216 protein-coding genes, 1 tRNA gene, 2 pseudogenes and 1 riboswitch (1 of these 220 cut by a window edge) are annotated in these 222,944 nt (G+C 65.2%); of the genes and pseudogenes, 128 read left to right on the top strand and 91 right to left on the bottom strand.

What is annotated here, in order from left to right:
* The 3 genes in view from XI08_RS44875 to XI08_RS44865 are tightly spaced (at most 4 nt apart) and all read left to right on the top strand, a layout consistent with a single transcriptional unit that may run on beyond the window.
* A protein-coding gene (locus XI08_RS44875) for an AtzE family amidohydrolase (RefSeq protein ID WP_271579333.1) crosses the window boundary here: on the top strand, nt 1-131 show its 3' portion. It extends 1,264 nt beyond the left edge of the window; the window shows 131 of its 1,395 coding nt (coding positions 1,265-1,395); the start codon falls outside the window, past its left edge; its stop codon occupies nt 129-131.
* A 1-nt stretch (nt 132) separates the two neighbouring features.
* Entirely contained in the window at nt 133-525 is a 393-nt protein-coding gene (gene hpxZ, locus XI08_RS44870; protein WP_025576623.1) for an oxalurate catabolism protein HpxZ, read from the top strand.
* 4 nt (nt 526-529) lie between these two features.
* Nucleotides 530-1,252, top strand: a complete 723-nt coding sequence (locus XI08_RS44865; protein WP_025576621.1) for a GntR family transcriptional regulator — start codon at nt 530-532, stop codon at nt 1,250-1,252.
* 203 nt (nt 1,253-1,455) lie between these two features.
* Here XI08_RS44865 and atzF read toward each other — a convergent pair whose 3' ends face one another.
* Entirely contained in the window at nt 1,456-3,264 is a 1,809-nt protein-coding gene (gene atzF, locus XI08_RS44860; protein ID WP_271579332.1) for an allophanate hydrolase, read from the bottom strand.
* Nucleotides 3,265-3,470: 206 nt separating this feature from the next.
* The gene (locus XI08_RS44855) at nt 3,471-3,986 is read right to left on the bottom strand and encodes a MarR family winged helix-turn-helix transcriptional regulator (protein ID WP_442869938.1); all 516 of its coding nucleotides are present in this window, start codon (nt 3,984-3,986) and stop codon (nt 3,471-3,473) included.
* Nucleotides 3,987-4,117: 131 nt separating this feature from the next.
* Between XI08_RS44855 and XI08_RS44850 the strand changes: the two genes are divergently transcribed.
* Complete coding sequence (locus XI08_RS44850; protein ID WP_271579330.1) at nt 4,118-5,971, top strand: feruloyl-CoA synthase; 1,854 nt, start codon at nt 4,118-4,120, stop codon at nt 5,969-5,971.
* 183 nt (nt 5,972-6,154) lie between these two features.
* Complete coding sequence (locus XI08_RS44845; RefSeq protein ID WP_271579329.1) at nt 6,155-7,837, top strand: tannase/feruloyl esterase family alpha/beta hydrolase; 1,683 nt, start codon at nt 6,155-6,157, stop codon at nt 7,835-7,837.
* 258 nt (nt 7,838-8,095) lie between these two features.
* On the opposite strand, the gene XI08_RS44840 is transcribed toward XI08_RS44845, so the two are convergent.
* Both XI08_RS44840 and XI08_RS44835 read right to left on the bottom strand, forming a co-directional pair.
* Entirely contained in the window at nt 8,096-8,893 is a 798-nt protein-coding gene (locus XI08_RS44840) for a slipin family protein (protein ID WP_271579328.1), read from the bottom strand.
* A 176-nt stretch (nt 8,894-9,069) separates the two neighbouring features.
* On the bottom strand, nt 9,070-10,335 hold the full coding sequence (locus XI08_RS44835) for an NAD(P)/FAD-dependent oxidoreductase (protein WP_027542273.1): 1,266 nt from the start codon (nt 10,333-10,335) through the stop codon (nt 9,070-9,072).
* A gap of 299 nt (nt 10,336-10,634) precedes the next feature.
* Between XI08_RS44835 and XI08_RS44830 the strand changes: the two genes are divergently transcribed.
* Complete coding sequence (locus XI08_RS44830) at nt 10,635-11,807, top strand: ABC transporter substrate-binding protein (protein WP_135176146.1); 1,173 nt, start codon at nt 10,635-10,637, stop codon at nt 11,805-11,807.
* Between the two features lie 329 nt (nt 11,808-12,136).
* Here the strand turns inward: XI08_RS44830 and XI08_RS44825 are convergent, their stop codons facing one another.
* From XI08_RS44825 to XI08_RS44785, 9 genes are all read right to left on the bottom strand, one after another.
* Entirely contained in the window at nt 12,137-14,008 is a 1,872-nt protein-coding gene (locus XI08_RS44825; RefSeq protein ID WP_271579327.1) for a bifunctional sugar phosphate isomerase/epimerase/4-hydroxyphenylpyruvate dioxygenase family protein, read from the bottom strand.
* Nucleotides 14,005-14,742 carry an ABC transporter ATP-binding protein gene (locus XI08_RS44820; RefSeq protein ID WP_027542276.1) on the bottom strand — a complete coding sequence of 246 codons (738 nt, stop codon included), beginning with the start codon at nt 14,740-14,742 and terminating at the stop codon, nt 14,005-14,007. The genes XI08_RS44825 and XI08_RS44820 overlap by 4 nt, the downstream gene beginning before the upstream one ends.
* An 11-nt stretch (nt 14,743-14,753) precedes the next feature.
* Nucleotides 14,754-15,497, bottom strand: coding sequence for an ABC transporter ATP-binding protein (locus XI08_RS44815; protein WP_271579326.1), 744 nt, complete (start codon nt 15,495-15,497; stop codon nt 14,754-14,756).
* Nucleotides 15,494-16,492 carry a branched-chain amino acid ABC transporter permease gene (locus XI08_RS44810; RefSeq protein ID WP_025576615.1) on the bottom strand — a complete coding sequence of 333 codons (999 nt, stop codon included), beginning with the start codon at nt 16,490-16,492 and terminating at the stop codon, nt 15,494-15,496. Before XI08_RS44810 ends, XI08_RS44815 begins: the two co-directional genes overlap by 4 nt.
* A complete protein-coding gene (locus tag XI08_RS44805; protein WP_271579325.1) occupies nt 16,489-17,364 on the bottom strand; it encodes a branched-chain amino acid ABC transporter permease in 876 nt (291 codons plus the stop codon). The genes XI08_RS44810 and XI08_RS44805 overlap by 4 nt, the downstream gene beginning before the upstream one ends.
* Before the next feature lie 183 nt (nt 17,365-17,547).
* Complete coding sequence (locus XI08_RS44800) at nt 17,548-18,678, bottom strand: ABC transporter substrate-binding protein (protein ID WP_271579324.1); 1,131 nt, start codon at nt 18,676-18,678, stop codon at nt 17,548-17,550.
* 60 nt (nt 18,679-18,738) lie between these two features.
* Nucleotides 18,739-19,617: a shikimate dehydrogenase gene (locus tag XI08_RS44795; protein WP_135176151.1), complete on the bottom strand. Its 879-nt coding sequence runs from the start codon at nt 19,615-19,617 to the stop codon at nt 18,739-18,741.
* A gap of 155 nt (nt 19,618-19,772) precedes the next feature.
* On the bottom strand, nt 19,773-20,711 hold the full coding sequence (locus XI08_RS44790; protein ID WP_025575592.1) for a LysR family transcriptional regulator: 939 nt from the start codon (nt 20,709-20,711) through the stop codon (nt 19,773-19,775).
* Nucleotides 20,712-20,944: 233 nt separating this feature from the next.
* Nucleotides 20,945-21,121: a hypothetical protein gene (locus XI08_RS44785; RefSeq protein ID WP_167771068.1), complete on the bottom strand. Its 177-nt coding sequence runs from the start codon at nt 21,119-21,121 to the stop codon at nt 20,945-20,947.
* A 181-nt stretch (nt 21,122-21,302) separates the two neighbouring features.
* Between XI08_RS44785 and XI08_RS44780 the strand changes: the two genes are divergently transcribed.
* The 7 genes from XI08_RS44780 (at nt 21,303) to XI08_RS44750 (ending at nt 26,621) form a co-directional block, all read left to right on the top strand.
* On the top strand, nt 21,303-22,031 hold the full coding sequence (locus XI08_RS44780) for a helix-turn-helix transcriptional regulator (RefSeq protein ID WP_271579323.1): 729 nt from the start codon (nt 21,303-21,305) through the stop codon (nt 22,029-22,031).
* Nucleotides 22,032-22,114: 83 nt separating this feature from the next.
* Nucleotides 22,115-22,774 (top strand): acyl-homoserine-lactone synthase, encoded by a 660-nt coding sequence (locus tag XI08_RS44775; protein WP_271579322.1) that lies wholly within the window; start codon nt 22,115-22,117, stop codon nt 22,772-22,774.
* Nucleotide 22,775: 1 nt separating this feature from the next.
* Nucleotides 22,776-22,994: a hypothetical protein gene (locus XI08_RS44770; protein ID WP_271579321.1), complete on the top strand. Its 219-nt coding sequence runs from the start codon at nt 22,776-22,778 to the stop codon at nt 22,992-22,994.
* Between the two features lie 302 nt (nt 22,995-23,296).
* Nucleotides 23,297-24,214: a branched-chain amino acid ABC transporter permease gene (locus tag XI08_RS44765; protein ID WP_011083884.1), complete on the top strand. Its 918-nt coding sequence runs from the start codon at nt 23,297-23,299 to the stop codon at nt 24,212-24,214.
* On the top strand, nt 24,211-25,155 hold the full coding sequence (locus XI08_RS44760; RefSeq protein WP_027542282.1) for a branched-chain amino acid ABC transporter permease: 945 nt from the start codon (nt 24,211-24,213) through the stop codon (nt 25,153-25,155). The genes XI08_RS44765 and XI08_RS44760 overlap by 4 nt, the downstream gene beginning before the upstream one ends.
* Entirely contained in the window at nt 25,148-25,915 is a 768-nt protein-coding gene (locus tag XI08_RS44755) for an ABC transporter ATP-binding protein (protein WP_271579320.1), read from the top strand. The genes XI08_RS44760 and XI08_RS44755 overlap by 8 nt, the downstream gene beginning before the upstream one ends.
* Entirely contained in the window at nt 25,908-26,621 is a 714-nt protein-coding gene (locus XI08_RS44750) for an ABC transporter ATP-binding protein (protein ID WP_025575580.1), read from the top strand. The genes XI08_RS44755 and XI08_RS44750 overlap by 8 nt, the downstream gene beginning before the upstream one ends.
* A gap of 83 nt (nt 26,622-26,704) precedes the next feature.
* Here XI08_RS44750 and XI08_RS44745 read toward each other — a convergent pair whose 3' ends face one another.
* The 3 genes from XI08_RS44745 to XI08_RS44735 form a co-directional block, all read right to left on the bottom strand.
* A complete protein-coding gene (locus XI08_RS44745; protein ID WP_271579319.1) occupies nt 26,705-27,226 on the bottom strand; it encodes a hypothetical protein in 522 nt (173 codons plus the stop codon).
* 330 nt (nt 27,227-27,556) lie between these two features.
* Nucleotides 27,557-29,005, bottom strand: coding sequence for a glutamine synthetase family protein (locus XI08_RS44740; protein WP_271579318.1), 1,449 nt, complete (start codon nt 29,003-29,005; stop codon nt 27,557-27,559).
* Between the two features lie 115 nt (nt 29,006-29,120).
* Nucleotides 29,121-30,479, bottom strand: a complete 1,359-nt coding sequence (locus tag XI08_RS44735) for an aromatic ring-hydroxylating dioxygenase subunit alpha (protein ID WP_271579317.1) — start codon at nt 30,477-30,479, stop codon at nt 29,121-29,123.
* 115 nt (nt 30,480-30,594) lie between these two features.
* Here XI08_RS44735 and XI08_RS44730 point away from each other — a divergent pair, with 115 nt between their 5' ends.
* Nucleotides 30,595-31,380: an IclR family transcriptional regulator domain-containing protein gene (locus tag XI08_RS44730; protein ID WP_271579316.1), complete on the top strand. Its 786-nt coding sequence runs from the start codon at nt 30,595-30,597 to the stop codon at nt 31,378-31,380.
* A gap of 177 nt (nt 31,381-31,557) precedes the next feature.
* The gene (locus tag XI08_RS44725; protein ID WP_092186346.1) at nt 31,558-31,890 is read left to right on the top strand and encodes a PRC-barrel domain-containing protein; all 333 of its coding nucleotides are present in this window, start codon (nt 31,558-31,560) and stop codon (nt 31,888-31,890) included.
* Nucleotides 31,891-31,980: 90 nt separating this feature from the next.
* Here the strand turns inward: XI08_RS44725 and XI08_RS44720 are convergent, their stop codons facing one another.
* From XI08_RS44720 to XI08_RS44705, 4 genes are all read right to left on the bottom strand, one after another.
* Nucleotides 31,981-32,415: a VOC family protein gene (locus XI08_RS44720; protein ID WP_271579315.1), complete on the bottom strand. Its 435-nt coding sequence runs from the start codon at nt 32,413-32,415 to the stop codon at nt 31,981-31,983.
* 77 nt (nt 32,416-32,492) lie between these two features.
* Nucleotides 32,493-33,326, bottom strand: a complete 834-nt coding sequence (locus XI08_RS44715) for a helix-turn-helix domain-containing protein (protein WP_271579314.1) — start codon at nt 33,324-33,326, stop codon at nt 32,493-32,495.
* Nucleotides 33,327-33,396: 70 nt separating this feature from the next.
* Nucleotides 33,397-33,789: a group II truncated hemoglobin gene (locus XI08_RS44710; RefSeq protein WP_271579313.1), complete on the bottom strand. Its 393-nt coding sequence runs from the start codon at nt 33,787-33,789 to the stop codon at nt 33,397-33,399.
* A gap of 226 nt (nt 33,790-34,015) precedes the next feature.
* Nucleotides 34,016-34,942, bottom strand: coding sequence for a helix-turn-helix transcriptional regulator (locus XI08_RS44705; RefSeq protein ID WP_271579499.1), 927 nt, complete (start codon nt 34,940-34,942; stop codon nt 34,016-34,018).
* A 104-nt stretch (nt 34,943-35,046) separates the two neighbouring features.
* Between XI08_RS44705 and XI08_RS44700 the strand changes: the two genes are divergently transcribed.
* From XI08_RS44700 to boxB, 5 genes are all read left to right on the top strand, one after another.
* On the top strand, nt 35,047-36,588 hold the full coding sequence (locus XI08_RS44700) for a benzoate-CoA ligase family protein (RefSeq protein WP_271579312.1): 1,542 nt from the start codon (nt 35,047-35,049) through the stop codon (nt 36,586-36,588).
* A gap of 129 nt (nt 36,589-36,717) precedes the next feature.
* Nucleotides 36,718-37,536: an alpha/beta fold hydrolase gene (locus tag XI08_RS44695; RefSeq protein ID WP_271579311.1), complete on the top strand. Its 819-nt coding sequence runs from the start codon at nt 36,718-36,720 to the stop codon at nt 37,534-37,536.
* A 21-nt stretch (nt 37,537-37,557) separates the two neighbouring features.
* Complete coding sequence (locus XI08_RS44690) at nt 37,558-38,082, top strand: DUF309 domain-containing protein (protein WP_271579310.1); 525 nt, start codon at nt 37,558-37,560, stop codon at nt 38,080-38,082.
* Nucleotides 38,083-38,193: 111 nt separating this feature from the next.
* Entirely contained in the window at nt 38,194-39,882 is a 1,689-nt protein-coding gene (boxC, locus tag XI08_RS44685; RefSeq protein WP_271579309.1) for a 2,3-epoxybenzoyl-CoA dihydrolase, read from the top strand.
* Between the two features lie 14 nt (nt 39,883-39,896).
* Entirely contained in the window at nt 39,897-41,348 is a 1,452-nt protein-coding gene (gene boxB, locus XI08_RS44680; protein ID WP_271579308.1) for a benzoyl-CoA 2,3-epoxidase subunit BoxB, read from the top strand.
* Nucleotides 41,349-41,554: 206 nt separating this feature from the next.
* On the opposite strand, the gene XI08_RS44675 is transcribed toward boxB, so the two are convergent.
* Together XI08_RS44675 and XI08_RS44670 are read right to left on the bottom strand one after the other, a co-directional pair.
* Complete coding sequence (locus XI08_RS44675) at nt 41,555-42,355, bottom strand: SDR family oxidoreductase (RefSeq protein WP_027542298.1); 801 nt, start codon at nt 42,353-42,355, stop codon at nt 41,555-41,557.
* Between the two features lie 273 nt (nt 42,356-42,628).
* The gene (locus XI08_RS44670) at nt 42,629-43,687 is read right to left on the bottom strand and encodes a polysaccharide deacetylase family protein (protein WP_271579307.1); all 1,059 of its coding nucleotides are present in this window, start codon (nt 43,685-43,687) and stop codon (nt 42,629-42,631) included.
* 165 nt (nt 43,688-43,852) lie between these two features.
* Here XI08_RS44670 and XI08_RS44665 point away from each other — a divergent pair, with 165 nt between their 5' ends.
* The 14 genes from XI08_RS44665 (at nt 43,853) to phoB (ending at nt 56,141) form a co-directional block, all read left to right on the top strand.
* Nucleotides 43,853-45,247, top strand: a complete 1,395-nt coding sequence (locus XI08_RS44665) for an OmpA family protein (protein WP_025575556.1) — start codon at nt 43,853-43,855, stop codon at nt 45,245-45,247.
* Between the two features lie 2 nt (nt 45,248-45,249).
* Nucleotides 45,250-45,546 (top strand): hypothetical protein, encoded by a 297-nt coding sequence (locus tag XI08_RS44660; RefSeq protein WP_025575554.1) that lies wholly within the window; start codon nt 45,250-45,252, stop codon nt 45,544-45,546.
* Between the two features lie 124 nt (nt 45,547-45,670).
* The gene (locus XI08_RS44655; RefSeq protein ID WP_271579306.1) at nt 45,671-46,261 is read left to right on the top strand and encodes a TetR/AcrR family transcriptional regulator; all 591 of its coding nucleotides are present in this window, start codon (nt 45,671-45,673) and stop codon (nt 46,259-46,261) included.
* On the top strand, nt 46,258-47,190 hold the full coding sequence (locus XI08_RS44650) for a haloalkane dehalogenase (protein WP_271579305.1): 933 nt from the start codon (nt 46,258-46,260) through the stop codon (nt 47,188-47,190). The genes XI08_RS44655 and XI08_RS44650 overlap by 4 nt, the downstream gene beginning before the upstream one ends.
* Nucleotides 47,191-47,201: 11 nt before the next feature.
* Nucleotides 47,202-47,429 carry an Rdx family protein gene (locus XI08_RS44645; RefSeq protein ID WP_271579304.1) on the top strand — a complete coding sequence of 76 codons (228 nt, stop codon included), beginning with the start codon at nt 47,202-47,204 and terminating at the stop codon, nt 47,427-47,429.
* 17 nt (nt 47,430-47,446) lie between these two features.
* A complete protein-coding gene (locus XI08_RS44640; protein WP_271579303.1) occupies nt 47,447-47,878 on the top strand; it encodes a GNAT family N-acetyltransferase in 432 nt (143 codons plus the stop codon).
* Nucleotides 47,879-48,300: 422 nt separating this feature from the next.
* The gene (locus XI08_RS44635; RefSeq protein WP_027542306.1) at nt 48,301-49,356 is read left to right on the top strand and encodes a lysylphosphatidylglycerol synthase domain-containing protein; all 1,056 of its coding nucleotides are present in this window, start codon (nt 48,301-48,303) and stop codon (nt 49,354-49,356) included.
* Between the two features lie 71 nt (nt 49,357-49,427).
* Complete coding sequence (locus tag XI08_RS44630) at nt 49,428-50,726, top strand: ATP-binding protein (RefSeq protein WP_271579302.1); 1,299 nt, start codon at nt 49,428-49,430, stop codon at nt 50,724-50,726.
* A gap of 144 nt (nt 50,727-50,870) precedes the next feature.
* Nucleotides 50,871-51,884 carry a phosphate ABC transporter substrate-binding protein PstS gene (gene pstS / locus XI08_RS44625; protein ID WP_027542308.1) on the top strand — a complete coding sequence of 338 codons (1,014 nt, stop codon included), beginning with the start codon at nt 50,871-50,873 and terminating at the stop codon, nt 51,882-51,884.
* 141 nt (nt 51,885-52,025) lie between these two features.
* Nucleotides 52,026-53,015 (top strand): phosphate ABC transporter permease subunit PstC, encoded by a 990-nt coding sequence (gene pstC / locus XI08_RS44620; RefSeq protein WP_271579498.1) that lies wholly within the window; start codon nt 52,026-52,028, stop codon nt 53,013-53,015.
* 4 nt (nt 53,016-53,019) lie between these two features.
* A complete protein-coding gene (pstA, locus tag XI08_RS44615; protein ID WP_135176178.1) occupies nt 53,020-53,865 on the top strand; it encodes a phosphate ABC transporter permease PstA in 846 nt (281 codons plus the stop codon).
* Nucleotides 53,862-54,683, top strand: coding sequence for a phosphate ABC transporter ATP-binding protein PstB (pstB, locus tag XI08_RS44610; protein ID WP_135176179.1), 822 nt, complete (start codon nt 53,862-53,864; stop codon nt 54,681-54,683). The genes pstA and pstB overlap by 4 nt, the downstream gene beginning before the upstream one ends.
* 11 nt (nt 54,684-54,694) lie before the next feature.
* Nucleotides 54,695-55,411, top strand: a complete 717-nt coding sequence (phoU, locus tag XI08_RS44605; protein WP_011083915.1) for a phosphate signaling complex protein PhoU — start codon at nt 54,695-54,697, stop codon at nt 55,409-55,411.
* Nucleotides 55,412-55,433: 22 nt separating this feature from the next.
* Nucleotides 55,434-56,141, top strand: a complete 708-nt coding sequence (gene phoB / locus XI08_RS44600; protein WP_008143479.1) for a phosphate regulon transcriptional regulator PhoB — start codon at nt 55,434-55,436, stop codon at nt 56,139-56,141.
* A gap of 224 nt (nt 56,142-56,365) precedes the next feature.
* Here phoB and XI08_RS44595 read toward each other — a convergent pair whose 3' ends face one another.
* Nucleotides 56,366-56,875, bottom strand: a complete 510-nt coding sequence (locus tag XI08_RS44595) for a GcrA family cell cycle regulator (protein WP_027542312.1) — start codon at nt 56,873-56,875, stop codon at nt 56,366-56,368.
* Nucleotides 56,876-57,330: 455 nt separating this feature from the next.
* Between XI08_RS44595 and XI08_RS44590 the strand changes: the two genes are divergently transcribed.
* The 3 genes from XI08_RS44590 to XI08_RS44580 all read left to right on the top strand — a co-directional run bounded on the left by XI08_RS44590 (nt 57,331) and on the right by XI08_RS44580 (nt 60,722).
* The gene (locus XI08_RS44590) at nt 57,331-58,539 is read left to right on the top strand and encodes an aspartate aminotransferase family protein (RefSeq protein WP_271579301.1); all 1,209 of its coding nucleotides are present in this window, start codon (nt 57,331-57,333) and stop codon (nt 58,537-58,539) included.
* Nucleotides 58,539-59,462, top strand: coding sequence for an ornithine carbamoyltransferase (gene argF, locus XI08_RS44585; RefSeq protein ID WP_027542314.1), 924 nt, complete (start codon nt 58,539-58,541; stop codon nt 59,460-59,462). The genes XI08_RS44590 and argF overlap by 1 nt, the downstream gene beginning before the upstream one ends.
* A gap of 252 nt (nt 59,463-59,714) precedes the next feature.
* On the top strand, nt 59,715-60,722 hold the full coding sequence (locus XI08_RS44580; protein WP_271579300.1) for an Hsp33 family molecular chaperone: 1,008 nt from the start codon (nt 59,715-59,717) through the stop codon (nt 60,720-60,722).
* 289 nt (nt 60,723-61,011) lie between these two features.
* Here XI08_RS44580 and apaG read toward each other — a convergent pair whose 3' ends face one another.
* Nucleotides 61,012-61,404, bottom strand: coding sequence for a Co2+/Mg2+ efflux protein ApaG (apaG, locus tag XI08_RS44575; protein WP_028172741.1), 393 nt, complete (start codon nt 61,402-61,404; stop codon nt 61,012-61,014).
* Nucleotides 61,405-61,601: 197 nt separating this feature from the next.
* On the opposite strand from apaG, the gene XI08_RS44570 reads away from it, so the two are divergent.
* Genes XI08_RS44570 through XI08_RS44560 form a run of 3 tightly spaced genes read left to right on the top strand, consistent with a single transcriptional unit; the run spans nt 61,602 to nt 64,630 of the window.
* Nucleotides 61,602-62,849 carry an OpgC domain-containing protein gene (locus XI08_RS44570; protein ID WP_271579299.1) on the top strand — a complete coding sequence of 416 codons (1,248 nt, stop codon included), beginning with the start codon at nt 61,602-61,604 and terminating at the stop codon, nt 62,847-62,849.
* Complete coding sequence (locus tag XI08_RS44565; protein WP_135176184.1) at nt 62,849-63,628, top strand: SGNH/GDSL hydrolase family protein; 780 nt, start codon at nt 62,849-62,851, stop codon at nt 63,626-63,628. Before XI08_RS44570 ends, XI08_RS44565 begins: the two co-directional genes overlap by 1 nt.
* Before the next feature lie 12 nt (nt 63,629-63,640).
* Complete coding sequence (locus tag XI08_RS44560) at nt 63,641-64,630, top strand: SGNH/GDSL hydrolase family protein (RefSeq protein WP_271579298.1); 990 nt, start codon at nt 63,641-63,643, stop codon at nt 64,628-64,630.
* 147 nt (nt 64,631-64,777) lie between these two features.
* Here the strand turns inward: XI08_RS44560 and XI08_RS44555 are convergent, their stop codons facing one another.
* Nucleotides 64,778-65,965, bottom strand: a complete 1,188-nt coding sequence (locus XI08_RS44555; RefSeq protein ID WP_135176186.1) for an O-succinylhomoserine sulfhydrylase — start codon at nt 65,963-65,965, stop codon at nt 64,778-64,780.
* Between the two features lie 74 nt (nt 65,966-66,039).
* Nucleotides 66,040-66,119, bottom strand: a riboswitch (SAM riboswitch).
* A gap of 80 nt (nt 66,120-66,199) precedes the next feature.
* Between XI08_RS44555 and XI08_RS44550 the strand changes: the two genes are divergently transcribed.
* The 3 genes from XI08_RS44550 to XI08_RS44540 all read left to right on the top strand — a co-directional run bounded on the left by XI08_RS44550 (nt 66,200) and on the right by XI08_RS44540 (nt 70,473).
* On the top strand, nt 66,200-67,336 hold the full coding sequence (locus XI08_RS44550; RefSeq protein ID WP_084301481.1) for a 2'-deoxycytidine 5'-triphosphate deaminase: 1,137 nt from the start codon (nt 66,200-66,202) through the stop codon (nt 67,334-67,336).
* Nucleotides 67,337-67,660: 324 nt separating this feature from the next.
* Nucleotides 67,661-68,713, top strand: coding sequence for a hypothetical protein (locus XI08_RS44545; protein WP_271579297.1), 1,053 nt, complete (start codon nt 67,661-67,663; stop codon nt 68,711-68,713).
* A gap of 314 nt (nt 68,714-69,027) precedes the next feature.
* Nucleotides 69,028-70,473: an MATE family efflux transporter gene (locus XI08_RS44540; protein ID WP_271579296.1), complete on the top strand. Its 1,446-nt coding sequence runs from the start codon at nt 69,028-69,030 to the stop codon at nt 70,471-70,473.
* Here XI08_RS44540 and XI08_RS44535 read toward each other — a convergent pair.
* The 6 genes from XI08_RS44535 to XI08_RS44510 form a co-directional block, all read right to left on the bottom strand.
* A complete protein-coding gene (locus tag XI08_RS44535; protein ID WP_271579295.1) occupies nt 70,470-70,979 on the bottom strand; it encodes a hypothetical protein in 510 nt (169 codons plus the stop codon). The two genes, XI08_RS44540 and XI08_RS44535, sit on opposite strands and share 4 nt — an antisense overlap.
* Nucleotides 70,980-71,107: 128 nt before the next feature.
* Nucleotides 71,108-71,509: an SRPBCC family protein gene (locus tag XI08_RS44530; RefSeq protein ID WP_271579294.1), complete on the bottom strand. Its 402-nt coding sequence runs from the start codon at nt 71,507-71,509 to the stop codon at nt 71,108-71,110.
* Nucleotides 71,510-71,687: 178 nt separating this feature from the next.
* A complete protein-coding gene (locus XI08_RS44525) occupies nt 71,688-72,047 on the bottom strand; it encodes a VOC family protein (RefSeq protein ID WP_271579293.1) in 360 nt (119 codons plus the stop codon).
* Nucleotides 72,048-72,150: 103 nt separating this feature from the next.
* Complete coding sequence (locus tag XI08_RS44520; protein WP_271579292.1) at nt 72,151-72,579, bottom strand: hypothetical protein; 429 nt, start codon at nt 72,577-72,579, stop codon at nt 72,151-72,153.
* Nucleotides 72,580-72,641: 62 nt separating this feature from the next.
* A complete protein-coding gene (locus tag XI08_RS44515) occupies nt 72,642-73,481 on the bottom strand; it encodes a helix-turn-helix transcriptional regulator (RefSeq protein ID WP_271579291.1) in 840 nt (279 codons plus the stop codon).
* 9 nt (nt 73,482-73,490) lie between these two features.
* Nucleotides 73,491-74,069: a methylated-DNA--[protein]-cysteine S-methyltransferase gene (locus tag XI08_RS44510; protein ID WP_271579290.1), complete on the bottom strand. Its 579-nt coding sequence runs from the start codon at nt 74,067-74,069 to the stop codon at nt 73,491-73,493.
* Nucleotides 74,070-74,242: 173 nt separating this feature from the next.
* Here XI08_RS44510 and XI08_RS44505 point away from each other — a divergent pair.
* A tRNA-Gly gene (locus XI08_RS44505) sits at nt 74,243-74,316 on the top strand.
* 90 nt (nt 74,317-74,406) lie between these two features.
* On the opposite strand, the gene XI08_RS44500 is transcribed toward XI08_RS44505, so the two are convergent.
* Entirely contained in the window at nt 74,407-75,399 is a 993-nt protein-coding gene (locus XI08_RS44500; RefSeq protein ID WP_271579289.1) for an alpha/beta fold hydrolase, read from the bottom strand.
* A 173-nt stretch (nt 75,400-75,572) separates the two neighbouring features.
* On the opposite strand from XI08_RS44500, the gene XI08_RS44495 reads away from it, so the two are divergent.
* From XI08_RS44495 to XI08_RS44445, 11 genes are all read left to right on the top strand, one after another.
* Entirely contained in the window at nt 75,573-76,154 is a 582-nt protein-coding gene (locus tag XI08_RS44495; protein WP_271579288.1) for a helix-turn-helix domain-containing protein, read from the top strand.
* On the top strand, nt 76,154-76,666 hold the full coding sequence (locus XI08_RS44490) for a GNAT family N-acetyltransferase (RefSeq protein ID WP_198033679.1): 513 nt from the start codon (nt 76,154-76,156) through the stop codon (nt 76,664-76,666). The genes XI08_RS44495 and XI08_RS44490 overlap by 1 nt, the downstream gene beginning before the upstream one ends.
* 2 nt (nt 76,667-76,668) lie before the next feature.
* On the top strand, nt 76,669-77,133 hold the full coding sequence (locus XI08_RS44485; protein WP_271579497.1) for a GNAT family N-acetyltransferase: 465 nt from the start codon (nt 76,669-76,671) through the stop codon (nt 77,131-77,133).
* Between the two features lie 103 nt (nt 77,134-77,236).
* Nucleotides 77,237-78,295: a LacI family DNA-binding transcriptional regulator gene (locus XI08_RS44480; protein ID WP_271579287.1), complete on the top strand. Its 1,059-nt coding sequence runs from the start codon at nt 77,237-77,239 to the stop codon at nt 78,293-78,295.
* 82 nt (nt 78,296-78,377) lie between these two features.
* On the top strand, nt 78,378-79,832 hold the full coding sequence (gene xylB / locus XI08_RS44475; RefSeq protein ID WP_271579286.1) for a xylulokinase: 1,455 nt from the start codon (nt 78,378-78,380) through the stop codon (nt 79,830-79,832).
* Entirely contained in the window at nt 79,833-81,155 is a 1,323-nt protein-coding gene (xylA, locus tag XI08_RS44470) for a xylose isomerase (protein ID WP_271579285.1), read from the top strand.
* A 13-nt stretch (nt 81,156-81,168) separates the two neighbouring features.
* Nucleotides 81,169-81,927: an ATP-binding cassette domain-containing protein gene (locus tag XI08_RS44465; RefSeq protein WP_027542336.1), complete on the top strand. Its 759-nt coding sequence runs from the start codon at nt 81,169-81,171 to the stop codon at nt 81,925-81,927.
* Nucleotides 81,927-83,009: an ABC transporter permease gene (locus XI08_RS44460; protein WP_027542337.1), complete on the top strand. Its 1,083-nt coding sequence runs from the start codon at nt 81,927-81,929 to the stop codon at nt 83,007-83,009. Before XI08_RS44465 ends, XI08_RS44460 begins: the two co-directional genes overlap by 1 nt.
* Before the next feature lie 94 nt (nt 83,010-83,103).
* Nucleotides 83,104-84,036: a sugar-binding protein gene (locus tag XI08_RS44455; RefSeq protein ID WP_271579284.1), complete on the top strand. Its 933-nt coding sequence runs from the start codon at nt 83,104-83,106 to the stop codon at nt 84,034-84,036.
* 93 nt (nt 84,037-84,129) lie between these two features.
* Entirely contained in the window at nt 84,130-85,107 is a 978-nt protein-coding gene (locus tag XI08_RS44450; RefSeq protein ID WP_271579283.1) for an aldo/keto reductase, read from the top strand.
* Nucleotides 85,108-85,110: 3 nt separating this feature from the next.
* A complete protein-coding gene (locus tag XI08_RS44445) occupies nt 85,111-85,959 on the top strand; it encodes an amidohydrolase family protein (RefSeq protein WP_271579282.1) in 849 nt (282 codons plus the stop codon).
* 200 nt (nt 85,960-86,159) lie between these two features.
* Here XI08_RS44445 and XI08_RS44440 read toward each other — a convergent pair whose 3' ends face one another.
* From XI08_RS44440 to XI08_RS44425, 4 genes are all read right to left on the bottom strand, one after another.
* Nucleotides 86,160-86,525, bottom strand: coding sequence for a nuclear transport factor 2 family protein (locus tag XI08_RS44440; protein ID WP_027542341.1), 366 nt, complete (start codon nt 86,523-86,525; stop codon nt 86,160-86,162).
* Nucleotides 86,526-86,682: 157 nt separating this feature from the next.
* Nucleotides 86,683-87,033, bottom strand: a complete 351-nt coding sequence (locus tag XI08_RS44435; protein WP_027542342.1) for a RidA family protein — start codon at nt 87,031-87,033, stop codon at nt 86,683-86,685.
* 114 nt (nt 87,034-87,147) lie between these two features.
* Nucleotides 87,148-88,065, bottom strand: coding sequence for an extracellular catalytic domain type 1 short-chain-length polyhydroxyalkanoate depolymerase (locus tag XI08_RS44430; protein ID WP_271579281.1), 918 nt, complete (start codon nt 88,063-88,065; stop codon nt 87,148-87,150).
* Nucleotides 88,066-88,068: 3 nt separating this feature from the next.
* The gene (locus XI08_RS44425) at nt 88,069-89,727 is read right to left on the bottom strand and encodes an FAD-binding dehydrogenase (protein WP_271579280.1); all 1,659 of its coding nucleotides are present in this window, start codon (nt 89,725-89,727) and stop codon (nt 88,069-88,071) included.
* Nucleotides 89,728-89,976: 249 nt separating this feature from the next.
* Between XI08_RS44425 and XI08_RS44420 the strand changes: the two genes are divergently transcribed.
* From XI08_RS44420 to XI08_RS44400, 5 genes are all read left to right on the top strand, one after another.
* Complete coding sequence (locus tag XI08_RS44420) at nt 89,977-90,498, top strand: hypothetical protein (protein WP_271579279.1); 522 nt, start codon at nt 89,977-89,979, stop codon at nt 90,496-90,498.
* A 110-nt stretch (nt 90,499-90,608) separates the two neighbouring features.
* Nucleotides 90,609-90,803: a hypothetical protein gene (locus XI08_RS44415; protein WP_271579278.1), complete on the top strand. Its 195-nt coding sequence runs from the start codon at nt 90,609-90,611 to the stop codon at nt 90,801-90,803.
* A gap of 24 nt (nt 90,804-90,827) precedes the next feature.
* Nucleotides 90,828-91,418: an SCO family protein gene (locus XI08_RS44410; protein ID WP_027542347.1), complete on the top strand. Its 591-nt coding sequence runs from the start codon at nt 90,828-90,830 to the stop codon at nt 91,416-91,418.
* Nucleotides 91,419-91,529: 111 nt separating this feature from the next.
* Complete coding sequence (locus tag XI08_RS44405) at nt 91,530-92,465, top strand: transporter substrate-binding domain-containing protein (protein ID WP_271579277.1); 936 nt, start codon at nt 91,530-91,532, stop codon at nt 92,463-92,465.
* Between the two features lie 216 nt (nt 92,466-92,681).
* On the top strand, nt 92,682-94,325 hold the full coding sequence (locus XI08_RS44400; protein WP_271579276.1) for a lysine--tRNA ligase: 1,644 nt from the start codon (nt 92,682-92,684) through the stop codon (nt 94,323-94,325).
* A 21-nt stretch (nt 94,326-94,346) separates the two neighbouring features.
* Here the strand turns inward: XI08_RS44400 and XI08_RS44395 are convergent, their stop codons facing one another.
* The gene (locus tag XI08_RS44395; RefSeq protein ID WP_271579275.1) at nt 94,347-94,832 is read right to left on the bottom strand and encodes a cupin domain-containing protein; all 486 of its coding nucleotides are present in this window, start codon (nt 94,830-94,832) and stop codon (nt 94,347-94,349) included.
* Between the two features lie 109 nt (nt 94,833-94,941).
* The gene (locus XI08_RS44390; RefSeq protein WP_271579274.1) at nt 94,942-95,772 is read right to left on the bottom strand and encodes an AraC family transcriptional regulator; all 831 of its coding nucleotides are present in this window, start codon (nt 95,770-95,772) and stop codon (nt 94,942-94,944) included.
* 154 nt (nt 95,773-95,926) lie between these two features.
* On the opposite strand from XI08_RS44390, the gene XI08_RS44385 reads away from it, so the two are divergent.
* Nucleotides 95,927-96,277 carry an antibiotic biosynthesis monooxygenase family protein gene (locus XI08_RS44385; RefSeq protein ID WP_271579273.1) on the top strand — a complete coding sequence of 117 codons (351 nt, stop codon included), beginning with the start codon at nt 95,927-95,929 and terminating at the stop codon, nt 96,275-96,277.
* Here the strand turns inward: XI08_RS44385 and XI08_RS44380 are convergent.
* Entirely contained in the window at nt 96,256-97,008 is a 753-nt protein-coding gene (locus XI08_RS44380) for a carbonic anhydrase (RefSeq protein ID WP_271579272.1), read from the bottom strand. The genes XI08_RS44385 and XI08_RS44380 overlap by 22 nt on opposite strands.
* A gap of 90 nt (nt 97,009-97,098) precedes the next feature.
* Nucleotides 97,099-97,752 carry a S24 family peptidase gene (locus tag XI08_RS44375; protein ID WP_271579271.1) on the bottom strand — a complete coding sequence of 218 codons (654 nt, stop codon included), beginning with the start codon at nt 97,750-97,752 and terminating at the stop codon, nt 97,099-97,101.
* Nucleotides 97,753-98,056: 304 nt separating this feature from the next.
* Here XI08_RS44375 and XI08_RS44370 point away from each other — a divergent pair, with 304 nt between their 5' ends.
* Together XI08_RS44370 and XI08_RS44365 are read left to right on the top strand one after the other, a co-directional pair.
* Complete coding sequence (locus XI08_RS44370) at nt 98,057-98,401, top strand: DUF952 domain-containing protein (protein ID WP_027542355.1); 345 nt, start codon at nt 98,057-98,059, stop codon at nt 98,399-98,401.
* Nucleotides 98,398-99,495 carry a quinone-dependent dihydroorotate dehydrogenase gene (locus XI08_RS44365; protein WP_027542356.1) on the top strand — a complete coding sequence of 366 codons (1,098 nt, stop codon included), beginning with the start codon at nt 98,398-98,400 and terminating at the stop codon, nt 99,493-99,495. The genes XI08_RS44370 and XI08_RS44365 overlap by 4 nt, the downstream gene beginning before the upstream one ends.
* A gap of 138 nt (nt 99,496-99,633) precedes the next feature.
* Here XI08_RS44365 and XI08_RS44360 read toward each other — a convergent pair whose 3' ends face one another.
* The 5 genes from XI08_RS44360 to XI08_RS44340 form a co-directional block, all read right to left on the bottom strand.
* Nucleotides 99,634-100,998, bottom strand: coding sequence for an MATE family efflux transporter (locus tag XI08_RS44360; RefSeq protein ID WP_271579270.1), 1,365 nt, complete (start codon nt 100,996-100,998; stop codon nt 99,634-99,636).
* A 1-nt stretch (nt 100,999) separates the two neighbouring features.
* Nucleotides 101,000-101,734 carry an MBL fold metallo-hydrolase gene (locus XI08_RS44355; RefSeq protein WP_271579269.1) on the bottom strand — a complete coding sequence of 245 codons (735 nt, stop codon included), beginning with the start codon at nt 101,732-101,734 and terminating at the stop codon, nt 101,000-101,002.
* 31 nt (nt 101,735-101,765) lie between these two features.
* Nucleotides 101,766-102,068, bottom strand: coding sequence for a DUF6460 domain-containing protein (locus tag XI08_RS44350; RefSeq protein ID WP_027542359.1), 303 nt, complete (start codon nt 102,066-102,068; stop codon nt 101,766-101,768).
* A 114-nt stretch (nt 102,069-102,182) separates the two neighbouring features.
* On the bottom strand, nt 102,183-104,060 hold the full coding sequence (locus XI08_RS44345) for an ATP-dependent DNA ligase (RefSeq protein WP_271579268.1): 1,878 nt from the start codon (nt 104,058-104,060) through the stop codon (nt 102,183-102,185).
* Nucleotides 104,057-105,094, bottom strand: coding sequence for a ligase-associated DNA damage response exonuclease (locus XI08_RS44340; RefSeq protein WP_271579267.1), 1,038 nt, complete (start codon nt 105,092-105,094; stop codon nt 104,057-104,059). Before XI08_RS44340 ends, XI08_RS44345 begins: the two co-directional genes overlap by 4 nt.
* A gap of 131 nt (nt 105,095-105,225) precedes the next feature.
* Here XI08_RS44340 and XI08_RS44335 point away from each other — a divergent pair, with 131 nt between their 5' ends.
* The 4 genes from XI08_RS44335 to pdeM all read left to right on the top strand — a co-directional run bounded on the left by XI08_RS44335 (nt 105,226) and on the right by pdeM (nt 111,243).
* Nucleotides 105,226-106,152, top strand: coding sequence for a class I SAM-dependent DNA methyltransferase (locus XI08_RS44335; protein WP_271579266.1), 927 nt, complete (start codon nt 105,226-105,228; stop codon nt 106,150-106,152).
* A 115-nt stretch (nt 106,153-106,267) separates the two neighbouring features.
* A complete protein-coding gene (locus XI08_RS44330) occupies nt 106,268-107,497 on the top strand; it encodes an ABC transporter substrate-binding protein (RefSeq protein ID WP_027542363.1) in 1,230 nt (409 codons plus the stop codon).
* 224 nt (nt 107,498-107,721) lie between these two features.
* Nucleotides 107,722-110,298: a ligase-associated DNA damage response DEXH box helicase gene (locus tag XI08_RS44325; protein ID WP_271579265.1), complete on the top strand. Its 2,577-nt coding sequence runs from the start codon at nt 107,722-107,724 to the stop codon at nt 110,296-110,298.
* A 246-nt stretch (nt 110,299-110,544) separates the two neighbouring features.
* Nucleotides 110,545-111,243: a ligase-associated DNA damage response endonuclease PdeM gene (gene pdeM, locus XI08_RS44320; RefSeq protein ID WP_271579264.1), complete on the top strand. Its 699-nt coding sequence runs from the start codon at nt 110,545-110,547 to the stop codon at nt 111,241-111,243.
* Nucleotides 111,244-111,391: 148 nt separating this feature from the next.
* Here the strand turns inward: pdeM and XI08_RS44315 are convergent, their stop codons facing one another.
* Nucleotides 111,392-112,255, bottom strand: a complete 864-nt coding sequence (locus XI08_RS44315; protein WP_271579263.1) for a LysR family transcriptional regulator — start codon at nt 112,253-112,255, stop codon at nt 111,392-111,394.
* Between the two features lie 98 nt (nt 112,256-112,353).
* Here XI08_RS44315 and XI08_RS44310 point away from each other — a divergent pair, with 98 nt between their 5' ends.
* Nucleotides 112,354-113,268, top strand: coding sequence for a DMT family transporter (locus XI08_RS44310; RefSeq protein ID WP_271579262.1), 915 nt, complete (start codon nt 112,354-112,356; stop codon nt 113,266-113,268).
* A gap of 12 nt (nt 113,269-113,280) precedes the next feature.
* Nucleotides 113,281-114,054 carry an MBL fold metallo-hydrolase gene (locus XI08_RS44305; RefSeq protein WP_271579261.1) on the top strand — a complete coding sequence of 258 codons (774 nt, stop codon included), beginning with the start codon at nt 113,281-113,283 and terminating at the stop codon, nt 114,052-114,054.
* A 142-nt stretch (nt 114,055-114,196) separates the two neighbouring features.
* Here the strand turns inward: XI08_RS44305 and XI08_RS44300 are convergent, their stop codons facing one another.
* From XI08_RS44300 to XI08_RS44285, 4 genes are all read right to left on the bottom strand, one after another.
* Nucleotides 114,197-114,967: a TIGR02186 family protein gene (locus XI08_RS44300; RefSeq protein ID WP_271579260.1), complete on the bottom strand. Its 771-nt coding sequence runs from the start codon at nt 114,965-114,967 to the stop codon at nt 114,197-114,199.
* Nucleotides 114,964-115,881, bottom strand: coding sequence for a sulfite exporter TauE/SafE family protein (locus tag XI08_RS44295; RefSeq protein WP_271579259.1), 918 nt, complete (start codon nt 115,879-115,881; stop codon nt 114,964-114,966). The genes XI08_RS44300 and XI08_RS44295 overlap by 4 nt, the downstream gene beginning before the upstream one ends.
* Nucleotides 115,882-116,196: 315 nt before the next feature.
* Complete coding sequence (locus XI08_RS44290; protein WP_271579258.1) at nt 116,197-119,622, bottom strand: SEL1-like repeat protein; 3,426 nt, start codon at nt 119,620-119,622, stop codon at nt 116,197-116,199.
* A 365-nt stretch (nt 119,623-119,987) separates the two neighbouring features.
* On the bottom strand, nt 119,988-120,578 hold the full coding sequence (locus XI08_RS44285; RefSeq protein WP_027542372.1) for a PadR family transcriptional regulator: 591 nt from the start codon (nt 120,576-120,578) through the stop codon (nt 119,988-119,990).
* A 201-nt stretch (nt 120,579-120,779) separates the two neighbouring features.
* On the opposite strand from XI08_RS44285, the gene XI08_RS44280 reads away from it, so the two are divergent.
* The 4 genes from XI08_RS44280 (at nt 120,780) to XI08_RS44265 (ending at nt 126,506) form a co-directional block, all read left to right on the top strand.
* Nucleotides 120,780-121,163 carry a nuclear transport factor 2 family protein gene (locus XI08_RS44280; protein WP_271579257.1) on the top strand — a complete coding sequence of 128 codons (384 nt, stop codon included), beginning with the start codon at nt 120,780-120,782 and terminating at the stop codon, nt 121,161-121,163.
* 39 nt (nt 121,164-121,202) lie between these two features.
* The gene (locus tag XI08_RS44275; RefSeq protein ID WP_271579256.1) at nt 121,203-122,993 is read left to right on the top strand and encodes an acyl-CoA dehydrogenase C-terminal domain-containing protein; all 1,791 of its coding nucleotides are present in this window, start codon (nt 121,203-121,205) and stop codon (nt 122,991-122,993) included.
* Nucleotides 122,994-123,063: 70 nt separating this feature from the next.
* Nucleotides 123,064-124,272, top strand: a complete 1,209-nt coding sequence (locus XI08_RS44270; RefSeq protein ID WP_271579255.1) for an acetyl-CoA C-acetyltransferase — start codon at nt 123,064-123,066, stop codon at nt 124,270-124,272.
* A gap of 20 nt (nt 124,273-124,292) precedes the next feature.
* Nucleotides 124,293-126,506, top strand: coding sequence for an FAD-dependent oxidoreductase (locus XI08_RS44265; RefSeq protein WP_271579254.1), 2,214 nt, complete (start codon nt 124,293-124,295; stop codon nt 126,504-126,506).
* A 446-nt stretch (nt 126,507-126,952) separates the two neighbouring features.
* Here the strand turns inward: XI08_RS44265 and XI08_RS44260 are convergent, their stop codons facing one another.
* Together XI08_RS44260 and gstA are read right to left on the bottom strand one after the other, a co-directional pair.
* The gene (locus XI08_RS44260; protein WP_271579253.1) at nt 126,953-127,261 is read right to left on the bottom strand and encodes a hypothetical protein; all 309 of its coding nucleotides are present in this window, start codon (nt 127,259-127,261) and stop codon (nt 126,953-126,955) included.
* Between the two features lie 220 nt (nt 127,262-127,481).
* Complete coding sequence (gene gstA / locus XI08_RS44255) at nt 127,482-128,096, bottom strand: glutathione transferase GstA (RefSeq protein ID WP_027542378.1); 615 nt, start codon at nt 128,094-128,096, stop codon at nt 127,482-127,484.
* A gap of 126 nt (nt 128,097-128,222) precedes the next feature.
* On the opposite strand from gstA, the gene XI08_RS44250 reads away from it, so the two are divergent.
* The 3 genes from XI08_RS44250 to XI08_RS44240 all read left to right on the top strand — a co-directional run bounded on the left by XI08_RS44250 (nt 128,223) and on the right by XI08_RS44240 (nt 130,895).
* Entirely contained in the window at nt 128,223-128,720 is a 498-nt protein-coding gene (locus tag XI08_RS44250) for a MarR family winged helix-turn-helix transcriptional regulator (protein ID WP_271579252.1), read from the top strand.
* Between the two features lie 96 nt (nt 128,721-128,816).
* Nucleotides 128,817-130,187: a glutamate--cysteine ligase gene (locus XI08_RS44245; RefSeq protein WP_135176236.1), complete on the top strand. Its 1,371-nt coding sequence runs from the start codon at nt 128,817-128,819 to the stop codon at nt 130,185-130,187.
* A 135-nt stretch (nt 130,188-130,322) separates the two neighbouring features.
* Complete coding sequence (locus XI08_RS44240; protein WP_271579251.1) at nt 130,323-130,895, top strand: PAN domain-containing protein; 573 nt, start codon at nt 130,323-130,325, stop codon at nt 130,893-130,895.
* 147 nt (nt 130,896-131,042) lie between these two features.
* Here the strand turns inward: XI08_RS44240 and XI08_RS44235 are convergent, their stop codons facing one another.
* From XI08_RS44235 to XI08_RS44220, 4 genes are all read right to left on the bottom strand, one after another.
* Nucleotides 131,043-131,609: a nucleotidyltransferase family protein gene (locus XI08_RS44235; RefSeq protein WP_271579250.1), complete on the bottom strand. Its 567-nt coding sequence runs from the start codon at nt 131,607-131,609 to the stop codon at nt 131,043-131,045.
* A 119-nt stretch (nt 131,610-131,728) separates the two neighbouring features.
* On the bottom strand, nt 131,729-132,508 hold the full coding sequence (gene lepB / locus XI08_RS44230; RefSeq protein ID WP_135176239.1) for a signal peptidase I: 780 nt from the start codon (nt 132,506-132,508) through the stop codon (nt 131,729-131,731).
* Complete coding sequence (gene tldD / locus XI08_RS44225; protein ID WP_027542384.1) at nt 132,505-133,932, bottom strand: metalloprotease TldD; 1,428 nt, start codon at nt 133,930-133,932, stop codon at nt 132,505-132,507. The genes lepB and tldD overlap by 4 nt, the downstream gene beginning before the upstream one ends.
* Nucleotides 133,933-134,041: 109 nt before the next feature.
* On the bottom strand, nt 134,042-134,575 hold the full coding sequence (locus XI08_RS44220; RefSeq protein ID WP_027542385.1) for an invasion associated locus B family protein: 534 nt from the start codon (nt 134,573-134,575) through the stop codon (nt 134,042-134,044).
* A gap of 447 nt (nt 134,576-135,022) precedes the next feature.
* On the opposite strand from XI08_RS44220, the gene coxB reads away from it, so the two are divergent.
* The 9 genes from coxB (at nt 135,023) to XI08_RS44175 (ending at nt 142,112) form a co-directional block, all read left to right on the top strand.
* Nucleotides 135,023-135,862: a cytochrome c oxidase subunit II gene (gene coxB, locus XI08_RS44215; protein WP_271579249.1), complete on the top strand. Its 840-nt coding sequence runs from the start codon at nt 135,023-135,025 to the stop codon at nt 135,860-135,862.
* Between the two features lie 88 nt (nt 135,863-135,950).
* Nucleotides 135,951-137,576: a cytochrome c oxidase subunit I gene (gene ctaD / locus XI08_RS44210; RefSeq protein WP_027542387.1), complete on the top strand. Its 1,626-nt coding sequence runs from the start codon at nt 135,951-135,953 to the stop codon at nt 137,574-137,576.
* Nucleotides 137,577-137,636: 60 nt separating this feature from the next.
* Nucleotides 137,637-138,581 (top strand): heme o synthase, encoded by a 945-nt coding sequence (locus XI08_RS44205; RefSeq protein WP_271579248.1) that lies wholly within the window; start codon nt 137,637-137,639, stop codon nt 138,579-138,581.
* Nucleotides 138,578-138,754, top strand: a complete 177-nt coding sequence (locus XI08_RS44200) for a CoxF protein (RefSeq protein ID WP_271579247.1) — start codon at nt 138,578-138,580, stop codon at nt 138,752-138,754. Before XI08_RS44205 ends, XI08_RS44200 begins: the two co-directional genes overlap by 4 nt.
* Nucleotides 138,755-138,759: 5 nt before the next feature.
* Nucleotides 138,760-139,404, top strand: coding sequence for a cytochrome c oxidase assembly protein (locus tag XI08_RS44195; protein ID WP_027542390.1), 645 nt, complete (start codon nt 138,760-138,762; stop codon nt 139,402-139,404).
* 80 nt (nt 139,405-139,484) lie between these two features.
* The gene (locus tag XI08_RS44190; RefSeq protein WP_271579246.1) at nt 139,485-140,381 is read left to right on the top strand and encodes a cytochrome c oxidase subunit 3; all 897 of its coding nucleotides are present in this window, start codon (nt 139,485-139,487) and stop codon (nt 140,379-140,381) included.
* A 97-nt stretch (nt 140,382-140,478) separates the two neighbouring features.
* Nucleotides 140,479-140,880, top strand: coding sequence for a DUF983 domain-containing protein (locus tag XI08_RS44185; RefSeq protein ID WP_271579245.1), 402 nt, complete (start codon nt 140,479-140,481; stop codon nt 140,878-140,880).
* Nucleotides 140,877-141,629 carry an SURF1 family protein gene (locus XI08_RS44180; RefSeq protein ID WP_271579244.1) on the top strand — a complete coding sequence of 251 codons (753 nt, stop codon included), beginning with the start codon at nt 140,877-140,879 and terminating at the stop codon, nt 141,627-141,629. Before XI08_RS44185 ends, XI08_RS44180 begins: the two co-directional genes overlap by 4 nt.
* Nucleotides 141,630-141,746: 117 nt before the next feature.
* Nucleotides 141,747-142,112 (top strand): nuclear transport factor 2 family protein, encoded by a 366-nt coding sequence (locus tag XI08_RS44175; protein WP_271579243.1) that lies wholly within the window; start codon nt 141,747-141,749, stop codon nt 142,110-142,112.
* Here the strand turns inward: XI08_RS44175 and XI08_RS44170 are convergent.
* Nucleotides 142,109-143,449 (bottom strand): histidine kinase, encoded by a 1,341-nt coding sequence (locus XI08_RS44170; RefSeq protein ID WP_271579242.1) that lies wholly within the window; start codon nt 143,447-143,449, stop codon nt 142,109-142,111. The genes XI08_RS44175 and XI08_RS44170 overlap by 4 nt on opposite strands.
* Nucleotides 143,450-143,535: 86 nt before the next feature.
* Between XI08_RS44170 and XI08_RS44165 the strand changes: the two genes are divergently transcribed.
* From XI08_RS44165 to XI08_RS44145, 5 genes are all read left to right on the top strand, one after another.
* Nucleotides 143,536-144,180 carry a response regulator transcription factor gene (locus tag XI08_RS44165; RefSeq protein WP_027542396.1) on the top strand — a complete coding sequence of 215 codons (645 nt, stop codon included), beginning with the start codon at nt 143,536-143,538 and terminating at the stop codon, nt 144,178-144,180.
* A 547-nt stretch (nt 144,181-144,727) separates the two neighbouring features.
* The gene (thrC, locus tag XI08_RS44160) at nt 144,728-146,146 is read left to right on the top strand and encodes a threonine synthase (RefSeq protein ID WP_271579241.1); all 1,419 of its coding nucleotides are present in this window, start codon (nt 144,728-144,730) and stop codon (nt 146,144-146,146) included.
* Nucleotides 146,143-147,432: a M16 family metallopeptidase gene (locus XI08_RS44155; RefSeq protein ID WP_027542398.1), complete on the top strand. Its 1,290-nt coding sequence runs from the start codon at nt 146,143-146,145 to the stop codon at nt 147,430-147,432. Before thrC ends, XI08_RS44155 begins: the two co-directional genes overlap by 4 nt.
* A gap of 39 nt (nt 147,433-147,471) precedes the next feature.
* Complete coding sequence (locus tag XI08_RS44150) at nt 147,472-148,059, top strand: GNAT family N-acetyltransferase (protein ID WP_011084002.1); 588 nt, start codon at nt 147,472-147,474, stop codon at nt 148,057-148,059.
* Nucleotides 148,060-148,194: 135 nt separating this feature from the next.
* Nucleotides 148,195-148,854, top strand: coding sequence for a hypothetical protein (locus XI08_RS44145; RefSeq protein ID WP_271579240.1), 660 nt, complete (start codon nt 148,195-148,197; stop codon nt 148,852-148,854).
* A gap of 233 nt (nt 148,855-149,087) precedes the next feature.
* Here XI08_RS44145 and XI08_RS44140 read toward each other — a convergent pair whose 3' ends face one another.
* From XI08_RS44140 to XI08_RS44120, 5 genes are all read right to left on the bottom strand, one after another.
* Nucleotides 149,088-149,573, bottom strand: coding sequence for a F0F1 ATP synthase subunit B family protein (locus XI08_RS44140; protein WP_027542400.1), 486 nt, complete (start codon nt 149,571-149,573; stop codon nt 149,088-149,090).
* 5 nt (nt 149,574-149,578) lie between these two features.
* Nucleotides 149,579-150,142 carry a F0F1 ATP synthase subunit B family protein gene (locus tag XI08_RS44135; RefSeq protein ID WP_271579239.1) on the bottom strand — a complete coding sequence of 188 codons (564 nt, stop codon included), beginning with the start codon at nt 150,140-150,142 and terminating at the stop codon, nt 149,579-149,581.
* Between the two features lie 62 nt (nt 150,143-150,204).
* On the bottom strand, nt 150,205-150,435 hold the full coding sequence (locus XI08_RS44130) for a F0F1 ATP synthase subunit C (protein ID WP_007599451.1): 231 nt from the start codon (nt 150,433-150,435) through the stop codon (nt 150,205-150,207).
* Between the two features lie 53 nt (nt 150,436-150,488).
* Nucleotides 150,489-151,238: a F0F1 ATP synthase subunit A gene (locus XI08_RS44125; RefSeq protein WP_011084006.1), complete on the bottom strand. Its 750-nt coding sequence runs from the start codon at nt 151,236-151,238 to the stop codon at nt 150,489-150,491.
* A gap of 112 nt (nt 151,239-151,350) precedes the next feature.
* Complete coding sequence (locus XI08_RS44120) at nt 151,351-151,725, bottom strand: AtpZ/AtpI family protein (RefSeq protein WP_027542402.1); 375 nt, start codon at nt 151,723-151,725, stop codon at nt 151,351-151,353.
* A gap of 75 nt (nt 151,726-151,800) precedes the next feature.
* On the opposite strand from XI08_RS44120, the gene XI08_RS44115 reads away from it, so the two are divergent.
* The 3 genes from XI08_RS44115 to XI08_RS44105 all read left to right on the top strand — a co-directional run bounded on the left by XI08_RS44115 (nt 151,801) and on the right by XI08_RS44105 (nt 153,225).
* Entirely contained in the window at nt 151,801-152,007 is a 207-nt protein-coding gene (locus XI08_RS44115; protein WP_271579238.1) for a hypothetical protein, read from the top strand.
* Nucleotides 152,008-152,084: 77 nt separating this feature from the next.
* The gene (locus tag XI08_RS44110; protein WP_167771084.1) at nt 152,085-152,606 is read left to right on the top strand and encodes a hypothetical protein; all 522 of its coding nucleotides are present in this window, start codon (nt 152,085-152,087) and stop codon (nt 152,604-152,606) included.
* 145 nt (nt 152,607-152,751) lie between these two features.
* A complete protein-coding gene (locus XI08_RS44105) occupies nt 152,752-153,225 on the top strand; it encodes a secondary thiamine-phosphate synthase enzyme YjbQ (protein ID WP_271579237.1) in 474 nt (157 codons plus the stop codon).
* A gap of 65 nt (nt 153,226-153,290) precedes the next feature.
* On the opposite strand, the gene XI08_RS44100 is transcribed toward XI08_RS44105, so the two are convergent.
* Entirely contained in the window at nt 153,291-154,916 is a 1,626-nt protein-coding gene (locus tag XI08_RS44100) for an MFS transporter (protein ID WP_271579236.1), read from the bottom strand.
* A 345-nt stretch (nt 154,917-155,261) separates the two neighbouring features.
* Here XI08_RS44100 and XI08_RS44095 point away from each other — a divergent pair, with 345 nt between their 5' ends.
* Nucleotides 155,262-155,933 carry a response regulator gene (locus tag XI08_RS44095; RefSeq protein WP_271579235.1) on the top strand — a complete coding sequence of 224 codons (672 nt, stop codon included), beginning with the start codon at nt 155,262-155,264 and terminating at the stop codon, nt 155,931-155,933.
* Between the two features lie 6 nt (nt 155,934-155,939).
* Here the strand turns inward: XI08_RS44095 and XI08_RS44090 are convergent, their stop codons facing one another.
* Entirely contained in the window at nt 155,940-158,780 is a 2,841-nt protein-coding gene (locus tag XI08_RS44090) for an ATP-binding protein (protein WP_271579234.1), read from the bottom strand.
* Between the two features lie 197 nt (nt 158,781-158,977).
* Here XI08_RS44090 and XI08_RS44085 point away from each other — a divergent pair, with 197 nt between their 5' ends.
* The 3 genes from XI08_RS44085 (at nt 158,978) to XI08_RS44075 (ending at nt 161,082) form a co-directional block, all read left to right on the top strand.
* On the top strand, nt 158,978-159,397 hold the full coding sequence (locus XI08_RS44085; RefSeq protein WP_271579233.1) for an organic hydroperoxide resistance protein: 420 nt from the start codon (nt 158,978-158,980) through the stop codon (nt 159,395-159,397).
* 35 nt (nt 159,398-159,432) lie between these two features.
* Nucleotides 159,433-160,455 (top strand): alpha/beta fold hydrolase, encoded by a 1,023-nt coding sequence (locus XI08_RS44080; protein WP_271579232.1) that lies wholly within the window; start codon nt 159,433-159,435, stop codon nt 160,453-160,455.
* A 72-nt stretch (nt 160,456-160,527) separates the two neighbouring features.
* The gene (locus XI08_RS44075) at nt 160,528-161,082 is read left to right on the top strand and encodes a cytochrome P460 family protein (protein WP_271579231.1); all 555 of its coding nucleotides are present in this window, start codon (nt 160,528-160,530) and stop codon (nt 161,080-161,082) included.
* Between the two features lie 39 nt (nt 161,083-161,121).
* On the opposite strand, the gene XI08_RS44070 is transcribed toward XI08_RS44075, so the two are convergent.
* Nucleotides 161,122-164,631 carry a PAS domain-containing hybrid sensor histidine kinase/response regulator gene (locus XI08_RS44070; protein ID WP_271579230.1) on the bottom strand — a complete coding sequence of 1,170 codons (3,510 nt, stop codon included), beginning with the start codon at nt 164,629-164,631 and terminating at the stop codon, nt 161,122-161,124.
* A gap of 303 nt (nt 164,632-164,934) precedes the next feature.
* Nucleotides 164,935-166,164 carry a 5-aminolevulinate synthase gene (gene hemA, locus XI08_RS44065; RefSeq protein WP_271579229.1) on the bottom strand — a complete coding sequence of 410 codons (1,230 nt, stop codon included), beginning with the start codon at nt 166,162-166,164 and terminating at the stop codon, nt 164,935-164,937.
* 273 nt (nt 166,165-166,437) lie between these two features.
* On the opposite strand from hemA, the pseudogene aroQ reads away from it, so the two are divergent.
* Nucleotides 166,438-166,870 (top strand): annotated as a pseudogene (gene aroQ / locus XI08_RS44060) (type II 3-dehydroquinate dehydratase).
* 191 nt (nt 166,871-167,061) lie between these two features.
* Here the strand turns inward: aroQ and XI08_RS44055 are convergent.
* The 5 genes from XI08_RS44055 to XI08_RS44035 form a co-directional block, all read right to left on the bottom strand.
* Complete coding sequence (locus XI08_RS44055; RefSeq protein WP_271579228.1) at nt 167,062-168,123, bottom strand: MBL fold metallo-hydrolase; 1,062 nt, start codon at nt 168,121-168,123, stop codon at nt 167,062-167,064.
* A gap of 186 nt (nt 168,124-168,309) precedes the next feature.
* Nucleotides 168,310-170,487 carry a methyl-accepting chemotaxis protein gene (locus XI08_RS44050; RefSeq protein ID WP_271579227.1) on the bottom strand — a complete coding sequence of 726 codons (2,178 nt, stop codon included), beginning with the start codon at nt 170,485-170,487 and terminating at the stop codon, nt 168,310-168,312.
* A 164-nt stretch (nt 170,488-170,651) separates the two neighbouring features.
* Nucleotides 170,652-171,377 (bottom strand): outer membrane protein, encoded by a 726-nt coding sequence (locus tag XI08_RS44045; RefSeq protein WP_271579226.1) that lies wholly within the window; start codon nt 171,375-171,377, stop codon nt 170,652-170,654.
* A gap of 220 nt (nt 171,378-171,597) precedes the next feature.
* Nucleotides 171,598-171,918: a hypothetical protein gene (locus XI08_RS44040; protein ID WP_027542415.1), complete on the bottom strand. Its 321-nt coding sequence runs from the start codon at nt 171,916-171,918 to the stop codon at nt 171,598-171,600.
* Between the two features lie 92 nt (nt 171,919-172,010).
* Nucleotides 172,011-174,239, bottom strand: a complete 2,229-nt coding sequence (locus XI08_RS44035) for a fused MFS/spermidine synthase (protein WP_271579225.1) — start codon at nt 174,237-174,239, stop codon at nt 172,011-172,013.
* 343 nt (nt 174,240-174,582) lie between these two features.
* On the opposite strand from XI08_RS44035, the gene XI08_RS46505 reads away from it, so the two are divergent.
* Nucleotides 174,583-174,873, top strand: coding sequence for a hypothetical protein (locus XI08_RS46505; RefSeq protein WP_442869937.1), 291 nt, complete (start codon nt 174,583-174,585; stop codon nt 174,871-174,873).
* A 152-nt stretch (nt 174,874-175,025) separates the two neighbouring features.
* Here the strand turns inward: XI08_RS46505 and XI08_RS44030 are convergent, their stop codons facing one another.
* From XI08_RS44030 to XI08_RS44000, 7 genes are all read right to left on the bottom strand, one after another.
* The gene (locus tag XI08_RS44030) at nt 175,026-175,949 is read right to left on the bottom strand and encodes an AEC family transporter (RefSeq protein WP_271579224.1); all 924 of its coding nucleotides are present in this window, start codon (nt 175,947-175,949) and stop codon (nt 175,026-175,028) included.
* 88 nt (nt 175,950-176,037) lie between these two features.
* Nucleotides 176,038-176,247 carry a hypothetical protein gene (locus tag XI08_RS44025; protein WP_011084026.1) on the bottom strand — a complete coding sequence of 70 codons (210 nt, stop codon included), beginning with the start codon at nt 176,245-176,247 and terminating at the stop codon, nt 176,038-176,040.
* A complete protein-coding gene (locus XI08_RS44020; protein WP_198033682.1) occupies nt 176,244-176,420 on the bottom strand; it encodes a hypothetical protein in 177 nt (58 codons plus the stop codon). The genes XI08_RS44025 and XI08_RS44020 overlap by 4 nt, the downstream gene beginning before the upstream one ends.
* Before the next feature lie 190 nt (nt 176,421-176,610).
* Nucleotides 176,611-178,230, bottom strand: a complete 1,620-nt coding sequence (locus tag XI08_RS44015; RefSeq protein ID WP_271579496.1) for an ABC transporter ATP-binding protein — start codon at nt 178,228-178,230, stop codon at nt 176,611-176,613.
* A gap of 2 nt (nt 178,231-178,232) precedes the next feature.
* On the bottom strand, nt 178,233-179,072 hold the full coding sequence (locus XI08_RS44010) for an ABC transporter permease (RefSeq protein ID WP_025575214.1): 840 nt from the start codon (nt 179,070-179,072) through the stop codon (nt 178,233-178,235).
* Nucleotides 179,069-180,040 carry an ABC transporter permease gene (locus XI08_RS44005; RefSeq protein ID WP_271579223.1) on the bottom strand — a complete coding sequence of 324 codons (972 nt, stop codon included), beginning with the start codon at nt 180,038-180,040 and terminating at the stop codon, nt 179,069-179,071. Before XI08_RS44005 ends, XI08_RS44010 begins: the two co-directional genes overlap by 4 nt.
* A 207-nt stretch (nt 180,041-180,247) precedes the next feature.
* Complete coding sequence (locus XI08_RS44000; protein WP_271579222.1) at nt 180,248-181,798, bottom strand: ABC transporter substrate-binding protein; 1,551 nt, start codon at nt 181,796-181,798, stop codon at nt 180,248-180,250.
* Between the two features lie 215 nt (nt 181,799-182,013).
* Here XI08_RS44000 and XI08_RS43995 point away from each other — a divergent pair, with 215 nt between their 5' ends.
* The 3 genes from XI08_RS43995 (at nt 182,014) to XI08_RS43985 (ending at nt 184,172) form a co-directional block, all read left to right on the top strand.
* Nucleotides 182,014-182,652: a TetR/AcrR family transcriptional regulator gene (locus tag XI08_RS43995; protein ID WP_027542421.1), complete on the top strand. Its 639-nt coding sequence runs from the start codon at nt 182,014-182,016 to the stop codon at nt 182,650-182,652.
* A 253-nt stretch (nt 182,653-182,905) separates the two neighbouring features.
* Entirely contained in the window at nt 182,906-183,568 is a 663-nt protein-coding gene (locus tag XI08_RS43990; RefSeq protein WP_271579221.1) for a DUF3313 domain-containing protein, read from the top strand.
* A gap of 34 nt (nt 183,569-183,602) precedes the next feature.
* A complete protein-coding gene (locus XI08_RS43985; protein WP_271579220.1) occupies nt 183,603-184,172 on the top strand; it encodes a DUF2147 domain-containing protein in 570 nt (189 codons plus the stop codon).
* Between the two features lie 3 nt (nt 184,173-184,175).
* Here XI08_RS43985 and XI08_RS43980 read toward each other — a convergent pair whose 3' ends face one another.
* Nucleotides 184,176-184,487 carry a hypothetical protein gene (locus XI08_RS43980; protein WP_025575224.1) on the bottom strand — a complete coding sequence of 104 codons (312 nt, stop codon included), beginning with the start codon at nt 184,485-184,487 and terminating at the stop codon, nt 184,176-184,178.
* Nucleotides 184,488-184,669: 182 nt separating this feature from the next.
* On the opposite strand from XI08_RS43980, the gene irr reads away from it, so the two are divergent.
* Complete coding sequence (irr, locus tag XI08_RS43975) at nt 184,670-185,152, top strand: Fur family transcriptional regulator Irr (protein WP_271579219.1); 483 nt, start codon at nt 184,670-184,672, stop codon at nt 185,150-185,152.
* 19 nt (nt 185,153-185,171) lie between these two features.
* Here the strand turns inward: irr and XI08_RS43970 are convergent, their stop codons facing one another.
* Nucleotides 185,172-186,722: a winged helix-turn-helix domain-containing tetratricopeptide repeat protein gene (locus tag XI08_RS43970; protein ID WP_271579218.1), complete on the bottom strand. Its 1,551-nt coding sequence runs from the start codon at nt 186,720-186,722 to the stop codon at nt 185,172-185,174.
* Nucleotides 186,723-186,856: 134 nt separating this feature from the next.
* On the opposite strand from XI08_RS43970, the gene mddA reads away from it, so the two are divergent.
* Complete coding sequence (gene mddA, locus XI08_RS43965; RefSeq protein ID WP_271579217.1) at nt 186,857-187,645, top strand: methanethiol S-methyltransferase; 789 nt, start codon at nt 186,857-186,859, stop codon at nt 187,643-187,645.
* 250 nt (nt 187,646-187,895) lie between these two features.
* Nucleotides 187,896-188,318 carry a GFA family protein gene (locus XI08_RS43960; RefSeq protein ID WP_092186479.1) on the top strand — a complete coding sequence of 141 codons (423 nt, stop codon included), beginning with the start codon at nt 187,896-187,898 and terminating at the stop codon, nt 188,316-188,318.
* Nucleotides 188,319-188,370: 52 nt separating this feature from the next.
* Here XI08_RS43960 and phnF read toward each other — a convergent pair whose 3' ends face one another.
* On the bottom strand, nt 188,371-189,102 hold the full coding sequence (phnF, locus tag XI08_RS43955; RefSeq protein WP_025575231.1) for a phosphonate metabolism transcriptional regulator PhnF: 732 nt from the start codon (nt 189,100-189,102) through the stop codon (nt 188,371-188,373).
* 158 nt (nt 189,103-189,260) lie between these two features.
* Here phnF and phnG point away from each other — a divergent pair, with 158 nt between their 5' ends.
* From phnG to XI08_RS43900, 11 genes are all read left to right on the top strand, one after another.
* Nucleotides 189,261-189,674: a phosphonate C-P lyase system protein PhnG gene (phnG, locus tag XI08_RS43950; protein WP_442869941.1), complete on the top strand. Its 414-nt coding sequence runs from the start codon at nt 189,261-189,263 to the stop codon at nt 189,672-189,674.
* A 4-nt stretch (nt 189,675-189,678) separates the two neighbouring features.
* The gene (gene phnH / locus XI08_RS43945) at nt 189,679-190,287 is read left to right on the top strand and encodes a phosphonate C-P lyase system protein PhnH (RefSeq protein ID WP_271579215.1); all 609 of its coding nucleotides are present in this window, start codon (nt 189,679-189,681) and stop codon (nt 190,285-190,287) included.
* Between the two features lie 3 nt (nt 190,288-190,290).
* Nucleotides 190,291-191,394 (top strand): carbon-phosphorus lyase complex subunit PhnI, encoded by a 1,104-nt coding sequence (locus XI08_RS43940; protein WP_271579214.1) that lies wholly within the window; start codon nt 190,291-190,293, stop codon nt 191,392-191,394.
* Complete coding sequence (locus XI08_RS43935; RefSeq protein ID WP_271579213.1) at nt 191,391-192,287, top strand: alpha-D-ribose 1-methylphosphonate 5-phosphate C-P-lyase PhnJ; 897 nt, start codon at nt 191,391-191,393, stop codon at nt 192,285-192,287. The genes XI08_RS43940 and XI08_RS43935 overlap by 4 nt, the downstream gene beginning before the upstream one ends.
* Entirely contained in the window at nt 192,280-193,077 is a 798-nt protein-coding gene (gene phnK, locus XI08_RS43930) for a phosphonate C-P lyase system protein PhnK (protein WP_271579212.1), read from the top strand. The genes XI08_RS43935 and phnK overlap by 8 nt, the downstream gene beginning before the upstream one ends.
* Before the next feature lie 8 nt (nt 193,078-193,085).
* Nucleotides 193,086-193,784, top strand: a complete 699-nt coding sequence (gene phnL, locus XI08_RS43925; protein ID WP_271579495.1) for a phosphonate C-P lyase system protein PhnL — start codon at nt 193,086-193,088, stop codon at nt 193,782-193,784.
* An 11-nt stretch (nt 193,785-193,795) separates the two neighbouring features.
* Nucleotides 193,796-194,953, top strand: a complete 1,158-nt coding sequence (locus XI08_RS43920) for an alpha-D-ribose 1-methylphosphonate 5-triphosphate diphosphatase (RefSeq protein ID WP_271579211.1) — start codon at nt 193,796-193,798, stop codon at nt 194,951-194,953.
* Complete coding sequence (gene phnN, locus XI08_RS43915) at nt 194,950-195,546, top strand: phosphonate metabolism protein/1,5-bisphosphokinase (PRPP-forming) PhnN (RefSeq protein ID WP_271579210.1); 597 nt, start codon at nt 194,950-194,952, stop codon at nt 195,544-195,546. The genes XI08_RS43920 and phnN overlap by 4 nt, the downstream gene beginning before the upstream one ends.
* Before the next feature lie 28 nt (nt 195,547-195,574).
* Nucleotides 195,575-196,186 (top strand): pyridoxamine 5'-phosphate oxidase family protein, encoded by a 612-nt coding sequence (locus XI08_RS43910; protein ID WP_027542436.1) that lies wholly within the window; start codon nt 195,575-195,577, stop codon nt 196,184-196,186.
* A gap of 505 nt (nt 196,187-196,691) precedes the next feature.
* Nucleotides 196,692-196,937: a hypothetical protein gene (locus tag XI08_RS43905; RefSeq protein ID WP_271571583.1), complete on the top strand. Its 246-nt coding sequence runs from the start codon at nt 196,692-196,694 to the stop codon at nt 196,935-196,937.
* Between the two features lie 21 nt (nt 196,938-196,958).
* Nucleotides 196,959-197,912 carry an aliphatic sulfonate ABC transporter substrate-binding protein gene (locus tag XI08_RS43900; protein ID WP_271579209.1) on the top strand — a complete coding sequence of 318 codons (954 nt, stop codon included), beginning with the start codon at nt 196,959-196,961 and terminating at the stop codon, nt 197,910-197,912.
* Nucleotides 197,913-197,919: 7 nt separating this feature from the next.
* Here XI08_RS43900 and XI08_RS43895 read toward each other — a convergent pair whose 3' ends face one another.
* The 3 genes from XI08_RS43895 to XI08_RS43885 all read right to left on the bottom strand — a co-directional run bounded on the left by XI08_RS43895 (nt 197,920) and on the right by XI08_RS43885 (nt 200,985).
* Nucleotides 197,920-198,702, bottom strand: a complete 783-nt coding sequence (locus XI08_RS43895) for an alpha/beta fold hydrolase (RefSeq protein WP_271579208.1) — start codon at nt 198,700-198,702, stop codon at nt 197,920-197,922.
* A gap of 3 nt (nt 198,703-198,705) precedes the next feature.
* A complete protein-coding gene (locus tag XI08_RS43890; RefSeq protein ID WP_271579207.1) occupies nt 198,706-200,001 on the bottom strand; it encodes an O-acetylhomoserine aminocarboxypropyltransferase in 1,296 nt (431 codons plus the stop codon).
* A 183-nt stretch (nt 200,002-200,184) separates the two neighbouring features.
* Nucleotides 200,185-200,985 carry an IclR family transcriptional regulator gene (locus tag XI08_RS43885; RefSeq protein WP_271579206.1) on the bottom strand — a complete coding sequence of 267 codons (801 nt, stop codon included), beginning with the start codon at nt 200,983-200,985 and terminating at the stop codon, nt 200,185-200,187.
* A 128-nt stretch (nt 200,986-201,113) separates the two neighbouring features.
* Between XI08_RS43885 and XI08_RS43880 the strand changes: the two genes are divergently transcribed.
* The 6 genes from XI08_RS43880 to XI08_RS43855 are packed head-to-tail and all read left to right on the top strand — an operon-like array spanning nt 201,114 to nt 205,721.
* Entirely contained in the window at nt 201,114-202,079 is a 966-nt protein-coding gene (locus XI08_RS43880; protein ID WP_271579205.1) for a Bug family tripartite tricarboxylate transporter substrate binding protein, read from the top strand.
* A 3-nt stretch (nt 202,080-202,082) separates the two neighbouring features.
* Nucleotides 202,083-202,700: a flavin reductase family protein gene (locus XI08_RS43875; RefSeq protein WP_271579204.1), complete on the top strand. Its 618-nt coding sequence runs from the start codon at nt 202,083-202,085 to the stop codon at nt 202,698-202,700.
* Between the two features lie 56 nt (nt 202,701-202,756).
* The gene (locus tag XI08_RS43870) at nt 202,757-203,617 is read left to right on the top strand and encodes a fumarylacetoacetate hydrolase family protein (RefSeq protein ID WP_271579203.1); all 861 of its coding nucleotides are present in this window, start codon (nt 202,757-202,759) and stop codon (nt 203,615-203,617) included.
* A 3-nt stretch (nt 203,618-203,620) separates the two neighbouring features.
* Nucleotides 203,621-204,424, top strand: a complete 804-nt coding sequence (hpaH, locus tag XI08_RS43865; protein WP_271579202.1) for a 2-oxo-hept-4-ene-1,7-dioate hydratase — start codon at nt 203,621-203,623, stop codon at nt 204,422-204,424.
* A 25-nt stretch (nt 204,425-204,449) separates the two neighbouring features.
* Nucleotides 204,450-204,833, top strand: coding sequence for a RidA family protein (locus tag XI08_RS43860; protein WP_271579201.1), 384 nt, complete (start codon nt 204,450-204,452; stop codon nt 204,831-204,833).
* A 12-nt stretch (nt 204,834-204,845) separates the two neighbouring features.
* Nucleotides 204,846-205,721: an amidohydrolase family protein gene (locus XI08_RS43855; protein WP_271579200.1), complete on the top strand. Its 876-nt coding sequence runs from the start codon at nt 204,846-204,848 to the stop codon at nt 205,719-205,721.
* A gap of 31 nt (nt 205,722-205,752) precedes the next feature.
* Here the strand turns inward: XI08_RS43855 and XI08_RS43850 are convergent, their stop codons facing one another.
* Both XI08_RS43850 and XI08_RS43845 read right to left on the bottom strand, forming a co-directional pair.
* Entirely contained in the window at nt 205,753-206,481 is a 729-nt protein-coding gene (locus XI08_RS43850; RefSeq protein WP_271579199.1) for a helix-turn-helix transcriptional regulator, read from the bottom strand.
* Between the two features lie 141 nt (nt 206,482-206,622).
* Nucleotides 206,623-207,630 carry an LLM class flavin-dependent oxidoreductase gene (locus tag XI08_RS43845; protein ID WP_271579198.1) on the bottom strand — a complete coding sequence of 336 codons (1,008 nt, stop codon included), beginning with the start codon at nt 207,628-207,630 and terminating at the stop codon, nt 206,623-206,625.
* A gap of 265 nt (nt 207,631-207,895) precedes the next feature.
* On the opposite strand from XI08_RS43845, the gene XI08_RS43840 reads away from it, so the two are divergent.
* The 4 genes from XI08_RS43840 to XI08_RS43825 all read left to right on the top strand — a co-directional run bounded on the left by XI08_RS43840 (nt 207,896) and on the right by XI08_RS43825 (nt 209,999).
* Nucleotides 207,896-208,072, top strand: a complete 177-nt coding sequence (locus XI08_RS43840; protein ID WP_192859540.1) for a hypothetical protein — start codon at nt 207,896-207,898, stop codon at nt 208,070-208,072.
* A 156-nt stretch (nt 208,073-208,228) separates the two neighbouring features.
* Nucleotides 208,229-208,732: a Twin-arginine translocation pathway signal gene (locus tag XI08_RS43835; protein WP_135177726.1), complete on the top strand. Its 504-nt coding sequence runs from the start codon at nt 208,229-208,231 to the stop codon at nt 208,730-208,732.
* 11 nt (nt 208,733-208,743) lie between these two features.
* Nucleotides 208,744-209,382, top strand: coding sequence for a ferric reductase-like transmembrane domain-containing protein (locus XI08_RS43830; protein ID WP_271579197.1), 639 nt, complete (start codon nt 208,744-208,746; stop codon nt 209,380-209,382).
* Between the two features lie 128 nt (nt 209,383-209,510).
* Nucleotides 209,511-209,999, top strand: a complete 489-nt coding sequence (locus tag XI08_RS43825) for a cyclic nucleotide-binding domain-containing protein (RefSeq protein ID WP_271579494.1) — start codon at nt 209,511-209,513, stop codon at nt 209,997-209,999.
* Nucleotides 210,000-210,094: 95 nt separating this feature from the next.
* Here XI08_RS43825 and XI08_RS43820 read toward each other — a convergent pair.
* The 3 genes and pseudogenes from XI08_RS43820 to XI08_RS43810 all read right to left on the bottom strand — a co-directional run bounded on the left by XI08_RS43820 (nt 210,095) and on the right by XI08_RS43810 (nt 215,985).
* Nucleotides 210,095-211,950, bottom strand: a pseudogene (locus XI08_RS43820) (caspase family protein).
* 218 nt (nt 211,951-212,168) lie between these two features.
* Complete coding sequence (locus XI08_RS43815; RefSeq protein ID WP_271579196.1) at nt 212,169-214,016, bottom strand: caspase family protein; 1,848 nt, start codon at nt 214,014-214,016, stop codon at nt 212,169-212,171.
* A gap of 133 nt (nt 214,017-214,149) precedes the next feature.
* Entirely contained in the window at nt 214,150-215,985 is a 1,836-nt protein-coding gene (locus XI08_RS43810) for a caspase family protein (RefSeq protein ID WP_442869935.1), read from the bottom strand.
* 791 nt (nt 215,986-216,776) lie between these two features.
* Between XI08_RS43810 and XI08_RS43805 the strand changes: the two genes are divergently transcribed.
* Both XI08_RS43805 and XI08_RS43800 read left to right on the top strand, forming a co-directional pair.
* On the top strand, nt 216,777-217,184 hold the full coding sequence (locus XI08_RS43805; RefSeq protein ID WP_271579194.1) for a hypothetical protein: 408 nt from the start codon (nt 216,777-216,779) through the stop codon (nt 217,182-217,184).
* 57 nt (nt 217,185-217,241) lie between these two features.
* On the top strand, nt 217,242-220,364 hold the full coding sequence (locus XI08_RS43800; RefSeq protein WP_271579193.1) for an ATP-binding protein: 3,123 nt from the start codon (nt 217,242-217,244) through the stop codon (nt 220,362-220,364).
* Between the two features lie 73 nt (nt 220,365-220,437).
* On the opposite strand, the gene XI08_RS43795 is transcribed toward XI08_RS43800, so the two are convergent.
* Nucleotides 220,438-221,697, bottom strand: coding sequence for a cytochrome P450 (locus XI08_RS43795; RefSeq protein ID WP_271579192.1), 1,260 nt, complete (start codon nt 221,695-221,697; stop codon nt 220,438-220,440).
* A 421-nt stretch (nt 221,698-222,118) separates the two neighbouring features.
* Nucleotides 222,119-222,613, bottom strand: a complete 495-nt coding sequence (locus XI08_RS43790; protein ID WP_198033683.1) for a septal ring lytic transglycosylase RlpA family protein — start codon at nt 222,611-222,613, stop codon at nt 222,119-222,121.
* Nucleotides 222,614-222,944: the final 331 nt, after the last annotated feature.

Here is a 222,944-nt window from a genome sequence, read left to right as displayed (position 1 = left end):
TTCCGCTCGAGCCGCTGCCGATCGGCGTGCAGATCATCGCCGCACCCTGGCGCGAGGACATCGCGCTGCGCGTCGCGCATGCATTGGAACGGATGGGCGTCGTATCCGCGCCATCGCCGAGAGGACTTTGAGATGGAGATCGACCTCCCCGACGTGATCGCGGAAGTGAAAGCCGCGTTCGATCGCTATGAGCAGGCCCTCGTCACCAACGACGTCGCCGTGCTCGGCGAGCTGTTCCGAAACGACCCCCGCACGCTGCGCTACGGCATCGGCGAGAACCTCTACGGCTACGAGGCGATCTCCGGCTTCCGCGCCGGCCGCTCGCCGGTCGGCCTCAACCGTCGCACCGCGAAAACCGTCATCAGCAGCTATGGCCGCGACACGGCCGTGGCCTCCACCCTGTTCTATCGCGACACGGCGCCCGGCAAGGTCGGCCGGCAGATGCAGACCTGGATTCGCTTCCCGGAGGGCTGGCGCGTCGTCGCCGCCCATGTCAGCATCATCGACGAGTCGAAAGAGACCTGATCGAATGACGCTTGACGATCTTCCGCAGGGAACACTGCCGGCCGAGCCGGTGGTGCCGCGCGTCGACCGGGCACTGCCGTCGCTGCAGAAGGTCACGCGCGCCGAGGAGCTGCGTCTTCAGCTTGCCGACGAGATCGTGCGCGGAGCCCTGGCCCCCGGCGCGCCGCTGGACGAGACCGACATCGCGCGGCGTTTCAACGTCTCGCGCACGCCGGTGCGCGAGGCGCTGCGCCAGCTGGTGGCGAGCGGCCTCGTCGAGGCACGGCCTCATCGCGGCGCGGTGGTGGCGCAGCCGTCGATCGAACGGCTGAAGAGCATGTTCGAGGCGATGGCGGAGCTGGAGGCGCTGTGCGCCGGCCTTGCCGCCGAGCGCATGTCCGCCGCCGAGCGCCACGGCCTGGAGGCCATCCACGAAGAGCTGCGTGTCCTCAGCTATACCGGCAATCCCGATCGCTTTCACGAGGTCAACGAGCGCTTCCACAACGCGATCTATGCGGGCTCGCAGAACGGCTATATCGCCGAGATCACGCTGGCGACCCGCGTGCGCGTGCAGCCGTTCCGCCGCGCCCAGTTCCGCAACCTCGGCCGTCTCGCCAAATCGCAAGCCGAGCACGACCGCGTCGTCGTCGCCATCATGCGCGGCGACAAGCAGGGCGCCGCCGCCGCCATGCGCGCACATATCGAGCTGGTGCGCGGGGAGTACGAGATCTACGCGGTGTCGGTGTAGTTGTTTCTGCCGCTACACGCTCGCTGTCGTCCCCGCGAAGGCGGGGACCCATAACCACAGGGAGTAGTGTGAGGCAAAGTTCCCACTCCGAGTCATCGCATAACGACTTCCTGTGGGTATGGGTCCCGGATCGGCGCTCCGCCCTGGACAACGCTACGCGTTGCCAAGAGCTGCGCTTGTCCGGGACGACGACGGTGTAGAATTCACGCCGTCGCCGCTTCCGCCATATACTTCCGCCAGCCGCCATAGGCGGTGATGTCTCGCGCCTCGCCCAGCACTTCCGGCTCGACGAGAAAGCCCTTCACGCTTCTGCCGTCGGCGAGCCTGATGGTGCCGATCGCCATCGGTGCCGGAATCGCGTTGACGAACTTGCCGAAGGCGGACGACGACAGCGACCAGATCTCCAGCTCGATCGCCGCGCCTTTGCCGGCTGCGACGCGCAGCATGCCGGGTTTCGGCGGCGTGGTCGGAAGCGCATAGAGCTTGTAGTCCGCCGCCGTCCTGGTCGACTCGACCAGCTTTCCGTTCAGCGCCTTCAACTCGCCGTTCAGCGCCATGCCGGACAGATGCGCGCCGACGACGGCGATCGGAATCTCGTCGATGCCGCTTGCCGCAAGCGGCGTGAGCGCCGGTTGCGCCACGCCCTTCGCGCCGACGCTCAGCCTCGTATCCGCATGGAACACGCGGCCGATGCTCGCAAGCAGCGCATCGCGTCCTGCAGGCGCCAGCAGCGTGATGCCGAACGGGACGCCGTCGGCGCGCATCGATGCCGGCACGGCGAGGCCGCAGAGGTCGAGCAGGTTCACGAAATTGGTGTAGGTGCCGAGCCGGCTGTTGAGCTCGATCGGGTTGGCCAGCACCTGCGCGGTCGTATAGGCCGTCGGCGCCGTCGGCAGCACCAGCGCGTCGATATTGGCAAAGGTGCGCTCGGCGATCTTGCGCAGGCCCTGCAGGCGATAGAGCGCGGAGAAGGTGTCTGCCGCCGTCAGCCGCGCGCCGGCGGCGGTGATCTCGCGCGTCACCGGATGGATCGAGTCGGGTGCGGAGGCGAGCAGGTTCTTGATCACGAGATAGCGTTCGGCAACCCAGGGCCCTTCATAGAGCAGCCGCGCCGTCTCGTAGAACGGCTCGAGGTCGAATTCGACCAGCGTTGCGCCGAGCGCGGTCCAGCGCTTCAGCGCCTCGCCGTAAGCTGCTTCCGCCTTCCTGTCGCCGAAGAAGATCAGCTGCCCGTTGCGCGGCACGCCGAGGCGCAAGGTTGTTGGAAATGGCGTGATCGCCCCGAGCGGCCGGTCGCGCGAGAACGGATCGGCCTGGTCAGGTCCCGCCATCACGGAGAGTGCGAGTGCAGCATCGTCCACCGTCAAGGCGAATACCGAGATGCAGTCGAGCGTGCGGCAGGCCGGCACGAGGCCCGCGGTCGAGATCATGCCGAGGCTCGGCTTCAGCCCGACGATGTTGTTCAGCATCGCCGGCACGCGCCCGCTGCCGGCCGTGTCGGTGCCGAGGGTGAGCGGCACCAGGCCGGCGCCGACGGCGGTGGCCGATCCCGAGCTCGACCCGCCGGGAATCAGATCTTCGCGAATCGAATTTTTGGGAATGCCGTAGGGCGAGCGCACGCCGACGAGGCCGGTCGCGAACTGGTCGAGATTGGTCTTGCCGATGATGATGGCGCCGGCCGCGCGCAGCCGCTCCACCGCGGTCGAGTCGTGCGTCGGTGTGTAGGAGAAGGCCGGGCAGGCCGCCGTGGTCGGAAATCCCAGCGCGTCGATATTGTCCTTCACCGCAACCGGGACGCCGAAGAGCGGCAGGCTGGCGGCATCTGCGCGCGCGGCAAGCTTTTCGGCCTCCGCGATTGCATCCTTCTCGTCGCGCAGGCTGATGAAGACGGCGGGATCGTTGTGGTCGCGGATGCGCTGGTAGCTGCGCGCGAGCGTCTGTGCCGGCGTGAGCGTGCCCGCGCGATGCGCGGCCACAATCGCGGCGATCGTTTCAGGCTGCTCAGCCCCCATTTCAGCTCCCATGGCGACAAAACTCCGGCAACATGTCCTCACCCGGATCGAAGCAAGCGATGTGCCATTGTGTACAGAAACCGGGCAGCGCGGTTGCTCCGGATATTATCGGGAGATCAGTAGGTTGGGGGATATTTCGGTAGCCGGGCGGGCGGTCGCGCCAACGCCTTGTTCCGGGCATTTGCGCAAATTTTGGGCAGGTAGGATCAGGTGAAGCCAGCGAGGATCTGGAGCAGCCGCTCCCGGTTCTCCCTGCCGATCTTCGCCTCGACATGGCGCTCGTGCTCGGCGGCGAGCCGCTTGAACTTCGCCAGCGCGGTCTCGCCCTGGGCGGTGAGATGCAGGGCGTGCGAGCGCCGGTCCGTCTTCGACTTGATCCGTTTCACGTATTTGCGCTGTTCGAGGCTGTCGAGCAGATGCACCAGCCGGGCGCGCTCGATGCCGAGGCGCTTGGCCACCGCCATCTGCGACAGGCCCGGATTGGCGCCGATCACCGTCAGCACCGAATATTGCGTCGGCCGGATGGCGACATCGCCAAGCGTCTTGATGAAGTCCTGAAAGATCCAGATCTGGAAGCGACGCACCGCGTAACCGGCGTGCCCGACCAGTGCGTCGAGGCCGATCTCGTCCGCGTCGTTCCGCCGCGCCGCGCCGTTGCCGGCGCGTTTGCGTGGGGAAGTTTGGGCTACGGTGGCTGTCACGTCGCGTCTCCTGCCATGCATCCCTTGTAGCGTCTCGGACGGCCGTGCGGAAGATTGTTGTTGACGACAACAATTGTCGTGCCCAACATTATGGCCAAAGCAGTCCGGAACGAGGCTGCGGCCGATCCCGGTCCGGGCGGAGGAGGAAACACATGACAGCCGCCTTACGCGGTGACGCGTCAAGTCTGTTCGCAGCGCCAAAGACGATCGCCGAGCATCGCGCCGACGGCAGCATCGTGCTCCGCTCGCCCGAACCGTTGCGCGACAGTGCGCGCTGCATCGGCGACTGGCTGGAGCAATGGGCGCGGCAGACGCCCGATGCGGTCTTCCTCGCCGAGCGCGGCAATGTCGAAGCGCCATGGACCACCGTCACCTATGCGCAGGCATTGCGCCAGGTGCGTGGCGCGGCGTCCTGGATCCTTGCGCAAGGCCTCGGCGCCGAACGCCCGCTCGTGATCCTCTCCGACAACAGCATCGACCATGCGCTGCTCGCGCTTGCCGCGCAGCATGTCGGCGTGCCCTCCGCTGCGATCTCGCCGGCCTATTCGCTGATGTCCAGGGATTTCGACAAGCTCAAGAGCATGATCGCGCTGCTGGAGCCGGGCGCGATCTACGTCGCCGCGACGAAGCCGTTCGCGGCGGCGCTGGCCGCGATCAAGCCGCTGCACAAGGCGCAGGTCATCAGCGGCAACAGCGATGACGCCGATGCACTCGCCTTCAGCATCGTCGCGGCAACGCCCGAAATTGCCGACGTCGCCAAAGCCTTTGCCGCGGTGACGCCGGACACGATCGCAAAATTCCTGTTCACGTCAGGCTCGACCGGCACGCCGAAAGCCGTCATCAACACCCAGCGCATGCTGACCTCCAGCCAGCAGGCCAAGGCGCAGACCTGGACCTTCCTCGAACAGGCCGGCAGCGATCTCGTCATTCTCGACTGGCTGCCCTGGAGCCACACCTTCGGCGCCAATCACAATTTCAACCTCGTGCTGCGCAACGGCGGCTCGCTCTATATCGACGGCGGCAAGCCTGCGCCCGGTCTCTTTGCGACGTCGCTCGCCAACCTGAAAAGCGTGATGCCGACGGTCTATTTCAACGTGCCGCGCGGCTTCGACATGCTGATCGCGGCACTGCGCGGCGACGAAGCGTTGCGCCGCCGCTTCTTCAGCGAGGTGAAGTTCGCCTTCTATGCCGGCGCCGCGCTGCCGCAGAATCTCTGGGACGCGCTCGAACAACTGTCCATCCAGACGGTCGGCCGCCCGCTGCCGATGGTCTCGGCCTGGGGCTCGACGGAAACCTCGCCGCTGGCGACCGACTGCCATTTCCTCGCCGAGCGCTCCGGCAATATCGGCGTGCCGATCCCCGGCACCGAGCTCAAGCTCGTCACCTCCGGCGACAAGCTGGAGGTGCGCGTGCGCGGCCCCAACGTCACGCCGGGTTACTGGAAGGCGCCCGAGCTGACCAGGCAGGCGTTTGACGACGAGGGCTTCTATCTCATCGGGGATGCAGTGAAGCTTGCTGATAGCGCGCGGCCGGAGCGCGGCCTGTTCTTCGACGGCCGTGTCGCGGAGGACTTCAAGCTCAATTCCGGCACCTGGGTCAGCGTCGGCACGCTACGCCTCGCCGGCATCGCCGCGCTGGCGCCGCTCGCGCAGGATATCGTCGTCGCCGGTCATGGCGGCGACGAGGTGCGTTTCCTAGTGTTCCCGAACATCGCGGCGTGCCGCACGCACGCCGGCTTGCCGGAGACGGCTGATGTGAATGATGTGCTGGCCCATGGCAAGGTCAGGGCCGCGATCGCAGAGGGCCTTGCAAAGCTGAAGCAGCACGGCGCCAATTCCTCCGGCCACGCCACGCGCGCCCTTCTGCTCGCCGAACCGCCATCGGTGGACGGCGGCGAGATCACCGACAAGGGCTACATCAACCAGCGCGCCGTGCTGACGCGGCGTGCGGAGGCGGTGGCGCGGCTCAACGACGATGCATCGACCGAATGGATCGGCATCGGCTGAACCGTCCGCACGCGATCGTCTCGTGCCCCAGACGCAGCGCGTCACGAAGTGATGCTCTGCGTCGCGGCATACGGGACGATGCTTCGCATCGCCCGGATGCAGCACCGCGTCCGGGACACGGCTTGCCAACGAAAGAGAGCAAGTGTAATAGTTATAAGATATAATCAAATAAGGGAGGCCGCCGTGAGGTCTGGCTTGGTATCGGCAGTCACGCTGGCTGCGCTTCTGGGGTCGACGGCACTGGTCCGCGCGGATGGCGAGGCCTGCTCGCCGGTCACATCAGCATCGCTTGCCATTTCCGGCATCGAGATCACGGGATCAAAGGCGCAGGACGCGGCTTCCGGCCTGCCCAAGCACTGCATCGTAACGGGGATCGCCAACCAGCGCACCGGTGCGGATGGAAAATCCTACGCCATCCAGTTTGAGCTCCGCCTGCCGGCGGAGTGGAATGGACGCTTCCTGCACCAGGTCAACGGCGGCAATGATGGCGTCGTGGTGCCTGCGCTCGGCGACAAGCCGGACGGCTTTGCCTCGGGCGGGACGGTGCCGTTGGCGCGCGGCTTTGCCGTGCTGTCGTCCGACAGCGGGCATTCCGGCTCCGATCCCGCGAACAAATCGCTCGGTCTGACTGCGGGCGCTGCCTTCGGTCTCGATCCGCAGGCGCGGCGCGACTATGGCTACGCGGCCGATATGACGTTGTCGCCCGTGGGCAAGGCGATCATCGCCCTGCATTACGGCCGCAAGCCGGATCGCTCCTACATGGCCGGCTGCTCGAACGGCGGACGCCACGCGATGGTCGCGGCCTCGCGCATGCCCGAGAACTATGATGGCTTCCTCGTCGGCAATCCCGGCTTCGATCTGCCGCGCGCGGCGATCCAGCATGCCTGGGACGTGCAGGCCTTTCTCAAGGCCGATCCCGATTTGCGCAAATCGATCACCAGGGAGGACGCGCAAGTCATCGCCTCCCGCATCACGGAGGCCTGCGATGCGCTCGACGGCGTCAAGGACGGCTTGACCGCCAATCTCGCGGCTTGTCAGAAGGCGTTCGATCTCAAGAGCCTTGCTTGCGCGCCAGGTCAGACCAATGCGTGCCTGCCGCAAGCCAAGGTGGACGCGCTGAAGACGAGCCTGGCCGGGCCGAAGAATACGAAAGGCGAGGCGCTCTATTCCGACTGGCCGCTCGATGGCGGCATCGGCACCGGCAACTGGCGCGCCTGGAAGGTCGAGAGTCCGGTCGCGCCCTGGAACAACTATCCGATCATCGCAACCATGGGCGCGGCGTCGCTGAATTACATCTTCTCGACACCGCCGGTCGCGGTGGAGGGCAGCAGCGACAAGCTGATCGATGCCCTGAAGGCGTATGATTTCGACAAGGACGCGCCAAAAATCTTCGCCAAGGACGGCACATTCACCGAATCGGCCATGGACTTCATGACCCCGCCCGACGTCGATGATCCCAAGCTCGCGGGGTTGCAGAAGTCCGGCGGAAAGATGCTGATCTATCACGGCCAGGCCGACCCGGTGTTCTCGGTGAATGACAGCATCCGCTGGTACGATCGGCTGGACAAGAACCTGCAGGGACGTGCGGACGGCATCGCGCGTCTGTTCACCATCCCCGGCGAAACCCATTGCGGCGGTGGCGTCGCGCTCGACAAGTTCGATGCACTCAGCGCGCTGACCGATTGGGTGGAGAAGGGCAAGGCGCCCGAGCGCATCATCGTCTCCGCCAATCCGGCGAACAAGGAAGTCCCGGCTTCGTGGAGCCCGAACCGCACGCGGCCGCTGTGTCCATACCCGTCTTATGCCGCCTATTCGGGGCAGGGCGATAGCGAGGACGCCGCGAATTTCGTTTGCAAGGCGCCGTAGTAACGTCGCGGCCGCGAGGGCTACCGCACCCTCTCCCCTTGTGGGAGAGGGTGGATTTGCGAAGCAAAGCCGGGTGAGGGGTTTCTCTCCGCGCGTGAATCTCTCGCATTTGTATTCGCGGACGCAAACCGCTCATCCGGCGCCATAGCCGATGCGAAGCATCGGCGCTCTAAGTGAACGGCGGCCGGAGGCCGCCTATGCCATCTTCTCCCACAAGGGAAGAAGGAAGAGTTGCGTGCGGCGGAGAGGGAGAGGAATTCACCCCTTCGCCACCACCGCCTTCGCGACGTCCGCAATCCCCCTTGCCATCGATACGAACTCGCTCGGCATCATCACCAGCGTCATGGTGTTCTGCTCGGCGCCGACTTCGGTGATCATCTGCATGCGGCGCAGCTCGAGGCCGGCCGGATTCTGCATGATCACTTCGGCGGCCTGACGCAGCTGCTCGGCGGCATCGAGCTCGGCTTCGGCCTTGATCAGGCGGGCGCGCTTTTCGCGCAACGCTTCCGCTTCCTGCGCCAGCGCGCGCTGCATGCTCGGAGGTATCTCGACGCTTTTCATCTGCACCAGCTCGACCTTCACGCCCCACGGTTCGGTGGTGGCGTCGATCGACTTCTGCATGACATCGGCAATGGTGTCCTGCGCCTTCAGGATCTCATCCAGCGTATGCTGGCCGAGCACGGCGCGCAGCGTCGTCAACGAGACCTGCACGACCGCGTTCGAGACCGCCTTGACCTCGATCACGGCGAGCTCGGGATCGACGATGCGATACCAGACCACGGCGTCGACCTTGATCGGCACGTTGTCCCGCGTGATGCCTTCCTGCTGCTCGACATTGGCGGTGATGGTGCGCAAATCGAGCTTGGTCTGCCATTCGATGATCGGCCAGACGAGATAGAGGCCGGGGCCGGCGGTGCGATTGAACTTGCCGAGCCGGAACACGACGCTGCGTTCATACTGATTGGTGACGCGGATGCTACCGATAAAATACGCGATCGCCGCGACGGCAACGATGGTGAAATACGGATGCGCGGCGACAAACTCCATGACGAACATGGTTGCCTCCTGAAGCAAAAATCAGTGCGCGGCGGATTAAGTGACGGGGTGTGCTGCTTTCAAGGACGCTGGCGGAGCGCCGTCAGGCATATTTTTTCGTGTTAACCACTTGACGCCCGTTGCTTAACGTTTGCGCGGACTTCGCCTTTCCCCCCAAGCGGGGAGAGGGAGAAGCCTCACCCCACCACCTTGCTGCTGCCCTGCGTGATCAGCCGCGCGGCGCGCTGGTCGCGGGCGTAGATCCAGAGCCAGCTGAGGGCGACGCTGAGGCGGTGGCGGAGGCCGATCAGGAAGTAGATGTGGGCGATGCCCCAGATCCACCACGCGATGGTGCCGCGCAGCTTGATGCGGCCGAAGTCGATCACGGCGAGGCGCTTGCCGATCTGCGCGAGGCTGCCGGCGTGCTTGTAGCGGAATGGGCCCGTCGCAGCGCCGCGCAGGCGCGCCTTGATGGTCTCGGCGACATGCTTTCCCTGCTGCTTGGCGGCCGGGGCGATGCCGGGCACGGGCTTGCCCTCCCAGGCGTTGATGCTGACGGTATCGCCGATCGCAAAGATTTCGGGATGGCCTGGAATCGTCAGGTCGTCTTCGACCTGCACGCGTCCGGCGCGATCGGCCGGCGCGCCGAGCCATTCGGCGGCTGGCGAAGCGCGCACGCCGGCGGCCCAGATTCTTGTCTTTGCCTCGAGCAGCTTGCCGCCGAACACCACGCCTTCACGATTGATCTCGGTGACCGGCTGTCCCAGCACGACCTCGACGCCGATCTTTTCCAGCGAGGCCTGCGCGTAAGCCGAGAGGTCGTCGGCGAAGCCGGCGAGCACGCGCGGCCCGGCCTCGATCAGCACCACGCGCGCCTTGGTCGTATCGATGTTGCGAAAGTCGCCGGGCAGGGTGTGGTGCGCCATCTCGGCAATTGTGCCGGCGAGCTCGACGCCGGTGGGGCCGGCTCCGACGATGACGAAGGTCAGCCGCGCTGCGCGCCGCGCCGGATCGGTCTCGCGTTCGGCGCGCTCGAACGCCACCAGGATGTGACGGCGCAGCGTGGTCCCGTCCTCCAGCGTCTTCAGGCCGGGCGCGAACTGCTCCCATTCGTCATGGCCGAAATAGGCGTGACGCGCGCCGGTCGCGAGCACCAGCGTGTCGTAAGGCACCTCGCTGCCGTCGTCGATCAGCACGCAGCGCCTTGTCGCATCGACGCCGCTCACAGTCGCGAACAGTGTCGTCACCTCGCGGCGGTCGCGCATCAGATGGCGGATCGGCCAGGCGATCTCGCTGGTGGCAAGCGAGGCGGTGGCGACCTGGTAGAGCAGCGGCTGGAACAGATGATGGTTGCGGCGGTCGATCAGCGTGATGTCGACCGGGGCGCCCGCGAGCCGGTAGGTCGCCTCCAGCCCGCCGAAGCCGGCGCCGACAATGACGACGCGATGGGGTGTGGTGGTCATGATGCGCCCTCGACTCTCGCTGCTTCTCTGCTTCATTTAAGTGCGGAAAGTGGCCCGCGGTCCAATAGCCGTCATCAATCGCGGAATAGGCTCGGCGTATCGTCATGCCGCGAAAAAGCGCCGCAGGCTTGGTCGAAGTGAGTAGAATTATATTTCTTGCCATCGCCGATGGGGGCGAAATATGGTGCAGGGGCACGCGCTGAGCCATTGGCGGCGCGACAGATTTTGCGTTCAATAGAGACAGGCCCGGGGCGGCGATCACCCCGTTTCCGGGAGCAATAATAAGGAGGGGAGTGGTTATGAGGACGGCATTCTGGCTGGCGGGCGCAGCGGCGCTGGTGCTGGCGAGCCCGGCATTCGCCGGCGACACCATCAAGATCGGTTTCGTCTCGACCTTCAGCGGCCCGACCGCCGTGATCGGCAACGACATGCGCAACTCGTTCGAGCTGGCGCTGGATCATCTCGGGCGCAAGATGGACGGCAAGCCGGTCGAGGTGATCTACGAGGACGACGGGCAGAAGCCTGACGTCGGCAAGCAGAAGACCGAGAAGCTGGTGCAGTCCGACAAGGTCGATTTCATCGTCGGTTACATCTGGTCGAACGTGCTGCTGGCTTCCTTGAAGACCGCGGTGGACTCGCAGACCTTCCTAATCTCGGCCAATGCCGGCCCGTCGCAGCTCGCCGGCGAGCTCTGCTCGCCTTACGTGTTCTCGACCTCCTGGCAGAACGACCAGACGCCGCAGGCCATGGGCCTCTACATGAACCAGAAGGGCGTCAAGAGCGTCTTTCTGATCGGGCCGAACTACGCGGCCGGCAAGGACATGCTCGCCGGTCTCAAGAACACCTTCAAGGGTGAGGTCAAGGGCGAGGAATACACGGTCTGGCCGAGCCAGCTCGACTTCTCCGCCGAGCTCTCCAAGGCCCGCGCCTCGGGCGCCGAGTCGATCTTCGTGTTCTACCCCGGCGCCGCCGGCGTGCAGTTCCTCAATCAATATACCCAGGCGGGCCTGAAGAGCACGATGCCGCTCTACACCGCCTTCACCGTCGACGAGCTGTCGCTGCCGCTCCAGAAGGAGAACGCGCTTGGCGTTCCCGGCGCGCAGCAGTGGGTGAATGACCTGCCCAACGAGCAGAACAAGCGCTTCGTCGCCGACTACCGCAAGAAGTACACCGGCCTGCGTCCGACCTATTACGGCGCCCAGACCTATGACGCCGCCCAGCTCATCAACAGCGCGGTGGTCGCGGTGAAGGGCGACACCAGCAAGAAGGACGCGATGAAGGCCGAGATGGAGAAGGCCAACTTCAAGTCGCTGCGCGGTGCGTTCAAATACGGCAACAACCACATCCCGGTGCAGAGCTTCTATCTCCAGGACGTGGTCAAGGATGCAGACGGCCAGCTCGCACTGAAGACGGTCGCGACCATCGTCGAGAACGACCAGGATCGCTTCCATCAGAAGTGCCAGATGAAGTGAGGTGTATCCTCTCCCTCTCCCCGCTTGCGGGGAGAGGGTCGGGGTGAGGGGGAGTCTCCGCGAGGACGGAGCGAGCCGTATTCTTCGATAGTCCTCACATCGTCATTGCGAGCCAACGGGTCCGCGCGAAGCGCGGCCCGATGACAGGCTCCGCGAAGCAATCCAGAGTCTTTCCGCGGAGGGATTCTGGATTGCTTCGCTGCGCTCGCAATGACGTGTTGAGAGGGCGGTGCTCCTGACTGTCACGTGACTCGCGGAGACCCCCTCACCCGGAATTCAAGCTGCGCTCGAATTCCGGCCTCTCCCCGCAGGCGGGGAGAGGCGAAGACCTACACCCGCGGCATGCTCGAGGGCCGCACTTCGCGCGACTGCGCCGCAAGCCTGATCCCGGCATTGGCCGCGCCAAAGCCCTGATAATTCCTTCGCTCGACGATCTCGAAGAAGAAGCGCTCGTCGAAGATGTGGGTGTAGACCTGGAAGAACTCGCCGTCGCCCTCGCGGTCGTAGAGGATGTGGTTGGCGCGCAGCTGCGCCATCAGGTCGGGCGCGAGGTCGTATTTGGCTTCGATGTCGTCGTAGTAATTGTCGGGAATATCCAGAAAGCCCGCGCCGCGGGCGCGCATCGCGGCGACCGCGGCAAAGATGTCCCGGCACGCAAACGCGACGTGCTGCACGCCGGAGCCGAAGAACTCCGAGATGAAGCGGGCCGGCAGGGTACGGTTGGCGGAGGAGCCGTTGAGCACGAAGCGCAGGCTCTGGTCGCCGTTGATGATGGCCTGGCTCTGCACGAGGCCCCTGGGATCGGCGATCTCCATCTGCGGCAGGCGCTTGAGGTCGAGGATGCCGGTGTAGAACAGCAGCCAGGACAGCATCTCGTCATAGGGCATCGACTGCGCGATGTGGTCGACGGCGAGCAGCGCGTCCGCGCTCGCCTCGCTCGCAACAGGTTCGAAATCGGTGTCCCAGTTCTTGCCGGCCTGATCGAGGAAATAAAGCAGGCTGCCGCCGACGCCGTGGATCGCGGGAATCTCCAGCTCGCCCGGCCCGACCGGCTGATAGAAGGTGCGCGCCTTCAATGCCTCGGCGCGCTGCATGGCAAGGCCCGCATTGTCGACATCGAGCGCGATGGCGCAGACGCCGGGGCCATGCGTGACGTAGTGGGAGTGCGCAAAGCCGTCGGTCTCGCAATTGATGACGAGCTCGACCTTGCCTTGCGACCAGCGCTCCACCGCCTTGCTGCGATGCTTGCCGGTTTGGCGGAATCCGAGCTGCGACAACAGGCGGGCGAGTTCGCCGGCCTTGGTCTCGTTGACGGCAAACTCGATGAAGCCGGTGCCGCGGCTTTTGGCCTTCGGCGCCAGCGGTTCGCTGACGAGCTTCGGCCAATCCGGTGCGAGCTGGTCCTCCAGCAGGATCAGCGACCGCAAGCCGTCGATGGCGGTCTGCGCGGCCGAGCCGGCGCGGAACTGGTCGTTGAAGATCTCCAGCGACAGCGGCCCGGCATAGCCGGTCGCCGCGACCGCCGCCATGAATTCGCTGACCGGCAGATCGCCCTGGCCGGGAAACGAGCGGAAGTGCCGGCTCCAGGAGAGGATGTCGAGCTCGAGCTTCGGCGCGTCGGCAAGCTGCACCAGAAAGATCTTGTCGCCGGGGATCGAGGCCATCGCGCGAACCGGAAAGCCCGGGGCGAGTGCATGAAAGCTGTCGAGGATGACGCCGATCGCGGGATGATCGGCGCGCCGCACGATCTCCCAGGCATCGCGGTAGTCGTTGACGTGCCGTCCCCACGCCAGCGCCTCATAGCCGACGCGCAAGCCGCGCTTGGCCGCGCGATCGCCGAGCTCGCGAAAATCATCCGCGGCGCGGTCGATGCCCCCGAGCGAGCTGGGGGAGACGTTGGAGCAGATCAGCAGCAGGTCGGTGCCGAGCTCCTGCATCAGGTCGAACTTGCGTTCGGCGCGGGCAAAGTTGCGCGCGCGCTGCGGCTCCGGCATGCCCTCGAAATCGCGGAACGGCTGGAATGCGCAGATCTTGAGGTTGAGATCGTGGCAGAGCTTGGCGATGTCGCGCGGGCCTGCGCCGAACGACAGCAGGTCGTTCTCGAAGATCTCGACCTCGTCGAAGCCGGCGGCTGCGATGGCACGCAGCTTTTCATCCAGCGCCCCCGAGAGAGAGACGGTCGCAATCGAGCGCTTGTTCATGCTGCTGTCTCCTCCATGGCTCCCCCGAGGAAGAGCTGGCCGATGCGGGGATCGTTCAGGATGCGCTTCGCGCCGTCGACCATGCGGGTCTGGCCGAGCTCGAGCACGATGCCGATATCGGAGATCTCCAGCGCCGAGCGCGCGTTCTGCTCGATCATCAGGATGGTGACGCCACGGTCGCGCAGGCTCTTGAGGATGTCGAAGGTCTGCTGCACCATCAGCGGCGACAGGCCGATCGAGGGCTCGTCGATCAGCACCAGCTTTGGCTCGAGCAGCAGCGAGCGGGCGATCTCGAGCTGCTTCTGCTCGCCGCCGGAGAGCGTCGAGGCCTGCTGTGTCGACTTGCGGCGCAGCGCCGGAAACAGGTCGAGTGCCGCCTCGATCCGCTTGGGCAGGTCGAGACCCTTCCCGGCGGCGACGCCGCCGAGCTCGATGTTGTGGCGCACCGACAGCTCGGGGAAGATGTTGCGGCCCTGCGGCACGTAGCAGATGCCGGCGTTGAGCAGCGCGCGCTGGCTCAAGTTCGTGACGTCGCGACCAGCAAAACTGATCTTGCCCTCGCGCAGCTTGAGCAGGCCGAAGATCGCCTTGAACACGGTCGACTTGCCGGCGCCGTTGGGGCCGATGATGGTGGTGATGGTGGCCTGCGGAACGGAAAACGTCGTGCCGTTCAAGATCGTCATCTTGCCGTAGCCGCCGACGAGATTGTGAACCGAGAGGATCGGGTCGCTCATGGCTCGTGCCCTCAATGTCCCAGATAAGCTTCGATCACGGCCGGGTTCTTGCGGACCTCGTCCGGCCGTCCCATCGCCAGCACCTTGCCTTCCGCCATCACCATCACGCGCGAGCACAGTGACATCACGAACTCCATATTGTGCTCGATCACGACGAAGGTCGCGTTCTTCTCGCGGTTGATCGCCACCAGCCGGTCCTTCAGGTCCGCCAGCATCGACGGGTTGACGCCGCCGGCGGGCTCGTCGAGCAGCACCAGGCGCGGGCCGCCCATGAAGGCCATGGCGGCATCGAGCAGCTTCTGCTGGCCGTAGGACAGGCCGCCGGCAGGTTCTGCCGCGAGATGATCGAGCTTGAAGAAGCCGATCATCTGGTTGGCGGCCTCCGTCAGCCCGGCATCGGAGCGGCCGACCAGGCGCGAGGCCATGTTGCCCTGGTGCTCCTGTCCCGCGAGGATCAGGTTCTCGCGCACCGACAGTTTTGGAAACACCTGCAACAGCTGGAAGGTGCGGCTGACCCCGAGCTTGTTGAGCTCGGAGGGACGCAGGCCCGTGACCATCTTGCCGTCGAGCTTCACTTCGCCGCCTGATGGCGTGAGCTGGCCGAGGATGCAGTTGAACAGGGTGGACTTGCCGCAGCCGTTCGGCCCGATCAGGCCGAGGATCTCGCCCTCGCGGACGTCGAAGCTGACGTCGGCGACGGCGCTGATGCCGCCAAAATTCTTCTTGATGTTGGTGACTTCGAGGACCGCACTCATTGCACCGTCTCCAGCCGGGATTTCGCGACGGCGCGCAGCGCGGAGGCTGCCTTGGTGCGGCGCTCGGCGAGATAGCGGTCGAGGATTCCCAGAATGCCGGTCGGCGACCAGATCAGCAGCAGCATCACCGCGATCGCATAGAGCATCAGGTAATACCCTTCCGTGAAGCGCAGCCATTCCGGCAGCAGCACCGCGATCATCGCCCCCAGGAAGGGACCGAAATAGAAGCCGGCGCCGCCGACGATCACCATCATCAGGAGATCGAGCGAGAGCGACAGGTTGAACGGCACCGGATCGATATATTGCGTCAGCGGCGCATAGAGCGCGCCGGCGACGCCGCCGAGCGCCGAGCCGATCGCGAACGCCATCAGCGTGTAGCGCCGCGTGTCGATGCCGAGCGATTGCGCCCGCAGCGGGTTTTCGCGCAGTGCCATGAAGGCGCGGCCCCAGGGTGAACGGATCAGCCACCACACCGCGAGCGACACGATCGCGAGCGAGCCGAGGCAGACATAGTAGAAAGGCAGCGGCTTGTTGGTCGCGATGCCAAAGATGTGCGGGCGCGGAATGTTGGAGATGCCGTAGATGCCGCCGGTGAGCCAGCTCTCGTTGCGGAACACGAGGAAGGCGAGGGTGGAGAAGGCGAGCGTGACGAAGGCGAGGTAATGGTGCTGCACGCGCAGCGCGGGATAGCCGAGCACCCAGCCGACACCGAAGCTCAAGAGAACCGCGACCACGATCGCGGCCGGCAACGGCCAGCCATGCGTGGTCATGATCGCCGCCGCATAGGCGCCGATGCCGACGAAGGCGCCCTGGGCCAGCGACACCTGGCCGGCATAGCCGAGCGTGAGGTTGAGGCCCATCGCGGCGATGGTCATCACCGCCCATTGGCTCAGGATGAACAGGCCGTAGCGGTTGAAGTTCATGGGGACGATGATCAGGCCGGCGATGACGATGAGGCCGAGCGCGATCTTCAGGGGTTTGCCGAATCCGTTCATACCGTGCGCTCCTCGGCGCGGCCCAGCAGTCCTTGCGGCCGGAACAGGATGACGACGATCAGGAAGATCAGCGGCACCGCCGCGCGATACTGCGTCGAGACGTAGCTTGCCGCGAGATTGTCGAGCACGCCGATCAGAAGGCCGCCGGCGATCGCGCCGCGCACCTGGTTGAAGCCGCCGACGATCGCCGCGATGAAGGCGGCCTGGCCCAGCACCTCGCCGGAGGAGAATTTCGCGAGGTAGATCGGCGTGATCAGCAGCGAGGCGAGCGCCACCAGGAAGGCGTTGATCAGGAAGGTCAGCAGGATCATGCGCTCCACCGGCACGCCGATGATGCGCGCCACCGTCGGGTTCTGCGCCGCCGCCTGCATCTGGTGGCCGAGCGAGGTGCGGTCGAGGAGCGAGGTCAGGCCGAAGACCGCAAGAATGGCGACGACGAGGACGCCGATGCTTTGCAGCGAGACGGCGTGGCCGAGGATGGAGATATCGCCGGTCGGCACGATCGACGGGAAGGGCGATGCCTCCGCGCTGAAGAACTGCTTCACCGATTCCTTGATGCCGATCGCCAGCGCCATGGTCGCGATCGCCAGCGGCAGCACGCCATGGCGCATCATCGGGTCGACCAGCAGCATCTTGAAGGCGAGGCCGAGCAGGAGCATCGAGAGCAAAATGCCGAGGATGATCGCGAGCCAGAACGGCGCGCCGGCATGCATCGCTGCCAGCATCAGGAACGCCGGCAGCATCACGAACTCGCCTTGCGCGAAATTGATGGTCTGCGACGTCTGCCACAGCAGCGTGAAGCCGACCGCGACCAGTGCATAGATGGCGCCGGTGGCAAGCCCCGCGACCAGAAGATCGAACAGATTGGACATTTTCCCCTCTCGTCGTTCCCTCGTCCCCCTCTTTCTTCTCCCTCGCCCCGCTTGCGGGGAGAGGGTCGGGGTGAGGGGGAGCCTCCGCTAGGACGGTGACAGCTCGATGCGCGGAGAAGTCCCCCTCACCCGCCGCGCTTCGCGCGTCGGCCTCTCCCCGCGTGCGGGGAGAGGCAAAGAGCCTCACTTCACCTTCGGCAGCACCTGCTTCACCACCTGCTTGCCTTCGACCACTTCGACCAGAAAGCTCTGGCGGTCGATGTCGCCGGTCTCGCTGAAGGTGACGTCCATCAGGATGCCCGGCTCGTCCGCGGCCTTGATGGTCAGGCCGTGCAGCGTGTCGGCAAACTTCTTCGGGTCGACCTTGCCCATCTTTTCGGTGGTGGCCTTCACCATGTAGACGGCGAGGTAGCCCTTCAGGCCGTTGTGGTCGGGCACGTAATTGTACTTCTTGGAAAACTTCTCGCGGAACGCCTTGATCAAATCGACCGGCGCATCCGTGGTGAGGCCGACATGGCCGCGCGCGCCGTTGGCGGCGTCGCCGGCAAGCTCGATCACCTTCTGGCCGATCAGCGTGGTCTCGCCCATCAGCGGCGCGGTGACGCCCTGGCGCTTCAGCTCTTTCAGGATGCGCGCGCTCTCTTCCTCGTTGAGATAGACGAACACGGCATCGGGATTGGCGGACTTGATCTTGCCGACGTCGGCGGCGAAGTCGGCCTGGCCCGCTTCGGTCGAGAGGTCGGCGACGACCTTGGAGCCGAGCCGGTCGAGCTCCTTCACGACGACGTCGCGTCCGCCGCGGCCGAAGTCGTTGTTGACCCAGACCACCGCGACCGACTTCGCCTTCATCTCGTCGTGGATGTATTTCGCGACCTTCGGCATCGAGGATTGCTGGCCGAACGAGGTGCGGAACAGGAACTTGTTTCCGGCTTGCGTCAGCTCGGCGGCTTCGCCGCCCATGATCTGCGCGATGCCGGCTTCGGCCGCGAGCGGTGCGGTGACCTTCACCGAGCCGGAATAGCCGGGTCCGAGCAGCACATAGGGCTCGGCATCGAGCGCCTTCTGCACCTGTGCGCGGGCAACGCCCGGGTTGGACTGCGAGTCGGCATGGGTGACCTCGAGCTTGCGGCCGAGCACGCCGCCCTTGGCGTTGATCTCCTCGATCGCGAGATCGATACCGTTCTTCCAGTTGGTGCCGACGGTGGCGCCGCCACCCGACAGCTCGGCGACGTCGGCGAGCTTGATCGCCTGTGCGTGGACGTTGGTTGCAGTCGCGAAGGCAAGCAGGGCGCCTGCCAGAATAGCCGATCTCATGATCTCTCCTCCCGTTTCCTGTGATGTTGTTGTCCGCGGCCTTGTGTCCGGCCGCTTCGGTTACGCTGCGTGATAGGCTGAGCTTCGCGCCGCCATCACCTCGTCAAATGCCTCTCCCATGACTTCGGTCGATGGGGCAAGGCCGGTGAACAGTTCGAAAGCGTCGGCGGCCTGGTAGATCGCTAGCTCCCGCCCGGTCATGATCCGCGCGCCCTTGGCTTGAGCCGCGGCCAGCAGCGGCGTGATCAGCGGCGAATAGACGGCGTCGGCGACCCACAGGTTTTCGCGCAGCAGCGAGGTGGGGACCGGGGTGTCCCGGTTCGGCAGCATTCCCACCGGCGTGCCGTTGACGAGGCCGGTTGCGCCACGGAGCGCGTCTTCCACGCTCGTGGCCACCCGCGCGCCACCATGCCTGGCCAGCAGCGCGGCGAGCTTTTCGGCGCGCGCCGGCTCGCTGTCGAAGATTCGGAGGTCAGTCACCTTCAGGCTCGCCAGCGCAAAGGCAATTGCCTTGCCGACGCCGCCGGTGCCGATCACGGCCACCGCATTTCCGGACGGCGCCAGCAGCGGTGCGACCGCGCGCGCAAAGCCCGTCGTGTCGGTGTTGTGGCCGATCAGCCGGCCGTCCCTAGCGACGACGGTGTTGACCGCCGCCATGGTCGCCGCAGCCGGCGCCAGCTCGTCGAGCAGCGGGACGACGGCCTCCTTGTAGGGAAAGGTGACGTTGACGCCGGCAAAGCCGAGCCGCCGCACGCCTTCCAGCATCATGGCGAGCCCGGCGGCGTCGGCGCCGGCGACCTCGATCAGCTGGTAATGGCCGCGCAGGCCGAGCGCCTCGGCGGCGCGCTCATGCATGGCAGGGGAAGCGGAATGCGCGATCGGCGCGCCGATCAGGCCGGTGAGGAGTTTCTTGCTGGCGGCGTATCCGCGCTTCGACATGGTTCGCTATCGTCTCGTTGGGAGCGTTCGGTCCCGGCCATTAGCGGGGAAACCTGCGCAATTGCTAGGGGCTTCCAAGGTGGCTTCCGCATGCGACGATAGCCTTTCCCTCGCCTAACACAATTACCCTTTTGTCCCGCTAACCTAACATCATGTTATTTCTTCCGTCCGCGCGCAGGCGCAGCCCTGCCATTGCCGCGGGACGGCTCGACCGCGCGCATCTCGGCGCGCAGGGATTCGATGAAATACTCGACGTGAAGTGACAGCGGTGCGCCGCGCTTCACCGCGATGTAGGTCTCGAACCGCGTCGGCTCGGTGATCTTGAGTAGTTCGATCCCGGGATAGCCGCCATGGGCCACCGTGAACTGGTCGATGACGGCGATGCCGAGGCCCGCTTTCACCAGCGCGCAGACCGTGGTGCCGAAGCGCGCGCGAATGGTGATGTTGTACTCGAGCCGGTTGCGCGCAAAGATCCCGGCCATGATCCGGCCGTAGGGATCGTTCGGATCGATGCCGATCAGCGGGTAGCGGGTGATCTCGGCGGCCGAGACCTGCTTGCGGCCGGCGAGCTCGTGGCCGGGCGGCACCATGCAATAGAGCTCGCCCGAGGCGAGCGGCAGGAAATCGAGCCCGGAATGCTCGAGCCGGTAGCTCATCGCGACGCACTCGCCGCGGCCGAGCATCAGATAGTCGATGGCTTCCTCGATCTTGAGGACATTGATGTCGATGCCGAGATCGGGATAGCGGCGCCGGACGCGCTCGATCGCGCGCGGCACCATCACCTGCGAGATGCTCGGCACCGAGCCGATGCGCAATTCCGACAGGCCGCCGCGGCCGATCTTGGAGATGATCTCGGAGAGGTCGTCGACCTTCTTGTAGACCCCGTTGATCTGCTCGAAGATGTTCTCGGCCTCCGGCGTCGGGAAATAGCGTCCGTTCTGGCGCTGGAAGAAGCGGATGCCGAGCGAGCGCTCGGTGTATTTGACGAGGCGGCTGATCCCCGGCGCCGAGACGTTGAGCAGCTTCGCCGCCCCGCCAATGGTGCCCGTCACCATCACGGCACGGATCACTTCCACCTGGCGCAGCGTCATCATGTTCTTGGCATCCCGAAGAGACCGTGGCGGCGATCATCTCACGAGAGCCGTGATGTCATCCAGCGGCAAGTGTCTGTCAATGTCAGCGGAAAGAGCGGCGGGTTTCCTACCTTCTCCCACAGGAGAAGGGAGAGCCAACTTCGCGGTGGGAGTGTTTCGACTAAAATCTGCGCGTTCAAATGGAAGGACGTCGCATCCGCGCGAGCAGCTCTCGCGTCTGCCGCAACTGCGTTCTAGCTCGCCGGCCCTTCGGGCGACACGCGGTCCGCGAACTCGGCGCACTCGCTTTGCAGCACCTCGCGCGCGAATTCGATGATCTTCTGCTTGTTCGCCGTTTCACGGACGGCGAAAAACACGCGGTTCAATTCCAGGCCGAGCACGCTGTTGAGGGCGATGTTCTCGTCGTCCATCGTGGGTTTCCCGCTTTGTACGCCACAGCTTTGTACGCCACAGGTGTAACTTGACGTCACTTCTTCCACAAGTAGATTGAAGCTGCGGAGCAGGTGGATACCGGAGAACTACGGAAGCAGCGAATTGAGGCAGCCCCCGAATACGTGCTATAGCGGACGGCGAGGGTCAGGAAACGCATCGATGTCCGCCGTCGATTATGGCCGGGAAGCGCTCGACTTCATCGAAGGCCTGGATACCTATCGCAAGGTACCGGACGCCATGGACGCGCTTGAAACGGCCTTCGGCCGTTTCGGCTTCGAAACCATCATCGTGACGGGATTGCCGAACCCCGATCAGCGATTTGCGCAGATGGTGCTCGCCAAGCGCTGGCCGGCGGGATGGTTCAATCTCTACACCCAGAACAATTACGACCGCTTCGATCCCGTGGTGCGGCTGTGCCGGCAATCGGTCAATCCGTTCGAGTGGTCGGAGGCGCCCTATGATGCCGAGCTCGAGCCGAACGCGGCCGAGGTGATGAACCGCGCCGGCGATTTTCGCATGTCGCGCGGCTTCATCGTGCCGATCCACGGGCTCACCGGCTATGAAGCCGCGGTGTCGCTCGGCGGCGTGCATCTGGACCTCAATCCCCGCAGCAAGCCGGCCCTGCACCTGATGGCGATGTATGGCTTCGACCACATTCGCCGTCTGCTCGAGCCGACGCCGTATCCGTCGACGCGGCTCACTCCGCGCGAGCGCGAGGTGATCGCCTGGGCCTCGCAGGGCAAGTCAGCCTGGGAAATCGGCGAGATCCTGCACATCACGCAGCGCACCGCCGAAGAGCATCTTGCAACCGCTGCGCGCAAGCTCGGTGCTGTCAACCGTACGCATGCGGTTGCGCTGGCGATTCGCCGCAAGATCATCAATCCCTGAGCGACGTACTGGGAAATTTCCCAATATCGAACCTGCCTCTTTTCGCAGAGGGTGCCCCCCATTGAGGCTGAATGGGGGTTTTCATGATTCATGCAATTTCTGCGGTCAATCGCCACTTATACGAAGATGTAATCGAGCAGCACTTCCGGCTGCGCCATGAGATCTTTGTCGAGGAGCGCCATTGGGAGGCGCTGCGCAGGCCGGATGGCCGCGAGATCGATGCCTATGACGACGAGGATACCGTCTATCTGCTTGCGCTGGAGGGCCGGCGCATCGTCGGCGGTCACCGGCTCTACCCGACGACCAAGCCCTCGATGATGAGCGAGGTCTTCCCGCACCTGGCGGCGGTGCGCGGCTGCCCCTCAGATCCACTGATCTGGGAATGGTCGCGCTACTTCGTCGTCCGCGATCGCCGCGACGGCGCTCTCAACCTGCAACTGATGGCGGCGGTGCAGGAGTTCTGCCTCGGCCAGGGAATCGCGCAGGTCAGCGCGATCATGGAAACCTGGTGGTTGCCGCGCTTTCACGAGGCCGGCTTCGTCGTGACGCCGCTCGGCCTGCCGGCTCTGGTCGAGAACGCCTGGACCATGGCGGCCACCATCGACATTCGTCGCCAGACGCTCGATGCCCTGCATGATCGCATCGGCATGGCTTCGATCGTGCAACAGGACGGCCCGCGTCTGGACGCCGTCGCCCGTGCCAACCTCTGCGGCCTCGCTGCCGCGCAACGAAAGAGCGCCTGAAATGTCGAACATGATGCGGGACAGCCAGATCATGGCGCAAATCAAGGACGAGAATCTCGGCTACATGTCCGACATGGCGCTCGAGCTGGCGCAGATGGCGGACGACTCCGGACTGACGACGCTCGCCTATCTGTTCCGGATGGCAGCACTGGAGGCCTCGACGGCAAACAGCGTGCCCGCCGGGCCGGACGATCTTCCCCACCAAATGACGTCGCACTAGACGCACCCTGCTTTAATTCCTGACAGCCTTCGCACCCTCCCCGCGGCCGCCGCGGGGAGGGTGATCGTTTGGGTGCGGCAGGTTGCCCCATGCCGCGCGGCAGCCTTCTTGCATCGCGGGACAGGTTTCGGCCGTTTGCGCCGGGATGCAACAAAGTGCATGTTTGGTGTCAAATCGCTCTTGCCTCGGCACGATACTGCCATTACCCATTTTTCGGCCTTGAAGAGGCAGGGGGGCTCTTTCACTGATGGCGACTGTGTTCGAACATCGGCGCGACGCTGCGTGCGCCTGAAAGAGTTTTGATGCTGCTCGTCGTCGAACAGTTCCTGAACGGATTGCAGTTTGGCCTGCTGCTGTTCCTGCTCGCCGCCGGCCTGACGCTGGTGTTCGGGATCATGGATCTCGTCAACCTCGCGCACGGCTCGCTCTACATGATGGGCGCCTATTTCGCCGCGACCTTCGCGGCCTGGACCGGCAGCTTCCTGCTCGGTGCGCTGATGGCGCTCGGTGCAACGCTCGTGCTCGGCATCGTGCTCGAGATGACGGCGCTGCGGCATCTCTACGGCCGCGATCATCTCGACCACGTGCTCGCGACGTTCGGCCTGATCCTGTTCTTCAATGAAGCCGTGCGGCTGATCTGGGGCCCGGCGGGCCTCGCGCTGCCGCTGCCGGCCTGGCTCACCGTGCCGGTGCCGATCCTGCCCGGCATTCACTATCCCGCCTATCGCCTCGCCATCATCGTGGTGGCGCTGCTGGTCGCGCTTCTGCTCTATCTCGGCGTGATGCGCACCCGCATCGGCATGCTGATCCGGGCCGGTGCCTCCAACCGCGAGATGATCGGCGCGCTCGGCATCAACATCAAGCTGCTCTACACGCTGGTGTTCGGGCTCGGTGCGGCGCTCGCCGGCCTTGCCGGCCTGATGCAGGCGCCGATCCTCACCGTGCAGATCGGCATGGGCGAGAACATCCTCATCCTCGCCTTCGTCATCATCGTGATCGGCGGCATCGGCTCGATCCGCGGCGCGTTCCTGGCCGCGATCTTCGTCGGCATGATCGACACGCTTGGCCGCGCCTTCCTGCCCAACCTGCTGCGGCAGGTGCTGAGCGGCGCCGCTGCCTCCACCGCCGCGCCCGCGCTGTCGTCCATGCTGATCTACCTGGTGATGGCGATCGTGCTGGTGGTGCGGCCGGAGGGGCTGTTTCCGGCCAATCGTCGATGAAGGCTTTCACTGTGAGCAAGGCCGTCACGGCCCTGATGCTGGCGGGCCTCGTGCTGCTGCCGCTCTATTCGCAGCTCTCCGGCAACGTCTTCATCCTGACGCTGTTCACCCGCATCGTCATCCTGGCGCTGGCCGCCGCGAGCCTCAACCTCATCATGGGGTTTGGCGGCATGATGAGCTTTGGCCACGCCGCCTATCTCGGCATCGGCGGCTACGCCGTCGGCATGCTCGCGCAGGAAGGCGTCGGCTCCGGCTTCATCCAGTTTCCGGTCGCGCTGGCGGCCTCCGCGACTTACGCGCTGGTGATCGGCGCGCTCAGCTTGCGCACCCGCGGCGTCTATTTCATCATGATCACGCTGGCCTTTGCGCAGATGGCCTATTACGTCGCCTCGGGGCTGGCGCGGTACGGCGGCGATGACGGCCTCACCGTCTACAAGCGCAGCGACTTCTCCGGCCTGGTCAATCTCGGCAACCGCACGCAGTTCTACTATCTCTGCCTCGCCTGCCTGTTCGCCGTGCTCATCCTGATCTGGCGCATCGTCAATTCGCGCTTCGGCCTCGTGGTGCAGGGCCTGCGCTCCAACGAGCAGCGCATGCAGGCGATCGGCTTCCCTGCCAAGCGCTATCAGCTGGTGTGCTTCGTCATCTCGGGCATGATGTGCGGGCTTGCCGGCGCGCTGCTCGCCAACAACACTGACTTCATCAGCCCGGCCGTGATGTACTGGACGCGGTCAGGCGACCTCATGGTGATGGTGATCCTCGGCGGCATGGGTACGCTGTTCGGTCCGGTCATGGGCGCCGTGGTGTTCCTGCTGCTAGAAGAATTCCTGTCGCAGATCACCGAATACTGGGCGCTGATCATGGGACCGCTGCTGCTGCTGATCGTGCTGTTCGGGCGCGGCGGCATCATGGGCGTGCTCGGGAGGGCTGGCCGTGGCTGAACCCTTGCTCCGCGTCGAGAAGCTGGTGCGCCGCTTCGGCGGCATCATCGCGACGGACAACGTCTCGCTCGACGTAGCTAGCGGTGAGCTGCACGCCATCATCGGCCCGAACGGTGCCGGCAAGACCACGCTGATCAGCCAGCTCACCGGGCATCTCGAGCCGCATTCCGGCAGCGTTTCGCTGGCGGGGCGCGACATAACCTACCTGCCGGCCTATCGCCGCTGCGCGCTGGGGCTGGCGCGGTCGTTCCAGATCACCTCGCTGCTGCTCGACTTCACCGCCGCCGACAATGTCGCGCTGGCGGCGCAGGCCCATGCCGGCACCTCGTTCCGCTTCTTTGCCGATGCGCGCAAGGAAAAGGGCCTGCGCGACGCCGCCCATGCCGCGCTCGACCGCGTCGGCCTGTTGCACCGCGCCGACGTCGTGGTGTCGAGGCTTAGCCATGGCGAGCGCCGCCAGATCGAGCTTGCCGTCGCGCTCGCGAGCAAGCCGAAGCTGCTGCTGCTGGACGAGCCGATGGCGGGTCTCGGCGTCACTGAGTCCCAGCGCATGGTGCAATTGCTCCAGGAGCTGCGGAAAGAAGTCTCGATCGTGCTGGTCGAGCACGACATGCCGGCGGTGTTCGCGCTGGCCGACCGCATCTCGGTGCTGGTCTATGGCCGCGTCATCGCCTCGGGCGATCCGGCTGCGATCCGCGCCAACGATGACGTCAAGCGCGCCTATCTCGGCGACCAGCATGTGGTGACGCACCATGGCTGACACGCTGCTCGACGTCGACGGCATCGAGACCTGCTACGGCCTCAGCCAAGTGCTGTTCGGCCTGTCGCTGTCGATCAAGCCGGGCGAGATGGTCTCGCTGATGGGCCGCAACGGCATGGGCAAGACCACGACCATCCGCTCCATCATGGGCCTGACACCGGCGCGCGCGGGTGCGATCCGCTTTGCGGGTGCTGAAGTCAGGCAGCTGCCGTCGTACAGAATTGCAAAACTCGGCGTTGGCCTGGTGCCCGAGGGGCGCCAGATCTTCCCGAACCTCACCGTGCGCGAAAATCTCGTTGCGGCCGCCGCCGACCGCTTCAGCAGCAGCAATCCCTGGACGCTGGCTTCGATCTACGTGATGTTCCCGCGCCTCGCCGAACGCGCGTCCAACATGGGCAACCAGCTCTCCGGCGGCGAGCAGCAGATGCTGGCGATCGGCCGCGCGCTGATGACCAACCCGAAACTCCTCATTCTGGACGAAGCGACCGAGGGCCTCGCGCCATTGATCCGCGAAGAAATCTGGAATTGCCTGTCGCTGCTCAAGAGCCGGGGACAGTCGATCCTGGTCGTCGACAAGAACGTCGACCACCTCGCCCGCATCTGCGACCGCCACTTCATCATCGAGCGCGGCAAGACGGTGTGGAGCGGCACGTCGCACGAGCTGATGGCCGAGCCGGATCTGCAGCACAAGTATCTGGGAATTTAGCGGCGCGTTGAGGTGAGGGGCGGGACGCAGGCGCCGCTCACTCGGTGTCGTCCTGGCGAAAGCCAGGACCCATACCGCGGAATCTATCGGGTGTGGTCTGTATCAGTACCGGGCGACCGCTCTTCGCCAAACTCTTCCCTGGGGTAATGGGTCCTGGCTTTCGCCAGGACGACGTTGGGGAGAGCGCTGCGCTTCACCAAAATCCCGTGCCGATGCAGCTCGCGGATCACGCGCGCCTCGGTGGGCGGCTGGCGGCGCTTTGGCTTCGCCGTCTCGGTCGTGGCGACCACCGGTGTGGCGGTGGGCCGAGTGGGTGTTGTCGCAACCGGGGCGGTCGCGACCGGCGCGGCTGCCGTCGGCGGTGTCGTTGCCGTGATTGCGGCTGGCGGCGCTGATGTCGGGGTAGTCGTCGCCGTCTGCACACTCGGCGTCTGCGCTGCCGCTGGGGCCGGCGTCGTCTGTGGCGCGGCAGTTGCCGTCGCGGCCGGCTGCTCGGTCGCCTGCTGGCTGGAATTGGTCGCCGTCAGGCTCAGGCTCCGCGAACCGCCGGCATACGTCTCGGTTGCGAGCAGCGACATTGCCGCGATCAGGATCAGCTTGCGCATGGAAATCCCCGTGATCAGGTCAATCCATCTTACCCAATTCGCACGCGCCTGCGACTAACGCGCGAGGTGGTGCGTGCCGATTTCGATCAGGGTGGCCCGGCAGGACAAGCGATAGATCAGACTGAACAATTGAGCCAACATGACCGAACTCCATTGTTGATCATGGTCCAGAACTCTAGACCCCGTGTCTTTCCGGCGGTTTTCGAGGGGGAAGGAAAATGGCTTCGTCGGATGGGGATGAGATGTCGTCGGAACAGGCGGGACGAAGTCGCCTCACAGGGGCGTGAGGCGTGCGCTATGGCGCTCGCCCGGCCTGCCCGTCGAGGGGTGTCAGAACACCTCGAAATATTCCCGATGCTCCCAGTCGGTGACCTCGGCGAGGAAGCGATCGATCTCGGCGTTCTTGATGTGGGTGTAGTAGTCGACGAACTCGGCGCCCAGCTTCTCGCGGAAGAACGGATCGTCCTTCAGCGCGGCAACCGCGTCGCGCAGCGACTTCGGCAGCAGCGGCGCCTTGGTCTCGTAGGGCGTGTCGGCCGACGGGCCCGGATCGAGCTTGCGGTCGACGCCGTCGAGACCAGAGAGGATTTGCGAGGCCATGTAGAGATAGGGATTGGCGGCGGGCTCGCCGATGCGGTTCTCGAGGCGCGTGGCGGCATCGCCGGCAGCCCCGAGCACGCGGATCATCACGCCGCGATTGTCGCGGCCCCAGATCGCGCGGTCAGGGGCCAGCGAATAGGAGCGGTAGCGCTTGTAGCCGTTGATGGTCGGGGTGGTGAACACGGTGGACGCGCGAGCGTGGTCGAGCAGGCCGGCAAGATAGGCGCGGCCGAACGCGCTGAGCGGCTCGCCGCCTGCCTTGACCGCTTCCTTGGCCGTGAACTGGTTCTCGCCGCTCGTGCGCGAGACGATCGACTGGTGCAGATGCCAGCCGCTCGCGAACAGGTTCGGCAGTTTCGGTCGGCACATGAAGGTGGCGTGATAGCCGTGGCGGCGGGCGATCTGCTTCACCGCGGAGCGGAACAGCACCATGTTGTCGGCGGGCTCCAGCCCCGTCCTCGGCGCGAAAGTGAATTCGCACTGGCTTGGCCCGAACTCGACCTCGACCGAGCGCAAGGGTAGCCCGAGTGCGACGACGTCGCGGCGCAGGATCTCCAGCACCGGCTCCATCTGATCGAAGCGCTGCTCGGTGAGATACTGGTAGCCGTGGCTGAGCAGGCTCACCGAGGGCGGCGTCCCGGGCTGGCCGGCGTCCTCCGCACGCATATGCGGATCGTCGAGCTTGAAGATGTGGAATTCGACCTCGAGCCCGGCGACGAAATCGTGGCCGCGTCCAGCGAGATCATCGAGCACCTTGCGATAAAGCCCGCGCGTTGCGAACGGCACCGGGCGGCCGTCATTGAAATAGAGGTCGCACAGCACCCAGCCGGTCGTCGGCGCCCATGGCAGCACGCGGAACGTGGTGGGATCGGCGACCATCAGCACGTCGGCCGCACCCTCCATCTCCTTCATGCCGAAGCCGCCGCCTGACGTGAACACCGGAAACACCGTGCGGTGCGAGGTGTCTTTCGCCAGCATGGTCGTGGTGATGGAGCAGCCGCTCTCCAGCGCGGCGATCGCCTCGGCGGCGATGATGGTCTTGCCGCGCAGGATACCGTGCTGGTCCGGGAAGGCGAGGCGGATGACTTCGAGGTTTTTCTCCTCGACGATGCGCCGCATGCGCGTCGCCGCGTCCCTCTGCTCATCCGACCACAGCGCATGACGCGCGACGAAGGTCACTGCTATTGCTCCCCGATAGCTGTCTTTCCGGGATGGTCCGAAGGACCAGACCCGGAACCTCGAGATTCCGGGTTCGATGCTATCGCATCGCCCCGGAATGACGATGCCCTAAAAATCACTCCGCCGCCGTCAGCCGATGCACGTTGTCCGCGATCTCCTTTGGCACCGGCGCGGTCCAGGGCGCGCCGCGGCGGCGCTTGACGTCGACCTCCATCCAGTAGGTCTCCCAGCCCCGCGTCGGCCCGATGCCGTCCATGGTGGCCGGTCCCTGGATGCTGCGCGCATTGGCCTCGTCCAAGAACAGCATCGGCCTCTCGCCGCCGCCGACCTTCTCGATCTCCTGCCGCAGCAGGCGGCGGTATTGCACGATCGCCTTGTCGCTCTGGCCGAGATGCTCCTTGGTGCGGTCCTGGATCGCGCCCATCGACTCCACCGCCCACTGGTCGTGGACGTTGATGTCGTTGCCCATGCCGGTATAGGTCGCCGTCTGCTGCTCGTGCGGATCGAAGCCGTAATCGTTGCTGCGGTTCTTGCGCGATTTGTAGTCGGGCAGCTCATAGAGCTCGAGCCGCTGGTCGCGCATCTTCTTCTTGTCGACAGGGTTGGTGTAGCTGGTGAAGATCGCGTACCAGTAGCAGTTCTCGTCGTCGACCGGCACGTGCCACTGCGTGATCGTCATCTCCGTGCTCATGGGGATGACGAAGCCGTGCGGGAACAACTGGTTGGTGACGCGCACATGGGTGCGCTCCTCGTCGATCTCGCGCAGCGCGATCAGCCGCAGGCCATATTCGGTGTGCTCGACATTGATGATCGGACGGTCGTATTCGCGCAGGATCTTCGTCATCGGCAGGTCGCTGCCCGCGGAGGCGCCGCGGAACTGCTTGCCGTAGGCGGTGGAGGTGTCCTCGTCCTCGAAGAAACGATGCAGGTAGGAGGCGTGCGCGGGATCGATGCCGACCTCGAGCGCCTGGAGCCAGTTGCAGGCCATGTGGCCCTTGAACGCAAACGTATGCGTGCCGGGTGCGACGAAGCAATCGATCTCCGGAAATGCAGGCGGCTCACCCTCGCCGAGATAGGCCCAGAGGATGCCGCTCTTCTCCACCACCGGATAGGAGCGCTGGCGGATGTTCTGGCAGAGCTTCGAATCCTTCGGCTCGGCCGGGGTCTCAATGCACTGGCCGGTGGCGTCGAACAGCCAGCCATGGAAGGCGCAGCGTAGGCCGCCATGCTCGAGCCGTCCGAAGGCGAGGTCGGCGCCGCGATGCGCGCAGTGGCGATCGATCAGGCCATAGCGTCCGGCGTCGTCGCGGAACAGCACCAGGTTTTCGCCGAGCAGTTTGACCGGGCGGATCGGCCGCGCGCCTTCCAGCTCGTCGACCAGCGCCGCCGGTTGCCAGTAGCTCCGCATCAGCTTTCCGCAGGGGTCCTTCGGCCCGGTGCGGGTGATCAGGTCGTTCTGCTCCTGGCTCATCATGGCGAGTGCATCCCTTATCTCGGAGTGGCGTTTGTTCGCCTATTGAACGAATGGGCGAATTATGACATGCCTTGGATCGGCAGCAAGCACTATTTTGCAGGAAAGTCCCGGCGCCATGCCCAAGCTGAAGCGAAGCGAGAGCGACGAGCGCGCGACGGATTTCGTCGAAAGCCTCGATCGCGGCCTGCGCCTGCTTCAGTGCTTCGGCGCGACGGTCGGCCCGATGACCTTGAGTGATCTCGCCCGCGCCGCGGACCTGCCGCGCGCGACCGCGCGACGCATGCTGTTCACGCTCCAGCGTGGCGGCTTCGTTTCTGGCGACGGCAAGCTGTTCTCGCTGACGCCGCACGTGCTGACGCTGGCGGCGTCTTATCTGCGATCCAATCAGCTCGTCACGGTCCTGCAACCGGTGCTCGATCGCGTCGCGACGGCGGCAAACGAAATTTCCTCGCTCGCGGTGCTCGACGGCGACGACGTCGTGTTCGTCGCGCGCAGCAGTCCGGCGCGGATGTTCTCCGGCGGGCTCGAAATTGGCTACCGCCTGCCGGCCTTCTGCACCTCGGTCGGCCGTGCCATGCTCGGCCAGCTCGACGATGCCGAACTTGCCGCACGGTTGAAGGCGACGAAGCGTGAGGCGCTAACGCCGCAGACGGTGACCGATCCCGGGGCGCTGCTCACGCGTATCGCCGCCGACCGCGCGCAGGGCTACTCGCTGGTCGACCGCGAGGCCGAGCCGCATTTCCGCTCGATCTCCGTCCCCGTCCGCCGCTACGACGACGTGATCGTCGCAGCCATCAACATGGGCGCCCATGTCGACCGCGTGCCGGCACAGGAGCTGATCGACCGCTTCCTGCCGCTGCTGCGCGAGGGCGCCGAAGCGGTGCGCTCGCGGTTGCTGTAGCCACGGCTGCGTAGGGTGGGTTAGCCCTGCAGATGCGCAAAGCGCATCTGCTCGGCGTAACCCACCGCTTCTATCAGCGTGCGGGACGCAAAGAGGTGGGTTACGCTGACGCTAACCCACCCTACATTTCCGCCGCCCGTGCTATAATGTGCGGCACAAGAGAACAGGGAGGATGCCATGCAACATACCATGGTTCCCAGTGATCGCGTGGAGCACGTCGCCGTCTACGGGCGCGACGGCACGAAGCTCGGCACGATCGAGCGACTGATGCTCGACAAGGTCAGCGGAATGGTCACCTATGCCGTGATCAAGACCGGCGGGCTGCTCGGTACCCATCACCATTATCCGGTGCAGTGGAGCGCGCTGAAATACGATCGCGGCCGTCAGGCCTTCCAGGTCGAACTGTCGTCGGAGCAATTGAGCAGCGGCCCCTGCGAAATCGATGGCGACGAGTTCGACTGGGGCGACCGCTCGCGGCCCTACCCGCATCCGAACTATTGGTCGGTCTAGCGAGCAGGACGGGTTCGCAGCCGCACCGCGCTTGCGGGCTCGATCGAGCTTGCCGCGCCTGCCGAGCGGTATCCGAAGCGACCGCCTGGCCTATCCCGGCAGCGGCTCTTCGCCGGCCTTGGGCCAATAGGTTCCAAAGCTCCAGAGGCCGCCCTCGGAATCGCGCGCCGCGAAATCGCGGCTGCCATAGTCGGTATCGTAGGGCTCCATCTCGATCGTCGCACCGGACGCCTTCACCTTCTCATAGAGTGCGTCGGGATCATCGACAGCCAGATAAATGGCATCCGTCCGGCGGCCGCCGATGTCGCCGACCCGCTTTGCGTACGCATCATCGCGATGCGCGCCGAGCATGAGGATCGATGATCCAAATGCCAATTCGGCGTGAACGACCGTACCGTCTTTGCGATAGACCACGCGTTCGGCGAAACCGAGGACGTTCTTCAGCCAAGCGATCATCGCCTCCGCGTCCTTGCAGCGCATGGTGTGGTACAGGCGCGGCGCTTCATAGCCATTCTGCGGGTTCATGAAACTCTCCAGGTCGATTGCGACGCCGACCCTAGTTCGGATCGCGCCAGCCGGGCTTGAACAAATGGGACCAGGCGCTACCCGCCGCCGTCCCGCATCAGGCGTGGATCCGCAAAATCGAGCCGCGCGGCCCATCCGGTCGGCGTCTCGCCGCTCAATATCCGGAAGTCGCGGGCAAGATGCGCCTGGTCGGCATAGCCGGCGTCTGCCGCGACGGCTGCCCAGCCGCCGGTCCCGTCCGTGCGGGCCAGTGAGCAAGCCCGATGAAAGCGCAGCATCTGGGCCATTGTCTTCGGCGGCACGCCGATCTCGTTGTGGAAGCGGCGCGTGAGATGCTTGCGGCTCCAGCCAATGTCGGAGGCGAGCTGGGTGATCCGGACCGCGCCGGCCCGTCGCCAGAGCGTATCGAGGGCGAAGGCGATCGCCGGCGAGGGCTCATGCACAGCGCGACGAAGCACGAAGTCTTCCACGATCTCAAATCGTCGCCGCCATCCGACCGCCTCGGCAACCCTGGCGCGGAGGTTCTCGCCATCCCGTCCTAGAATGTCGTCCAGGCCGACCATGCGCGCGGTCAGATCCGGCACCGCTCCTCCGAAGAAGCGATACGCTCCAAGCGGGGTGAAATCGACCTGAACGCATTCGGCGCGGCCATCGGATTCGATGAGGACCGGTCCGGGAAAGAGGCCTGCGGCGAAACTCGGCTGAGCGTCGGCAACATCCGGTTCGCGCCCAAGTGCAATGCGGAAGGGTGTCCCCAAATTCACGAGAAGAGGCAGCGCAAGCGGCGCCGCGTGCCGGAAGCCGGCCAGCCCGACGCCGCGCTCGCGATAGAACGAGATGCTGGAGACCAGCCGCGCGAGGCGCGGCGAGGCGGGCCGACGGATGACATCGGGGTTTGCGGCAGCGTCCATCGCGCGCAGCATAGCGCCGCAATGGTGCCCCTCCAAGTGCAGGGCGCGCCCCGCCTTGCCTGTAGGGTGGCTAACGGTTGCGCATCCAGTCGGCGAGGCCGGACAGCGCCTTGTCGAGGTCCTGCCGCGCGGCAGCGTCCGCGACCGTCTCCTCCAGCGCGCCGCGCATGCAGGTGAGCCACGCATCGCGTTCGGCATCGCCGATGGCAAAGCCGATATGCCGCTGGCGCAACCGCGGATGGCCTTTCTCGACGGAATAGAGTCTTGGCCCGCCGGTCCATTCGGTGAGATAGCGCTTCAGCACGTCCCTGATCAGGCCGAGATCGGCTGCGTGCATGGCGCGGATGACTTGCGCCTCCGGCAAAGTATCCATCCGCTGATAGAAACGCTCGACCAGAAGGTCGATCGTGGCACTGCCGCCGATCCGCTCGAACATGGAAATTGCGACGTCGCTATCGGTCATGTCTTGTCCAAGGATTCGCTGTGGAGCGTTGATATATAGTGTTGTCGGAAGTCGCGCAAAATCCTCGCTGTCGTCGCGGACAAGCGCGCCCTCAAGCGCGCGCAGATCCGGGATCCATAACCACAGGGAGGATTTTGGCGAAGACTCGTCGTTCGGTACTTCTACCGATCGCAACTGATAGATCACGCGGTATGGGTCCCGGCCTTCGCCGGGACGACGGCGGGGGTTACAGCGCCACGCTGCGCAGACCAAAACTGCGCGCTTCGTTCTGCAGCACCGGGCGCACCGCGTCGATCAGGCGCGCGGCGGCGGCATCGACGGAGAGCCCTGCAGTATCCACCACCGCCGTCGCACGCGCATACAACGGCTCGCGGCTGCGCAAAATGTTGCGCAACTCCGTCATGGCGGAACGATCGTCAGCCATCGGCCGCAGATCGCCCTGGCGGCGGACACGGGCCATGTGCTCCTCGGGCTCGGCCTTCAGCCAGATCGTGTAGAACGACGACAGGATCTGGTCGAAGGTCAGGGGCTCCGAGACGATGCCGCCGCCGGTCGCCAGCACCATCAGCTCGTTGCGCGCGAGCAGCTGCTGTAGCGCCGCCTGCTCCATGCGACGAAAGCCTTCCTGGCCGTACAGCGCGATGATCTCGGCGACCGAGAGGCCGTTCTGCTGCTCGACCTCCTTGTTGAGCTCGACGAAGCTCCAGCCGACCTTCTTCGCCAGCATCCTGCCGAGCGTGGATTTGCCGGCGCCGCGCAGGCCGATCAGCGCGATGCCGCAGAATGGCGCGCGGCGCGGCGCCGATGCGCTGCCTCCGGCGAGCAGGTCCTTGGCCTGCGCGATCTGCGCCGGCGTCGCCTTGCGCAGCAGGTCGCGAAACATCTGCCAGTCCGGCGTCGGATCGGCGCTGGGGAGCAGATCTTCGAGATGCGCGCCCATCGCGTCGGAGACACGGCGGAGCAGCACGATCGAGACATTGCCCTTGCCGCTTTCGAGCTGCGCGATGTAGCGCTCCGAGATTCCTGATACCTTGGCGAGCACTTTTCGCGACATGCCGCGCAGTGCGCGCATGGTGCGCACGCGCTGGCCGAGCTGTTCGAGAAATCGGGATTCGGCGTCGGGACTGTCGGTCATGAGCCTTCTTTTGCGGATGTCCTGCGGCGCGTTTTAATGAAACATAATGCCTGCTAGCATTGACAGCAAGCCGCCGCGGTGTCTTTCTATGAATTATAATTCTAAATCCGGGGGAGAAGTCCGTGAGCGAGGGATCCTATAACGCGGTGACCTGGCTGCTCGACCGTAACGTCGAAGAGGGGCGTGGCAACAAGCTCGCCTTCGACGACACCGTCTCGCGGCTCACCTATGGCGAGCTCCAGCGCGAAAGCCGCCGCGCCGCCAACATGCTGCGCCGTCTCGGCGTCCGCCGCGAGGAGCGCGTGGCGATGATCATGCTCGATACGGTCGATTTCCCGATCGTGTTCCTGGGCGCGATCCGCGCCGGCATCGTGCCGGTGCCGCTCAACACGCTGCTGACCGCGGATCAATACGCCTACATCCTCGCCGACTGCCGTGCCCGCGTGCTGTTCGTCTCCGAAGCGCTCTATCCCGTCATCAAGGACGTCGTCGGCCGCATGCCCGATCTCGAGCATGTCGTGGTCTCCGGCGCCAAGCAGAACGGCCACAAGCAACTCGCCGAGGAGCTCGCGGGCGAGAGCGATCAGTTCACCACCGCCGCGACGCATCCGGACGAGCCGGCGTTCTGGCTCTATTCGTCCGGCTCGACCGGCATGCCCAAGGGCGTGCGCCATCTGCATTCGAACCTGCAGGCCACCGCCGACACCTACGCAAAGCAGGTGCTCGGCATTCGCGAGAGCGACGTCTGTCTCTCCGCGGCAAAGCTGTTCTTCGCCTACGGTCTCGGCAATGCGCTGACCTTCCCGATGTCGGTCGGCGCCACCGTGGTGCTGAACAGCGAGCGTCCGACGCCCGCACGCATGTTCGACCTGATGAACCGCTACAACCCGTCGATCTTCTACGGCGTGCCGACCTTGTTCGCGGCCATGCTCAACGACGAGACGATGAAGAGCGAGCGTGGCGGAAAGAGCTTGCGCATCTGCACCTCGGCCGGCGAGGCGCTGCCGGAATCCGTCGGCAACAGCTGGAAGGCGCGCTTCGGCGTCGACATTCTCGACGGCGTCGGCTCGACCGAGCTCTTGCACATCTTTCTGTCGAACGCGCCCGGCGACATCAAATACGGCTCCTCCGGCAAGCCGGTGCCGGGCTATGCGGTGCGGCTGGTCAACGAGGCCGGGCAGGACGTCGCCGACGGCGAGGTCGGCGAGCTCCTGGTCGATGCGCCCTCCGCCGGCGAAGGCTACTGGAACCAGCGCCACAAGAGCCGCCGCACCTTCGAGGGCCCGTGGACGCGCACCGGCGACAAATATGTCAGGGATGCCGAGGGCCGCTACACCTTCTGCGGCCGTGCCGACGACATGTTCAAGGTCTCCGGCATCTGGGTTTCGCCGTTCGAGGTCGAGAGCGCGCTGATCACGCATCCGGCGGTGCTGGAAGCCGCCGTCGTGCCCGAGGCCGATCCGGAAGGCCTCCTGAAGCCAAAGGCTTTCGTCGTGCTGCGTCCGGGCGTGAAGACGACGGATTTGCAGGAGACGCTGAAGGAGCACGTCAAGCAGAAGATCGGTCCGTGGAAATATCCGCGCTGGATCGACGTGGTCGACTCGCTGCCGAAGACGGCGACGGGGAAAATCCAGCGGTTCAAGCTGCGGGAAGGGGCGAATTGATTGGCTTCGTCATTCCGGGGCGCGCGAAGCGCGAACCCGGAATCTCGATCCGCAGACTGCAATCTCGGGATTCCGGATCAACTCGCTTTGCGAGTTGTACGGAATGACGGAATGAATGGAATCGACAGCATGACCAACCTCACCCCCACAGGCTTCCTCAGCATCGGCAACGCCAGCCTCGAATACAAATGGCTCGCGCCGCAATCGGCGGACGCACCGACCATCGTCATGCTGCATGAAGGCCTCGGCTCGGTGGGCCTCTGGGGCGACTTCCCGGAAAAGCTTCGAGAGGCGACCGGTGCCGGCATCTTCGTCTATTCGCGGGCGGGCTACGGGCAGTCGAGCCCGGTCGCGCTGCCGCGGCCGCTCGATTACATGCAGCGCGAGGCGCTCGATGTGTTGCCGAAACTGCTCGATGCGATCGGCTTCAAGCGTGGCCTCCTGCTCGGCCATTCCGACGGCGCCTCGATCGCGACGATCTATGCCGGCGCGCATCAGGATCATCGCCTGAACGGCCTCGTGCTGATCGCGCCGCATTTCATCGTCGAGGACATCTCGGTGAAATCCATCGCCGCGATCAAGACCACCTTCGAGACCACCGATCTCAAGACCAAGCTCGCGCGCTGGCACAAGGACGTCGACAACGCCTTCTACGGCTGGAACGGTGCCTGGCTCGATCCGAAATTCCGCGACTGGGACATCTCGGAATACCTCGCCTATATCCGCGTACCTGTCATGGTCCTGCAAGGTGTGGACGACCAATATGGCACGCTGCGCCAGGTCGAGATCGCGCAGGAAGAGTGTTATTGTCCGGTAGATTTGAAAGTCATTTCAGGCGCGGGACATTCCCCGCATCGTGAAGCGCCGGGGGCGACGCTTGACGCGATCGAGCAATTTGCAAAGGCGGCCCTGCGCGACGACCAGGGCCTTCAGGGACGCGCCGCATGACGTTGCGGAGGCGCACCTTTCATGAGTGCGCCGCCGAATGCGAGCGGCCAATTGCCGTGGCCGCAATGGGCCTATGTGCCGGGCGAGGCCGCCGGGCTTGATGCCGACTACGTGACGCTCGACATGGCCAAGGCGCTGGTGCCCTCGGCCTTTCGCGGCCATGTGCCGGCGCGCCATCCGGCGCTGCGCTACGGGCTCGCGCTCAACGACCGCGGCTATTTCTGGGAAGCGCAGGAGGTGCTGGAGGCGGTGTGGGCCGCGGCGCCCCAAGGCGGCCGCGAGCGCATTCTGCTGCGGGCCTGCATCCACATCGCCAATGCGAATTTGCGGCTGCGCATGCAGAGGTCGCATTCGGCGGCACGGCTGTTCGGCGAGGCGCTGGCGGAGCTGCGCGCGCTGAGCGCGCGCAAGACGGCTGCGGCCGGCGACGGCTTTGTCGAGAGCTTCCCCATTGCGGCGCTGACGGCCTTGCTCCAGGCCAAGATCGGCCGTCCCCAGCTCTCCAAGGCCGACTGGATCGCGCTCGGCGCCATCGTGCGGTCCTAGGCGCCCGCATGAAACAAAGTGCATGTCTTGACCGTTAAGGACTAGACGTACTCCAAAATGTGCACTATTGTGCATCTAACGGTTAAACCAAGACGAACTCAAGGGTGGCCCATGGCCGGGGAAGATCGGCGCCTCGCAGGCGGCGCGACATTCATCGATTTCCAGACCGAACCGTCCCGCTACAAGCACTGGAAGCTCGCGGTCGACGGCGACGTCGCGACCCTGACCATGGACGTCGACGAGAATGGCGGCCTGTTCGAGGGCTATCTGCTCAAGCTCAATTCCTACGACCTCGGCGTCGACATCGAGCTTGCCGATGCGATCCAGCGGCTGCGCTTCGAGCATCCCGAGGTGAAGGTCGTGGTGATGCGCTCGGCCAAGAACCGCGTGTTCTGCGCCGGCGCCAACATCCGCATGCTCGCGGGCTCGACCCACGCCCACAAGGTCAACTTCTGCAAGTTCACCAACGAGACCCGCAACGGCATGGAGGATTCGTCCGAAAATTCCGGCCAGCGCTTCATCACCGTGGTGAACGGCTCGGCCGCCGGCGGCGGCTATGAGCTCGCGCTCGCGACCGACTACATCATCCTCGCCGACGACGGTGCGTCTTCGGTGGCGCTGCCCGAAGTGCCGCTGCTCGCGGTGCTGCCCGGCACCGGCGGCCTCACCCGCGTCGTCGACAAGCGCAAGGTGCGCCGCGACCATGCCGACTTCTTCTGCACCATCGAGGAAGGCGTGAAGGGCAAGCGCGCCGTGCAATGGCGTCTCGTCGACGAGATCGCGCCGAACTCCAAGCTGGAAGGCAAGATTGCCGAGCGCGTCAAGGAATTCGCAGCTTCCTCGAGGCGCAGCGGCAGCGGCAAGGGCATTGCGCTGACGCCGCTCAGGCGCATCGTCGACGAGACCAGCCTGCGCTACGGCTTCGTCACCGTCGACGTCGATCGTGCCGCCCGTATCGCCACCATCTCGATCAAGGCGCCGGAGGCAGCTCCGCCCGCCGACATCGACGGCATGATGGCGCAGGGCGCTTCGTTCTGGCCGCTCCAAGTCGCGCGCGAGCTTGACGACGCGATCCTGCATCTGCGCATCAACGAGCTCGAGATCGCCATGCTGGTGTTCAAGAGCCACGGCGACCGCGCCCATGTGCTCGCAGTCGACGCCTTCCTCGACGCCAACAAGGCGCACTGGCTGGTCAACGAGATCAGGCATTACTGGAAGCGCGTGCTGAAGCGTATCGACGTCACCTCGCGGACGCTGGTGACGCTGGTCGAGCCCGGCTCCTGCTTTGCCGGCACGCTCGCCGAGCTCGTCTTCGCCGCCGACCGCTCCTACATGCTGATCGGCACCCGCCAGGGCGACAACCGGCCGCCGCCGTCGATCGAACTGTCGGCGATGAACTTTGGCCCGTATCCGATGAGCCATGGTTTGACGCGGCTGCAGTCGCGCTTCCAGGCCGACCCGTCCGACCTGGAGCGCGCGGAAGCCACCGTCGGCACCAGCTTGGACGCCGAGGAGGCCGAGGAGCTTGGCCTCGTCACCTTCGCGCTCGACGACATCGACTGGGATGACGAGGTCCGCGTATTTCTGGAGGAGCGCGCCAGCTTCTCGCCCGACAGCCTCACCGGCATGGAAGCGAGCCTCCGCTTCGTCGGCCCGGAGACGATGGAATCAAAGATCTTCGCGCGCCTCACCGCCTGGCAGAACTGGATCTTCCAGCGCCCGAACGCGGTCGGCGAGGAAGGCGCGCTCCGCCGCTACGGCAGCGGCCAGAAGCCGAAATTCGATATGACAAGAGTTTAGGGAGAAGCACGGCCATGAACATGAACATCATGAACGTCGACTACTCGACCAAGATTCCCAACAACGTCAATCTCGCCGAAGACCGCCAGGTGCTGAAGGCGCTGGAAGGCTGGCATCCCGGCTACATGGACTGGTGGAGCGACATGGGGCCGGAAGGTTTCCAGGAGTCGCTGGTGTATTTGCGCACCGCCTACTCCGTCGATCCGCGCGGCTGGGCCAAGTTCGACTATGTCCGCATGCCCGACTATCGCTGGGGCATCCTGCTTGCGCCGCAGGAAGAGAACCGCGTCGTTCCCTTCGGAGAGCATTATGGCGAGCCGGCCTGGCAGGAAGTGCCGGGCGAGCATCGCGCCATGCTGCGCCGCCTGATCGTGATCCAGGGCGACACCGAGCCGGCCTCGGTCGAGCAGCAGCGCCATCTCGGCAAGACCGCGCCCTCGCTCTACGACATGCGCAACCTGTTCCAGGTCAATGTCGAGGAAGGCCGTCACCTCTGGGCGATGGTCTACCTGCTCCAGAAGTATTTCGGTCGCGACGGCCGCGAGGAAGCCGACGATCTGCTGCGCCGCCGCTCCGGCGATGCGGACGCGCCGCGCATGCTCGGTGCGTTCAACGAGGCGACGCCGGACTGGCTGTCCTTCTTCATGTTCACCTACTTCACCGACCGCGACGGCAAGATGCAGCTGCACAGCCTCGCGCAGTCGGGCTTCGATCCGCTCTCGCGCACCTGCCGCTTCATGCTCACGGAAGAAGCGCACCACATGTTCGTCGGCGAGACCGGCATCACCCGTGTCGTGCAGCGCACCTGCGATGCGATGCGCGAGGCCGGCATCACCGATCCCACCGACATCGCCAAGGTCCGCGCGCTCGGCGTGATCGACCTGCCGACCATCCAGAAGAAGCTGAACCTGCACTATACGCTGTCGCTCGACCTGTTCGGCTCGGAGGTCTCGACCAACGCGGCCAACGCCTTCAACGCCGGCATCAAGGGCCGCTATCACGAGACCCAGATCGAGGACGATCACCAGCTCAAGAACGCCACCTATCCGGTGCTCAAGTTCATCAACGGCGAGATCAAGCTGGTGGACGAGCCGGCGCTGACCGCGCTCAACATGCGCCTGCGCGACGATTACAGCCAGGATTGCGTCAAGGGCATGCTGCGCTGGAACAAGGTGATCTCGACCGCGGGCTACGACTTCAAGCTGGCCTTGCCCAACGTCGCCTTCCACCGCCACATCGGCGAGTTCAAGGACGTCCATGCGACGCCCGACGGCATTTTGATCGACGATGCCACCTGGGCCAAGCGCAAGGACGAGTGGCTGCCTTCGACCGCCGACGGCGACTTCATCACCTCCTTGATGCAGCCAGTCACCGAAACCGGCGAGTTCGCCTCCTGGATCTCGCCGCCGAAAGTCGGCATCGACAACAAGCCCGGCGATTTCGAGTACGTGAAGATCGAGTCGTAACGGCTGCTCGCGAGTCGCGACGGCCGCGCCACAACTCTGGTGTCGTCCCGGCGAAGGCCGGGACCCATAACCCCAGGGAGCAGTTTGGCGAAGACTCGTTGTCCGGTACTCATACCAACCGCAATCGATAGATTCCGCGGTATGGGTCCCGGCCTTCGCCGGGACGACATTGGAGTATGACGCACCGCCGCGCTGACGCTCGCCGCCTAACCCGCGATCTCCAGCCCGGCATTGGCGTAGACCACGCCGCCATCCACCGCGATGGTGTTGCCGACCACGTAATCGCCGGCACGCGAGGCGAGATAGATCGCGACCCCTGCCATGTCCTCGTCGGTTCCGATGCGCCGCGCCGGGATGCGCTTGGCGACCTCGTCCGAATGGTCGCGCGCGGCCCGGTTCATGTCGGACTTGAACGCGCCGGGCGCGATGGCGGTGACGTTGATGTTGTCCTTGATCAGCTTCGTCGCCATGCGCCGCGTCAGATGGATCACGGCGGCCTTGCTGGCGGCGTAGGAATAGGTCTCGCCCGGATTGACGAAGATGCCGTCGACCGAGGCGATGTTGATGACCTTGGCCGGACGTTCCGCGCTTGCCGCCGCGCGCAGCGGCTTCGCCAGCGCCTTGGTCAGGAAGAACAGCGACTTGACGTTGAGGTCCATCACCTTGTCCCAGCCGCTTTCTGGGAATTCGTCGAACTCCGCGCCCCAGGCCGCGCCGGCATTGTTGACGAGGATGTCGAGCTTCGGCTCCAGCTTGATGATTTCGCCGGCGAGCTTGTCGCAGCCTTCGACGGTCGAGATGTCGATCGGCAGCGCGATGCACTCGCCGTCATATTGGCCTGACAGCTCTTTCGCCGTCGCCTCGCACGGTCCCGCCTTGCGCGCGGTGATGTAGACCTTCGCAGCGCCCTGCGCCAGGAAGCCCGCCGCGATCATCTTGCCGATGCCGCGCGAGCCGCCGGTCACGAGTGCGATGCGGCCTTTGAGCGAGAACAGATCGTTGAACATGGTGCCTCCCTTGGTTTGGCGACGTTTTGAGCGGAGAGGGGGAGGGAGTCAATCGCGTCCTCGTCCTCGCGAAGTGAGCTGAAGACGATGAGAGTGTCGCGCGACAGCGGTGCAATCCCCTCGGTGTCGTCCCGGCGGAGGCCGGGACCCATAACCACAGGGAGAGGTTTGGCGAAGGCTGGTCGTTCGGGATTGATACCGATCGCAATCGAAAAATCACGCGGTATGGGTCCCGGCCCCCGTGCGCAATTGCGCACTAGGCCGGGACGACAATTAGGCCGCCGCAATCCGGCGGAAGCCGTTCCACATCGCGGTCGCGGCGCCCGAGGTCAGCACCGGCAGGATACGCGCGTCCTGGTAGTTGCCGTTGAGCGAGACGCGCGGCAGCGCGGTCATGTGGCCGGCGTTCTCGGCGAACAGCATGCCGGGTCGCGTCGTCACCGCGCTCTTGAAGCCGGCCGATGCGGCCAGCGCAAATTCGCGCATCCCGGCAGCCTCGCGGTCGCCATAGGGATAGGCGAAGTGCAGCACGGGACGCTCCAGCGCCCTCTCGATCCGCGTGCGGCTGACCGCCATCTCCTGCGCGGCGATCTCCTCGCTCTGCCTGGCGAGATTGCAATGGCTGATGGTGTGCGCGCCGATCGTGACCAGCGGATCTGCGGCCAGCTGCTTCACCCCGTCCCAGGACAGGCAGAGGGTGCGGCACAGCGCTTCCATGTCGACGCCATGCCTGGCGCAGAGCGCGGCGATCTCGCGCGAGAGATCATGCTCGCCCGGCAGCGCGCGCAGCCAGTCGTGCAGGCGGTCGAACGCCGCCTGTTTCGCGGCAGGCGTCGTCGCGTCGAGCCGGAGCGCGGAATCGCCGATTGTTACGTCGATCTGCTCGGCCCCGGCGATCACGGCTTCCAGCGCCGTCCACCACAGCCGCCCCGTGCCCTCGGCGAAATCGCTGGCGACATAGACCGCCAAAGGCGCGTCAAATTCGCGCAGCACCGGCAGCGCATGGTCCAGATTATCGCGATAGCCGTCGTCGAGGGTGAAGGCGGCGAAGCGGCGGGTGAACCGGCCCTGCACCAGCCGCTCATGCAGCTCGTCCATGCTGACGATGTCGATGTCGCGCGAGCGCAGATGGCGCAGCGTCGCGCGCAAGAAATCCGGGGTGACCTCCAGATGCCGGTTCGGCTGGAACGCGGCCTCGCGGGCCGGCCGCACGTGGTGCAGCATGAAAATGGCGCCAACGCCCGACAGGAGCGGGCGCAACAGGTGGTGCGCTCCGCTGAAATAGAGTGCTCCCAGCCCGGCGCGGATGACGTTGTTACGAAGTTGTTTCATGACCCGCTGGCGGACTCTGGCCTTCCGTTTTCAACTTACGGAAGAACCCTTGAAGAAAAAGTTATTCCAATTGTCCACGCAAAGGCCTTGCGAGGGCCGCCATTTCCGGTTTGACAGCCTGCCAAGGGTTTGTTTTGTCTCCGGTTCCAGAGTTCGGGTCGTCGAATGCAGAAGCTTTTCAGGTGGGCCAGCAAATGGTGGCCAGGGCTGATCCCCCTGGCCGTCATGTGGGGATTTGCGGCCTGGAATAACACCTTACCGGTCGAGGCGGACCTGTCTGCCCGCAGCTCGGCGGCGCTCAAGGATACCGTTCTGGACAAGACCCGGATCGCGGTGGACGGCCGCGACGTCAGCCTGGCCGCGGACGCCTTTTCCGAGGAAGGGCGCCGTGACGCCGTGATGGCGGTGGAGATCGTCCCGGGCGTGCGCCTGGTCGACGACCGGACCCGCCTCGTTGCCGAGGCGAAGCCCTTCGTCTGGAACGCCGAACGTGACGTGGTGCGGGTGACGCTGTCGGGCTCCGCGCCCTTGCCGTCGATGAAGGCCCGCCTGACGGAGGTGGCACGCAAGGAGGTCGGCGGCGTCGAGGTGGCCGATCAGATGGGGCTGGCGCGTGGCGCGCCACCGCGTTTCGAGGCCGCCGCGATGCTTCTGCTCGACCAGATCGGCAAGCTCAAGGACGGCAAGATCACGATCTCCGACACAAAGGTCAATCTGTCCGGGATGGCGCGCGAGCTCGGCGGACGCGAGGCGATCGCGGCTGCGCTGAAGAATTTGCCGGAAGGGTTCTCGATCGCCGCCAATGACATCAAGGCGCCGCCCTACATCTTCCAGGCCTACAAGGACCCGGTTGCCGCGACCGTGACGCTGACCGGCTATGTTCCGGACAACAACGTCCATGCGGCGATCGCAACCAGCGCGTCGCGAAAATTCTTCAACGAGAAGGTCGTCGACAATCTCAAGGCCAGCCTCGGCGCGCCCGGCGCCTTCAACCCCGCCGTGGTCGCAGCGCTCGGAGCGCTGTCGCGGCTGTCGACCGGCACGCTCGTGGTGTCCGATCGCGAGGTGAAGCTGTCGGGCGATGCGCTCTATGAAGGCGCTGCCAACGACATTCGCGCCGGTCTCGGCAAGGACTTCCCGAAAAACTGGCAGTACAAGCCGGAAATCACGGTGAAGCCCGCGCCGGGCCCGGTCGACGGCACTGTCTGCCAGCAATTGTTCTCCGAGCTCCTGACCAAGGGCAAGATCCGCTTCGCAACGAAGCGCGCCGACATCGATCCGGACTCTGCGGGGATCCTCGACCACCTGATCGAGACGGCGCTGCGCTGTCCCACCACCAATATCGAGGTCGCCGGGCACACCGATGCCGACGGTGAGGACGCGTTCAACCAGGCTCTCTCGGAGAAGCGCGCGCAGGCGGTGATCGACTATCTGGTCAAGGCCGGCCTTCCCGCCAGCCGCTTCGCCGCGGTCGGCCACGGCAGCACGCAGCCCGTCGCCGGCAACGACACCGACGACGGCAAGGCGCAGAACCGCCGCATCGAATTTCTGGTGAGGTGACGATGCCCTATCTCCTCTCGTTCCATCTGGGCTGGCTGATCGGATCGCTGGTGCTGGGTTTCTGCATGGGCTGGATCTCGGTGGTCCAGCGCGGCAACGGCACCTCGAAGGTCACCGCGCGCTGGCTCGCCGCGCTCGCCGTCGCGCTGGTCGCGGCCTCGTTCGCGCATGTGGTCCCCGGCCGCTTCGGCTACTGGCTCGACCTCGGCCTCATCATGTTCGCCTGCTACCTGGTCGGCTGCACCATCGGCGCCTGGCTGCGCGACCGGGTGGTCTCGCGGAGCCAGCCGGCGGCTTGAGTCTCGGCGGCCCGCCCCAAGGGAACGCTCACCTGACATTGCGATAACGGCTTGATCGGCAAGCAAATTGCCCAATGGGAAAAACGTGCTTGACTTTAATACGTACGTACGTATTATTTGTTCCATGCCAAAGCCCTCGCTCAAAGACGCTATCCTCGACGCCGGCCTCAAGGTCATGTTCCGGACCGGCTATCACGGCACCAGCGTGCGCGACGTCACCGCTGCGGCGGGCGCGCCGCAGGGGTCCTTCACCAACCATTTCCGCTCCAAGGAAGCGTTCGCTTCGGAGGTGCTCGACCGCTACTTCGACGTCACCAGGGGGCTGGTCGCAGAAGCGCTTGAGGACGCCTCGCTGACGCCGCGCGCCCGTCTCAAGCGCTATCTCGACATCATCAGCGGCCGGCTCGAGGCCGACGGTTATGGTCGTGGCTGTCTGATCGGCGATCTCAGCCTGGAGGCGACCGGCAGCAGCGAAATGCTGCGCACACGCCTGACCGAGATCTTTGCCGAATGGCGCGTGCCGTTCGCGGCCTGCATCGCCGACGCTCAGGCGCGCGGCGAGATCGCCTCCGATTTCGAGCCGGGGGAGCTTGCCGACTTCCTGCTCGCATCCTGGCAGGGCGCGATCCTGCGGATGAAGGTCGATCGCAATCCGAAAGCGCTCGAACGTTTCAAGACCATCGCATTTCAAACCGTGTTCAAGGAGCCGACATGAGCAAGCCAATCGAGATCGAGATTCGCAACGCGCCCGTGCTGGGAAGCAGCATGGCTTATCGCGAGACGGGTGCGCAGGATGCGCCGGTCGTGCTGTTTCTGCACGGCAACCCAACCTCGTCGCACATCTGGCGCAACATCCTGCCGTTGGTGTCACCGGTCGCGCATTGCATTGCGCCCGATCTCATCGGCCTCGGCCAATCCGGCAAGCCCGACATCGCCTACCGCTTCTTCGACCATGTCCGCTATCTCGATGCGTTCATCGAACAGCGCGGCATCACATCGGCCTATCTCGTCGCACAGGACTGGGGCACCGCGCTCGCATTTCATCTCGCCGCGCGCCGGCCGGATTTCGTGCGCGGATTAGCCTTCATGGAATTCATCCGCCCGATGCCGACCTGGCAGGATTTCCACCATACCGAGGTCGCGGAGGAGCAAGACCATGCCGAGGCGGCGAGAGCGGTCTTTCGCAAGTTCAGGACGCCGGGCGAGGGTGAGGCCATGATCCTCGAGGCGAATGCGTTCGTCGAGCGCGTTCTGCCCGGCGGAATCGTCCGCAAGCTCAGCGACGACGAGATGGCGCCCTATCGTGCGCCGTTCCCGACGCCCGAGAGTCGTCGCCCCGTTCTTGCGTTTCCCCGCGAACTGCCGATTGCGGGCGAGCCTGCCGATGTCTATGAGGCGCTCCAATCCGCTCATGAGGCGCTGGCCGCATCTTCCTATCCGAAACTGCTGTTCACGGGCGAGCCGGGGGCGCTGGTCGCGCCGGAATTTGCCGGGCGGTTTGCGACCTCGCTGAGGCATTGCGCGTTGATCCGGCTCGGCGCGGGATTGCACTATCTGCAGGAGGACCATGCTGACGCAATCGGCCGATCGGTGGCGGGCTGGGTCGCGGGCATCGAGGCGGTGCGTCCGCAGCTCGCAGCGTGAGGAGGGATGAGATGTCGGATGTGACGATCATCTATTGCCGTCCCTGCGGCTACGAGAAGCGTGCGAAGGAAGTTGCCGCGGCGCTGCGCCGGCAACTGGCGCTGGAGGCGGATCTCGTGGCGGGGAAGGGCGGCATCTTTCAGGTCAAGCTCGGCGACAGGATTGTCGCCAGCCGCAGCAAGGGCCATTTTCCCGGGACCGACGAGATCGTCGCGGCCGTCGCCGCGGCGCGGCATTGATCCGGGGAGGCACGCAGATGTCGGTTGTCTGGAACGAAGATCTGGCGGCAATCGACTGGAACGAGCTTTCCGCGCTCTACCGCATCGCTCCGCTCGGCAACAAGACACCAGCCGATCTCGCGCTCGTGTTCGGCAACAGCATGTTCTGTGCCTTCGCTTATGACCAGGGCCGGCTGGTTGGCGCCGGCCGGGCGCTGGCGGACGGCCGCGACTGCGCCTATCTCTGTGACGTCGCGGTGGCCCCGGACTGTCAGGGGCAAGGCCTCGGCCGCGAGATCATCGAGCGGCTGCTGGCGCGATGCCGCGGACATCGCAAAATCATCCTCTACGCGGTGCCTGGCAAAGAGGGCTTTTATGAGCGTCTCGGCTTCCGCCGGATGACGACGGCCATGGCGATCTTCGACGACCAGGCCAGCGCCTATCAGCGCGGCTATCTGACCGCCCCTTAAGCTGCCGCTGCGCTGCACCCGTCCGGTGCATCGGGAAATCCGTCCGGAACGACCCCGTCGCCCCTCTTTCAACAGCCGGGCGCGGTCCATACATTGACGTCGGCTTAAAACGTGACGGAACATTGTGCGGCCGAAATCATCAAAACTTCATGGCGCCTGCGCAGGATTGCCATGGAGATTCGCGTCAGCCTTGCCGCCGAAAGCGCCAAACCGTGCATCAGGAGCCCGCAACCCTGCCTAAAATATTGAAGGCACGTGATTTTGTTCGAATTGACGAATTCCACTCCGCCGCAAAACGCGCTAGTGGAGGGGCAGGGGGCACGCGCGATGCCGGAGCCGGCGGCGAGGGTTCGTTGAGTGCCTGTACGTCGTCCGTCTGTTCGCCGGCCGTCCTGGCCGCTGAAGCGTTGTTCGAGGTCTAGATGCTGGAAGCCATACGCAGGGCGACGACGTTGCTGCGGCAGAAGCAAATCCTGCATAAGCTTGGAGTTGTGATCAGCGTCGCGGTCATCGGCATCGCTTGCTATGTGCTCTACCACATGCTGCGCGGCATCGATTTCAACGAGGTGATCGAGGCGATCAAGAGCACCGAGCCGAGCCAGATTGCGATGGCGGCGCTGTTCGTGGCCGCGGGCTATTTCACCCTGACCTTCTACGACCTGTTCGCCGTGCGCGCGATCGGCCACGCCCATGTGCCTTACCGCATCAATGCGCTCGCCGCCTTCACCAGCTATTCGATCGGCCACAATGTCGGCGCCAGCGTCTTCACCGGCGGCGCGGTGCGCTACCGCATCTATTCGGCCTATGGGCTGAACGCGATCGACGTCGCCAAGATCTGCTTCCTCGCCGGCCTGACCTTCTGGCTCGGCAATGCCGCCGTGCTGGGGCTCGGCATCTCCTACCATCCGGAGGCGGCGGCCTCGATCGACCAGCTTCCGCCCTGGCTGAACCGGACGCTGGCGCTGATGATCATCGTGGGACTGGTCGGCTATGTGGTCTGGGTCTGGACCCAGCCGCGCGTGGTCGGCCGCGGGCCCTGGACCGTGGTGCTGCCGGGCGGACCGCTGACGCTGCTCCAGATCGCGATCGGCATCATCGATCTCGGCTTCTGCGCGCTCGCGATGTACGTGCTGGTCCCGGACGAGCCCAATCTCGGCTTCGTCGTGGTTGCCGTGATCTTCGTGTCGGCGACCCTGCTCGGCTTTGCCAGCCACTCGCCCGGAGGCCTCGGGGTGTTCGACGCCGCCATGCTGGTCGGCCTCTGGCAGATGGACCGGGAGGAACTCCTCGGCGGCATGCTGCTGTTCCGCGTCCTCTATTATCTGTCCCCCTTCGTCATATCTGTAATCTTGCTGACGTTTCGCGAAGTTATAATCGGCGCCCGATCGAAGCGTTTGCAGCAGGCGGCGCTCAAGCTCGACCCCGGCCCGGCGCGTGAAGCCGCCTATGTGAGAGAGCGCAGCGACAGCGGCGCCTGATCGGCCAAGCCTTTAGGTCAAAGCCTTCAGGACAGGGCCGTCAGGACAAGCCCTTAGGAGAAGCCCGCCCGATGGCGATCGACGCCCCCTCGTCTCCCACCGCGCAGCCCTGGTCCGACCGGCTGCGGCACTCGACGATCATCCTGATCGCCGCGGCGCTGGCGCTGTCGGTCGTGGTCTCGCTCGGCGAATTGTCGGCGTTGCACGCCATTGCCGTGTTCCTCTGCATCGCCGCTGCGGCGCTGATCCCCTGGCGGCTGCACGACACCGCCGCCTCGCGCGACGATGTCAGGCGCATCAATCCGGTCGAGAGCGCCGCGGTGGCCGCGGTCGTCGCCGGCATGCCGGACCCGGCGGTGCTGCTCGACCGCGCCGGCCGCGTCATCCATCTCAACGCGGCCGCGGCCCAGCTCGCGCCGGCGCTGCGCCGGAACGAACTCGCCCAGTTCGCGCTGCGCTCGCCGGAGATCATCACGGCGTTGCGCGAGTCGATCGCGACCACCGAGCCGCGGCGCGCGACCTATCTCGACCACGTCCCGGTCGATCGCTGGATGGAGCTGATCATCACGCCGGTGCCGGTGCCGACCACCTTCGGCGGCGCCGACAAATGCATGCTGATGACCTTCCACGACCAGACGCCGCTGCGCCGGGTCGAGGAGATGCGCGCCGACTTCGTCGCCAATGCCAGCCACGAGCTGCGCACGCCGCTCGCCGCGCTGTCCGGCTTCATCGACACGCTCCAGGGCCAGGCCAAGGACGACCCCAAGGCGCGCGAGCGCTTCCTCGGCATCATGCACAACCAGGCCACCCGCATGGCGCGCCTGATCGACGATCTACTCTCGCTGTCGCGGGTCGAGCTGTCGGCCCATGTGCGGCCCGACACCCTGGTCGACCTTCTGCCGATCATCCGCCAGGTCGCCGACGGGCTCGAGCCGCTGGCGCGCGAGCGCCAGGTCGAGGTCGAGATCCATCTGCCGGAGCCGCCGGTGATGATCGCGGGCGACCGCGAGGAGCTGCTCCGCCTGTTCGAGAACCTGATCGAGAACGCGCTCAAATACGGTGCCTCGGGCGGACGCGTCATCGTGTCACTGACCTCGGGCGCCGCCACTGATGGAACTCAGGAAATCCGGGTCATGGTCCGGGATTTCGGCCCCGGCATCGCGCCCGAGCACCTGCCGCGGCTGACCGAACGGTTCTACCGGGTCGACGTCGGCGACAGCCGCCTGCAGGGCGGGACCGGGCTCGGATTATCGCTGGTGAAACATATTCTTAACCGGCATCGCGGCCGGCTTGTGATCGAAAGCGTGCCCAAACAGGGCGCCACTTTCACCGCCTGCTTTCCCCAGGTCAGGCCCCCGGCGACAGCCTAAAACTCAAGCGATTTCAATTGCTTGAAGATGTCATCCGACTGTCACTAAACCTTCGTAAAAGCACAGCCGACCGCTCCTAAAGGGGCGGCACGGGGAGCGCGATCGGGCGCGGATGGCGCTTCGCTCCCCTGTATGGAGACCAGCATGAATTTCCTCAAAACCATCGTCGCTGCCGGCTTGGTCGCCGCATCGACGACGGCAGCCTTTGCTGCCGACATCACCGGCGCCGGTGCGACGTTCCCATTCCCGATCTATTCCAAGTGGGCTGACGCCTACAAGAAGGAGACCGGCAACGGTCTGAACTACCAGTCGATCGGTTCCGGCGGCGGCATCAAGCAGATCCAGGCCAAGACCGTGACCTTCGGCGCCAGCGACGCGCCGCTCAAGGCCGAGCAGCTCGAGAAGGACGGCCTCGTCCAGTGGCCGATGGTGATGGGCGCCATCGTTCCGGTCGTCAACATCGAGGGCGTGAAGCCGGGCGAAATGGTGTTCGACGGCGAGACGCTCGCCAGCATCTATCTCGGCAAGATCACCAAGTGGGACGATGCCGCGATCAAGAAGCTCAATCCGAACCTGAAGCTGCCGTCGGAGGCGATCACCGTGGTCCGCCGTTCGGACGGTTCGGGCACCACCTTCAACTTCACCAACTACCTCTCCAAGGCCAGCGCGGACTGGAAGAGCAAGGTCGGCGAGGGCACGGCCGTCGAGTGGCCGGTCGGCGTCGGCGCCAAGGGCAACGAGGGCGTGTCCGGCAACATCGGCCAGACCAAGAACTCGATCGGCTACGTCGAGTACGCCTATGCCAAGCAGAACAAGCTGACCTACGCCGGTCTCGTCAACAAGGCCGGCAAGCCGGTGCAGCCGACCGTCGAGGCCTTCCAGGCGGCCGCCTCGAACGCCGACTGGGCCAAGGCGCCCGGCTACTACGTCATCCTGACCGACCAGCCCGGCGAGAAGTCCTGGCCGATCACGGCGGCGACCTTCATCCTCATGCACAAGGATGCCACCGACAAGGCGGCCTCGCAGGAAGCCATCAAGTTCTTCCGCTGGGCCTTCAAGAACGGCGGCAAGGCGGCTGAAGAGCTCGACTACATCCCGATGCCCGAGGGTGTCGTGACCCTGATCGAGAAGACCTGGGCTGCCGAGATCAAGAGCTAAGCGCTCCAGTCCCGGACAGCGCGCCGGGATCTGAAAAGACCTCCGCTCCGGATCGGCCCAGCGCCGCATCCGGAGCGCAAGACCAACAACAAGACCGACAGCAAGCGTATATAACGGGTACAGGGGATCGGCGTGGCAGAGATGGCCGTTCAGAGCGATATAATCGACGACGCCGGACCGTATGATCGCGCCAAGGCCTTGAGCGCGTTCAAGCTCGGCGACGTCACCTTCTACTGGATCACGCGGCTCTCCGCGATCTCGGTGCTGCTGATCCTCGGCGGCATCATCATTTCGCTGATCGTCGGCGCTTTCCCGGCGATCAAGGAATATGGCCTGTCGTTCCTATGGACGCAGCGCTGGGCGCCGTCGGCGGATCCGCCCGTGCTCGGCGCGCTCGGGCCGATGTACGGTACGCTCGTCACCTCCTTCATCGCGATGCTGATCGCCATTCCCGTTGGCCTCGGCATTGCGATCTTCCTCACCGAGCTCTGTCCGCAATGGCTGCGCCGCCCAATCGGGATGGCGATCGAGCTGCTCGCCGGCATTCCCTCGATCATCTACGGCATGTGGGGCTTCTTCGTGCTGGGCCCGTTCCTGGCCAACACCTTCCAGCCCTTCATGATCAAGATCTTCGACGGCGTCCCCGTCTTGGGCGCGATCTTCGCGGGGCCCCCGTCCTATCTCAGCCTGTTCAACGCCGCGCTGATCCTCGCCATCATGGTGCTGCCCTTCATCACCTCGATCTCGGTCGACGTGTTCAAGACGGTGCCGCCGGTGCTGAAGGAGGCCGCCTACGGCGTCGGCTGCACCACCTGGGAAGTCGTGCGCAGCGTGGTGATCCCCTACACCCGCGTCGGCGTCATTGGCGGCGTCATGCTGGCGCTGGGTCGCGCGCTCGGCGAGACCATGGCGGTGACGTTCATCATCGGCAACTCGTTCCGCATCTCCTCCTCGATCTTCGCCCCGGGCACCACGATCTCGGCGGCGATCGCATCCGAGTTCGCCGAGAGTGACGGCTTGCATCAGTCCGGCCTGATCCTGCTCGGCCTCCTGCTGTTCGTGCTGACCTTCTTCGTGCTCGCAGCGGCACGGCTGATGCTGATGCGGCTGGAAAAGAAGGCGGGGAACTGACGCCATGAACCCGATCTATTCACGCCGCCGCCGCAAGGACTTCGTCATCCGCGGACTCTGCATGGCCGCCGCCGCCTTCGGCGTCACCTGGCTTGCGCTGATCCTGATCACACTGCTTTACAACGGCATCGCCGGTCTGAACCTTGAGATTTTCGTGGCGGACACGCCGCCTCCGGGCTCGACTGAAGGCGGCCTGCGCAACGCCATCGTCGGTTCGATTATCATGACCGTGCTCGGCGTCGGCATCGGCGCGCCGCTCGGCCTGTTCGCCGGCACCTATCTCGCCGAGTACGGCCGCAACGACAAGCTGACCTCGGTGATCCGCTTCATCAACGACATCCTGCTCTCGGCGCCCTCGATCATCATCGGCCTGTTCATCTACGGCGCGGTGGTGGTGCCGATGCGCGGCTTCTCGGCGATCGCAGGCAGCCTCGCGCTCGCCGTCATCGTCATCCCGGTGGTGCTGCGCACGACCGAGGACATGCTGCTGCTGGTGCCGAACGCGCTGCGCGAGGCGGCGTCCGCCCTCGGCCTGCCGCGCTCGCTGGTGATCAAGCGGATCGCCTACCGCGCCGCCCGCTCCGGCCTCATCACCGGCGTGCTGCTCGCAACCGCCCGCGTCGCCGGCGAGACCGCGCCGCTGCTCTTCACCGCGCTGTCGAACCAGTTCTTCAGCCTCGGCCTGAACAAGACGATGGCGAACCTGCCTGTCACCATCAACAACTTCGTCCAGAGCCCCTACGCCTATTGGAAGCAGCTGGCCTGGAGCGGCGCGCTGCTGATCACGATTACCGTGCTTGCCCTGAACATTGGCGCGCGCATCCTTGGCGCCGAGAGGACCGCAAAATGAGTGAGCTTTCCGTATCGATGAGCGCGGCTGGTGGTTTGCCCCAGGCGCCGGTGTTGCCCGAGGCCCCGGCCAAGGTGACGGTGCGCAACCTCAACTTCTATTACGGCGAGCACCACGCGCTGAAGAACATCAACCTGACGCTCGGCGCCAACCGCGTCACGGCGTTCATCGGCCCGTCGGGCTGCGGCAAGTCGACCCTGCTGCGCATCTTCAACCGGATGTACGACCTCTACCCGGGCCAGCGCGCCACCGGCCAGCTCATGCTCGACCAGACCAACATCCTCGACGGCAAGCTCGACCTCAATCTGCTGCGCGCCCGCGTCGGCATGGTGTTCCAGAAGCCGACGCCGTTCCCGATGACGATCTACGAGAACATCGCCTTCGGCATCCGCCTCTACGAGAAGATCTCGAAGTCCGAGATGGACGACCGCGTCGAGAAGGCGCTGCGCGGCGGCGCGCTATGGAACGAGGTCAAGGACAAGCTCAACGCCTCCGGCCTGTCGCTCTCCGGCGGCCAGCAGCAGCGCCTCTGCATCGCCCGCACCGTCGCGGTGCGGCCCGAGGTGATCCTGTTCGACGAGCCCTGCTCGGCGCTCGACCCGATCTCGACCGCCAAGGTCGAGGAGCTGATCCAGGAACTGTCCGAGAACTACACGATCGCGATCGTCACCCACAACATGCAGCAGGCGGCGCGCGTCTCCGACAAGACCGCCTTCATGTATCTCGGCGAGCTGATCGAGTTCGACGACACCAGCAAGATCTTCACGTCGCCGAGCGACCGGCGCACGCAGGATTACATCACCGGCCGGTTCGGCTGAGGAGACGGGACATGGGTTCTGAACATACCGCAAAGGCCTTCGACACCGACCTCCAGGAGCTCACCCGGCTCGTCGCCGAGATGGGCGGGATTGCCGAGCGCATGATCGTCGATTCCGTCGACGCGCTGATCCGCCGTGACGTCGCGCTCGGCCAGCGCGTGGTCGCCACCGACACCGAGCTCGACGCGCTGCAGAAGCGCATCGAGGAGCGCGCCGTGCTCACCATCGCCCGCCGCCAGCCGATGGCGGTCGATCTGCGCGAGATCGTCGGCGCCATGCGCGTTGCGACCGATCTCGAGCGCATCGGCGACCTCGCCAAGAACATGGGCAAGCGCGTCGCGGCGCTGGAGACGGATTTCCATCCGCTCAAGCTGTTCCGCGGCCTCGAGCACATGACCGACCTCGTGCAGCAGCAGGTCAAGTCGGTGCTGGACGCCTATGCCGCGCACGATCTGCCGGCGGCGATGGCGGTGTGGAAGGGCGACGAGGAAGTCGACGCCATCTGCACCTCGTTGTTCCGCGAGCTCCTCACCTACATGATGGAGGATCCGCGCAACATCTCGTTCTGCATCCATCTGATGTTCTGCGCCAAGAACATCGAGCGGATCGGCGACCACGCCACCAACATCGCCGAGACCGTGTTCTACATGATCGAGGGCCAGGCGATCACCGACAAGCGGCCGAAGGGCGACATGACGACCTTCGCCACGACGGTCCCGAATACCTGAAGACGCAAGGAGCGACGACACCATGGGCGCACGCATTATGGTGGTTGAGGACGAGGAAGCTCTCACCGAGCTTCTCCGCTACAACCTCGAAGGCGACGGCTATGACGTCGAGACGGTGATGCGCGGCGACGACGCCGACACCCGCCTCAAGGAACATATCCCCGATCTGATCGTGCTCGACTGGATGCTGCCGGGACTGTCGGGCATCGAGCTGTGCCGGCGGCTACGGACCCGGCCCGAGACCAAGCAGCTGCCGATCATCATGCTCACCGCGCGCGGTGAGGAGAGCGAGCGGGTGCGGGGTCTTGCGACCGGCGCGGACGATTACATCGTCAAGCCGTTCTCGGTGCCGGAGCTGCTGGCGCGCGTGAAGGGCCTGCTGCGGCGCGCCAGCCCCGAGCGGCTCGCCACCGTGCTCGCCTATGGCGACATCGAGCTCGATCGCGACAAGCGCCGCGTGGCGCGCTCGGGCCGGCCGATCGACCTCGGCCCGACCGAATATCGCCTGCTGGAGTTCTTCCTGGAGCATCCCGGCCGCGTGTTCTCGCGCGAGCAGCTGCTCGACAGCGTCTGGGGCCGCGACATCTACATCGACGAGCGAACCGTCGACGTCCATATCGGCCGCCTGCGCAAGCTGCTCAATCTCGGCCGCGAGCAGGACCCGATCCGCACCGTCCGCGGCGCCGGCTACGCGCTGGATGATCGCTTTGCGAAGGCGGAGCAGACGTAAGCCTGTGCGGATGTTTTAGGGCTGAGTGCGACCGCAAACTCAGTGGTCGTCCCGGCGAAGGCCGGGACCCATAACCACAGGAAGTGGTTTGGCGAAGACGAGTTGTTCGGAATTGGCACCGCGGACGAGTCGATAGACCTCGCGGTATGGGTCCCGGCCTTCGCCGGGACGGCACGGAGTATTTTGAGCCGTCATCGCGCGACACTAGCAGCGCGGGCTTAAACTCACCGCGAGGGCTTGGCCGGTGCGCGCCGGCGATCCGCGGCCGGCTGATACGCCACGCGCGAGTGCTGGGCGCAGTAGGGCAGGCCCGACAGCGCCTTGCCGCCGCAGAAGAAGAAATCCGCGCTCGAGGGATCGCCGACCGGCCAGTGGCAGGTCGCCTCGTTCAGCTCCAGCAGCGACAGCCGCTGGCTCATCGGCACCACGTTGTCGTAGGTGACCGGTTCGGCCTCCACCTCGACCTCGAAGGCCTGCGCCAGCGCGGTGTTGCCGCGCGCAATGGGGCGGCTCACCCGCATCATGTGCTGCGCGGGGCGCGCCTTGCGCGGCCGCGGAGCCGCCGATGACGGGCTCTTGGCGCGGCCGGACAGGCCGAGCCTGTGCACCTTGCCGATCACGGCATTACGGGTCACATTGCCGAGCTCGGCTGCGATCTGGCTGGCCGATAATCCGGCCTCCCAGAGCTTTTTCAACTGCTCGACGCGATCGTCGGACCAGGTCAAAACCGTCATTGCACCCTTTCCCTCGCCGTGCGGCTGCCATCCTGGCGCCTCGCGGCGAATGCCTAAGCCTCGAAAAACCCGTGCCGTCAGAATCCCTTAAGGCTCGCCGGGCACACCAGATGCGCCCGAACGTTTACGCCGGTACATGAGGACTTAGAGGATCAGAACTGCTGCACGAGATGTCGTATCTGACAAGCCAAACGCTACAATATGGCGTGACTCACGCGCAAGAGTCAGCCGACTCGCTTCCACATGTTCCGTGGCCAAAATCCGGCAAATTTGGCACCGCAAGACTACGGATTCAGCGTTTCGCGAGGCTTTCGGGCGGCATTGACACCGGTTTCACCAAGCATAAGATAGTGTCACGTGCCGCCCTTAAAAGGCGGCACGTTTCGTTTTCCGGGCCGGTCAATGGTGCGTTGCGCAATGCACGCTCACACCGTCCGCAACATCAAGTGACCGTCATGACTAGCAGCGCAGCGCCGCATTTGCTTCCCGTTTTCGCCAGGTCCGACCTCGGTTTCGAGCGCGGCGAAGGCTGCTGGCTGATTGCGACCAATGGCGATCGCTATCTCGATTTTACGTCCGGCGTCGCGGTGAACGCGCTCGGCCACGCCCATCCTGCGCTGGTCAAGGCGCTGCAGGAGCAGGCGACGAAACTCTGGCACATGTCGAACCTTTTTCAGAGCCCGGATGGCGAGAAGCTCGCTACGCGCCTGTGCAATGAGAGCTTTGGGGACTTCGTGTTCTTCTGCAATTCCGGCGCCGAGGCGCTGGAAGGTGTGATCAAGCTGGTCCGCCATCACCACTTCTCCAAGGGGCATCCGGATCGCTACCGCATCATCACCTTCGAAGGCGCCTTCCACGGCCGCACGCTGGCGACGCTGGCTGCAACGGGATCCGCAAAATATCTCGAAGGTTTTGGTCCGCCGATGGATGGCTTCGATCAGGTGCCGCATGGCGACATCGAGGCCGTCAAGAAAGCGATCGGTCCGCAGACCGCCGGCATCCTGATCGAGCCGATCCAGGGCGAGGGCGGCGTACGTTCCGCAACGCCTGCGTTCCTCAAGGCATTGCGCCAACTCTGCGATGAGAAGGGCTTGCTGCTCGCCTTCGACGAGGTGCAGACCGGCATGGGCCGCACCGGCGATCTCTTCGCGCATCGCCGCACCGGCGTCACACCTGACGTGATGTCGCTGGCCAAGGCGCTCGGCGGCGGCTTCCCGATCGGCGCGATCCTGGCGACCGCGGATGCGGCGGCCGGCATGGGTCCCGGCTCGCACGGCTCGACCTTCGGCGGCAATCCGCTCGCGGTCGCGGCGGCGAACGCCGTGCTCGACGTCATGCTCAAGCCCGGCTTCTTCGACCACGTGCAGAAGATGTCGCTGCTGCTCAAGCAGAAGCTCGCTTCCGTGATCGACCGTTATCCTGATGTCGTCAGCGAAGTGCGCGGCGAAGGCCTTCTGATCGGCATCAAGGCCGTGGTGCCCTCAGGCGATCTCGGCGCGGCGCTGCGCAATGAAAAACTGCTCACGGTCGGCGCCGGCGACAATGTCGTGCGTTTCCTGCCGCCCCTGATCGTCACCGAAGCCGAGATCGAGGACAGCGTCGGGCGGCTCGAGCGCGCCTGCGCCGCGATCTCGTCCAGTCAGACCAAGCGGGCGGCAAGCTGATGAGCAAGTCGCCGAAGCACTTCCTCGATATCAACGAGCTCCCGTTGTCGGAGCTCAAGAGCATGCTCGACGCCTCCTCCGCCATGAAGGCGAAGCAGAAGGCGCATCAGCCGGTGAGGCCGCTCGAAGGCAAGACGCTGGCGATGATCTTCGAGCGCCCCTCGACCCGCACGCGGGTGTCGTTCGACGTCGCCATGCGCCAGCTCGGCGGCGAGCCCATCATGCTCACCGGCGCCGAGATGCAGCTCGGCCGCGGCGAGACCATCGCCGACACCGCGCGCGTGCTGTCGCGCTATGTCGACGCCATCATGATCCGCATCCTCAACCACGACGCGCTGCTGGAGCTTGCGGCCAACGCGACCGTGCCCGTCATCAACGGCCTGACCCGGCGCTCGCATCCCTGCCAGGTGATGGCCGACCTCCTGACCTACCAGGAGCACCGCGGCCCGATCGAGGGCCGGACGGTGGCCTGGACCGGCGACGACAACAACGTGCTGGCGTCCTGGGCGCATGCCGCCGAGCGCTTCAAGTTTCAGCTCAACGTCGCAACGCCTCCGGAGCTCGCGCCGAAGAAGGCGATGCGCGACTGGATCAAGACGTCAGGCGCGCCGATCATGCTCGGCACCGATCCGGAAGCCGCCGTGCGCGGCGCCGATTGCGTCGTCACCGACACCTGGGTGTCGATGGGCGACAAGGAGGGCGAGCACCGCCACAACGTGCTCAAGCCCTACCAGGTCAATGCCAAGCTGATGTCGCTGGCCAAGCCCGACGCGCTGTTCATGCACTGCCTGCCCGCCCATCGCGGCGAGGAGGTCACCGACGAGGTGATCGACGGCCCGCAATCGGTCGTGTTCGACGAGGCCGAAAACCGCCTGCACGCGCAGAAGGGCATTCTGGCCTGGTGCTTCGACGCGGTGAAGTAACGGCGGCGCGGCCCGGCGGCCGCCTCGCATACAACTGTCGTCCTGGCGAAAGCCAGGACCCATTACCACCGGCTTTTGTTTGGCGAAGATCGGCAATTGTCATCTCGCGCGACAACTCCTGCTTGGGGTTATGGGTCCTGGCATTCGCCAGGACGACACTGAGTTTGCCGTGCTTGCATACGTCCATTCTGCATTGCCGGATGCAGCCGCAACCCCTTCCATTTTCCACCCACCGACCCCAGATAGACGGCCATGGTTTCCCAATCCCCTGACATGAAAACCGGGCCTGAAGGCCCGGTTCGCGCACCATCAGCAGTTCCGATCGACGACGCCGTGCTGCCCTACGAGGTCGACGCGCTCGACGTGCGCGGCCGGCTGGTGCGGCTCGGTCCGGCGCTCGACGACATCCTGACCAAGCACGATTATCCCGCTGCCGTGGGCAAGCTGCTCGGCGAGGCCATCGTGCTGACGACGCTGCTCGGAACGGCGCTGAAATTCGAGGGCCGCTTCATCCTCCAGGCCCAGACCGATGGTCCGGTGTCGTTCCTGGTGGTGGATTACAAGGCGCCGGATCAACTTCGTGCCTATGCCCGCTTCGACGCCGCGCGCCTCGGTGAGATCAGGGATTCCGGCACTCTGCTCGGCCGCGGCCATCTCGCCATGACCATCGACCAGGGCCCCGACATGAGCCGCTACCAGGGGCTGGTCGCGCTCGACGGCGGCAGCCTCGAAGACGCCGCCCACGAATATTTCCTGCGTTCCGAGCAGATCCCGACGCGCGTGCGTCTTGCGGTCGGCGAGGAGTGGCGCTCGAACGACGGCGGCAAGCATCGCTGGCGCGCCGGCGGCATGCTGATGCAGTTTTTGCCGAAGGCGCCGGAGCGCGCGCGGCAGGCGGACTTGCATCCCGGCGATGCGCCCGAAGGCGCCGAAGTGCACGCTGTCGCTGAAGACGACGCCTGGGTCGAGGCACGCTCGCTGATCGAGACCGTCGAGGACGTCGAGCTGATCGATCCGGAGCTGTCCGGCGAGCGGCTGCTCTACCGCCTCTTCCACGAGCGTGGCGTGCGCGTGTTCAAGCCGCTGGTCCTGAAGGCGCAATGCTCCTGCTCGCGCGACGCGGTGGCCTCGATGCTGAAGAGCTTTTCGCCGAACGATCGCGCCGCGATGGTCAAGGACGACAAGGTCGTCGTCACCTGCGAGTTCTGCTCGTCGGTGTACGATTTCACGCCCGATGAGGCGGGCGTGGAGGACGCGTAGCAGGGCGCGGTCGTAGTTCGTAGCCCGGGTGAGCGCAGCGATACCCGGGAATCCGCTCGCAAAGATCCCGGATGTCGCTGCGCTCATCCGGGCTACAGGCCTCATTGCTTCGCTGCGCTCGCAATGACGGGATTAGGGAAGCCGCGCGCCTGGAACTCGGACATCGTAGGGTGGGTTAGCCCTGCGGATGCGCGAAGCGCATCTGCCCGGCGTAACCCACCTCTTCTGTCACCGCGGGATGAGACGTGGTGGGTTACGCCTTCGGCTAACCCACCCTACGGCACCGCCCCTAGTTCAACACCCGCTTGTTGTCCGGGCTATCGAGCGAAAACGTCGGTACGTCGATCTCGAAGCGTTCGCCGCTTTCGCTGACCATCTGGTAGCGGCCGGTCATGAAGCCGGAGGCGGTCGAGAGCGGCACGCCGGAGGTGTATTCGAAGCGCTCGCCGGGGGCCAGGGTCGGCTGCTCGCCGACCACGCCCTCGCCCTTCACCTCCTGCTGCCGGCCGGTGGCGTCGGTGATGATCCAGTGCCGCGTCTTGAGCTGCACGGTCTCCTCGCCGGAATTGGTGATGACGATGGTGTAGGACCAGAAATAGCGGGAGCGGTCGGCCGACGACTGTTCCGGAACAAAGTTCGGCTCGACGGTCACTTCGATCTGGCGGGTCACGGCGCGGTACATGGCTGCCATCATAACGAAAACCGGGCTGGGAACCAAACGCCGCAGGCGGCTTTCGCGACATCGAACCGCCAGAATTCGCGGAGAAGTACACCCCCAGGGAAAGACACCCTTATGTGATCTGGCCGCTTTGCGAGACGACGGCCGGACCGGTACAATCCTTATAACGTCGCGATTTGAGTGAGGGTTTTCAGGCCCCGATGACCATTGCTGACCAAGTGACGGGATCGACGATCGCGGGAGCCAAGCCTGTGGAAGCAAAGCCGCGTGCGGCCGCGCCGGCCATCTCGCTGCCCGCCATCGGCGAGCGCGAGCTCCGGCTCGACCTGTTCCGCGGCCTCGCGCTGTGGCTGATCTTCATCGACCATCTGCCGACGAGTCTTTTGACCTGGTTCACGATCCGCAATTACGGCTTCAGCGACGCCACCGAGATCTTCATCTTCATCTCCGGCTACACCGCCGCCTTCGTCTACGGCCGCGCGATGCTGGAGAGCGGCGTCGTCATCGCCACCGCGCGCATCCTGCGCCGGGTCTGGCAGATCTATGTTGCCCACGTCTTCCTGTTCACGATCTTCCTCGCCGAGATCTCCTACGTCGCGACCAGCTTCGAGAACCCGCTCTACACCGAAGAGATGGGCATCATGGACTTCCTCAAGCAGCCCGACGTCACCATCGTGCAGGCGCTGCTGCTGCGCTTCCGTCCGGTCAACATGGACGTGCTGCCGCTCTACATCGTGCTGATGCTGGCGCTGCCGTTGATCCTGTGGTCGATGAAGTGGAAGCCCGATGTCACGCTCGGCCTCTCGGTCGTGCTCTACGCGGTCACCTGGGAATACGACCTCTACTTCTCCGCCTATCCGAACGGCTTCTGGGCGTTCAATCCGCTGGCCTGGCAATTGCTTTTCGTCTTCGGTGCATGGTGTGCGCTCGGAGGTGCGCGGCGCATGTCGCGTATTCTGGCTTCACCGGTGACGATGTGGATCGCGATCGCCTATATCGTCGCGGCGTTCTACGTGACGCTGACCTGGTACCTGCCGCAGCTCTCGCATCTGATGCCGAAGCGGCTCGAACAGTGGATGTATCCGATCGACAAGACCGATCTCGACGTGCTGCGCTTCACGCATTTCCTGGCGCTGGCCGCGCTCACCGTGCGCTTCCTGCCGCGCGACTGGCCGGGCCTGAAATCGCCCTGGCTGCGGCCGCTGATCCTGTGCGGCCAGCATTCGCTGGAGATCTTCTGCCTCGGCGTCTTCCTGGCCTTCGCCGGTCATTTCATCCTGGCCGAGGTCTCCGGCGGCGCGGTCATGCATGCGGTGATTAGTCTCTCCGGAATCCTGATCATGTGGGGCGTCGCCTGGGTGATTTCGTGGTACAAGCGCGTAGCTGACAAGAGCGGTGCGAAAACCAAAAACGCCGTCGGCAACGCCGATATGGCGGGAGGGGGCTGATGAAGGCGAAGGTTCTCCTGAGCCTGATCCTGCTATGCGGTGGCCTCGCCGCGCCGTCGGCGCGCGCGGAGGATGCTGCGCAGCCCGCTCCGGCCGCGCCCGCGGCCTGCGAATTGCCCTCCTATCTGCTCAGCAGCGAAGCCCAGCTTCCCAAGGTCGCCGACGCCATCAAGGCCGGCAAACCGCTCGAAATCCTGGTCATCGGCAGCCGCTCGACCACGATTCCGGCCTCCGAGGACGCTTCCTATCCGGCGCGCATGCAGGCCATTTTGAAGGACAAGCTGCCGCCGTCGGAAGCGGTGCACGTCTCCGTAGAAATACAGAGCAAGAAGACGGCAGAGGAGGCGGCCGCCAGCTTCGTTAAGCTGATGGAAGCAAAAAGGCCTACTTTGGTCATCTGGCAGACCGGGACCGTGGATGCTATCCGAGCAATCGATCCCGACGATTTTCGCGGCGCGGTGACCGAAGGGGTTTCCGCATTGCAAAATGCAGGGGCTGACGTCGTGTTGATGAACTTGCAGTACAGCCCGCGTACCGAAACCATGATCTCGGTGCCGCCCTATCTCGACAACATGCGGGTGGTGGCACAGGAGCACGACATCCCGCTGTTCGATCGTTTCGCGATCATGCGGCAGTGGAACGATCAGGGTCAGTTCGACCTGTTCAGCCCGTCCCGCGGGCCTGAGCTGGCGAAACAGGTCCATGATTGCCTTGGCCGGGCGTTGGCACAGTTCGTGATTGATGCTGCCCATCTGGGGCCGGCCCAGCAGCAAAATTGAGGTCTAGCGTTAATGAGTTCTCTCCGCCCTTTTGGCCTGACGGCATGGCTGGTTGCGCCCGCGGCGGCGGCGGCGCTGTTGGTGCTGACGCCTGCTTCGCAATCGCGCGCGCAGGCGCAAGCCGCGCAGGCGACGCCCGCGCAGACCGCTAGTCCCGCCCCCGCTTCGCCCTCCCAGACCAGCGTCGCCGCGACGTCCCCCGAACAGCGCGGCATCACCGCGCGCGCCATCGACAAGGTGAAGCAGGTCGCGAAATCCGCCGGCGACGTCTTCAACCGCGTTCCTTGCCTGCCGCCGAAGGGCGGCTCGAAGACGATGGGCTCGCTGCCGCATGTCGCGAACAAGCTCGTCGCCGGCAAGCCTGTCGTGATCGTCGCGTTCGGCTCGTCGTCGACCGCCGGCTATGGCGCGAGTTCACCCGATTTCAACTATCCGAACCGTCTCGCCGCGCAGCTGCGCCGGCAATATCCGACCGCCGACATCACCGTCATCAATGCCGGCGTCGGCGGCGAGGACGCGCCCGAGATGATGAAACGCCTCCAGAGGGAGGTGATCGACGTGCATCCGGATATGGTGATCTGGCAGGTCGGCACCAACGCCGTGCTGCGCAATCTCGATCCCGGCGACACCGCCAAGATGGTCGAGGACGGCATCTCGCGCATCCAGGCCGCCGGCGGCGCCGATATCGTGCTGGTCGATCCGCAATATTCGCCGGCCGTCAACCAGCGCAAGGAGAGCGCCGGCAAGATGGTGAAGCTGCTCGGCAAGGTCGCCGAGCTCCGTCACGTCGGCATCTTCCCGCGCTTCGAGGTGATGCGCGACTGGCACGAGAACCAATCGATCCCGGTCGAGAGCTTCGTCATCGCCGACGGCCTGCACATGAACGATTGGGGCTATGCCTGCTTCGCCCAGCTCCTCGGCGACGACATCATCCGCTCCGTCGGCCAGATCAAGCTCGGGGTCAACGTGCCCGGGGATGTGCGGGCGTACCGGCCGATGTAGGCTCGGTGTCGTAGGGTGGGTTAGGCGAAGCCGTAACCCACCATGCATCAACGATTGTGGAACGAAGTTGGTGGGTTACGCCGAGCAGATGTGCTTCGCGCATCTGCAGGGCTAACCCACCCTACGAGTGCGAGTGCTTGGCTCGCCTCACGCCTTCTCCAGCGCCGCCGTCAGATCCTCGATCAGATCGTCAGCATGCTCGAGCCCCGCGGAGAAGCGGATGAAGCCCTCGCTGATGCCGAGCGCGGCGCGGTCTTCCGGCTTCAGGCGCTGATGCGTCGTGGTTGCCGGATGCGTGACGAGGCTCTTGGCGTCGCCGAGATTGTTCGAGATCTTCGCGAGCTTGAGCTCGTTGAGCACGCGGAACGCGGCCGCCTTGCCGCCCTTGACCTCGAAGCCGACCAGCGTCGAGCCGCCGCGCATCTGCTTTTTCACCAGCGCTGCCTGCGGATGATCGGCGCGGCCGGGATAGATCAGCCGCGAGATTTTGGGATGGCTCGCCAGCACCTCGGCGACGCGGGTCGCGGTGTCGGTCTGCGCGCGCACGCGCACGGCCAGCGTCTCCAGGCCCTTGAGCAGAACCCAGGCGTTGAACGGCGAGATCGACGGCCCGGTCTGGCGCATGAAATTGTGGAGGTGCTCGGCGATGAAGGCTTCCGAGGACAGGATGATGCCGCCGAGGCAGCGGCCCTGGCCGTCGATGTGCTTGGTCGCGGAATAGACCACGACGTCGGCCCCCAACGCGAGCGGGCTCTGCCAGATCGGGGTTGCGAACACGTTGTCGACGACGAGCCGCGCGCCGCCCTTGTGCGCGATCTCGGCGATCCCGGGGATGTCGAGCACATCGAGCGTCGGATTGGTCGGGCTCTCCAGGAAGAACGTCTTGGTGTTCGGTCGCAAGGCCCGCTGCCACTGGTCGAGATCGAGGCCGTCGACCAGCGTGGTCTCGATGCCGTAGCGCGGCAACAGGTCCTGGATGACGTAGAGGCACGAGCCGAACAGCGCGCGGGAGGCGACCACGTGGTCGCCGGCCTTCAGCGGCGCCAGGATCGCGGTCGTCACCGCGGCCATGCCGGTCGCGGCCGAACGCGCCGCCTCGGCGCCCTCGAGCTCGATCATGCGGCGCTCGAACATCGCGATGGTGGGGTTGGAGTAGCGCGAATAGATGAAGCCGGGATCCTCGCCCTTGAACCGCGCCTCGCACTCCTCGGCGCTGTTGTAGACGTAGCCTTGCGTCAGGAACAGCGCCTCCGACGTCTCGCCAAATTGCGAGCGCAGGGTGCCGGAATGGACCAGACGGGTTTCGGGACGGTAAGCAGCAGGCGACTTCGACATAGGTACCTCCGACATGACCGTCTCGTCGAAAACGGTCACAAAAAAACCGGCCTGGATATATCCACGGGCCGGGATCACAGAGGTCCCCGGCCTGTTTAGCGACTTATTTAACGTGGCTGCAAGCCGGCCGGCTCAAATCACCACGGGATAAGTGATGCTCATATTCCGCAATGGCCTTTCCGTCAAGGCGTCCATCGGATAGCCGTAAAAGGCTAGTATTTCCCACATGTCCGGATGCGTTTGACCCCTGACGAGGACCCCCGGTTGAGTTTCACGATTGCCGCCGACGCCAATGGTATCCTGCCCGACCGCATGATCGCGGCGATGGCGGAGGGCGGCCTCATCCTGCCCGCCTACGACTTCGTCGAAAGCCAGATCCAGCCGGCGAGCCTCGATTTGCGTCTCGGCGACATCGCCTATCGCGTCCGCGCCAGCTTCCTGCCCGGTCCCGGCGCCACGGTGGCCGAGCGCATCGACGAGTTGAAGCTGCACGAGTTCAGCCTTGCCGACGGCGCGGTGCTGGAAACCAACTGCGTCTACATCGTGCCGCTGCTGGAAAGCCTCGCGCTGCCGCCGGAGATCGTCGCGGCCGCGAACCCGAAGAGCTCGACGGGCCGGCTCGACGTCTTCACCCGCGTGATCGCCGACGGCACCCGCCGCTTCGACATGATCGGCGCCGGATATCACGGTCCGCTCTATGCCGAGATCAGCCCGAAGACGTTTCCGGTGCTGGTGCGCGAGGGCTCGCGCCTGTCGCAGGTGCGCTTCAGAACCGGCGACGCCATCCTCAATGCCGATGAGCTCGATGCGCTGCATGCGTCCGAGCGCCTCGTCGACATCGACGATGCCGATCTGTCCGGCGGCGTCGCCGTCTCCGTCGATCTCTCCGGCGAGAAGGCCAGCGGCTTCGTCGGCTATCGCGCCAAGCGCCACACCGGCGTCGTCGATGTCGATCGCCGCTCCGGCTATTCCGTCGAGGACTTCTGGGAGCCGATCTCGGCCCGTCCCGACGGCAGCCTGATCCTCGATCCCGGCGAGTTCTACATCCTCGCCTCGAAAGAGGCCGTGCAGGTGCCGCCCGACTTTGCCGCTGAGATGGTGCCGTTCGATCCGCTGGTCGGCGAATTCCGCGTGCACTATGCCGGCTTTTTCGATCCCGGCTTCGGCTATGCCGGCGCCGGCGGGCTGGGATCGCGCGCCGTGCTGGAGGTGCGCTCGCGCGAAGTGCCGTTCATCCTCGAGCACGGCCAGATCGTCGGCCGCCTCGTCTACGAGAAGATGCTGGCTCGCCCCGACGCGATGTACGGCCAGCGCATCGGCTCGAACTACCAGGCGCAGGGATTGAAGCTGAGCAAGCATTTTCGGGTGTAGCGATATTCCGTAGCCCGGATGAGCGAAGCGACATCCGGGAACAGTGCTCCCGCATATCGCTTCGCTCATGCGGGCTACGATCCGAGCAAATTTGCACCTGCTGTCATTCCCCGCCAACGGGTCTCGCCTTCGGCGAGCCCGATGACAGGCTCCGGCGGGGAATCCAGTACGCCGCGGCCCATCGATTCAATCACAACCGCCTCTGGAATACTGGATCGCCCGGTCTTCGCCGGGCGATGACAGCGATGACAGCGAATGTGTGGCGTGTTGCGCCGCCCCAGCCGCGATGACACACTCCCGCAAAACAACAAGCCGGGAGCGAACATGACCGCCGCAGCCGACTCCGCGCAGGACGCCCAATGGAAACGCTGGCGCGCGGTCGCCGATCTCTATCACGCCTATTTCACCGGCCTCATCCTGACCGTGGTCACGCGGCGCGGTACGGCGGATGCAGCGGAGTTCGTCTTCCGCGTGTTCCGTCGCCAGCAGCAGGAGCGTTTCCTGCCGGGGCTTGAGAAGCTCGGCCTCAGCCATCTGCCGCCGGCGGTCGCGGCTGCTCAATATCACTATCTCTCCAACTGGATCGGCGGCGTACATGTCGAATACATGTATGAGAGCGACGTTAAGGCCTGGATCCGCTATCCGCCGCCGCGCTGGATCTGGAAGGGCACCGCGATCTGCGGCGTGCCGGGCGAGGTCTCTCGCGCGATGCTGCGCGGCTGGCACGCCAACAATGGTGTTGCGCTCGGGGATCTGCGCCTCGGCTTCGTCTGCACCAAGCAGAGCGTCGACGGCCAGGACGGGCTCGAAGGCTATTACCATCAATACGACCATCCGCTCGAGCTCGACCAGCGACTGGTGTTCGCGCGGCACCTCGAGGCGCCGCTGTTCAATGCTGCGACCGCGCCGGCGCTGCCGGTCGCGGGCTGGCCGAAGCCGCGGCTGGAAAAAGCCTATCGCAACTATGCGATGGAATATGTCCGCACCGCCGCGCCCGTGATGGTGCAGCTGTTCGGCCCGGAAGACGCCGGCTATCTGCTGCATCTCACCGGCAGGCTGATCGGGATGCAGTATTTCGACGAGGTCGCGGCGGCGCTCGCGATGAGCCGCGGCGGCGCGAGGGAATTCGCATCGTTCCTGAACGCGTTGTTCGCCGCGCAGGATGATGCCGCCGAGACGGCGCAGTCGGAAGGCACTTTCGAAATCCGTCAGCAGGGCTGGAAGCTGATGGACGACGTCGCTGATTATCACGTCGCCTGCGCCAAGGTGCTGGAGGGATTGTTCGAAGGGCTGGCTGCGGGGTGCGGGCGGCACATCGCCGTGCACATGCGGCCGGCAGCAGGCGGGCGACCGCCGCTGGTCTGGACGATCGGCTGACGAGAACGGCGCGGCCACTTCGCCTCTCCCCGCGTGCGGGGAGAGGCCGGATTGCATCGAAGATGCAATCCGGGTGAGGGGGGCTCTCCGCGAGTCACCCCAGCCCTCTCCCCGTAAGAACGGGGAGAGGGAGACGAGAGACCGCAATTGCACCCACTGAAATGCGCTGCCGCAGGGCACGCCTGCATCAGGCGCAGGAGGAATCGGCGCGTGCCGTGCTAACAAGCCCCCGGCCGCGCCTTTTGCGCGAAGAAATTTATTGGCACACCTAGTCATTGCCGCGCCGCAAATGGCGCTCGTGCCCGGGAGAGGACATGTCCGACATCGCCGAGATCCCGGTCGATGAACAAGAACGCCCGCTGCCTCCGCCCCCGCGTCCGGTGAAGAGCGCGCTGGTGGACGGGCCGATCCTGCGCACGCTGCTCTCCCTCGCCTGGCCGAACGTGATCGCGCTGTCGGCCGGCACCTGCACGGTGATCGCCGAGACCTCCTATATCGGCCGGCTCGGCGTCGAGGCGCTGGCCGCGATGGCGCTGGTGTTTCCGACAGTGATCCTGACCATGACGATGTCGGGCGGCGCCATGGGCGGCGCGGTGGCCTCCGCCATTGCTCGGGCGCTCGGCGCCGGCGATCGCGAGCGCGCCGGCACGCTCGCCGCGCATGCGATGCTGATCGGCATCAGCTTCGGTCTCGTCTTCATGCTGGGCATGCTGATCTTCGGACCCAGGGTGCTCGAAATGCTCGGCGGCCGCGGCGATGTGCTGACGCATGCGATCGCCTACACGCAGGTGTTTTTCGGCGGCGCCGTGCTGCCCTGGCTGCTCAACACCATGGCGGGCATCCTGCGCGGCACCGGCAACATGAAGCTGCCGTCGTTCCTCATCCTCAACTCCGCGGCCTGGCAGATCCTGCTCGGCGGCACGCTCGGCCTCGGGCTTGGGCCGGTGCCGCAGTTCGGCATGCGCGGCGTCGCGGCCGGCGCGCTGATCGCCTATTGCTTCAACATCTGCATCATGGGCTGGTACCTGTTCTCGGGACGCGCGCGGATCACACCGAAGCTGCGCGGCTTGCGCATCCAGTGGGCGATGTTCTTCGACATACTGAAGGTCGGCGCCATCGCCTGTTTCTCGCCGCTGCAATCGGTGCTGACGATCTCGATCTTCACCCACATGCTGGCGAAGTTCGGCACCGCGATCCTCGCCGGCTACGGCATCGGCGCACGGCTCGAATTCCTGCTGACCTCGATCGCGTTCTCGTTCGGCATCGCCTCGGTGCCGATGGTCGGCATGGCCATCGGCGCCGGCCGCATCGCGCGTGCCCGGCGCATCGCCTGGATCGCGGGCGCGAGCGCGTTCGTCGCCGTCGGTGCGCCGGCGTGCCTGGTCGCGCTGTTCCCCGATCTCTGGGTCAACATCTTCACCGACAGCGCGACCGTGCGCGCCACCAGCCACCAATATCTGTCGACGGTGGCGCCGTTCTACGCCTTCATCGGGCTCGCCTCGACGATGTATTTCTCCTCGCAAGGCGCGGCCAAGGTGATCGGCCCGGTGCTGGCGCAGACCGTGCGGCTGATCTACATCTCGGCGACCGGCTGGTGGCTGTCGACGCATGACGCCAGCGCGCAGAGCTTCTTCTGGCTGGCCGCGAGCTCGATGGTCGTGCTGGGCCTGCTGTCGTGCTCCAGCGTGGTGCTGACCCGCTGGGGACCACGCGAGAGCAAGCCCGCGATCACGCCGGCTCTCTCAGGTGTTGCGGACTAGCGATGCCTGTGGCGGCGATGGCCGCCACCGCCGCCGACATTGGCGAGCCGCATCAATTGCGGGATCATCGCCATCATGTCGCCGCCACTGGTGCCGCCGAGCATGCCCATGATGTCGCCGCCGCCCATGCCGCCGAGCCCCGTTGGCATATAGCCGCCACCGCCCATCGGCGTGTAGCCGCCATAATTGGGCGCACCAAACCCGCCGCCGAGATTGCCGCCACCGAGGCCGCCGCCGCCCATCATGCCACTGAGGCCGCCGCCACCGTTCTCCATCATCCGGCTCATCATCGGACCCATGGTCTGCATCAGCATGGCGAAGCGGCGCTTGCCCATCTTCGCCTTCATCATCTCCAGCATCGGCGCCATCTGGGTCATCATGTCCTCGCCGCCGGCACCTCCGCCGCCACCGTAGCCTGCGAACTGCGCCTTCGCCGGCGTGCTCGCGACCGAGAACAGCAGCAGCACGGCGGCTGCCTGGCAGATCACCTTGTCCGCACCTCTCATGGCATGCTCCTCGCGTGCGTGGCTTCGCCGGGAGAGCAGAGCCAACCGGACGCACGCAGCCATGGTTAGGGCCGAGGAGGGGAGGGCTCTGTGAGAAAAATCACAGAGCTGCGGTGCCTGGGCCGCCGTTACGCTGCGGCTGGCGGAAACGCCTTGTGCAAGGCGATCACGGCCTCCCTGGTTTGCTCCTGGACGTAAGCCGCAAGCTCGTTCGGCAGCATGTCGATGGTCCAGAGCAAGCGGCTCTTGCCATCGCCGTCGGCGATCACCTGCACCGAGGCGCTGTAGTGCTTCAGCCGCTCGTTGTTGATGGCATAGACGAGGCGCTGTCGCGCATCATTGCAATCGACCAGCACCTCGCGCGCCACCGAACCGTTGGCGAAGGTGACGATACGTGCATCGCCATCGAGCGTGCAGGCCGTGACGAAGCCCGGCACCAGCCGCCGGTGCAGCGCGCCGAAATCGCGCACCGCGTCCCAGACGTCGCGCGCGGGGGCATTGAGGGGGACGTCGTTGTGGATGGAGGCCATGAGGTAGGTATCCTTGATTTCGATAGGTCGTCGCTACAAAAACCGTCATTGCGAGCGCAGCGAAGCAATCCAGAGATGTTTCCGCGGAAGCAGTCTGGATTGCTTCGTCGCACCAGCGCAAAATTGCTTCGCAATTTTGTCGCGGGCTCCTCGCAATGACGGAGCTGGCGGCTAAAGCTCACACACAAACCGCTTCGACATTGTTGCCGTCCGGATCGATCAGAAACGCCGCGTAATAGGTCGGGCTGTAATCCTTGCGCGGGCCGGCGCCGCCATTGTCGCGGCCGCCGCTCTTCAGGCCCTCGCTGTGGAACGCCTTGACCGCGTCATGAGTCCCGGCGCGAAACGCGATATGTGCGCCGTCGGCCTTCCGCCCCTTGTTCAGGTGCAGCCACAGCGCCGGCGCGCCCTTCGGCCCGAAGCCGGCATAGCCGTCGCCGCTCGAGCACAGGACGTAGCCGAGCGGCGCCAGCACCGCGGTGTAGAAGCGCGTGGCGGCATCGAGATCGGCTACGCGAAGTCCGATGTGGTCGTACATGTTCGTCTCCATTGCAAAGCGCGCCGCGACTGGCGCACGCCGGAGACGAACCTAGTCAATTGAGGGCAGGCCGCTCTTGGAGAATCTTGCGCCCGGCGTCCGGCTAGTTCGCCGGTGCCTCCGCTTGCCACCGGATCACCCGTCTCAGATGATAGACCTGCACCCACATGTTCGTTCCAATCACGCTGATCGTTGCGACGATCAGGGCTGTGAGCTTCTGCGGTGTATGAAGGGCGAGGACGAGCAGGAACGCGGAAAGGGCCGCCGTGACGCCGAAGCTGAACCAGAGCCCAACGAGCCGTGGTGCAAACCAGGCCGGCTGACCGTCGCTGTCCCACTGCATCGGAATCCTGCGCGAGCTGATCCGGCGGCCGTAATAGACGGCACAACCCGCGATGAAGGCGAGGCCGACGACAAGTGCGATCAGCGTGGCCGCAATCACGTCACTCGAGGCACTGTTCATCTGCCGGTTCGCCGCGTTGAAGGGGCGCCAAGTCGCCCTTTGGTTGTAGTACCGCGCGATGTACCGCAAGCGCCAGCGCGTCACACCTGTCTGGTCAACAGACTGTTACCCTGCGATGCGGCCGACGTGTCTCAGTTGAGGACGAGGCGTTCCCCGAAGATCCTGCGCTCGCCCTTCGACGCCTGCCGGAACTTCGTCGGCGACACGCCGGCGGCACGATGGAAGGTGCGGACGAAATTGGAGAGATCGCCGAAGCCGACGTCATAGGCGACGTCGGTGACCGCGATGTCGTCCACGGTGAGCAGGCGCGCGGCGTGTCGCAGCCGCGAGCGCACCAGATATTGATGCGGGGTGACGCCGAGCACGGCCGAGAACAGCCGGAGGAAATGGAACGGGCTCAGTCCCGCCTGCCGCGCGGCCTGTTCAAGGTCCACCTCTTCATGCGAGTTGGCGTCGATCCACAGCGCGGCTTCGACGGCGCGGCGGCGGTCGCGTGCGGTGGGTGTAGCCGGCTTGCGCGCCTTGCCCGAGACGACGTCAATGAAGCGGCCGGCGAGGATCTGGCCGATCTCGTCGAGACCCAGATCGCTGTTGCCATCTGCCGCCGTCTGGGCGAGTTCGCCCAGCACCATCAGCTCGGGCAGCGGCGGTGTCGCGCCGACCTTCCAGATCTCGCGCCGTCCCCCGAGGGCATCGACCAGGTCCTCGCTGAAGAAGAAGCCCAGGCAGACGTCGCCGCTGACATGCTCATGCGTGCAGGTGTATTCCTCGCCGGGCGCGCCGACCAGCATCGAGCCTGCCACCAGTTCGAAGAAGCCGGCGCGGCAATGGCAGCCGAAGCTGCCGGCGCGGACATAGGCGATGGAATGGCCGGTGCGGCACTCCGCAAACGGCGTGTCGTCCGGCCCCGCATCGCAGCGGAACTCGGAGACCGTGATCGAGCGTGTCGTCAGCAGCGTGGTTGCATCCATGCCACCTATCTAGGTGGAGGGCCTCGGCGGGGCAACGGGCAGCAACACCTCGAACAGGGTCTTGCTGGCGACCGGATGGGCGCCCTCGAGCGCCAGCAATCGCCGCTTGGAGATCACCCCGCCATAGGGCGAGAGCCGGTCGGTGTAATTGCCGGCCTCCAGCACGCGGTGGCAGGGCACGATCAGCATGTAGCGATTTTTCGCAACCGCCTGCGCCACCGAATGCGCCGCGCCGGAGGCCCCCAGCGCCTTGGCGACCTCGTGATAGGTGCGCGTCTCTCCGCGCGGGATCGTGCAGGCGTATTCGTAGACCCGCCGGTTGAAGCCGGGCACGCCACCGGCATCCAGGCTGACGTCGGAAAAGTTGGGATCGTTGCCCTGCAGCAGGCCTACGATGCCCTCGATCGCAAGCTCGGCATTCAGCGGAGGCTGTTGCTCGCGCGCCTCGGGATGGACCTGGAAAATCCGGCGGCGGGTGTCCATCTCCCGCGCCTCCGGCAATTGCACGGCCACGACGCCGGTGCTGCTCCAGATGATGCCGCAGCGCCCGATTGCCGTGTCGAATATTGTATAGCCACGCCCCACCATGCACACGCCCCACTCAGTGCACGTCTCTCCCCAGACACGAGATCATAACACCGCCACAATCCGGCGCACCCAAAATCTTGCCAGGACGTTAACAACCGTCCGGCTAGGTGCGCCAAACCGCTTGGCGAGACGCGCCGTCTCGGCTAATCAGGACGGGCGTGAGCAGCGCATCCGCGGGCGTAGTTCAATGGTAGAACGGCAGCTTCCCAAGCTGCATACGAGGGTTCGATTCCCTTCGCCCGCTCCATCCTGCTTCGCGCGAAGGCGCTTCGCAGGATTTCCAGTCTTCGGCGACGCGATGCAGGATGCCCTTCGAAGCGTTAGCAGAGAAGGGGGGCTAAGCTGACAGGCTTCGCAGAAACTCGACGATCGCAGCATTCACCTCCGCCGGCCGCTCCTGCTGGGTCCAGTGTCCACAGCCCGGCAGCATCCTGATCTCGCGCAGTTGCGGCACCCATTGCTTCATGTTGGCGAGGAGCTCGGCGGTGCCGGGGAAGGCGAGGACCATGTCGTGGTCGCCGGCGATGAAGAGTGAAGGCACCACCACCTTCACGCCCTCGAAAGCCGCCATCAGCTCCCAGTTGCGATCGATGTTGCGGTAATAGTTGAGCGGCCCGCGAAATCCGCTGCGGGCAAACTCGGCGCCGTAATAATCGAGGTCGGCGGCGCTCAGCCATGACGGCAGCGGCATCTGCACCTTCGGCAACATGCCGTCCTTGCGCGAGACCATGCCGACGCCGACGGTCCTGCCGGCGCGCTCGGCATTGGCGCGAATTGCCACCGCTCCTTCGCCGGAGCCGCCAAACAACATGGCGCCGAGCGTTGCGCGAGGATCCCGTTCGAACTCCGCTTCGGCAATCCCCGGCTCCTGGAAGTACAGCTGATAGAACTGCGCATCCGCCGTCTGTGGCATGACGCTCGTCGGCCGCACCGGACCGCGCGGCCGATAGGGCACGCTGAGGATGGCGGCAGCGCGGAAGCGATCGGGCCGCAGGCGCGCCGTGTGCCAGGCGATCGTCGCGCCCCAGTCATGCCCGACGATGACGGCGTCCTTCGCCTCGAAGGCGTCGAGCACGCCAACGAGATCGCCGACCATGTGGAGGATCGTGTACTGGTCGATCGCGTCGGGCCGGTCGCTCTTGCCGTAGCCGCGCATGTCAGGCGCGACCGCGTGGTAGCCGGCCGCCGCCAGCGCCTCGAGCTGGTGGCGCCAAGAGTACCAGCCTTCCGGAAAGCCGTGGCAGAGCAGCACCATTGGTCCCTTGCCCTGCTCGGCGACGTTGAGGCTGATACCGTTGGCCTTGATCGTCCGCTGCGTCGGCTCGCCCATCTCGTCGCCTCCCGATTAGTTGTGGTTGGGGCGCATCCTAATCGGCCCTGCGAGCTCCGCAAAGATTCTAATATATTAGACTGCCGCTCGCGGCGTTCGCCTCCGTCCGCGCTAAGCTACCGCTCGCCCTGATGGGTGCGGTCCTCGTGTCGGGCAATGTTCGGATGAAGACCATGGACCAGCAGAAACTCGATCGCGCGATCGGTCGTCGCTTGAAGACCCTGAGGACGCAGGCGGGCATGACGTTGAACGAACTTGCAGCGCGCTCCGGCGTCAGCCGGGCCATGATCGGACGGGTGGAGCGGGCGCAGAGCAGTGCGACGGCGGCGCTGCTCAACAAGCTCTGTGCGGCGCTCGACGTCACGCTGAGCGACGTCGTCGCGCTCGCGGAGAAGCCGCCGGAGCGGCTGATGCGGCTTGCCGACCAGCCGCTTTGGCGCGATCCCGACAGCGGCTACCGCAGGCGCCATGCCTCGCCGCCGGACGCGGCAAGCGGCATCGAGATCATCGTCGTCGACCTGCCGGCCGGCGCGCGCGTCTCCTACAGCCCCTGGGGCCGCAACGCCTTCACCCAGCAGCTGCTGATGCTGGAGGGCGCGGTCTGCGTGCATATCGACGCCAAGACGGTGCGCCTGCGCGAAGGCGATTGTCTCGATTTCGACGTGATGCGTGCGGTGACCTTCGAGAACGAAACCAGACAGGACGCGCGCTACGTCATCATCACGCGGCGCGGCACTTCTTACGGGAAAATGTGATGCCGATGATCGTGCGGGACGCCACGCTGGAGGATGCCGAAGATATTTTGGCCATCTACAACCATGCCGCAATCAACACCACGGCGGTCTGGACCGACGGCCCGGTTGATCTCGATTCGCGGCGCGCGTGGATCCGGGCGCGACGGGAAGCCGGCTATCCCGTTCTGGTCGCGATGAAGGGCAGGGATGTGGTCGGCTTCGCGTCCTTCGGCGATTTCCGTCCCTGGCCCGGCTATCGCCACACGGTCGAGAATTCCGTCTATGTCGACGAGCGGCATCATCGCGCGGGCATCGGCCGCGGCCTGATGGTTGCGCTGATCGAGCGGGCCACGGCGTTGAACAAGCACACGATGGTCGCCGCGATCGAGGCCTCGAATTCAGCCTCGATCGCGCTGCACGCCTCGTTCGGCTTTGCCGAGGTTGGCCGCATGCCTGAGGTCGGCTGCAAGTTCGGCCGCTGGCTCGATATGGTCCTCATGCAGATGCGGCTTTCAAGCGGAGTGAGGCCGTGACGATGCAGATCCTGACCGGCGACACGTTCGATCCGCGCGTCGTCGCGCTGCTCGACCATCATGTTACGGCAGCGCGGGCGCAGACCGCGCCGGGCAGCGCCCATGCGCTCGATCTGGCGGGCCTTCGCGCGAGCGACGTCGCGTTCTGGACCGGATGGGACGGCGAGACGCTGGTCGCCACCGGCGCGCTGAAGACGCTTTCGGCCACCCACGGCGAGGTGAAGTCGATGCATACGCTTCAGACCACGCGGCGGCGCGGCTTTGGCGGCCAGATGCTCCGTCACATCATCAGTGAAGCCCGCGCGCGCGACTTGACGCGGCTCAGCCTCGAGACCGGCTCGTGGGACTATTTCAGGCCGGCTCACGCGCTGTACCGGGCGCACGGCTTCGTCCGCTGCGGCCCGTTCGAGGGCTATGTCGAGGATCCCAACAGCCTGTTCCTGACGCTGGATTTGAGCGGCAGTTGAGGCCGCCGACGAGGTGGGCCCCGGTGCAACCGGGGCTCGAAAAATCCGACACGCCCCTCAAAATGAGTTGCGTACCTCAAAACACATCTGCTAGCCTTCAGCCATGGCCCAAGAGAGCTACTCAGACTCGCTCACTGCCACCGCGCTGACCCTGAAGGACATCGCGCGCGAGGCGGGCGTGAGCTTGGCGACCGTGGACCGGGTCCTGCACAATCGCCCGGGTGTGCGGCCGGACACGGTCCGGCGCGTCAAAGAGACCATCGAGCGCAACTCCTTCCAGCCGCATGTGGCCGCCGCAGAGCTCGCCCGCGGTCGCGCCCGCCGCTTTGCCTTCGTGATGCCGTCCGGGCCGAACCCGTTCATGCAGCAGATCGAGGCCTATCTCGGCGAGATGTCGGCGTGGCTCTCGGCACGTCGCCTGAGTGTCGAGATGGTCGCAACCGACGTGTTCGATCCCTCCGTGCTCGCGGTTTCGCTGGAGAGACTCTTCGGCGATTACGACGGCGTCGCCGTGGTGGCGCTGGATCATCCCGGCGTCCGCGCCGCGATCAACGATCTCGTCGACGCCGGCACCAAAGTGGTCACGCTGGTGTCGGACGTGCCGTCGTCGCGGCGCCACCATTATGTCGGCATCGACAACATCGCCGCGGGGCGCACCGCCGGTGCGCTGGTCGGTCGGCTGGTCGGCGGGCGGTCCGGCAAGGTTGCCATCGTCGCCGGCTCGCAGGGCCTGCGCGATCACGCCGAGCGCATTTTTGGCTTCAACCAGGTGATGGCGTCGGAATTCCCTGGTCTCGCCGTCCTGCCGGTGCTGGAAGGGCGCGACGAGGACGAGCGTTCGGAGCAGCTGCTGGCCCGGCTGTTCGGCAGGCATTCTGACATTGTCGGCCTTTATAACGTCGGCGCCGGCACGCAAGGCGTCGCCAAAGCGTTGAGCGATTCCGGCCGCGACAAGCAGGTGGTGTTCGTCGGGCACGACGTCACGGCGCTGACGCGCCGGCTGCTGTTGCAGGGCGTGATGGATGCCGCGATCTCGCAGAACCCAGGACATGAAGCGCGCGCCGCCGTGCGCGTGCTGCTTGCGCTCGCCCGCGGCGAGCCGATCTTGCACGAACAGGAGAAGATCAGGATCGACATCGTGATGCGGGACAATCTGCCCTAGCGGCAGGCGATTTTCGAAACGGCCCGTGGCGGTAAAGGCGACGCAAGATCGCACGCTGCGACAGGTGAATGGGAGGGATGGCGTGTATCTCGGAATGGACATCGGTACGTCCGGTGTGAAGGCGGTGCTCGTGAGCGAAGCCGGCGCGATTCTCGCGACGGCGGCGCGCGAGCTTGCGCTGTCGCATCCCGCGCCGCTGTGGTCCGAGCAGGATCCCGACGCCTGGGTCGACGCGGCGACCGGCGCGGTCGACGATCTCGCATCCCGCCATCCGCGTGAGGTCGCGCAGGTAGCCGGCATTGGACTATCCGGCCAGATGCACGGCGCGACGCTGCTGGGCGAGAACGGCCGCCCGCTGCGTCCCGCGATCCTCTGGAACGACGGCCGCTCGCAGGCCGAATGCGGCGAGCTCGAGCGACGCTGTCCGTCACTGCACGCCATTGCCGGCAATCTCGCAATGCCCGGCTTCACCGCGCCAAAGCTGCTCTGGGTCGCGCGGCATGAGCCGGACATCTTCGAGCGCGTCGCAAAAGTGCTGCTGCCGAAGGCCTATGTCCGCTATCGCCTCACCGGCGAAATGGTCGAGGACATGTCGGACGCCGCCGGTACGCTGTGGCTCGACGTCGGCCAGCGCCGCTGGTCGGAGGCTCTGCTGCAGGCCACCGGGCTCGATCTGCGTCACATGCCGCGCCTCGTCGAAGGCAGCGAGACCAGCGCGGTGCTCGCGCCGGACCTGGCGCAACGCTGGGGCATGGCGAAAGGTGTCGTGGTGGCCGGCGGCGCCGGCGACTGCGCGGCGAGCGCGATCGGGCTCGGCGCCATCGCACCCGGAGATGCGTTTCTGTCGCTGGGAACTTCAGGTGTGGTGTTCCGCGTCACCGATCGCTTTGCGCCGGCGCCGGCTTCAGCCGTGCATGCCTTCTGTCACGCGCTGCCCGGGCTCTGGCACCAGATGGGCGTGATGCTGTCGGCGGCGGCCTCGCTCGCCTGGCTATCAGGCGTGATGGAGACGCCGGCCGCGGCGCTGCTGGCGCCGCTCGGCGAGCGTGTCGATGGGCCGAGCCCGATCAAGTTCCTGCCCTATCTCGACGGCGAGCGCACGCCGCACAACGATGCCGCCGCCAGCGGCGCCTTCGTCGGTTTGCGCGGCGCGACCGGGCGCGGCGAGATCGTGCAGGCCGTGCTCGAAGGCGTCGCCTTCGCCGCGCGCGACAATCTGGCGGCACTGAGCGCGGCGAGCGCGCCGATCGTGGAAGTCGATCTCGTCGGCGGCGGCTCGCGCTCGCCGCTCTGGGCCCAGATCTGCGCCGACGTGCTCGGCATTTCCGTCCATCGCGTCGAGGAAGGCGAGGTGGGGGCCGCGCTCGGCGCCGCGCGGCTCGGGCGCCTTGCCGCCACCGGTGAAGATCCCGCCGAAGTTTGCACGCGCCCGCGCCGACAGGCGAGTTTCGCGCCCCGCGCTTCCGTCACCGCCGCCTATGACGATGCTTATCGCCGCTGGCGCGCGCTTTATCCCGCGTTGAAGGAGTCCGCCTAAGTGAACGCGTCAGCTAAATTCTTCGAGGCAAGCACGCCTGTCGCCTTCGCCGGCCAGGATGCCGGGCAAGCGCCCGCCTTCCGCTGGTACGACAAGGATCGCCTCGTCCATGGCCGCCGGCTCGAGGATCACCTGCGCTTTGCGGTCTGCTACTGGCACTCCTTCTGCTGGCCGGGCGGCGATCCCTTCGGCGGCGAGACGTTCCTGCGGCCCTGGCATCGCGGCACCGATGCGATGGCGCAGGCACGGGCCAAGGCCGATGTCGCCTTCGAGCTGTTCCGCCTGCTCGACGTGCCCTTCTTCACCTTCCACGACGTCGATGCGGCGCCGGAAGGTGCTTCGCTCGCGGAGTCCGTCGCCAACCTCAACGCGATCGCCGATCTGTTCGAAGCGAAGATGGCCTCCGCCAAAGTCCGGCTGCTCTGGGGCACCGCCAATCTGTTCACGCATCGCCGCTACATGGCGGGCGCCGCGACCAATCCGGACCCTGACATCTTCACCTATGCCGCCGGCCAGGTCCGTGCCGCGCTGGAGGTGACGCACCGGCTGGGTGGCCAGAACTATGTGCTGTGGGGCGGGCGCGAGGGTTACGAGACGCTGCTGAACACCGATCTCAAGCGCGAGCTCGACCAGCTCGGCCGCTTCGTCTCGCTCGTCGTCGAGCACAAGCACAAGATCGGCTTCAAGGGCCCGATCCTGATCGAGCCGAAGCCGAAGGAGCCGACCAAGCATCAATATGATTTCGACGTCGCCACCTGCTACGGCTTCCTCGCGCGCTATGACCTGCTGAAAGACGTCAAGCTCAACATCGAGCAAAACCATGCCATCCTCGCCGGCCATTCCTTCCATCACGAGGTCGCGCTCGCCGAAGCGCTCGGCGTGTTCGGCTCGCTCGACGTCAACCGCGGCGACGATCTGCTCGGCTGGGACACTGACCAGTTCGCGATGAATGTGCCGGAGCTTGCACTGGTGTTCCACGAGATCCTGAACCGCGGCGGCTTCACCTCGGGTGGGCTCAATTTCGACGCCAAGATCCGGCGTCAGTCGATCGACCCCGACGATCTGATCCATGCCCATGTCGGCTCGATGGATGCCTGCGCGCGCGCCTTCCTCGCCGCTGCCGACATGCTCGATGCAGGCGCCCTCTCCGCGCCGCTTACTAAGCGCTACGAAGGATGGGCGAGCCCCGAGGGCCGCGCCATCCTCGGCGGCCAGCGCTCGCTCGCCGATCTCGCCGATCGTGCGCTCGGCCCCGGCTTCGATCCGCAGCCGCGCTCGGGACGGCAGGAATATCTGGAATCCCTGGTCAACCGCTATGTCTGAGGAAGGCCCGCTGATGACAAATGCTGAAGCAACGCCGGTGCTCCAACTCTCCGGCATCGGGAAGGAGTTCGGCGCAATCCGCGCACTGCATGACGTCGACATGCAGGTCCTTCCCGGCGAGGTGGTCGGCCTGATGGGCGACAACGGCGCGGGCAAGTCGACGCTGGTCAAGATCATCGCCGGCAATTTCCGCCCCAGCCATGGCGAGATCCGCTTTGCCGGCAGCGCGGTCCATTTCAATCGGCCGATCGATGCCCGTACGGTCGGCATCGAGGTGGTCTATCAGGACCTTGCACTGGCCGACAATCTGACCGCGGCCGCCAACGTGTTTCTCGGCCGCGAGCTGAAGCGCAAGTTTGGCCCGCTTGCCTTGCTCGACCACAAGGCGATGGCGGCGCGTGCGCTGGAATTGTTCGGCGAGCTGCGATCTGAAACGCGGCCCGACGATCTCGTCAAGCAGATGTCGGGCGGCCAGCGCCAGGCGGTCGCGATCGCGCGGACGCGGCTCTCAAATGCGAGGCTGGTGATGATGGACGAGCCGACCGCTGCGATCTCGGTCCGCCAGGTCGAGCAGGTGCTGAGCCTGATTCACCGGCTGAAGGAACAAGGCGTCGCCGTGATGCTGATCTCGCACCGCATGCCCGACGTGTTCGCGGTGTGCGACCGCGTGATCGTCATGCGCCGCGGCGAGAAGCGCGCCGACAAGGCGATCCATACGACGTCCCCCGAGGAAGTCACCGCACTCATCACCGGCGCGAAGGAGGCGGCGTAATGGCCATGCAGTTGGAATCCCCGGTCAGCTTCTCGAATGTCGGCGAGATCAAATGGTGGCGGCGTGGCATCTTCGCCTCCCAGACCGGATACGTCCTGCTAGCGCTCCTGGTGCTGATGGTCGTGATGCATTTTGCCAGCCCCTATTTCTTCACCCAGGGCAATATGCAGAACGTGGCGAAGAACTTTTCCTTTATCGCCATTGCCACCCTGGGCGTCACCTTCGTCATCATTACCGGCGGTATCGATCTCTCAGTCGGCTCGCTGATGTGCTTCTCCGCCATGATCACATCGATGGTCATGTCGGGCCTCTCGACGCCAGGCATGCCCGGCGCGTCGCTGTTCGTGCACCTCGCGGCCGACGGCAAGACCGTGGTAGCGAACCTGCCGGGCCTGATCCTGGTCGTCTCGATCGTCGCGGGCCTCGCGGTCGCGTTTCTCGTCGGGCTCGTCAACGGCTTCTGCATCGCGGTGCTCGGGCTGTCGCCCTTCGTCACCACGCTCGGCATGCTCTCGATTGTGCGCGGCCTCGGTTATGTCGTCTCCAACGGCCGTGGCAGCTTTCCGGGCGGGCCGGACGCCGATTACTTCTATGCGCTCACCTCGGGCGACGTGCTTGGCGTGCCTGCGCCCTTCATCTATCTCGTGATCCTCGCGCTGACGATGGCGGTGGTGCTGCACCACACCTCGTTCGGCCGCCACGTGTTCGCACTCGGCGGCAACGAGAAGGCGGCTGAACTCACCGGCATCCCGGTGGTGCGTGTGAAGATCGAGGTTTATGTGATCTGCGCGCTCGCCGCAGGCCTCCAGGGCATCATCATCTCCGGATGGCTCGGATCGGCACCCGCCAACATGGCGACTTCCTACGAGCTCAACGTGATAGCGGCCGCCGTGATCGGCGGCGCCAACCTGGCCGGCGGCATCGGCGGTCCGCTCGGTGCCATCGTCGGCTGTGTGTTGCTCGAAGTGATCCGTAACGGCCTCGTGCTCGCGCAGGTCAACTCCTATTGGCAGCAGACGCTGGTGGGCGTGATCATCATCCTTGCCGTGCTGGTCGACCGTATCCGCTCGCGCATGACTTAACGAGTTAATCCGGAAGGACAACGAAAGATCGTCTATCCGCCTGCCGGACCATCACATCACAAATGGATAGGCAACAAAGTGTGGAGGGAAAGTAATGAAGAAGCTTCTGTTGGCTGGCGTGACCATCGCGATGATGGCGACCCCGGCATTTGCCCAGACCTACAAGTTCGCCATCGTGCCCAAGGCGATGAACAATCCGTTCTTCGACGTGGCGCGCGACGGCTGCCTGAAGCGAGCCAAGGAACTCGGCAACGTTGAGTGCATCTACAAGGGACCGGTCGAACATGAACCGGCGACGCAGGCGCAGATCATCCAGGACTTCGTCACGCAGAAGGTGGATGGGCTCGCGATCTCGGTTGCCGACGTCGCGGCCATGACCAAGTCGATCGAGGCAGCAACGGCGGCCGGCATTCCCGTCATCACCTTCGATGCGGACGCGCCGGGCTCCAAGCGCATCGCCTATATCGGCACCAACAACAAGGACTTCGGTCTGGCGCTCGGCAAGCAATTGGCCCAGCTCAAGCCCGAAGGCGGCAAGTATGCGATCGTATCCGGCGGTCCCGGCGCGAAGAACCTTGCCGAGCGTGTCGACGGCGTCCGTGAGTCGCTCAAGGGAACGAAGTGGGTCGAGGTCCAGGGCTCTCCGACCTTCTGTAACGACGATCCCGCGCTCGCGATCCAGCAGATGGCCGATTTGCGTACGGCGACGCCGGATCTCGGCGCCATCGTGCCGATCGGCGGCTGGCCGATGTTTGCACCCGAAGGTTACAAGGCCTTCGTCAACAAGAACAAGAAGGACATCGACGCCGGCAAGTTCACGCTCGTCGTCGCCGATACGCTGAAGATGCAGCTTGAGCTGCTGCGCGACGGCTACTCCAACGCCCTCACCGGCCAGCGCCCGTTCGAAATGGGCGAGAAGTCGATGGACACGCTGCTCGCGATCAAGAAGGGCGAGAAGGTGCCGGAGATCATCTATACCGGCCTTGATCTCGTGACGAAGGACAACGTTGCGCAGCTGCTGAAGTAGGAGCGCCACCAGCCCCGTGCTCCTGCGTGCCTCTCCCGCTTGCGGTTTCCGCAAGCGGGAGAGATGATTTGGGCTGTCGGAAGGAAATTTGGAATGAAACGGTCGCGGCTCGGCCCCCTTGATGTCACGTCAATCGGCCTCGGCTCCGCCCCGCTCGGCGGATTGTTTGCACCGGTCAGCGATGCCGATGCGCAAGCGACGCTCGAACGGGGTTGGTCGGCCGGCATCCGCTTCTACGACACCGCGCCGCTCTACGGTTTTGGCCTCGCGGAACGGCGGCTCGGCGCATTCCTGCGGCAACAGCCGCGCGACTCCTACGTCATCTCGACCAAGGTCGGCCGCCTGCTGCGCGCGCCCGATGGCGCTGCCGCCGAGGACGATCATTACAAAAGCGGTCAGCGCGAGCGGCCGGTGTTCGACTTCTCTCATGACGGGGTGATGCGTTCGGTCGAGGAGAGCCTGCTGCGGCTCGGGCTCGACCGCGTCGATGTCCTGCTCGTGCATGATCCCGACGATCATTACGACGACGCCGTCGCCGGCGCCTTCCGCGCGCTCCAGCGTCTGCGCGCAGAGGGCACGGTCAAGGCGATCGGCGCCGGCATGAACCAGTCGGAGATGCTGGTCCGTTTTGCCGAAACCGTGCCGGTGGACTGCTTCCTGCTCGCCGGCCGCTACACGCTGCTCGACCAGGGCGGGCTGGATGCGCTGTTTCCGGCCTGTCAGGCCAAGAACATCGGCATCCTGCTCGGTGGCATCTACAACAGCGGCATTCTGGCCAACCCCCGCACCGGCGCGAAGTTCAACTATGAGGATGCAGACGCGGCGCTGGTCGCGCGGGCGCTCGAGCTCGACGAGCTCTGTCGCAAGCACGGGACCGAGCTGAAGGCCGCCGCGCTCCAGTTCTGCATGGCCCATCCGGCCGTGACGGTCGCCGTGCTGGGCGCGCGCAATGCCGCCGAGGTCGCCGACAACATCGCGATGTCGCAGGCGCCGGTGCCGTCGGCCTTCTGGCAGGAGCTGCGTGCGCGGAAACTCGTCGACGTGCGGGCGCCGCTGCCGGGTGGAGCGTGAGCCATGATCATCGACGCCCACCAGCATTTCTGGGATCCGGCGCGTGCCGACTATCCCTGGATGGACGCGCCAGAACTCGCGCCGATCCGCCGCGCCTTCGGGCCTGCCGATCTCGCGCCACTTCTGAAGGCGAATGGCATCGGTGCGAGCATCGTGGTGCAGTGCCGCTCTGCGCTGGAGGAGACTGAGGAATTTTTGCGCATCGCGCATGCAATGCCCTTCGTCGTCGGCGTGGTTGGCTGGGTCGATCTGACCGATGCCGCGCTTGGTGACACGCTCGACCGGCTGCGCGCAGGGCCGGGCGGCGACAAGCTGGTCGGAATCCGCCACCAGGTCCATGACGAGGCCGATCCCGATTGGCTGCTCCGCGAGGACGTCCAGCGCGGGCTCACCGCATTGTTTGCCCGCGATCTCACTTACGATTTCCTCGTCCGCACCCGCGAATTGCCGGCGGCGATCGCAACCGCGCAGGCCTTTCCCAACGCGCGCTTCGTGCTCGACCATGCCGCCAAGCCGCCGATCGCTTCGGGCGGAAGCGCCGAATGGGCCGATCGCATCAAGGCGCTCGCCGCCTGCGGCAATGTCTGGTGCAAGATCTCCGGGCTCGCGACGGAAGCGAAGTGGCATGATTGGGATGCGGAGCGGCTGTTTCCGTTCGTCCAGCACGCCGCAAATTGCTTCGGTGAGGATCGCCTGATCTTCGGCTCCGACTGGCCGGTGTGCTTGCTTGCGGGCAGCTACGGCGAGATCAAGGGCGCGCTGGAGGCGTGTCTGGCGAAACTAGGCTCCAGTGTGCGCGAGAAGGCGTTCGGGGTGAATGCGAAGGCTGCGTATCGGTTGATGGCTGCATGAGTGAAGCTCGTGCCTAACCAAAGGTGTCGTCCCGGCGAAGGCCGGGGCCCATACCGCGTGATCTCTCGGGTTGCCCGAGGCAGGAGTACCGAACGACGAATCTTCGCCAAACCACTCCCTGGGGTTATGGGTCCCGGCCCCCCGTGCGCAATTGCGCACTAGGCCGGGACGACGACGGAGTTTGAGAGAACGCTCGTGGCTCACGCGCCCGCGGGCACCTGGTCCAGAAATCCGGTGATGCTCCTGATGCGGCCGTCCTTCAGCACGGCGAAGTCGGTGCCCTTGATCGGGCTGTCGACGCCGTCAGGGCCAAGGCCCCAGCTGAAGCGTAGCTGATCGCCGTAGCCGTTGGGCTCGCCGATCAGCTTGAACTTGAAATCGGGAAAGCGCTGTTGCACGCCCGCGATCAGCGCGTCGATGCCGTCCTGGCCGTCGCCCTTCATCAGCGGATCGACATAGCTCGCATCCGCCGCCCAGTTCTCGCTGAGCAGTTCGCGCCGGCGGCTTGTCGTGCGCTCGTTCCAGAGCTCGATGTAGCGGCGGGCAATGGTGACGTGGTCGGTCATGGTGCTCTCCTTCGGTGGCGCCGTGTTCGGCTGCTCGTCACTATCGAAGGTTTGCGCGCGCTGATCGATTACCTCCGAGGTCATCGGCGTGCGCAAAAAAATGAAGCGCGATGATGGTCTCATCGCGCTTCATCGGCATGCGACTGGTTCGCGAAGATTACTTCGCCGCCGTCACCATGATCTCGACGGTGTATTGCGGCGCCGCCAGCTTGGCTTCGACGGTGGCGCGGGCCGGGGTGTTGCCGGGGGAGACCCAGGCGTCCCACACCGCATTCATCTCGCCAAACGTCTTCATGTCGGTGATGTAGATCGTGGCCGAGAGCAGCTTCGACTTGTCGGTGCCGGCCTTGGCGAGATGGCCGTCGATCGTCGCCAGGATGTCCTGGGTCTGCTTCGTCACGCTTTCGCCGCCGGCCTTGTTGGCGACGACACCGGCGAGATAGACGGTGTTGCCGTGCACGACGACCTGGCTCATGCGCGGGCCGGTTTCAAAACGCTGAATGCTCATTTGGGATCTCCTGGTGGAATGGCGGCCCTGTCTAGCGCAGCCCCCCGCGCTCAGCCACCCCAGGCACGCATGCGTTGCCAGGCACGCATGCGTTGCCGGGCACGCATGCATTCCCTAGGGAAACTGACTGAAGAACGTCCAGATCGTCTCGGCGCCGTCGATGTCGCTGTTCTGTGGCCCGAGCAGGCTGGTTGCGACCTTGGGGAAGCGGGCGTCCGGAGCGAAGCCGGGCATGCGATGGCCGCCATGGTTGACGCGATAGAGCACGACGTCGTGCCCCCTGGGGCAGCGCGAGGCGATCCGCGTGACCGTGGACTGGTCCGCGGGCACCCTGTCGGGCATTTCGGTCACGTTGGCATCATCGGCCTCGCAGCCGTTGAGCTTGCGCCAGAATGCCAGCGTCTCCTCTGTCGACCAGAACCCGTCTGCGGCAAAATAGCCCGATCCGCGTCCGCCCTCGTAGGGCACCAGCGGGTCGGCCGTGCCGTTCATGATCAGCATCGGCAGCGGCCGCGAGGGATGGCACGTGACCGCGGCTTCGTCGGTGAGGTTCATGATCACGCTCGCACCTGCCGTAAACAGATCGGCGCGCGCGCAAGCAAGCGTCATCGCCATGGCACCGCCATTGGAGATGCCGGCGACATAGACGCGGCCAGGGTCGGCCGTGCCGTTCGCCACCAGTTTCTCGACGAGCTTCGCGATGAAGGCGACGTCGTCGGTGCCCTCGGGCGGGCCACGGAGCGCGGGTCCCGCCTTCGTCCTCGCATCGGCCCAGGCATGGTTGAGCCCGTCCGGAAAGACCACCGCAAAACCTTCGCGCTTTGCGACCTGGGGCCACGCCGTCCGCGCGACCATGTCGGCGCCGCGCTGGGTCTTGCCATGCAGCACGACGACCAGCGGCACAAGTCGCTTGGCCGGCACTTGCACGGTGTAGGACCGCATCACGCCGTTGACGTCGATGGTGTCGGCCGACGCCGCCGGGGCGGCGGCGAAGCCGGCGAGAAGCGCCCCGATATGCATCCACCGCCGCACGATCTACCCCACCGCCTTCGCCGCCGCGCGGCCCGCGTTGCGGCCCGAGAACAGGCAGCCGCCGAGGAAGGTGCCTTCGAGGGAGCGATAGCCGTGCACGCCGCCGCCGCCGAAGCCCGCGGCTTCGCCGACCGCATAGAGGCCGGGAATGACGCTGCCTTCGCTGCCGAACACGCGCGAGTCGAGATCGGTCTCGAAGCCGCCGAGCGTCTTGCGGGTGAGGATGTTGAGCTTGACCGCGATCAGCGGTCCGTGTGCGGGATCGAGGATGCGGTGCGGGGAGGCGGTGCGGATCAGCTTGTCGCCGATATAGCGGCGCGCATTGTGGATGTTCATCACCTGCGCATCCTTGACGTAGGGATTGGCGATCTCGCGGTCGCGCGCCTCGATCTGCATCTTGATGTGCTCGAGCCTGAGAAGGTCGCTGCCGGCGAGCTTGTTCATGGCCGCAACGAGATCGTCGATCTTGTCACGCACGATGAAGTCGACACCATGGCTTTTGAATGCTTCCACCGGCGCCGGCGCGCCCTTGTTGGTGGCGCGGCGCAGCGTCATGCGCCAGCTCTTGCCGGTGAGGTCAGGGTTCTGCTCCGAGCCCGACAGCGCGAACTCCTTCTTGATGATGCTCTGGGTCAGGATGAACCAGGAATAATCATAGCCCGTCGACATGATGTATTCGAGCTGGCCCAGCGTATCGGAGCCGGGGAACAGCGGCGCCGGCAGCCGCGTGCCCGTGGCGTCGAACCACATGGACGAGGGCCCTGGCAGGATGCGGATGCCATGGCGCGGCCAGATCGGCGACCAGTTCTGGATACCCTCGACATAATGCCACATGCGGTCGCGGTTGATCAGCCGCGCGCCCGCCTTCTCCGTGATGCCGATCATGCGGCCGTCGACGTGTTCGGGCACGCCGGAGATCATGAATTTTGGCGGCTCGCCGAGTCGCTCGGGCCAGTTCTGCCGCACCAGCTCGTGATTGCCGCCGATGCCGCCGGAGGCGACGATCACGGCCTGCGCCTTCAGTGCAAACTCCCCGATGACATTGCGCGAGGAACTCTTGCCGCGCTCGACATCGTCAGGCGCGAGAACGGCGCCGCCGACGCCATCCACCGTGCCGTTGGTGATGGACAATGCGTCGACGCGGTGGCGGAATTTGAAGGTCAGGCGGCCGCTCTTCATCGCCTCGCGCGCGCGGCGCTCGAACGGCTCGACGATGCCGGGCCCGGTTCCCCAGGTGACGTGGAAGCGCGGCACCGAATTGCCGTGGCCCATCGCGTCGTAGCCGCCGCGCTCGGCCCAGCCGACCACGGGAAAGATGCGATGCCCCATCGCGCGCAGCCAGTCACGCTTCTCGCCGGCCGCGAACGCCACATAGGCCTCGGCCCATTTGCGCGGCCAGTGATCCTCGTCGCGGTCGAAGCCGGCGGTTCCGAGCCAGTCCTGCATCGCGAGCTCGAAGGAATCCTTGATGCCGAGCCGGCGCTGCTCCGGCGAATCGACCAGGAACAGCCCGCCGAACGACCAGAACGCCTGGCCACCGAGCGACTGCTCGCCTTCCTGGTCGACCACGATCACGCGCTTGCCGGCATCCGCGATCTCGGTTGCGGCCACGAGGCCCGATAGTCCGGCGCCGACAACGATGACGTCTGTCTGTTCAGCCATAAGTTCCCCCCTGTAGTTGCCCGGATTGAAGCCAGCGGTTGTTACTGAGATCAAGGGTGTGGCGCGTAAGACATCATTAACTTGTTCCACTTTGAGATAGAGCCCGGCCCAGTGCAGCGCGGACGCAACACTGGATTTGAATTTGTTTTGAGCGAGCCGGCCTGCCTAGACAAAACCTTGGTTACGACGGACGCTAGCCGTGCATCACCACCTGACACGCAGATTCGAATTCGACTGGGGCGGGGGACAATGAAGTTTCTGACGGGGTTGCTGGCCGCGGTTGTGCTGATCGCTTGCATGGGGGCTTCTCACGCGGTGGTCCGGATCGCGGATGACCGCGGCGGCCGGATCGGAACCTACGTCGACAAATATCAGGACCTGCGGCAATCAGGCGAAACCGTCATCATCGACGGCCTCTGCGCCTCCGCCTGCACCATCGTCCTTGGCGCCATCCCGCGCGACCGCATCTGCGTGACCTCGAGCGCGACGCTGGGCTTCCACGCCGCCTGGGATTTCGGCGCCAATGGCCGCGCCGTCACCAATTCCGAAGCAACCCAGATGCTCTATGCGATGTACCCCTCGCAGGTGAGGCGCTGGATCAACCAGCGCGGCGGCTTGACCCCGCACATGCTCTTCCTGAGGGGCAAGCAGCTTCAGGCCATGTACAAGCCCTGCTACATGGACGCACAGGCCTCGACGATCAAGCCGACGCGCCGGACTCTCCCGCAATCGGACGAGCTCGAGTCCGCTCGGGGCCAGCTCCTGCACTGACATCCTCGGCACGACGGGTTTGTTTCAGCCCGCCAGCGGCGCCTTGCCCGCAGGCGGGCTAAAGCTTATCTGAAAGCCTGGGAACCGGGGCCTTCGCCCCGATCATTGTCATGGCTCAACCAGTGCGCCCGGCCCATCCGTTACAGGACAATTCGTCCACTGCCGGCCGGACGCCGTCCGTGCTGCTGTTGGCTGGCACAGGTGTTGGCGGTCTGGTCGTGATTGGCGCGCTGGCGCTGTGGTTCCACTACGGCACCCAGGTGTTCTTCGAAATGATCAGGACCGGCTTCTTTGCCTGCTTCTGACCCCCGACAGGAAGTCTTCCGCCCATGAGCTCCGCCGCCCGCCCGCTGGTGATCGCGACCGCATTCGCCGCAAGCCTTGTTGTCGGGCTGCTGATCATGTTCTGGGCCATGGGCGGGGTCGGCAAAGTGGCGCAGCCGGCTGCGATCGGCGGCCCGTTCCAGCTCACCGACCAGAACGGCAAGGCCGTCACCGACAAGAGCCTGAAGGGCAAGCCGACCCTGATCTTCTTCGGCTACACCCATTGCCCCGACGTCTGCCCGACCTCGCTGTTCGAGATCTCGGAAGTGCTGCGCGCGATGGGCAAGGACGCCGACAAGGTCAACGCCATCTTCATCTCGGTCGACCCCGAGCGGGACACGCCGGCGGCGATGAAGGACTATCTGTCGAGCTTCGATCCGCATCTCGAGGGCCTCAGCGGCGATCCCGCCGAGACCGCCAAGGTGATCACCTCCTACCGGGTCTATGCCAAGAAGGTCCCGACCAAGGACGGTGACTACACCATGGACCACACCGCGCTGATCTATCTGATGGACCGCGACGGCCGCTTCGTCTCGCCGTTCAACCTGAAACGGACGCCGGAAGAGGCCGCGGTCGAGCTGAAGCGGTATCTCTGATCTACCCTCCGACCGCCCCGGCCTTCACCGTGCCTGCAATCGGCGCTCGCGTTCCCGGGCGGATGGTCTATAAGGCCTCCGATCCCAACGAAATTCGTTCATTTCCGGCCGATGGCTCCATCGCAACAGGCGAAATCGTCCAAATCTGCCCGTGGCTTGCTGACAGGGCTGGCCGTCGGCGCCTGCCTGTTCGCAGCCCTGCCCGGCGCGAGGGCGCAGGCCCCGGCCAAGCAGCCACCGGCGGCGCCTCAGGCCACCCCGCAGGTCGCGCCCCAGGCGGCCCCCCAGGCGGTGCCCGGCTTCTGGGACCCGCGGCGGCGGCCGGAGCGGCCGGACCTGTCGCGCCTGACCGTGATCCGCTTTTTGACCGAGACCGACTATCCGCCGTTCAACTACACCGGCGCCGACGGCAATCCGGCCGGCTTCAACGTCGATCTCGCCCGCGCGCTCTGCGAGGAGATCAAGGTCACCTGCACGGTGCAGATGCGCCGCTTCGAGACGCTGGTCGACGCGCTCACCTCGAACCGGGGCGATGCCATCATCGCCTCGATGGCGGTGAGCCCGCAGCTCCGTGCCCGCGTCGACTTCTCCGATCCCTATTACCGCGTGCCGGCGCGCTTCGCCTCGCGCAAGGATGCGGTGATGCCGGAGATCCGCCCGGAATATCTCGAGGGCAAGAAGGTGGGCGTGATCGGCGGCTCCGCGCATGAGGCCTATCTCAAGGCGATGTTCACCGACGCCGAGCTGCACCCCTATCCCAACGACGACGCGATGCGCGCCGCACTTCGCAAGGGCGAGGTCGACTTCATCTTCGGCGACGCCATCTCGCTCGCCTTCTGGATCAACGGCACGGATTCGGGCGATTGCTGCGCCTTCTCCGGCGGTCCCTTCGTCGAGAGCCGCTTCTTCGGCGAGGGCATCGGCATCGCCGTGCGCAAGGGCAACGACGTGCTGCGCCAGGCCCTGAATTGGGCCCTGTTCCGCGTCTGGGAAAAAGGCCGCTACACCGACCTGTGGCTGCGCTATTTTTCGGTGAGCCCGTTTTAGCTGCGTCGCTGCTCCCTCCGCCGTCATTGCGAGGAGCCCTTGCGACGAAGCAATCCAGACTGTTTCCGCAGTGACAGTCTGGATTGCTTCGCTTCCGCCTTCGCTCTTTGAGCTACGGCGGACAAGTCGCTCGCAATGACGGTGCGAGAGGCAATACCGCCCACAAAATTGCATTCTGCCCGGAAATCGCTATTTTCCGCGGCCCGGAGGCCCCTGATGTCCGTTATCGATCTTGCCGCGAACCCGAGCGACCTGCGTGCGCTCGCCGAACAATCCAACGCCTGGCCGTTCGAGCAGGCGAAGGCCATTGTCGCGCGGCTGAAGAAAAGCCCGAAGGACGAGGTGCTGTTCGAGACCGGCTATGGCCCCTCGGGCCTGCCGCATATCGGCACGTTCGGCGAGGTCGCGCGCACCTCGATGGTGCGCCATGCCTTTCGCGTGCTGACCGAGGACAAGATCAAGACGCGTCTGCTCGCCTTCTCCGACGACATGGACGGGTTTCGCAAGGTGCCCGACAACGTGCCCAACAAGGAGATGCTGGCTGCGCATCTCGGCAAGCCGCTGACGCGCGTGCCGGATCCGTTCTCCAACGAGTACCCGTCGTTCGGGCACCACAACAACGCGCGCCTGCGCGCCTTCCTCGATCATTTCGGCTTCGACTACGAGTTCGCGAGCTCGACCGACTATTATACGTCCGGCCGTTTCGACGCGACGCTGCTGAAGATGCTGGCCGCCTACGACAAGGTGATGGCGATCATCCTGCCGACGCTGGGGCCGGACCGCCGCGCGACCTATTCGCCGTTCCTGCCCATCAGCAAGACCACCGGAATCGTGCTCCAGGTGCCGATGATCCGCCGCGACGTCGCCGCGGGCACGGTGACCTATGTCGATCCAGACACCAACGAAGAAGTCGAAACGCCCGTCACCGGCGGAAATGTAAAATGCCAGTGGAAGGCCGACTGGGCGATGCGCTGGGTCGCGCTCGGCGTCGATTACGAGATGGCCGGCAAGGATCTCATCGACTCCGTGAAGCTGTCCGGCGCGATCGCCAGGGCGCTCGGCGCCACGCCGCCCGAGGGCTTCAACTACGAACTCTTTCTCGACGAGAAGGGCCAGAAGATCTCGAAGTCGAAGGGCAACGGCCTCACCATCGACGAATGGCTGCGCTACGCTTCGCCGGAATCGCTGTCGCTGTTCATGTACCGCGAGCCGAAGGCGGCGAAGCGGCTGTTTTTCGACGTCATCCCGCGCCAGGTCGACGACTATCAGCAATTCATTGATGGCTTTCCCAAGCAGGATGGCAAGCAGCAGCTTGGCAATCCGGTCTGGCACATCCATCACGGCAAGCCGCCACAGGGCGACATGCCCGTGACGTTCCAGCTGCTGCTGACGCTGGTGTCGTCGTCGAATGCGGAGAACGCCGAGACCCTGTGGGGCTTCATCGGCCGCTATCGCCCCGGCGTGTCGCCGCAGACGCATCCGAAGCTCGATGCGATGGTCGGCTACGCCATCAACTATTACCGCGACTTCGTGGCGCCGACGAAGCAGTTCCGCGAGCCGACCGAGATCGAACGCGCGGCGCTCCAGGATCTGCGCGATGCGCTGTCGCAGTTGCCGCAGGATGCGTCGGCTGAGGACATCCAGAACGTCGTCTACGAGATCGGCCGCCGCGAGCCGTTCCTCGACCAGGTCAAGAAGGGCAAGGACGGCCGTCCGGGCGTCACGCTCGACTGGTTCAACATGCTCTACCAGGTGCTGCTCGGCCAAGAGAAGGGCCCGCGCTTCGGCTCCTTCGTCGCGGTGTACGGCGTGCAGAACGCGGTCAACATGATCGACGGCGCGCTGGCGCGGAGCGCGTGAGGCAGGTGTAGCGGCGCAGCCCTAAAGCGGCTCGCCCGCCTTGGTCGTGAATTTGTAGACGCCATCTGGCCCGAGCACGGCGTGCATGTCGACGTCGGGATAGCTGATCACGTCGTCCGGCGTGCGGTCGCCGATCACGAGCAGTCTGACGTCGCGCGTGGTGCGATTGACGAAGCGGTGCGCATCGCCGCTGCCGGCGGGGAAGCCGGCGCACATTCCCCTCGTCAGCACCTGCGCGCCGGAATCGGTCTCGAGCACCACCTCGCCCTCGATCACGAAGACGAACTCGTCCTGGCGCGAATGCGCGTGACGGTACGAGGATTGCCCGCCCGGAATGATCCGGGTCAGGTTGACGCCGAAATTCTTCAACCCCGCATGCTCGCCGAGCCGGCGGTTGTAGCGCATCTGGTTGGCGGCCCGGTGCAGCTGCGGATAGCCGGTGAAATTGCTCTCGCTGACGTCCTCCGGATCGAATGCGGGGAGTCTCGGTTTCGATGGTGTGGTCATTTCGCTTTCTCGGTCAGGCCAGGAATCTGCAGGGCGTCCGCCGCGCAGAGCCTCCACAGTATCGCAGTAGGGCGCGTATTCCCCGGCAGTATTGGCTGAAATTGCGGCGTCAGCCGGCCCGCGCGGCCTGCGCAAACTGCAAGGGCGTGATGCCGTAGCAGCGCCTGAAATGCTTGTTGAGCGCGGCCTGGTCGCAGAATCCCGCCGCCAGCGCGCTGTCGGCCAGCGAATGGCCACGCTTCAAGAAACGGCAGGCGGCGTTGAGCCTGATGTGAACCAGATAGGCGTGCGGGGTGAGGCCAACCGTGCGCTTGAACAGCCCGATCAGCTGGAAACTGGTGAGGCCTGTGAGGTCGGCAAGCTGGTCCAGGCTCAGATTTTCGGCATGGCGCTCCCGCATCAGCGCAATCAACCGCGTCACGACGGCGTCGCGGCCGGCAGGGATCTTGGTGCGGCGTCCGTCACCGTAGCGCTCGAACAGACGGCCAAAGGCATCGGCGACGAGCTCATCGGCCAAAAGGTCGTCCTGTTCGGTTTCCAGCACCCGGTGCAACCGGTCGAAGCGCCCGATCAGATCGCCGTCGTCGAGCATGCTCTCCCGGAGGTGGGGCAGGGTGTCCGTGCCGAAGCGCCGCGCGAGCTCGCCGATTGCAGGCCGGGCGAGATAGAAGGCGCGATAGCGCCACCGTCCGCTATCGCCCATCCGTGCCGACTGCCGCTCGTCCGGATTGGAGACGAACAGCGTGGCGGCGCCGACTTTTCGCACGACATTGCGGTTGCGGATTTCGGCGCCGCCGGACTCCGTCACCGCGATCACATAGGCATCATGGGTGTGCGAACCGTAGTCGTGGTGACGGAAATCGGCGCGCAGCAGGCTCATGCCGGGAATCCGGCGGCTGTGCCAATAGCTCGTGTGGTTGCCAGTGTGCCGGCGCGCCATGGTCGGTCCGTGTGCTCCGTCTCTCGCACATCATGACCCGACGGGCGGTCCTGGACGAGAGGCAAAATCGGGATGGGAGCGTTGCCGCAATTTCGGCCAATACGGCGCCGGGGGTGTTCCCCGAGACTCGACCTTGCAAGTTTCGGAGAGAAGGATGATCGCTCGCATCTGGCGTACGGCGGCCACGCGCGACAAGGCCGCCCTTTATCAGCATCACTTTGCAACCCGGGTGGTGCCGCACCTCCAGGCCATCGACGGCTTCGCCGGCGCCTCGCTGCTTCGCCGCGACGTCGAGGGCGGCGCCGAAGTGCTGGCCCTGACGCTGTGGCAGGATCTCGACAGCATCCGCGCCTTCACGGGGCCAGATCCGGGCAAAGCCATCGTCGATCCCGACGCGCAGGCCATGCTGACGAGCTTCGATGCCACCGCCGCCAACTACGAGGTCGTCGTGGAGGCCGGACCGGACATCGGAAGCGCTGCCGATCAGATCGAGCGCAGCACGTAGCGGCGGTTGTCCTTCTGCACCGGGCGCGCGTTCATCGGATAGAGCTTTGCGAAGGCGGCGACGTCGGCGGCCGCGACCTGGATCGGGGTGGCCAGCAGCAGCCATTCGACCACTTCCGAGCAGGGCGGCGTCGTCAGCGAACCGGGATAGCGGAAGTAGCTGAGCTTCGTTGGCAGCATGGCGTGGGGATCGATGCTCGCATCGGCCTTCACCGCGGGCCCTTCCGCCGCCGGCATGGTCTTGACGATCTTGCCAAAGGCCGCGTTCGGCTTGCCCTCGGCCATCAGCACGCCGACCACGGCGAGACCGCCGGCATCGTTGCGATGGACGAAATGCGCCTCCATCGGAAAATTCTTGCCGCCGATCATGTGCTCGCTCGGCCGGTGGAAGTGCACCTGGAGCAGCTTGTATTTGACGTCGCCGAGCATCAAGGTGCTGCCTTCGGCGAAGTTGAGCTGGATCGTGTGCCCGTTGTTGACGATGGTGTCGGCGCTCATTCCCCAGTTCAGCTTCAACATCGGCAATTGCGACTTGATCGTCGCCTCGATGTCGATCGGCGATTGTTGTAGGCCGACCGCGCAGGCCTTGTTGGCCGCGTCGAGATCGCCCCATTTGGCGGGCGCACCGGCGCCTTCATAGCTCCAATGCACGCCTTCGGCGGCGAAGGCCGGCTTGCAGACCGGACAAAGCGCGAGACCCGCGAGGGCCTTCAATGCGTGACGGCGATTCATCATATTTCCCCCAAGATGAATTTGATCGGCGATGCGCGTGCAACCTAGGCGAGGGCCGCGGTGAGTCGCAACGGCGATCTCGCCGCGAACCTATTGGCGCGCCCACACGATCCGCGCGATCCAGCCGACGTCGCTCGCCGCCATCGTCCGCTCGGCTTGCGAGGCATCGAGCGGCTGCAATTCCACCGCCTTTGCCGTGCGGCGCTTCAAGGTTGCGACCGTGACCTCGCCCGCCTTGGTCTTCACCACGACGCGATCCCCCTTGCGGATCGGTGTGCCGGGTGAGACCAGGATGATGTCGCCGTCGCGATAGGTCGGGGCAAGCGCATCGCCGGCAATCTCCAGCGCAAATGTCTGCCTGTCCTCGGCGATGGGAAGCGCGACCTCGGTCCAGCCCTTGCCGGATGGACGGCCGGCCTCGTCGAAAGCGCCGCTCGCGCCGGCCTGTGCGAAGCCGAGCAGCGGTACCGAGGGGCCGTCGCCTGCCTCGTCGTCGATCAGTCTTGCAAAGGTGTCGATCGAGGCGCCGGTCGCTGTCAGCGCTTTCGCGATCGATTCGGTCGAGGGCCAGCGCTCGCGGCCGTCCGAGGTGATCCGCTTGGACCTGTTGAAAGTGGTGGGGTCGAGCCCGGCCCGCTTGGCGAGGCCGGACGGAGACAGCCCGGCGCGCGCCGCCAGCCGATCCAGCGCGACCCAGATCTGGTCGTGAGTCAGTATCCTCTGCGCTTTGGCCTGCCTGACCATGGAAGGTCCAGCCCGTCGCAACTCAGGAAAACTGTCCTCAAATCAACCGGTTTTCCGATTTTCGCGCAAGAGGCGGCGGAGAAAGCGTTTTCAAGCGAAGGTCGATACCGGTTTGCGTCAAGAAACCGCGTCAAAACAAGAGTTTAGACCCCGTTCCGATTTCATCGGAACGGAATAGGCTCTAAGCCTTGAGTTCGGAAGGGGCCGCCTTTACGGTCGCGCCGGGTTTTGAGACCCGCAAGAGACGAAAAACCCCAAGAGACTCAAAGAGCTGACTCAAAGAGCAAACAGGGCTCCACATCAGGTGGTCAAGATCTACAAAATCTGTCCGGCCTCGGCCTGGCGCGAGGCGGAACGGCAGGGCGTGTACCGCGGCAGCGCGGACGACGCACGCGACGGCTTCATCCATTTCTCGACGGCCGCCCAGGTTCCCGAGACCTTGCGCAAGCATTATTTCGGGCAGCGCGCGCTGTTCCTGGTCGAGGTCGACGGCGATGCGCTCGGCAGCGAATTGCGCTGGGAGCGCTCGCGCAATGAGGAGCTGTTTCCGCATCTCTATGGCGAGCTCGATGTCGGCGCCGTCATCTCGGTGGCGAGCCTCAACATGCGCTCGGACGGCGGCCACGACGTGCCGGAGCTTGCCCCGTGATCCGCGCCTTCGATGCTCTTTCGCTGCCGGTGCTGCGCTGGCTCGATCCGGAGGATGCGCATCGCCTGGCGATCCAGGGCCTGCGCTTCCTGCCGCCGGTCAAGCCGCGCGCTGACGATCCCAAGCTCGCGGTGCGCGCCTTCGGGCTCAACTTTCCCAATCCGATCGGCATGGCCGCGGGTTTCGACAAGAGCGCGGAGGTGCCGGATGCGCTGCTGCGCCTCGGCTTCGGCTTCGTCGAGATCGGCTCGGTGACGCCGAAGCCGCAAAGCGGCAATCCACGGCCGCGGCTGTTCCGGCTCGAGCGCGACGAGGCCGTCATCAACCGCATGGGCTTCAACAATGACGGCGCGGATGTCGCGCTGCGCCGGCTCGCCGCGCGCGCGCAGCACGGCGGCATCGTCGGCGTCAATGTCGGCGCCAACAAGGATTCGCCGGACCGCGTTGCGGATTACGTCAAGCTGATCGAGGCCTTTGCGCCGGTCGCGAGCTATTTCACCATCAACGTCTCCTCGCCGAACACGCCGGGCCTGCGCAATCTGCAGGAAGGCGCGCTGCTCGACGACCTCCTCGCAAGGGTGATCGACGCGCGCGAGCGGGTGCGCCAGAAGGCCGGCGACACGCCGGTGCTGCTGAAGATCGCGCCGGATTTGAGCCTTGCCCAGCTCGATGACGTCGTGCAGGTCGCGCGCTCGCGCCGGGTCGACGGCATGATCGTGTCGAACACGACGATCGCGCGGCCGAGCACGCTGCGCGAGCAGATGCGGGCGAAGGAGCAGGGCGGCCTGTCGGGCCGGCCGCTGTTCCGCCTGTCGACGCGCATGGTCGCGGAGACCTATGTGCGCGTCGAGGGCGCGTTCCCGCTGGTCGGCGTCGGCGGCGTCGATTCAGGCGGCGCCGCGCTGACGAAGATCCGCGCCGGCGCGAGCCTGATCCAGCTCTATTCGTCGCTGGTCTACAAGGGCCTCGGCCTCGTCGAGGAGATCAAGCGCGACCTCACCTCGACCTTGCTGCGCACGGGCCGGGATTCGCTCGCCGACATCGTCGGCGCGGATGCCGCGACGCTGACGGCGGAAGACTGGCCGGGGATGTAGGGGGGCTTGCCCTTCGCCTCTCCCGCTTGCGGGGAGAGGCCGGAATGCGCGCTGAAAGCGCGGATTCCGGGTGAGGGGGACTGTCCGCGAGTCCAATTCTCACCGTCCCTGCCGAGACTCCCCCTCAACCCGACATTCTCAGAGCGAGCTCTGCTCGTCTCGGCCCCGCAAGCGGGGAGAAGGAGAAGAGAAAGTCGCCCCATACAGCGCCGGATAGCGCGCGCCCTGCAAGCCGCCGCGGGCGACATAGAACGCGATCAGCGCGCACCATAGCCCGGCATTGCCGAGGGATTGCAGCGCCCACCAGGTGATGAGGAAGATCGCCAGCGAGGCCAGCATGAGATTGCGCATCTCGCGCGCCCAGGTCGCGCCGACATAGATGCCGTCGAAGCCGAACGCGAACACGCCGGGCACCGGCGCCAGCACGATGAACGGCAGGAAGTCGCGCGCGGCCCGCCGGACGTCTTCGCTCGCGGTCATGACATTGATCAGCGCCGTTCCGAACAATGCGAACAGCACCGCGACCACCAGCGCGAAGCCGAGCCCCCACGCGAGCACCAGCCGGGTCGAATCCGAAAAACCTCTTGCATCGCGCGCGCCAAAGGTGCGGCCGCAGAGCTGCTGGGCTGCGTTGGCAAGGCCGTCGAGGAAGAAGGCACTGACCAGCAGGAAATTGTTGAGCACGGAGTTCGCGGCCAGCGTGACGTCGCCGGCGCGCGCGCCCTTGGCGGTGAAGAACAGGAACACGGCGATCAGCGCCGCGGTGCGGATCATGATGTCGGAGTTCACCGCCAGCAGCCGCATCAGTTTTGCCTGGTCGAACAGCGTGGCAAGGGGCACCGCAAAGCCGCCATCAGCATAGCGCCGGCAGACGATCACGCCGAGCAAGAAGCCAATCGTCTCCGAGAGCAGTGCTGCGATCGCCGCGCCTGCGATGCCGGTGTCGTAGACCAGCACCAGCAAGATCGTCGCAACCATGTTGATGAGGTTGATGACGACCTGCAGCAGCAGCGCCGGATTGGCGCGGGCCTGTCCCACCAGCCAGCCGAGAATGACGTAGTTGGCGAAGGCCAGCGGCGACGACCAGATCCTGATCATGAAATAGGTCTTGGCGGCGCGCGTGACGCCCTCGCTGCCGCCCATCAGGTCGAACAGCCCGGCCGCCAGCGGCAGCTGCAGCCCAATCAGCGCAGCCCCGATCAGGCCCGCGACGATGAAGCCGCGCATCAGGATCGCGGTCAGCTCGCGCGTCTCGCCGGCGCCCAGGGCCTGCGCGGTGAAGGCGAGCGTGCTCATGCGCAGGAAGCCGAACAGCCAGAACAGGCAGTCGAAGATGACGGAGGCCATCGCCACGCCGCCGAGCAGCGTGGCATCGTCCAGCCGCCCGATCGCCGTGGTCGAGACCACGCCGATCAGCGGCGTGGTGAGGTTCGCGACCATCGCCGGACCCGCGATGGCGAAGACCTGGCGGGATCCGATCTTGAGGGGAACGGGCGCGTGCATGTCAGAACACGAGCACCATGCCGTCTTCGGCGGCGAGATGTTCGATATCGACGAGGCGCGACAGCATGTCGTCGCTCATGTGGGTGAGGACGAGGCGTTTTGCGCCAATTGCCGGCAAATGCTGTTCCAAGGTCTTCAGGCTGAGATGGTTCTTGACCACCTTCTCGTACATATAGGCTTCCGCGATGAAAAGGTCCGCGCCATGCGCCAGCGGAATGAGCGTCTCCGTCCATTCGGTGTCGGCGCTGTAGGCGAGCGTGCGGCCCTCGGTCTCGATGCGGTAGGCCAGGAACGGCCCGCCGGATTCGCCGTGCACGACCGGGTAGGGCGTCACCGTCACCGCGCCGAACTTGCGGCTTTGCTCGGGCGCGAGTTCGACGACGGCGAGCTCGAAGCGCTGCCTGGTCTTCGAGGAATGCTCGAACAAGACCTCCATCACCTCCCGCAGTCGCGTCTCGATGCCTTGCGGGCCCGCGATCGTCAGCGGTCGCGTCCGCCGCGAGAACTGCGCGTCGAGCAGGAAGAAGGGCAGGCCTGCAAAATGGTCGCCGTGGAAATGCGTGATCAGGATCAGATCGATGTCGTTCCGATCGATCTCGAGTCGCTTCAGCGCCGGCAAAGCCGACGCGCCGCAATCGATCAGGAAGTTGGCTTCGCGCCCCGCAACGTGGAAGCAGGTGTTGAGCCTGCCGCCCGAGCCGAAGGCGTCGCCGCAGCCGACAAAGCGTAGTTGCATCGGCTGCGGGCTCCCTGAGCTTGACCCGGACTTAGCGGCGCGGCGCGCCGAAGACGCGCGACAGCAGCCAGATCGGGATCACGATGACCGCGCCGAGCAGGAAGTAGCGCCACAGCCAGTTGATGGTATCGAAGCCGAGATCCCACAGCCGCTGGAACAGGAGGCGAATGCTGTGGATGATGTTCCAGGGATCGAAGCCGATCGCCGCCAGCACGACGCCGACCAGGATCGAGAGCAGGACCAGGCGAAATGCGACCGCCAGCGGCGAGCCGCCGAGAAAGCGGTTCAGCCCGTCGCTGCGGCCGGCCGGCAAATCTCTGACGTCTTGGACCATCTGGAAACTCCTCGGGGATTCGACCCCCATTATACGGCACCGCGAGGCACATGGGGAACCCGCAACGGGGCGTCAATCGGCTTACGGGATTTTAATCCCGGATCGGGCCCGGGTTCACGCCTCCACTTCGACGGCTTCCGCCTTCAGCATCTTTTCCAGCGTTTCCAACCGGTCGGCCTCCCGCGGCGGCTTGTCCCAGCGTAGGCGGCTGATGCGGGGGAAACGCATGGCGACGCCGGATTTGTGCCGCGGGGAGCGTTGCAGGCCTTCGAACGCGACCTCCAGCACCAGCCCCTTGTCAGCCTCGTGCACGACATGGCGCACGGGGCCGAACTTCTCGGTGGTGTTGCGGCGGACGAAGCGGTCGATTTGCAAGAGCTCCTCGTCGGTGAAGCCGAAATAGGCCTTGCCGACCGGCACCAGCTCCTCGCCGGTCTCACCTTCGGTCCAGACGCCAAAGGTGTAGTCGGAATAATAGGATGAGCGCTTGCCGTGGCCGCGCTGCGCATACATCAGCACGGCATCGATGATGTGCGGGTCGCGCTTCCACTTCCACCACTGCCCCTTCGGCCGTCCGGGCAAATAAGGCGCATCGCGCCGCTTCAGCATCACGCCCTCGACGGCGTCCGCGTCCTCGCCGGCGCCGGCACTTGCGGGGTCGGCGCGCGCGGCGGTCAGCGCCTCCCAGCTTGCGAAGGGCACGGTAGGCGACAGATCGATGCGGGGATCGCCAAGTTTCCTGATGAAGGTCTCAAGTCGCTCGCGCCGCTCCGCGAACGGCAATTCACGCAAATCGTTCGCATCGTCGCCGAGCAAATCGTAGGCGCGCAGATGGATAGGAAATTCCTTGATCAGCTTCGGCGAGACGACCTTGCGGTTGAGCCTCTGCTGGAGAACGTTGAAGCTCTGCACGCGGCCCTCGCGCAGGATCAGAAGCTCGCCGTCGATCGCGCCCGGCAGACGCAACGATGGCACGAGATCCGGAAAGCTTCCCGTGATGTCTTCGCCGGTGCGCGAATAGAGTCGCGCCGTGATGTGGCCGCGGTCGTCGCGGCCTGCCACCGCCTGCACGCGGATGCCGTCCCATTTCCATTCGGCGACGTAGTCGGCGGGGTCGAGTGCGGCGAAATCGCTGTCCTCGATCGCATGCGCGAGCATCACCGGGCGGAACGGCGCGGGATCGCGATTGACCGGCTTCTCGCTGCGGCCTTCCAGCCAGGCGAACAGGTCGAGATAGGGTGGCGCGAGCCCCGGCCAAATCAGCTCGACCTCATGCGGGTCCTTGTCGCCGAGCGTCGCCGCGGCGGTCTTCGCCAGCCGCGCGGAAATGCCGATGCGAAGCGCGCCGGTGACGAGCTTCAGCAGCGCCCAGCGGCCGGTCTCGTCGAGCTCGTCAAGCCAGCGTTCGAGCTGCTTCGGCAGCTCGGTCTTGCCGAGCATGCGCAGCGTAGTGACGACTTCGGTGAGGGTCGGCGGCGGCGGGTTGTTGTGGTTGCTCGGACGTGAGGACTCGGGAGCATCTCGCCCGCGGTACCCCCCTCCCTGACCCTCCCCCGCAAGGGGGGAGGGAACGGAGAGGCTCGTGCCTCCATCACTTTGGGAATCGCTATTAGTTGTTGTGCTCGCTGACAGCGCCGCGTTCCGCTGCGCTCCCTCCCCCCTTGCGGGGGAGGGCGGGGGAGAGGGGTGGCCCGGAAAAGACTGCCCGCCATCTCCCGCGCGCTTCGGCCACATCAGCGCCACCGTCTCCGAGAGATCGCCGACATAATCGTAGCTCAGCCCAAACAGCACCTCATCGGTGCGCGACGCGATCAGGTCGCGGATCAGCGCCGGCTTGGCGTGCTTGAAGCTGAGCGCGCCGGTCAGCGCCGCCAGCACATAGCCGCGGTCGGGATCGCCGACCTCGCGGAAATAGCCGGTGATCAGCCGCAGCTTGTTGTTGCGGCCGGGCTCGTAGGCGAGACGGTCCAGAAGTTCGGCGAAGCGGTTCATGCTTCGGCCTCGTCTTGAAGCGGCGTCTCGCTCTCCTCCTCGTCGCCATAGCCGACCAGATCGAGCGGCTGCGCCCGCAGGCCTTGGCTCTTGCACCAATGCACCAGCGCATCTTCCTGGCCGTGCGTGACCCAGATCTCGCCGGCGCCGGTCGCCGCGATCGTGGCGGTGAGGCCGTCCCAATCGGCGTGGTCGGAAATCACCAGTGGCAATTCGACGCCGCGCTGCCGCGCGCGGGCGCGCACGCGCATCCATCCTGACGCAAAGGCGGTGACGGGATCGGGAAAACGGCGTGTCCAGAGATCGGATGTTGCCGACGGCGGTGCCAGCGTGATGGTGCCGGCGAGCGCCGCCTTCTTCACGGCCATCACCGGCCTGAGATCGCCGAGTGCGATCCCGCGGCTCTGATAGTACTCGGTGATCTTCTCCATGGCGCCATGCAGATAGATCGGCGCGTCATAGCCGGCCTGCCGCAGCAGCGCGATCACGCGCTGCGCCTTGCCGAGCGAATAGGCGCCGACGAGATGCGCGCGCTCGGGAAACAGCGCGACCGAGGCGAGCAGCTTCTTCACCTCATCGGCCGCATCGCCATGCCGGAACACCGGCAGGCCGAACGTCGCCTCGGTGATGAAGACGTCGCAGGGGACGAGCTCGAACGGCGTGCAGGTCGGATCTCGCGCGTCCTTGTAGTCGCCGGAGGCGACGATGCAGGTGTCCTTGCATGTCACCGCGATCTGGGCAGAGCCCAGCACATGGCCGGCCGGGTGGAATTTCACGCTGACATCGCCGAGCCGGATCTCCTCGCCATAGCGGATTGCTTGCGTCGAGCCGGCAAAATTCTCACCATAGCGCAGCCGCATCATGTCCAGCGTTTCCTGCGTCGCCAGCACCGCGCCATGGCCGGCGCGGGCATGGTCGGAATGGCCGTGGGTAATCACGGCCCGCTCGACCGGGCGCACGGGATCGATGTGGAAGCCGCCGGGCTTGCAGCACAGGCCGGCAGCAGCTGGCAACAGGATGTCTTGCGGACGCATGTGCACCATATAGTCAGCGGACGCCTCAAATTAAGTCGTCATGCGCGGGCTTGACCCGCGCATCCATCTCCCTAAAGAGTTCCATTTTGATGGGTTGCCGGGTCAAGCCCGGCAATGACGAGCCGAGTCCAATGCCCCTGCGCCTTTTCCACTCTTCCGGCGATCTCATGGCCGACCGCCGTTTCGAGTTCGCGCGCGACCTCCAGCTCAAGGGCGATCTGCCTGCCGCCGCCGACCTGCTGGAGCAGGCGATCGAGCTCGCACCCAATTTCGCTTCGGCCTGGTTCACGCTCGGCGAGATCCGTCAGCAGCTCGGCGAGCGCGACAAGGCCATCGCGGCGTTTCGAAAATCGCGCGAGTCCGATCCCGAGGACCAGCATGGCGCCCATTTGCACCTGATACGTCTCGGCGACGAGCAATTGTCCGAGATGCCCAAGGCCTACGTGCAAGCCTTGTTCGATCAATACGCGCCGCGCTTCGAGCACGTGCTGATCAACGATCTCGACTACCGCGCGCCGTCGCTGATCTTCAAGGCGGTCGTGGCCGCGCGCGTCGCCGCGAAGAAGCCCGCCCTGTTCAAGCTCGCCATCGATCTCGGCTGCGGCACGGGCCTTGCGGCATCCGCCTTCGCCAGGCAGGTCGATCATTTCATCGGCATCGACCTGTCGCCCGGCATGATCAGGGAGGCGCGCGCGAGTGGTCTCTACGCCGAGCTCGAGGTCGCCGACATGATCGAGGGCCTGCGTGGCAAGGGCGACGCGAGCGCGAACCTCGTCGTGGCCGCGGATGCGTTCGTCTACCTCTCCGATCTCGCGCCGGTGCTGACCGAAGCCGTGCGCGTGCTTGCATCGGGCGGCGTGCTCGCCTTCACGCTGGAGACGCATGACGGCAGCGGCATCGTTCTCGGCGAAGGCTTGCGCTATGCCCATTCGGCGGAATATGTGCGCGGCGCGATCGCGCAAGCCGGTCTGAAGCTCCTCACCCTGGCGGCGGCCTCGCCGCGCAACGAGAACAACGAGCCGGTGCGCGGCCTCGTCGTCGTCGCCGAGAAAACTTGAGTCTAGGCGCTAGCGCCCCGCGATTTGAGCGTCATTGCGTCGCAAAGCTGCGACTTCCCACTTGCGAGCCGAGCTGCGTTGCCAGCACAATGCGCGCGCTAGGGAGAAACAAATAATGACCAAGAATCCATCGCGGCGCGATTTCAGCGCCGCCGCGCTCGCCACCATCGCCGCATCCACCTTGCCCGCGCCGTATGTCTGGGCCGCGGAGAAGAAATACGATGCGGGCGCCAGCGACACCGAGATCAAGATCGGGCAGACCGTGCCGCATTCCGGCCCCGGCTCGCTCTACGGCGTGCTCGGCCGCGTCGGCGAAGCCTATTTCCAGATGCTGAACGAGAAGGGTGGCATCAACGGACGCAAGATCAAGTTCCTCACCATGGACGACGCCTACAGCGCGCCGAAATGCGTCGAGGCGACGCGGCGCCTGGTCGAGCAGGAGGAGGTGCTGGCGCTCTACGGCTCGCTCGGCACCGCGCCGCAGACCGCCGTGCACAAATACCTGAACTCCAAGGGCGTGCCGCAGCTGCTGCTCAACACCGGCGCGTCGAAGTGGAACAATCCGAAAGAGTTCAAATGGACGATGGCGGGCCTGCCGCTCTATCCGACCGAGGCACGCATCCTGGCCCGGCACGTCGTTGCGGTGAAGCCGAACGCCAAGATCGGCATCCTCTACCAGAACGACGATTTCGGCCGCGACTTCCTCGGTCCCTTCAAGAAGGTGCTGACTGACGCCGGCGGCACCGCGCAGGTGATCATGGAGCAGACCTACGATCTGACCGAGCCGACCGTCGATTCCCAGCTCATCAATCTCTCGAAGTCGGGCGCGGACGTCTTCTACAACATCTCCACCGGCAAGGCGTCGTCGCAGTCGATCCGGAAAGTGGCCGAGCTCGGCTGGAAGCCGCTGCAACTTTTGTCCGCAGGCTCCACCGGCCGCTCGATCCTCAATGCCGCGGGCCTCGAGAACGCCACCGGCATCGTCGCGATCCGCTACAACAAGGAGGTCGGCCTGCCCAAATGGGAGAAGGACCCCGACGTGATGGCGTTCGAAGAGCTGCGCAAGAAATACACGCCGGCGATCGATCAAGACAACACCATCGCCTTTGCCGGCTACGGCCAGGCCGTCACCATGGGCGAGATCCTGCGCCGCTGCGGCGATGATCTCACCCGCGCCAACGTGCTGAAGCAGGCCTCGACCCTCGCGGGCTTCCACTCGCCCTATTTCCTCGACGGCGTCACCTACAGCTACACGCCCGAGGACTACACGCCGATGAAGACGCTCTTCATCTCCACCTTCTCCGGCAAGGATTGGGACATCTCCGACAAGCCGATGTCGGAGTGAGTTTCTTCCCTTCTCCCCTTGTGGGAGAAGGTGGCGCGAAGCGCCGGATGAGGGGTTCTATCCACGCAGACTGTGCGCGAGGATGGAGACCCCTCACCCGTCTCGCCGCTGCGCGGCGATCCACCCTCTCCCACAAGGGGAGAGGGGAAGGCGGTGCCGGGTCTCGCTCTTCTATTCGGCCCCACCCCTCGACGAACCCGCCCCCACGGCTTACCTGTGATGCCGTGCCGCCCCGCATCCTCAAAATCCCGGCCGAGCCGGCCACGCTGCTGCCCGACCGCTTCAACGCGTGGTTCGCGGGGCGCGGCTGGTCGCCGCGCGAGCATCAGCTCGCGCTGCTGGAGAAGGCGCGCGAGGACGCTAGCGCGCTGCTGATCGCGCCGACCGGCGCCGGCAAGACGCTGGCGGGATTTCTGCCGACGCTGGTGGAGTTATCGACGCAGGCGCTTGAACGAGACGCCGGCGCCAGGCAAAGCCTCGTCTCCACCGGCCGCACCGTGCAGCGCGCCGGCGGCCTCCACACCCTCTACATCTCGCCGCTGAAAGCGCTCGCCGTCGACATCGCGCGCAATCTCGAGCGTCCCATTGCCGAGATGGGTCTGCCGATCAAGGTCGAGACCCGCACCGGCGACACGCCGGTGTCGCGGCGTCAGCGGCAGCGGCGCTATCCGCCGGATGTCTTGCTGACGACGCCCGAGCAGCTTGCGCTATTGCTCTCCTCCGACGACGCGCCGTTCCTGTTCTCCTCCTTGAAACGCATCGTGCTCGACGAGCTGCACGCGCTGGTGACGTCCAAGCGCGGCGATCTGCTGTCACTCGGGCTGGCGCGGCTGTGGCGCCTCGCGCCGCAGATGCGCGCGATCGGATTATCGGCGACCGTGGCCGAGCCGGATCAGCTCGCGCGCTTCCTGGTGCCGCAGCCTGATGGCAAGGAAGTGGCCGCCGACATCGTGATCGCCGGCGGCGCCGCGCCGCCGCTGGTCGAGATGCTCGATACGAGAGAGCGGCTGCCCTGGGCCGGTCACGGCGCGCGTCACGCACTCGCCGAGGTCTATGAGCTGATCAAGCAGAACAAGACCACGCTGGTCTTCGTCAACACCCGCAGCCAGGCCGAGATGTTGTTCCAGGATCTCTGGCGCATGAACGACGACGGGCTCGCGATCGCGCTGCATCACGGCTCGCTCGACGTCGCCCAGCGCCGCAAGGTCGAGGACGCCATGTCGGCGGGACGCTTGCGCGGCGTGGTCTGCACCTCCTCGCTCGACCTCGGCGTCGACTGGGGCGACGTCGATCTCGTGGTCAATATCGGCGCGCCCAAGGGCTCCTCGCGCCTGATGCAGCGCATCGGCCGCGCCAACCACCGCCTCGACGAGGCCTCGCGCGCGGTGCTGGTGCCGGCCAACCGCTTCGAGGTGCTGGAGTGCCGCGCCGCCATCGACGCCATCGCCGAGAACGCGCAGGACACGCCGCCGCTGCGCACCGGTGCGCTCGACGTGCTGGCCCAGCACGTGCTGGGCCGTGCCTGCGGCGAGCCATTCTTCAACGATGACCTCTATGACGAGGTGCGCTCCGCCGCGCCCTATGCGGGCCTCGCGCGCGGCGATTTCGACGACGTCGTCGATTTCGTCGCCACCGGCGGCTATGCGCTGAAGACCTACGAGCGCTTCGCCCGTATCAGGCAGGACAAGCAGGGGCGCTGGCGTGTCGCCAATCCAAAGGTGCGGCAGAGCTATCGTCTCAATGTCGGCACCATCGTCGAGGAGCCGATGCTCAAGGTGCGGCTGGTGCGTTCCCGCTCCACCGGCAGCGGTTCGACCGGCGCGATCGCGCGCGGCGGCCGCGTGCTCGGCGAAATCGAGGAATATTTTATCGAGGGGCTGACCGCCGGCGACACCTTCGTGTTCGGCGGCGAGGTCGTGCGCTACGAGGCCCTGGCCGAAGATCAGGTCTACGTCTCTCGCGCCAACGACAAGGATCCGAAGGTGCCGTCCTATATGGGCGGCAAGTTTCCGCTCTCGACCTATCTTGCCGAACGTGTGCGCCGCCTGCTCGACGACAGGCGCGCGTGGAACGGTCTGCCGGAGCAGGTGCGCGACTGGCTGTCGCTCCAGAAGGACGTCTCGCGCGTGCCGGGTGTCCGCGAGCTCCTGATCGAGACCTTTCCGCGTGGCAGCAAGCATTACCTCATCTGCTATCCCTTCGAGGGGCGGCTGGCGCATCAGACGCTCGGCATGCTGCTGACGCGGCGGCTGGAACGCGGCCGCGCCCGGCCGCTCGGCTTCGTCGCCAATGAATATGCGGTGGCGATCTGGGGGCTGGGCGATGCCTCCTTCATGATCCGCAACGGTGAGCTCGATCTCGACGCGCTGTTCAACCCCGACATGCTGGGGGACGATCTCGAAGCGTGGCTGGCCGAATCCGCGCTGATGAAGCGCACGTTTCGTAATTGTGCCTTGATCAGCGGCCTGATCGAGCGCCGCTTCACCAGCGAGGACAAGAGCCGCCGCCAGGTGCTGTTCTCGACTGATCTGGTCTACGATGTCTTGCGCAAACACCAGGCCGACCACGTCCTGCTGCGCGCCGCCCGCGCCGATGCCGCCACCGGCCTGCTCGACCTGCGCCGTCTCGGCGGCATGCTGGCCCGCATCCAGGGCCGCATCACGCACCGGGAACTCGATCATGTCTCTCCGCTCGCCGTCCCCGTGATGCTGGAAATCGGCCGCGAGTCAGTTTATGGCGAAGCTGCAGACGAGCTGTTGGCGGAAGCCGCCGACGAGCTCGTCAAAGAGGCGATGTCGTAGACTGTTCGCGCGAATGAATTTTTGGGGCACCACTCTTTCCACATCGTCATGCCCGGGCTTGACCCGGGCATCCACGTCTTTCTGCCAGCACGGTCATTCCGGGGCGATGCAAAGCATCGAACCCGGAATCTCGAGATTCCGGGTTCGCGCTTGCGCGCGCCCCGGAATGACGGAAAAATCGGTACGTGGATGGCCGGGCATAGGCGAGCGGAAGCGACGCCGCTCTTCGAACGGCTACGCCCGGTCATGACGGAGCAAGTGGCACTCTCGATTTCCTTGACGCGCACGCTGGATGTCGCCGGTGTCTCGCTCCACGCCGATCTCTCCGGCGCCCTGTTCTGGGAAGAGCAGCGCCTGCTCGTCGTCTCCGACCTGCATCTGGAAAAGGGCTCGAGCTTCGCCAGCCGCGGCGTGCTGCTGCCGCCTTACGATACCATCGCGACTCTCGGCCGGCTTGCTGCTGTCATCTCTCGCCATGATCCGCGCACCGTCATCGCGCTCGGCGACAGTTTTCACGATCGCACCGCGCATGAGCGCCTCTCCGCGGAGGATCGCGACGCTGTCGCCGCACTCCAATCTGGCCGCGACTGGATCTGGATTTCCGGCAATCACGATCCGATGCTGCCGCGCGATCTCGGCGGCACCATCGCGGACGAGGTCGCGATCGGCCCGATCACCTTCCGCCACGAGCCGACCGGCGCCTGCGGCGAGATCGCCGGCCATCTCCATCCCAAGGCCCGCGTCTCCGCGCGCGGCCGTTCGATGGAGCGTCGCTGCTTCGCCAGCGACGGGATGCGCGCCGTGATGCCCGCTTTCGGCGCCTATGCCGGCGGCCTCAGCATCCGCGATGCCGCGTTTGCAAAGATCTTCCCGGAGAACGGTTTTGTCGCCCATCTCCTCGGCGACCGCCGCGTCCACGCGATCGCCGCGTCGCGGTGTTATTGAGATACACGGTTCGTAGGGTGGGTTAGCCTCGCGGATTGCGCGAAGCGCAAACCGCTTGGCGTAACCCACCTCTTCTGTTTCAGCGGAGATAGACAGTGGTGGGTTACGCTGCGCTAACCCACCCTACGCACCTTCACCGTTGCGATACCTAGGCCGCCTTCGCCTGCACGTTATCGCAGAACTCCGCGAGCCGATCGGCGAGCCGCAGCGTCGCCGGGCTCGCATCCGGCGCGGCCATCAGCGCCACCTCGGTCTTGTTGATCGGCGCAAAGCCGTCCTTTGCGGTCAGCACCCGATGATCGGCTTGGATCGACATTTCGGACAGGATGCTCAGCCCCATGCCGGCGGCGACCGCGGCCTGGATGCCGGCGAGGCTCGACGACGTGTAGGCCATGTGCCAGGTGCGGCCGGCGCTCTCCAGCGCGTGGATGGCGCCGGCGCGATAGAGGCAGCCCAGTGGAAAGCCGATCAGCGGCACCGACGGTGTGCCCGCATCGATCGGATGGCTCTTGCTGGTGACCCAGTGCACCCGCTCCGGCCACACCGCGATGGCGCCCTTCTCGCCGGCCTCGCGCTTGTAAAGCGCCAGATCAAGTTCGCCGCGTTCGAGATCGCGGGCGAGGTTCTTGCTCTGGTCGGCGCGAACGTCGAGCCGCAGGCCGGGATGCGAGCGCGAGAACGTCGCCAGCAATTTCGCCAGGCGATAGGCCGCAAAATCCTCGGGAATGCCGAGCCGGATCGCGCCTTCGCTGTCGGGCTGGCTCAGCACGTCGCGCGCCTCTTCCGCAAGCGATAGCAGCCGCCGCGCATAGGACAGCAGCCGCTCGCCGGCCTCGGTCGGGCGCACGTCCTTGCCGTCCCGGTGCAGGAGGACCTGGCCGACATCCTCCTCCAGCCGCTTGATCTGCTGGCTGACGGTCGACTGCGTGCGGTGGACGCGCTCGCCGGCGCGGGTGAAGCCACCGGCCTCCACGACCGAGACGAAGCTGCGCAGAAGCTCGAGATCGAGCATGGGCGCCTCCATTCGAAAATCCACTGATTGGAAGTTAATCATTTAATTTCCAAATGACAAGCGGTCTCCCTAGATCGAGGGCTCAGGAGAATGCCCCCATGTCGCTCGCCCCCTCGATTCCCGTTCCCCGCAGCCGCTTCAACACGCTACCACTCGCTATCGGACTGTTCTGCCTGCTCTGGAGCTATGCCTTCGTCGCCGGCAAGATCGGCGTCACCCATTGCCCGCCGCTGATCCTGCTCGCCGCGCGCTTCTCGCTCGCCGGCATCTTGATCCTCGGTGCGACGCTGATCCGCGGCGACGACTGGTCATTGTCCTGGCGCGATGTCGCGATCTTCGCCGTGCTCGGCATTGCCAACAATGCGCTCTATCTCGGGCTCGGCTATACGGGCCTGCAATCGGTCTCCGCCGGGCTCGGCGGCCTGATCGTGTCCGCCAATCCGGTGTTCACCGCGGCGCTCGCCGCATTGCTGCTTGGCGAAGGCATGACCTGGCGCAAGGCGAGCGGTCTTTTGCTCGGCGTCGTCGGCGTGATGGCGATCGTCTGGCATCGCCTGTCGGTCGGCACCGATTCGCTGCACGGCATCGTCTTCACGCTGGCCTCGCTCGCCTCCATCGTCGCCGGCACTGTCATGTTCAAAGTGCTCGCGCCGAAGGGGTCCCTGTGGATCGGCAACGGCGTGCAGAACCTCGCCGCCGGCATCGTGCTGACCCCGGTTGCGCTCACCTTCGCCGACGTCCACGCGATCGATTTCACCCCAAGCCTGGTCGGCGCCTTCGCCTTCCTCGTGCTCGGCGGCTCCATCCTCGCCTACTGGCTCTGGTTTCATCTCCTGAAAGTGTGTGGCGCCACCGCTGCCAGCGCCTATCATTTCCTGATGCCGCCGCTCGGCATGCTGTTCGCCTTCCTCGTGCTCGGCGAGCATGTCGAGGCCCGCGATCTGCTCGGCATCATCCCGGTCGCACTCGGTATTTATCTGGTGACGCGGCCGGCCGCGAAGCCTGTGTCGTAGAAGGAGTTATTCATGCCCATCTCCATCACCCTGATCGGCGGCCCCACTGCGTTGATCGAGATCGACGGCTTCCGTCTCCTCACCGACCCGACCTTCGATGCGCCGGGCGCCTATCAATTGCCGCATGTGAAGCTGGAGAAGACGATCGGCCCCGCGCTGACCGCAGATGCGATCGGCCCGGTCGATGCGGTCCTGCTCAGCCACGACCAGCATTCGGACAATCTCGATAATTCCGGCCGCGAGTTTCTCAAACATGCGAAGCGCGTGCTGACGACAGAGGCCGGCGCCAGGCGCCTCGGCGGCCATGCCGAAGGCCTTGCGCCTTGGGCGACCTCGCATGTGAAGGATCGTGACGGCAATTCACTGACGATCACCGCGACACCAGCGCGCCACGGTCCGGCCGGCATCGAGCCGCTGTCGGGCGATGTCATCGGTTTCGTGGTGTCCTCAAACCGCAAGGACACAAGCGCGGTCTATATCAGCGGCGACACCACCTGGTTCGACGGTGTTGCCGAGGTCGCGCGGCGTTTCAAATGCCGCGTGGTGCTGCCGTTCGCGGGCGCTGCGCAGACGCGCGGGCCGTTTCATCTCACCATGGACACCAACGACACCATCGAGACCGCACGCGCCTTTCCCGATGCGGTGATCGTGCCGCTGCATACCGAAGGCTGGGCGCATTTCCGCCAGGACGGCGAGGATCTGCGCAAGACGTTCGACGTGCTCGGCTTCGGGACGCGATTGCGATTGCTGGAGCCGGGAGTGCCGACGGTGGTGGAGGCGCCGTAGTCTCAATTGTCATGCCCCGCGAAGGCGGGGCATCCAGTACGCCGCGGCGGTTGTTGTGAGAGCGAACTCCTTAACGCCGGCCTCTGGAATACTGGGTCGCCCGGTCAAGCCGGGCGACGACGAGAGGGGAGGTGGCGTTACCTCAATCCTTCCGGAAAACGATCGACGCCATCCACCCCGTCATCAGCGCCATGGCCGCGGTGGCGAGGCCGTAGATCAGGCCGTTCTGTCGCGCGGTGGTCGCGACGAACTGTTCGAAACCGACCTTGACGATCTCGAAGGCGGTCTCGGTCTTGCCGATGAACGCGCCGTTCGCGAACAGCTTGATCTCGACCTCGTAGGTGCCGATCGGCACCTCCGCCGGCAGCGGAATGCCGGTGCGGAACAGCGTCGGTGTCAGGAACGTCACGGCGCTCGTATCCTCGCGGTAGAGGCCGCGCTGGGTGCGCAGGCGGATGAAGGCGGAGCGGAATGCGTCGTTCGGCACCACGTCGGCATAATCGCCGCTGACTCGCTGGGTCAGCAGCACGTTGTTCAGCCCGATCTGCTGCCGCCGCGCGATGTCGGGCGAAGTGATGACCTCGAACGGGCGGTTGGCGAACAGCGCCAGATAGCTCGGCACCTGCAGGAACTGCCGGTAGTCGGTGTTGATCCAGATGCCGAAAGTGCGCTCCTTGCGCCGTGTCACCATGTCGGCGCGCGGGCCCATCACGGTGACCACGAGGTCGTAAGACGTGCGATCCGCGGGCGTCGTGGCGTCCTTCTCGACCGAACCGAACAGCACCAGCTCCTCGCCGGAATAATTCGGCGTCACCGTGACGCGGTGGTTGGAGACCGACACGATCAGCCGCTCGGCCCGCGCGGCGCTGCCGAGCAACAGAACGAGCACGACTGCGAGAAGCGCGCGCATCATCCGCTCACCCCCAGCTCACGGATGGTGAAGAGATCCTCCGGCCGGATCACCAGCTCGATCACAAAGCGGACGCCGACCGAGAGGATCAACAGGCCTAGCAGCAACCGCAGCTGCTCGCCGCGGATCTTCTGGCCGGCACGCGCCCCGAACTGCGCGCCGGTGACGCCGCCGACCATCAGGATCAGCGCCAGCACGGCATCGACGAGGTGATTGGTCACCGCATGCAGCATGGTCGCGAGCAGCATGGTGGCCACGGTCAGGACCATCGAGGTCCCGATCACCGTCGAGGTCGGCACCCGCAGCAGGTAGATCATGATCGGCACCAGGATGAAGCCGCCGCCGATGCCCATGATGGCGCCGATAAAGCCGATCATGATGCCGACGATCACCACGGGGATCACCGAGAGATAAATCTTCGAGCGCTTGAACCGCATCTTCAGCGGCAGACCATGGATCCAGCTGTGCGTGCGCCGCGGCGGCACCGCGCCGCGCCGGGTCCGCATCAGGGCGCGCAGGCCTTCGGAGAACATCAGGCTGCCGACGGTGGTGAGCAGCACGACATAGGACAGTGCGATCATCAGGTCGAGCTGGCCGAGCGCGCGAAGCTGCGTGAAGGTCCATACCCCCAGCGCGGTGCCGGTTACGCCGCCGCAGAGCAGCACGCTCGCCAGCGTCGGATCGATCGCGCGCCGCCGCCAGTAGGAGATCGCGCCGGAAAAGGAGGAGGCCGCGATGTGGCTCGCCACAGAGGCGACCGCGACCGCCGGCGTGATGCCGATGAAGATCAGCAGCGGCGTCATCAGGAAGCCGCCGCCGATCCCGAACATGCCGGAGACGAAGCCAACCGCCGCGCCCATCGCCAGCACCAGGAAGACGTTGACCGGAAGATCGGCGATCGGGAGATAGAGTTGCATTGAACCACGCACCGGCGAGACGGATCGACTAGCGCGGAATGCTCGCGGGAAGATCGGAACGATTGCCGCGTCCCTCAATAGCCGAATTCGCCGGCGGAGGGATCAGGAATCTTGGGCGCTGCCAATGGCCTAAGAGGGATCAGATCACTGCTTCGCTGCGAGCGGAGGATTTCGCCACATTCTCCGCCGTCATGCCCCGGCTTGACCGGGGCATCCAGTACGCCGCAGCTTCTCCGCATCCAACCGGCGTCTCTGGAATACTGGGTCGCCCGGTCAAGCCGGGCGACGACAAGAGGAGAAAGCGTACTCAACCGCTCAGTGCGCCGCGGACGCCGAGCGCTTGGTCGCGACCGGTTTCGGCGCGGGCTTGGCGTTCGCCTGCGGCGCGCTGTCCCAGCCGCCGTTCGGGGCCGGGACGTTGACGGCGTCGTCGGGCTGCGGTTCGGCGCTGAAGGTCTGGATCGCGAGCTTGGCGGCGGCGAGCGATTGCGGGTCGAGGCGCTTCGCCACATCGTCGCGCTTGCCCGCCGCGTCCGCATCGCCCTGGGCGGCTGCGAGGCTGAACCATTTGTAGGACTCGGCGAGGTTCTGCTCGACGCCAATGCCGCGGGCATAGAGGATGCCGAGATTGAACTGGCTGTCGGCGACGCCGCGGTCGGCCGCTTTCCGGAACCACTGCGCCGCGCGATTGTAATTGGCACCGCGTCCGCCGCCGTCGGCATCGAGCACCGCGAGATTGTGCATCGCCTTGGCGCTGCCGCGCTCGGCGGCCTGCGTGTAGTAGCGGCGGGCGATGTCGGCGTCCTTCTTCACCCCGAGGCCCTTTTCGTAGAGGGTGCCGAGGCGGAAGGTTGCGGGCACCACGCCGGCCTGCGCCGCGCGGTCGTACCATTTCGCAGCTTCGTCGTAGTTTGCAGCGACGCCCTTGCCTTCGGCAAAGCGCACGCCGATCTCGTAGGCGGCGGTCGCATCGCCCTTCATCGCGGCGGTGCGCAAGGCCGGGCCGCCGATACCGTCAGGCAGCTTTTCGCTCGGCGGCACCTGGACGAGGCCGAGCCGCGCGCGGCTGGCGCCCGAGAGCGCGCCGGTGACGTCGCTGGCGGCAGGCGGCACGGGAGCAGGAGCGGGCGGGATTTCGACCGAGGCCGAGCTGCCGGAATTGGGTGTGGGCGCCGGCGCGGCATTGTTCTGCGACTGCTTTCCGATCGGCGTCGGCGAGGTCATCGACGGCGTGACCTGTTCCGGCGCAGCCGGCTTGTTCTCAACGGGCGGCGGGGCCTGCGGCGCGGGCTGGCTGGACGTATTCTCCATCGCCTGCGGCGCCGGCGGCGTACTGCCACCATCGAGCAGGTTCATCGCCATCTTGAAGGTGCCGAGCACGATCACGACGACGCTCGCGCCGACCAGCAGCGAGCGGATCTTCGAGGTGATGGTCGAGGCGCCTTCCTGGCCCTTGTCCTTGGCGCGGGCGATTGCGGCCTTGGCGCCACGGGCCGGCTTCTCGGGCGGCTGCGCGGCGGCGGCCTGGGCAGCGCGGCGCGCGGCCGCGATGAAGCTCGACGACGACACCGGCTCCTTCGGAGCAGTGGGAATTCCGCTGATCGCGCTTTCGGAGGCGGCAATGCGTTCCGACGGCGTGGCGACGCGCCCGCCCGGCCGCGTGCCGGGCTCGAGTGGATGGTCCGGCGGCAATTCCGGCGCGAGCGCACCGCGCGCGGGCGCGGTATGCGGCTCCAGGATTTCGCTGATCGCGCGCGGCGGCAAGGGTGGTGCGGCTTGCGGCGCCGTCGGCGCCATCGGGACCGGCGGCGGAGCGGCAGGTGCCGCGGCGGCGTGGAATTCGCGCGGTGCGGCCACGAAGGCAGAATGCGCCGGTTGTTGCATGGCGGCCGGATTCGGCAGCTCAGGCTTCGGATCGTATTTCGGCTGCTGTTGCTGCGGCCGAGATTCGCGCGCCATCGGCGCGGGCTCCATGGGCGCAGCCATCGGCATCGGCATCGGCTGCGGTACAGGGGCCGGCGGCGCGGTGCGCACCGCGCGCAGATCGCCCTCGATCATCGAGAGGCGATCGACGACGTGGCCGAGCGCGCTGTGGACGGCTTCGAGCGAGTCCTGGGTGCTGCGGTTGGTCTCGGCCTGGCTGAAGCGGATGTCGGAGAGCTCGCGCTTGACGAGATCGACCATGCCGGAATCGGAGGCCGGCGCCGAATTGCGGCTCTCGGCGAGCGCGGAATAGGTCGCCTGCTGGCGTTCCAGGTGGCGCAGGATGTCGTGCAGCCCGTCCTCGACGCGGCTCAGATTGCCGTTGCGCGGATCGGAGGCGGCTTCGATCCGCTCCAGCAGATGGGAGACGCGCTGTTCGAGATGCGCAAAGGTCGAAGCCGAATCGTTGCCGACCTGCATGCGGTCGAAACGATCCGACAGCGCACGGATCGCGGCTTCCAGATGTTCGGTGCTCTCGGCAGGCTGGGTCCGCTCGCGCGTCTCCAGCGCGGCGGTGAGCGCCGCGATGCGCTGCTCGAGCACGGCAAAGCTGTCGCCCGGGCCGGAGGAGCGGGTGATCTGGTCGACCTTGGACGACAACAGCTGCACGTCCTCGGAAAGCCGTGCCAGCGCTTCGTTGGAGGCGACGTTGGAGACGATGCCGCGCAGCGCCGAGATCGCGCCTTCGAGCTGGCGCACCGTGGACGGATCGTCATTAGCGCGCAGGATCAGATCGAGCTTGGCGCCGAGATTGCGGATTGCCTCGTCATAGCCGGTGAGCTGCTCGGCCGGCGTCAGCGTGCGCAGCACCTGCTTGATGTCGGACAGCGCGTGCTCGATGCCTGACAGAACCTGGCCGTCGGTGCCGGACGAGCGGGTCTCGTCGATGCGACGGTGCAGCGAGCGGATTTCGTTTTCGATCGACTCGATCGCGCGGCGCGGCATCGCCTCGGTGATGGCGTGGCGGATCTCCGCAAGCTCGCTGCGGAAAGCGTTGATCGCCTGCTCGGTATTGTCAGGGCGCTGGAGCGATTCGATCTGGCTCGTGATCTTGAGCAAATGGCGCTCGAGCGACGAGAAATCCGGCTGCGGTGGCGGCGGAGCGTAGGCAGGCGGGGGCGGCGCCATGGGCGGGGCGTAGGGAGCTGCCGTGGATGCAATCGACGGCGCGGCGCGCGGCGGCATCTGCCTGGGCGTAAAGCCGTCGAGCTCGCTCTGCCGCGCCGTGATCTCGGCAACGGCGACGTCGAACGAGGCGGGGCTCAGCGGCGGCGAGCTGCGATAGACCTGTGCGGCCGCGCGCTCGACCGCATCGGCCTGGCGCTGGCGCGTCTCGGCGGGTGCGGGCCGCGGAGGCTGCGGTTGAAGCTGCTGCGGCTTGGAGATTTGCGACAGGCGCGCGTCGAGCCGCGAGATCGCATCGTTGAGCTGGCGTGCGACGCCCTGCTCGCGCGAGACCTCTTGTCGTGAAGAGTCCTGGCGCGGGGTGGGCTTTGAAATCCGTTCGATCTGCTGGGTGATCGCGTCGAGCCGCTGGTGGATGTCGGCGACTTCGCGGCTCTCCGGACTCGGTACGTGGTTCGGCATGTGTTGCGGACGCTGCTCATAAGGTCCGCGAAAGTTTGGCGGGGCAGTTTCGCCGAGCGTGGAGTTCAGCCAATCGTTGAGTGACATGCCGGCTCTGCGCGCAGCAGCTTCGGCCCGCTCCCGGACGGAGGGATCGATGCCGTCAACACTCCACGATACGCGCGAATTCATGACTCTGTCCGGTTCCGACTCCGGCGCCCCACCCGGCACCTCCAGCCTCCCCACGCGTGCCGGTTGTAAAGACAATCGGATTTGGCGCGGGTCGTCTGCCTCGAAAACCGACTTTTTCCTGTTACGGTAAATAACGGGTTAAGGAACGCGTTGCCGATGTCTTAAAGTTGGGCGCGGGGAACCGGGGGAGTCGTTGTGGCGCTCATCCGGTCGCCAAATAACCGGTGTCATGCCCCGCGCAGGCGGGGCATCCAGTACGCCGAGGCAGCGCGGCTGGAAGAGAGACGCCGCGGCGTACTGGATCGCCCGCCTTCGCGGGCGATGACGGCGGAGGAGATGGCGAAAGGTCGAGTCGGGCCAGCCCCTCAGCCCTTCCCCTCGCGCTTGCCGTCTTCCAGCGGGACCACCGTGCCTTTGCCGCTCATCGTCGACAGCGCCGCGAGTGCCTCTTCGCAAAAATCGGCGACCATCTGCTCGTGGCGGGCGCCGAGGCGAAGCAGGAGCAGGTTGCCGAGATCGAGCCGGCCCTCCGCCGTGCCGTCCGGAAAACGCTTCTTGAGGATCCGCTCGTAATTCTCGTGCCGGTCGCGGTGGTGCTCCAGCCGGGCCATCAGATCGGTGCGCATCGGCTCGATGTCGATGCTGTCGAGCGCATGCAGCCGCACCAGGAGGTCGTCCTTGATCGAGGGCGGCGTGCTCGGCCGCGCGGCCCAGTGCCGCAGCGCTGTTCGGCCCTCGGGAGTCAGCGTATAAATCAGTTTGTTGGGCTTGCCCGTTTGCACGACCTCGCGGCCCTGGATGTAGCCGCGGTCGCGCAGCTTGGAGAGCTCGCGATAGATCTGCTGGTGGTCGGCCTTCCAGAAGAAGCCAATCGAGGAATCGAACGTCTTGGCGAGCTCGTAACCCGTCATCGGACGTTCCGTCAGGCATGCGAGGATTGCGTCGCCCAGTGCCATGACTGCCCTCCTTCGTCTTCGATCTTGACCAACCAGCTTGACTTTATGCGCATCTGCGCATATGCGTCAATGTGCATATGGGACGGCTTCGGAGCGGGCCACAAGACCCACCCCGAAGATCCAGCAAAATCAACCTCTTCGCTACTGTGCATGGGGTTGTTTTCGCTTTTTTTGCCCAGGCCTTTAGGGAGGCACCTGAGAATGACCGGCCTCGACTCCTGGTACGGCTACATGAAGTCTCATGACCGCAAAGCGCTCTGGGACCTGCTCCATCCCGATGCGGTCTTCGAAAGCCCTGTGGTGCATTCGCCCCAGCGCGGCCGCGACATCACCTTCAAATATCTGTCGAGCGCCGAGAAGGTCCTCGGCGGTCCCGGCTTCACCTATGTCGGCGAGTGGCGAAGCGAGAGCGGCGCCGTGCTCGAATTCAAGAATGTGATCGACGGCATCGAGATCAACGGCGTCGACATCATCAGCTTCGATCCCGAGGGACGCATCACGAATTTCAAGGTGATGGTGCGTCCGCTCAAGGCCATCAACATGCTGCACCGCCTGATGGCGGAGCAGCTTGCCGCCCAATCATAGCGAATCCCACCACTTCAACGGCCATGCCGGGAGACCACCATGCCGATCTATAAAGCCCCCGTCGAAGACGTGAATTTCCTGCTCAACGACGTCTTCCAGATCGATCGTTACGACAATCTGCCCGGCTTCTCGGATGCGTCCAGCGACGTGCGCGAGGCGATCCTGGGCGAAGCCGCCAAGCTCGCCGAGGAGGTGCTCCAGCCGCTGAATCGTGTGGGCGATCTCGAAGGCTGCAAGCGCGCCGATGACGGCAGCGTCACCACGCCGAAGGGCTTCAAGGACGCTTTCAAGCAGGTCGCCGAGGGCGGCTGGCTTGGCCTGTCGGCTCCGACCGAGTTCGGCGGGCAGGGCCTGCCGGTGACGCTCTCCCAGGCCGTCAACGAATTCCAGATCTCCGCCAACATGGCGTTCTCGATGTATGGCGGCCTGACCATGGGCGCCACCGCGGCGCTGATCGTGCACGGCTCGCCCGAGCAGAAGCAGACCTACGTGCCGAAGATGGTGGCGGGTGAATGGACCGGCACCATGAACCTGACCGAGCCGCATTGCGGCACCGATCTCGGCATGCTCCGCACCAAGGCGGTGCGGCAGGCCGACGGCAGCTTCAAGATCACCGGCACCAAGATATTCATCTCCGCTGGTGAGCACGATCTTGCCGACAACATCATCCACCTCGTGCTCGCCCGCATCGAGGGCGCGCCTAGCGGCATCAAGGGCGTCTCGCTGTTCGTGGTGCCGAAATTCCTGGTGAATGCCGACGGTTCGGTCGGCGCACGCAACGGCGTGGTCTGCGGCTCGATCGAGCACAAGATGGGCATCCACGGCAATTCCACCTGCGTGATGAACTACGACAGCGCCACCGGCTGGCTGATCGGCGAAGAGAACAAGGGCATGCAGGGCATGTTCGTGATGATGAACGAGGCCCGCCTCGGCGTCGCCGTGCAGGGGCTCGCGCAGTCCGAGGTCGCCTATCAGAACGCCGTCGCCTATGCCCGCGAGCGCATCCAGGGCCGTTCGCTGACCGGCACCAAGGCGCCGGACAAGCCGGCCGATCCGATCATCGTGCATCCCGACGTGCGCCGCACGCTGCTCTCGATCCGCGCCTTCAACGAGGCCGCGCGCGCCTTCGTGATCTGGACCGCGCTGAAGAGCGACGTCGCTCATCGCTCGGAGGATCCCAAGGACCGCCAGGCCGCCGACGACCACATGGGCCTGATGACGCCGGTGCTGAAGGGCTTCCTCACCGATTACGGCTTCGCCAACGCGGTGCAGGCGCAGCAGATGTATGGCGGTCACGGCTACATCGCCGAGCAGGGCATGGAGCAGTTCGTGCGCGATGCCCGCATCGCCATGATCTACGAAGGCGCCAACGGCATTCAGGCGCTCGACCTCGTCGGCCGCAAGCTGCCGCGCGACGGCGGCCGCGCCATCATGGCCTTCTTCGGCGAGGTCATGGCCTTCGCCAAGGAGAACGGCGGCGACGAGGCGCTGAAACCCTTCATCACCCCGCTCTCGGCTTCGCTCGGCCATCTCCAGCAGGCCACCACCTGGCTGATGCAGAACGCGATGATGAAGCCGGACAATGCGGGTGCTGCCGCAACCGATTACCTGCATCTCTTCGGCTTCGTCGCGCTCGGCTACATGTGGGCGAAGATGGCCAAGGTGACGAATGCCAAGATTGCCGAGAGCGGGGCGACGCCCTATCTCTCGACCAAGCTCGTCACCGGCCGCTTCTTCATGGAGCGGATGTTGCCGGAGACCGCGGCCAATCTCGCGCGCATCCAGTCGGGCTGCGCCACCATCATGGAACTGCCGGCAGAAGCGTTCTGAATATTTTCGCTTCACCCAAAATCCCGGCCGCGTCGCGGTCGTAACCAATAGCTGCAATCAGGAGGCTCCCATGGCAGATGCCTATATCTACGATCACGTCCGAACCCCGCGCGGCCGCGGCAAGGCGGACGGCGCGCTGCACGAAGTCACCGCGCTGGCGCTCGCCACGGTGCCGTTGAAGGCGCTGAAGGACCGCAACAACCTGCCGGAAGATTGCGTCGACGACGTCGTGCTCGGCGTGGTCGATCCCGTCGGTGAAGCAGGCAGCGACATCGCGCGTTTCGCCGCGCTGAAGGCGGGCCTCGGCGAAGCCGTGCCCGGCGTGCAGATCAGCCGCTTCTGCGCCTCCGGCTTGGATGCCGTGAACTTTGCCGCTGCCCAGGTGATGAGCGGCCAGCATGATCTCGTCATCGGCGGCGGTGCCGAATCGATGAGCCGCGTCGGCATCGGCGCCTCCGGCGGCGCCTGGCCGATGGATCCGTCGATGGCGGTGCCCGCCTATTTCATGCCGCAGGGCGTCTCGGCCGATCTGATCGCGACGAAGTACGGTTTCTCCCGCGATGACGTCGACGCTTACGCGGTGCAGAGCCAGCAGCGTGCCGGCAAGGCCTGGGACGAGGGCCGTTTCAACAGGTCGGTCGTGCCGGTGAAGGACATCAACGGCCTCACCATCCTTGCCAAGGACGAGCATATGCGTCCCTCGACGACGATGCAGTCGCTGGCGCAGCTGCAGCCCTCGTTCACGATGATGGCGCAGATGGGCGGTTTCGACGGCGTCGCGGTGCAGTCGCATCCGGAGATCGAGCGCGTCAACTACGTGCACCACGCCGGCAACTCCTCGGGCATCGTCGACGGCGCCGGCGCCGTGCTGCTCGGCAGCAAGGAGGCGGGCAGCAAATACGGCCTGAAGCCGCGGGCAAAAATCCGTGCATTCGCGAACATCGGCTCAGAGCCCGCGATGATGCTGACCGGTCCGGTCGACGTCACCGAAAAGCTGTTCGCGCGCTCCGGCATGAAGAAGACGGACATCGACCTGTTCGAGCTCAACGAGGCCTTTGCCTCGGTGGTGCTGCGCTACATCCAGGCCTTCGACATCGACAACGCCAAGATCAACGTCAATGGCGGCGCGATCGCACTCGGCCATCCGCTTGGCGCGACCGGCGCGATGATCCTCGGCACCGTGCTCGACGAGCTCGAGCGCACCAACAAGTCCACCGCCCTGGTGACGCTGTGCATCGGCGGCGGCATGGGCACCGCCACCATCATCGAGCGCGTCTAAGGCGAAGGGGAGCAACCAACATGGCTTACAAGAATTTCAAGGTTGAGACCGACGCCGACGGCATCGCGCTCGTCACCTGGGACATCCCGGGCCGTTCGATGAACGTGCTCGACGAGACCTCGACCAACGAGCTCGACGCGATCGTCAAGGCGACCACGGCTGACGCCGCGGTGAAGGGCGTCGTCATCACCTCGGCCAAGGAGGCGTTCTGCGCCGGCGCCGACCTGTCCATGCTCGAGGGCATGAACCAGGCCTACGCAAAAGTCTTCAAGGAGCAGGGCGAGACGGCGGCGAACCAGATGCTGTTCGACCAGAGCCGGCGCTTCTCGCAGGTGCTGCGCTCGATCGAAACCTCCGGCAAGCCGTGGGCGGCCGCGATCAACGGCCTCGCGCTCGGTGGCGGCTTCGAGATCACGCTGTGCTGTCACTACCGTGTGGCGGCTGAGAATCCCAAGACGCGCCTCGGCCTGCCCGAGGTCAAGGTCGGCCTGTTCCCCGGCGCCGGCGGCACGCAGCGCGTGCCGCGCCTGGTGCCGCCGCAGGACGCGATGACCATCCTGCTCAAGGGCGATCCGGTCACGATCGACAAGGCCAAGGCGCTGAATCTGATCCACGCCATCGTTCCGGCCGCCGATCTCATCAAGGCCGCGAAGGACTGGATCAAGGGCGGCGGCAAGGCCGTCGCGCCCTGGGACGAGAAGGGCTTCAAGCTGCCCGGCGGCCCGGTGTTCTCCAAGGCCGGCATGATGATGTTCCCGGCCGGCAACGCGATCTATCGCCGCGAGACCTACGACAATTATCCGGCCGCGCGCGCGATCATGAGCTGCGTCTATGAAGGCCTGCAGTTGCCGATCGACGCCGCGCTGCGCGTGGAGTCGCGCTACTTCACCTCGGTGCTGCGCTCCAAGGAAGCGGCCGCGATGATCCGCAGCCTGTTCCTGTCGATGCAGGAGCTCAACAAGGGCGCGCGTCGTCCGAAGGACGTGCCCGCAACCAAGGTGAAGAAGATCGCCGTGATCGGCGCCGGCTTCATGGGGGCGAGCGTCGGCTACGTCTCCGCGCGTGCCGGCCTCGACGTCGTCCTGATCGACCGCGACCAGGAGAGCGCCGACAAGGGCAAGGCGCATGCGCAGAAGGTGATCGAGGAGCAGATCAAGAAGGGCCGGGCCAAGCCCACGGATGCCGAAGCTCTGCTCGCGCGCATCACGCCGACCGCGGACTACGCGGCGCTGAAGGACGTCGACCTCGTCATCGAGGCCGTGTTCGAGGACCGCAAGGTCAAGGCGGAGACCTTTGCCAAGGCGCAGGAATATCTGAGGCCGGACGTGGTCTTCGCGTCGAACACCTCGACGCTGCCGATCACCTCGCTTGCGGAAGCCTTCAAGGACCAGGGCAAGTTCGTCGGCATCCACTTCTTCTCGCCGGTCGAGAAGATGATGCTGGTCGAGATCATCCTCGGCAAGAACACAGGCGACGTCGCGCTCGCCACTGCGCTCGACTATGTCCGGCAGATCGGCAAGACGCCGATCGTCGTCAACGACAGTCGCGGCTTCTTCGCCAACCGCTGCGTCGGCCGCTACGTCGCCGAAGGCAACGAGATGTTCCTGGAAGGCGTGCCGCCGGCGATGATCGAGAACTGCGCCAAGATGGCCGGCATGCCGGTCGGCCCGCTCTCGCTGTCGGACGAAGTCGCGCTCGACCTCGGCCTCAAGATCATGAAGGCGACGGAAGCCGACCTCGGCCCGAACGCCATCAACCCCGATCAGAAGAAGCTGATGGTGGAGATGGTCGAGAAGCAGGGCCGTCTCGGCCGCAAGAACAGCAAGGGCTTCTACGACTATCCCGAGAAGGGCAAGGGTCAGAAGAGCCTGTGGCCGGGCCTCTCCGCGTTGCAGCCGAAGCAGCTCGACCCCGACACGCTCGACGTCGAGGAGCTGAAGCAGCGCTTCCTGGTGGTGCAGGCGGTCGAGGCCGCGCGCACGGTGGAGGATCACGTCATCACCGATCCGCGCGAAGCGGATGTCGGCTCGATCCTCGGCTTCGGCTTCGCGCCGTTCACCGGCGGCACGCTGTCCTACATCGACTTCATGGGCACGAAGAAGTTCGTCGAGCTCTGCCACAAGCTGGAAGCGAAATACGGCTCGCGCTTCACGCCGCCGAAGCTGCTCGAGGAGATGGCGGCGAAGGGCGAAACCTTCTACGGCCGATTCGCGCCGAAGAAGGCGGCGGCCTGATCGCCCCAAGGTCATTTGAGAACAAAGGCCGGATCATCGATCCGGCTTTTTTTGGGGGGAGTTGTCATCACGGTTGCGTCAGGAGGTTCCCGATCTGTGGAACCGGTCACAGAATTCGCGTAGGAACCGTGCCAGAGTCCCGCTGCCGCGGTGTCGCGCAATTGTCATAGGCGCGCCAAAGCGGCGCCGTTCTTTTGCTCGGCCCTGGCACTAGTCTTGCTGTGGGTCAGGGTCATGAACCCGTTGGGACGCTTGCCGATCCATCGGCAAGTTGAAGACGAAATAAGAAAGTGTCCTTGATGAACTCTTTGGTGCTGCGGAAGACCGCGCTCGGCCGCGATCTCACCGCGAAATACGCTGTTGCGTCCGCGAATGGCCGTCTCTGGCTGCAACAGAAGCCGGCACGCCTGCGCCGCAAGGGGCCTGTGCTTTGGGCAGCCCTGGCGTTACTTGTGCTGGCGGCGGATTTTCTGCTCGGGTGTCTCGTTTGGCTCGCCGTCGATTTCGTCATCGGATGAGACGTTGCGCGCGTGCAGCACATAGGCTGCCAAGAGATAGGCGAGCTGGCTGACGACAAGACAGGTGGCAATGACGATCACGCCCGCCATCATCCCGAATTCGTAAACGCGCAGAATTATCGCCGAGAAAATTGCGATGAGTGGCGAGGTCAAGACCAGCGCCCAGATCTTGTAGACGTAACCTGTCGCTAATCCCACCAGCGCACTTGCGACGATCAGGACGAAGGCAATCGTCAAGTTCAGCTCCGATGAGAGTCCAAATAATCGTCGACAATTTCGCCACGCTCGCCCGCTTTGCGAGTGCTGACAAGACAGCACTACTTACATTTAGTGAACAGTAGGTCATAAGTCTAATTAAGGTACGATGATCCGGCGAAATGGGTTCGCTCCGCCGGGCAGCAAATTAGGAAAGGCCGGATCGTCGGTCCGGCCTTTCGCTTTTGCGTCTTGCGAGCGCTTACTTCGTCTGCGCCAGCCCTTCCTTCCTCAGCGCCTCCTGCACCTGCGGCCGCGCCGCGACGCGGGTCTTGTAGGCAGTGAGATTGGGCATCGCCGAAAGGTCGAACTTCATCCGGTCGCCCCAGGTCAGCATCGTGAAGAGGTAGCCGTCGGCAACCGTGAACTGCTTGCCCATCAGGTAGTCGCGGCCGGCGAGCTGGCTGTCGATGTATTTCAGCTTGCCCATGACGCGGTCCTTGAAGAACGCCTTGGCCTCGTCGTTCAGCGCCGGCGCAAACATCGGACCGAAGCTCTTGTGCACCTCCGAGGTGAGGAAGTTCAGCCATTCGAGCAGCTTGTAGCGCTCGGCACTGCCGTGGGCCGGCGCCAGTGCCTTGGCAGTAGCCTGATCGGCGATCATCTGGACAATCACCGGGCCTTCGGTCACGATCTCACCGCTGTCGAGGCCCAGCGCAGGGACCTGGCCCTTGGGGTTCAGCTTCAGATAATCCTCACCATTTTCGAGCTTCTTGGCCCGGATATCGACCTTGACCAGCTCGTAGGGCAGGCCGGCTTCGAGGAGCGCGATGTGGGGGGACAGGGAGCAGGCGCCGGGCGAGTAGTAGAGTTTCATGGAATTTCCTCCTCTTGTTGCTTGGCTTGGGCGAATGAACGCCTACATGCACCTGCATGCAATAGTCAAGATTGATGCAGGTGCATCGAGTGGGGTAAGAGACGGGCGACGAGTTTGAGTGGGATCATGAAACGCAAACCATCGACCGAGGCAACCGCCGCCTGGATCCGCCTGATGCGGGTGCAGAGCCGCGTCCTCGACTGCGTCGAGCAGGACCTGAAGAAGGCGGGGTTCCCGCCGCTGGCCTGGTATGACGCGCTGCTCGAACTGTCGCGCGCGCCCTCCGGCGAGTTGCGGCCTGTGGAACTCGAACGGCAGATGCTGATCCCGCAATACTCCACCTCGCGCCTGATCGACCGCCTGGTCGACGAGGGGCTCGCCTCGCGGCGCGAATGCAAGATCGACAAGCGCGGACAGTTCGTCGAGATCACGGAAGCCGGCCGCGAGTTGCAGAAGCGGATGTGGAGTGCCTATTCCGCTGCGATCGAGAAATATGTCGGTTCGAAACTGTCCGATGCCGATGCCGTCAAGCTCAGCGGCCTGCTCGACCGGCTGGGCTGCTCGTGTGGCGAGATGACGCTGCCGCCCGCCGCCAACGTCAACGAAAGCACGCCGTCGCGATGATCGCGCGGCAAACCAGCACGTCTGCGCGCCCGGTGGGTTCGCGGACCATCCCGTCACCCGCGCATTCGGTCGAAGCGCTTTTGATTAGAGTTTGATATGGCGCGAGACCAGATCGATATGACGCCGTTGCAGTCGCGCGACGAGCTCGTTGCGTGGTTCGAGGAGGGCTGCAAGAACCCGTCCGAATTCCGCTTGGGCACCGAGCACGAGAAGACGCCGTTCACGCTCGAAGGGCACCGCCCGGTGCCCTACGAAGGCGCGCGCGGCATCGGCGCGCTGCTCGAGGGCATGAAGCTCCTGCTCGGCTGGGAGCCGATCATGGAGAAGGGTAACATCATCGGCCTCTACGACGTCACCGGCGGCGGCGCGATCTCGCTCGAGCCGGGCGGGCAGTTCGAGCTTTCCGGCGCGCCGGTCGAGAACGTGCACCAGACCCAGAGCGAGCTGATGGCGCATCTGGCGCAGGTGCGCGAGATCGCAACGCCGCTCGGCATCGGCTTCCTCGGGCTCGGCATGACGCCGTCCTGGTCGCGCGCCGACATTCCGGTGATGCCCAAGGGCCGCTACAAGATCATGACCAACTACATGCCGAAGGTCGGCCAGTACGGCCTCGACATGATGTACCGGACCTGCACGGTGCAGACCAATCTCGACTTCTCCTCCGAAGCCGACATGGTCAAGAAGCTGCGCGTGTCGCTCGCGCTCCAGCCGGTCGCAACCGCCTTGTTCGCAAATTCGCCGTTCACCGAAGGCAAGCCGAACGGCTTCCTCTCCTTCCGCTCCGAGATCTGGCGCGACACGGACAATGCGCGCGCGGGCATGATGCCCTGGGCGTTCGAGGACGGCATGGGCTTCGAGCGCTATGTCGACTACGCGCTCGACGTGCCCATGTATTTCGTCAAGCGCGGCGAAGAGTACATCGACGTCTCGGGCTCCTCGTTCCGCGCCTTCTTCGACGGCCGCAACAACAATCTTCCCGGCGAGCGGCCGACATTGTCGGACTGGGCCAACCATCTCTCGACGATCTTCCCGGAAGTGCGGCTGAAGCGCTATCTCGAGATGCGCGGCTCCGATGGCGGACCGTGGGGCCGTCTGCCGGCGCTGCCGGCGTTCTGGGTCGGGCTGCTCTATGACGATGTGTCGCTCGATGCCGCCTGGGACATGGTGAAGCACTGGACCGCGCATGAGCGCCAGGCCCTGCGCGACGACGTGCCGCGCTTCGGCTTCAAGGCGCGGATCAGGGACCGCTATCTGTTCGAGATCGCCAAGGAATGCCTCGTTCTGGCACATGCCGGCCTGCGCCGGCGCGGCCGGATCGACCAGCTCGGTCGCGACGAGACGCGGCATCTGGAGCCGCTCGACCGCATTATCGATTCCGGCCGCACGCCGGCCGAGGAAATGCTGGAGAAGTTCAACGGCCCCTGGAAGGGCTCCGTGGAACCGGCCTACGCGGAATACGCGTTCTAGCTGCGCGAAGTACGCGTTCTAGACCAACAGGCCGACGACCAGGACTTGAGCCGTTCATCGCCCATACAGGTTTGCGGCGATCAAATGACCGGCTGAAAAAACCTGAGCGTCGTCAATAACTCGAAAGCTGTTCTGATGGGGAAGGGCCGCCTGTCCGTCATGGCAAGGGTCTTGGCAAGCGTCGTGGCATGCGCCGCGCTGCTTTCGCTCGCGGTTGCGAGCTGGCCTGCGCGCGCCCAGACGGCATTCGACCGGCCCGGCGGCGACTATTTCAGCACGCCGGTCACATCAGGCGACCCCGAGGATTGCGCGCTGCTGTGCGAGCGTGACCGCCGTTGCCGCTCCTGGAGCTTCAACTATCCCGACGTCGAGGGCGGCTCAGCGGTGTGCTGGCTGAAGAACACTGTGCCGGCACGCGTGCCGGGCAGTTGCTGCATCTCCGGCGTCCGCGGCGCCGGCGTGATCGAGCCGCGCATCGAGGGCGTGGAAACGTCGATCGACCGCCCCGGCGGCGATTTGCGCAATTTCGAGCTCAAGGACGGTGAAGGCGAGGAGGCCTGCAAGGCCGCTTGCACCGCCGACAACAAGTGCCGCGCTTTCACCTATGCCCGCCCCGGCTACACCGGCCGCGAGGCGCGCTGCTTCCTGAAAAAGGAAATCAAGCCGCCGCGTCGCAAGGCGGGGTTCACGTCGGGCGTGGTGCGGTAGCACGCAGCTCTCACCGCCGTCATTGCGAGCGTAGCGAAGCAATCCAGGCTGCCGCCGCGGACGGATACTGGGTTGCTTCCGCCTTCGCTAAAGCTTCGGCGGACAAGTCGCTGCGCTCGCAATGACGAGGAGGACAAAGCGGGCATCTCACTCCGCTGCGATTACCGTGAGCTCCGGCCACAGCGCCTTCCATCGCGCGGCCTTCACCGCGTAACTTGCCGCGGAAAAATTCGGGCCCGGATTGGGCCGTGCGATCAGCCCTGCGACATCGCCGAAGTCATGCGGCGCGTAGACCTCGTAGCCATCGCCTGCGCGTCTGACCCCGACTTGGGTGTTCTGCGTGAGGAAGCGGTCGATGCCATCGGTCGAGCACGTCAGGGGCGGATAGGGCAGGCCGTGCTTGCCCGGATACCACAGATGCACGCGTGCCTGATTGCGCGTCTCGACCTTGGCGCCGAGATGACCGAGCCGCGCCCGCAGCTCGCGGATTACCGCGTCCTCCGCCTCCCATGAGGTATCGGAGTCGAAATAGAAGACGTCGTAGTCGGCGATGCCGTGATCGACTGCGCGATCCGTGAGCACGTTCCACGCCGTCTGCACCAGGCATCCCGACACCAGCCAGGCATCGGGCAGGGCAAGACGCGCGAGCTCGTCGATGATCGCCGCGTTGATCGGATTGCGCAGGGCGTGAGCGAGAAATTCGTCGCGGGTCATCGGAAATCGTAGGGTGGGCAAAGGCGCGCTCTTCGCGCGTCGTGCCCACCATCTCTCCACGTTGCGACAGACGTGGTGGGCACGCTTCCGCTTTGCCCACCCTACGATCTACGTTCCGCTCAATGCACCGCGGTGAAGAACCGCGCCAGGCGGAAACCGGACAGCCAGGTCCACACCGGCTGGCCGCGCATGCCGAGATCCCAGGAGCCGAGCACGGCATCCGCACGTCCGACCAGATTGTCGATCGGCAGCATGCCGACGCCGCCGGAGCGCAGCGGCACGCGGCTGTCGGCGGAGTTGTCGCGGTTATCGCCGAGCACGAAGAGATGTCCTGCCGGCACCGTCACCTCAGGCGTGTTGTCGAGCGGGCCGTTGTCGCGCATCTTGAAGATCAGGTGCGAGACGCCGTTCGGCAGCGTCTCGACATAGCGGTAGGCGGGCTCGCTGCCGCCATTGTCGTCCTCGGCGGCGCCGACGCCGTCGGGCTTGAGCTCGGCGGGCCGGTCGTTGATGAAGAGCTGGCCCTGCCGCATCTGGATGCGGTCGCCGGGCAGACCCACGACGCGCTTCACCCAGGCCTGCGAGCGATCGCCGGGCCAGCGGAACACGACGACGTCGCCCTGCTTCGGTGTCTCCGCGAACACGCGGCCGCTCTCGGGCAGGTTGATCTGGATCGGCAGCGACGAGGTGCCGTAGCCATAGGGGAATTTCGAGGCGAGCAACGCATCGCCGATCAGCAGCGTCGGCTCCATCGAGCCCGACGGCACGTAGAACGGCTCGGCGAGCGCGCCCTTGGCGATGAACACCGCGACGACGATGCCGGCGAGTTGCACCAGTTGCCCGCCCCAGCCGCTGCTCTTCCGTTTGGTTGCGGTCGCAGTCACCTTCTCGACACTCATGCGCCCGTTCCACCCACCGTAATGCGTTCCATCAGAAGCGACGGCTGGCCGACGCCAACCGGCACGCCCTGGCCGTTCTTGCCGCAGGTGCCGATGCCGGTATCGAGCGCGAGATCGTTGCCGATCATGCGGATGCGATGCAGGTCGGTCGGCCCGTTGCCGATCAGCATGGCGCCCTTCAGCGGGGCGCCGATCTTGCCGTTCTCGATCTTGTAGGCCTCGGTGCACTGGAACACGTATTTGCCCGAGGTGATGTCGACCTGGCCGCCGCCGAAATTCGCGGCGAAAACGCCGTTCTTCACCGACGCCAGGATCTCGGCCGGATCGCGGTCGCCCGCGAGCATGTAGGTGTTGGTCATGCGCGGCATCGGCACATGGGCATAGCCCTGACGGCGGCCGTTGCCGGTCGGCTTCATGTTCATCAGGCGCGCGTTCTGACGATCCTGCATGTAGCCGACCAGGATGCCGTCCTCGATCAGCACGGTGCGGTTGGTCGGCGTGCCCTCGTCGTCGATCGACAGCGAGCCGCGGCGCGAAGCAATGGTGCCGTCGTCGACCACGGTGACGCCCTTGGCCGCGACCTGCTGGCCCATCAGGCCGGCAAACGCCGAGGTCTTCTTGCGGTTGAAGTCGCCTTCGAGGCCGTGGCCGACCGCTTCATGCAGCATCACGCCGGGCCAGCCTGCGCCGAGCACGACGTCCATCTCGCCGGCGGGGGCGGGAACGGACTCCAGATTGACCAGCGCCTCGCGCAGCGCGCCGTCGGCGGCGTCGCGCCAGTTCTTGCTCTCGATGAATTCGGCATAGCCGGCGCGGCCGCCATAGCCCTTGCTTCCGCTCTCCTGGCGGTCACCCTGGCCGGCGACGACGGAGACGTTGACGCGCACCAGCGGGCGGATGTCGCGATAGCTCTCGCCGTCGGGCCGCAGGATTTCGACGACCTGCCAGGTCGCACCCAGGCTGACGCTGACCTGCCGTACCCGCGGATCCTTGTCGCGCAGATAGGCGTCGATCTCGGCGAGCAGCTTGACCTTGGTCTCGAAGCCCGGTGCATCCAGCGGATTGTCGTCGCCATAGAGCCGCACATTGGTGTGCGGAGGCGGCGCCGCGAAGCTGCCCGAATAGCCGCCACGCACGGCGGCAACCGCATCGGCGGCGCGAATCAGCGCCGGCAGCGAGACGTCGGAGGAGTGGGCGTAGCCGACGGCGTCGTCCTTGACGGCGCGCAGGCCAAAACCCTGCGAGGTGTCGTAGGTCGCCTGCTTCAGCCGCCCATTGTCGAACATCAGCGCTTCGGTCTGGCTGTACTCCAGGAACAGCTCGCCGTCGTCGGCGCCGGCAAGCCCGCGCGCGACCTCGTGGCGAACCTGGTCGCGGTCGAGATTGGCGCGGTCGAGCAGGGAGGTCGTGGCGGGATTGGTCATGTGTCCGTCCATTATCTGGAGATCTGGGGCAAGATAATGGTTTCAGATCAGTTCCGCGAGGGCGCGAAGCCTCACATTACGGAAACAATAGGTCCGCCGGTCCAGCCGCCTACGGCAGCTTGTCATAGCCCTCGCCGAGCCCGTTCAGGCTGAGCGGGAAACCGATGCCTTCTTCAGGCGTCTCGAAGATGATGAAGGTGGCGGTCTTGGCGGTGCGAAGCTGGCCGAGCAGCTTGTCGTCCATGACGACCTCGGCGACGCAGCCATTGGGCAGGCAGCGGACGAAGCCGGCGCGGCCGACGTCCTGGTTGTCGAGCTTCAGCCCGAGGCCGGAGGGCAGCAGCACACCCAGGGGGGCGACCACGCGCATCAGGCGGCTCTTCTGGTCGGCGGTCTTGAGCACGATCACGGTCAGACCGGCATTGGAGCGGTCTTCGGCCACCACGCTCTGGATCAGGGCGCATTGCTCGGTCTGGGCGCCCGGCGGGGTGTCGCAGCGGATCTGCCAGTCGCCATGGACGGAGCGCACCGCGCCCTGCGCATGGGCGAGACCGGGTAAAGCAAGGAGAAGGGCGGCGGCCAGAAGGCCGATCAGCGCGTTGAGGCTGTTATCCGGCCTGGCCATGCATCTCGAAAGCCCCATCGGGGTCGGTCCCTCTGCTCGCTTGGGTCGCTTGCGCGGGTGGACTGATACGGAAATGACGGCGTCTTGAAGGCAATTCCCAAGCAAATTCCGCGCCGCCGAGGCCGCCGTCGCCGGCACGAATCAGGTTCCTGTGCGGCCGTTCGCCAGTGCCTACAACGGGCAATTCCGCTGTCAAGCCACAGCGTCCCGGGAAACGGTATTTTTGTCTGATGTTACTAGGAAATATCTTGCGGGTGATCGCTGGCAGGTGGGGCTCAAGACTGCATTGCGATAGATCAAGAATTATGGTTTGAGAAGCTTGATTTCGGCGTTCTAGCGATCTGGCCCCAATTCCTCTTAGAGGTATTCTTGAGTGGCGGTTTGTCAGACGGACGGATCGAATAAGCGTTTCCCAAAAATAGGGGAACGCACCTGGGGTGATTTCGTAAGGGGAGCGCGAACGGCATGAGGATGTCGAAGGGCCGGGTAGGCCGGCATTTGCTGGGATTGGCCGTAGCTGGTCTGACACTGGCGACGGGCAGCGCGGCATTTGCCGAGCTTGGGCAGCCGGCGCCATGGGAGTGGACGCTCCAGCAGTCCGGCTCGCCGGTGATGGACAATATCGTCTGGTTCCACAACTTCCTGTTCGTGCTCATCACGCTGATTACGCTGTTCGTTCTGGCGCTGCTGGTGGTCGTGGTCATCAAGTTCAACGCGAAGGCCAATCCGGTGCCCTCGCGGACCACCCACAACACGCTGATCGAAGTGGCCTGGACGCTGGTTCCGGTACTGATCCTGGTCGGCATCTCGGTGCCGTCGTTCCGCCTGCTGTTCCTCGAGCTCGACGTGCCGAAGGCGGACCTGACCATCAAGGCGACCGGCAAGCAGTGGTACTGGTCCTACGCCTATCCTGATAACGGCAAGTTCGAGTTCGACTCGCTGATGGCCCAGGACAAGCAGCCCCGCCTGCTCGGCGTCGACAACGAGATGGTGGTGCCCGTCAACAAGGTGATTCGCGTCCAGGTGACCGGTGCAGACGTCATCCACGCTTTCGCGCTGCCGGCTTTCGGCGTCAAGATCGACGCCATTCCGGGGCGGCTGAACGAGACCTGGTTCAAGGCCACCAAGACCGGCATGTTCTACGGCCAGTGCTCGGAGCTCTGCGGCAAGGATCACGCCTTCATGCCGATCGCGATTCGCGTCGTGGAAGACAAGGAGTTCGCCTCCTGGGTCGAAACGGCGAAAAAGAAATATGCGAGCGGCGGCACCAGCACCTACGCCTCCGCGGCCGGCCCGACGCAGTAAGCGCCGGGTGAGGGCTCGAGGGGACTGAAAGCGACATAAAGGGCGGGACCGCATAAGGTCCGCATGGGACGCAAGGCAGGATTTGAAAATGGCAACGAGCGCAGCGGCACACGGCGATCACGCGCAAGACCACGGACATGACGAGCATGCCCATCCGACCGGATGGCGGCGCTACGTCTATTCGACCAACCACAAGGACATCGGCACGATGTACCTGATCTTCGCGGTCATCGCCGGCGTCATCGGTGCCGCGATGTCGGTCGCGATCCGTGCCGAGCTGATGTATCCGGGCGTGCAGATCTTCCACGAGACGCACACCTACAACGTCTTCGTGACCTCCCACGGCCTGATCATGATCTTCTTCATGGTCATGCCGGCGATGATCGGCGGCTTCGGCAACTGGTTCGTGCCGCTGATGATCGGCGCGCCCGACATGGCGTTCCCGCGCATGAACAACATCTCGTTCTGGCTGCTGCCGGCCTCGTTCGGGCTGCTGCTGATGTCGACCTTCGTCGAGGGCGAGCCGGGCGCCAACGGCGTCGGCGCCGGCTGGACCATGTATGTGCCGCTGTCGAGCTCCGGCCATCCCGGCCCGGCCGTCGATTTCGCGATCCTGTCGCTGCATCTGGCGGGTGCCTCGTCGATCCTCGGCGCCATCAACTTCATCACCACGATCTTCAACATGCGCGCGCCGGGCATGACCCTGCACAAGATGCCGCTGTTCGTGTGGTCGATCCTGGTGACGGTGTTCCTGCTGCTGCTGTCGCTGCCGGTGCTCGCCGGTGCGATCACCATGTTGCTCACCGACCGCAATTTCGGCACGACCTTCTTCGCGCCCGACGGCGGCGGCGACCCCGTGCTGTTCCAGCACCTGTTCTGGTTCTTCGGCCATCCCGAGGTGTACATCCTGATCCTGCCCGCCTTCGGCATGATCAGCCAGATCGTCTCCACCTTCTCGCGCAAGCCCGTGTTCGGCTATCTCGGCATGGCCTACGCCATGGTCGCGATCGGCGGCATCGGCTTCGTGGTGTGGGCGCATCACATGTACACGGTCGGCATGTCCAGCGCGACGCAGGCCTATTTCGTCGCGGCGACGATGGTGATCGCGGTTCCGACCGGCGTGAAGATCTTCTCGTGGATCGCCACGATGTGGGGCGGCTCGATCGAATTCCGCGCCCCGATGATCTGGGCGGTCGGCTTCATCTTCCTGTTCACGGTCGGTGGCGTCACTGGCGTCGTGCTGGCGAATGCCGGCGTCGATCGCGTGCTCCAGGAGACCTACTACGTCGTCGCGCACTTCCACTACGTGCTGTCGCTCGGTGCGGTGTTCGGGATCTTTGCTGGCTGGTACTACTGGTTCCCGAAGATGTCGGGCTACATGTACAACGAGACGCTGGCCAAGGCGCACTTCTGGGTCACCTTCATCGGCGTCAACCTGGTGTTCTTCCCGCAGCACTTCCTCGGCCTGTCGGGCATGCCACGCCGTTACGTCGATTATCCCGACGCTTTCGCCGGCTGGAACCTGGTCTCCTCGGTCGGCTCCTACATCTCCGGCTTCGGCGTGCTGATCTTCCTCTACTGCGTGCTCGACGCCTTCATGAAGAAGGTGCCGGCTGGCGACAATCCGTGGGGTGCAGGCGCGACCACGCTGGAGTGGACGCTGCCCTCGCCGCCGCCCTTCCATCAGTTCGAAGTGCTGCCCCGCGTGCAGTAAGCGATCGCCCGCGGCGCCCGTGTCGGGCGCCGCGGCTCCATAACGAAGCGAGTTGATTTAGTGTCCGTCCTCGACCACAACACCGTCGACATCAATCCCCGCATCTCCGAAGCGGAGGTGGGCGACTACATTGCGCTGCTCAAGCCGCGGGTGATGTCGCTGGTGATCTTCACCGCACTGGTCGGAATGGCGATGGCGCCCGGGCATTTCCACCCGGTGCTGGCGATCACCTCGCTGCTCTGCATCGCCGTCGGCGCCGGCGCCTCCGGGGCGCTCAACATGGCGCTCGAAGGCGACATCGACGCCAAGATGTCGCGCACGGCGAACCGGCCGATTCCGCGTGGCCGCATCACCCGTCCCGAGGCGATGACGTTCGGCATGACGCTCGCCTTCTTCTCGGTGATGACGCTCGGCATCCTCGTCAATTGGATCGCGGGTGCGCTGCTCGCCTTCACCATCTTCTTCTACGTCGTGATCTACACGATGTGGCTGAAGCGCTGGACCGCGCAGAACATCGTGATCGGCGGCGCCGCCGGCGCGTTGCCGCCGGTGGTGGCCTGGGCCGCGGTCACAGGCACGGTCGACGTCGAGCCGCTGCTTCTCTTCGCCATCATCTTCTTCTGGACCCCGCCGCATTTCTGGGCGCTGGCGCTGTTCCGCTCGGACGATTACGCCCGCGCCGGCATTCCGATGCTGCCCAACGTCGCCGGTCCCGACGCGACGCGTCTGCAGATCCTGCTCTACACGATCGTGCTGATCGCGGTCGCCGCCGCGCCTTGGGCGCTCGGCTATTTCGACGCGATCTATGGCGTGGTCTCGCTGATCCTCGGCGCCGGCATGCTGGTGCTCGCGATCAACGTTTATATGCGCCGCGAGCGTAGCCAGTCGCTGCGCGCGACCCGCAAGCTGTTTGCTTTCTCCATCCTTTATCTGTTCGCGCTGTTTGCGACCTTGCTGGCCGAGGTCGTGTTCCGGGCGCTTGCTCCGATGGCAGGGGGCGCATGATCGCTGCGATGGCTGACAAACCCGAGCCAGATGGAATCGTCCTCACCGAGGCGCAGAAGAAGAGCCGTCGTCAGCGCTCCATTGCCATTGCTTGGACGCTCGGCGTGCTCGTGGTGCTGTTCTTCGCCGTCACCATGGTCAAGGGACCGGCAGTTCTAGTCCGGCCGATGTAGGGAAGATGGATCACGAGCCGACCATATCGCGGGATCAGAGCCGGGCGGCCACCAAAGGCCGTTCCAGGGGGCTTGGCCGCGACGTGCTGGTCGCCTCGATCTGCGGCGGCGTGGTGGCGCTGATGGTCGGCGCCTCCTACGCGGCGGTGCCGTTCTACAACTGGTTCTGCCGCGCCACCGGCTTCAACGGCACGACCCAGGTCGCGACCGCCGCGCCGGCCTCGGGTCCAATTGCGCGGAAGATCGCGGTGCGCTTCGATTCCAACGTCGCGCCCGGCCTGCCCTGGAAGTTCGAGCCGGAGCAGAGCGAGATCGAGGTCAATATCGGCCAGGTCGTGACCGTCTTCTACACCGTGACCAACCAGGCCGCGCGCACCACCGCGGGCCAGGCCGCCTACAACGTCGCGCCGCTGACGGTCGGGTCCTACTTCCAGAAGATCAACTGCTTCTGCTTCACCGAGCAGACCATGGCGCCCGGCGAGAAGCGCGAGATGCCGGTCGTGTTCTACGTCGATCCGTCGATCGCCGACGACCACGAGAACGACGGGCTCAACACGATCACGCTGTCCTACACGTTCTACCCGGTGAAGGATCCGGTGGTGAAGCCGCTCGCATCCGGCGAAGCCGACAAACGCAAGGGAAATCTCTGACCGCCGGGCTTCAGGCTCGGCAGGTCGGAAACAAGGGGATAAGTGCCGGACAGGCACGGGATTGAGGAGAGAGACCGCAAATGGCAACGGCGCACACCAAGCATCACGACTATCACCTGGTCGATCCCTCTCCCTGGCCGGCCGTCGGTTCGCTCTCGGCCTTCATCATGGCGGTCGGCGCGATCGCCTGGATGCATCACATGTTCTCCGCCGCGCCGATCGTGTTCGGCGTCGGCACCGTCGGCGTGCTCTACACCATGGCGAGCTGGTGGGGCGACGTGATCAAGGAAGCCCAGTACAAGGGCGACCACACCCGCGTCGTGCAGCTCCATCACCGCTACGGCATGATCCTGTTCATCGCCTCCGAGGTGATGTTCTTCGTCGCCTGGTTCTGGGCCTATTTCAACGCGGCGCTGTTTCCGGCCGACGCTGTCCACGCCACCCGCGACGCCGTGTTTGGCTGCGGCCTCGGCACCCAGGCCGGCGCCTGCGCCGTGCCGGGCACCTGGCCGCCCCACGGCATCGAGACCTTCGATCCCTGGCACCTGCCGCTCCTGAACACGCTGATCCTGCTCACCTCGGGCACCACGGTGACCTGGGCGCACCATGCGCTGCTCGAGAACGATCGCCAGGGCCTGAAATACGGCCTGATCCTCACCGTCCTGCTCGGCGCGCTGTTCACCTGCGTGCAGGCCTATGAGTACGGCCACGCGGCGTTCTCGTTCGCCGGCAACGTCTACGGCGCGACCTTCTTCATGGCGACCGGCTTCCATGGCTTCCATGTGCTGGTCGGCACCATCTTCCTGATCGTGTGCCTCGCCCGTGCCTATGCCGGACACTTCACGCCGAAGCAGCACCTCGGCTTCGAATTCGCCGCCTGGTACTGGCACTTCGTCGACGTGGTCTGGCTGTTCCTGTTCCTCGCCATCTACGTCTGGGGACGTGGCGCCGAGGCCATGGCCCACGGCGCGCACTGAGCAGCCTTGGATCGATCAGAAAGGGCGGCCGCACGGCCGCCCTTTCGCTTTTGCGCCGCCGGAAGTTTCGGCGGAAACTGTGATAGAGTTCGCCATCATGAACGACACCGCCGGTCCACCTGAGTCCGCAACCACCGTCCTGCAAAGCGCGATGCGCGGGCTGGCCTGCAAATGTCCGCGCTGCGGCAAGGGCAAGCTCTATGCGGGCTTCCTGACGCTCGCACCTCGCTGCGAGCGCTGCAGCCTCGACTACGCTTTCATCGACACCGGCGATGGTCCGGCGATCTTCATCATCATGCTGGCCGGAGGGATCGTCGTTGCGTGCGCGCTGATCGTCGAGGTCAAGTACCAACCGCCGTACTGGCTGCATGCCGTGCTGTGGCTGCCGCTGATCCTCGCCACCACGCTGCTGCCGCTGCGCGCGATGAAGTCGCTGCTGATCGCACTGCAATTCCACCACAAGGCAGCTCCGGGCCGGCTGGTCGACCGCGCGAAATGAACGAGACTGCGCGCAAGCCTCGCGTGGCCGGCTTTGCGCTGTTCACGCTGCTCCTGACGGCCGCCTTCGTCGCCCTCGGCGTCTGGCAATTGCAGCGCCGGACCGCCAAGCACGAGCTGATCGCAGCGCTCACCGAGCGTCTGGCGGCGGCACCCATCGCGCTGCCGCCGCCCGCGCAATGGGCTGCGCTGAATCCCGCGCGCGACGAATTCCGCCGTGTCAGCTTCACCGCGACCTACGCCGCCTCGCCCGATGCGATGGTCTATTCGTCCGGCTCGGCCGTGCGCAAGGACGCCTCCGGTCCCGGCACCTGGGCGTTCCTGCCGGCGCGGCTTCCGAGCGGCGAGATGGTCGTGATCGATGCCGGCTTCGTCGAGAACACGATGCAGGATCGCAGCGTCGAGGATCGCGCGGTGAAGAAGCTCGTGACCGGGCAGCCGGTCGCGCTCACCGGCTATCTGCGCTTTCCCGAACCGTCGGGCTGGCTGACGCCGTCAGAGAACCGCGACAAGCGGCTCTGGTTCGTTCGCGATCACGTGGCGATCGCGAGCGCGCTCGGCTGGGGCGCGGTTGCACCGTTCTACATCGACCTGGAGCAGCCGGCGCCCGCGAATGGCATCCCGCGTCCGGGTCCGCTCGACGTGCATCTGAAGGACGATCACCTGCAATACGCCATCACCTGGTTCGCGCTCGCAGGCGCGGTGCTGATCGCATTCGGCGTCTGGGTGAGGGGACGTCGGCCGGGCTGAATTTTCCCGTAGGTTCCCGGAAGGAACCCGGTATCACCCGGGGTTTACCATTCAGCGCACATTCACGAGTGTGGTCCTAAGCCGCATGCAAATTTTCGCGGCAGACAGGATTGCGGCGTGAGCGATTTCGATCAGATGGGAATTGTCGTCGATTGGGTGGATGCCTGCCGGAAGGGCGACCTCGCGACGCTGCTCGACCTCTATGCCGACGACGCCCAGGTCGAATGCATGTGCAACGGCACGCAGCGTTATCGCGGCCGAGGCGAACTCGAAACCTACTGGGGGCCGCGGCTCAGCGCATTCTCGTCGGCCGGCTTCGGTCTCGAGGAGATCCATCCCGTGCCTGATGGCGTCGATCTCGAATATTCCGTCGCAGGCTCGCTGCGCATTCACGCCTCGTTTCGCTTCAGTGCGGAAGGTAAGATCTACAGCACGCTGTGCGCGCCGGCGCGACAGAACGCGCATCACGGCTGCGCCTGCTAGCCTTGCGCCGGCTCGTCCCGCGTCGTCTCCACGGGCAGACGGCAGCGCACATAGGTTCTTTCATTCGCGCGCAGCAATGACAGCGATCCGCTGAGCGCGCGCGCGCGCTCATGCATGCCGGTCAGGCCCCGGCCGAAGACGTTGCCTTCGGGAAATCCCCCGCCGTCGTCGGAGATCTCGATGACGAGCGTCTCACCGGCGCGGATCGCCTGCACATGGGCATTGCGTGCTGCGGCATGGCGCAGCACGTTGGTCAGCGCCTCCTGGATCACGCGATAGACGGTCTGGGCCAGCGGCCCGTCGATCCCGTTGAGATCAGGATCGACCGTGGCGGTCAGGCCGACATGCGGGGCCTGCTTGCGAAAGTTCCGGAGCAGCGTTTGCACGCTGGCCTCCAGCCCCAATTCCTCGATGTAGAGCGGCCGCAGCCGGTCGAGGATGCGGCGGTTGGTCTGCTGGAGCGCCTCGACCGATTGCAGCACCTCCTGCGCCGCATTGCCGAGATGTCCCACCGGCGGCGAAGCCTCGATCAGTGCGATCGTGCCGGCGCGGATGCTGAACAGCAGCGGGCCGAGCTCGTCATGCAGTTCGCGGGCGAGATCGCGCCGCTCGTCGTCCTGGAGCGAGACTAGGCGGTGCAAAAGGTCGCGATTGTCCTGGCTCAATTGCGCGAGCGTTGCAGCCAGCGCATTGGCCTCCTCGCAGCTTTGCCGGATTTCCGGCGGTCCGCCGACCGGGATCGGCACGGTGTAGTCGCCGCGCCGCATGCGCGTGAGCCCCTGGCCGAGATATTGCAGCGGGCGCATGGCCGACCCCGCGAAGACATAGGCGATGGTGCCGGTGGTCGCCATCAGCACGATGACCAGGCTGGTCAGCGCGAGGAAGCCGATCCACTTCTCGAACAGATCGGCCGACAGGTCCGGCACGAAGACGAGATCGCCGACATGCTTGCCGTCGATCGTCACCGGAGATGTCGCGTCCATGTCCGGGACGGCGAGCAGATCGACGAACCATTGCGGCACGCTATGCGGCTTGCGCAGGCCGTCCGTCGGGGAGGATGCGGGACCCGCTTGCACCGCGCGGAATTGGATATCGGAGGAGGTGTCCAAAGAATGGGCAAAGGCGTCGAGCGTCTGCCGCGGGTTGTCCGAGGCGCGCAGGGTGTTGTTGAGCGCCGCGGCGACCGCTCGGGTCGAATGTCGCCCCGATTCGTTCTCGTCGGCCAGCTGGCCGGTCGCAAAGCTCTGGAGCAGCACGCCGCCCATGACCAGCGCGGCGAGGAAGCTCACGCCGAGCGGTAGAAACAGTTGGGTCCTGAACGACAGATGTTGCCACATTAGGTCAATTCTAACGTGTCCCGGCGGATTTCTCTCTTTCCATTTGTTCCCGCCGGTCTATGAGTCGAAAAACCAGAGAGCGCGCGATGCAAGATACCGCCAAGCCGGCGACCAGGGTTCTGATCGTCGACGACCACCCCGTGGTGCTGTCGGGGTGCCGCACCCTTTTCGCATCCGACCATTCGATCCGCATCGAAGAGGCGACGGACGCCAAATCCGGCCATCGCGCCTATATCAGCAAGCGGCCCGACGTCACCGTGATCGACATCAGCCTGCCCGATGTCTCCGGCTTCGAGCTGATGCGGCGGATCCGCAAGGACGATCCCGACGCCAAGATCATCATGTTCAGCATGAACGACGATCCGGCCTTTGTGGTGCGGGCGGTCGAGCTGGGGGCGCAGGGCTATGTTTCCAAGGGCGACGATCCCAGGATCCTGCTGAAAGCGGTGCGCAAGGTGGTCGCGGGCGACAATTTCATCTCGCCGCAACTCGCGGAGGCCGTGACGTTTTCCGGCGCCGCGATCAAGGCCAATCCGGCCTCGCAGATGACGCCGCGGGAGCTCGAGATTCTCCGCCTGCTCGGGCGCGGCGACAAGATCGTCGAGGTCGCCGAGGCGCTTGGGATCTCCTACAAGACAGTCGCCAACACCACTTCCCTGCTCAAGCAGAAGCTGGGGGCCAAGAACCATTCCGACCTGATCCGGATTGCGGTTGAAATCGGCATGAACTGACGTCCCGCCAGCGACCGAACCGGCTGCTCCAGGATGCAGCGGTTCGGTCAACGGATCGGCGACTCCGCCGGCCGGGCAATGCGTGGCCGACGGCGGACGCCATCCGCCGACATAATGGACTGCGCCCGCCTTCGTTCCTGTCGCGATCAGGAGATCAGGAAAAAACGGCAAAGCTGATCCTGGTCGCGAGCTTAGAGACGGCATGCAGCGTTCATACGCATCGGGAAAAATAGGAACATCTTCCCGGGTTCGTCGTTTTCGCCCTTGACGATGCCGTGACAGGCAACGAAAGGTTGCGCGACCAGTTTCAGCGGGCAGAGCCCCGGACGAGCCAAATCGGTCTGCACATATCAACGACAGACCTTCCAAGAGAGGGCTGCGGCATCGCCGCAGCCCTTTTCGTTGGAAAGGGTGCGGGCGGGAAGCGGTTTCCCGATGCTGCAAAACACTTTATGGTGGCCCAAAGCCTCTGGCTGTTAACCAGGAACATCGTGAAATCAAAGGCTTACGGATCGAGCCCAAGCTCGACCGGCCTTTGGAGGGCAGTTTGACTCGTTATATCTCGACCCGGGGCGAGGCCCCCGAACTCGGCTTCTGCGACGTGATGCTGACCGGGCTTGCCCGCGACGGCGGCTTGTACGTGCCGGCCACTTGGCCGCAGCTCTCGGCTGACACGATCGCCGGCTTCTTCGGCCGTCCCTATTGGGAGGTCGCGGTCGACGTGATCCGTCCCTTCGCCGGCGGCGAGATCACGGACGCCGATCTCGGTCGCATGGCCAACGAGGCCTACGCCACCTTCCGCCATCCGGCGGTGGTGCCGCTGCGCCAGATGTCGCCGCACCAGTTCGTGCTGGAGCTGTTCCACGGTCCGACGCTCGCCTTCAAGGACGTGGCGATGCAGCTGATCTCGCGGCTGATGGACCATGTGCTCGCCAAGCGCGGCCAGCGCACCACCATCGTGGTCGCGACCTCCGGCGACACCGGCGGCGCTGCGGTCGAAGCCTTCGCGGGGCTCGAGAACGTCGACCTCATCGTGCTGTTCCCGCACGGCCGCATCTCCGAGGTGCAGCGGCGGATGATGACGACGACGGGCGCGGCTAACGTGCATGCGCTCGCCATCGAAGGCACGTTCGACGACTGTCAGGCCCTCGTGAAGGGCATGTTCAACAACCATCGCTTCCGCGATGCGACCTCGCTGTCCGGCGTCAATTCCATCAACTGGGCGCGCATCGTCGCGCAGGTGGTCTATTACTTCACCTCCGCCGTCGCCGCCGGCGCACCGGCGCGCGCGGTGGACTTCGTCGTGCCGACCGGCAATTTCGGCGACATCTTTGCCGGCTACGTCGCCAAGCGCATGGGCCTGCCGGTGCGCACCCTGCGCATCGCCGCCAACGTCAACGACATCCTCGCCCGCACGCTGAAGACCGGCATCTACGAGGTGCGCGAGGTGCACGCCACGGCGTCGCCGTCGATGGACATCCAGATCTCGTCGAATTTCGAGCGGCTGCTGTTCGAAGCCGGCCGGCGCGATGCGGCCGGTGTGCGCCGTCTCATGGAGTCGCTGAAGCAGTCCGGGCGCTTCGTGCTGCCCGACGCGACGCTGGCCGCGATCCGCGAGGAGTTCGACGCAGGGCGCGCCGACGAAACCGAAACCGCGGCTGCGATCCGCGCCGCCTGGCGCGAGGCGGGCGAGCTGGTCGATCCCCATACTGCGGTCGCGCTCGCGGTCGCCGACCGCGATACCACCGACACCACGGTGCCCAGCATCGTGCTCTCCACCGCGCATCCGGCCAAATTCCCCGACGCGGTCGAGGCGGCCTGCGGCCAGCGGCCGCAATTGCCGGCCTGGCTCGACGGCCTCATGACCAAATCCGAACACATGAAGGTGATGAAGAACGATCAGGGCGAGGTCGAGCGGTTCGTGCTGTCGGTCAGCCGCGCCGCAAAACAGGGAGTTGCCGGATGAGCGTCGAGATTTCCAAGCTTGCGTCCGGCCTCACCGTCGTCACCGACAAGATGCCCCATCTCGAGACTGCGGCGCTCGGGGTCTGGGCCGGCGTCGGTGGACGCGACGAGAAGCCCAACGAGCACGGCATCTCGCATCTGCTGGAGCATATGGCGTTCAAGGGCACGACGAAGCGCTCCTCGCGCGAGATCGTCGAGGAGATCGAGGCGGTCGGCGGCGACCTCAATGCCGGCACCTCGACCGAGACCACGTCCTATTATGCGCGGGTGCTGAAGGCCGACGTGCCGCTGGCGCTCGACGTGCTCGCCGACATCCTGGCCAATCCCGCCTTCGAGCCCGACGAACTCGAGCGCGAGAAGAACGTCATCGTGCAGGAGATCGGTGCCGCGCAGGACACGCCCGACGACGTCGTGTTCGAGCATCTCAACGAGCTCTGCTATCCCGACCAGCCGATGGGCCGCTCGCTGCTCGGCACCGCCAAGACGCTGCGCGCCTTCAACCGCGACATGCTGCGCGGCTATCTGTCGACCCATTATCGCGGGCCCGACATGGTGGTGGCCGCCGCCGGCGCGGTCGATCACAGCCAAGTGGTCGCCGAGGCCGAGAAGCGCTTTGCGAGCTTTGAGGGCACGCCGGGCCCGAAGCCGCAGGCCGCCCAGTTCGGCAAGGGCGGCGCCAAGGTCGTGCATCGCGAGCTCGAGCAGGCGCATCTGACGCTGGCGCTGGAAGGCGTGCCGCAGAACGATCTGTCGCTGTTCTCGCTCCAGGTCTTCACCAACATCCTCGGCGGCGGAATGTCGTCGCGGCTGTTCCAGGAGGTGCGCGAGAAGCGCGGCCTCTGCTACTCGATCTACAGTTTCCACGCGCCCTATACCGATACCGGCTTCTTCGGCCTCTACACCGGCACCGATCCCGCTGACGCCCCGGAGATGATGGAGGTCGTGGTCGACATCATGAATGATTCGGTGGAGACCCTGACCGAGGCCGAGATTGCGCGGGCCAAGGCGCAGATGAAGGCGGGGCTCCTGATGGCGCTGGAGAGCTGCTCGTCCCGTGCCGAGCAGCTCGCCCGCCACGTGCTGGCCTATGGCCGGCCGCAGACGGTGCAGGAGCTGGTGGCCCGGATCGACGCCGTCAGCGTCGAATCGACCCGCGATGCGGCGCGTGCACTGCTTTCGCGCAGCCGCCCTGCGGTTGTCGCATTAGGCAGTGGCAGGGGTCTGGACACGGCGGTGTCTTTTGCGGAAGGATTGACCCGGGCACGCGCCAAGGCGCGGCTGCATTAGGAGCCGCGCACGGGCTGACCCGCCCCGGGAAGCATCACCATGGCCCTCTTTCGCCTGCCATCCAGTGGACCTGCCGCCCTCGCGCCGCGCGGCAACGGGCTTTTGCTGCGCGCACCGCAGATGTCGGACTTCCTGCAGTGGGCTCACTTGCGCGAGTCCAGCCGCGACTACCTCACGCCCTGGGAGCCGATCTGGCCGTCGGACGACCTGACGCGTTCCGGCTTTCGCCGCCGCCTGCGCCGCTATTCCGAGGATATCGCCGCGGACCGCTCCTACCCATTTCTGATCTTCCGGGAGCTCGACGGTGCCATGGTCGGCGGCATCACGCTCGCCAATGTCCGGCGCGGCATCGTCCAGGCGGGCACCATCGGCTATTGGGTCGGCCAGCCCCATGCCCATCGCGGCTACATGACGGCTGCGCTGCGGGTGCTGCTGCCGACGCTGTTCGGCGAGCTCAACCTGCACCGGGTCGAGGCCGCCTGCATCCCCACCAATGCACCCTCGATCCGGGTGCTGGAGAAGTGCGGCTTCTCCCGGGAGGGGTTGGCGCGCCGCTATCTCTGCATCAACGGGGTCTGGCAGGACCATTTGCTGTTCGGCCTGCTGCACGAGGATTTCCGCGGCTGAACCCGTCGGTTCGTACGGCCAAAGTCTCTGGCGTCCTGCCTTTTTTGCTTGCCTTGGGTTCGCCGATTTTGGCGATATAAGGCGGCGCGGAAGGCTGGCGATCGGCCGGGTTGTTGTCATGGAGTATGGGCGTTGATGGTGCACGAGCTTCGGTCATCGCGGAATGCGTTGCGGCGGGGGACAGCGGTCGCGCTGGCGTTGTCGGTTGCGTTCGCGTCCGTCTCGCCGGTGGGGGCCCAGTCGTTCAGCGACCGCTTCAAGAGCCTGTTCGGCGGGAAGTCCGAAGAGGATCCGGCCCAGCCCAAGCCGGCGCCTGCGCCGGGCCAGCCTGCGGCCGACGACGATATCGATTGCCCGCAGGTCACGGTGCGCGCCGGAGCCTCCACCTATGCGGTCGGTGCGACCGGCAAGCCGGCCGTCGGCAATGAGGTCCGCTTCCAGGCCACCATCACCAAGATGGCGCGTGAATGCGTCCGCAACGGCGGCGACATCACGGCCCGGATCGGCATCCAGGGCCGCGTCATCGCCGGTCCCGCCGGTGCGCCTGCCTCTGTCGATGTGCCCTTGCGCTTCGCCGTGGTGCAGGGCGGCGTCGGCGAGAAGGTGATCGCCTCGAAGGCCTACCGGACCACGGTCGGGATGTCGGAAGGCGGCAGCGTGCCCTTCACCTTCGTCGCCGAGGATCTGTCCTATCCGGTGCCGTCAGCGGCGACCGCCGATTCCTACATCTTCTATGTCGGCTTCGACCCGCAGGCGCTCTCGCCCGAGCCGAAGGCAAGGCCGAAGAAGAAGTAGGTGGCCGCCAACTCAGCTGTCATGCCCCGCCAACGGGTCTCGCCTTCGGCTAGCCCGATGACAGGCTCCGGCGGGGCATCCAGTACGCCGCTGCTTCTTCGTACCTCATTGCTGTCTCTGGAATACTGGATCACCCGCCTTCGCGGGTGATGACATCCAATTTGCGGCCACAGCGCCAAACAAAAAAGCCGGCGCTCATCGCGCCGGCTTTTTGATTGATGAGAGCAAACCCCTCAGTTCAGCTTCTGCCGAACCTCGCTGATGCTCTTGGCGAGCAGGTCGTCGGCGACCTGGCCCTTGACTGACTGCGACAGGATCGTGGAGGCGGCCTGGACGGCGGCTTCCGCGGCTGCGGCGCGGACATCGGCCAGCGCCTGGGCCTCGGCGAGCGCGATCTTGCTCTCCGCGGTCTTGGTTCTGCGGGCGACGAAGTCTTCCATCTTCGCCTTGGCCTCGGTCGCGATGCGCTCGGCTTCGACCTTGGCGTTGGCGATGATGTCGGCGGCCTCGCGCTCGGCGGTGGCACTGCGCGCCTTGTAGTCGGCGAGCACCTTGGCCGCCTCCTGCTTGAGGCGCGTCGCGTCGTCGAGCTCGGCCTTGATGCGCGCGGCGCGATGGTCGAGCGCGGTCATCGCCGACTTGAAGACCCCGAGATAGCCGAACACGACCATCAGGATCACGAAGGCGATGGCGACCCAGGTTTCAGGATCGAAGAACATCTCGACTAACCTTTCAGGGACGCATCGACCGCGGCATTCACTGACGCGGCATCGGGAACGACGCCGGTGAGCTGCTGCACGATCTGGCCTGCCGCATCGGCCGCGATGCCGCGGACATTGCTCATGGCCGCCGTGCGGGTCGCGGCGATGGTCTTCTCCGCCCCGGCGAGCTTGGCCGCCAGCTGCTCTTCCAGGGCCTTGCGCTCGGCTTCCGCCTGCGCATTCGCCTTGTCGCGGGATTCGTTGCCGATCGCCTGCGCCCGCGTGCGCGCCGCAGCGAGCTCGCTTTCATAGGCCTTCAGGGCCGCGTCGGACTGGTCCCTCAGCTTCTGCGCCTCAGCGAGGTCACCCTCGATCTTGTTCTGACGCGCTTCGATCGCCCCGCCGACCTTCGGCAGAGCGAGCTTGGACACGATCACGTAAAGCACGACGAAGAAGATCGCGAGCGACACCAGCTGCGAAGCATAAGTGCTGCTCTCGAACGGCGGAAAGCCACCACCGTGACCGCCTTCGGCCCCGGTGTGGGCGCCCGCCGCTGGACCCTTCGCCCCGCCATGACTCTCAGCCATGGAGTTCTCCTGTTGCTGTCATGCGCGCCGCTTCGGTCGAAGCGGCGCGAAGAACGTCGTCCTCAGAGCGGAACGAACAGCAGCAGCAGCGCGATCAGCAGCGAGAAAATGCCGAGCGCTTCGGTCACGGCGAAGCCGAAGATCAGGTTGCCGAACTGGCCCTGAGCGGCCGACGGATTGCGAACGGCCGCGGCGAGGTAGTTGCCGAAGATCACGCCGACGCCGACGCCCGCGCCGCCCATGCCGATGCATGCGATGCCCGCGCCGATAAGTTTTGCTGCTGCCGGATCCATTTTAGACTCCTTGGAAGAAAGATTGGGTTGTGGGTGGAAATTCCCCGGACCGCTCAGTGTCCCGGATGAATGGCGTCGTTGAGGTAGATGCAGGTCAGGATCGCAAACACATAGGCTTGCAGGAACGCGACCAGAATCTCGAGGGCGTACAGCGCGACCGTGAGCGCCAGCGGCAGCACGCCGCCGACCCAGCCGAGGGCGCCGAGCGAGAAGCCGAGCATGGCGACGAAGCCCGCGAACACCTTCAGCGCGATGTGGCCGGCCAGCATGTTGGCGAACAGACGGACGCTGTGGGAGACCGGCCGCAGGAAGAACGACAGGATCTCGATGAACATCACCAGCGGCAGGATGTAACCGGGGACGCCGTGGGGCACGAAGATCGAGAAGAATTTCAGGCCGTTCTTGGCGACGCCGTAGATCAGGACCGTGAAGAAGACCAGCAGCGCCAGGGCCGCCGTCACGATCAGATGGCTCGAGATCGTGAAGGTATAGGGAATGATGCCGATCAGGTTCGAGACGCAGATGAACATGAACAGCGAGAAGATCAGCGGGAAGAACTTCATGCCTTCCGAGCCGGCGGTCGAACGGATGGTCGAGGCGACGAACTCGTAGGAGATCTCGGCGACCGACTGAAGGCGCCCGGGAACCAGCTGCGCGCCACTGGCAAGCATCAGCAGCGAGATGATCGCCACGGCGATCAGCATGTAGAGCGATGAATTGGTGAAGGCGATCGTCTGATGGCCGATATGGCCGATCGTGAAGAGAGGCTCGATGTTGAACTGGTGGATCGGGTCGATTTTCATCAGCGCGGCATCTCTTGGTCTGCCGGGCAATGCCGGCGGGTCTCGGTCTGCCGGCCGGGCCGGCCCGTACCGGCGAAGCCGGCACGATCATTCCTCTCCTGGTGCGGATCGCTTAAGAACCACCGCGCCTGTTTTGCCCCGCGCCCGCCGTTCTCACCACATTCACCACGCCGGCGACGAAGCCCAGCAGCAGGAACACGATAAATCCGAAAGGCGACGTCGACAGCAAGCGGTCGAACCCCCAGCCAATCCCCGCCCCGACAACGACGCCGGCGACCAACTCCGAAGATAACCGAAAACCAAGCGCCATAGCCGAGGCTCTGGCCGCTCTGTCTCCATCGTCACCTGCGGGTTGCTCGGTCTTGACGTGGCGGTCGCGAAACTCGGACAACCGCTGGTCAAGATTTCCGAGCCGTTCGGAAAGCGCAGCTTCCTCGGACGATTTATCGCGATCCCCATTCTCGCCGTGCCCCGTGCCCTGTGTCATGCAACGAAGACCCGAAACGCCGCGGCTGAATGGAAATTACGCCCGCCACCCTCAAAAGCCGCGCGGACCATACTGATGGCCCATAATCAAGTCAAGCCAAGTCACGATTGCGTCGCTTTCCGTTATGTAACTGATTTATTTGATGATATCGGCCTGCTCGGCAGCGCTGCACACAGCGTGACGCCGCACCGCAGCAGCTCTCCTCATGATCGGTGGATGCGGCCGCCATTTCGCTGTGCTGCCGGGATCAAACGGGCCGCCGGGATCGTTGATTTAGGGTGAGTGTTTTTGGCGGCGGATGGCCTCGCCGGGGTGTAGAATTGGAGATGTGCCACCTGCGCGTCGTGGCGGAGAGTGCGATGAGACCAGCGACGTCCTCCACAACATCATGGTTTGCGGCAGCGGCGCTTGCCGCGGTGATGGCAACCAGCGGCGGTCTCGTTGTCGCCCAATCTGCCCCCGACAGCGAAAACGGCCGCTACAGCATGACACCGATCCCCGAGGGCGTGCTGCGGCTCGACACCCGCACCGGTACGGTGTCGACCTGCAGCAAGAACGGCGCCGGTTGGGCCTGCTACGCGGTGCCCGACGAACGCACCGCGCTCGACGCCGAGATCGGCAGGCTCCAGGCCGAAGTCGAGAAGCTGAAGGGACAGATCGCGGCGGGACCGACCGTGTCGGGCAAGATCGACGAGGCGCTGCCGAAATCCGACCCGCTCAAGAAAGCGGATCCGAAGGTCGCCGAGGGCGACCGCAAGATCGAGATCCCGCTGCCGAGCGACCAGGACCTGGATCGTGTGATGTCCTTCCTGGAAAAGGCCTGGCGTCGGCTGATCGACATGGCCAACCGCGTGCAGAAGGACGTGTCAGGGAAGATTTGAGGGATGTCGTCCTGGCGAAAGCCAGGAACCCATACGCCGTGGCTTCTCTGTTTTTTGCGGTGCACGTTGCCACTCTTTTCGCACTCGCAAGCATTTGGGGTAATGGGTCCTGGCCTTCGCCAGGACGACTTCAAGAGAAGCTCTGATGACATCAGCCAAATCCATCACGCGCTCGGTGCCATCCTCGGTGCAAGCCACCAGCATCGCATCGTCGCTGCTTACCGTGCAGACGCCGGGTCGCGGCTTCACCGATCTCACCAGCGAAGCTGCGAAATTCATCAATGAGGCCCGCGCGCGCGACGGCGCGCTGACGCTGTTCATCCGTCACACCTCGGCGTCGCTGACGATCCAGGAAAACGCCGATCCCTCCGTGCTGGTTGATCTCACCACCGCGCTATCCAGGCTCGCGCCGGAGAATGCCGGGTGGACCCACGACACCGAGGGGCCCGACGACATGCCTGGACATATCAAGACGATGCTGACGCAGACCTCGCTTCAGGTTCCGGTCCTGAACGGCGGGCTCGCGCTTGGCATCTGGCAGGCGATCTATCTGATCGAGCATCGCACCCGCCCGCACCGGCGCGAGGTGGTGCTGCAATTCATCGGCAGCAATCAGTAAGGGCTGAAAACAAAACCGGCCGCGGAGACCGCGGCCGGTTGGTGTTGGCTGGTCGCTGCTGTCGATCAGTTCGCCTTGATGTCGACGTCCTTGGTCTCGGGCAGGAAGAAGAAGCCGATCACGACGGTAATCGATGCGAAGAGGACCGGGTACCAGAGACCGGCATAGATGTCGCCGGTCGAGGCCACGATGGCGAAGGCGGTCGCCGGCAGCAGGCCGCCGAACCAGCCGTTGCCGATGTGGTAGGGCAGCGACATCGAGGTGTAGCGGATGCGGGTCGGGAACAATTCGACCAGCATCGCGGCGATCGGGCCGTACACCATGGTGACGAAGATCACGAGGATGAACAGCAGTCCAATGGTCGCGGCCACCTGCGGACGGAAGATGTCGAACGGATGCGCCATCTTCACGATACCGGCGTCGCCGGTCTTCGGATAGCCGGCGGCCTGCACGGCGGCGAGGACTGCTGGATTGCTGTCCTTGGCGTTGGCGTAGGCAACTTCCTTGCCGTTGACCATCACCTTCACGCCGGAGCCGGCCGCACCCGATGTCGTCGAGTACTTGACCGACGACTGGGCGAGGAAGGCGCGTGCGGTGTCGCAAGGCGCGGTGAAGACGCGGGTACCGACCGGGTTGAACAGGTCGCCGCAACCCGCGGGATCGGCCACCACCTCGACCTTGGCCTGCTCGATGGCCTTTTCCAGCGCCGGGTTGGCGTTGGAGGTGATCATCTTGAAGATCGGGAAGAAGGTTAGTGCCGCGATCAGGCAGCCGCCGAGGATGATCGGCTTGCGGCCGATCTTGTCGGAGAGCATGCCGAACACGATGAAGAAGCCGGTGCCGAGCAGCAGCGACCAGGCGATCAGGAGGTTGGCGGTATAGCCGTCGACCTTCAGGATCGATTGCAGGAAGAACAGCGCGTAGAACTGGCCAGTGTACCAGACCACGCCCTGGCCCATCACGCCGCCGAGCAGCGCGAGCAGCACGAGCTTGCCGTTCTGCCAGTTGCCGAAGGCTTCCGTCAGCGGCGCCTTCGAGCTCTTCCCCTCGTCCTTCATCTTCTGGAAGATCGGCGATTCGTTGAGGCGGAGCCGGATCCAGACCGAGATGCCGAGCAGCAGCACCGAGACCAGGAACGGGATGCGCCAGCCCCAGGCCGCGAAGTCGGCTTCGCCGATCGCGGAGCGGGTGAACAGGATCACCAGCAGCGACAGGAACAGGCCGAGCGTTGCCGTGGTCTGGATGAAGGAGGTGTAGTAGCCGCGCTTGCCGTTGGGGGCATGCTCCGCGACATAGGTCGCTGCACCGCCATATTCACCGCCGAGCGCGAGGCCCTGGGCGAGGCGCAGCGCGATCAGGATGATCGGGGCCGCGATGCCGATCGTCGCCGCATTCGGCAGCAGGCCGACGATGAAGGTCGACAGACCCATGATCAGGATGGTGACGAGGAAGGTGTACTTCCGGCCGACGATGTCGCCGATGCGGCCGAACACGATTGCGCCGAACGGGCGCACCAGGAAGCCCGCGGCGAACGCCAGCAGCGCGAAGATATCGCGGGTTGCCGGCGGGTAGGCCGAGAAGAACTGCGCGCCGATAATGCTGGCCAGCGAGCCGTAAAGGTAAAAATCGTACCACTCGAAGACGGTACCCAGCGAGGAGGCGAGAATGACGAACCGTTCGTCCTTCGTCATACCTCCTGCGCCAGCTTGAGACACAGCCATTGTCGACATGTTGAGTCGCTCCCCGAAAAATGCGTTTCCTCGCGCCCCAGACGCCCCGGTCATGCCGGATCAACCCAGGTCTTGGCTCCAAGGTAACATCGGCGTGAAACCCGCCCCAATACGACTTTCGGCCTTGCGCACTGACGCGCGCCTGACGGTGCGGCATCGGGCGCCGGTGCGCAGCCGCCAAGTTTCCGGATTAACCCCTTTGCAGCAAAGGGATAATGTGCACTTGCATGCCACGGCCGGTCAGGGAAGAATTGACCGGCCGCGGCATCGACTCGCCGGCCCGGCACGAACGACAGCAAGAGAACGATGAACGCTCCCTCGACCCATCTCGTCATTGCCGATGATCATCCCCTGTTCCGCGATGCGCTGCGGCAGGCGGTGGCGAGCGTCCTGACCTCTGCCAGGATCGACGAGGCCGGATCGTTCGAGGATCTGACCAGGCTGCTGGAACAGACCTCCGACGTCGACCTGATCCTGCTCGACCTCTCGATGCCCGGGATCTCCGGCTTTTCCGGCCTGATCTATCTGCGCGCGCAATATCCGGCGATCCCGGTGGTGATCGTCTCGGCCTCCGACGACAGCGCCACGATCCGCCGCTCGCTCGATTTCGGCGCGTCCGGCTTCATCCCGAAGCGTTTCGGCGTCGAGACGCTGCGCGACGCCATCCTCAAGGTGATGGAGGGGGACGTCTGGGTTCCCGCCGACACCGACCTGTCGGCCGCCTCGGACCCCGACATGACGCGCCTGCGCGACCGCCTGGTGACGCTGACGCCGCAGCAGGTCCGGGTCCTGATGATGCTGTCGGAGGGGCTGCTCAACAAGCAGATCGCCTACGAGCTCGGCGTCTCCGAGGCCACCATCAAGGCGCATGTCTCGGCGATCCTGCAAAAGCTCGGCGTCGAGAGCCGGACGCAGGCGGTGATTGCCGCTGCGAAGATCGCCGGTGGCCAGTGGCGGCAGGGCACGCCGACGGGCTGAGAGCCGTTACAGCGTCTTCAGGCGCGCGCTGGCAGCCCTGATATCAGCCGTTTCCGAGCCTTCGGCGAAGCCGTCGAGCGCCGATTCCAGCAACAGCTTTGCTTCCTTGCGGCGGTGCTGGTCGGCAAGAAGCTCCGCGAGATCGATCGCCGCTCGCAACACCCAAGCCTTCGCACCGTTGCGACGGCTCAGCTCCAGCGACCGCATGAGGTGGGTCTCTGCTTCCCCGATCTTCGGCTGCGGGAAGGACAGCAATACCCTTGCCTTCATCCGCAGCAGCTCCGGCATGTAGAGATGATCGCCGCCCTGTTCGACGAGGCGGATCGCATCGTCGATCAAGTGGGCGCTCTGCTCGGCCTGCCCCAGTGCCAACAAGCCTTGCACCAGCGCAATGTTGAACGTCGTGGTGAGAAGCTCATAGCCGGAATCATGGAGCTCGCGCAGGCAGGCCCTTATCGTCTCGACGCCGCCTGCGGCGTCGCCGCGCCGGATGGCCAGCTCGCCTTTGACGCCTCGACCGACCGAGAGATAAGGGCCCATCGAACGCGAGGTGGCATGCGCGATGAAGTGGTCGATGCTCTCTTCCGCATCGTCGAGCTCTCCGCTCCAGAGATCGATCGAGACCAGCCATATCAGCGCGATGCAGAGCGTGATCGGATGCTCCATCTGCGCGGCCTCGGTGACCGTCTGTCGCGCCAGCTGCCGGGCATCCAAGGGCCGGCCCTGCAGCCAGAGCTCTCGCGCGAGCGAGATGCCGGCCCGGTTGCGGTGATCGAAGCCATGGACCGTGCTGATCCGTTCCGTACCAGGACCCTGCCAGGCAGCCTCCAGCATGTTCAGCGCGTCGCGATGCTCGCCGGCCAGATGCAGCGAGACACCCAGGAGCGAGTGGGCGAGCCCAATGGACGCGGCATCGCCCAGCGTCTCGGCGACTGTGAGGCTCTGCCGTGCGTAACCAAGCGCGGCATCGAACTGTCCCATCCGCTCGTGAAAGATATGCATGCGGCCGAGCAGCTGAAGCTGGTTCGGCGCGTCGCCGCGCGCCTGCGCGATCGCAAGGCTTCTGCTCAATGCGCCGCGCGCCGCTTCGCTGCCGCCGCGCGTGAACATCAGGGTCAGTCCGAGGGCAGCCTGGATGTGCATTTCCTCGGCGCCGCCGTGCGTGGAAGGATCGATCGCAAGCAGCGCCCGTTCCGACCAGCGCCGGCATTCGATCAGCAGTGACATCGCGAGAAAGATGGGAGCTGCCGCAGCGGCGAGCGCAATGCCGATGCCGGCATCGCCGTTCGCGCCAAAGCACCAGTCCAGCGCGGCGCGCACGTTGTGAAGCGCGGAGAAGTGGATCGCGCGCTCGTCGGCGCTCGGCACCGTCGCCCATGTCGTACCGGCCTGTTCCAGCCACCGCCGGTAGTAGGTCGCGTGACGGGCCGCGAGCGCCGCGTCATCAGGCTCGATCTCGAGCAGATAGGCGCGCGTCGTGTCGAGCAGCCGGTAGCGCATCATCGCGCCGATCGGTCGCGGTGCGACCATCGACTTGGCGACGAGGCTGTCGATGGCGTCGAACAGGCGGGCGCGGTCGACACGGTCGTCCGGCACGACCTCGAGCGCGGCGTCGATGGTGAAATGGCCGGCGAAGACCGCGAGCCTGCGCAGCACGAGACGCTCGATGTCGGACAGGAGCCCGTAGCTCCAGTCCAGCGTCGCCTGCAATGTCTTCTGCCGCGGCGGCGCGGTGCGCTGCCCCTGCCACAGCAGATTGAGGCGTTCGTCGAGCAGGGCCGCCGTCTGCTCCAGGCCGTAGGCTTCGACCCGGCCGGCGGCGAGCTCGATCGCCAGGGCCATGCCGTCGAGCCTGCGGCAGATGCCGGCGACGATCGCAGCATTGCCATCGTCGAGCGCGATCTGCGCACCGCCGGCGGTCGCCCGTTCGAGGAACAGCTGAAGCGCGGGATAGGTCTGTGCGACGGCCGCCGTCAGTCCGGCACCGTCAGGCGGAACGGCAAGCGGTGCCAATCGATAGACCTGCTCGCCCTCGACACGCAGGGCTTCGCGGCTCGTGGCCAGGATATGGACATGCGGCGCGGCATGGAAGATCTCCGCCGCCAGCGGCGCTGCGGCGGCGACGACGTGCTCGCAATTGTCGAGGACGAGCAGCATCCTCTTGTCCCGGAGATGCGTGAGCAGCGCGGGCATCGGGTCGTCAGTCTGGGCCGGCAGACCCAGCATCAGCAGGATCGAGGTGATCACGAGATCGGGATCGCTCAGAGCAGCAAGGTCAACAAAGTGTGCGGCGTCGGCGAAGGTCTCGAGCAGATCGTGAGCGACCGCCACCGCAACGGCTGTCTTGCCGACGCCGCCGGGGCCGACGATCGTGACGAAACGCGAGGCGATGAGCCTGTCCGAGATGGCCGCGACCACTTCGTCGCGTCCGACCATCCGTTGCAGCCGGTTCGGCAGTTTCACGGGCGGCAGTTCCATCCGCGGTGCGGGGCGCCGCTCTGCCGGAATATCCGTTTGCGAGATCGGCGCCACGAAACAATAGCCGCGGCCGGAGAGCGTGGTGATGTAGCGGGCGCCGTCCTTGCCGTCGCCGAGAACTTTACGAAGCGCTGCGACATGAAAGCGCAGATTGGCCTCTTCGACGGCCATGCCGGGCCACACCAGCGCCATCAGATCCCACTTGCTGACGACCTCGTTCGGCCGCGACATCAGCGCGATCAGCGTGTCGAAGGCCTTCGTGCCGAGCGGCAGCGCGACGCCGTCGCGCATTACCAGCCTTTCGTGCGGCGTCACGGTGAATGGCCCGAACGACAGGGGTCCTGCCGTAGGCGCAGCCGGCTCAGTCATGGTGAGATCTTGGTCCTTGTGAACGGACCGGATAGCCAGATGATCGCGATCCGGCAAGGCCCTCCTGCATCGGCGTCAGACCGCGCATGCAGGCCTCATGAGGCGTGCAGGCGGAGATCTCACAATTTCTCACAAGTCCAAACGGGTGTCCTGCGACAGCCGCTGCTAGTCAGTTGCGCGACGGCAAGGAGACCTTCATGACGCAAGCGGCAAAACTGCTCTACACGGCCCGAACCCACACCAGCGGCGGACGGCAGGACGGCATGTCCCGCAGCTCGGACGGCCGCCTCGATGTGCGGCTCTCTCTGCCGGGCGCCGCCGGCATCGGCACCAATCCCGAACAGTTGTTCGCGGCCGGCTGGTCGGCCTGCTTCGAAGGCGCCATTGTGATCGCGGCGCGCAAGCGGAAGATCACGCTTCCCAGGAAATGCGCGATCGACGCGGAGATCGACCTCCTTCTCGATGAGGGCGCTTACTCCCTCCGGGCCCGCCTCAACGTCAGCCTGCCGGGCCTCGATCGCGAGGTCGCACGCGACATCGTCGATGAGGCGCACCAGACCTGTCCCTATTCCAAGGCCGTCCGCGGCAACATCGACGTCGCGGTCGCGCTGATCTGACCAGCGTCCCCGACCATCAACAAGGTAGCACCATCATGAAGCAGCTCATCGACCAGCATCGCCGCAAGTTTTTTGGCATCGCCGCGGGAACCGTTGCCGTCGGTCTTGGCGTGGTCGCCCGCGCTGAAACGGAAGCGCCGCGATCCTCCGCATCGAATGCGTCCTTCGGCACGATCAAGCAGATCGATGCCGGCGTCCTCAATGTCGGCTATGCCGAGGCAGGCCCGTCGAACGGTCCCGTCGCGATCCTGCTGCATGGCTGGCCCTACGACATTCACGCCTTCGTCGACGTCGCGCCGATCCTGGCAAAGGCCGGCTATCGCGTGATCATTCCTCATCTGCGCGGATACGGCACGACGCAGTTTCTCTCCGGCGAGACGCTGCGCAACGGCGAGCCGGCAGCGCTCGCCGTCGACATCATCGCACTGATGGACGCACTCGACATCAAGAAGGCGGCCATCGCCGGCTTCGACTGGGGCGCGCGTACCGCCGACATCATCGCCGCGCTGTGGCCGGATCGCTGCCGCGCGCTGGTGTCGGTCAGCGGCTATCTGATCTCCAGCCAGGCCGCCGGCAACGCGCCGCTGCCGCCGTCGGCCGAGCTGCAATGGTGGTACCAGTTCTATTTCGCGACCGAGCGCGGCCGCGCCGGATACGAGAAGTACACGCACGATTTCGCAAAGCTGATCTGGAAGCTCGCCTCGCCGCAGTGGAAGTTCGACGACGCCACCTTCGACCGCAGCGCCGCGGCGCTGGACAACAAGGATCATGTCGCGATCACGATCCACAATTACCGCTGGCGGCTCGGGCTCGCCCAGGGCGAGGCGAAATATGAGGAGCTCGAAAAGAAACTCGCGGCGGCCCCGCTGATCAGCGTGCCGACGATCACGATGGAAGGCGACGCCAACGGTGCGCCGCACCCCGACCCCAGCGTCTATGCCAAGAAATTCTCCGGCCGGTACGACTATCGCCTGATCACCGGCGGCATCGGCCACAATCTGCCGCAGGAAGCACCGCAAGCCTTTGCCAAGGCCGTCGTCGACGCCGACGCAGCCTGAGGATCCGTCGGCACCTCGGTCCAGCCGGGCTGGACTGAGGTTCATCCGTTGATCGAAGCTTGATGAAATGTCATGACGCCAACTGAACCTGCCAAGAAAAGATTCTCCTTCACTACGGTGATGGTGCTCGCCGCGCTTCTTCTGGTCGTTCTCCTGACCTGCGTGCCGTACCTCGTCTCGATCGCGCTGGCGGAAGGCCCCGCGACAACCGATGCGTCGCCGATCTTCGGCGTCACGATTCCCGCGGGCTACAAGCAGTGGGAGCTGATCGCGCCGGCCGAAGAGGCCGCGCCGCTCGACGAGCTTCGCGCGGTCGTCGGCAACCAAGTGGCAATCGACGCCTATCAGGCCGGAAAGCTTCCGTTCCCGGACGGCACCATTCTGGTCAAGCGCGCCTGGAAGCGGAAACAGTCGCCGGAATTCGCGTCCGCGACGATTCCCGGCGCGGCCACCACGGTCCAGGTGATGGTCAAGGATTCCAGGAAGTATGCCTCCACCGGCGGCTGGGGTTTTGGCCGCTTCGTCAACGGCAAGCCGGTCGACGAGGCGCAGCACCGCACCTGCTTCGCCTGCCACGAGGCCCGCGCCAAGGGGCACGATTACGTCTTCACGCGGCTCGCACCTTGAGTTGCGAAGGCGTGCCGGGCGGTCGCCAGCAGGTTTGTCTCATTCCGCCGCCACCATCTGCTGCGTGCGCCACTGGCCGAGCAGGGCGCGCAGCGAGGCCGGCTTCACCGGCTTGTTCAGCACGGCGATCTTCTCCTCGCGCGCGGCCAGCTGCACGGCGGGGCTGCGGTCGGCGGTGATCAGGATCGCAGGAATGGCGTCGCCGAAGCGGCGGCGGACGTCGCGGATCGCGGCGATGCCGTTGCCGCGGTCGAGGTGGTAGTCGACCAGCAGTCCGGTGACGCGCTTGCCCGCAGCTTCGATCGCGGCGATCGCGCCTTCGGGATCGGCGACCGCGATCACCTCGGCGTCCCAGGCTTTCAACAGCGTCCGCATGCCGTCGAGGATCGCTGCATCGTTCTCGATGCAGACGATCAGCGCGCCCGCGATCGGCGTGCGCGCCAGCGGCGTCGCGCTGGTCACGGCGGCGGTGAGGGTGATCGCCTTCGCCGTCGGCACCGTTACCGAGAATACCGAGCCGCCACCCACATTGGAGTCGATGGCGATGCCGTGGTTGAGCACGCGGGCCAGCCGTTCGACGATCGAGAGGCCAAGGCCGAGCCCGCGCGCGATCCGCGCGCCCTGCTCGAGGCGGTGGAACTCCTTGAAGATCTCGCCGCGCTTGACCGTGGGGATGCCGACGCCGGTGTCGTAGACGCAGATCTTGAGCGAGGCGCCGCGGCGGCGGCAGCCGACCAGCACGCGGCCCCGCGGGGTGTATTTGATCGCATTGGAGATCAGGTTCTGGAGCAGGCGCCGCAGCAGGAGGCGGTCCGACTCCACCGGCAGCGAGCAGGGCACGAAGGTGAGATCGAGGCCCTTGGCGCGCGCGATCGGAGCGAATTCGATCTCCAGCGAACGCATCAGATCGGCCATCTTGAAGCTCGAGATCGAGGTCGCCATCGCGCCGGCGTCCAGTCGGGAGATGTCGAGCAGCGCGCCGAGAATCTCCTCGATGGCCTGGAGCGATTCGTCGATGTTCTCGACCAGCCGCGTCTCCTCGCCGCTGTGCTGGCGTTCGACCAGGCTGGTGACATAGAGCCGCGCCGCGTTCAGCGGCTGGAGAATGTCGTGACTGGCGGCAGCGAGGAACCGCGTCTTGGAGATGCTGGCGTCTTCCGCCGTGCTCTTGGCCTGCGCCAGCTCGGAGTTCAGCCGGGTCAGCTCTTCGGTGCGGTCGCGCACGCGCTTTTCCAGCGTCGCATTGGCGCGCTCCAGCGCTTCGGCGGCCTCGAAGGTGGGCGTGACGTCGGTGAAGGTGATGACGAAGCCGCTGCCGGGCATGCGGTTGGTGAGCACCTCGATCACCATATGGCGGTCCGGCAGGCGCTCGAGATAGGGCTCGCTGTCGGTGGTATAGGCGGCAAGCCGCCGCTCCAGCATGGCCTCGCGCTCGATCGGATCGGCCGGATTGCTCACGTCCATGAATTCCAGGATTTCGCGAAGCGGCGTGCCGAACTGGATGAAATGCGGGGGAACGTTGAGGAGATCGCCGAATTGCCGGTTGGAGCAGATCAGCTGCAGGTCGTCGTCGAACACCGCGATGCCCTGGCGCACATGGTTGAGCGCGGTCTGGAGGATCTCGCGGTTGAAATGCAGCGCCGCATGGGAATCGTCGAGCAGTTTCAGCGCGGCTTTGGCGGAGACCGTCCGCTTGCGCAGCAGTAGCGACATCACGAGGCGCGAGGACGCAGCTCCAATCGAGGAGGCGATCAGGTGCTCGGCGTGCTGCAGCAGCTCGAAATCGGCGGGCGCTGCCGGCTCGAGCCGCACATTGCGCCGCGCCGAGAAGGCCTCGAACGAATGCCGGGCGCGGTCCGGGCCGAGATATTGCGCCACCGTGGTCTGGATGTCCTGCACGGTGACGGTGGTGCGCCAGCGGCGGAAATTCGGGGAGATCGGCGCGAGCGTGTTTGGCACGAACAGATCGGCCTGCACCAGCTCGATGGACGAAGGCCGCCGTGCCAGCGACAGCAGCACATAGGTGAGGATGTTGAGCGACAGCGACCAGATGACGCCGTGCATCAGCGGCGGCAGGTCGGCGCCGAACAGCGCCTGCGGCCGCAGCGCCTCGATCCCGAACGGGCCGTGCTGGAGCAGCAGGATGCCCGCGGTCGAGGAATCCATGAAGCTCGGAATGAACAGCGTGTAGAGCCACACCACGAAGCCGACCAGCATGCCGCCGATCGCACCTCGCGCAGTCGCCCGCCGCCATAATAGCCCGCCGAAGAAGCTCGGCGCGAGCTGGGCGATGGCGGCAAAGGACAAGAGGCCGATCGCGACAAGCTGGGTGTTGCCGAGCGCGCGGTAGTAGAAATAGGCCATCACCATGATGGCGAAGATCGCGAGCCGGCGCGAGCGCAGCAGGAAGTCGCTGAAATCGGCGCCGCCGGTGCGTCCCTCCGGCCGCCGTTGCAGCACCAGCGGCACCACGAGGTCGTTCGAGACCATGATGGAGAGCGCGACGCATTCGACGATCACCATCGCGGTTGCCGCCGACAGGCCGCCGACGAAGATGGCGACGCTGAGCAGATCCGCGCCGCCCTCTATCGGCAGCGCCAGCACGTACATGTCGGGGTCGGCCGTGCCGAAGGGAAAGCTGACGAGGCCGGCGATCGCGATGGGGATCACGAACAGGTTGATGGCGACGAGATAGAGCGGAAACAGCCAGCGCGCGCGGCCGACCTCGGCATCGGAGGAATTCTCCACCACACTGACATGGAACTGGCGCGGCAGCAGCATGACCGCGCACAGCGACAGCAGCGTCATGGTCAGGAAGTTGCCGATCGACGGCGAGTAGTTGATGGCACGCACCGCCTCCGGCGTCTTCATCGCGCGCTCGATCAGTTCATGCGGCGAGAACATCCAGAATGTGACGAAGATGCCGGCGGCGAGGAAGGCGACCAGCTTGACGATGGATTCGGTCGCGACCGCCAGCATCAGGCCGTGCTGATGCTCGGTGGCGTCGGTCTGCCGCGTGCCGAACAGCACGGCGAAGGCCGCCATCGCCAGCGTCACCATCAGCGCCATGTCGCCGAGGATCGGGATGTGGGAGAAGGCCTGATCCTCGCTCAGGATCGTCTCCAGCGAGGAGGCGACCGCCTTGAGCTGGAGCGCGATGTAGGGCACCGAGCCGATGATCGCGATCAGCGCCACGGTCGCCGCCACCGCCTGGCTCTTGCCGTAGCGGGCGCCGATGAAGTCGGCGATCGAGGTGATGTTGTGGGCCTTGGCGAGCTGGATCACGCGGCGGAGTACACCGGCGCCGAGCCCGATCATCAGGATTGGGCCGACATAGATGGCGAGGAAGTCGGTGGACGTGCGGGTGGCAAAACCGACCGAGCCGAAGAAGGTCCAGGAGGTGCAGTAGATCGCCAGCGACAGCGGATAGATCAGCCCGGAGGCACGTCGGGGCCCGGCCTGCGAGCGGCGGTCTCCGTGGCTCGCCACCAGGAACAGGAAGCCGATATAGCCAAAGGCGGCGGCAATCACGCCCCAGTCGTGCAGCATGGCGAGCGTGCTTCTCCCTGGGCGCGACGGCGCCCGATCTCATTTTCCCTGCAAATCTAGCGCGTTGGGTGGGCGCAAGCGACAGCGAAATGTCGTGCCCAGGGCGGGAACTGGGGTTGTCGTTAAGCCGTAGGATGAGGTGCCCGCTCTCCCTCGCCCCGCTTGCGGGGAGAGGGTGGGGTGAGGGGGCTCTCCGCGGGGACGGTGACAGTTGGACTCGCGGAGACTCCCCCTCACCCGGATCGCATGTGGCGATGCGATCTTGCCTCTCCCCGCAAGCGGGGAGAGGCAAGAGAGAAGAGCCTACTCCGCCGCCAGCGACTTTTCGCGGAGCGGCAGGCCGAGGCGGTCCCATACTTGCAGCAGGGCTTCGGCGAGCTGATCGATCAGGCCGTCGTCGTGATAGGGCGAGGGCGTGATGCGCAGGCGCTCGGTGCCCTTGGCGACGGTCGGATAGTTGATCGGCTGGATGTAGATGCCGTGCTCTTCCAGCAGGAGGTCGGAGGCCCGCTTGCACTTCTCGGCATCGCCGATGAACAGCGGCACGATGTGGGTGTCGCTCGACATCACCGGGAGGCCGGCGGCGTTGAGGATCGCCTTGACGCGGGCGGCGCGGTCCTGATGGCGCTCGCGCTCCCAGTTCGAGGTCTTCAGATGCTTGATCGCGGCGGTCGCGGCGGAGCAGATCGCCGGCGGCAGCGCGGTGGTGAAGATGAAGCCCGGCGCATAGGAGCGCACGGCATCGATAATCTGGCCGTTGGCGGCGATGTAGCCGCCGAGGCAGCCGAACGCTTTCGCGAGCGTGCCTTCCAGAATGTCGATGCGGTGCATGACGCCGTCACGCTCGGCGATGCCGCCGCCGCGCGGGCCGTACATGCCGACCGCGTGAACCTCGTCGACATAGGTCATCGCATTATATTTCTCGGCGAGATCGCAGATCCTGGCGAGCGGGGCGACGTCGCCGTCCATGGAATAGAGGCTCTCGCAGGCGATCAGCTTCGGCCGGTTCGGACCCGCCGCCTTCAACAGCGCTTCGAGATCGGCGAGGTCGTTGTGGCGGAACACGACGCGCTCGCAGCCGGACTGGCGGATGCCCTCGATCATCGAATTGTGGTTGAGCTCGTCCGACAGGATCAGGCAGTTCGGAATGAGCTTTGCGATCGTCGCGATGCCGGTCTGGTTCGAGACATAGCCCGAGGTGAACAGCAGCGCCGCTTCCTTGCCGTGGAGGTCGGCAAGCTCGGCCTCGAGCTGCACCAGCGGATGATGTGTGCCGGCGATGTTGCGGGTGCCGCCTGCGCCGGTGCCGACGCGCGTCGCCGTCTCGACCATGGCGCCGACCACCTTCGGGTGCTGGCCCATGCCGAGATAGTCGTTGGAGCACCAGATCACGACGTCGCGCTTGCCCTTGGGCGAGTGCCAGATCGCGTGCGGGAACCGGCCCGCCATCCGCTCCAGATCGGCGAACACGCGGTAGCGCCGTTCAGTGTGGAGACGCTCGAGGGCGGAATCGAAGAACTGGCTGTAATCCATCGGCAAAACCTGCAACGGAACCTGACCAAGGGGCCGCATCTTCTTAGAGCTTTTCCAGCTCCAATGTCTATGCGCTATCCCACATTTGGCCCTGGAGGGCATTTGGGCAAAATGCCCTATCGTGCGATTTGAAACTTGATCCCGATCAAAGAACTCACGGGCTCGTGTAATGCTGCTTTGCGGTAGGCGTCCCGAGGGGCCGACACGGCAGCCTCGGCCTGCCTTGGGCTCGGCAAGACAATTCAGCAGATTTCCATTCGAAAGGACGCTCCCATGAAGCGCGTGATGATCCTCAACGGTCCCAACCTCAACATGCTCGGCATCCGCGAGCCGCACATCTACGGCACCACGACTCTCGCAGAGGTCAACGCGAGCTGCGAGGAAGCCGCCGCGAAGCTCGGGCTCAAGCTCGCTTTCCACCAGTCCAACCATGAGGGCGTTCTGGTCGATCTGATCCAGTCGGCGCGGCAGGACGCCGATGCCATCGTCATCAACCCGGCTGGCCTCTCCTTCACCTCGGTCTCGATCATGGACGCGATCAAGACGTTCGAAGGCCCCGGTGCTGGAAGTCCACATCTCCAACATCCACGCCCGCGACGAATATCACCGGCACTCCAAGATATCGTTCGTGGCCTCAGGCGTGATCTGCGGGCTGGGCCCGTTCGGCTACATCGCGGCCCTGCACGCGATCGCGAATATGAAGTGAGCTGTTGCCGCAGCGACGGTCTGCTCCCTCGCCCCGCTTGTGGGGAGAGGGTTGGGGTGAGGGGAGTCTCCGCACGGACGGTGACAGTCGGACTCGTGGAGAGTCCCCCTCACCCGCCGCGCGCGAGACGATGCTTCGCATCGCTCGGGGCGCGTCGGCCTCTCCCCGCAGGCGGGGAGAGGCGAAAAAAATTACGTCGTCCTGAACTGGAGCACGCCGTCCCTGGTCTCTACCGTCAGCCGGCCCTCGACGATCATGTAGTTGACGTGGGCGACGAGCTCGCCGGCGGCGAAGCCCATCTGGTGTTCGTCCAGCACGTGCTTGTTGAACACCACGGGCACCAAAGCGCGCGAGGTCTGCGGCACCTCGCGGCAGGCTTCCGCGATCAGGCGGCAGCGCTCCTCGTGGTGATCGGCGAGCTGCTTGATGCGGGTCTTGAGCCCGTAGAACGGCACGCCGTGGCCGGGCAGCACCAGCACGTCATAGGGTAGCGTCGTGGTGAGGCTGGCGAGCGAGGCGAGATATTCGCCGAGCGAGTTCTGGTCGGGCTCGACCGCCCACACGCTGACATTGGGCGAGATCCTGCTCAGCACCTGGTCGGCGGAAAGGAACAGCTTGTCGTCGGCGCAATACAGCATCACCTGGTCGAGCGCGTGGCCGCCGCCGGTGATCACCTTGAAGCGGCGGGTGCCGATCACGACGTCGTCGCCATGCGAGATGCGGCGGTAGGACGGCGGCAGCACCGAGACGCGCTTGAGATAGTCCTGGCCGCGGCCGAGCAGCTTTTCGGTGAGCGACTCGTCCATGCCGTGGCGGCGGAAGAACAGCCGCTGCGCCTCCTGCCGTTCCGCCGTGCCGCGGTTCTGGTGATAGACTGATTGCAGATATTCGACCTGCGACATCACCAGCGGGCAGTTGAACCGCTCGACGATCCACCCGGCGAGACCGACATGATCGGGGTGCGAATGGGTGACGATCAGGCGGGTGATGTTGACGCCCTTGAGCGGGCCGTCGAACAGTTTCGTCCAGGCCTCGATCGTCTCCTCGTTGCCGAAGCCCGCATCCACCATGGCGTAGCCGTCGCCGTCGGCGAGCAGGTAGATGTTCACGTGGTTGAGGCGGAACGGCAGCTTCAGCCGCGCCCACAGCACGCCGGGCTTCACCTCCACGACCTCATCGGGGCCGGGATGCTGGTCCCAGGGGTAGCGCAGGGCCTCGCCGGAGGACTGCACGGTGTCGGGTTTTGCGTTCATGCTACCGACTTAGACCCGGCCGGCGCGCCGCGCCAGCCGAAAAAGGACGCGCGGCGGCCGTCGCATGGCCGTCATACCGTGGCTTTTTCCGTAGCCCGGATGGAGCGCAGCGTAATCCGGGGTTCGTGCCACAAGCGAGCAGGTCCCGGATTGCGCTGCGCTCCATCCGGGCTACGGGACGGCGCCTTACGCCGCCCGCATGTTGTTGAGGAACGCGTCGATCTCTCCGCGCAGCAGGTCGGCCTCGCGGCGCAGTGCGTCGGAGGCGCCCAGCACTTCGCTCGCCGCAGCGCCGGCTTCGGCAGAGGCGGTGGAGACGCCGATGATGTTGCTGGAGACCTCGCTGGTGCCGCCGGCGGCATGCTGGATGTTGCGCGCGATCTCGCGGGTGGCCGCGCCCTGTTCCTCGACGGCAGCCGCGATCGTCGTGGTGACGTCGTTGATCTCGCCGATGATCCGGCCGATGCCCTGGATGGCGCCCACCGCCGAGGTCGTCACGTTCTGCATGCTGGCGATCTGGGTGCGGATCTCCTCGGTCGCCTTCGCGGTCTGGCTCGCGAGGCTCTTCACCTCGGAGGCGACCACCGCGAAGCCGCGGCCGGCCTCGCCCGCGCGGGCCGCCTCGATGGTGGCGTTGAGCGCGAGCAGGTTGGTCTGCGAGGCGATGGTCTGGATCAAATCGACCACGACGCTGATGCGGCTCGCGCTGTCGGCGAGACTCTGCACCGTGGCGTCGGTCGCGCCGGCTTCGTCCACGGCCTTCTTGGCGATCCCGGCCGAGGTGACCACCTGGCGGCTGATTTCGGCGATCGAGGAGGACAACTGCTCGGTGCCGGCCGATACGGTCTGCACGTTGACCGAGGTCTCCTCCGCGGCGGAGGCGACTGCGTTGACCAGCGCGTTGGACTGGTCAGCGGTGTTCGACATGCTCTGCGCGGTCGATTGCATCGAATTGGCGGACTGCGCCAGATTGTCGAGCGCGGAGCGCACCGTGCTTTCGAATTCGGCGATCTTCGCCTCCATGCGTGCGGCACGCTCCGCCTTGGCGAGCCGATCCTTGTCCTGCTCGCTGGCGAGCGCACGGGCCTCGACCATGCTATCGCGAAACACGGTCAGCGTGTCGGTCATCGCGCCGATCTCGTCATTGTGCTTCGCGCGCGCGATCTCGGTGGCGAGATCGCCGGCCGAGAGTGACTGCATGGCGCGCTGGAGGCCGGTGATCCGGCGCAGGATGTTGCGGCCGACATAGAGCCAGACGAACAGAGCCGAGCCGACCAGCGTCAGCGCGCCCAGCGCCAGCATTGCGGTCGTCGCAAGCGAGATCTCCTGCCGCGCCTGGAAGGTCGACGCGTTGGTCTCCTTCTGCACGCCGTCGACGAGCTGCTGCACGCTGATGCCGAGGCCGACATTGAGCTTGCGCGTCTCGTCCAGGATGGTCTGGCCGTAGTCGACGGAGTCGAGCTCCTTCTCGCGCAGATTGAACACGCCGGTCTTGCCGGTGCCGAGCGCCAGCAGTTTTTCCGCCGTCTCGCGCAGCATCTTGTTGCCCTGATTGTCCGGCAACAGGTCGAGGTTGGACCGCAGGCGTCCTTGCGCCGTCTTGAATTCCTTCTGGATGTCGTCGAGCTTGTCGCTCGTGTTCGCCGACAGCGCCGCGCTCATGTCGGCGGCTGCGAGATTGCCGCTGGCGACGACGTTGCCGAGCTGGCCGACGGTCTGCGCGGCTTCGGTGGCATCTTCCGCGGACATATTGGCCGAGCCGAGAATGGCGTTGACCCGGGTCTGCGCGTCCAGCATCGCCGGACTGGCCGCGCCGACGAACGCGCCCTGCGCGTTGCGCAGCGCGTCATACTGCTTGTCATGGAGGGCCGCGATGTCTAGCCGTTCGCGGGCGGCCTTGGCCAGGCTTTGGGCCGCCTCGTTGATGCTCTTCATCGTCTCGCTGAGTCCGGAGACGACGGCCTTGTCGCCGCCGAGCTCGATGATCTCGTTGAGCTTCTGCTGCGTCTGCTCCTGAAATTCCCTGAGCTTCTTGGTGCGCTCGTTCAGGGCGTCCTCGCTTTGAGCCGCAAGTAGGGCAGGTCCCTGTGCCGCAAGGCTCGCGCTCAGTGCCGACAATTGCAGGCTGGCGGCAAGGCGCGGAATGTCCCGCCCGCTCAGTTCAGTCATGCGTCCGCCGAGATTCTGCAGCACCAGGCCGGCGCCGGCCGAGATCACGAGGCCCATGCCCGCGATCACCGCGAAGGCCGCGAACAAGCTGCCGCGCACGCCCCATGTCGGCATCTTGAAACGAGGCCTCAATCGGCCAAGGAAACTGCCAAGAAAACTGCCAAGGAAACGGCCCAGGCCCAGACGGATCGCCATCGAACTTCCCCCACGCTCTTGCTTCTGTTTTGTGGCGGGCAGTATCGGTCGGGCCGGTTAAAAAAATCGCAATTGGTGCAATTGCTTGCACTGGTTCCGCAGAGCGAAAAAAGAAGGGCCGGCAACATGCCGGCCCTTCGTCGGGATAAGGTTTTGCTAACCGATCAGTAGCGCGCGACGCCGGAGTTGGCCCAGTTGAAGCGATAATTGACGCCAGCCTTGATGGTGTGGTCGTCGGTGGTGAAGTTGCCGGTGCCCGCGAGCGGGCCCGCGGTGAAGTGCGCGTCGCCGAAATTGTAGTACTGGTACTCGGCCTTGGCCGACCAGTTCGGCGCGAACATGTATTCGAGGCCGGCGCCGACGGTGTAGCCGTTGCGATGATCGCCATCGATGATGAAGCCGGTCGGAACGCCGCCGACCGTGACCTTCTCGTTGTTGTCCGAATAGGCGTAGCCGCCCTTCACGTAGAGGAGGCCCGGACCCCAGGTGTAGCCGACGCGGCCCGTGATCGAGCCGAGGCCGCGCTGGTCGTTGGTGTAGGCGACGCCGCCCGGGAACACCGCACCGACGCTGCCGGAGAGCCAGGAATACTGGCCCTCGACGCCGACCACGAAGTTCGGGTTGAACTGCCAGTCCGCACCGACCTGCACGCCGCCGAGGAAACGGCCGTTGCCGTTGTTGCCGGTGGAGAGGCCGCTGAAATTGTTGTCGCTGGAGAACGCGCCGCCGACATGGGCGCCGAGATAGAATCCCGTCCAGTTGTAGATCGGCGCGGCATAGGCCGGCGCGGGCGCCTTGTAGTAGTTGCGGTTGCCGAGATCGGCGCCGACGGCCGGCGCAGCGGCGCCCAGCACGAGCAGCGCGACGGTCGCAAACAGAATCTTCTTCATAGTCCAAACTCCAACACTTTAGATCCCCGGCAGGCGCGCTTTCCGCGCCGTCGTTGGTTTTGCAGATAGCTAGCTTTTGAGGAAAATGCTGTCACATCCGTGGCACAGCGTGAGCCAACCTAACTTATTGGGGTGCAATTGATTTTCGTACTTAATGGCGACTTAAGAAATGCTGAAGGAAGGCTTAACTTCGCGTCTTCCCGGTAACGTGCGGCTCCTGTTAACCAAGTCGCCGCCGCGCCTCATCGCGCATCTGTTCGCGGAACGCCGCGCGCTTTGCCGGCCGGTCTTCCTCGCGCACGTCGTGACGATCGAAGATGTCGAACTTCTCCAGGATCGGATAGCGCTCGCTCGCCATCGCGAGCACGCGCAGCACCTTCGTCGCCGACGGCGTCGGGCCGCTGACTTCCCAGCGCCGGATGGTGTCGGCGCCACCCTTCTCCGGCAATCCGCATAGTTTTGCCATGTCGGCGGCTGTCAGTTTCCTGTCGATGGCCTCGGAGAGGTCGGTTCGGAGTTGCTTCAGTTCGGGACCGGTCATGCTGCTCGCGCCAAGTGTACGTCGAGCAGAACGCGCTAACGGTGATTCGAGTTCATCCTGTGGCGATGACAGCAACCGCGTTGTCCCTTCCATCATTCCAGGCCGAGGAAGTAGCGCCACTCGGTGCCCATGTTGTCGTCGGTGATCGGCGTCTTGCCTTCCGTTGCGGCGAGAAGCTGCGGGCATTGCTCGAACATCGGGCCGTCGTTGCGGTAATCGGTCATCAGCCGGTCGAGCACGGCCTGGTCGGCCGCATCGCCGACGGCGAATTCGGGCTTGCCGTCGATGCTGTAGGCCTCGAGCGTCCTGCGCCAGCGCGCCTGGTTCCAGTCGATTGGCGATTGCGACACCACCATGTGATTGAGGAAGTGGGCCCCATGGGCGAAGGCGGTGCAGGCGGTGCGCTGGGCGCGCCGGGAATTGGTGGTGTTGTAGAGATAGATGCCGCCGTCGTTAAGATGCCGCTTCACCAGCTCCATGAATTCCGAAGACAGAAGATTGGAGGCGTTGGCGCGGAAGTGCCAGGTGGTGTTGACGACCACGGCATCGAAATGCGCTTCGGGATGATGGCTGAGCCAGCGACGGCCGTCGTCCTCGATGATCCTGACCTTGGGGTTGTTGAGGACGGATCGGACGTCGTCCTGCGCCGCAATGACCTGGAGATAGCCGCGGTTGATCTCGACGATCGTAAGCGAGGCCACGTCCGGGTTGTTGGCGATGACCTGGGCCCAGGAGCCGGAGGCGAGCCCGATCATCAGCACGTCGCGCGGCGCGCCGTGGAACAGGCTCAGCGCATAGGGGCGGATGATGCCGTTGCGGTCATGCTTGACGTCGGTGTTGAAGGCGCCGTCATACATGCCGTTCCCGAAGACAGTGCCATTGGTGTCGACGGTGATGATGCCACTGTGGTTTTCCACGACCCTTGCGAGATCACGGCCGGCGATCGACTTGCTCTGGAGATTTTCCAAGAGCCGCTGCGCGAACAATGCATTCGCGGCGATGCCAAGAGCGAGCACGGAGGCCGCGATGACGCCGAAGCGCAGCCGCTCCTGCGGCGCCGCCGGATGTGCGAAGGCCAGCATCAAAGCGCAGAGCGTTCCGGCAACCAGCAGCAGCACGGCCATCTGCCTCAGACCAAAATAGTCGGTGAGCACGAAACCGGTCAGCACGGCGCCCGTGGCACAGCCGACGATGTTGGAGAAATAGAGCAGCGCGGTCTGCTGACCCGCGCGGGCGTCCGCGGCGATGCCGAACTGCGAGAGATAGGGCAATAGCGCGCCCCATTGCCGCGCGATCAGATAGATCGCGATCACGGCGACGATCATCATGGCGACGATGTTGGAGGCCAGTTGCGTCATCAGCGGCAGGAATGCCGCGGCGAAGCCGTTGGCCCAGACCAGGTCCATCGCCGCGCTCGCCATCGCGTTTTTCGTGGATCGGGTCTCGCAGACCTGCCCGGCACGCTGCGCGCCGACGGCAATGCCAATCAGGAAGCTGCCCAGCGTGACGGCAAAGGCGAGTGAGCTCGAACCTGAGGCAAAGGAAATGGTGCGAAACAGATAGATCTCGTAAGACAGCGAAATGAAGCCGCCGGCGGCCGCGAGCGTGGCGACGAAACCCATGCCGAGAATCGGTGTTGCGTTCCGGTGGACGGCCGCCTTCGATGACGCCGTGGCCGGCGCGCCGCCGAAGACATGCGCCGCGATGGCGCTGGCACCGACCGCGATGTTGATGCCGGCCGCGATCATGATCGCGCCGTGCATACCGAGGAAGGGGAAGATCAGCACAGCGGAGACCAGGCAGGCAGCACCAGCGCCGAGCGTGTTGACGAAATAGAGCGTGCCGACCGCGCTGCCGATCTGGCCGGAGATCCTGACGAGGTACGCGACCAGGATCGGGAGCGTCGCGCCCATCAAGAGCGTGGGCACCAGCACCAGCAGCAGGTTGATGACGGCGATCGCCGGCAGCGACATGTCGGCGGTGAGGCGACCGACCAGGTCGAAGATCGACAGCGAGACCAGGCCGAAAGCGGCGGTCGCGAGCTCGATGATCCCAAGCAGCAGCAGCGGCCTGATGCCGTCCCGCTTCGACAGCCAGCCGCCGGCGAGGCTCCCCAGGCCGAGCCCCAGCATGAAGGCGGTGACGACGATGGTCACCGATTCCGTGTTGACGCCAAAGATCCGGAACAGGCTGCGCTGCCAGGTGAGCTGGTAGATCAGCGCGGGAAAGCCGGAGAAGAAGAAGAGGATGCAGAGGACGCGGATCCGCTCGGGTGCGGCAGCTTGAGGCGGCGAGGCCGCAGACAGTTCGATTGTGGCCATATCCACTCCCCAAGTCTTGCCGTGACAACCTAGGGAGGAAAGGTAAGTAAAGATTTCTGCACGTTGCGCAATCTTTCCGAGTGCGTCCGTACGCCGTGCGATCAGCGGATAGGGTTAAGCGAACACCAACGCCGTGGTCTTCGGACCGGCGCGTTCCGATGGCCTCGGTCGCGGCCTGAGGCGCGGCATGGGCGCCATGCCGCCCGAGGTGGCAGCGATCCCGGAGCGCAGCTGCGCTCCCGCACATTTAACCGTGAAGGGCGTTGCAAGTCCGGTCGGTATGGTTACCTCCAGTACGTGAATGGCCCAGTACGAATTGACTGCACCAATGAAAGGATAGGCCATGACAACAACCAGACGCGCCATCGCCGCACTCGTTGCCGCTGGGCTGGCCCTCGCGCCCGTCGCGGCTGACGCGAAGCGGTACAAATCGAGCAGAAATTACACGCCTGTGATGGCCACTCAATCCGGGAGCGCAGGACTTTCGGCAACAACGCAACCGAGGACATACGGCAGCTCCGGACAGTCGATCGGGACCGTCACGGCGCCGTCGATCGGAACGTACAACTGGCCATCGGTCGGAGTGACCAACGCAGTCCCCACCTGGAACAACACCAACCCGCCGGTCAGGTAGGCAGCACTCCTCCTGCGCGAGCCGATGTCGGCGAGAGGATCGTTCTACCTGCCGCTCACAATGAACGAAGCCCGGACATCGTGGGAGTCGCGGTCTTGCGCGCCCGGACATAGCGATGCGCAGTCTCAGGTTGCGACAACTTGACGGGCGCCTTAGCGCGTGCCTGTCGCCAGTCCAGAAAGAAGATAGAGTGCGACCAGCAGTGTCCCGACCGACAGCATCGTCGTGACCGAGACGGTGGCCGCAACCAGTTTCTCCTCGACCTTGTGCTCGTGGGCGAGAACGTACACGGTTTTCGCCGTCGGCACGGCTGCGCACACGACGGCGGCGACGGTGTCAAGCGGATTGAGGCCGGTGATCACGCAAAGTCCGTAGACGATCAGCGGCATCACCACCAGCTTCACGGCCGAGAGCGCGAACGATGCCTTCAGATTGGATCGCAGGCCTTCGACCGACAGGCCGAGCCCGATGGCAAACAGCGCGCAGGGCGTGAGCGCGGCCGCGATCATGTTGAGGTAGGCCGCAACGGGCGGCGGAATCGGCAGACCCGTGATCGCCCATGCGAGCCCAATGAGCGTCGACAGCACCATCGGATTGAGCAGGATCTGTTTCGCGAGGCCAGCGGAGTGCGCAGGCCCGTTCGCGCTCCTTTCCAGCAGGATGACCGTGATCGGAAACATCACGGCGGCCACGAACACCGTCGCCACCGCGGCGGGCTGGCCGTAGATCGCGTGCAGGATCGGAAGCGCCACGAAGCCGGTGTTGGTCATGGCCGCGGCCATGCCATGGATGGTGCTGCTGGCGAGATCATGCTTTCCGCCGGCGCGGACGGCTACGAAGACGAGCGCGAAGCAGAGCAGCGAGCCGCCGCCAAACGCGAGCAGGAAGCGCCATTCCAGCAGATTGCGCGCCGGCTCCTGGGCGATCGTGACGATCAGCAGCGCCGGCATCGCCACGTTGTAGGCGAAGTGCACCAGCGCGTCGGCGAGCGTGCGCGAGAGATAGCCGAGCGCGCCGGCCAGCCAGCCGGTGACGATGATCGCGAACACGGGAAGAACGAGGCTGGCGACCTCCATCCGGCTTCCCCCTTTGCCAGGCGGCTATAGGCCATCCTAGCTCGCCGGTGCGTCGTCGTCACGGCTCAGCGGGGTCGGGGAGGTCCGATCAGGCGCCCCGGCCGCCCTGTTGCCCGATCACGCAGCGCCATCCCGCCAGGCGCTCGGCCGGATGCTGGTTCATCCATTCGGCAAGCTGCGGTGCGCCCATCATGCAGGACTGCATCGAAACGTCGGCGAAGTCCGATGTGGTGACGATCTGCTCGTGACAATTGGCGGGAGAGGAGAGGCTGCAAAGCACGGCGATGATCTTGATCACGACAGATTTTCCACGTTGCCGCCGCCGACGGCGCGCCCGATCGTGGTCGTGTCGTGCCGCTCGCCAACCGGATCATCGGGTGGGAAGATGCTGTCATAGATCGCGCGTGCCTCCTGGATGAGGCGCAATCGTTCGCGCTCGGATCTCGAGACAAATTGAATAACCTGGCCCATGTTTGGCTCCGAAGAGATTGGCAACCATCATCAGATGATGGAAATCATTCCAAACCGATGTGGGGTGCGGCCCGGCGCTTTGAAGCTGTGTAGGCGGTCACGAGGAATAAAAAGCGCGTGACAGCGCCGTTACGACAGATGCGGCTCGATTCGGTCCAATCGTCTGGGGCCGAACCGGATACCGCTCGCCTCACGCCGCCGGCGCGCGCTCCTTCCGCCCCGGCACCGCCGCGAGCAGCTCGCGCGTATAGGCGTGCTCGGGCGCGGCGAACAGCTGCGCGGTCGGCTTCAGCTCGACGATGGCGCCGCGCTGCATCACCGCGATGCGGTCGCAGATCTGGGCGGCGACGCGCAGATCGTGGGTGATGAACAGCATCGAAAGGCCAAGGCGCGCCTTGAGGTCTTCGAGCAGCCGCAGGACTTGCGCCTGCACCGAGACGTCGAGCGCGGAGACGGCTTCGTCGGCAACGATGATCTCGGGCTCGAGCGCGAGCGCGCGCGCAATGCCGATGCGCTGGCGCTGGCCGCCGGAGAATTCATGCGGATAGCGTTCGAGCGCGCCGGCATCCAGGCCCACCATCTTCAGGAGATCGCGGGCGCGCTCGAAGGCGACCTTCGGATCGATGCCGGCCGCGATCGGGCCGTCGGCGATGATGTGGCCGATCTTGCGGCGCGGATTGAGCGAGGCGAACGGATCCTGGAAGATCATCTGGATGCGATGGCGCTCAGTGCGCAGCGCCTTGCCCGAAAGCTGCGTCAGATCGGTCTCGCCGATCCGCACCGTGCCGCGGTCGGCTTCGATCAGCCGCATCACGAGGCGCGCCACCGACGACTTGCCGGAGCCGGATTCGCCGACGAGGCCGAGCGTCTCGCCCTTGAGGATGTTGAAGTTGACCTCGCGCGCCGCATCGACGCGGCGGTCCTCGCGAAACCAGCCCCCTGATGTGACGTAGGTCTTGTCCAGCCCGATCACCTCGACGGCCCTGGCCTGGTCGTCGAGCGGCTCGCGCGCCGGCGGATCCATCGACGGCACGGCGGCGAGCAGCGCCTTGGTGTAGTCGTGCTGCGGCTCGTCGAAGACGTTGGCGGCGGGGCCTTCCTCGACCACCTTACCGTGCCGGAGCACCACGACCTGGTCGGCGATATCGGCGACCACGCCGAAATCATGGGTGATGAACATCACCGCCATGTTGCGGTTGCGCTGGAGGTTACGGATCAGTTTCAGGATCTGCGCCTGCGTGGTGACGTCGAGCGCGGTGGTCGGCTCGTCCGCCACCAGCACCGCCGGCTCGAGCGCCAGCGCCATCGCGATCATGGCGCGCTGGCGCTGGCCGCCGGAGAGCTGGTGCGGATAGGCGCGGACGATGCGCTCGGGGTCGGGCAGGCCGACCTCGCGTGCCAGCGCCAGCGCTCTTGCGCGCCGATCCCTGGGCGTGAGCAGGCCGTGGGCCTCGAACATCTCCGCCATCTGGTCGCCGATCCGCATCAAGGGATTGAGCGCGGTCATCGGCTCCTGGAAGATCATTGCGAGACGGCGGCCGCGCAGATCGCGCCAGCCGTCGTCGTCCAGCTTGAGCAGGTCGCGGCCCTCGAACAGGATCTCGCCGGAGGTGACGTTGACCGTATCCGGCAACAGCCCCATCAGCGCATGCGCGCACATCGACTTGCCGGAGCCGGATTCGCCGACGACGCAGACGATCTTGCCGGGCCGAAGGTCCAGCGAGACGCCGTCGACGGCGAAGGCACGCTCGGCGCCCTTGGGCAATGCGATCTGCAGGTTCTTGATGGAGACGGCGGGCGGCGCGGTCATCATCAGCGTCCCTCCCGCGACAGCCGCGGATTGAGCGCGTCGTTGAGGCCTTCGCCGATCAGGTTGAGGCCGAGCACCGAGATCAGGATGGCGACGCCGGGAAACACCGTGATCCACCAGGCCTGCCGGATCACGGTGCGGCCGGCGCCGACCATGTAGCCCCAGGAGATCAGGTTGGGATCGCCGAGGCCGAGGAAGGCCAGCGAGGATTCCAGGAGGATCGCGGTCGCCACCATCAGCGAGGCCAGCACGATCACCGGCGACAGCGCATTGGGCAGGATCTCGCGCAGGATGATCCAGGTGTTGCTCTGGCCGGTGACCACGGCGGCCTGGACGTATTCGCGCGTGCGCAGCGACAGCACCTCGCCGCGCACGAGGCGGGCGACCGGCGGCCAGCTCACCACCGCGATCGAGGCCACGATCGAATAGATCGAGGGCTGCAGGATCGCGACCAGCACGATCGCCAGCGCGAAGCTCGGAATGGTCTGGAAGAATTCGGTGAAGCGCATCAGGGCGTCGTCGACCTTGCCGCCGAAATAGCCGGCCATGGCGCCGATCGGCACGCCGACGACCAGCGCCACCAGCGTCGAGACGAGGCCGACCAGCAGCGAAACGCGTGCGCCAAAGATCATGCCGGCGAACACGTCGCGGCCGAGCGCGTCGGTGCCGAGCGGCACGGTCGAGAGCGTGAACGGCGGCAGGAACGGCCGCTGCACCATGCGCCAGGGCGAGTTCGGGAACAGCATCGGTCCGAACACCGCGATTCCGATCGCAAGCAACAGGATGATGAGCCCGATGACGCCGCTCGGGCTACGCAACATCGATTTCCAGAATTGTTTCATGAGGCGAATTCGATGCGCGGATCGACCAGCCGATAGACGAGGTCGGTGATGAGGTTGAAGATCAGGACCATTGCGGAACAGATCACGAACACGCCGAGCAGGAGGTTGTAGTCCCGCTGCAGCAGCGCGTCGTACATCAGGCGCCCGATGCCGGGCCAGGCGAACACGGTCTCGGTGATGACGGCGCCGCCGATCAGCGTGCCGGAATGCACGCCGGCGAGCGTCACGACCGGCAGCAGCGCGTTGCGCAGCACGTGGCGGCGCTGGATCACGGCATCGGAGAGGCCCTTGGCGCGCGCGGTCTTGACGAAGTCGAGGCGCTTCACCTCCAGCATCGAGGCGCGCGTCATGCGGGTATAGGTCGCCATGAAGAACAGGCCGAGCGTCATCGCCGGCATGATCAGGTGTTTTGCGACGTCGACCGCGTGGGCGAGGCCGGTGAGGTTGGCGCCGACCGTCTCGTAGCCGAAGCTCGGCAGCCAATCGAAGGTGACCGAGAACAGGAGGATGCCCATCAGCGCCACCCAGAAGATCGGCATGGCGTAGAAGATCAGGGCGAACACGGTGATGCCGGTGTCGAGAAAGGTTCCGGCAAAGCGTGCCGCAAAGGAGCCGAACAGGACGCCGAGCATCAGCGAGATCGCGAATGCGGTCAGCGTCAGCAGCAGGGTCGCCGGCAGCCGTTCGAGGATCAGCTTCGACACCGGCGCCTGCTGGCGGAAGGAGAAACCGAGGTCGAGGGTGACGACGCCCTTGACGTAGATGAAGAGCTGCTCGGGCAGCGGCTTGTCGAGGCCGAACTTTTCCCGGAGCTGCTTGACGAAGATCTGGTCGCTGGCGCCGGCCTCGCCCGCCATCACGACCGCGGGATCGCCGGGCGCAAACCGGATCAGGAAGAAATTGAGGACGACGATCGCGAGCAGGACGATCACGCCCTTCACGACACGCTGAGCGACGAAGGAGAGCATATTATGGGTGGTTCATATTGGGTGACGTGACCTTTGGCCACTGGGGTAGTGCGCTCCCTCGCCCCGCTCTTGCGGGGAGAGGGTTGGGGTGAGGGGCCTCTCTCCACGCGTGAGAATGCTGACGGACCTGTACCCCCTCACCCGCCGCGCTCTGCGAGCGCGTCGACCTCTCCCCGCAAGCGGGGAGAGGTGAAGTCAGAAGCACCATCACTTGTCGAGCCATGCGTCCTTGAAGCCGTCATTGACGCCGATGCCGGTCGTGATCAGGTTCTTGACCTTGCAGCGCATGATGGTCGGGAATTGCAGCTCGAGCATCCAGGCCACCGGCACGTCCTCGACCAGGATCTTCTGCGCCTTCTCGTAGATTTCCTTGCGCTTGGAATCCGGGGTCGCGACGGCGCCATCGGCGAACAGCTTGTCGATCTCCGGGTTGGAGTAGCCCTCGACATTGTTGAACACCTGGCCCTTGGCGATGGCGCTGGAGACGTAGTTGCGCCCGACGCCGAGGGCCGGATCGCCGTACTGGTAGAGATAGGTGAAGGCGATGTCGTAGTCCCAGTCGCCGATCTTCTGGTTGCCGCCGGCAACGTCGGTGGCGATCGTCTCGATGGTCATGCCGACGTCCTGGAGGTTCTGCTTCACGGCTTCACCCCAGCGCTGCCAGGTCTCGCCATAGGCGAGCGGCAACAGGCGGATCTTCTCGCCCTTGTAGCCGGCTTCCTTCAACAGCGCCTTGGCCTTGGCCGGATCGTACGGATATTTCGGCACGTCGGCGGTGTAGTACTTGATGGTCGAGGCGGACGGGCCGGTCGCGACCTTGCCAAGCCCGTTCCAGATCACGTCCTTGGCGAAATCGCGGTCGATCGCGTACATGATCGCCTGCCGCACCCGCTTGTCGGCGAGCGGTCCCTGGCGGTTGTTCAGCCACAGCCAGGCCAGCGGCGAGAAGAACTCCCAGCCGGCGCCGGTGACGCAGGTGTCCTTCAGCTTGGACAGCCGCGGCACGTCGAAATTCTCGACCGAGCCGCCGGGCAGCACGTCGACCTTGCCGGTCTCGTACGCCACCGAGCGCGCGGCGGCGTCGGGAATGACCTGCCAGTAGACCTCGTCGAGATAGGGCTTGCCCTTCTCGTGGTAGTTTGGGTTCTTGACCATGCGGATGAACGAGCCCTTCTGCCATTCCTTGAACATGAAGGGGCCGGTGCCGACAGGCGCATTGTTGTAGGGGTTGGTCTTCCAGTCGGTGCCGTCATAGAGATGCTTCGGCACCATCGGCATCGAGCCGACCTCGAAGATGCCGAGGAACGGGCCGAACGGCTGCTTCAGCGTGAATACCACCGTGTAATCGTCAGGCGCCTCGACCTTGTCGACCTGCACGAGGTTGTTGCGGGCGCGCGCGTGGGTCTGCTTCAGCATCTCGATCGAGAACAGCACGTCGGCGGCGGTGAAGGGTTTGCCGTCATGCCAGGTGACGCCCTTCTTGAGCTTGAAGGTGTAGGTCTTGGCGTCCTCGCTGACGGTCCAGCTCTCGGCGAGTTCCGGTTGCGGCTCGAGCTTGGGGCTGTAGCGCAGCAGGCCCTCGAAGATGTTGCCCGACACCATCTGGACCGGGCCGTTCTGGACCATCGCAAGCATCAGGCCGGGCGGCTCGGGCTGGATCACGGCATTGATCACGCCCCCCGTTTTCGGCTCTTGCGCCAGCGCCGAGGCCGTGAGGCCGCAAGCCAGGAGGACACCAAGCAACACTCGTTTTGGCATGTCGTATCTTTCTCAAGCGAGACCAGCCGCAAACGCTTCGCACGTCATGGCGCGCAAAGCTACGGCCGGCCCATCCCAGTCCCCATCCGGTATCGAGGCTCACATAGTCCCGTTCGGCGCCGCAAGATGAAAGTCTCGACAGTGTTCGCACAAAAAATGTACAGCGCGTCCTGTTTTCACTTGATTCATTGTCCTGTCACGGAGACAAGTCGGCCATGGACAATGCCACACGCTCCGAACGATCCCGCAACGCCGCGCTCGAGGCGGCGACCAGGATCATTGCGCGGGACGGGCCCGGCCGGCTGACACTCGACGCGATTGCGCGCGAGAGCGGCCTCAGCAAGGGCGGCGTGATGCATCAGTTCCGCACCAAGGAAGCCGTGCTCAAGGCGCTGCTGGAGCGGCAGATGGAGCATTTCGAGGAATTCTCAACCCGTTATATGGCGAAGGTGAGCGAGACCTCGGCGAATCCCAATCTGGCCACGCAGCTTGCGACCGTGCGCGAAGCGGCCACGTCGCCAAATTCCGCCGCGCTGGCGCTGGTCGCGGCCATGGTCGAGAATCCCGGCCTGATGTCGCTGCCGCGCGACCGCGAGATGAAGAGGGTGGAGGCGATCAAGGCGGAGGCCGCTGATCCCGATCTCGCGCTGTTGCGCTGGGCAGCGGCGCGGGGACTATTGTTGAGCTCGCTGTTCGGCATGTCGCCGCTTGGCAACGACGAGCACCAGCGGCTGTTCGCGCGTCTGCTCGATGACGATCAATGGCGCCCGCTCGAAAAGCCGGCCAAGGCCCGCGCCGCAAAAGCCGGCGGGGCATCCGCGGCGAAGGCTGGCGCGGCGCGCAAGCGCGCCTGATTCCTCGTTAACGAACTCCAACGGACGCTGCCCAAAACCGCGCCTGCGGCCAAATGTGCCAGGCCCTCATTTCCGTACTTTACAAACCAACTGGTCGGTTTTATAGATGGAGACACTGAGACGGCCCAAGGCGTCTGAAATGGCCCCGGACGATGCCTTGGGCCGGCAATGGTGAGCGCCGCAGCCGCGTCTGGTCCCAAAACGCGGCTGCGGTCCCCATCGCCTTTGCTGAAAGCCGCTAGAGGAGTCTGGAATGGATCGCTCGATCGCCCTGCGCGGTCTGGGAACGCTGGTGCTTTGCGCGGCCGCAGCCGGCTGCGCCTCGGTCGCGCCCGTGCCCTATTCGGAGATGGCGTCCTCGGCCTACATGGCCCCGGACAGGTCGGACGCCTCCGGCCGCGTGCCCTACCGCTATTCCACGCCGGTCGACTGGCGCGCATATAATAGAGTGATCCTCGATCCCGTCGTGCTCTACCGCGGCAAGGATCATCAGTTCGGCGACATGTCCGACAAGGACAAGGCGACGCTCGCCGCCTACATGCAGAATTCCTTCGCCGAGCGGCTGCGCGGCCGCTTCGCGCTGGTGCGCGAGCGCGGACCGAACACGCTGCGGATCAGGCTGACGCTCACCGGCGCCGTCACCAACACGCCGGTGCTCGGTACGCTCTCGCGCTTCGACTTCGCCGGTGCCGTTTACAACGGTGTGCAGGCCGCGCGCGACGGCGAGGGGACGATGACCGGCTCGGTCGTCTATGGCGTCGAGATCTTCGATGCCGCCACCTCGCGCCTGCTCTCTGCCTACGTCACCAAGCAATACCCTGCTGCCTACGACATCAAGGCCAGCGTCGGCGCGCTCGCAGCCGCCACCGCCGGCCTCGACAAGGGCGCCGACGCGCTGATGGCGCAACTGAACTGACGCGGCAACCCGCGCAAAGAAAGAGGCATCGCAGATGAACTTTTTTCTCCGCTTCGTGCTGCGCGTCGCGATCACCGTCGCGATGATGATCATCGGCGGCCGCGCCGGCGCTGCCGCGCCCACCGATCCCAGCGGCACCTGGCTGGTCGAGGACGGTCGCGCCCGTATCCGGCTCGAACGCTGCGGTCCGTCGCGCGAGCGCATCTGCGGCTTCATCGTCTGGATGAAGGAGCCGGCCGACAAGCGCGGCCAGCCCTACCGCGACAAGGAAAATCCCGATGCGGACAAGCGCGCCCGCCCGCTGCTCGGCCACCAGCTCATCATGGGCCTGCAGGCGACACCCGAGGGACGGTTTGCCGGCGACATCTACAATGCGGAGGATGGCAAGTTTTATTCGGTCTCGCTGTGGCGCGAATCTCCCGACCGCCTCAAGCTCAAGGGCTGCCTGATCAGGTTCCTGTGCCAGACCCAGACCTGGCAGCAGACCCTCGATGTGCTGCCCGGCCAGCTCGTCGGCCTGACCGGCGATCTCAACGGCCCACGCGCCGACAAGGAATGGGCGGCCGTGCCGGCCCCGAAGCCGATGCAGGCGAAGGCGAAGTAGCCTTCAGGGCGTTCGCAGCGCCCGCCGCAATTCGTCGAGCGCGTCTGCGAGTTGCTCGCGATGCGCGATGTCGTCCTTGGGGAGAGCGGCGACGCTGCTTGCGAGCTCACGCAGGATGCCCGCAAGCAGGCCGAAATTGATGTGCAGATGCACCGATTTGCGTTCGTCGGCCGCCCCCGGATGTTGCAGCACCAGCGCGACGCCGCTGCCGTCGAGACGTGCCTCGAACCGCGATGAATGCTCGAAGGTGCCGACATAGAACTTGTCGGGATATTCGAGCGCGACCTCTGCCTTGTCGGGAACCGGCCTGGACATCTGAACCTCGTCGATACCCCTGCATGATGACCGGGAATAAACCGGGCCGCCTTGCGATAGGTCAGATGCGACCGCTTCCGGATTTGATCCGGATCAAAGCCAAGCCGCCGCTTCTGCGATCGAATGGCAACTGGCCGGACGCCGCGTTGCGTGCCCTGGTTCTTTCAGCCGTGAGACGATCGATGGACATGCAGGCCACGAATATCCCCGCGGGCGACGACGCCGGAACGGACGTCGTCGGACCGGAGCCGGATGAGGGCGTGCAGCGCTGTCTGCAATTGCTTGTCGATGCGGGCCTCCGGCCAACGCGCCAGCGCCTGGCGCTCGGCCAGTTGCTGTTCCTGCGTGGCCATCGCCACGTGACCGCCGAGGGGCTCTATGAAGAGGCGCTGGCGGCGAACGCGTACCTGTCGCTCGCGACCGTCTACAATACGCTGAACCAGTTCACCGAAGCCGGCCTGGTGCGCCGGATCGCCGCCGACGGCATCAAGTCGTTCTTCGATACCGACACATCCGTGCATCCGCACTTCTACCTCGAAGGCGAGGATGTGCTGGTCGACGTCGCCGATGGCCTCGCCTTCACCAGGATTCCCGAGGCGCTTCCCGGCCACGAGATCGCGCGGCTCGACGTCATCGTCCATCTGCGCCGGAAGAGCGTGGTGTAAAGCCGGGCCTGACGATTTCCTACTGCAACCCCGCCCGCCGGAATCCCTCCAGATAGTGTTCGCGATCGGCGTCGCTGGCCCATGGCAGTTGCGTCGCGATCCAGTGCAGCGAGATGCCCGGCTGGGTGCGGCGGAGTTCGCCCAGCGCCGTCTCCGCAAGCACCCCGTCGCCGCTCATGCCGGCGGACACGGCGAGCACGCGATAGGCGCCGGTGAGGTCGCCGCGATGGCGGATCGCCTCGCGCGCAAGTGCGATGGCCTCGTCATAGCGCCGCTCGGTGAAGCGCGCATAGCCGGCGATACCGTGATAGATCGCCAGCGACGGGTCGCGCGGTGAGAGCCGGATCGCCCTCTGCGCCGCCTCGAACGAGTCCTTCGACCGCCCGGCATAGGACAGTGCCAGTGCGTAATAGCCCTGCGCCATCGAGAAGTTCGGATTGAGCGCGAGCGCCTGCTCGAACTCGGACAGTGCGTCCGTAAGCCTGCGCGTCGAGAAGTAGACGCTGCCGAGCCCGGCATGCGCCCAGGCATCCTCATGATCGCAGCGCACCGCGGCCAGCGCGGCGGCTTCCGCTATTGGCGCCACCCTCGCCAGCTCGGCCCAGCCGAGATGCGCGCCGAACATGTGGTTCGCTGCGAGCAACGACAGCGCCTGGCCGTAATTCGGATCGATCCCGATCGCGCGCTCGAGCAGCGCCTGTGCGGCCTCGTGATCCTGCCGCGTCACGCGCCAGTAATGCGATAGCGCGCGCATCAACAGATCCCAGGCGTCGAGGCTCGCGGGCGGCTTGCGACGGCTGCGAAAATCCTCCGCCGCGTGGATCCGCGGCTCGATTGCGGCGACGATCGCGTTGGTGATCTCGTCCTGCACGGCGAAGACGTCGACGAGCTCGCGGTCATAGCGCTCCGCCCAGAGATGGCTGCCCGATGTCGCGTCGTTGAGCTGTGCGGTGATGCGCACCCGGTTGTTCGCCTTGCGCACGCTGCCTTCGACGATGTAGCGGACGCCGAGCTCCTCGGCGATCTGCCTGATGTGGACCGCGCGTCCCTTGTAGGTGAAGGACGAGTTGCGGGCGATCACCATGAACCAGCGCTGCTTCGACAGCGCGGTGAGGATGTCCTCGCTGATCCCGTCGCCGAAATAGTCCTGTGCGGGATCGCCGCTCATGTTCTCGAAGGCGAGCACCGCGATCGCCGGGCGGTCCGCCGCGGTGCGCGGCCGGGCAGGGACGGGCTCGGCGGGAGCAGGCGCCGCTGCCAACTCTTCCCGGACCTCGCCGATGAAACGAAAGCCCTTGCGCGGGATCGTCTTGATCAGCCGTTGTGCGGCGCCGTCGTCGCCGAGCGCCTTGCGCGCGGCGTTGATCCGGCTGTTCAGGGCGGAATCCGAGACGATGCGGTCGCTCCAGATCTGGCTGATCAGGTCATCCTTGCTGACCACTCGCGCCCGTTGCGCGACGAGGTAAAGCAGCAGATCGAACACCTGGGGCTGCAATGGCACGGCCACCCCGGCGCAGGTCAGTTCGCGCAGGTCGCCGTCGAGCACGTTGTTTTCAAAGCAAAATCGCACGTTTCTGTCGTCTCAAGCAAAAATCAAAGTCGTCTCAGGCGAAAATCAACCGTCCGCGAAAGTCTTGGGCATACCGATGCGGCATGGTGCAGCGACCAATGAAGTGCCGGCGTTTTGGCACAACGGAGCTTTCCATGTCCCAAATTGATCACCAGGTTCATTCAATCGGCCCGGAGGTTGCGGGCTCACGCATTTTCAAGTTCATCGCCTTTCTGTACGGAATTGCGGCATATCTCGTGTTTTTCGTCACCATTCTCTACGCTATCGGCTTCGTGATGGGGCTGGCGGTGCCGAAGACCATCGACACCGGAGCCGAAGCGCCCGTCGTTCGCGCGGTCATCATCAATCTGCTGCTGATGTCGCTGTTCGCGGTTCAACACAGCGTGATGGCGCGCCAGCAATTCAAGGCGTGGTGGACGCAATTCGTCCCCAAGCCGGTCGAGCGATCGACTTACGTGCTGTTCGCGAGCCTGTCACTGCTCCTCCTGTTCTGGCAGTGGCGTCCGCTGCCTGCGGTCATATGGGAGGTCGAGAATCCCGATCTTGCCGTGGCGCTGGTCACGCTGTCCTTCGCGGGTTGGATATTGGTGTTCACCTCGACCTTCATCATCAATCATTTCGAACTGTTCGGCCTGCACCAGGTGACCAACCATCTTGTCGGCAAGGAACCGGCGCCGCCGCGTTTCAAGACGCCGCTGCTCTACAAATTCGTCCGTCATCCGATCTATCTCGGCTTCATCATGGCGTTCTGGGCGGCACCGGTCATGACCGCGGGCCATCTGCTGTTCGCGGCCGTGACCACGCTCTACATCTTCGTTGGCATCGCGCTGGAGGAGCGCGACCTCGTCGATCTCTTCGGCGACGAATACCGGCAGTACAAACAACGCGTGTCGATGCTTATTCCCTGGCGCCGGTCAGTTTAATCGTCGCGCCTTTCCGCCGCGTCCGCCGAAAGGAGGACGCGCGACGGAGCTGAGGCGTGTATCTCGCCGGACACCAGCCTTCAACGACCCTCGGGGTGATTCCCCCTCACTCCGATGTGACCAGCGCGAGCGAAGCTCGTCGCGTCCAGCGCGAGCGAACCTCGTCACGACCCCGCATCCGCCTTCGCCGAGATCTCGGTGAAGCGGAGCGGGGAGAGGATTTCCAACCTTCATCAACGGAGACGACCAAATGAAACATGTCGGACACTGCTTCTGCGGCGCGGTCACGGTCGAGGTCACGGGTGCGCCAGAGGCGATGGGCTATTGCCATTGCGGCTCCTGCCGGTCCTGGTCCGGCGGGCCGGTGAATGCCTTCAGCCTGTGGAAGCCCGATGCCGTGCGCATCACCGAAGGCGCGCAGCACGTCGAGACCTTCGCCAAGACGCCGCTCAGCCAGCGCAAATATTGCAGGAAGTGCGGCGGCCATCTCATGACCAATCACCCGCCGCTCGGCCTGACCGACGTCTTCACCGCCACCCTCCCCACCCTGGCGTTCACGCCCGGCGTCCACGTCAACTACGCCGAGACGGTGCTGCCGATGCGCGACGGCCTGCCCAAGCTGAAGGATTTTCCCGCCGAGTTCGGCGGCAGCGGCGAGATGATGCAGGAGTAGGAGGCCGCTGCTCTTCCTCGTCTCTCGTGGGAGACGGGAAGAGGGCTGCATCTCAGCCGTTCTCGACCAGAAACTCCACCCGCTCGGCGGCGAAGCGCGAATGCTTCGTCACCAGCGGCTTGCCATCGAGATCGTGGTCGGTGGCGTCGACCACGAGGATCGGCCGTCCCAGCGGCAGATCGAGCCGTGCAGCGTCGGTCGCATCGACGATGCCGGCGGTGATCCGGGTCGCGCCGCGGCGATAGTCGCGGACACCGAAGTGCTCGAGCAGTTTCGTCATCGAGCGCGTTGCTGCAAACACGCTGCCCGCATCCGGAAACAACTCCGCCGACAGCCATGTCGTGGAGACGCAGATCGGCGTGCGGTCGGCGAGGCGGATCGCCTCGATCCGCACCAGCGGCGCGCCGACCTTCAAGCCCAGCTCGCGCGCCAGCTCACGCGTCGCGACGTCGTCGGCCGCCTCGATCAACTGCCCGCGCGGCTCACGGCCGCCGGCGCCGACGATCTCGGAGAAGCGCGTGCGCGAGCGCAGCGGATAGGCGATGCGCTGCGCCTCGACATAGGTTCCGCTGCCGCGCTCGGCGCGCACCAGGCCGCGCTCGGCAAGGGCTGCCAGCGCCCGCCGCACGGTGTGGCGGTTGACGCGATAGGTCTCGGCGATCTCCATCTCGCCCGGCAGCTTGTCGCCGGCGGCAAAGCGGCCGTCGGCGATGCCACGCTCGATGCCGTCGGCAACGAGGCGCCATAGCGCGACGCCCGTGGAGGCGGTGTCCTGCATGCTCATATCGCCGGTCAGCCTAGCCCGAAAATCACACGCTTGTCACGAAACAGTCATGGCGCTTCCGTATGAAGTTGTCTACTATCATAGACAACTTGGATTCGGCAAGTTCGGTGGATCGGGTGACGCAGCAGACCAATCAGCAAGCCCAGCGCAAGGCCGCGATGGCCGTGCTGGAGCACGCGGAGGCGGGCGAGATCGCCGCTCGCCTCCGCGCTTTCGCCCTTCCGGCCCACCAGGATCTGCGCATGCCGGAAAACGGCCTCGTCATGCTGCGCGGCCGGGTCGGCGGCGACGGCGCCCCGTTCAATCTCGGCGAAGCCACGGTGTCGCGCGCCGCGGTGCGGCTTGCGAGCGGGGAGGTCGGCTTCGGCTACACGCTCGGACGCAACGGCGAGAAGGCGCGCCTGATCGCGCTGTGCGATGCGCTGGTGCAGTCGCGTGATTTTGGCGGGCTGGTGGAGCGGGACGTTATCGCACCGTTGCGCGAGCAGCTTACGATCCGGCGCAAGCAGGCGGCGGCCGAGACCGCCGCGACGAAGGTTGATTTCTACACCATGGTGCGCGGTGAGGGGTGAGATCATGACCACAATTGCGGAACTGCCGCCGGGGTTCGCCGACAAGGTGCTGTCGGCGCAATCGACCTTTCGCTCGGTCATGGACGCGATGGCGCGGCCGGGCTCGGTCCAGCGCATCGTGCCGATGGCGGGAACACCCGGGCCGATGATGCGCGGCGTCGCCGCGATCGCGCTGACGCTGTTCGATCACGATACGCCGCTCTGGCTCGATGCGCGGATGGCGGAGAGTTCCGCCGTCGTGAAATGGCTCAAGTTCCACACCGGCGCGCCGGTCATCCAGGATTCCTCGATCGCAAGCTTTGCCTTGATCGGCGACGGCGCCTTGCTGCCGGCGCTCGAGCGCTTCGCGCTCGGCACCAGCGAATATCCGGATCGGTCGACCACATTGATCCTCCAGGTCGATCGCCTTGACGCAGGGCAGGGCTTCGAGCTGCGCGGCCCCGGCATCGACGGCGTCGCGACGCTCCGGGCCTCGATCAAGCCCGCCGACCTGTTCGAGCGTCTGCGTGTCAACGAGACGCTGTTTCCGCGCGGCATCGACGTGGTGCTGGTCGCGGATGACGCCGTGGTCGCGATCCCCCGCACCACGCGTGTCGTGAGTAAGGAAAGCTGAAGCATGTATGTCGCAGTCAAAGGCGGCGAACGCGCCATCGAGAACGCCCATCGCCTGCTCGCCAACGCGCGGCGCGGCGACCAGAGCGTGCCGGAAGTCACGCTCGACCAGATCTCGGAGCAGCTTGGTCTGGCCGTGGACCGCGTCATGAGCGAGGGCTCACTTTATGATCGCGAACTCGCGGCGCTTGCGATCAAGCAGGCGCGCGGCGATCTGATCGAGGCGATCTTCCTGGTCCGCGCCTTCCGCGCCACGCTGCCGCGCTTCGGCGCCAGCGAGCCGGTCGACACCGGCGCCATGCGGGTGCAGCGGCGGGTGTCCTCGACCTTCAAGGACATTCCCGGTGGTCAGATCCTCGGGCCGACCTTCGACTATACGCATCGCCTGCTCGATCCCTCGCTCGCGGAGGGTTTTGTGCCCGAAGCGCCCGCGACGGCCGAGGCCTCGACCGCGCCGACGCCGCGCGTGACCGATATCCTGGGCCGCGACGGGTTGATCGAATCCTCGCCGCAGGCCGAGGACGGCGCCAGCGTCGGCGATCTCACCCGCGAGCCGCTGAACTTCCCGGCGGATCGCGACCTGCGCCTGCAAAATCTCGCACGCGGCGACGAAGGCTTCCTGCTGGCGATGGGCTATTCCACCCAGCGCGGCTACGGCCGCAACCACCCCTTCGCCGGCGAGATCCGCTTCGGCGAGGTCGAGGTCGAATTCTCCGCCGAGGACGTCGGCTTCGCCGTGCCGCTCGGCTCGATCGAGCTCACCGAGTGCCAGATGGTCAACCAGTTCAAGGGTTCTGCGACGGAAGCGCCGTGCTTCACCAGCGGCTACGGCCTCGCCTTCGGCCAGAGCGAGCGCAAGACCATGTCGATGGCGCTGGTCGATCGCGCGCTGCGTGCTCGCGAGCTCGGCGAAGAGGCGCTCGCACCGGCGCAAGATGAAGAATTCGTGATGTCGCATTCGGACAACGTCCAGGCGACCGGCTTCGTCGAGCATCTGAAGCTGCCGCATTATGTCGACTTCCAGTCCGAGCTTGGCCTGCTGCGCAAGCTGCGTCAGGAATTTGCCGAGGCCAATGCGCCCGATGCCATGAAGGAGGCCGCGGAATGAACGCGCCCACCTACAATTTCGCCTATCTCGACGAACAGACCAAGCGGATGATCCGCCGCGCCATCCTGAAGGCGATCGCGATCCCCGGCTACCAGGTGCCGTTCGCCAGCCGCGAAATGCCGATGCCCTATGGCTGGGGCACCGGTGGCGTGCAGGTGACGGCGGCGATCCTCGGGCCTGAGGACGTGCTGAAGGTGATCGACCAGGGCTCCGACGACACCACCAACGCGATCTCGATCCGTAAATTCTTTGCCAAGACCGCCGGCGTCGCCACCACGACGGCGACTGACGATGCGACCGTGATCCAGACCCGTCACCGCATTCCCGAGGCGGCGCTGCACGAGAACCAGGTGCTGGTCTATCAAGTGCCGATCCCGGAGCCGCTGCGTTTCCTCGAGCCGCGCGAGACCGAAACGCGGCGCATGCATGCGCTTGCCGAATACGGCCTGATGCATGTGAAGCTCTATGAGGACATTGCGCGCTTCGGACACATCGCGACCGCCTACGCCTATCCGGTCAAGGTCAACGCGCGCTACGTGATGGATCCATCGCCGACGCCGAAATTCGACAATCCCAAGATGGACAATTGTCCGGCGCTGCAACTGTTCGGCGCCGGCCGCGAGAAGCGCATCTATGCGATCCCGCCCTATACGAAAGTGGTGTCGCTCGATTTCGAGGATCACCCCTTCGAGCCCTACCGCTTCAACGCGCCCTGCGCGCTGTGCGGCGCCGAGAATTCCTATCTCGACGAGATCGTTACTGACGACAAGGGCGGCCGCATGTTCGTCTGCTCCGACACCGATTATTGCGAGGGCCGCCAGGCCGCCGGCCATCACGGCAGCCTGAGCGCTGCGCCGTACAAGGAGAAGGCGCAGGAGAAATCAAATGGCTGATCACGACATGCTGGACAACGATGAGCCGCTGCTGGTCGCTGAGTCGCTCAGCAAGTCCTACGGCCGCATCGCCGCGTGCCGCGACGTGTCGTTCTCGCTCTATTCCGGCGAGGTGCTGGCGATCGTCGGCGAATCCGGTTCGGGCAAGTCGACGCTGCTCCAGCTGCTGTCCGGCCAGCTCGCAGCCAGCGGTGGCCACGTCTCCTACCGGATGCGCGATGGCGTCAGCCGCGATCTCGCCACGCTCGGCGAGGCCGAGCGGCGCTTCCTGTTCCGCACCGACTGGGGCTTTGTGCACCAGGATCCCGCGCAGGGCCTGCGCATGGCGGTCTCGGCCGGCGCCAATGTCGGCGAGCGGCTGATGGCGGTAGGATGGAATCACTACGGCCGCATCCGCGACACCGCGGCCGACTGGCTCACGCGCGTCGAAATCGACGTCGCGCGCATCGACGATGCGCCGCGGACCTATTCCGGCGGCATGCGCCAGCGCCTCCAGATCGCCCGCAACCTCGTCACCGAGCCGCGGCTGGTGTTCATGGACGAGCCGACCGGCGGCCTTGATGTGTCGGTGCAGGCGCGCCTGCTCGATCTCTTGCGCAGCCTCGTCGCCGAGCTGCATCTCGCCGTCGTCATCGTCACCCACGATCTCGCAGTCGCGCGGCTATTGTCGCATCGCGTGATGGTGATGAAGGGCGGCCGCGTCATCGAGACCGGTCTCACCGACCAGGTCCTCGACGATCCCCGCGAGCCCTACACCCAGCTCCTCGTCTCCTCGATTCTGCCGCCATGAGCTTTACGATGACCGCCATGATCGACATCGCCGACGCCAACAAGACCTTTACGATGCACCTGCAAGGCGGCATCGAGCTGCCTGTCGTGCGCGGCGTGACCTTTCACGTCAATCCCGGCGAATGCGTCGTGCTGTCGGGCCCGTCGGGCGCCGGCAAGTCGTCGATCCTGAAGATGATCTTCGGCAATTACCGCTGCGACTCCGGCCGCATCGGCATTCGCCATCGCGGCGCGCTGATCGATCTGGCCACTGCCGAGCCGCGGCAGGTCCTCAATGTGCGCCGCGCGACCATCGGCTATGTCAGCCAGTTCCTGCGCGCGGTGCCGCGGGTTGCCACGATCGACGTCGTCGCCGAGCCGCTGATCGCTGGCGGCATGGCCCGAGCCGAGGCGCAGCAGCACGCGGGGGCCCTGCTGCACCGTCTCAATATTCCTGAAAGACTCTGGCAGCTTCCGCCCGCGACCTTTTCCGGCGGCGAGCAGCAGCGCGTCAACATCGCGCGCGGCTTCATCTCCGACCTGCCGATCCTGCTGCTGGACGAGCCGACCGCTTCGCTCGATGCCGCCAACCGCGCCGTCGTGGTCGAGCTGATCGCCGAGAAAAAGCGCCAGGGCGTCGCCATGGTCGCCATTGTCCATGACGACGAAATCCGGCATCTGATTGCCGACCGCATCGTCGATGTCACCAGCTTTGCCGCCGCGGCCTGAAGGAAATGGAAATGAACGCCAAGCCGAAGGACACCGTGATCGCTAATGCCAGGATCGTGCTGGCCGACCGGGTGATCGAGCAGGGCTGGCTTGCTCTTGCGGATGGACGCATCGCCGAGATCGGCGAGGGCAGGGCGCCTGCGGGCGCCGAGGATGCCGGCGGCGACCTGATCATGCCGGGCCTGATCGAGCTCCACACCGACCATCTCGAAGCGCATTACGTGCCGCGGCCGAAGGTGTTCTGGAACCCGGTCGCCGCCGTCGTCTCCTATGACGGTCAGCTCGCCACATCGGGCATCACCACCGTGTTCGACTCGCTTCGGGTCTGGCGCGAGGACGGCGCCGAGGAAGTCGATGGCCGCGCGGGCGTGCTCGCCGCCGCGATCACGACCGCGCGCGACGCTGACCTGCTGCGCGCCGACCACTTCCTGCATCTGCGCTGCGAAATCCCGATGCCGAGCGTGGTCGAGGAGGCCAAGGAGCTGATCGACCGTCCCGACGTGAAGCTGATGTCGCTGATGGACCACACGCCCGGCCAGCGCCAGTTCCGCGACGAGGGCAAGCTGCGCGACTATTACCGCGGCAAGAACGGCGGCAAGACCGATGCCGAGCTCGACGAGCTGTTCGCAAAGCGCTTCGAGTATCAGAAGGCTTATGCGGCGACCAACATGCGCGAGATCGTGGCGCTGGCGCATCAGTACAAGATCCCGCTGGCGAGCCATGACGACACCACCGAGGAGAATGTCGCGGACGCCGTGCGCGATCGCGTTTCGGTGGCGGAATTCCCGACGACGCTGGAGGCCGCGCGCGGCCTGCATCAGGCCGGCATCGACATCCTGATGGGCGCGCCCAACGTCGTGCGCGGCGGCTCGCACTCCGGCAATATCGCCGCGGTCGATCTCGCCCGCGAGGGCCTGCTCGACATTCTCTCGTCGGACTACATTCCATCGAGCCTTCTGATGGCCGCGCTGCAATTGCCGGAACATGTGCCCGCGATCAGCCTTCCGGCTGCGGTGCGCACCGTGACGAAGGCGCCGGCCGAGGCGGTCGGTCTCTCCGACCGCGGCGAGATTGCGGTCGGCAGGCGTGCCGACCTCATCCGCGTGCACATCGCGGGCAGCGTTCCCGTTGTCCGCAGCGTCTGGCGTGAAGGAAGCCGGGTTGCATGAGCGAGACCGCGACCATGGCGCAGGGCGAGGCGGGTGCGATCGGCCCTGGCCGGCTCGTGCTCGTGGTCGGTCCCAGCGGTGCAGGCAAGGACACCTTGCTGCGGCTGGCGCAGGCGGCCTGCACCGACGATCAGAACGTCGTCTTTCCGCGTCGCGTCGTGACGCGGGAGTCCTCCGCGGCCGAAGACAACATTGCCATGAGCCCGGACGAATTCCGACGCGGGATCGATCACGGCGATTTCGCCGTGCATTGGGAGGCGCATGGGCATTGCTACGCGCTGCCGCTCGAAATCAACGACGACATCCGCGCCGGCCGCGCCGTCGTCGTCAACGTCTCGCGCACCGTGATTGCCGCGCTGCGCCAGGCCTATGCCAATGTCGTCGTGGTCGCCATCACGGCGCCGCCGGACGTGCTGGCGCAGCGGCTTGCCGCCCGCGCCCGGCACAGCGACGGCAATATCGCGGACCGGCTGTCCCGCAGCGTCGAAGACGTATCGGCGCAGGCCGATGTCACCATCCTCAACGCCGGCAGCGCGGATTATCACGGCCGCCAGCTCGTGCGCGTGATCAGGAACGAAGGCTGGCGCGAGTAACCGCCGGCGCAAAAGGAGAGTGGAAGAAATGTCGGTGATCGAAACGGTCGAACAATTGGAGGCCATCTACGGTGCCGTCGGTGACGCCTCGACCGTGAAAGTCGCCGACCATGTGACGCCGCTCTATCGCATCTTCATCGAGAAGGCGCCGTTCGCGGCGCTCGCCACCATCGGGCCCGAAGGCATCGACTGCTCGCCGCGCGGCGATCTGCCCGGCTTCGTCCGCATTCACGACCCCAAGACGCTGATGCTGCCGGATCGCCGCGGCAACAACCGGGTCGATTCCCTGCGCAACATCGTGCGCGACCCGCGCGTGTCCCTGATGTTCCTGGTTCCTGGCTCCGGCAATGCCGTCCGCGCCAACGGTCGCGCGCATCTGTCGATCGATCCGGAGCTGCTGGCCTCCTTCAAGGTCGAAGGCAAGGCGCCGCGCAGCGTGATGGTGATGAATGTGGACGAGATCTACTTCCAGTGCGCCCGCGCCATTGTCCGCTCCGATCTCTGGAACCCGGACAAGCGGATCGATCCGAAGACCTTACCGACGCCCGGCCAGATCCTTGCCGAGATGAGCCAGAACAAGGTCGGCGGCGAGGAGTATGATCGCATCTGGCCGGAGCGTGCGGCTGCCACGATGTGGTGATCGCGCGCTCTCTCGTCTCCCTCGCCCCGCTCTTGCGGGGAGAGGGCGGGGTGAGGGGCCTCTCTCCGCACGTGAGATCGCTGTGGGACCTGTACCCCCCTCACCCGGATCGCAAGAGCGATCCGACCTCTCCCCGCAAGCGGGGCGAGGTGAAGAGGGCGCCGGTGTTGAACTCATCGCGAGATGAATCTGTCTGCCGTCACTTGCGGCGGGAGAAGCGGCCCAACGCGTCGGCCGCAAATATGGATAGCCATTTCATTGACCGATCGTGCCGATCACTCGATATTTGCAGCATCGAAACTGCTCCTCGAGCCGAAGCCGCAACATGAGAACCGATCACCAGCGTAATCCAGGCGACATGCACGCGTGCATGACGCGGCGCTGTTTCTCGGCGGCCACCGGCGCCTGTTGTTGTTGCTGACCGCCTCCCTCTCAGCACGTCACATCGCAAATCCCAAGACAAATCCCAAGACAGGAACGCCGCAATCCCGGCGAGTGAGCAGTCATGTCCCAAGCCCAATTCGAAGCCCAATTCGAAGCCCAGTCCAACGCCTACATCATCGAAATCCACGACCGCGCCGCCGGCATCATCACCCGGGACGCGCGCGGCTTCCGCTTCTTTTCCTCCGAGCGTCTGTTCGACAGCCTCGAAGGCCGCCAGTTCCGCTCGGCGCGCGAAGCCGAGCGGGCGGCACGCGCGGTGTTCTCCGAGCGCAGCCGGCGCGCGAATTCGCAACTCTTCGCCAACTGATCCCACCGAAAGGACCGCGATATGATCACCCGACGACACATACTTGCAACGACACTCCTGCTCGCGACCGCCTTTGCTGTCCCCGCACGCGCCGAGGACAAGCCCGCCGAAATCCGCATCGGCACCCAGAAAGGCGGCTTCTTCCCGGCGGTGCGGCAGCGCCAGACGCTCGAAAACGCCTTCAAGCCACTCGGCATCGAGATCAAGTGGATCGACTTCCAGTTCGGTCCGCCGCTGCTGGAGGCGATCAATGTCGGCAGCGTCGATTTCGGCTATGTCGGCGACTCCCCGCCGATCTTCGCGCAGGCCGGCGGCGCAAAGATCCGCTACGTCGCCGCGGTGAAATCGGACGGCAACACCCAGGCGATCGTCGTACCGAAGGACTCGCCGATTCACGCGCTCGCCGATCTCAAGGGCAAGCGCGTCGCCTTCGGCAAGGGATCGAGCGCGCACAATCTCTTGGTCGCGGCGCTCGAGAAGGCCGGTCTGTCCTGGTCCGACATCACGCCTGCGCCGCTCGCGCCGGCCGATGCGACGGCGGCCTTCGTGAAGGGCTCGGTCGACGCCTGGTCGATCTGGGATCCCTATCTCGCGCTGGCCGAACTGAAGGAGAATGCGCGCGTCATCGCCTTCGACAAGGACGTGCACAAGCCGAACGCCTTCTACATCGCCGGCACCGATTTCGTGGAGAAGTATCCCTCCCTCGTCGCGAAGCTCAACACGGCCTTCGCGTCCGAAGGCGTATGGGCGGATTCGCACCACGAGGACGTGGCGAAGGCGCAAGCCGAGGCGACCGGCGTCGATATCGAAGCTGTCAAGCGCTTCGTCGCTCGCTCCAATTATCGCGTGGTGCCGCTCGATGCCGAGGTGGTCAAGAGCCAGCAGGCGGTCGCTGATCGCTTCGCCAAACTCGGCCTGATCCCAAAGCCGGTCAACGTCTCCGACATCGTCTGGAAATGGACGCCGGGGTCTTGAGCAGGGCTCAGCCTTTCAGCGCAGCGAGCAACTCATCCGGGCGTTCGGCCATGATCATGTGGCCTGCGCCCGGCACCACGACGGTCTTCGCATGCGGGATCGCGGCCGCTAGCGCCTTGCCGGCCTTCGCCGGTGTCATCATGTCCCGCTCGCCGAGGATCAGCGTCGCAGGCACTTTGACGCTCGCGGCAGCTTGAAGCGCATTGGCGTAAGCGTTGCAGGCCGACAGATCCCTGAACAGCACGCCCGGCTCGCAAGATTTCAGCACCGCCTGCGCGCCGCCATGCATCCACAGGCCCGGCGCGAGGCTGCCGCCGAGCTCCGCGTCGAAGCCGAGGCCCCAGATCGACACCATGTCGTTGGCATCCTGCGAGTTGGCCTCGGCCGCCTTGAGCAGATCCGGGCCGACCGTCATGGTCGCGGCGGTGCCGATCAGGCTGAGTGCGGAAACCCTGTCGGGATGCCGCGCGGCGGTCTCCAGCGAGATCAGCGATCCCATGGAGTGGCCGATCAGATGCGCCTTCGCAGCTCCTGCGGCATCGAGCAGCGCCGCCGTCCAGTCGGCCATCTCGGTGATGCTCGCGAGCGAGGGGCCGGCCGAGCGGCCGTGACCGGGCAGGTCAGGCGCCAGCACGGCGTAGCCGTGATGGGCGAACCAGCGCGTGTGCAGCGCCCAGGTCGAATGGTCGAAGCCGGCGCCGTGGATGAAGACCACCGCGGGCAGGGACTTGTCGAATTCGCGGCCGCCGGTTGCGACAAACACATCAGTGCCGTTGACGGAGAGTTTCATGGCCTAAACCTTTTGCGAGATGCGCAGCGCTTGATTGAGATCGTCGATGATGTCGGAAGCGGTCTCGATGCCGACCGAGAGACGCACCAGCTCCTCGCCTATGCCGGCGGCCTTGAGCTGCTCGGCATCCATCTGCTGGTGCGTGGTCGAGGCCGGGTGGATCACCAGCGTCTTGGCGTCGCCGACATTGGCGAGATGGCTGATCATGCGCAGCTGCTCGATGAACTTGCGGCCGGCGGGCCGTCCGCCCTTGATGCCGAAGGAGACGATCGAGCCGGCGCCGCGCGGCAAGAGCTGCTTGGCGAGCTGGTAATCCGTGTGGTCCTCGAGCGAGGGATGCAGCACCCAGTCGACGGCCTTGTTGGCTTTCAGCGCCTCCAGCACGGAGTGCGTGTTCTGCATGTGACGGTCCATGCGCACGCCGAGCGTCTCCACGCCCTGCAAGAGCTGGAACGCGTTGGTCGGCGACAGGCAGGCGCCGAAATCGCGCAGGCCTTCGGTGCGCGCGCGCATGATGAAGGCCGCGGTGCCGAATTGCTCGTCGAAGACGATGCCGTGATAGCCGCCATAGGGCTCGGTCAGCACGCCGAACTTGCCGGAGCCGCGCCAGTCAAAACGGCCACCGTCGACGATGGCGCCGCCGATCGCGATGCCGTGGCCGCCGATCCATTTGGTCGCCGAATGCATCACGATGTCGGCACCAAGCTCGATTGGCCGGCTGAGATAGGGCGTCGCAAAGGTATTGTCGATCAGCAGCGGAATCTTTGCCTCATGCGTAATCGCCGCGACGTTCGGGATGTCGAGCACCTCGAGCCCGGGATTGCCGATGGTCTCGCCGATCACGAGCCTGGTGTTCGGCTTGATGGCGCTGCGGAACGCATCGAGATCGCGCGGCTTCACAAATGTCGTGGTGATGCCGAAGCGCGGCAGCGTGTGTGCGAGCAGGTTGATGGTGCCGCCATAGAGCGAGCTCGACGCGACGATGTGGTCGCCGGCGCTCAGCAGCGTCGCGATGGCGAGATGCAGCGCGGCCATGCCGCTCGCGGTGCAGATCGCGCCGACGCCGCCTTCGAGTGCTGCAAGCCGCTCCTCCAGCACGCCCGTGGTGGGATTGGAGATGCGCGTATAGATGTGGCCGGCCCGCTCCAGGTTGAACAGCGCGGCGGCGTGATCGGAATCCTGGAACACGTAGGACGTGGTCTGGTAGATCGGCACCGCGCGGGCGCCGGTCGCGGGATCCGGATGCTGGCCCGCATGCAGGCTCAGGGTCTCGAAGGCAGGCGGTTTTGGCGCGGGCATGCGTGGCCTCGTTGCTCGGTCGGCGATGGCGGCCCTTGTGCCACAAAACGGAGTGCCAAGTCAGCCCATTGACTATTCACAAGAGGTCGTCATGCCCGGGCATAGCCGTCCGAAGGACGGCGTCGCTCCCGCTCGCCTATGCCCGGGCATCCACGTTCTTTTGTGCCGCGGGGAAAGGCGAAGCTAACCCCGGATCGCCTGCTCGATGATCCGCGCCTCCCGCAGCAGGATCTCGGCGACCTCCTGCTCCCGCCTCGGGCCGAGCCTCGTCCGAACGGCGGAGACCGTGATCGCCGCGGCGGGCTGCCCGTCCGGCGTCTTGATCCAGGTGGAGATCGATTTCGTGCCCTGCACGAGGCCGATCTCTCTCATATTGTAACCCCGCCGTCTTGCATCGGTAATCTGGCTCATCACCGTCGCGACGTCGGTCTGGTAGGCCTCGAACCGCTTCTCGTTGGCTGCGACGATTTTTCGCGCGTCCGGCGCCGGCATCGCGGCGAGGATGGCGACGCCGGCGCTAGAGACGCCGAGCGGCCGGCGCGCGCCGACCTCGATCGACAGCACCTGGATCGGATAGACGCCGATCCTGCGATCGACGCACAGCGTGTCGTTGCCGGTCCGCACCGTCAGGAACAGCGTGTCGCCGATCTCGGCGGAGGCGCGCCGCAGCGACGGATTCGCCGCGACCAGCAGCCGCGACGGCCGCGCCCGTGCCAGCGCCAATTCCGGCACCTGGTTGCCGATCGCGTAGCGGCCGGTTCGATCGTGCCGCTCGACGATGCCTTCCTCGATCAGCACGTGGACGATGCGATGCACGGTCGGACGGGTGAGGCCTGTCGCCCGCACGACCTCGGCCAGCGGCACACCGTCTTCGCGCCCTGCGGCAAGAATGCGCAGCACCGCGAGCGCGCGCCGGATCGCCTGCGCGCCCTGTCGCGGTTCCAGCGCGCCGCGGGTGGCTTTCCGAGAAGGTCTCTTGTCCATAATATGGACAAGAACGCCACAATTCACTCGACAGGTAAAGCGCGCATCTGGAGATTGCGCGGCGATCGAGCGCCGTGCGCAACGTCAAGGCGTTCGAAGTGAATTGGAAGCGCCGCCGGGAGGTTAACATGAGATTAATCGCGATTGCCATAGCTGCCGCAGCCGCAATGCTGGCGGGGCCCGCATCGGCTCAGCAGTGGCCGGCGCGCAGCGTCAAGCTGATCGTGCCCTATCCGGCCGGCGGCAATGTCGACAGCGCCGCGCGCATCATCGCCGACAAGCTCCAGGAAAAGCTCGGCCAGCCCTTCATCATCGAGAACAAGGCCGGCGCCGGCGGCATGATCGCGGGCGAGGCTTTCGCGAAATCGGCACCCGACGGCTACACGCTGTTCGTCGGCGCCAACGGCCCGGTGCTGTTCGCGACCGAGATCAACAAGCGCGAGGCCTATAATTGGAAGAAGGATTTTCTCCCCATCTCGACCATCTCGATGACGCCGCTGGTGCTCGAGGTGCATCCCTCCGTCCAGGCCAACAATTTCAAGGAATTCATCGACCTCGCCAAGCGCGAGCCCGGCAAGCTGACCATGGCTTCGCCCGGCCCCGGCACCACCAACCATCTGCTCAGCGAGCTGATGCAGTCCAGCCTCGAGCTGCAATGGGTCACCGCGCATTACCGCGGCAACGCGCCGGCCATCAACGATCTGCTCGGCGGGCAGGTGCAGTTCGCGTTCGACCAGCTCACGGTCAGCCTCCAGCACATCAAGGCCGGCCTGTTCCGCGCGCTCGCGGTCACCAGCCCGCACCGGCTGAAGTCGCTGCCTGACGTCCCGACCTTCGCCGAGTTCGGCTACAAGGATTTCGACGGCCAGACCTTTACGGGCCTGTTCGCGCCCGCCGGCACGCCGGCGCCAGTGGTCGACAAGCTGCACGAGACGCTGGTTGCGATCCTGAAAGACCCCGGCGTGATCGACAAGTTCGAGAAGCTCGGCGGAGAATCCACCCCGATGACGCCGGTCGAGTTCAGGGCCTATCTCGAGCGCGAGGACGCCAAGTGGATTCCGGTCGTGCGCAAGGCCAACATCAAGGCGGACTGAGCGATGCGGATCGATCCCAGCGAGCTCGGCGCGGAGCGCATCTACCGGCTGATGACCGGCATCGTGGTGCCGCGCCCGATCGCCTGGGTGACGAGCCTGTCGCGCTCCGGCGTGCTCAACCTCGCGCCCTTCAGCGCCTTCACCTTCGTCTCGCAGAAGCCGCCGATGCTGGCGATCAGCGTCGGCCGCAAGGGCGCCGACTACAAGGACACCGCGCACAACATCCTCGATACCGAGGAATATGTGATCCACATCGCCGATACCCCGCTGATGTCAGCGGTGCACGACAGCTCGATCGAGCATCCGCCCGACGTCAGCGAGGTCGCCGAGCTCGGCCTCGAAACACTCGCGAGCGAGCGCATCAAGGTGCCGCGGCTCGCGGCCGCGCCGGTCGCGATGGAATGCGTGTTCCGGCAGTGCCTCGAATTCGGCGACGCCCGCAGCCGCCTGATCGTCGGTGAGGTCGTGATGTTCCACATTCGTGACGGCCTCGTGGAAAACGGCAAGGTCGAGACCAGGGCGCTCGACCCGATCGCGCGCATCGGCGGACCGCGCTACGCGCGCCTCGGCGAGATCGTGACGCTGAACACCGTGTTCCAGACGCCCAAATCGAAAGACTGAGCGCGCGGGTCACCGCGCCGGCCCTTGTGCCCAAAAGACCATTGGAGAAAACGACAATGCGACTCCTGAGCTATCTCCTGGACGGCGAGCTCCGCTACGGTGCGGCTGTCGCGGGCGGCGTGGTCGATCTGACCAAACGGATCGGCCGCGACTTTTCCGACGTGAAGGCGCTGATCGCGGCCAATGCGCTGGCGGACGCGCAGGAAGCGATTGCCGACCAGAAGCCGGACTACGCGATCGATGATCTCGTCCTGCTGCCGCCAGTGCTGGCGCCGGAAAAGCTCTGGTGCATCGGCGTCAACTACGCCGAGCGCAACGCCGAATATAAGGACAATTCGGACCTGCCCAAATATCCGAGCCTGTTCGTGCGCAGCATGTCCTCGATGACAGGCTCCGGCCAGCCGTTGGAGAAGCCCACAGTCTCGGATCAGCTCGACTACGAAGGCGAGCTCGTCATCGTGATCGGGCAGGGCGGCCGCCACATTCCCCGCGAGAAGGCTTTCGCGCACATCTTCGGCATGACGCTCTGTAACGAGGGCACGATCCGCGACTGGCTGCGCCACGGCAAGTTCAACGTCACGCAAGGCAAGAATTTCGACCGCTCCGGCAGCATCGGCCCGTGGATCGTCACGGCTGACGAGCTCGATCCGCGCGGGCCTCATGACATCATCACGCGCGTCAACGGCGAGGTGCGGCAGCAGGACACCACCGAGCGGCTGATGTTCCCGTTCGATTTCCTGATCTCCTATCTCTCCACTTTCGCCACGCTCAAGCCCGGCGACATGATCGTGACGGGTACGCCGACCGGCGCGGGCGCGCGCTTCGACCCGCCGCGCTGGCTGAAAGTCGGCGACGTCGTCGAGGTCGAGTCGAGCCGCATCGGCGTGCTGCGCAACACCGTGGCCGCGGAGCAATAGACCATGCTGGATGCCGCCACGATCGAACGCCTTGCCGCGCGCCTGGACGAGGCCGAGCGCACCAAGGCGCTGATCCCGATGTTCTCGAAAGAGTATCCCGGCCTCACGATCGAGGACGCCTACGCCATCCAGCGCGCTTGGACGAAACTCCAGCTCGGTCGCGGCCGCGTCGTCAAGGGCCACAAGATCGGACTGACCTCGAAGGCGATGCAGAACGCGGTCGGCATCTCCGAGCCCGATTACGGCGTGCTGTTCGCCGACATGTTCTATGCCGACGCCACGCCGATCCCGTTCGACCGCTTTCACGCGCCGCGCATCGAGGTCGAGCTCGCCTTCGTGCTGAAGGCGCCGCTGCGCGGGCCCGACTGCACCATTTTCGACGTGCTCAACGCCACCGACTACGTGACGCCGGCGCTGGAGATCTTGGAGACGCGCATGCATCGCGTCGATCCCGAGACCGGCAAGACGCGAAAGGTAATGGACACGATCTCCGACAATGCCGCCAATGCCGCGCTGGTGCTCGGCGGCCGGCCGTTCCGCCCGATGGATGCGGATCTGCGCTGGATCGGCGCGCTCCTGTTCCGCAACGGCGAGGTCGAGGAGACCGGGCTTGCCGCCGGCGTGCTCAACCATCCCGCCAATGGCATCGCCTGGCTCGCCAATCGCCTCGCGCCGCATGACGAATATCTTGGGGCCGGCGAGGTGGTGCTGGCGGGATCGTTCACGCGTCCGGTGGACATCCGCCGCGGCGACACCTTCCACGCCGACTACGGCGCGTTCGGCTCGGTGTCGTGCCAGTTCGTCTGAACCAACACATAAGAGAGAGCGCACCATGACACGGCGCAAGAGCATCCATATCGGCGGCTTCAAGCACGCCAACCCGATTCCGAACGCCTGCCGCATCGGCAATCTCGTGATGTCGGGCGTCATCCTCGGCCGCGATGCGGCCGGCGCGATGCCCGAGAGCTTGGACGCGCAATGCGCCAATATGTTCGCGCACATGAAGGCGACGGTGGAAGCCGCCGGCGGCACCACCGACGACATCATCAAGATGACGGTGTGGCTGAAGGACCGCTCGCAGCGCGGGCCCGTGAATATCGAGTGGCTGAAGATGTTTCCCGACGAGCATTCGCGCCCGGCGCGCCACGCGCTGCCGATGGACAACATGGACGGCGGCGCGCTGGTGCAGTGCGACTTCACCGCCGTGATCGACTGAAGGAGCCAGCGCATGCCGACCTATCTGCCGTTCGACCCGAACCCGCGCCGCCCGGTCAAGGCGCCGCCACCGAAGACCATCGACAGCCAGTTTCACGTGCTGGGCCCCATCGACAAATATCCGGAGCGCCCCGGTGCGGCCTACCGGATGCCGACCGCGACCTGGGAAGCGGCGCTGTGGATGCACAAGGCGCTCGGCATCGAGCGCGGCATCATCGTGCAGACCACGACCTATGGCGCCGATCATTCCGTCGTGCTCGACGGCCTTGCGGCGATGGGCCCGAATTATCGCGGCTGCGCCAATGCGCTGGTGTTCGCCGAGGCGAGCGACGCCTATCTCGCCAAGCTGCACGACGCCGGCGTGCGCGGCGCGCGCTTCAGCTTCCGCCAGGAGCTCGGCGCGGTGCTGTCGGATGCCGATTTCGCCCGCGCCATCGCCCGCATTCGCGAGCTCGGCTGGTACGTCAAGATCCAGCCGGAGAAGGACGGTATCGTCTCCAGTGTCGCCAAGTACGAGAATCTCGACGTGCCCGTCCTGATCGACCACATGGCGCGGCCCGATCCGCAAGCCGGCAGGAACGATCCGAACCTGCGCAAGATGTTGGAGCTGCTCGCCAAGGGCAATTTCTGGGTCATGCTGTCGCTCGGCGAGAAGACCTCGAAAGCCGGCCCGCCCTACGACGACGTGATCCCGATCGCGCGCGCCTATATCGAGGCGGCCGTCGACCGCTGCGTCTGGGCCAGCGACTGGCCGCATCCGGTCTCCGTCAAGCAGCCGCCGAACGACGCGGACCTGCTCGAGCTGATGTACCGCTACGCGCCCGACCAGGCGACGCTGGAGAAGATTCTGGTGCACAATCCGGCAAAGCTGTTCGGGTTTGCCGACTGATCGGCTCCGGTCGCGATCGGGCCATTCACGCTCAGGGCGAGATGATCCGGTCGCGCATGGCGATCATCACGGCCTGCGTGCGGGTGGCTGCGCCGAGCTTCCTGCAGCAGCTCTTGATGTGCGCCTTCACGGTGCGTACCGTAATGGTCAAGGCGTCGGCGATCTCGTCGCTGGATCGCCCGACGGCCGCGAGCGTCAGCACCTCGCGCTCACGCGAGGACAGTACGAGCTGCGGAGCCTCGGGCAGGCCGCGCAGCTTCAGCACCCGGTCGAAGGCGTAAAGCGCCATGAGGTGGAGCGCGGGGAGATCGCGCTCCGGCAGATCGATCTCGGCGCCGCCGAACCACACCTGGCCGTTGCGGCCCGCTGGCGAGATGACAGGGATCACCACGCCGTCCACCATGCCGAAGTCGCGGGCGCGTCGCACGAGCTCGACGGCGCGCGGCTCCCGTTCCGGATCGTACGGCGCTTCCCTGAACCAGCGGAACGGCTGAAGCGTTGTCCTGCAATAACGCAGCGCGGGATCGTGCCACACATACTGCGCCTCGGAATACATATCGAGAAAGCCGGCCGGCAACCGTTCGGCGAGAACGGCCTGGCGCGGTACTTCGGTCGACAGCGGGGCGACATAGGAAGTGCAGTAATAGTCGAAGCCGTGCTGGCCGAGCGTGCGGCTCATTGCATCCAGAATGCTCGCGACATCAGGAAGCTGCCGCACCGTCTCGACGAAATCGAATGCTCGACTGCGGACCACGTCCATCGGCGGCCTACGATCAGGCTTTGAGGGATCGGCGCTACGCTACCCTTCCAGGCGGCGAGTGTAGGACGTCGAGGCCGTAACTGCAATCTGCGCGAATTTGCCACGCTCGGGAGGGTATCGCCGACGTCCGGCCCGGTGTGATCACCGGGCCGGCTGCGTCGCCAGCCTGTCACGCACCTCCGCCGCGATCTGGAACGAGCGCAGCCGGGCGGCGTGGTCGTAGATCTGGCCCGTGGTCATCAGCTCGTCCGCGCCGGTCTCGGCGATCAGCGCCTTCAGCTTCTGTTCGACCACTTCAGGCGAGCCGACCGCGGAGCAGGACAGCGCTTGCGCCACGCCGGCCTTCTCGGCCGGCGACCACAGCGCGTCCATGTCGTCGACCGGCGGCGGCAGCGGGCCGGGCGTGCCGCGGCGCAGATTGATGAACTGCTGCTGGAGCGATGAGAACATGCGCTGCGCCTCGGCGTCGCTGTCGGCGGCGAACACGTTGACGCCGACCATCGCATGGGGCTTGTCGAGCTGCGCCGACGGTTCGAAGCGCGCGCGATACTCGCGCAGCGCCGGCATCATCATCTGCGGCGCGAAATGCGAGGCGAACGCGAAGGGCAGGCCGAGCATGGCCGCCAGCTGCGCGCCGAAGGTGCTCGATCCCAGGATCCACAGCGGCACCTTGGTCCCCATGCCGGGCACGGCGCGGATCGCCTGGTTCGGCTGGACGTCGCCGAGCAGCGCCTGCAACTCCAGCACGTCATGCGGAAAATTCTCGGAAGTGGTGGCGAGATCGCGCCGCAGAGCCCGCGCGGTGAACTGGTCGGTGCCCGGCGCCCGCCCGAGCCCGAGATCGATCCGCCCCGGATAGAGCGACTCCAGCGTGCCGAACTGCTCGGCGATGACCAGCGGCGAGTGGTTCGGCAGCATGACGCCGCCGGAGCCGACGCGGATCGTCTTCGTGCCGCCCGCGACATGCCCGATCACCACCGACGTTGCGGCACTGGCGATCCCCGTCATGTTGTGATGTTCGGCCAGCCAAAACCGCTTGTAGCCCCAGGCCTCCGCATGCCGTGCGAGATCGAGCGAATTGCGAAACGCCTGCGCCGCATCGCCACCTTGGCGGATGGGCGCGAGGTCGAGCACGGAGAAGGGGATCATGCGTCGGGGTCCGAATGGAGGGAGATATGCGGCGGAAGCCCACATGTAGTGCTGTCCAGGTCCGAATGTTAGCGCCGCACGGTCCCCCAGATACGGACGCAACGATGCCATTCGGAATTGTCGTGGGTGACCGGCGAACTGCCCAGATTGCGCTTTTTGACCCAGGGGACTTTCAGCGCAGGTTTGACTTACGTCAACATTCAAGACTTGGCTTCATTTTCACTTCCGACGTTGGTTGCTTCGATTCCCTTTCTGGAGAGGTATGATGGCCGATCCGACCAAGCTCTCGGTTGAGAAAGCGCTCGAAAAGATACGTCAGCGCGACGAGCCGAAATCAGAGAATTCACGCCTTGATGAAAAAACTGACGCTCTCAATGAAGAGATAAAACGTATGAGAGCGCAAAGGCTCCGCCTTGAACGACAACAGGGCAAGCGTGGCTGAATAGCGCGTAGGATGGGTAGAGCTGTCTGAGCGGCCCGCGCCTGCGTTCACAACACTGTTATTGCGACCTGTTGCGCCCTTTGTCCCAACTGGGCGTTCGGTGCCTGTTGTTGTACTCTTGCCGGAGCCATTGTACGGGCGCCAGGAGGAATGGACATGACCATGGTCGTACTCAACCGCCGCAACCTCCTCGCCGTCGGCGGCTCCGTCCTGGCAACCGGGGTTTTGGCAAGCGGGGTTCCCGGACTCCTGTTGCCGGCCCGCGCGGACGGTCTCGCACCGACCGAGTCGATGTCGGGCGGGGCGAACAACTACCGCAAGGGCGCGGCGATCGTGGACCGGATCGGCAAGGGCGGCTTCTGGATGAGCGGCACCGTCCGCCGCGCCGGCGACGGGGCTCCACTCGCCGGGCAGCGCATCCAGATCTGGGCGCACACGACCGAAGGGCAGGAGCACGAGCCGCAGAGTCATGGCGCCACGCTCACCGACAAGGACGGCAAGTTCCGGCTCGAGATGCCGCAGATCATTCCCATCTTCGGCCAGCCGCATGGTCACCTCGCCTATGACAGCGGCGAGTTCAAAACCGTCTTTCTGCGGCCGGTGATGCGGAGCGCAAAGGAAACCAGCCTGGAAGCGCATTTCGTCCTTCAGCCGGCCTGACCGCGTTGCAAATGAAGGGGTGGAGATCGGCCCTGGCGCCCCTGATCTGGGTCGCCCTTGCCTTGGCCATCGGCGTGCCGATCGCCAAGGCTGCGGGAAGCGAGCAGCTCGCGTGGCGCGGTCCGGTCTACATCCTCGCCGGGTTTGCGGGGATCGTCGCCCTCGGCCTCGTGCTGGTTCAGCCCCTGCTGATTGGCGGGTACCTGCCGGGACTGTCGGCCTATCGCGGACGGCGTGGCCATCACTGGATCGGCGGCGCGCTTGCGCTGGCGGTGGTGATCCACGTCGCCGGCCTCTGGATCACCAGCCCGCCCGACATGATCGACGCGCTGACCTTCTCATCGCCGACGCCGTTCTCCCCCTTTGGCGTGACCGCCATGTGGGCCATCTTCATTGTTGCGCTTCTGGCCGCGCTGCGCCGGCGATTGGGACTGCGACCGCGAACCTGGCGCTTCGTTCACATGCCTCTCGCGATCGTCATCGTCGCCGGCAGCGTGGTCCATTGCCTGCTGATCGAGGGGACGATGGAGACGATCTCGAAGGCGGCGCTCTGCGCGCTCGTCCTCGCGGCAACCGTGAAAGTCATGGTTGACCTGCAGGTGTGGCGAAGGCGACGGACGCTGCGCGGCGAGAGCATTGCGCCGCAGTAGGCCACGCGCGATTGATCGCGATTTACAGACGTCTTTATTCAAGCACGTTGATTCAAGCACGTTGGGCGTCGTCATCGCCTGTGTGTGCTCTGCTTGCCGCAGATCGCGACGCGGCGTATCCTTTCGCGATGGTTGTCAGTGCTCCCGAGCTGAAAGAGTTCCTGCTCGCGACGCCGTTCTTCGGCGGTCTCCCGGACCCAAGCCTCGACCTCCTGATTTCGATGCTGGTCGAGCGCCGCTTTGATGCCGGCGCGACCGTCGTGGCGGAAGGCGAGCCGGGACGCTCGATGTTCATCGTCAAATCCGGCCGGCTGGCGGTGAACAAACGGGCGAATTCGGGGAGCGTCATCCCGATTTCCATTCTGGAGCCCGGCGATTTCTTCGGCGAGATGTCGCTGATTGAAATGCAAAATCGCTCCGCCACGGTGGTCGCGGAGAGTCCGACGGTGCTGTACGAGCTGACGGCGCAAAAGCTCTACGCGTGCTACAAGGCCGATATCCACGCCTATGTGATCGTCCTGCAGAACATCAATCGCGAGCTTTGCCGGCGGCTGCGCCGCTCCGACGATCGCCTCACCGGACACGAGGTGGGCGAAGAGGAACCCTCTGCGCGATGAATGTGCTTCTCCGGCGCTGCCGCGCAGTTCGAGATTGGCGAGATCATCAAACGACAAGACAGTCCAAGTCGGCATAAGAAGCCTGCAGAAATTGGCTAGTTGCAAACTTCCTCTTGTGCGCCCGCCATATTGGTAACGTGCGGTCCAATTTTGGGTGCAACAATCCGACAGCCGGGCTTCACCGGGCGACAGCCTGCAGCGTTGCAGAGCATCTGACCGGAGGCGGACGGCTTTGAGGGCGCGGCCTCGACCTTCTTCCTTTCGTCGTCTCGCGGCTTGGCATCCTCGCGGGTCGCGACGGGCTTCTTGTCCTGCACCTTCTCGCACTCGTTGTCGTCGTTGACGCGATAGCCTGCGCGGCAGGCGATCTTCACGCAGGTATCGCCATCAGCCCTAAAGCCGCGGTCGCAGACCAGGGGGCAGACGCGTCCCGGCTTGGCCTTGATGGCATCGAGTGCGTCGAAGCTGGCGAGCTTGGCATCGAACTTCGTTCCGGCATGCTTGTTGAACAGCGTCAGCGAGCGCTGCGCGGCGGCGTTCCATTCTCCGTCCGCTGCACCCGTCAGACACCCGACGCGACGGAGTTCTGACTGCACCAGCTTTGACGTCTCCTGCGGCGAGAGACTCGGCGGCGTTTGGCTGGGCCCAACTGCGGCGACCTTCTGCTCGCCGTCACGCTGAGCCTTCTCAGTCGCCTGCTTTGCGGCCAGCTCGGCGGCCGCCTTCTCGTTCGCGATCTTGTCGGCGAGTGCCTTCTCGGCGGCCTGCTTGTCGGCCAGCGCCTTGGCGACGGCGGCCTCGGCGTCCTTCCTGCGCTGCTCGGCTGCGACCGCCTTTGCTTCCTCGACCTGCTTGGCCTTCTCGGCCACGAGCCGGGCATCCTCGGCGGCCTTGGCGGCGGCCGCCGCCTTGTCCTGTTCGGCTTTGTTGGCGCGCTCAGCCGTGAGCCGCGCCTTTTCGTCCTCAGCCTGGCGCGCCTTGGCCACTGCAGCTGCGCGCGCCTCTTCGGCCGCAACGTTCTTCAACTGCGCACGAGCGAGACCTGCATAGAACCCTTCGGGATAAGCCTGGAGGAATGCTTCCCATCCGTCCCGGTTTCCTGTCTGCAGGGCAAGCTCATAGTCCCGGCGGATCCCGTCCTGAGGGTTTGCTTGCGGCCCTTGCGGCGCGGTGACCAAAGGCTTTGCAGGAACCAGCGCCACATCATCGCCGCCGAGCGAGCCATAGACATAGGGCTCCTGCTTGTAGCCGGTGTTCTTCAAGACATCGTCGCGGACGAAGCCAAAGGCCTTGCGCAGGTCGAGCCCCGGCGTCGGCAGACGCTCGACGAGAGCTGCCGCGAACGGGCTGTTCTTGGAGTCGCCATCCGAAGCCGTCGAGCCCGCCTTGGCCGCGAAGGCGATCATGGTGTTCGGGCTGGTCGGCTCGATCTTAGCGAGACCGCGCCCGATGGCGCGCGCCGCAATCGTCCGCTTCATGGTTTTGGCGAAGGGATTGTCGCGGCAGGCATCGAGAATGACGAGCCGGAGCTGCTTGGCGGGTTCGACGGCGAACAGGGCGCGATCCAGTGGCAGGGTCTCGTCGAGCACATCGCTGTCCGTCTCGAGCGTCGCATCCGTCGGGATCAGGTAGTTGGTGCCGTCCAGTTCAATGCCATGGCCGGCGTAGTAAACGACGGCCACCTCGGCCTCACGAGCCTTGCCGCCAAAATCGCGCAGCGCCCTGCGCATCTCGCCGGCGTTGAGGTCGAGCTTGATGTCGACCATGTCGAACCCCGCCTTCTTGAACATGCTACCGATCAGGGTGGCGTCGTTCGCCGGGTTGCTGAGCCGGGGGGGACGCTCTTGTAGGCCGAATTGCCGATCACAAGCGCGACGCGTCGTTCGGCCATTGCCGGTCCGCATCCGAGCCACACGGCAAAAATGATCAAGAAAAAACGAAGCGCGCCCATTACAGCCCCAAATCAAACGTGAGCAGCGTATTCGCAGCCTGCCGAAAGGCAAGCGGACGGTATGTGACGTCGATCACGGAAAGGGTTGGGGGCGGCGCCGTTCGAGCTGCGGCCGGAGTGGTAAGCAGCAATGGAAGCTCTGATCCTGGTGGCAGAGCGCGGTGGGCCCGACGACGTTTGCTGGAATCGGCATCATGGGCGTTGAACCACGCAGCCACTCAGTCACACACTTCCGCTTGTGCCCCTCCTGGAGCGGACTGGCCTCCAGATTGATACTTCAGATTAGTAATCCGACAGCCGGGCTTCACCGGGCGACAGCCTGCAGCGTTGCAGAGCATCTGACCAGAGGCGGACGGCTTCGCGGGCGCGCCCTCGACCTGCTTCCGCTCCGCATCTCGCTTTTTGGCATCCTCGCGGGTCGCGACCGGCTTCTTGTCCTGGACCTTCTCGCACTCGTTATCGTCGTTGACGCGAGAGCCGACGCGGCAGGTGATCTTCACGCAAGCGTCGCCATCAGCCCTGAAGCCGCGGTCGCAGACCAGCGGGCAGACGCGTCCCTGCTTGCCCTTGATCGCGTCAAGAGCGTCGAAGCTCGCCAGCTTGGTGTCGAACTTCGTCCCGGCATGCTTGTTGAACAGCGTCAGCGAGCGCTGCGCGGTGGCGCTCCAGTCTCCGTCCGCTGCACCCGTCAGGCACCCGACGCGACGGAGCTCCGACTGAAACAGTTTGGCAGTCTCCTGCGGCGAGAGGCTGGGCGTCGATTGCGTTGGGGTAACGGCTGCGACCTTCTGCTCGCCGTCACGCTGAGCCTTCTCAGTCGCCTGCTTTGCGGCCTGCTCGGACGCCGCCTTGTCGTTCGCGATCTTGTCGGCGACCGCCTTCTCGGCAGCCTGTTTCTCGGCCAGCGCCTTGGCGACGGCGGCTTCGGCATCTTTCCTGCGCTGCTCGGCGGCCGCGGCCTTGGCTTCCTCGACCTGCTTGGCCTTCTCGGCCGCGAGCCGGGCATCCTCCGCGGCCTTGGCGGCGGCCGCCGCCTTGTCCTGCTCGGCCTTCTTCGCGCGTTCGGATGCCAGCCTTGTCTTCTCCTCCTCGGCCAGCCGCGCCTTCTCAACCGCTGCGGCGCGGGTCTCTTCCGCGGCAATCCGGTTCAACTGCCCCTTGGCCAAGCTGGCGTAGAATCCGTCTGCGTACTTTGCGAGGAATGCGGTCCAGACCTCGCGAGTGCCGATTTGCAGGGCCAGCTCATAGTCGCGACGGACCGCCTCATCGGGGTTCGCCTGTGGTCCCGTCGCAACCGGCTTCGCTACGACCAGCGGCACGTCATCGCCGCCGAGCGAGCCGTAGACATAGGGCTCCTGCTTGTTGCCGGTATTTTTCAAGACATCGTCGCGGACGAAGCCGAAGGCCTTGCGCAGATCGAGCCCCGGCGTCGGCAGACGCTCGACCAGGGCCGCCGCGAACGGACTGTTTCTGGAGTCGCCATCTGACGCCGTCGAGCCCGCCTTGGCCGCGAAAGCAATCATCGTGTTCGAGCTGGTCGGCTCGATCTTGGCGAGGCCGCGCCCGATGGCGCGCGAGGCGATCGTCCGCTTCATCGTCTTGGCAAACGGATTGTCGCGGCAGGCATCGAGAATGACGAGGCGGAGCTTCTTCGCGGGGTCGACCGCGAACAGCGCGCGGTCCAGAGCAATCGTCTCGTCGAGAACGTCGCTATCCCTCTCCAGCGTTGCGTCCGTGGGGATCAGATAGTTGGTGCCATCAAGTTCGATGCCGTGACCGGCGTAATAGATCACGGCGACCTCGGCATCCTTCGTCTTGTCGCCAAAGTCACGCAGTGCCCTTCGCATCTCCGCGACAGTGAGGTCGAGCTTGATGTCGACAGCTTCGAAACCTGCCTTCTTGAACATGCTGCCAACCAGGGTGGCATCGTTCGCTGGGTTGGTGAGCCGGGGGACGCTCTTGTAGGCTGAATTGCCGATCACCAGCGCCACGCGCCGTTCGGCCATTGCCGGTCCGCATCCGAGCCACACGGCAAAAACGAACAAAAGAAAACGAAGCGCGCCCATTACAGCCCCAAATCAAACGTGAGCAGCGTATTCAAAGTCTAACCCAGCGGAACTCCATTTGCGTGATCATCGCCACAATGGCGTGCCACGATTGAAGAAGTCGCGGGCATCAGGAGCGTCCCAGGCTATGTCCTCAGTGGCAGACCTCAGTCATTTGTCCCTGAGTCGAAGCACCAGTCTGCAGCTGCAAGCGGCATCCTTGTCGCACCGGACGGCATATTCCGGAGTTGCAATATATCTGCCCCGTGGCCTGCGGCTTTGCGGGCGCGGCTTCGCTCTTCTTCCTCTCGACGTCTCGCGGCTTGGCGTCCTCGCGGGTCGCGACCGGCTTCTTGTCCTGCACCTTCTCGCATTCGTTGTCGTCGTTGACGCGATAGCCGGCGCGACAGGTGATTTTCACGCAGGTGTCGCCATCAGCCCTGGAGCCGCGGTCGCAGACCAGCGGGCAGACGCGCCCCTGCTTGCTCTTGATCGCGTCGAGAGCGTCGAAGCTCGCCAGCTTGGTGTCGAACTTCGTTCCGGCATGCTTGTTGAACAGCGTCAGCGAGCGCTGCGCGGCGGTGGTCCATTCTCCGTCCGCTGCACCCGTCAGACACCCGACGCGACGGAGTTCTGACTGCACCAGTTTGGCAGTTTCCTGCGGCGAGAGGCTGGGCGGCGATTGGGTTGGGGCAACTGCGGCGACCTTCTGCTCGACGTCACGCTGAGCCTTCTCGGTCGCCTGCTTTGCGGCCAGCTCGGACGCCGTCTTGTCGTTCGCGATCTTGTCGGCGAGCGCCTTCTCGGCAGCCTGCTTGTCGGCCAGCGCCTTGGCGACGGCGGCCTCGGCATCCTTCCTGCGTTGCTCGGCTGCGGCAGCCTTTGCTTCCTCGATCTGCTTGGCCTTCTCGGCCGCGAGCCGGGCGTCCTCGGCGGCCTTGGCGGCGGCAGCCGCCTTGTCCTGCTCGGCCTTCTTGGCGCGGTCCGCCGCAAGCCGAGCCTTCTCGTCTTCGGCCTGCCGAGCCTTGTCTGCGGCCACAGTGCGGGTTTCTTCGGCGGCGATCTTGTTCAACTGGCCTTTGGCGAGATCGGCGTAGAAGCCGCTGGGAAAGCGGTTGAGGAAGGCAGTCCATCCCTCACGCGTGCCAAGCTGAAGCGCCAGCTCGTAGTCGCGCCGGATTTCGCTGTCGGGGCTTGCCTGCGGCCCGGTGCCGACCGGCTTCGCTGCGATCAGCGGCACGTCGTCGCCGCCGAGCGAGCCATAGACATAGGGCTCCTGCTTGTAGCCGGTATTCTTCAAGACATCGTCGCGGACAAAGCCGAAGGCCTTGCGCAGATCGAGTCCCGGCGTCGGCAGCCGTTCGACCAGGGCTGCCGCGAACGGGCTGTTCTTGGAGTCGCCGTCTGACGCCGTCGAGCCCGCCTTGGCGGCGAAGGCGATCATGGTGTTCGGGCTGGTCGCCTCGACCTTGGCGAGACCCCGGCCAACGGCGCGGGAAGCGACCGTGCGCTTCATCGTCTTGGCGAACGGATTGTCCCGGCAGGCGTCCAGGATGACCAGGCGAAGCTGCTTGGCCGGCTCCACCGCAAAGAGCGCCCGGTCCAGCGCGACGGTCTCGTCGAGCACGTCGCCGTCGGTTTCCAGCGCAGCATCCGTGGGGATCAAATAGTTCGTGCCGTCGAGCTCGATGCCGTGTCCGGCATAGTAGATGACGGCAACTTGGGCATCGCGGGTCCTACCCGCGAACTCGCGCAGCGACCGGCGCATATCGGCGGCGTTGAGGTCGAGCCTGACATCGACATCGTCGAACCCCGCCCTCTTGAACATGCCGCCGACCAGGGTGGCATCGCTCACGGGATTGGTGAGCCTGGGTACGCTCTTGTAGGCCGAATTGCCGATGACGAGCGCCACGCGCTTCTCGGCATGGGCCGGACCGCAGGCAAGCAAGACGGCGAATAATAATAATGCAAAAGGACCAAAACGACTCACAGCAGTCCCCCCGGAATGCAGTCTGAAAGATTAGACAGAGCATGACGAAAAGCAAATGCTTGCTCTGTGACATTGGTCACAAGAGGACCCAGCTCGCTTAAGCGGGTTGAAGATACGTCAGCTCCGGATCACAAGCGGTGGTTGTGGAGCTGCGCGGCCGATGTCCGGCCACCATCGTCAGCTGACGTGGCAAATCATGCGACGCAGCGAGCCGCGTGTTTTTCATCAATTTGGTCGGCCGTGGAGAGCACCCCTTGGGGCGGCATTTCAATGCGGATCCAGGCTACGATCGACTTCTCGGGCGGATCGTCGGCTGGTTGACGCAATCGATGCCGCCGAAACGAATGAGAATCCACTCCTCATTGCCCCCAGCCTGGTGAGGGTGCTTTGCCGGGTGTACCTGATGGCGTGTTGGCCGTGATTGGCACCCCCATACTATTCTGCGCATGAGTGCTGCTTATCTTTCACGCCCTGCCCATCATCATCGCTTGGCTCAGGATGCTTTTGTGGCTAATCTCGGTCGCCTGATCACCGTCCCTGCAAGCCAATCATCCTTCAATCCGGCTTGTAGCGCGGAGTCATGAGCCTAGCTGGAAAGCTCTCATTCTAATCGGCCCAAGAAGGCGCGAGAGACCTGCAGTCAAGGGAGATGGCACAATCCAGTTGGTTCGGTATTAGAAGCCGCTCAATTTTTCAGTGTTGCGCGGCGGCAACGACGCTCGTCGATGCAGTTCGTCTGACGTCATTCACATCCGGCACCCAAACAGTAGCAGTCAGATTCGGGGGTCTTCATGGAGCATTACCTTCTTAAGCTTTCATATTCGACGACGGGCTGGAAAGATATCGTCCAAAAGGCACCCACCTTCGATGAGAGGTTAGGGCCAGTCCGCGATCTCATAGCCTCGCTTGGCGGATCGTTCGCTTCGTTTCATTTCTATGAAAGGGCGCCCTATCGCAACGAGCAGTTGCAGCACGTCGTACTGGAAAAGTTTGGAATATTCGGGCGTGACGACCTCTTCGCCGTTCTCGCTTTTCAAGAGCGGAACTCTGCGCAGGCCTTCAGGATCGCGCTGTCGACGCAGCCAGGAATTAAGAGCGTCGAACTCGTTTCGATCATGCCCTTCGAGGACGTCATCGCTGACTCGGTTGGAAAAGCGAAGAAGGCGGTCACCGGAAGCAAGTACGCCGGTCCAGGATGAGAGTAATCATCGTCTGCAGATTAGACTGAACTCCAAAGAGGCCAAAGGGGCGGAGGAATGTCCAATACCCCATCGCCAGAGCCTTGTTCTTGCCCACGATGCGCGAACCCTGCTCGAGCAGGGGCGCGCTTTTGCGATGCCTGCGGTGCTCCATTGCGTCCGGGAGAGACCCCTCATTCAGACCGAGAGGGAGAACTCAAGCATGTTACGGTGCTGTTTGCAGACATCGTCAATTCAACGAACCTTGTCGCAGGCCTATCCCCCGATGACGCAGAAGCGATTCTCAACCCGACCGTGACGTTGATGTTGGATGCCGTACAGGCATTCGGAGGGATCGTGAACCAATTGCGCGGCGACGGCGTGCTGGCGCTATTTGGTGCACCGCAAAGTCAGGAGGATTACGCGTTGCGCGCCTGTTGCGCGGCATTGCGTATGCACGAGGCAGCTGTTTCATCGGAGCAGCGCATGTCGCTACGTGTGGGCCTCGCGTCGGGTCTTACGTTCTTGAGCACTGCTGGAATTAGCATAGCGGGCGTCTATGGCGCTTTTGGAGCGACGCTTCACCTCGCGTCGCGGCTCCAGGCAATGGCGAATCCGGGCACCACACTTTGTGATGCAAGCACGCGAGCGGCCGCGGGGCCCTCCGTTGAGTTTACCTCGTTGGGGCAGAAAGCATTGCGAGGTTTCAGCAATCAGCAGGATGTGTTTGTTTTGACAGGAGTGCATCATGGCACTTCCAGATTTAGTGAAGCGGTATCGCGGGGCCTGAGCCCGCTCGTTGGGCGCGATAGCGAGCTCGATGAACTAAACAAGATCGCCGCGCGTGTTCTCGCCGGCTCATCCGCCGCAGTTTCAATCACCGGTGAGGCAGGAGTTGGTAAGTCCCGCCTCGCTTGGGAGTTTACCAAAAAGCTTCAGGCAGGTGGCTGGCGAATCGTTGAGGCAGATGCCGTTTCATACGGGCGGAACGTGCCGTATCAACTCATCGGCTCCGTGCTTCGCTCAACTTTTGGAATCGATCCAAGCATTGAGCCATCTGCGTCAGCCGATGGCATTCGAAAGCAAGTAGCCGAGATTGGCGATGGCACGGTTCATTTAGGTGCTGTTCTGTCGCTCCTGGCGCTGCCGTTGGGTGAAGATGCCGCCGCGTGGGATGAATTGGATCCACTACATCGAGGCGACGCTTTGCGTGACACTGTGCGGACTTTATTTGACGCGATCAGTGGACGCCGACCCGTCGTATTATTGTTGGAGGATTTGCAGTGGGGTGACGAGCAAAGTCGAAAGCTTCTCGACTTTGCTCCATCATCTGGTTGCAGGCTGTTGCTTCTGGCAACCAATAGGCCGGATTTCGCTCCAACGATGACCGGTCAGGCCACAAGCGTAATCTCTCTTGCAGCTCTCTCGTCTAGCGATACGCAACGATTGATGCGAGAGGCATTCCCGGGCGTTGCCGATCATTGGTTGCGCCAGAGACTGGTGGCGCGGTCTGCCGGAAATCCATTTTTCCTGGAAGAGCTGGCTCGCAACGTATTGGCGACTGACATTTCCGACAATGCCGGGCACACCCATCAGCCTGAAATTCCGCACACAATCCAAGCGGTCATTGCTGCCCGCTTAGACCGCCTGGATGCCGAACACAAACGGATTGTAACGGCTGCTTCTGCCCTAGGAAACCGGTTCTCTCTTCAAATACTCCGCGCCGTTTTTAATTCCAGCCCGGACGCGAGTTTTCGTCGGAGCCTGCGTTCGTTATGCGATTCTGGAACGCTTCAGCAATCCGACATGGACGAAGCCAGCTTTTCACATGCTCTCATCCAGGAAGTCGCATACTCGAGACTTCCACGAGGGCAGCGCCGCGATCTGCACAGCCAAATTGTGGCAGCGCTATTGAGAATACATCCTGACCGCCTCGATGAACACGCCGAGATGATCGTTTATCACGCCGCGCTTGGGGAGGTTTGGGAAGAGCTGCTCAAGGCTGCCGTCATAGCCGGGCGCCGGGCTGCCGGCCGATCCGCGTATGTCGAAGCATCGCGACTCTTCGATCATGGAATCACCGCGTGCAGACACCTGCCGCATTCGTCAGATCGACTGCGGAGCGAAATTGATCTGCGCTTCGAGTTGCGTAATACGCTTTTCCCCACCGCAGGCATCGAAAGAAGCCTGGCCAATTCCACAGAAGCGGAGAAACTTGCGGTAGAGCTGGGAGATCGGCATCGGCTGGGATGGGCGACCGCTTATGTTGCTCGGGATTTGCAGCTTGTGGGTCGGCCTGGTGCGAGCATGCTATCGGCAGCCCGTGCATTGGAGTTTGCCGACGGAGACAGAAGCCTGACGCGCGCGGCACAATATTTCGGGGCGCAAGCTGCTTATTCGCGGGGCGACTATGCCAACTCCGTTGCTACGCTCCGGAAGCTGATTCAAGATTTGGAGTCGCGCGATCCTTTGGCGTGGGCAGGAACACCAGGGCCCTCAGTCATCTTCTATCGGGCTTGGCTCATTTGGGCACTATCTCAACAAGGACATGCCGACGAGTCGATGGCCGTTGCGCGCGTGATGCGCGGGCTGGCCGATGAAGTAAACTTGCCGCTCTGCAGAACAATCGCACATTTGAGTGAAGGTTTCGCTCTCTCTCTTGCCGGGCGCCCTGGAGAGGCGGAGGTCACCTTGCGGACTAGTCTCTCATTGTGCCGCAAATGGGAGTTTTTCGCTTGGTCAGTCAACATCTGTTTGACTCTCGGGTACGCCCTAGCTCACCTGGGCCTTTTCGAGGAGGCGTTTGACCTTTTTCAGGAGGCTATACATCGTACAACGACCAGCGGCATCTTCGTAAATCACGCGCTTGAACTTGCACGGTTCGCTGAAGCGAACCATCTTGCGGGTCGCCACGACGAAGCCGTTCGGCTTTGCGAGCGAGCCATCGAAGTGGCCCGTTTGTACGAAGAGAGAGGGAACGAAGCATGGGCGACGGTGGCATTGGCTGAAGCCTTGTCAGCTCTTGGATCGGTCGTCAGCGCCGAGACTCACTATGCAGCCGCCCTTCGTTTAGGCACCGAGTGCCAAATGGCACCTGTCATTCGTCGGTGCAATGAAGGGCTTTCTAGACTTTACGATGAGCCGGATCGTGCTCGCGTTGCGGGCACGACGATCGGTGGGAAGGCAAGCGGCGCGCCGTAGTTCCGAGCTCGTCGTTCGAAAGGTCATTGGCAGAACCATATAGCGGCGGACGCATCCCGCCCAGGGGCCGCGATCAGCTGCCAAGGCGGGCCATCAAGCGCTTGGGACCGCGGAAGGCAATGGTCCGGGTGTATTCGATTGGCTGGTCCTCCACCAGCGCAAGCGTGGGATAACGCCTGACGATCTCCTCGAGCAGCACCATAAGCTGCAGCCGGGCCAAGGGCGCACCGATGCAAAAGTGCGTCCCCCTGCCAAAGGATACATGCTCGCTCGCATTCGGCCGTTTGATGTCGAAGCGTTCGGGCTCGGGGAACAGTTTTGCATCGTAGTTGGCCGCACCGAGGGCGAGCAGAACATTGGCGTTGGCGGGAATGGTCACTCCCTGCAGTACCGTCGCCGCTCGGGTCCTCCGCCGCCAGCACACGATCGAGGTGCTAAAGCGCAGCACTTCTTCGACGGCGCCAGGAATCAGCGAGGTGTCGCTGCAGATCGCCTGCCAGCTCGGGCGGTGGCTGAGCAGTGCCAGGAGCGCGTTGGCGGAGAGGTTGGTGGTGGACTCGTGCCCTGCCAGCAGCAATCCAAACACCAATGAGATGATCTCGTTGTCAGATAGCTCCGGTTCAACCTCCCCGCGGTGCGCAATCAGGAAGCTTGCATAGTCGCTTTCCGGACGGCGCAGGCGATCATTGACCAGCGCGACGCAGTAGCGCCAGTAGGCCACCATGTCCTCGGCGCCGCGCCGTTGCTCCTCCGGTGAAAGATCCCCGAAAGTCATTAGTATGCGGTAGCCCGCCCAGCGCTTGATGCGCGGTGCATCGTCGGCCGGAATACCCATCAGCAGGAAGAGGACTCGCGCCGGAAGCTCGTACACAAGGTCGGCAACGAGATCGACTTCGGCGCGACCCTCGAGGGCGCCGATGGCCTCGCGCGCCAGTCGACGTATGTCGGGCACCAGCGTCTCGAAACGTCTGGCATTCAGGAAGCGCCCAGCGACCCGCCGAATACGGTCGTGTTTGGGCGGATCGCAATTGACCTGTGTCGGCTCCGCGCCCATGCCAGCCTTCAGGATGGCCAAGGCTTCGGGCGCCAGGGGTGTGACCGGAGCCAACGCGATGTCGGCCGAGAAACTGGTCGCATCCCGAAGAAGGAGCAGAACATCCTCCCGCGTCGTCACGACCCAGTAGTTGATCTCCGGGCAGAAGAACACTGGCTCCGCGGCACGGGCGCGCTCGAAAAATTCATACATGCCGTGATGTTCGAACGGCTTGTATCGCGCCCCGATACCCAAAGAGCTGATGATCGAGTCGCTCGCGGTGGACACCAACGTCGTCATTTGCGGCTGCCCCCAAAGGTACGCTGCCTTGGCGGAGCAACTCTATCACATTGAAGGTGTCATGCATTCCGGTAATCTGGCCCTACAATGCCGCAGTTGGGTCAACGGCGGCGGTCAGCCAATCACGCAATGGCAGATGCCGGTCGAATGTCCGGTCAGGGGCAAAATGCGAAACTCCCGCTGAGCACAACAGGTTCGCACTCTGATTGCCGAAGTCTGGACAGACATGGATTCTCGTCGCTACGGGCCAGGAGGAGACATTCGACCTGGTTCTTTTCATTTCAGAATTCCATGGCAATGCGGACCGGCCTATCAACGCCTTGCCGCCAGAGATGGCATGGCCCCGTGGATCCGAGGCGAGGAGGCCACCGGGGCGCGCCCGCTGTCCGAGACGTGCGCGACCGCCTTCGCGCGGGGACGCTCAGCCCACCGGTCCCGGAATCCAATAGTCCCCTGAAAGCGGGCGAACTCTTACGTCGTCAATGACTCCGAGCTCCAGGCTTGGATCGAAATGGCGCATCGTCCGCTCGTTGAGGTCAATGATGCGGCCGGGCCTTAATGGCCCCACGTCATTGATCTTGACGATGACCTTCTTGCCGACGGCCTCGACGAGGGCATATTTCGGCCTTGCGCCAAATTGGACCCCACCGAATTTCCGACGCAAATTCGTCTTGATGGCGGCCGCCCAAACAGAGGGATCATAACGCTCGCCGGAGGCTGTGTTCGGACCGCCCTCTTCCTTGCCGGGCTTGAATGGATTGTACATGGATGCTGCGCCAACGATCGCCTCCCCGGAAGCGGCATCCACGACGGCGCTCGAGTGAACGCCACTCACTTCACTTCGCGCAACGGTAACAGAAACGGCAAGCGCAACCAGGGCGCCGCAAATTGCGGCGCTCGAGCGGAACAGCATCATAACTCCTGTGATTTTTTTCGAACGTCCGGTTCCCGATCCCGCAAGCATGGTCAAGCGAACGCGGAAGCGTTCATGAACTTGCGCCAATCCCTTGCGGATTCGAGCCAACCCCTTGGCTACGGAACCGTTGTGCGAACCGGAGTGGTCCTCACGCAGTGTTTTACGTTGTCACCGACTAAGACAGAGATTGCGTCAGCAGAATGGCTCGATGGAACCCGGGATGGAGTGGCGCGGCGCGCGCGACGTCGGCAAGGGTCGAAAGCTGATACGCGCGCGCCATTTGCCCGTCGGGCAAAACACTTGGCTCATGCAAAATCCCGTCAATCCCCCG

Origin of the sequence: Bradyrhizobium sp. CCBAU 11361, from assembly GCF_028128935.1 — a bacterium.
Lineage (GTDB): Bacteria > Pseudomonadota > Alphaproteobacteria > Rhizobiales > Xanthobacteraceae > Bradyrhizobium > Bradyrhizobium niftali.
The sequence above is the reverse complement of the archived record's forward strand: the minus strand, read 5'-3'. Positions and strand labels throughout refer to the sequence as shown.

Excerpts from the sequence above, each read along its gene's own strand:
- XI08_RS44115 (WP_271579238.1), top strand. The coding sequence starts at position 151,801 with ATGGCCCATAATCAAGTCAAGCCAAGTCACGATTGCGTCGCTTTCCGT.
- XI08_RS44125 (WP_011084006.1), bottom strand. The coding sequence starts at position 151,238 with ATGAAAATCGACCCGATCCACCAGTTCAACATCGAGCCTCTCTTCACG.
- XI08_RS44525 (WP_271579293.1), bottom strand. The coding sequence starts at position 72,047 with ATGTACGACCACATCGGACTTCGCGTAGCCGATCTCGATGCCGCCACG.
- XI08_RS44105 (WP_271579237.1), top strand. The coding sequence starts at position 152,752 with ATGACATCAGCCAAATCCATCACGCGCTCGGTGCCATCCTCGGTGCAA.
- XI08_RS44020 (WP_198033682.1), bottom strand. The coding sequence starts at position 176,420 with ATGGGCCAGGTTATTCAATTTGTCTCGAGATCCGAGCGCGAACGATTG.
- XI08_RS44350 (WP_027542359.1), bottom strand. The coding sequence starts at position 102,068 with ATGGTCCAAGACGTCAGAGATTTGCCGGCCGGCCGCAGCGACGGGCTG.
- XI08_RS44400 (WP_271579276.1), top strand. The coding sequence starts at position 92,682 with ATGTCCGTTATCGATCTTGCCGCGAACCCGAGCGACCTGCGTGCGCTC.
- XI08_RS44015 (WP_271579496.1), bottom strand. The coding sequence starts at position 178,230 with ATGACCGCGCCGCCCGCCGTCTCCATCAAGAACCTGCAGATCGCATTG.
- XI08_RS44545 (WP_271579297.1), top strand. The coding sequence starts at position 67,661 with ATGACCGCCGCAGCCGACTCCGCGCAGGACGCCCAATGGAAACGCTGG.
- XI08_RS44245 (WP_135176236.1), top strand. The coding sequence starts at position 128,817 with ATGGCGCGAGACCAGATCGATATGACGCCGTTGCAGTCGCGCGACGAG.
- XI08_RS43805 (WP_271579194.1), top strand. The coding sequence starts at position 216,777 with ATGGAGCATTACCTTCTTAAGCTTTCATATTCGACGACGGGCTGGAAA.
- XI08_RS44490 (WP_198033679.1), top strand. The coding sequence starts at position 76,154 with ATGCCGATGATCGTGCGGGACGCCACGCTGGAGGATGCCGAAGATATT.
- XI08_RS43905 (WP_271571583.1), top strand. The coding sequence starts at position 196,692 with ATGTCCCAAGCCCAATTCGAAGCCCAATTCGAAGCCCAGTCCAACGCC.
- XI08_RS44375 (WP_271579271.1), bottom strand. The coding sequence starts at position 97,752 with ATGGTCAGGCAGGCCAAAGCGCAGAGGATACTGACTCACGACCAGATC.
- XI08_RS44035 (WP_271579225.1), bottom strand. The coding sequence starts at position 174,239 with ATGGCCACAATCGAACTGTCTGCGGCCTCGCCGCCTCAAGCTGCCGCA.
- XI08_RS44405 (WP_271579277.1), top strand. The coding sequence starts at position 91,530 with ATGGCTCCATCGCAACAGGCGAAATCGTCCAAATCTGCCCGTGGCTTG.
- XI08_RS44535 (WP_271579295.1), bottom strand. The coding sequence starts at position 70,979 with ATGAGAGGTGCGGACAAGGTGATCTGCCAGGCAGCCGCCGTGCTGCTG.
- XI08_RS44450 (WP_271579283.1), top strand. The coding sequence starts at position 84,130 with ATGAAACGGTCGCGGCTCGGCCCCCTTGATGTCACGTCAATCGGCCTC.
- XI08_RS43935 (WP_271579213.1), top strand. The coding sequence starts at position 191,391 with ATGAACGCGCCCACCTACAATTTCGCCTATCTCGACGAACAGACCAAG.
- XI08_RS44075 (WP_271579231.1), top strand. The coding sequence starts at position 160,528 with ATGACGCCAACTGAACCTGCCAAGAAAAGATTCTCCTTCACTACGGTG.
- XI08_RS44780 (WP_271579323.1), top strand. The coding sequence starts at position 21,303 with ATGTCCGCCGTCGATTATGGCCGGGAAGCGCTCGACTTCATCGAAGGC.
- pdeM (WP_271579264.1), top strand. The coding sequence starts at position 110,545 with ATGACGGAGCAAGTGGCACTCTCGATTTCCTTGACGCGCACGCTGGAT.
- XI08_RS44640 (WP_271579303.1), top strand. The coding sequence starts at position 47,447 with ATGTCGGTTGTCTGGAACGAAGATCTGGCGGCAATCGACTGGAACGAG.
- XI08_RS44165 (WP_027542396.1), top strand. The coding sequence starts at position 143,536 with ATGCAAGATACCGCCAAGCCGGCGACCAGGGTTCTGATCGTCGACGAC.
- XI08_RS44280 (WP_271579257.1), top strand. The coding sequence starts at position 120,780 with ATGACCGGCCTCGACTCCTGGTACGGCTACATGAAGTCTCATGACCGC.
- XI08_RS43825 (WP_271579494.1), top strand. The coding sequence starts at position 209,511 with ATGGTTGTCAGTGCTCCCGAGCTGAAAGAGTTCCTGCTCGCGACGCCG.
- mddA (WP_271579217.1), top strand. The coding sequence starts at position 186,857 with ATGTCCCAAATTGATCACCAGGTTCATTCAATCGGCCCGGAGGTTGCG.
- XI08_RS43815 (WP_271579196.1), bottom strand. The coding sequence starts at position 214,016 with ATGGGCGCGCTTCGTTTTCTTTTGTTCGTTTTTGCCGTGTGGCTCGGA.
- XI08_RS43845 (WP_271579198.1), bottom strand. The coding sequence starts at position 207,630 with ATGATCCCCTTCTCCGTGCTCGACCTCGCGCCCATCCGCCAAGGTGGC.
- XI08_RS44295 (WP_271579259.1), bottom strand. The coding sequence starts at position 115,881 with ATGCAACTCTATCTCCCGATCGCCGATCTTCCGGTCAACGTCTTCCTG.
- XI08_RS44340 (WP_271579267.1), bottom strand. The coding sequence starts at position 105,094 with ATGCGTCCGCAAGACATCCTGTTGCCAGCTGCTGCCGGCCTGTGCTGC.
- XI08_RS44765 (WP_011083884.1), top strand. The coding sequence starts at position 23,297 with ATGCTGCTCGTCGTCGAACAGTTCCTGAACGGATTGCAGTTTGGCCTG.
- XI08_RS44785 (WP_167771068.1), bottom strand. The coding sequence starts at position 21,121 with ATGGACGACGAGAACATCGCCCTCAACAGCGTGCTCGGCCTGGAATTG.
- XI08_RS43790 (WP_198033683.1), bottom strand. The coding sequence starts at position 222,613 with ATGATGCTGTTCCGCTCGAGCGCCGCAATTTGCGGCGCCCTGGTTGCG.
- XI08_RS44715 (WP_271579314.1), bottom strand. The coding sequence starts at position 33,326 with ATGGACGCTGCCGCAAACCCCGATGTCATCCGTCGGCCCGCCTCGCCG.
- XI08_RS43885 (WP_271579206.1), bottom strand. The coding sequence starts at position 200,985 with ATGGACAAGAGACCTTCTCGGAAAGCCACCCGCGGCGCGCTGGAACCG.
- gstA (WP_027542378.1), bottom strand. The coding sequence starts at position 128,096 with ATGAAACTCTACTACTCGCCCGGCGCCTGCTCCCTGTCCCCCCACATC.
- XI08_RS44650 (WP_271579305.1), top strand. The coding sequence starts at position 46,258 with ATGAGCAAGCCAATCGAGATCGAGATTCGCAACGCGCCCGTGCTGGGA.
- XI08_RS43880 (WP_271579205.1), top strand. The coding sequence starts at position 201,114 with ATGAGATTAATCGCGATTGCCATAGCTGCCGCAGCCGCAATGCTGGCG.
- XI08_RS44865 (WP_025576621.1), top strand. The coding sequence starts at position 530 with ATGACGCTTGACGATCTTCCGCAGGGAACACTGCCGGCCGAGCCGGTG.
- XI08_RS44790 (WP_025575592.1), bottom strand. The coding sequence starts at position 20,711 with ATGATGACGCTGCGCCAGGTGGAAGTGATCCGTGCCGTGATGGTGACG.
- XI08_RS44500 (WP_271579289.1), bottom strand. The coding sequence starts at position 75,399 with ATGGGCGAGCCGACGCAGCGGACGATCAAGGCCAACGGTATCAGCCTC.
- XI08_RS43830 (WP_271579197.1), top strand. The coding sequence starts at position 208,744 with ATGAAGGGGTGGAGATCGGCCCTGGCGCCCCTGATCTGGGTCGCCCTT.
- XI08_RS44820 (WP_027542276.1), bottom strand. The coding sequence starts at position 14,742 with ATGAGCGACCCGATCCTCTCGGTTCACAATCTCGTCGGCGGCTACGGC.
- atzF (WP_271579332.1), bottom strand. The coding sequence starts at position 3,264 with ATGGGGGCTGAGCAGCCTGAAACGATCGCCGCGATTGTGGCCGCGCAT.
- XI08_RS43940 (WP_271579214.1), top strand. The coding sequence starts at position 190,291 with ATGTATGTCGCAGTCAAAGGCGGCGAACGCGCCATCGAGAACGCCCAT.
- XI08_RS43850 (WP_271579199.1), bottom strand. The coding sequence starts at position 206,481 with ATGGACGTGGTCCGCAGTCGAGCATTCGATTTCGTCGAGACGGTGCGG.
- XI08_RS43870 (WP_271579203.1), top strand. The coding sequence starts at position 202,757 with ATGCGACTCCTGAGCTATCTCCTGGACGGCGAGCTCCGCTACGGTGCG.
- XI08_RS44560 (WP_271579298.1), top strand. The coding sequence starts at position 63,641 with ATGAGTTCTCTCCGCCCTTTTGGCCTGACGGCATGGCTGGTTGCGCCC.
- XI08_RS44000 (WP_271579222.1), bottom strand. The coding sequence starts at position 181,798 with ATGCCAAAACGAGTGTTGCTTGGTGTCCTCCTGGCTTGCGGCCTCACG.
- XI08_RS44465 (WP_027542336.1), top strand. The coding sequence starts at position 81,169 with ATGACAAATGCTGAAGCAACGCCGGTGCTCCAACTCTCCGGCATCGGG.
- boxC (WP_271579309.1), top strand. The coding sequence starts at position 38,194 with ATGGCCGGGGAAGATCGGCGCCTCGCAGGCGGCGCGACATTCATCGAT.
- pstS (WP_027542308.1), top strand. The coding sequence starts at position 50,871 with ATGAATTTCCTCAAAACCATCGTCGCTGCCGGCTTGGTCGCCGCATCG.
- XI08_RS44095 (WP_271579235.1), top strand. The coding sequence starts at position 155,262 with ATGAACGCTCCCTCGACCCATCTCGTCATTGCCGATGATCATCCCCTG.
- XI08_RS44110 (WP_167771084.1), top strand. The coding sequence starts at position 152,085 with ATGAGACCAGCGACGTCCTCCACAACATCATGGTTTGCGGCAGCGGCG.
- XI08_RS43995 (WP_027542421.1), top strand. The coding sequence starts at position 182,014 with ATGGACAATGCCACACGCTCCGAACGATCCCGCAACGCCGCGCTCGAG.
- XI08_RS43860 (WP_271579201.1), top strand. The coding sequence starts at position 204,450 with ATGACACGGCGCAAGAGCATCCATATCGGCGGCTTCAAGCACGCCAAC.
- XI08_RS44775 (WP_271579322.1), top strand. The coding sequence starts at position 22,115 with ATGATTCATGCAATTTCTGCGGTCAATCGCCACTTATACGAAGATGTA.
- XI08_RS44100 (WP_271579236.1), bottom strand. The coding sequence starts at position 154,916 with ATGACGAAGGACGAACGGTTCGTCATTCTCGCCTCCTCGCTGGGTACC.
- XI08_RS43795 (WP_271579192.1), bottom strand. The coding sequence starts at position 221,697 with ATGACGACGTTGGTGTCCACCGCGAGCGACTCGATCATCAGCTCTTTG.
- boxB (WP_271579308.1), top strand. The coding sequence starts at position 39,897 with ATGAACATGAACATCATGAACGTCGACTACTCGACCAAGATTCCCAAC.
- XI08_RS44590 (WP_271579301.1), top strand. The coding sequence starts at position 57,331 with ATGACTAGCAGCGCAGCGCCGCATTTGCTTCCCGTTTTCGCCAGGTCC.
- XI08_RS44420 (WP_271579279.1), top strand. The coding sequence starts at position 89,977 with ATGAAGTTTCTGACGGGGTTGCTGGCCGCGGTTGTGCTGATCGCTTGC.
- XI08_RS44190 (WP_271579246.1), top strand. The coding sequence starts at position 139,485 with ATGGCAACGGCGCACACCAAGCATCACGACTATCACCTGGTCGATCCC.
- XI08_RS46505 (WP_442869937.1), top strand. The coding sequence starts at position 174,583 with ATGACAACAACCAGACGCGCCATCGCCGCACTCGTTGCCGCTGGGCTG.
- XI08_RS43890 (WP_271579207.1), bottom strand. The coding sequence starts at position 200,001 with ATGCCCGCGCCAAAACCGCCTGCCTTCGAGACCCTGAGCCTGCATGCG.
- XI08_RS44380 (WP_271579272.1), bottom strand. The coding sequence starts at position 97,008 with ATGAATCGCCGTCACGCATTGAAGGCCCTCGCGGGTCTCGCGCTTTGT.
- XI08_RS44360 (WP_271579270.1), bottom strand. The coding sequence starts at position 100,998 with ATGCACGCGCCCGTTCCCCTCAAGATCGGATCCCGCCAGGTCTTCGCC.
- XI08_RS44445 (WP_271579282.1), top strand. The coding sequence starts at position 85,111 with ATGATCATCGACGCCCACCAGCATTTCTGGGATCCGGCGCGTGCCGAC.
- XI08_RS44440 (WP_027542341.1), bottom strand. The coding sequence starts at position 86,525 with ATGACCGACCACGTCACCATTGCCCGCCGCTACATCGAGCTCTGGAAC.
- XI08_RS44850 (WP_271579330.1), top strand. The coding sequence starts at position 4,118 with ATGACAGCCGCCTTACGCGGTGACGCGTCAAGTCTGTTCGCAGCGCCA.
- XI08_RS44695 (WP_271579311.1), top strand. The coding sequence starts at position 36,718 with ATGACCAACCTCACCCCCACAGGCTTCCTCAGCATCGGCAACGCCAGC.
- XI08_RS44660 (WP_025575554.1), top strand. The coding sequence starts at position 45,250 with ATGCCCTATCTCCTCTCGTTCCATCTGGGCTGGCTGATCGGATCGCTG.
- XI08_RS43835 (WP_135177726.1), top strand. The coding sequence starts at position 208,229 with ATGACCATGGTCGTACTCAACCGCCGCAACCTCCTCGCCGTCGGCGGC.
- XI08_RS44675 (WP_027542298.1), bottom strand. The coding sequence starts at position 42,355 with ATGTTCAACGATCTGTTCTCGCTCAAAGGCCGCATCGCACTCGTGACC.
- hpaH (WP_271579202.1), top strand. The coding sequence starts at position 203,621 with ATGCTGGATGCCGCCACGATCGAACGCCTTGCCGCGCGCCTGGACGAG.
- XI08_RS44855 (WP_442869938.1), bottom strand. The coding sequence starts at position 3,986 with ATGCATGGCAGGAGACGCGACGTGACAGCCACCGTAGCCCAAACTTCC.
- XI08_RS44345 (WP_271579268.1), bottom strand. The coding sequence starts at position 104,060 with ATGAACCGCTTCGCCGAACTTCTGGACCGTCTCGCCTACGAGCCCGGC.
- XI08_RS44010 (WP_025575214.1), bottom strand. The coding sequence starts at position 179,072 with ATGAAACAATTCTGGAAATCGATGTTGCGTAGCCCGAGCGGCGTCATC.
- XI08_RS44725 (WP_092186346.1), top strand. The coding sequence starts at position 31,558 with ATGCAACATACCATGGTTCCCAGTGATCGCGTGGAGCACGTCGCCGTC.
- XI08_RS44305 (WP_271579261.1), top strand. The coding sequence starts at position 113,281 with ATGCCCATCTCCATCACCCTGATCGGCGGCCCCACTGCGTTGATCGAG.
- XI08_RS44800 (WP_271579324.1), bottom strand. The coding sequence starts at position 18,678 with ATGAGATCGGCTATTCTGGCAGGCGCCCTGCTTGCCTTCGCGACTGCA.
- XI08_RS44655 (WP_271579306.1), top strand. The coding sequence starts at position 45,671 with ATGCCAAAGCCCTCGCTCAAAGACGCTATCCTCGACGCCGGCCTCAAG.
- XI08_RS44030 (WP_271579224.1), bottom strand. The coding sequence starts at position 175,949 with ATGGAGGTCGCCAGCCTCGTTCTTCCCGTGTTCGCGATCATCGTCACC.
- XI08_RS44150 (WP_011084002.1), top strand. The coding sequence starts at position 147,472 with ATGGCCCTCTTTCGCCTGCCATCCAGTGGACCTGCCGCCCTCGCGCCG.
- XI08_RS44155 (WP_027542398.1), top strand. The coding sequence starts at position 146,143 with ATGAGCGTCGAGATTTCCAAGCTTGCGTCCGGCCTCACCGTCGTCACC.
- XI08_RS44270 (WP_271579255.1), top strand. The coding sequence starts at position 123,064 with ATGGCAGATGCCTATATCTACGATCACGTCCGAACCCCGCGCGGCCGC.
- hpxZ (WP_025576623.1), top strand. The coding sequence starts at position 133 with ATGGAGATCGACCTCCCCGACGTGATCGCGGAAGTGAAAGCCGCGTTC.
- phnL (WP_271579495.1), top strand. The coding sequence starts at position 193,086 with ATGACCGCCATGATCGACATCGCCGACGCCAACAAGACCTTTACGATG.
- XI08_RS44250 (WP_271579252.1), top strand. The coding sequence starts at position 128,223 with ATGAAACGCAAACCATCGACCGAGGCAACCGCCGCCTGGATCCGCCTG.
- XI08_RS44315 (WP_271579263.1), bottom strand. The coding sequence starts at position 112,255 with ATGCTCGATCTCGAGCTTCTGCGCAGCTTCGTCTCGGTCGTGGAGGCC.
- XI08_RS43960 (WP_092186479.1), top strand. The coding sequence starts at position 187,896 with ATGAAACATGTCGGACACTGCTTCTGCGGCGCGGTCACGGTCGAGGTC.
- XI08_RS44515 (WP_271579291.1), bottom strand. The coding sequence starts at position 73,481 with ATGGATGCAACCACGCTGCTGACGACACGCTCGATCACGGTCTCCGAG.
- lepB (WP_135176239.1), bottom strand. The coding sequence starts at position 132,508 with ATGAGTGTCGAGAAGGTGACTGCGACCGCAACCAAACGGAAGAGCAGC.
- XI08_RS43920 (WP_271579211.1), top strand. The coding sequence starts at position 193,796 with ATGAACGCCAAGCCGAAGGACACCGTGATCGCTAATGCCAGGATCGTG.
- XI08_RS44050 (WP_271579227.1), bottom strand. The coding sequence starts at position 170,487 with ATGGCGATCCGTCTGGGCCTGGGCCGTTTCCTTGGCAGTTTTCTTGGC.
- XI08_RS44185 (WP_271579245.1), top strand. The coding sequence starts at position 140,479 with ATGAACGACACCGCCGGTCCACCTGAGTCCGCAACCACCGTCCTGCAA.
- XI08_RS44130 (WP_007599451.1), bottom strand. The coding sequence starts at position 150,435 with ATGGATCCGGCAGCAGCAAAACTTATCGGCGCGGGCATCGCATGCATC.
- XI08_RS44795 (WP_135176151.1), bottom strand. The coding sequence starts at position 19,617 with ATGTCGAAGCGCGGATACGCCGCCAGCAAGAAACTCCTCACCGGCCTG.
- pstB (WP_135176179.1), top strand. The coding sequence starts at position 53,862 with ATGAGTGAGCTTTCCGTATCGATGAGCGCGGCTGGTGGTTTGCCCCAG.
- XI08_RS44290 (WP_271579258.1), bottom strand. The coding sequence starts at position 119,622 with ATGAATTCGCGCGTATCGTGGAGTGTTGACGGCATCGATCCCTCCGTC.
- XI08_RS44410 (WP_027542347.1), top strand. The coding sequence starts at position 90,828 with ATGAGCTCCGCCGCCCGCCCGCTGGTGATCGCGACCGCATTCGCCGCA.
- XI08_RS44530 (WP_271579294.1), bottom strand. The coding sequence starts at position 71,509 with ATGGCCTCCATCCACAACGACGTCCCCCTCAATGCCCCCGCGCGCGAC.
- phnN (WP_271579210.1), top strand. The coding sequence starts at position 194,950 with ATGAGCGAGACCGCGACCATGGCGCAGGGCGAGGCGGGTGCGATCGGC.
- XI08_RS43990 (WP_271579221.1), top strand. The coding sequence starts at position 182,906 with ATGGATCGCTCGATCGCCCTGCGCGGTCTGGGAACGCTGGTGCTTTGC.
- apaG (WP_028172741.1), bottom strand. The coding sequence starts at position 61,404 with ATGTACCGCGCCGTGACCCGCCAGATCGAAGTGACCGTCGAGCCGAAC.
- XI08_RS44355 (WP_271579269.1), bottom strand. The coding sequence starts at position 101,734 with ATGCAACTACGCTTTGTCGGCTGCGGCGACGCCTTCGGCTCGGGCGGC.
- XI08_RS44310 (WP_271579262.1), top strand. The coding sequence starts at position 112,354 with ATGTCGCTCGCCCCCTCGATTCCCGTTCCCCGCAGCCGCTTCAACACG.
- XI08_RS43895 (WP_271579208.1), bottom strand. The coding sequence starts at position 198,702 with ATGAAACTCTCCGTCAACGGCACTGATGTGTTTGTCGCAACCGGCGGC.
- XI08_RS44840 (WP_271579328.1), bottom strand. The coding sequence starts at position 8,893 with ATGTTCGTCATGGAGTTTGTCGCCGCGCATCCGTATTTCACCATCGTT.
- XI08_RS43985 (WP_271579220.1), top strand. The coding sequence starts at position 183,603 with ATGAACTTTTTTCTCCGCTTCGTGCTGCGCGTCGCGATCACCGTCGCG.
- XI08_RS44200 (WP_271579247.1), top strand. The coding sequence starts at position 138,578 with ATGATCGCTGCGATGGCTGACAAACCCGAGCCAGATGGAATCGTCCTC.
- XI08_RS44220 (WP_027542385.1), bottom strand. The coding sequence starts at position 134,575 with ATGGGGCTTTCGAGATGCATGGCCAGGCCGGATAACAGCCTCAACGCG.
- XI08_RS43910 (WP_027542436.1), top strand. The coding sequence starts at position 195,575 with ATGTCGGTGATCGAAACGGTCGAACAATTGGAGGCCATCTACGGTGCC.
- phnH (WP_271579215.1), top strand. The coding sequence starts at position 189,679 with ATGACCACAATTGCGGAACTGCCGCCGGGGTTCGCCGACAAGGTGCTG.
- XI08_RS44635 (WP_027542306.1), top strand. The coding sequence starts at position 48,301 with ATGCTGGAAGCCATACGCAGGGCGACGACGTTGCTGCGGCAGAAGCAA.
- XI08_RS44750 (WP_025575580.1), top strand. The coding sequence starts at position 25,908 with ATGGCTGACACGCTGCTCGACGTCGACGGCATCGAGACCTGCTACGGC.
- XI08_RS44670 (WP_271579307.1), bottom strand. The coding sequence starts at position 43,687 with ATGAAACAACTTCGTAACAACGTCATCCGCGCCGGGCTGGGAGCACTC.
- XI08_RS43875 (WP_271579204.1), top strand. The coding sequence starts at position 202,083 with ATGCGGATCGATCCCAGCGAGCTCGGCGCGGAGCGCATCTACCGGCTG.
- XI08_RS44040 (WP_027542415.1), bottom strand. The coding sequence starts at position 171,918 with ATGACCGGTCCCGAACTGAAGCAACTCCGAACCGACCTCTCCGAGGCC.
- XI08_RS44555 (WP_135176186.1), bottom strand. The coding sequence starts at position 65,965 with ATGTCGAAGTCGCCTGCTGCTTACCGTCCCGAAACCCGTCTGGTCCAT.
- XI08_RS44580 (WP_271579300.1), top strand. The coding sequence starts at position 59,715 with ATGGTTTCCCAATCCCCTGACATGAAAACCGGGCCTGAAGGCCCGGTT.
- XI08_RS44235 (WP_271579250.1), bottom strand. The coding sequence starts at position 131,609 with ATGACCCGCGACGAATTTCTCGCTCACGCCCTGCGCAATCCGATCAAC.
- XI08_RS44815 (WP_271579326.1), bottom strand. The coding sequence starts at position 15,497 with ATGAGTGCGGTCCTCGAAGTCACCAACATCAAGAAGAATTTTGGCGGC.
- XI08_RS44570 (WP_271579299.1), top strand. The coding sequence starts at position 61,602 with ATGACCATTGCTGACCAAGTGACGGGATCGACGATCGCGGGAGCCAAG.
- XI08_RS44385 (WP_271579273.1), top strand. The coding sequence starts at position 95,927 with ATGATCGCTCGCATCTGGCGTACGGCGGCCACGCGCGACAAGGCCGCC.
- XI08_RS44275 (WP_271579256.1), top strand. The coding sequence starts at position 121,203 with ATGCCGATCTATAAAGCCCCCGTCGAAGACGTGAATTTCCTGCTCAAC.
- argF (WP_027542314.1), top strand. The coding sequence starts at position 58,539 with ATGAGCAAGTCGCCGAAGCACTTCCTCGATATCAACGAGCTCCCGTTG.
- XI08_RS44090 (WP_271579234.1), bottom strand. The coding sequence starts at position 158,780 with ATGACTGAGCCGGCTGCGCCTACGGCAGGACCCCTGTCGTTCGGGCCA.
- XI08_RS44085 (WP_271579233.1), top strand. The coding sequence starts at position 158,978 with ATGACGCAAGCGGCAAAACTGCTCTACACGGCCCGAACCCACACCAGC.
- XI08_RS44285 (WP_027542372.1), bottom strand. The coding sequence starts at position 120,578 with ATGGCACTGGGCGACGCAATCCTCGCATGCCTGACGGAACGTCCGATG.
- XI08_RS44055 (WP_271579228.1), bottom strand. The coding sequence starts at position 168,123 with ATGAACGCAAAACCCGACACCGTGCAGTCCTCCGGCGAGGCCCTGCGC.
- XI08_RS44070 (WP_271579230.1), bottom strand. The coding sequence starts at position 164,631 with ATGCTGCACGACTGGGGCGTGATTGCCGCCGCCTTTGGCTATATCGGC.
- XI08_RS44300 (WP_271579260.1), bottom strand. The coding sequence starts at position 114,967 with ATGATGCGCGCGCTTCTCGCAGTCGTGCTCGTTCTGTTGCTCGGCAGC.
- XI08_RS44565 (WP_135176184.1), top strand. The coding sequence starts at position 62,849 with ATGAAGGCGAAGGTTCTCCTGAGCCTGATCCTGCTATGCGGTGGCCTC.
- XI08_RS44720 (WP_271579315.1), bottom strand. The coding sequence starts at position 32,415 with ATGAACCCGCAGAATGGCTATGAAGCGCCGCGCCTGTACCACACCATG.
- XI08_RS44495 (WP_271579288.1), top strand. The coding sequence starts at position 75,573 with ATGGACCAGCAGAAACTCGATCGCGCGATCGGTCGTCGCTTGAAGACC.
- phnK (WP_271579212.1), top strand. The coding sequence starts at position 192,280 with ATGGCTGATCACGACATGCTGGACAACGATGAGCCGCTGCTGGTCGCT.
- XI08_RS44690 (WP_271579310.1), top strand. The coding sequence starts at position 37,558 with ATGAGTGCGCCGCCGAATGCGAGCGGCCAATTGCCGTGGCCGCAATGG.
- XI08_RS44805 (WP_271579325.1), bottom strand. The coding sequence starts at position 17,364 with ATGTCCAATCTGTTCGATCTTCTGGTCGCGGGGCTTGCCACCGGCGCC.
- XI08_RS44425 (WP_271579280.1), bottom strand. The coding sequence starts at position 89,727 with ATGGCTGAACAGACAGACGTCATCGTTGTCGGCGCCGGACTATCGGGC.
- hemA (WP_271579229.1), bottom strand. The coding sequence starts at position 166,164 with ATGGATTACAGCCAGTTCTTCGATTCCGCCCTCGAGCGTCTCCACACT.
- XI08_RS44710 (WP_271579313.1), bottom strand. The coding sequence starts at position 33,789 with ATGACCGATAGCGACGTCGCAATTTCCATGTTCGAGCGGATCGGCGGC.
- XI08_RS44265 (WP_271579254.1), top strand. The coding sequence starts at position 124,293 with ATGGCTTACAAGAATTTCAAGGTTGAGACCGACGCCGACGGCATCGCG.
- XI08_RS43900 (WP_271579209.1), top strand. The coding sequence starts at position 196,959 with ATGATCACCCGACGACACATACTTGCAACGACACTCCTGCTCGCGACC.
- phnG (WP_442869941.1), top strand. The coding sequence starts at position 189,261 with ATGGCCGTGCTGGAGCACGCGGAGGCGGGCGAGATCGCCGCTCGCCTC.
- XI08_RS44550 (WP_084301481.1), top strand. The coding sequence starts at position 66,200 with ATGCGTTTGACCCCTGACGAGGACCCCCGGTTGAGTTTCACGATTGCC.
- phnF (WP_025575231.1), bottom strand. The coding sequence starts at position 189,102 with ATGAGCATGCAGGACACCGCCTCCACGGGCGTCGCGCTATGGCGCCTC.
- XI08_RS44485 (WP_271579497.1), top strand. The coding sequence starts at position 76,669 with ATGCAGATCCTGACCGGCGACACGTTCGATCCGCGCGTCGTCGCGCTG.
- XI08_RS44080 (WP_271579232.1), top strand. The coding sequence starts at position 159,433 with ATGAAGCAGCTCATCGACCAGCATCGCCGCAAGTTTTTTGGCATCGCC.
- irr (WP_271579219.1), top strand. The coding sequence starts at position 184,670 with ATGGACATGCAGGCCACGAATATCCCCGCGGGCGACGACGCCGGAACG.
- pstC (WP_271579498.1), top strand. The coding sequence starts at position 52,026 with ATGGCCGTTCAGAGCGATATAATCGACGACGCCGGACCGTATGATCGC.
- tldD (WP_027542384.1), bottom strand. The coding sequence starts at position 133,932 with ATGACCAATCCCGCCACGACCTCCCTGCTCGACCGCGCCAATCTCGAC.
- XI08_RS43840 (WP_192859540.1), top strand. The coding sequence starts at position 207,896 with ATGGCCGATCCGACCAAGCTCTCGGTTGAGAAAGCGCTCGAAAAGATA.
- XI08_RS44435 (WP_027542342.1), bottom strand. The coding sequence starts at position 87,033 with ATGAGCATTCAGCGTTTTGAAACCGGCCCGCGCATGAGCCAGGTCGTC.
- XI08_RS44665 (WP_025575556.1), top strand. The coding sequence starts at position 43,853 with ATGCAGAAGCTTTTCAGGTGGGCCAGCAAATGGTGGCCAGGGCTGATC.
- XI08_RS44390 (WP_271579274.1), bottom strand. The coding sequence starts at position 95,772 with ATGGCGCGCCGGCACACTGGCAACCACACGAGCTATTGGCACAGCCGC.
- XI08_RS44330 (WP_027542363.1), top strand. The coding sequence starts at position 106,268 with ATGACCAAGAATCCATCGCGGCGCGATTTCAGCGCCGCCGCGCTCGCC.
- XI08_RS44240 (WP_271579251.1), top strand. The coding sequence starts at position 130,323 with ATGGGGAAGGGCCGCCTGTCCGTCATGGCAAGGGTCTTGGCAAGCGTC.
- phoU (WP_011083915.1), top strand. The coding sequence starts at position 54,695 with ATGGGTTCTGAACATACCGCAAAGGCCTTCGACACCGACCTCCAGGAG.
- XI08_RS44630 (WP_271579302.1), top strand. The coding sequence starts at position 49,428 with ATGGCGATCGACGCCCCCTCGTCTCCCACCGCGCAGCCCTGGTCCGAC.
- XI08_RS44045 (WP_271579226.1), bottom strand. The coding sequence starts at position 171,377 with ATGAAGAAGATTCTGTTTGCGACCGTCGCGCTGCTCGTGCTGGGCGCC.
- coxB (WP_271579249.1), top strand. The coding sequence starts at position 135,023 with ATGAGGATGTCGAAGGGCCGGGTAGGCCGGCATTTGCTGGGATTGGCC.
- XI08_RS44170 (WP_271579242.1), bottom strand. The coding sequence starts at position 143,449 with ATGTGGCAACATCTGTCGTTCAGGACCCAACTGTTTCTACCGCTCGGC.
- XI08_RS44415 (WP_271579278.1), top strand. The coding sequence starts at position 90,609 with ATGGCTCAACCAGTGCGCCCGGCCCATCCGTTACAGGACAATTCGTCC.
- XI08_RS43980 (WP_025575224.1), bottom strand. The coding sequence starts at position 184,487 with ATGTCCAGGCCGGTTCCCGACAAGGCAGAGGTCGCGCTCGAATATCCC.
- XI08_RS44135 (WP_271579239.1), bottom strand. The coding sequence starts at position 150,142 with ATGGCTGAGAGTCATGGCGGGGCGAAGGGTCCAGCGGCGGGCGCCCAC.
- XI08_RS44510 (WP_271579290.1), bottom strand. The coding sequence starts at position 74,069 with ATGGTGGGGCGTGGCTATACAATATTCGACACGGCAATCGGGCGCTGC.
- XI08_RS44455 (WP_271579284.1), top strand. The coding sequence starts at position 83,104 with ATGAAGAAGCTTCTGTTGGCTGGCGTGACCATCGCGATGATGGCGACC.
- XI08_RS44335 (WP_271579266.1), top strand. The coding sequence starts at position 105,226 with ATGCCCCTGCGCCTTTTCCACTCTTCCGGCGATCTCATGGCCGACCGC.
- XI08_RS44770 (WP_271579321.1), top strand. The coding sequence starts at position 22,776 with ATGTCGAACATGATGCGGGACAGCCAGATCATGGCGCAAATCAAGGAC.
- XI08_RS44180 (WP_271579244.1), top strand. The coding sequence starts at position 140,877 with ATGAACGAGACTGCGCGCAAGCCTCGCGTGGCCGGCTTTGCGCTGTTC.
- XI08_RS44120 (WP_027542402.1), bottom strand. The coding sequence starts at position 151,725 with ATGACACAGGGCACGGGGCACGGCGAGAATGGGGATCGCGATAAATCG.
- XI08_RS44395 (WP_271579275.1), bottom strand. The coding sequence starts at position 94,832 with ATGACCACACCATCGAAACCGAGACTCCCCGCATTCGATCCGGAGGAC.
- XI08_RS44140 (WP_027542400.1), bottom strand. The coding sequence starts at position 149,573 with ATGTTCTTCGATCCTGAAACCTGGGTCGCCATCGCCTTCGTGATCCTG.
- XI08_RS44005 (WP_271579223.1), bottom strand. The coding sequence starts at position 180,040 with ATGCTCTCCTTCGTCGCTCAGCGTGTCGTGAAGGGCGTGATCGTCCTG.
- XI08_RS44145 (WP_271579240.1), top strand. The coding sequence starts at position 148,195 with ATGGTGCACGAGCTTCGGTCATCGCGGAATGCGTTGCGGCGGGGGACA.
- XI08_RS44540 (WP_271579296.1), top strand. The coding sequence starts at position 69,028 with ATGTCCGACATCGCCGAGATCCCGGTCGATGAACAAGAACGCCCGCTG.
- XI08_RS44745 (WP_271579319.1), bottom strand. The coding sequence starts at position 27,226 with ATGCGCAAGCTGATCCTGATCGCGGCAATGTCGCTGCTCGCAACCGAG.
- XI08_RS44825 (WP_271579327.1), bottom strand. The coding sequence starts at position 14,008 with ATGAACAAGCGCTCGATTGCGACCGTCTCTCTCTCGGGGGCGCTGGAT.
- phoB (WP_008143479.1), top strand. The coding sequence starts at position 55,434 with ATGGGCGCACGCATTATGGTGGTTGAGGACGAGGAAGCTCTCACCGAG.
- ctaD (WP_027542387.1), top strand. The coding sequence starts at position 135,951 with ATGGCAACGAGCGCAGCGGCACACGGCGATCACGCGCAAGACCACGGA.
- XI08_RS44460 (WP_027542337.1), top strand. The coding sequence starts at position 81,927 with ATGGCCATGCAGTTGGAATCCCCGGTCAGCTTCTCGAATGTCGGCGAG.
- XI08_RS44730 (WP_271579316.1), top strand. The coding sequence starts at position 30,595 with ATGCCCAAGCTGAAGCGAAGCGAGAGCGACGAGCGCGCGACGGATTTC.
- XI08_RS44835 (WP_027542273.1), bottom strand. The coding sequence starts at position 10,335 with ATGACCACCACACCCCATCGCGTCGTCATTGTCGGCGCCGGCTTCGGC.
- XI08_RS44645 (WP_271579304.1), top strand. The coding sequence starts at position 47,202 with ATGTCGGATGTGACGATCATCTATTGCCGTCCCTGCGGCTACGAGAAG.
- XI08_RS44810 (WP_025576615.1), bottom strand. The coding sequence starts at position 16,492 with ATGAACGGATTCGGCAAACCCCTGAAGATCGCGCTCGGCCTCATCGTC.
- XI08_RS44195 (WP_027542390.1), top strand. The coding sequence starts at position 138,760 with ATGGATCACGAGCCGACCATATCGCGGGATCAGAGCCGGGCGGCCACC.
- XI08_RS43800 (WP_271579193.1), top strand. The coding sequence starts at position 217,242 with ATGTCCAATACCCCATCGCCAGAGCCTTGTTCTTGCCCACGATGCGCG.
- XI08_RS43855 (WP_271579200.1), top strand. The coding sequence starts at position 204,846 with ATGCCGACCTATCTGCCGTTCGACCCGAACCCGCGCCGCCCGGTCAAG.
- XI08_RS44595 (WP_027542312.1), bottom strand. The coding sequence starts at position 56,875 with ATGACGGTTTTGACCTGGTCCGACGATCGCGTCGAGCAGTTGAAAAAG.
- XI08_RS44760 (WP_027542282.1), top strand. The coding sequence starts at position 24,211 with ATGAAGGCTTTCACTGTGAGCAAGGCCGTCACGGCCCTGATGCTGGCG.
- XI08_RS44830 (WP_135176146.1), top strand. The coding sequence starts at position 10,635 with ATGAGGACGGCATTCTGGCTGGCGGGCGCAGCGGCGCTGGTGCTGGCG.
- XI08_RS44480 (WP_271579287.1), top strand. The coding sequence starts at position 77,237 with ATGGCCCAAGAGAGCTACTCAGACTCGCTCACTGCCACCGCGCTGACC.
- XI08_RS44735 (WP_271579317.1), bottom strand. The coding sequence starts at position 30,479 with ATGATGAGCCAGGAGCAGAACGACCTGATCACCCGCACCGGGCCGAAG.
- pstA (WP_135176178.1), top strand. The coding sequence starts at position 53,020 with ATGAACCCGATCTATTCACGCCGCCGCCGCAAGGACTTCGTCATCCGC.